A 227,148-nucleotide genomic window follows, 5' to 3' on the forward strand; every position below is an offset into this window, starting at 1 on the left:
CCGCTACGACATTCTGGCACAGGACGCGCTGCGTGGCGTGATCCGCAAGGTCTTGTCCGAAGTCGCAACGACGGGCCGCTTGCCCGGCGACCATCATTTCTTCATTACGTTTCTCACCGGTGCACCCGGCGTTCGCATCTCGCAGCATCTGAAATCCAAGTATCCGGAGCAGATGACCATCGTGATCCAGCACCAGTTCTGGGATCTGAAGATCACCGAATCGCTGTTCGAGATCGGCCTTTCCTTCTCCGACGTGCCCGAAAAGCTGGTCATCCCCTTCAATGCCATCCGTGGCTTCTATGACCCTTCGGTCAATTTCGAACTTGAATTCGACGTGCCGCTGGCAGACGGCGAGGAAGTTCCCGCGGCCGAAATCACCGCCTATCCGGTCGCACCCGAAAAAGGCGAGGAACCGCCCGCGGCAAAACCCGCAGAGGGTGACGAGAAGAAGCCGGGATCCGTCGTGTCGCTCGACGCCTTCCGCAAGAAGCAGTAAATATCGAGGGAAGCAGGCGCTTCCCTTTTTCATGTGCCCTTTTCCAGCCGGACGGAGGCAAGCCATGAGCGCGGAAATCGTTAATCTCCGCCAGTTCAAGAAGCAGCAGGCCCGTTCCGAAAAGGACAAACAGGCCGAGCAGAATCGTATCCGTTTCGGCCGCACCAAGACCGAGAAGCAGCTGACCAAAGCGCTGAACGAGAAGGCCGAAAAAGCACACCGACAGGGCCGGATCGAAAAGGACGAAGGCGGCGAATGACGGCGCAGACGGGCCGAAAACAATCCGCAGTCAGTTGCTTGGCGGTATTTCCTCCCTCAATCTGTCAACTCCGCGAAAAAGGCCTGCGGAAAGCCCGATGATCCGCAAGCATTCCGCCAGCCTGCATGGACACCGCACCAGCTTCTCGCTGGAAGACGAATTCTGGGCTGAGCTGAAAGCGATCGCCACAGCCCGCGCCATTCCGCTTGCGGCCCTCATATCCGAAATCGACGACCGGCGAGAGCCGGAAAGCAACCTCTCCTCCGCGCTGCGGATCCATGTCTTGACCTGGTTGAAAAACCGCAGCTAGAGAGAGCCTTTACTGCGGCAACGGCACGCCCGGCAAGGCATCGAAATTCAGCCGGTTGCCGGTTATCGGCGGCGGCTGGTTGAGCTGCTGCGCGCGGCGCGCCGCCTCCTCAGCAGCGGCGTTCGCCTCGGCCTGCGCCTTCGCCTTTGCTTCAGCCTCCGCTTTGGCCTTCGCCTCCGCGTCAGCCTTTTGCCGCGCAGCTTCCGCGGCAAGCGCGCGCAGGCGCTCCTCTTCGGCCTTGCGCTGCGCCTCGATCGCCGCGGCTCTTGCGCGTTCCGCATCGTTGAACTTGTAAAGCGCCACCTCGCGCCGCAACCGCTGCTTTTCCAGGACGTTCGACTGTAACCGCTCGACACGCCGGCGTTCGCGTTCGAATGCACGAAGCGACAGATATCCGGCGAGATCGGTTACATCCATCGTCCGGCCGGGCGATGCGAGCAATCCGGAATAGTTGAGCCGCAGCGCGGGCTCCGCGCCTGCAAGCGCTTCCTCGCCCGGATTGAGAGTGATGTTAAGCGATGCGTTGATGCGCTCCTGCGGCAGGCTGAGCTGCGCATTGCCGGTCACCTTGGCGAGTTCGTTGGCAACGGTTACGTTCTGCACGCGGAGCACGCCGTCGGTGATGTTGAACGGAATGCCCGTCGGCGGAAGTTTCGCCTCTCCATTGTTGAGCAGCGTTTCGACGATCGGATGTATCTTTCCGGCATTGAGCTGGTCCTGCATCGGATCCGTTGCAGCAAGTAGCGGCGGCAGAATCGCAAGGTTCAGCCCGCGCACGGTGGTCTCGCCAAGCCGCAGCTCGCCGGAGCCCGTGAGCGAACTCACCAGGTCCGTCATCGTTTTGCCGGAGGCTTCCATACCGAGAGAAAGCCCGAACTTGCCGTTCGCAACCGGCGCGCCGTCGCGCGGCCAGACGACGCCGGCGAGATCGGAATCGGAAAGCGAAAGCTTCGTTTGGAAGAAGCCGGTGCCCTCGGCATTGGTGAAAAGCAGGTTGCCGGAAAGCTGGCCACCGTCCCATCCGCCCTTCATGTCGTTGAGCTGCAGTTCGTCGCCCTTGTAGACAGCGTTGGTGGTGAAGCCGGTTACGGCTGCCGACCATCCCGGCCAGAACTCCTTGGCCGAGAACTTCAGGTTGACATCCATATCCTTGAACACCGGCTGCCCAAGTACTGCGGTCGAGAAGTTGCCCGTCGCAGCATCTGTCATCGGGCCGTAGACGGCCTCGCCCAGCCAGGTCGCATCGGCGCGGTCAAGCGCAAGTTCGCCACTCGCTGTCGTCGTGTCTGTCTTGCGATTGACCGTCAGTGCACCCGAAAACTGATTTTCCGCGGCATGACCCTTGAGGTCGGAGAAGGCGACCTTGTCGCCATCGATGGTTGCCGTTGTTTGCAGCCCGAAAGGCAGACCGGTTCCCATCTGCGGCAGCGCAATGCCGTTCATCACGAGATACGGATCGAGATCGGCGCTCTCGAGCGAGACGCCGATCTGGCCATTCATGAAATTCCCGGGACGGACATCGACCTTGCCATTCGCAGTAAAGGACGTCCGGTCTGTCGCGAAGGTCAGCGATGCATCGGCCGGATCGGTACCGCTTGCCTGGACTTTCAGGGCGAGGCGGCCGTTGCCATCAGCTTCGACCGGAAGCGGATCGAGGCCCGCCTGCCCGAACAGGATCGACGTCGTTCTGTTTTCAAGCGTCGCCTCCAGATTGGTCGTGCCCTTGCCCGTCAGCGCCAACAGATCCGACATGCGGTAGTCGAGGTTCACGCGGCTTCCGTTGGAAACGCCGGCAAGCGTCAGCGCAAGCCCGTCGCCCTCGTCGCCGCCAAGCGTCAGCGCGCCGCGAAGCGCCGTGTTGGTGTACCAGGCGGCATTGCGCACCAGCCGGTCCATCACCGGATGCTGCGGCAGATGCGCCTTCAGCATCGTGAAGAAAGGTCCCGGATCGGAGGACTTCAAGGTGATCTCCCCCGAGCCCTTGTAATCGAGCAAGGAGCCTTCGGCGCGGCCGGTGGCGGTGATTTCGGCGCCCGCCAGATTTTTGGCGACCAGCTTGTCGACGGCAAGCGCCCCGTCAGCGATCGTAAAGCTCGTCTCGACATTTTCTGCCTCGACGCCGAAGGCGCTGAATTTATCCGCCTTCAGCTGTGCCGCAATTTTGTGGTCGAGCACATTTTCGCCTGCGTCCTGCCCGGTGAACAGACCCGTCAGCGCCCTCAGCGCATCGAGGTCGATCGCATCGCCGGCAAGGTCGACGTTCAGGAGAGGCGGCTGGTTCTCCAGCGCCTGCCGTTCCAGCTTGCCCTTCAGCGTAGCGGCGCCGATGGCAATCTCCAGATTGTTGAAGCGCTGCTGCTGATGCGTCAGGCTGACATCGGCCGAAAAGCCCGCCTGCTTCAATTGACGGATCGCGGGGTCGACCGAACCCGCAAGCCAGGAGGCAAGCCCCGAGGGCTGATTGGAGGCAACGGTAATCTGCCCGTTGAAGGAAGGGTCGCCCCTTAGCGTCAGCTGGCCCTGGCCCTCCACCTGGGTGCGCCCGGGCAGCGTCCCGACGGCATTGTCGATCGTCCACCCGTTGCCGGCCGGCTGCAGATCGAGCTGCACGTCGCGGATGGTCGTATCCCCGGCAACGATCGCCGGCAGCTTGACGCTCGCCTTGCCCTGCACCTGCGGCACGGGAATCTGGGCGATGATGCTGATCAGTGAATTGAGCCGCTGCCGGGCGGACAGGCCGGGATCGCGCGCGGTCTTGCCGCCTGCGCCCTGATTGCCGATCCTGTTCACATCGATCTGCTGGCCGTCGGCGATCAGCAGGAACTCGGGCGCGTTGCCGGTATCGAGGGTCGCCTCGCCGGTGATCACATAGGGATCGTCCACTGAGCCGATTTCCATCCGGTACTCGGAAAGCCGGATGCGCTCGTTGGTCAGTTCGAAGCGGCCCTTGAGGCGCGGCGGCAGTGCGTTCTTGTCGTCGGATTTGGCCGCGCCGCGGTTCTCGAACGCAGCCGACATGAGGCCCTGATAATTCGGCTTTCTGTCGGCCAGCTTCAACTGACCGTCGAGATCGATTTTGACCGGACGCTGATCGGGTATCAGCTGCGTCCTGACCTGCAGCGCGCCGGTTTCGTCGGGCTGTCCGCTGGAAATCGAAAAGCTGCCATGCTCGCCGTCGAGCGCCGCATCGCCTTCGATCCGCCAGGGGCCTGCCAGCGACCGGGCGGACATTTCCGCGTTAAACCCCGTAATGCGGCGGGCGCGGCCCGACTGATCGTCGATGAATTGCACGTCGCCGCCTGTGACATGCACACTTTCCAGAACGACTGTCTTTGCAGGAATCTCCGGCCGGCTGCCGCGCATCCAATCGAGCGTGCCGTCCTTCAACAGGCGAAGACGCAGCTTCGGATTGACGACGCGCATATCGAAAATCAGCGCCTCGCCGGAAAGGAACGGCGCAAGTTCGGCATCCATGGCGAATTGCTCGATCTGCACGATCGGCTGGCCGTTGGATTCCTGCCCGACACGCACGTCATGCAGCGTTACCGACGGAAAAGGCAAAAGGCGCGCATCGACCGTGCCATGCACGGTCACCTTCTTGCCGATGATGCGGCTTGCCTGATCTTCGAAATTCCTGCGAAAGTCAGTCCAGTCGATGAAAAGCGGCGCGAGCAGTGCCACGAAGAGCACTACGACGATCACTCCCCCCAAAAAGACGAGGAACCGGCCCATCAAATCAAGCATTCTCCATTCGGGATTCCGTTGCCGACACTACCGTCATTCATGCCGGGAGCAAAGCCGAAGATCATGAGATTGTTCCGTTTTCAGACAAGGTGAAAAATCTTGCCCGGATTGAAGATGTTGTCAGGATCGAGCGCCTGCTTGACCTGACGCATAAGATCGACGGCACCGCCGAGTTCCTGCTCGAGAAATGCCATCTTTCCCTGTCCTATCCCATGCTCTCCGGTGCATGTTCCATCCATCGCGAGAGCCCGCTGGTTGAGCCGCACCACGAAATTCTCCGCAACCGCGACTCCTTGCGCCGTCTTGTCGTCGAACAGGAGAAGCACGTGAAAATTGCCATCTCCTGCATGGCCGACAATCGGCGCCAAAAGACCGTGTTCCTGGATGTCGGCCTGCGTCTCGGCAACGCAATCGGCAAGCCGTGATATCGGAACACAAACATCGGTCGAAAGTGCGGCAAGCCCGGGCGCCAGTGCGCGGCAGGCCCAATAAGCATCGTGCCGTGCCTTCCAGAGCTTGTTGCGCTCCTCGGCGTTTGCCGTCCAAAGGAATTCGCCGCCACCGCATTCGGCCGCGATCTCGGCAAACTGCGCCGATTGAAGCTCGACGGTCTCGTCGCTTCCGTGGAATTCTAGAAAGAGCGTCGGGCTCTCGGCGTAAATCAGACCCGAATAGGCGTTACATGCCCGCATCTGCACGTCATCGAGCAATTCGATGCGCGCGACCGGAATGCCCATCTGGATTGTCATGATGACCGCGTCGCAGGCGGCCTTGACTGTCGGGAAGGAGCAAGCCCCGCCTGCGATCTTCTGGGGAATTCCCTGCAGCCGCAGCGTCACCGAGGTCAAAATCCCGAGCGTGCCTTCGGCGCCGACGAAAAGGCGAGTCAGATCGTAACCCGCCGAGGATTTACGCGCCCGGCGCGCGGTGCGGATTTCGTTGCCATTGGCCGTCACGGCCGTAACCGAGAGCACATTGTCCTTCATCGTGCCATAGCGCACGGCGTTGGTTCCGGACGCCCGCGTCGAGGCCATGCCGCCGATCGAAGCATTTGCGCCCGGATCGATGGGAAAAAAGAGGCCGGTATCGCGGAGATAAACGTTCAGTTCCTCGCGCGTGATGCCCGGCTCGACGGTACAATCGAGGTCTTCGGCATTCACTTCGAGAACCCGGTTCATTCGGCTGAAATCGATCGAAACCCCGCCATTCGGGGCATTCACCTGCCCCTCCAGCGAAGAACCGGTGCCAAAGCCGATCACCGGCACCTTTTGTTCGGCACAGACCTTGACGGCGACCTTCACGTCATCGGCCGTCTCGGCAAACAGCACGCCGTCGGGCAACTGCGCCGGAATGTAGGTGGTCGTATGTGCATGCTGGGCGCGGAAGGATTCGCCGGTCTGGAAGCGCTCGCCGAAGCGCTGTTTCAAGATGCCGACGACCGCGAAAATGCCCTCCTCGTTGCGTTTTCCAGCCTTTGCATCGCTGAGCGCCATCCTGTTGATCTCCCATACTATCCGCCGTCACGGGCAGGTTGGTATGGGACAACGGATGGCGCCTGTCCAGTCAAGAGTCTCGTGAGATGGCTCAAACGAGCGGTGGATTGAGCCGCGCGAAGCCTTCCTGCCGCCTGTATGGGAAATACGGATAAGGCGCCGACACCGCGCTGACCTTTTCAAGCCTTTCGACCTGCTCCTTCGTCAGCGACCAGCCGACGGCACCGAGGTTCTGGCGCAGCTGCTCCTCGTTGCGCGCCCCGACGATGACACTGGATACGGTTGGCCGGGCGGTCAGCCAGTTGATGGCGATCTGCGGCACCGTCTTGCCCGTCTCCACGGCGATCTCATCGAGTATGTCGACAATGTTGAAGAGCATTTCGTCATCGACCGGCGGGCCATATTCGGCCGTCTGGTGCAGCCGGCTTCCTTCCGGTAGCGGCTGGCCGCGGCGGATCCGGCCGGTCAGCCTGCCCCAGGCAAGCGGGCTCCAGACAAGCGCGCCCACGCCTTGGTCGGCACCGAGCGGCATCAGCTCCCATTCGTAGTCCCGGCCCGCCAGCGAATAATAGACCTGATGTGCCACGTACCGCGCGTAGCCATGCCGCTCCGACACGGCGAGCGATTTCATCAGCTCCCAGCCGGCGAAATTCGACGCGCCGATATAGCGGAGCTTGCCGGCAGCAACGAGCCGATCGAGCGTCGAAAGCATCTCCTCGACCGGCGTCGAGGCATCAAAGGCATGCAGTTGCAGCAAATCGATATAGTCTGTGCCGAGGCGGCGAAGCGCGTCATCGACGGATTTGATAAGCCGCAAGCGCGAAGTTCCCCAATCTGCCGGCCCGTCGCCCATCGGCAAGGCCATCTTCGTCGAGATGAGCACGGCGTCGCGCTTGCCGCCGATCGCCTGCCCCAGAACCTCCTCCGACGCACCCGCCGAATAGACGTCGGCGGTATCGAAGAGATTGACGCCTGCCTCGATGCAGATATCAACCAGACGCCGCGCCTGCGCCGCGTCGGTATTGCCCCATGCGCCGAACAATGGGCCGCTGCCGCCGAAGGTGCCCGCGCCGAAACTCAAGACCGGCACCCTGAGGCCGGATGCACCGAGATTTCTGTATTCCATGGATCTGTCTCCTGTTGTCTTGAGGAGAGATAGACACTCACTAAGGCGCGATATAGATTGCCAGCGAGAAAGTCATTTGTGATTTGAATTCATCATGAGCCGTCAGGACATCAATCGCGCCGGCGAAATGGACGTCTTCGTGCGCGCCGTCGAGCTTGGCGGCTTTAGCGCCGCGGCAACCGCCTGCCGGATGACCCCGTCGGCCGTCAGCAAGCTCATCGCCCGCCTCGAAGCCCGGCTTGGCATACGTCTCATCAATCGCTCGACGCGGCGCCTGCAACTCACGCCGGAGGGTTGCGCATTCTACGAAAGGAGCGTCTCCATCCTTGCCGATATCGCCGAGGCCGAGCGATATGCCTCAGCAGGCGAACAGGCAGCCGGGCCGATCCGTATCAATACCAGCGCGTCCTTCGGCAATCATGTGCTCGCGCCCCTCCTATCATCCTTCATGGCGCTTCATCCGGCCGTGACGCTCGACATTTCCTACACCGACAAGGTCGTCGATCTCATGGAGGAGCGAGCCGACGTCGCAATCCGCGCCGGACCGCTGAAGAATTCCAGCCTGATCGCCCGCAAGCTCGGTGCAGCCCGCAAGTTCATCGTGGCCTCGCCGGACTACCTTCGCCGCCATGGCGAACCGAAGTCGATCGCCGATCTCCAACAGCACTGCCGCATCGGCTTTTCCTATTCCCGCGCCATCGGCGGGTGGCCGCTACTTGATCAAGACGACACGGTGCTTGTGCCGGTGACCCCGGGCATTCAGGTCGGCGACGGCGAAGGGATGCGCCACCTGGCACTTTCCGGCGCCGGCCTTGCGCGTCTTGCCGTCTTCACTGTCGGCGCCGATATCGCCGCAGGAAGACTGGTATCTGTCCTTGAAGACATGAACCCCGGCGACCTCGAGGAATTCTATGCCGTCTATATCGGTCAAGGCGGTCCTCTGCCCGCCCGCGTCCGCGCACTGCTCGATTTTCTCGCAGCCAACGTTCGTCTCTAGCCCCGGGGGCTTGCGCCTGTCGCAACGCTGCCATTGGGCTTGCGCGCGCCAGGCGGAATTTTAGCCAAGCTGGCCATATTTCGCAATTGCGGCCAGCTTAACCTGCCCATATACCGGCGATAGATTTCCGGCTGCTCCGGCCGGTCCATATGTTGCTACCGATGAATTTTCGTGCCGTTCACCGCGGCCCATCAGTCGGAAAAGACAGGCGTTCGATGCCGTTTAAAGCCGCAAGCCGAGCCATACGAGAAGCCAGCCTGCCGAGATGGGTTCTGCTGCTTAGCCTCTCCAGCTTTCTCGTTGTCGTTCTTGAACTTTTCGCCCTTCCGGCATCGCTGCTCGTTGGGCCGATGATCGCGGCGATCTTTCTCGCCCTGGTGATCGGCAAGGGCCAAGTTCGCGTCCCCTACTGGCCCTTGCAATTCGGACAGGCTCTGGTCGGCCTGATGATGGCGCGCGCCATAACGCCGGACATTCTCGCCACGATGGCCAAGGATGCGCCGCTCTTCATGCTGGTCATCGTATCGGTGATTGCCATCGCAGGCGTGCTCGGCTATCTCCTGACGCGGCTGCAGGTGCTGCCTGGCACTACGGCCGTCTGGGGCTCCTCCCCCGGCGGCGCCTCGGCCATGGTCATCATGTCGGAGGCCTATGGCGCCGATGCCCGCCTTGTCGCCTTCATGCAGTATCTGCGCGTCGTCTTCGTCTGCGTAGCCGCTTCCGGCGTCTCACGCCTCTGGGTCGCGGCCGACGGCGGGCTGCCACCGCTTATTCTCTTCCCGCCGATCGACTGGCCGGCATTTGCCGCGACTGTGCTGCTTGCCTGCTGTTGCGTCTATGCCGCCTTCCGTTTCCGCGTCCAGGGCGGCACCATCATCCTTCCGCTTCTGGCAGGCTCTCTGTTGCAGGGTTTCGACCTCCTGACGATCGAGCTGCCGATGTGGCTGCTCGCGATCAGCTATGCCCTGATCGGCTGGAGCATCGGACTGCGTTTCACCCGTTCGATCCTGAAGCATGCCGCCCGCGCTCTGCCACGCGTTTCCGCCTCGATCCTGCTTTTGATGTCGATCTGCGGGCTGATGGCCGTGGCCCTGCACATATTCGCGGGTATCGATCCGCTGACAGCCTATCTCGCGACCAGCCCTGGCGGTGCGGATTCGGTTGCTATCATCGCCGCCTCTAGCGATGTCGACTTGCCCTTCGTCATGGCGATGCAGGTGGGGAGGTTTGTGGTGATCCTGTTTACCGGGCCGATGCTCGCGCGCTTCATCGCGCGGAGGAGCGGCCTGGCAGAGAGCCCCGCCTGAGCGCGGCCCATTGGCCCGGCGTCATGCCGTAGGCTTTCTTGAAATGCCGGTTCAGGTGGCTCTGATCCGCAAAGCCGGTGGCAAAGGCGACGTCCGATAGCTCGCTGCCCTCGCCGATCATCGCCCGCGCCTGCTGCAACCGCCGCATCAGAAGGTAGCGATGCGGACTGGTCGCGAATGCAGCCCGGAAATGCCGCGACAACGCAAAGCGGTCGAGTCCTGTTACCGATTCAAGCTCGCCAGAACGCACCGTTCGCGTCGCATGTGCTTCAAGGTAGTCGCGGGCGCAACAGGCCTGGTTCCAGGCTATGCTGGCGGGCAGCCTGCGCAATGCCTTCGCGTGCCTTACAAGCCCGTCGGCTATGCCCATCACGAAATCGTCGACGAAGAGCTCGTCGAGCCCTCCATCGAGATCAGTCAGTGCGCCAAGCAGGACGCCGGCAAGAACCGGATCGCTGATGACAGGCTGGTCGACAAAAGGCAGCCCGAGTTTCTCGGCTTCCAGGCATTCGGCAAGCAGCGAGGGTTCCAGGTAGACAATACGGTATTGCAGCCCGTCGATGGTGCCTGCCCCGCCGTCATGCACCTCGTCTGGATGCAGCACGATCACCTGACCGGGCATGCTGAAGCGCCTTTCGCCGCGATACGAGAAGGTCTGCACACCCTTCAGCGTCACACCGAGCCCATAGGTGTCGTGCCGGTGCGGCTCGAAGGCATTTCCGCTGAATTTCGCCTCGATGCGCTCGATCCCGGGAAAGGCTGGCGCTGCCACAATGCCGTCGCCGCCCTGCGGCACGCACAAACGTTCAAGACCTTCGAAAACCTGCGGCGTTACATTCTGGCTCAACGCGACCTCGAAACCGCATGAAAGAGACTGGAATGTTTGATACCAAAATTGCGATCGTTCTGCGAAACAATCTTGCGTCATGGCAGAAGCTCAATGTAACCGCCTTTTTGATGAGCGGCATCGCCGGGCAAGATTCCGCGATCATCGGCGAGGCCTACAGGGACCGCGCCGGCAACACCTACAATGCCATGTCAGTCCAGCCGATCATCGTGCTATCGGCCGACGAGGCGACGATTTCAGCGATACATCGCCGCGTGCTGGAACGCGAGATTCCATCCTCGCTGTTCATCGAGGAGATGTTTGCAACCGGCCATGACGCCGCCAATCGCGCCGTATTTGCCGAATACGCGCCGGAAGACGCAAAGGTCGTGGGCGTCGCTCTGCGCGCCGGCAGGAAGATCGTCGACAAAATCACTAAGGGCGCGACGATGCATGCCTGAAACGAAAGACGGCCGGCGATGACCCGGCCGTTTTTGATAAATGTGGCGCAGCTCAGCTCTGGGTGATCGGCGCGATCTGAATCTCGACGCGGCGGTTCTGGGCGCGGCCAGCCTCCGTCGCGTTTGACGCGACCGGTTGCGACGGGCCAAAGCCGACGGCGGAGACGCGACGCTGGTCGATACCTTGTCCGCCGAGATAACCGGCAACCGAAAGGGCGCGGCGCTGCGACAGATCCTGGTTATGCTGGATGCTGCCGGTGGAATCGGTATGGCCGTTGACATCGATCAATGTGCGGTTGAACTTCCTGAGCACGACCGCTACCGAGTTCAGCGTCGGATAGAAGCCCGGCTTCACGGCGTCCTGGTCGATGTCGAAGGTGATGTTCGACGGCATGTTCAGGATGATGTTGTCGCCGTTACGCGTCACCGAAATGCCGGTACCCTGGAGCTGGGCGCGGAGTTCCGCTTCCTGCTGGTCCATGTAGTTGCCGATCGCGCCGCCTGCGAGCGCGCCGAGGCCCGCGCCGATCAGCGCCGCATTGCGCGCGCCGTGCCCGCGCCCGCCAAGGGCGGCACCCGCAAGCGCTCCGCCGACAGCTCCGAGCATTGCCCCGCCTGCGGTGTTCGACATTTTCTGCTCGCCCGTATAGGGGTCGGTCGTGGTGCAGGCGGTCAGGTAGCTGGCGGCCATCGCCAGAAGTACGAATTTCTTGATCATGGACAGAAAGCTCTCCGTTCGAAGCTGGCCCGAGCAAATATTATGGAATGCGGCAACAAGATGAACGCGTCCCCTCCGATAAAACAAAATCAGTCGAATGGACACGTCTCGCTTGCACAAATCCCGAAGATATCGCCAATTTGCCACAGCGGTCTCGACAGGCTCGATAATATCGAGACAGGCGGGACCGCATGCGTTTAGAAGGCCTGGAAGAGCTGTCTTACGGTGTCGTAGCTGGCATTGGCGATCGAGAGCGCCTGCAGGCCGAGCTGCCGCTGCGTCTGCAACGCCGTGAGCTTGCTCGACTCCTCTTCCATATCGGCATCGACCAGACGCCCGATGCCTGAGCTGTAGGCGTCGAAAAGCGTTTTCGCGAACTCGTCCTGCAGCTCGATGCGTTTTTCCAGGGCACCAAAAGCCGAGCCCACGGTGGTCGTCTGCCTGAGAATGGCGTCCACTACGCTGATCATCTCATTTACCTGATTTTTTGTCGTCGAGGATGAAAGCCCGATCTCCGCTTGTCCGGCGGTATTGCCGGCCTTGCTCAAAATCATGACGTAATTCTGCGAAGCGCCCATTTCCGTCGCGAAATAGGATGACGTCAGAGCGCCGTATTCGCCGCTCCCGCCCGAACGGTCGTCGACGAGGTAGCGGGCATCCTTCGATGTGGTGACGCCCGTCGACGGCAGGTCGATATGATAGGTCAGCGTGCCGACGGCGACCGTGCCGTCGGCATTGCGGATATAGGACGCCGGAATCTGCTTCGGCTCGGTGGGATTGTCCTCATCCGTCAGGACGACCCAGTTGTCGCTGTTGAAGGCCGCCGCTTCGGCGACGGAGCGCAACTGTCCCTTCAGCTGCGTCAGCTCCTCATTGATCTTTTCCTTGTCGACGCCCTGTTCGGTCGCAGCGACAAGTTTGGCCTTGATTTCGGAGACGACGTCAACGGCGCGGGCAACGCCCGTATAGGCCGTACCCATTGTGGCGGCCGCCATGCCGAGCGCATCCTGAATGGCAGCATGCGCTTTATTGTCGGAGCGGGCCGTCGTCGCCACCGACCAGTAGGCGGCGTTGTCGCGGGCCTGTTCGACCCGAAGGCCGGACGAGACGCGGTTCTGCGTCCGCGTCAGGCTGTGGTTGATATCACGAAGCGTATGCAGCGCCGCATCGACAGATGTGCGTTGAAAAATACTCACGGGAACAGAACTCCGAACACAACTACATGCTACTTACAAACAGCGAACCGTGTCCGCGAAACGTCATGTTCGGGCGCTGAAATCAGCGGGTGGGCAAGCCTCCGAAACGCTGAGGCATCGGATCGGTTACGGGTAGATCATTGCGTTTTACGCTTAAGAAACATCTAACGTTCAGAAGAAATTTATTCTGTTTTGCAACCTTCATTGACCACGAACACGCCGCCGCGATGGGAGGCGGCGACGTTTTAAGCAGACGCCGTGAAATCTACTCCGCGGCCTGCAGGTGCTTGGGATCGGGCACCGGTTTCGGCCGCGCCGCAATCGCCATCTCCTCGTGCAAACGGGCTTCCTCATGCGCATGCGGCTTGGCAAAGCGCGCCACCAGCAGATAGGCGACCGGCGTGATAAGGAGCGTGACCAGCGTTGCGAAACCCAGTCCGCCGACGATCACCCATCCGAGCGCGATACGCGCTTCCGCGCCTGCGCCATGCGCAAAGACCAGCGGAACGCCGCCGAGGATGGTGGCGATCATCGTCATCATCACCGGGCGCAGCCGCAATGCACAGGCGCGTTCGATCGCCTCGCGCACTTCTACCCCGCGGTCGCGGAGCTGGTTGGCGAACTCGACGATCAAGATTCCGTTCTTCGCCATGACGCCGACGAGCAGCACGAGGCCGATCTGGCTGTAGATGTTGAGGCTCGATCCCGTGATAATGAGCGCGAAGACGGCGCAAGCAAGCCCAAGCGGCACGGTCGACATGATGATCAGCGAGGACAGCACGCTTTCGAACTGCGCCGCCAGCACCAGGAAGATGATCACGATCGCAAAGCCGAAAGTGAGTGCCATGCCGGTGGAGTTCTCTTCGAGTGTTGCCGCTTCGGCAAGCGGAATAAGACGCGCCCCTGGCGGCAGGATCGGCTCGGCAAGTTCCGTCACCTGCTTGACGGCATCGCCGAGCGACATGCCCTCCTTGAGGCCTGCCGTGATCGCGACGGATGCGAGTTGCGATTCACGGTTCAGCTGCGGCGCAACCGCGCCTTCCTTCATCGAAGCGATGACCGACATCGGTACGATCTTGCCCTCGCCGGTCTTCAGGAAGACGTTTTCGAGATCCGTCGGATCATCGATCGGCCGCATGGTCGACGTGAGCAGAACCGGATAGGCATCGCCATTGACGAAGACGTCGACGACGGAGCGTCCCTCGAGCAGCGACTGCATCGCCGTCGAAAGCCCGGTGATATCGATGCCGAGATCGGAAGCCCGCTCGCGGTCGATCGTGACGGAGACCTGCGCCTGCGTCGGCTCGTTGGTCAGGCGCGGCGTATCATACCGCCCGGTCGCATTCAGCGCCTCTACCAGCTCGACGGCGGCAGTCGTCAGGCGGTCGTAGTCATTGCCGACGAGCGCCATCTGCAGGCCGCTGCCGGCGCCGCGAATGCGCAGGCTGTTCGAAGATATCGCATTGCCGCGAAGAGCGGGAACTCGCGATGCCGCCCGGTTGATGTCCTGGACGATCTCCGCCTGCGTGCGGTCGCGCTCGCCCCAGGGTGCCAGCGTCAGCACCATGAAGCCGCTATTGGCCGAGCCGCCCTGGCCGGAGATCGAAAAGACGTTCCTGATGTCGCTGCGGTCGACCAGCGGCTGCAGGTATTCTTCGACGAGCTGCAGCTTGTCGCGCGTATATTCGAGGCTCGATCCCTGCGGCGCGGTGAGCCGCATCATCACCATGGCGCGGTCCTCGTTCGGCGTAAGCTCGCTCTTGACGGTCGAGAAGGCGACAAGCGCCGCCCCGGCAAATAAAACCGACGCGACAATGACGACCAGGGGCGCGTTGAGGCAACGCTGCAGGCTCCATTGATAGACGCGCGCAAACGCCTCGCCGAAGTGGCCGAGCGCGCCATGATCCTCCAGCATCGGCTTCGTCAGCATGCGCGAGGCGAGCATCGGACAAAGCGTCAACGCGACGATCGACGACAGACCGACCGAGAAGGCCAGCACGAAGCCGAACTCCCGGAAGAGACCGCCCACCTGCCCCGGCAGGAATGACAGCGGAATGAAGACGGCGGCAAGAGTTGCCGTGGTCGCGATGACTGCGAAGAAGACCTCGCGCGTGCCGAGGACGGCGGCCGCCCGCGGCCCCATGCCTTCGGCGCGCCGGCGCACGATGTTCTCGAGCACCACGATCGCATCGTCGACGACCAGACCTGTCGCCAGGACGATGGCGAGCAGCGTCAGGATATTGATCGAAAAGCCCACGAGATAGATCGCAGTCAGCGTGCCGATCAAAGCCACCGGCATGCTGACTGCGGGGATCAAGGTTGCCCGCCAGTCTCGCAGGAAGAGGTAGATGACGCCGGTGACGATGACGCCGGCGAGGATCAGCGCCAGCACAACCTCGTGGATCGCTCCCTGGATGAACACGGCGTCGTCGCTGGTGATCGCGATCTTCGTGCCTTCCGGCAGCGTCTTCGAAAGCTGCTCGACCACCGTCTTGATGCCGCTCGAAATATTGAGCGTATTCGATTGCGCCTGGCGGATGACGCCGAGGCCGATGCCGCGCTTGCCATTGGATCGCAGCGCCGTATCGCCGTCGCGCGGCCCGAGCGTCACCGTCGCGACATCGCCGAGACGCACGCGGTCCTGCAGGATGACATTGGCGAAATCCTCCGGCTTCTGCAGGCTCGCCGTGGCGCGCACCACGATGTCCTGTGTCGTGCTCTTCAGCGATCCGGCAGGAACGTCGAGGGCGGAGTTGTCGAGCGCCTCCGTCAGATCGCCGACCGTCAGCCCGCGGCTTGCAAGAGCCCCCTGATCGACATCGACCCGAAAGATCTTTTCCTGGTCGCCATATTGCTCGACATCGGCAACGCCATCGACGGAGGCCAGCCGGTCGACGATCTCGTTTTCGACGAGGAGCGTCAGGTCATCCATGTTGAGCTTGGTCGAGGTGACCGCAAGACGCATGATCGGCTGTGAATCCGCATCCGCCTTGACGATCTGCGGGGCGTCGGCATCGTCCGGAAGCTGCTCCATGATGCGCCCGATCGCATCGCGCACGTCGTTTGCGGCGACGGCGAGATCGACGGTATCGGAAAACTCCAGCGTCACCCGGCTTTGGCCGAACTGCGATTGCGAGGAGATCGATTTCAGCCCGCTGACGCGCGCAACTGCGCCTTCGATGACCTTCGTCAGCTCTTGATCGATCGTCTGCGGTGCAGCGCCGTCGAACATGGTGCGCACGGTCACGACCGGGCGGTCGACATCCGGCAGTTCGCGCACTTCGACCCCGGCATAGGCAGCAAGACCCGCCACCACCATCAGCGTATTGAAAACCAGCGCCAGGATCGGGCGCCGCACGAAGAGTGCCGTAAAGGTCTGCTTGCCGGAGGCTCTCTCTGGAAGTTCGGTGACGGTCACGTTCATTGTGTCGCGACCCCGTCGTTCGATGCCAGTTCATTGCCGGTCCGCACCGGCCCGCCCTCGCGGACGCGCTGCAGACCCTGCGTCACGATGGCGTCCCCATCCTTGATGCCGGCTTTCACGAGCACGAAATCCGGATTGCGTTGCACGATGCTGACGCGCACCTTGTGCGACTTGGCCTCGACCACCTGCCAGACGAAAGAGCCGTGAGAATCCCACTGAACGGAAACCGGATCGACCGCAGGATATTTCTCGCCTGCGAACTTCATGCTGACATTGAAGGACATGCCGGCGCGAAGCTCGTCGGCGCGGTTGTCGATCTTGGCGCGGATGCGCAGCGTCCGGCTGGCCGCGTCGATGCGGTTGTCGACTGCCTGGACGACTCCGGTGAACACCTGCCCCGGCCGCGCGACCGACGTTACCTCGACCGGTTGGCCGACGGAAACCGTATTGGCGAAGCGCTCCGGCACCCAGTAGTCGACCAGGATTTCCGAGCGGTCGTCGAGCGTCACGATCGGCGTGCTGGTGGTCACGTTGTCGCCGATGTTGACTGGGACGATGCCGACGATGCCATCGATCGGCGCCACGATGTTGCGCCGGGTGAGATTGAGCTCGGCGGCCTGCAGCTGCAGCCGCGCGCCCTGCTCGGCAATCTCGGCATCGAATACGTCCATGCGCGCAACGCTGGATTTGATGTTGTGATAGAGATTGGATTTCTCGATCGCACTCTTCAGCGCCACTTCGGCCTGCCCCTTGGCGATCACCTGCTCCTCGCTGTCGAGCTTGGCAAGCACCTGACCCTGCTTGACCTTGTCCCCGGACTTGATGAGGATTTCACGGATCGTGCCCATTGCCTGGGGCGTCACCACCACCGAGCGGATCGCGTCGCCTGTGCCGATCGCGTTCAGCCGGTCGTTGACCACGCCCTGCACGACGGCCTGGGTCACGACTAGAACGGCACTGTTGCGCCCGCCGCCATTGCGTCCTCCGCCGCCCTGGGCGCCCTCGCCTTGCCCCGACCCACCGCCACCGGACTCCACGGCAGGAGCCACCTTGGCGACAATGTTTTCCGGGACGCCGGCATTTCTCAAAACATCAGCCGCACCCGGCACAAGAAAAATCCATCCGGCAAAGCCGGCCGCAATAACGATAAGAGAAAGAACAAACTGCTTCCAAAAAGCCATTCACGTCTCCGGAGGGACCAAGGGGTCAGACCTGGGACGATCGAAAAGAGCGCCTTTAGACATATTCCCCACCTGACTGCGGCAATATCGCCCCTTTACAAGCGGCCATCAAGCGCACGCGCCAGTCATTACAGAATTGTAATCTCCATCCTTGCGAAAACAGGTCACTTTTGCTTGAGCGGAGGCGTATTTCCGGCTCGAATTGCCAATTGCTACTTTGGGCATCTGCCGCCGCCCCAAATGCGCCGCGCCGGCAACGGTCGGATTCGTCCTGGAGGCGCTGGAATGAACCAAGAACATCTTTTCTGGCCTTTCCATCCCGAATCACTACATTACGCGCCATGAGCAATAGTTTCGACGATATCCCCTTCTTCGACGAAGAACCGGGCGAAGCGCCGCGCAAGCCGCAGGCGCCCGCCCCTGCAGCCGGAGGGATCGCCGCCCGCGCCATGGCTGCCCGCGACGGCGGCAAGCGGCCGGACTACCTCGCAGGCCTGAACCCCGAACAGACCGAAGCGGTCGAAACGCTGGAAGGCCCGGTGCTTGTGCTGGCGGGAGCCGGCACTGGCAAGACTCGCGTGCTGACGACCCGCATCGCGCATATCTTGAGCACCGGGCGCGCCTTTCCCTCGCAGATCCTCGCCGTCACCTTCACCAACAAGGCGGCGCGCGAAATGAAGGAACGCATCGCGCTACTCGTCGGCGGCGCCGTCGAAGGCATGCCCTGGCTCGGCACCTTTCACTCGATCGGCGTCAAGCTGCTTCGCCGCCACGCCGAGCTCGTCAGCCTGCGGTCCGATTTCACCATCCTCGATACCGACGACGTCGTGCGCCTCGTCAAGCAGCTGATCCAGGCCGAGGGCCTCGACGACAAGCGCTGGCCGGCCAAGCAATTCGCCGGCATGATCGATACGTGGAAGAACAAGGGCCTTAGCCCCGCCGACATTCCCGAAGGCGACGCCCGCGCTTTTGCCAACGGCAAGGGCCGGGAACTCTACTTCGCCTACCAGGCGCGATTGATGACCTTGAACGCCTGCGATTTTGGCGATCTGCTGATGCATCCCATTGCCATCTTCCGCAAAAACCCGGATTTGCTCAAGGAATACCACCAGCGCTTCCGCTATATCCTCGTCGACGAATACCAGGATACCAACACTGCGCAGTACATGTGGCTGCGGCTGTTGGCGCAGCGGCCGAGCCGCAAGTCGACCTCCCCCCTCGTGGGAGCAATGCCCGGCAGGGCAGAGGGCGATATCCCCTCCGACAGCGGCGCGAGTACACCCGCCTCTGTCGGCTCGCCCGATATCTTCCCCACAAGAGGGGAGATCAGAGACACCACGATCAACATCTGCTGCGTCGGCGACGACGACCAGTCGATCTATGGCTGGCGTGGCGCGGAAGTGGACAATATCCTGCGCTTCGAGAAAGATTTCCCGGGTGCCAAGGTCATCAAGCTGGAGCGCAACTACCGCTCGACCGAACACATCCTCGGCGCCGCCGCGCATCTAATCGCGCACAACGAGGGCCGGCTCGGCAAGACGCTGTTCACCGACCGCGTCGATCCGGAAGACGCCAAGGTGCAGGTGCATGCCTCCTGGGACAGCGAAGAGGAAGCCCGCGCCATCGGCGAGGAGATTGAGGTCCTGCAGCGCAAGCAACATAACCTCAACGACATGGCGATCCTGGTGCGCGCCTCCTTCCAGATGCGCGAATTCGAAGATCGCTTCGTGACGCTCGGCCTCAACTACCGCGTCATCGGCGGCCCGCGCTTTTACGAGCGCCTCGAAATCCGCGATGCCATGGCCTATTTCCGCCTCGTCGCCCAGCCCGCCGACGACCTGGCCTTCGAGCGCATCATCAACACCCCGAAGCGCGGCCTTGGCGACACGACCGTGCGCGCGCTGCACGACTACGCCCGTGCCCGCGACATTCCGATGCTCGCCGCAGCCGCCGACATCATTGAAACAGACGAGCTGAAACCGAAGGCGCGCAAGGCGCTCTTCGACGTGGTGCATAGCTTCAGGAACTGGCAGCAAAGGCTTGAAACGACTCCACATACCGAACTTGCCGAGCAAATCCTTGAAGAGTCCGGCTACACCGACATGTGGAAGGCCGACAAGACGGCGGAAGCGCCCGGCCGGCTGGAAAACCTCAAGGAACTCATCCGCTCGATGGAGAGCTTCGAGTCGTTGCGTGGCTTCCTGGAGCACGTCGCGCTGGTCATGGATGCCGAGCAGAACGAAGACCTCGACGCCGTCTCGATCATGACACTGCATTCGGCCAAGGGGTTGGAATTCGACACTGTCTTCCTGCCAGGCTGGGAAGAAGGCCTCTTCCCGCATCAGCGCTCGCTCGACGAAAGCGGCCGCGCCGGGCTTGAGGAGGAGCGCCGCCTCGCCTATGTCGGCATCACCCGGGCCAAGCGCCGCTGCCACATCTGGTTCGTCTCCAACCGCCGGATCCACGGCCTCTGGCAATCGACCATCCCCTCGCGGTTCCTCGACGAACTGCCGGAAACCCATGTCGAAGTCGCCGAAGTCGAGCAGAGCTACGGCGGTTACGGCCGCGGCGGCTACGGCCAGTCGCGCTTCGACAAGGCCGACCCCTTCGCCAATTCCTATTCCACCCCCGGCTGGAAACGCGCCCAAGCCAACAAGACCGACGCCACCCGCGACAATTGGGGCACCCGCTCGGGCCACGCGGTCGAACGTATCGGCTACGGCGAAAGCGGCCCCAAGGGCCGCACCATCGAAGGCGAACTCGTCGCCAAATCCACGTCCACCGAACCCTCCCGCTTCCAGATGGGCGACCGCGTCTTCCACCTGAAATTCGGCAATGGGAACATTACCGGGATCGAGGGCAACAAGCTGACGATCGATTTTGATCGGGCCGGGCAGAAGAGGGTGTTGGATGGGTTTGTCGAGCGGGTTTGACGAGCCGGCCTGCGCGGCGCGGCATCCTCGTCAGAAGTCTGACCCTGACATTCACGGCCGGCTTTTTTCGCGTTTATGCCGCCCCATTGCTTGAAGAAAAAGCCGTCTCGGATTCGTCACACGCAACTTTGATTTCACTCTATCCCTGCGACATCCATCGGTTGAATGTATCCGGCATTCGGCAATCGTTGCAGACGAGAGCTCGAAACGCTGTTCGAACGGGCTGGGGCCTCATTCCGACATCGGCGTCAAGCAGCTCACCCATTCGTGACTTCCCCCTCCGCCCTCCCTCCCCCATACTCCCTTCGGGCTGGTATAGGAGGATTGAGATGAAACGCTATTCACTATCGGTGATTGGTCTGTCTCTGGTGATTGCCGTTCTCAGCAATCCGGGCATTGCGCTGGCAGCTTGCAACAAGCTTGTTGGGACCTGACCTCTACAACCATCCATGCGGATGGCGACGCGACGGCGCTGCGCCCAAGCAAAACCTGACGGCCGGATAGAAGCCTGTGCCGAACGTCTTGTGGAGCGGGCATTCATGCCCGCTCACCCCAGCATCGGCATCTTGCCCATCCCCAGAATATCGTTGACGAGCGCGATCGCGATGCCGATGGCGACGATGCCCAATCCGATCAGGAAGAGCCGCCGCGCCCGGTCGTATTTGGCAGCAATCAGCGAATCCCGCGCCAAGAGATCGGCGAAGACCTTCACCTGCAGACCGATGCCGACGGTCAGGAGCAGCATCGGCAGGATGTCGATGCGGCTCCAGTCGTTCGGATTGGAGACCCAGCGGCTGATGAAGCTCAGCGAAAAGCCGAGAATGATGCCCGCAGCCGTCAGCGAGCCGTTGCGGAAGGTGGCGTCGATCTTCTCTTCTGGCCCTGGCTCGGTCATGGCTGGCTCCCGGCTGCTATTCGTGGCCAAGCAAGGCAGAAATAACCGGGATCGGCAAGAGAGCGCATCTGCCCTCTAGGCGCTGGCCTTCGCCCTGAGCTGCGCGCCACGCTCCGTAAGCAGCCCGCGCAGCAGGCTGCGGTGGCAGCGGCTTTCGTTTTCGCAGTAGCAGCCGACGGCGAAGTTGGCGGTGTGCGAGAGTGCGGCCAGCGTGTCGAGGACCCGACTGGTGTCGGGTGCGGCCATTTCCTTGAGATAGGCGCGGGAAAAGGCGTTCCACTCGGCTTCGGTCTGCGCTGCCTTGGCCTCGGCCACCAGCTCCTGGCTCGGCGACAGCATCGGCAGCCAGACGTCGTAATAGTCACGGCTCGCAAACTCCTCCTTCGGCACGCCGCGCGGCGGGCGGCGCACGGTGCCGATGCGCAAGCCCTCATCCTTGCTTCGTGGCGAGCCCAGTTGCACGATGCTGATTGCCATAGTGGTCTCCTCGCCTGGCCGGACGAGAAATCTAGCGCGACGGCCGTGTTTTCGCCAGCGGCCAAGACACGCCCCGTGGGCGCATAAGCCGATTGGCGTCCAATCCGCTCGCGGTCCGGGCGTACAGACAAGGATTGCAAAATCTCACGACCGACTTCGACTGGTATCTGCTTGTCGGCGACGAGACCGCCCTTCCCGCGATCGGCCGCCGCCTCGAGGAACTAACTACCGGCTTTCGCCCATGCGCTCGTGGTCGCCGAGGTTGCAGGCCCCGAAGAGGAGCAGGCGCTGGAAAGCAAGGCCAGGCTGACGACACTCTGGCTTCATCGCGGCGGGGCACCGGCCGGTACCACGGATCAGCTCGACCAGGCTTTGCGTGGCCTCACGCTCCCGCCGGCGACGGCTATGTCTGGATCGCTTGCGAAACACTCGCCGCCAAGCGCCCTGGGGCCATCATGGTCGATGAGCGCCAGCATCCGAAAGCTTGGATCAAAGCGGCGGGCTACCGGCAGCGCGGCCAGGCCGACTTCCACGAAACACATGGCCATTGCATCGCCGCCCGTGCCGCTGGGATAGGCTTGGGGCCTGCGTTACCCGATGAGGCGGCGCGCGGCAGGCCGCGTCGCGCCATCTCACTCGCGGCCGATCCGCGCTTCCTCCAAAAAAAGCTTGCGCTTGACCACCTGCAAATCCACTAGTTGATAGCGGCATATCCGCTTGGCATGCTGCACCGCAAACGTATGGAGTCGCCTGATGAAAGCGTTATTGCTGGTCGATATTCAGAATGGTTTTTGCCCGGGCGGCAATCTTCCGGTGCCGCACGGCGATCAGGTGGTGCCGGTCGCAAACAAGCTGATCGACAGCGGCAAATACGATCTGATCGTCGCCTCGCAGGACTGGCATCCACCCGGCCACGGAAGCTTTGCCTCCTCCCATCCGGGCAAGAAGCCTTTCGAAATGGGCGAGCTTTCCGGCAAGCCACAGATGATGTGGCCGGATCACTGCGTCAAGAACACCCTCGACGCGGAACTGCATCCGGCGTTGAAATCCGAAGAGATCGACCTCATCCAGCAAAAGGGCGAAAATCCGCTGGTGGACAGCTATTCCGCCTTCCGCGACAACGACCGGGATGCCTCGACCGGGCTTTCCGATTTCCTCGAAGACCAGGGCGTGACAGAGCTCGACGTCTGCGGCCTGGCGACAGACTATTGCGTCAAATTCTCGGCGCTCGATGCGCTGGAGATGATGCCCGGGATCAAGGTCCGGTTCATCGAAGATGCAAGCCGCGGCATCACGCCGGAAGGGGTGGCTGCCGCAATAGACGAGATGCACGCACGCGGCATCGAGATCATCGACAGCCAAAAGGCTCTCACCGGCTGAGGCTCAGTCCCGCGCCGCCTGCTCCAGCCCGTAAATATCGTCTGCAAGGTCGTCGGCACGCTTCAGAAACGCCGCATGTGCATCCTGTAGGCCCTGCTTGTAATAGGCGGCGCCGATCTCCTTGGCGAAGAAGTCGAGGACCAGTTCCGACTTGAGCAGGCCGACCGGCTGATCCAGTTCCTTGTCGAAGAAGTGCTGGACCCGCGCAATCAGCGCGGCCTTATCGTCCTTGGAAAAGTCTATCGGCTTCATCGTCTCGTCTCCTGCCATTGTCAGAGATTTCCACCGTTCAGCGAAATCGATCGGTCGATCAAGGAAATTCGATTGCGGCGGAGGCGCTGGGCACATAGAGCAGGTTCGTTTTTGAAGGAGGACAACTGCCGATGAGTCGCGCGGAATTCGTCGAGGGTCTGCGGGGCGGCTTCACAGTCGCCGTGGCGTCCGCGCCTTTCGCAGCACTATTCGGCGCGCTTGCCGTTGATAATGGCATGTCGCTCGGCGAGCTGACGCTGATGAGCGCCACGGTCTATGCGGGTGCCAGCCAGATGGTCGGCATCGAGCTTTTCGGAAACAACGTCCAGGCCTGGCTCATCGTCGCCTCTATTCTCGCCGTCAATTTCCGCCATGTTCTCTATTCGGCGGCGATCGCGCGCTACGTCCGCCATTTCACGCCGCTGCAGAAGTTCTTCACCTTCTTCCTGCTCGTCGACCCGCAATTTGCCGAGATGGTGAAGCGCGGCGAGGAGGGCAAGCCAGTCACCTTCATCTGGTATCTCGGCTTCGGCATCATCATCTACGTGCCCTGGGTGCTGGTCAGCCTTCTCGGCGGGCTGCTCGGCAGCTTCATCGGCGACCCGAAGGCGATCGGCCTTGATATCCTGCTGCCCGCCTATTTCCTTGGTATCGTGCTCGGCTTCCGCAACCGCGACAACTTCTTGCCGGTCGCCTTCGTCAGCGCCGTCGCCTCTGCGATCGCCTACCATTATGTCGGCTCACCCTGGCATGTCAGCCTGGGTGCTGCGGCCGGCATCACCTTGGCTGCATTGCTGCCATTGCCTGGCGCGCTTAAGCCCGAACCCGAAAACGAACCGCACGAGGTCTGACATGGAATTCGATCTCCAGATGGTCCTTGTGATCCTCGCATCGGCTGTTGCGACCTATGCAACGCGCATTGGCGGTTATGTGCTCATCACCACGATGAAACGCATCCCACCGCGCATGGAGGCAGCCCTCAACGCCGTCCCTGCCGCCGTGCTGACGACCATCGTCGCACCGGCCTTCTTCGATGGCGGCTGGGATTCCAAGCTGGCGCTTGTGGTCGCCCTCATCGTCGGTCTCAGGGTGTCGCACACCTGGATGCTCGTCGCAGCCTGGCTTGTCGTCATGGCCTGGCGCCGCACGATCGGGTTCTAGGGCCGCGTGGCGCCTTAAACCTCAATATTCCAGCGGCAGCGTCGCATTTTCCAGCCAGGCTTTGACGTCCGCGTCGTGGATCAGCGGCATCAGCGCTTCGCGGGTGCGGGCGTGATAATCGTTGAACCAGCGCAGCTCGTCATGCGTCAGCAGTTCGGGAATAACGATCGTGCGGTCGATCGGGCAGAAGGTCAGCGTCTCGAAGCCCAGCATCGGCATGTCGCCGCCATCGATGTCCTCCGCCTCGCGCACATAGATCAGGTTTTCGATGCGGATGCCGAAGCTGCCCGGCCGGTAATAACCCGGCTCGTTGGAAAGGATCATGCCGGGCAACAATTCCTGCGTCGAAAGCCTCGATATGCGCTGCGGCCCCTCGTGCACGGAAAGATACGAGCCGACGCCGTGGCCAGTTCCGTGCCCGAAATCCACGCCCGCCCGCCAGAGCGCGATGCGCGCCAGCGGGTCGAGATCGCAGCCCCGCGTGCCCTTCGGAAAGCGCGCCGTGCTGATCTGGATCATGCCCTTCAGCACCAGTGTGAATAAGCGCTTCTGCTCTTCCGAAACCGCGCCGATGCCGACGGTGCGGGTGATGTCCGTAGTGCCATTGATGTATTGCGCGCCGGAATCGATCAGGAAAAGCTCGCCAGCATTGATCGTCCGGTCGGTGTCGACCGTCACGCGGTAGTGCATGATCGCGGCATGCTCGCCGGCGCCGGAAATCGTGTCGAAGGAAACATCCTTGAGCGGGTTCTGCATGTTCTGGCCGACGCTTGCGCGCACGGCCTCCAGCTTCTCGGCCGCGGCAATCTCCGTCACCGTGCCCGGCTTTTCCTGCGACAGCCAGCAGAAGAACTCGACCATCGCCGCGCCGTCTTGCAGGTGGGCCGCCGCCGAGCCGTTGAGTTCGACGCGGTTCTTCACCGCCCGCGGCAGCTTGGCAGGATCGGCACCCTCCACCACTTCGCCGCCTGCCTTGCGGATGATGTCGGCAAGCGCATAGGATGCGACGTCCGGATCGATCATGACTCGGCGGCCATCCTTCGACACGGCCGCAAGCCGTTCGTCGAGCGAAGATGGCGGCAGTTGCACGCATATCTGCGCAAGATAGGCTTCCGGCTCGATGCTGGTCTTGCGCTTATCAAGGAACAGCTCGGCCTTGCCGCCTGCATGGATGATGGCACGGGCGAGCGGATGCGGCGTATGGGGAACGTCGGCACCGCGGATATTGAATATCCACGCAATCGAAGACGGATCGGCGATCAGCACGGCTGCCGCATTCTTCTTGGCGAGATCGGCGGCAATCATCGCGATCTTGTCCTTTGCCAGCGTGCCGGCCTGGGCGACATTCTGGATGACGACGGCCCCGAGCGGTTCGGCCGGCCGATCCGTCCATAGCCTGTCGAGCGGATTGTGTGGCAGGATCACCAACGTGCCGCCGATCTCGGCAAGCGCCTTTTCAAGACGCCGCACGTCGGCGCCGGAATGCAGCCACGGATCAATGCCGAGACGCATCCCCTGCTTGCCGTTCTTGGGAATCCAGACATGCGGCGGCTCGTTGACGAGGTCGCCGCCGGTAAAGACGGAACTGTCAACCTGCTCGGCAAGCTGCGTGACGTAGCGGCCGTCGACGAAAATGATCGCCTGGCTGTGGGTGATAAGCGCAATACCCGCAGACCCGGTGAAGCCAGTCAGCCACGCCAGGCGCTCCGCGCCCGCCGGCACATATTCGCCGTTGTATTCATCGGCACGCGGCACGAGAAAGGCGTCGATGCCAAGCGCCTCGAAACTCGCGCGCAGTTGCCCAACCCGATCGCGGCCGAATTGTGGCGTAGAGGTCACCTCAAAAGACTGGAACATCTGAAAACCCAATAGCTATATCCGAATCCGCCAAAAAGCGGGGCGGCCCATGTTATCGAAAAATCAGGGCAATGGGAGAAAAAGCAGCCACTTTCCCCCATATCAGGCCGCTCAATATTTTGGCAGAAATGTGGCAAGGAAAACGAAACTGGCACGCTTTATGCATTGAACGCATGGCTCCCATGAACGAAAGCCTCTGCCTCAGGATTTGGGAATAGCTATATACGGCGCATCAAACGGGTTCGGAAATCGAGCCCGCAACGAAAAGGATATGAAAATGACTGCCTCTCTGTCGCGCTTCGCTTACAGCAGCCCGGTGCAGGCTGGCGAACGCCAGACTGTGCATCACGTCATCGGTGCGCGCCGCCCGCTCAATGGGGATAGCCTCAAAATGCTCGGCACGGGCCACAAGGTCACGCACCACAAGGGTGTACCCAGCTACGCGTTCTGAGCTATTTGCCGCTTCGTTTCTCCTCCTCCCTCAGCGGACCGGCAATCAGAACTGTAGAGCCCGCTCGAGCGCTCCTCCTCCTTGAGCTCGCGGGCATGGCCGTTTAACGGTCGAAGGCGGTGCCAATGGCACCGCCTTCTTTTTTGCCTGTAGCTTACGGACGGTCGAGATGGATCGTCACCCAGCCGTTTCGCCAGATGGTGCGGACATGACGGAGCTTCGCGCCATTATAGGCCGAAAGAACCTTCCAGCGCTGTTCTGCGAGGATGCCGGACAGGATCACCGAACCGGAAGGCGCCAGGTGCTCTGCCAGCTTCGGCGCCATCTTGATCAGTGGCCGCGCCAGAATATTGGCGATGATGAGGTCGAACGGCCCGTGTTCCGCAAAGGCTGTCGAATGAAAGCCTGGCGCAGTCTTCGCAACGATCCCCGAAGCAATGCCGTTCCGCCGCACGTTGTCGGCCGCGACACGCGTGGCGATCGGGTCGATGTCGGTTGCGAGAACCGGGATATTCTTGAGCTTGCGCACCGCAATTGCCAGGACGCCGCTGCCCGTGCCGAGGTCCAGCGCATTGCCGACCGGCCGCGAACGCAACACGCTGTCGATCACCTCCAGGCAGCCGGCCGTCGTGCCGTGATGGCCGGTGCCGAAAGCCTGCCCCGCATCGATCTCGATACCAATATCGCCGGGGCGGACCCTGCTGCGGTCATGCGAGCCATGCACAAGGAAGCGCCCTGCCCGGACTGGCTTCAGGCCTTCAAGGGATTTCGCCACCCAATCGATATCGGGAATGATTTCGCGCTCGACCTTGAGGTCGGGGAACGGCGCCTTAAGCGCCTCCTCGACGCGAAGGCGAACCTCGTCCTCGTCCTCCTTCATCATATAGACGGAGGCTTCCCAGATATCCTTCTTCTCATCGATCTCGGTCGTCGCAATCGCGAAGTCCTCTTCACCGAAAACTTCGGTCAGCAGATCGAGAACCTGCCCGGCCTTCTTTTCGGCCGTCGTTACATACAGGCGAATTTCACTCACTCGAACTTTTCCTATTTCTATTGCGCGCCGTCGATCCAGACCGGCGGCGGCGTGTCATAACCGGCAACGCTGCGAAGAAACCGCCTGGCAAAGCCCGGAACGCGGATCAACAGTGGTGCGAAAAAATTGCGAAGGCCGGTCGCAACCGGATGATGCATGGTCACCAGCCTCGTTAGCCCATAGGTCTGCTTCAAGACAGTTTTGACCGCCGGCATTCGAAGGTCCGCATAGTCCTGTTCCCTGCCTTCCGATATCAGATAGGCGAGCCAGCAGGCATCCTCGATGCCGAGATTCATGCCCCGGGCGCCCGCCGGCGAATGGATATGCGCCGCATCACCAGCGAGGAAGACGTTACCTTTGGACATGCGCGCGACATGCCGGAAATGGATGCGGAAATTCGCGGCCCACACCAATTCGCCGCCAGGCACCGGATGGGCGATGCGGCTTTCGAAATCCGGAAGCGTCGAGAGGTAACGCACCGAATCGCCCGAAACGGGAATCCGGCCGACAATGCCGGGATTGAACAGGCTGATCTCGACGTAACGCGGATCGATCGGCTGCGGATAGCGGTAGTCCGCAAGATAGAAAGCCTCTTCGATCTCCTCGCCCGGGAAGCCGATGCCTGCAGCCTTGCGCACGATGGAATGTGCGCCATCGGCACCGATCAGGATATCGAGGTCGATTTCCTCCCGGGAGCCATCTGCGCGGCGCAGCGTCACATGCGGCCGGTCCATCGTGCCGGTGACGCTTTCAAGCACCGTCTGCCATTCAGGCTCGACTTCATAGTCCGAAAGCTTGCCGAGCAGCAGCCGTTCCGTACGGCCCTGCGCAAGCACCTGGATTGCCGGAAAGCGGCCGTCGATTTTGGAAGGATCGATCTCGAAAAGCACTTTCTTGCCCGCCCGTACCCGAAAGCGATCGATCCGATAGGCCTCCTGCTGGATTGCGTCAGCGGCCCGGGAAGGCGAAAGCAAAGTCAGCGTGCGCGCATTGATGCCGAGCGCCCGGCTTTCCGAAAGCGGCACCGGGCCTACATCGCTGTCGATGATGCGCGGGCGAAAGCCTCGCCGGGCAAGCTCGATTGCTGCCGCAAGACCCGTCGCGCCAGCACCGGCGATCAGGATGTTGCGATGCCCGGCCCCCATGGTTTCATCCCTTGCTGATCAAATTCTCCAGCTTCTTTACCGCCGTGTCCGGGTTTTCGCCATAGGCGATCGTGCCGGCGAAACGGCCCTCGGAATCAAGCAGGAAGACGGATGCCGTGTGATCCATCGTATATTCACCATTCGGATCCTTCTCATCCACGGGCACCTTCTTGGCGTAGACGCGGAAGCCCTTGATGACGTCGGCAACCTTCTCTGGCGGACCGGAGATGCCGGTGATGCGCTTCGAGACGTTCGAGACGTACTGGTTCATGATTTCCGGCGTATCGCGCTCCGGATCGACCGTGACGAAATAGGCCTGTATCTTGTCGCCCGCCGGATCGACTTTCTCCATCCAGCCATTGAGCTCGAAGAGCGTCGTCGGGCAAACCTCGGGGCAATGCGTGAAGCCGAAGAACACCGCGGTCGGCTTGCCGCGTAACGCCTGCTCGGTGATCGGCTCGCCGCTTTGGGAAACGAGCGTGAACGGAACGCCGAACGGCCCCTCGGCGAGCGGCATATCCCTCGTCTTCGTGATGTTCAGCGTCAGCCATCCGAGCATCGCTGCGACGATGATGATGGCCACCCAAACAGCAACCCGGAAATTCTTCATGTCTGCGACCCCTGAAAGCAAGCGGACGGCGCTGCCCGCGACTGCCCGCCTGATAGCTCTTCGGCGCCACGCACGCAATTCAACATCCCGTTTTCCTGCCCGTGATTAATTGTCTCACCGCCGCTTTGGGCAGATGTTTGCGCATTGGCGGTGCACGTTAAATCAATCGTAACCTCTGCGAGCGAAAAATCCATTGGACTGAACGACATCAACACTGCCACCAGCAACGGACGCCGAAATCCGATCCGCTGGGTAGGCATTTCAAGACCGGCGAGGGCATGAATGCCCGTCACGCGCCGCGAGAAGCAACCGCCGCCTCGCATCCGAAACCTTCTCCCGCACGGAGCCTGATTGGCAAAGTCGCGGGCGCATTCAGTGGCGGCGCCGCCGCCAAAGCCGTGGCCGCTCCGGCCGGAGACAACTGGGAAGAATTCTGATCATGACAAGCGCCATCATCTCACAGGCCGGTTCCCATCTCGAAATCGTTTCCTTTCATCTCGCCGAACAGGAGTTCTGCATCGACATCATGGCGATCCGCGAAATCCGCGGATGGGCGCCGGTGACGCCAATGCCGCATACGCCGCCCTACGTGCTCGGCCTCATCAACCTTCGCGGTGCAGTGATCCCGGTCATCGACATGGCCTGTCGTCTCGGCATGAAGATGACGGAGCCGTCGGAGCGCTCCGCCATCATCGTCACCGACATCGCCGGCAAGCTCGTCGGCCTCCTTGTCGAGCAGGTTTCCGACATGATGACCATCAAGAGCGAAGACCTGCAGCCGCCGCCGGAAATCATCCCGGAAGCCCAGCGCGCCTTCTGCCGCGGCATCGTGGCGCTGGAAAAGACCATGGTCTGCTTCCTGAACCTCGACACTGTCATCGCCGACGAACTGTCACAGGCTGCTTAAACAGCCTTCCGCTCAAAACCAGGGCCCCCGGCGAAAACCGGGCCTTTCATTATTGCGGCTTGCCATTCTTCCAGGTTACGTTCTGGCCATAGAGCGGGATCGTCGAGATCGACATCTTCGCCGAGCCATCTGTCAGCTCGCGCGAATGTGCGAGATAGATCAGAGTGTCGTTGGTCTTGTCGTAGATGCGGTTAACGACCAGCTTCTTCCAGATGAGCGACATGCCCGCCTTGAACACCTCGTCGCCATCTCTCGAGAGATTAATGTCACCGATTTCGATCGGTCCCGTCTGGCGGCAGGCGATCGAATTGTTCGAGGGATCCTCGAACCAGTTGCCGTTTTTCACCCGGTCGATCACGCTGCGGTCGAAATAGGTGACGTGGCAGGTCACGCCCTTCACCTCCGGATCGGCGATGGCATCGACGATGATATCGTTGCCGATCCAGTCGACGCCGACCTTGCCGACGACCTCGGCAGACGCGACACCTGCGCCAAGCGCGGCAACCGAAGCGGCAGAAAGAACAAGCTTGCGCAAAGTGGACATGGCGGCTCCGTGAATGATCCGCTTCACTAGATAAGTACGGCCACCGCCAAAACAAGCAAGCTGGCTATGCCTTGCGGCAGGTGCAGGGCTCGTAGCCGTTTGCGGTGAGCCTGCCGGGTGTCATGCCGATTGCAGCGGGAATGGCATGCACCGCAGCGGCCTTGACGGCCCTTGCCATCTCGATCGCCGCATGGGCGCAGACGGCAGCATCCTCCGCGGCATTGTGGTGGGAAAAGCGCAGACCTAGATGCTCGGCGATCACGTTCAATCTGTGCGAGAGGAACTGCGGCCAGATACGCTGCGCCATCTTGAGGCTGCAGAGATAACTGAGTTCCGGATAGGACTGGCGATAAAGGTCGAGCGAAGCGCGCCAGACACTGAAATCGAAGGCGGCATTGTGCGCGATCATCGTCGCGCCCCGGAAATCATCGTGGAACTCCTCCATGACTTCCGGAAATTCCGGCGCATTTTCCACATGCTCGGGCCGGATGCCGTGGATTGCGATATTCATCCCGGAAAAACGCATATCCTTCGGCCGGATCAGCCGTTCCTCGACACGAGTGACCCTGCCCTCATTGATCCAGGCAAGACCGACCGAACAGGCGCTGCCGCGCTGCTCATTGGCCGTTTCGAAATCGATGGCGATGGTCTTCAAGGCTGCTCCGCGATTCTGCCGTTAACGAAAGGATTATCGCGCGGCTTCAGCCAGGCAAATGCCGCAGGTTGACTTTCGCGAAAGGATCAACGACTTTTTGCTAATGATCAGATCGATCATCATTCCCACGGCCATCCATATGACCACGACCCATGCAGGGTGCGGGGCGGCATTGGCACGTTAGCCGTCCGATCAGTTCCGAAAGCCCTGCCGAGGTGAGCAGGGTTTTTGAAGTTCTGCTCTCCTCTTTCAAATTCAAGGAGAGCATTTTGAAAGCGTTAGAAAACAATCCAACCGCACGTCCGCCCACAATGGCAGGCTTGACGATTCGGGCGTTGCGCGCCTCCGATATCGAGGCAGTGACGGCGCTCATCAACCTGCCAGGCTTCCGCTTCGGCACCCTGCGCCTGCCCTATCAAACCGTCGACGAAACCCGCAAACGCTTCGAAAACGCCGGCCCTGGCCAGGTCAACCTCGTTGCGGAATTGGACGACCGGATCGTCGGTGACGCAGGCATGATGCGCTATCTGGGGCGGCGCAGCCATGCAGCCAGCATCGGCATGGGGGTCCACGACGATTTCACCGGCAAGGGCATCGGCAGCGCATTGCTCGCCGAACTCATCGACATGGCCGACAACTGGCTAAACATAAAACGACTGGAACTATCGGTCTACACCGACAACGGGGCCGCGATCGCCCTCTACAGAAGATTCGGCTTCGAAGAGGAAGGCCTGCTCAAAGCCTTTGCCTTCCGTGCCGGGGGGTATGTCGACGCTTATGCGATGGCGCGGGTGCGCCTCAAGCCGCTCTAAGCCACGGCCAGCTTGTAAGGCTTTCCGAGGCAACCGGCTGGAATGGCCCATGCCTCGTTGAGCTTAACGATCATTTCCACCGTAAGCGCGCGCATGCGGTGGAGAATCTCGAAGGCCCGGGCACGGGATCCAAGAACATCGCCGAGGTCAGCCTGCGTGCGGTCGGCATGTCCATGAAGGTATAAGGACAGTCGGCTTTCATAGGCTTCGATGAGATCGGAAAGCACATCGGCTCGATCCGCCTCCGCGCAGCCGGTTGCCTGAGGCGCACCGAAATACGGTGTGTTTTCGCCAATCGCCCAAGCGAGATCAGCATCATTTCCAATCGGCCCGATGGCCGTTACAAATCTGCGGATCGATCCTGTCACATTCAGCATGCGTCCCGACGATCACCCGGTATTTTGCCGCCGATGTCGAAGATCACCCTGTGATAGCCAACGAGATCGACGTTGATGCCGAATGTCTTTTTGATTTCTAACGGTCTCGTCCGGTTCGAGCTGCTGACGATTGAATACCGAACGCCTAAAGGCAACCTTCGCCTGAGAATGCCGTTCCTCAAGCGAGCTCATCCACGGATCAGCGCAAGCCACTCGTCCTCATCCATGGTCTGGACGCCCAGCTCGCGCGCCTTGTCGAGCTTCGAGCCCGCACCGGGTCCGGCAACGACGATATCGGTCTTCTTGGAGACCGATCCGGCGACCTTTGCGCCAAGGCTCTCGGCTTTGGCTTTGGCCTCGTCGCGGGTGAACTTCTCGAGCGAGCCGGTGAAGACCACCGTCTTGCCGGAAACCGGGCTGCCGGAGGTGACCGGCAGCTCCGCCTCCTGCGGCGTCACTTCTGAAAGCAGTGCCGAGATGACCTCGACATTGCGCGGCTCCTTGTAAAACTCCACGATCGCGCGGGCGACGATCTCACCGATGCCTTCGATGGCGTTCAGGTCGTTCCAGGCATCGCCGGAGAGTGGCGCGGCCTCCTTCATCGCCGCGGCAAAAGCCTCGTAGGTGCCATAGGAGCGCGCCAGCAGCTTCGCCGTCGTCTCGCCGACATGGCGAATGCCCAGCGCGTAGATGAAGCGGTGAAGTGCGATGCTGCGCCGTTCGTTGATCGCCGCATAAAGCTTGCCGACGCTGACCTTGCCGAAGCCTTCGATATTTTCGAGCTTCGTCAACGAATTCTGCTGGCGCCGCTCCAGCGTGAAGATATCCGGCGCCGTGCGGATCCTCAGTGCCTCCTCGTCGCTCTCGAAGAAGAAGTCGATCTGCTTCGATCCCAGGCCCTCGATATCGAAGGCATTGCGCGAGACAAAATGCTTGAGATGCTCGGTTGCCTGCGCCCGGCACACGAAGCCGCCGGTGCAGCGCGTGACCGAATCGAGCTTTCCGGTTTTCTCGTTTCTTTCGCGCACCGCATGCGAACCGCAGACCGGGCAGCGCTTCGGAAACTCGTAGGGTACCGCGTCCGCCGGCCGCTTTTCCATGACGACATCGAGCACTTGCGGGATGACGTCGCCAGCCCGCTGCACGATTACGGTATCACCGACCCGGATATCGTGCTCTTCGTCGCGAATGGGCTCACCGGAGTTTCCGAGACCCTTGATGTAATCCTCGTTGTGAAGCGTCGCGTTTGTCACTACCACACCGCCGACGGTGACGGGCGTAAGCCGCGCAACGGGCGTCAACGCACCGGTACGCCCCACCTGAATCTCGATTTTCTCAACGGTGGTGAAAGCCTGTTCCGCCGGGAATTTATGCGCCGTCGCCCAGCGCGGGCTGCGCGAGCGGAAGCCAAGGCGCTGCTGCAGTTCAAGGCTGTCGACCTTATAGACGACGCCGTCGATATCGTAGTCGAGGTCGGGGCGCTTCAGGCCGATCTCGTCGTAATGGGCGAGGATGTCGGCTACGGAATTCAGCCGCTTCATCAGCGGATTGACCGGAAAGCCCCAGTCCCTGAAGAGCTGTACCATGTCGAATTGCGCGTCGGCCGGCATGTCGGACATTTCGCCCCAGGCGTAGGCGAAAAATTTCAGCTTGCGGCTTGCCGTCACCTTCGCGTCGAGCTGGCGCAGCGATCCGGCTGCCGTGTTGCGCGGGTTGACGTAGGTCTGCTTTCCCTCGGCCTCCATCTGCTTGTTGAGCGCCATGAAGTCGCTCTTTGCCATGTAGACTTCACCGCGCACTTCCACGACGGCCGGCACCCCCTTCGGCAGTTCGTTCGGAATCTCCTTGATGGTGCGGATATTCGCCGTGACATTCTCGCCCGTCGTGCCGTCGCCGCGCGTTGCAGCCGTCACCAGCCTGCCGTTCTCGTAACGGATCGACATGGAGAGCCCATCGATCTTCGGTTCGGCGGTAAAGGCGATCGACTGGTTCGGCAGGCGCCCGAGGAAGCGATAGACGCCCGCCACAAAATCCTGCACGTCCTCTTGGGAAAACGTATTGTCGAGCGACAGCATCGGGCGCGCATGGACGACCGGCGCAAAGGTCACCGAAGGTGCAGCGCCGACGCGGCGCGACGGGCTGTCTTGGCGGATCAGCTCCGGAAACCGCGCCTCGATCGCATCGTTGCGCCGTTTCAGCGCATCGTAATCGGCGTCCGAAATCTCCGGCTGATCCTTGCCATGATAGAGCGCGTCGTGATGGGCGACCTCTTTTGCCAGCCGCGCGAGCTCGGTGGCGGCATCATCGATCGTCAGGTCTTCAACTGCAACGGACTCGGTCGGCATACGGGATCACTCCAGAGAATCTGGAATCGTTTTAGAGCAAAAATTATGGATTGAAAGAGAGGTGGATGAGGCGGCCCGTCTTCCGCCTATCGGCACCTTTTCCCCGTTCTGACGGGGAGAAGGTAAATGCCCGCGCCGTTTCAGCAGAACGTGCGCTTGAGTTTAGCACGTCCCTCTCCCGTCAAAACGGGGAGAGATTGGGTGAAGACGATCCCACGGCATGACCTAATGCCTAGCCATTTCCCGCCAACAGCCGAGCCGCAGCCGCCCTCGCCTCTTCGGTCACGGAGGCTCCAGCAAGCATGCGGGCGATTTCTTCCGTTCGGTCCTTGTGCACCATCGTTGCGACGCGCGTGGCAATCTTTTCAGAGCCGTCGGAAACCGGTCCCTTGGAGATAAGCAGGTGCGTCGCTGCACGCGCGGCGACCTGCGGGGCATGGGTGACCGAGAGAACCTGCACGCGGTCGGAGAGCCGCTTCAGTCGCTGGCCGATCGCATCGGCAACGGCACCACCGACACCGGTGTCGATTTCGTCAAAGACGAGCGTCGGCGTCGAACCGCGATCGGCAAGCGCCACTTTCAGCGCAAGCAGGAAGCGCGAAAGCTCGCCGCCCGATGCCACCTTCATGATCGAGCCCGGACGCGTCCCTGGGTTCGTCTGAACGTGAAACTCGACGACATCGATGCCCTCGGCCGTTGCGGCTGCCGCATCGGTCGTCACCTCGACCATGAAGCGCGCACGCTCCAGCTTGAGCGCCGGCAGTTCCGCCATGACGGCGGCGGCGAGCGCTTCGCCTGCGTGGTGACGCTTGTCCGAAAGCGAGCGGGCCGCGGCATCGCAATTCGCCTTGGCAATACCCACCTCGGCTTCGAGCTTCACCAGCTTCTCCTCGCCGGCATCGAGATCGGCAAGGTCGGCGATCATCCGCACGGCAAGCGCCGGAAGCTCGGTAACAGGCACGGAATACTTGCGGGACGCGGCGCGCAGGGCAAAGAGTCGCTCCTCGACACGCTCCAATTCCTTCGGATCGTATTCCGTCTTTCGGAGTGCTGCCTCCACTTCCATCTGCGCGTTGGAAAGCTGGTCCAGAGCCGCATCGAGCAGCGCCACCGTGTCTTCCAGCAGTCCAGGCGCCTCGTGGCTCTTGCGCTCCAGGCGGCGCACCAGCGAGGCGATATGCGGCACCGGAGAGGCATTGCCGTTCAAAAACTCGGAGGCCTCGGCGATGTCGCCTGCAATGCGTTGCGCTTTCATCATCTTCTGGCGGCGGTCGGCAAGCTCCTCCTCCTCGCCGTCCTGCGGCGAGAGCTTTTCCAACTCGTCGACGGAGGACCGGAGATAGTCGGCTTCGCGGGCCGCGTTCTCCACCTTCTCGCGATGCTTTTTCAGCGTTCGCTCCGCGTCGCGCCAGATGCGGTAAAGCTCGGAGACCGCCGCAGCATCCTCGTTGATGCCCGCGAACGCATCGAGCAGAAGCCGATGCGCATGCGTATCGACAAGCGCACGGTCATCGTGCTGGCCGTGGATTTCGACGAGCATCTGCCCGGCCTGGCGCATCAGCTGCACGCTGACCGGCTGATCGTTGACATAGGCCTTGGTCCGGCCATCGGCCGATTGCTGGCGCCGGAAGATGAGGTCGCCCTCGTCATCAATCCCGTTCTCGCGCAGAAGCTGGCGGACACCGTGATCCATCGGCACGTCGAAGACCGCCGTCACCTGCCCTTTGTCCTCGCCGTGTCGCACGAGGCCGCCGTCGCCACGCCCGCCAAGCGCCAGCGAAAGACTGTCGAGGAGAATGGATTTGCCGGCACCGGTTTCGCCGGTCAGAACAGAGAGCCCGGTTTCGAAGGCAAGATCCAGCCGCTCGATCAGAACGATATCGCGGATCGAAAGCTGGATCAGCATTGCGTGTCAGGCCTCACGAGCCGAGCAGCAGCTTCCTGCCGGCTGCGGAAATCCAGGAGCCTTTGTTCTCCCGGGGCTCCGCACCGCCCGACTGCAGCAGCTTGAAGGAATCGGCATACCACTGGCTATCCGGATAGTTGTGACCGAGAACGGCAGCTGCCGTCTGGGCTTCTTCGACGATTCCCATCGCGTAATAGGCCTCGACGAGACGCGCCAGCGCTTCCTCGATCTGATTCGTGTTCGGATACTTCTCAACCACGATACGGAAGCGGGAGACGGCTGCAAGATATTCCTTGCGCTCGAGATAATAACGGCCGACCTGCATTTCCTTGCCGGCGAGCTGGTCGCGAGCGTAGCGGATCTTGGCCTGCGCGTCGTCGACATATTCGGAGTCCGGATAGTTGTCGATGACGGCCTGCATGGCTTCGATGGTCTTGGAGGAAGCCCGCTGATCCTGCGTCACGTCGGAAATCTGCTTCGAATAGCTGAGGCCGATCAGATACTGAACATATGCCGCATCTTCAGACTTTGGATATTGCGCCATATAGCGGTTACCCGATGCGAGGGCGTCGTCGATCTTGCCTTGGCGGTACTTCACGAAGGTGCTCATCACGAGAGCCTTGCGCGCCCATTCGGAGAACGGGTTTTCGCGGTCGATCGCGTCGAACTTGCGCGCGGCTTCGGCCATGTTGCCGGCCTTCATGTTGGCAAGCGCCTGATTGTAGAGGACGTCCGGCGGATCGTTGTTAAGGCCGAGTTTCGTGATGTCGATATCAGGGTCCGACTGGCAACCGGAAATCAAGGCGCCTGCACTCAAAATCACGAGCGATGCGAGCAAAGCGCGCGCTGTCTTCATCATACTTTCAGACCTTGCATAATCCATAGAAGAATCCCAACTGCCGCTACCCCAGCCTGCGGCAGCCACACCTCGCCGGCGTTTCTAGCCACAAATGTGTGGCGAGAGCAACGCAATGATGAGCCATTAACGCATTTTTGTGGCAGCAAGCGCCAGAATATCCCTGTTTTTGACTTTAATCGGACCTGTTGCTCCTAAGCATATGCTGCAGAACGGTTATCGGCTTGCTGAAGTACATAAAAAAACCGCCTCCCGAAGGAGGCGGCCCTGGCCTGAAATTAGGTGTGGAGGTCATGCCGACCAGGGGGCGAATCCGGGAGCGTTAACGGCGACAAAGTCGCGAGGTGTAACGCGCGGGCGCGCAGCAGAAGTCTCGACAACTTCATAGGCAGTCGTGTCGCTGAGCAGCGCCTTCAAAGCATTGGCATTCATCTTGTGACCACCGCGATAGGAGCGGTAGCAGCCGATGAAGGGAGCGCCGGCAAGCGCCAGGTCGCCGACGGCATCGAGCGCCTTGTGACGCACGAACTCATCCTTTGCGTAGCGCAGGCCTTCGACGTTGATGACCGTATTGTCGTCGGAGATAACGACCGAATTCTCAAGCGACGAACCGAGCGCATGGCCGGAGGCCCAGAGACGCTCCACGTCACGCATGAAGCCGAAGGTGCGCGCGCGCGACAATTCGGACTTGAAGGTCGCTGACGTCAGATTTCCTTCCCATTTCTGATGACCGATCAGCGGGCATTCGAAATCGATCTCGACTTCGAAGCGCGTGCCGTCATACGGACGGAACTCGCTCCAGGAGCCGCCATGCTCGATGCGAACCGGTTTGGTGATGCGGATATAGCGGCGCTTCACGCCGAGCGAAACGAGACCAATCTGCTCGATCGCCTCGATAAAGGGTGCTGAACTGCCGTCCATGATCGGCATTTCGGCGCCATAAACCTCGATCACGACGTTATCGAGGCCGAGCGCGTAGAGCGCTGCCATGACATGTTCGATCGTCGCAACCGAATGCGCCGGGGAAAAGCCAAGGACGGTGCAGAGATCGGTGCTGCCGACCTGAGCGGAGACGGCACGCAGCTCGGTGACGCTGCCGTCGTCATGCATGCGATGGAAAACCACGCCGGTATCGACTTCAGCCGGATTGAAAGTAATGGTGACTTCCGCGCCAGAATGGACGCCGGTGCCCGAAAGCGTCACCGGGCGCGAAACCGTCGTCTGGAAGCCAAGCATGCCAATAACCATAAAATTCTGCCTTTATTGCATTTGCTGTCCGTAGCGCCAAAAAGCACCGAAAAACCAACCGCCAACCTGTTTTGCCCACCGCCGAATTGTCGCCATGAAGGCGGCAAGGCACGGTCTCATGACGTCATACATACGTGCGGCCGGGCTCCAATCCAAATCACTGTTCGTTTCGCTTTGTTACGAAACCATCCGCTTGAAATGATTTAGGAATCATCAACTTATATGACGCTTTGAAACAGCTGCGCCCGGAACCGTGATCCCGGGCGCATGCGTGGCGATTCTGTGTCCGCTCAGTTCGACTGGCGGCGCAAGAAGGCAGGAATTTCAAGCTGGTCGTCTTCCTGCATCATGCGGGCCTGCGGAACACTGCGGCCCTGGTCGTCGAGATTGCCGCGGCGTGGCGCATAAAGGCTCGCCTCGGGCGAAAGCGGGCGGCGCTGCTGCGAAGCGGCGGCAGGCGCTGCCGTCATCTCGGGAGCGACTTCCTCTTCGCGGCGGCCGAGCGAATTGGTGATTCGCTTCAGCAGGCCCATCGGGCCGCGCTCCTCATGCGCCTGTGCGGCAGCTGGCTGGGCGCGGTGATCGATCTCGGCCTGAACGACCGGCGGGAAGTCCTCGACCTTCGGCATGCGGACCGGCTGCTGCATGGCAGGTTCCTGGCGAACCGGCTGCTGCTGCATGACCGGCTGCTGCTGCATGACCGGCTGCGGCGCCGACTGGCTCATAACGGGTGCCGGGGCGGGCTGCACCGGAGCCGGACGAGCGGCCGGAGCTTCTTGAGCGGCTGCGAAGATGCGGCTCTGCGGACGGAACGCGTCCTGGGCAACAGGCTGCTGAACCGGAGCTGCAGGCCGCGGAGCCGGGATTTCGAGCTCGCGTTCCATCTCGGCTTCCGCCATGCGGATGGTGTGCGCGATCGGATCGGCCGGCTTCGGTGCCTGCATGACTGGCGCAGGCTGAACTGCGGCCGGTGCCGGAGCAACGGCCGCGGAAGGACGGATAGTCGGCTTGGCGGCAGGCTGGAAGTTCTTGGCAGCAGCTTCGTTCATCGCACGGTCGATACCGGTCGCAACGACAGAGACGCGGATGATGCCTTCGAGCGATTCGTCGAAGGTCGCGCCGAGGATGATGTTGGCATCCGGATCGACTTCTTCGCGAATGCGGGTGGCAGCCTCGTCGACTTCGAAGAGCGTCAGGTCGCGGCCGCCAGTGATGGAGATCAGGAGGCCCTGAGCACCCTTCATCGAGGTTTCATCGAGCAGCGGGTTGGCGATTGCAGCTTCGGCAGCCTGCATCGCGCGGCCCTGGCCGGATGCTTCGCCGGTGCCCATCATCGCGCGGCCCATTTCGCGCATGACCGAGCGGACGTCGGCGAAATCGAGGTTGATGAGCCCCTCCTTCACCATCAGATCGGTGATGCAGGCAACGCCCGAATAGAGAACCTGGTCGGCCATGGCGAAAGCATCGGCGAAGGTCGTCTTGTCGTTTGCGATACGGAAGAGGTTCTGGTTCGGAATGACGATCAGCGTATCGACCGACTTCTGCAGTTCCTCGATGCCGGATTCGGCAAGACGCATGCGGCGGCCGCCTTCGAAGTGGAACGGCTTGGTGACGACCCCGACGGTCAAGATGCCCTTGTTGCGGGCGGCCTGCGCGACGACCGGGGCAGCGCCCGTACCTGTGCCGCCGCCCATGCCGGCGGTGACGAAGCACATATGCGTGCCGTTGAGGTGATCGATGATCTCATCGATGCACTCTTCGGCGGCTGCGCGACCGACTTCCGGCTGCGAACCGGCACCGAGACCCTCGGTGACGTTGGCGCCGAGCTGGATGATGCGTTCGGCCTTCGTCATGGTCAGCGCCTGGGCATCCGTATTGGCAACGACGAAGTCGACGCCCTGGAGCCCGGCAGAAATCATGTTGTTGACAGCATTGCCGCCGCCGCCACCGACACCGAACACGGTGATACGCGGCTTCAGCTCAGTGATATCCGGCTTTTGCAGCTTGATAGTCATGGTACCTGTTCCTTCTCTTTATGGCCGCATCGCCACGCCGGCCAATTCACTTAATTTCAGAAGCTTTCCTTCAGCCACTGGCCCATCCGGGCGATGCGGCTGTTATTACCCCCAAGCGACATGAGCAGACCGCTCTGCGACGCATGTGTTTCCATGTCCGCGACCTGCGGATAGATCATCAGTCCGACTGCCGTCGAAAACGCCGGTCCCTTGGCTGCCGTCGGCAGACCCGAGACGCCCATCGGACGGCCGATGCGGACGTTGCGCGCCAGGATGCGCCGCGCCACTTCTGCAAGACCGGTCAACTGGCTTGCGCCGCCCGTCAGCACAACGCGCTTTCCCACGATCGGGCTGAAGCCCGAGCGCTGGATCCGGTCGCGGATCAATTCCATCGTTTCCTCGATGCGTGCACCGACGATTCGCGAAACGAGCGCGCGCGGCACCTGCGTCGGCTGATCGCGCTCGTCTTCCCCGATCGGCGGGATCGAGATGAGCTCGCGCTCGTCGGAGGAGTTCGAGAATGCCGAAGCGTGAACCACTTTCAGGCGCTCGGCGTCTTCGATGCGTGTCGAAAGGCCGCGCGCCAGATCGGTCGTGACGTGAAGGCCCCCAAGACCGACGGCATCCGTATGGACGAGCTTGCCTTCGGCAAAGACCGAAATCGTCGTCGCGCCGCCGCCCATATCGATCGCGCAGCAGCCGAGCTCGACCTCGTCGTCGACGAGAGCCGCCAGCCCGGAGGCGTAAGGTGTCGCAACGATGCCCTCGACGGAGAGATGCGCGCGATTGACGCTGAGCTCGAGGTTCTTCAATGCGGCACGTTCGGCGGTCACGACATGCATGTCGACGCCAAGCACATCACCATACATCGCCAGCGGGTCGCGGATACCGCGTTCGCCATCGAGCGAGAAGCCGGTCGCGAGAGAGTGCAGCACGGCGCGATCCTGGCGCAGCGACTGCTGGCAGGCAGCTGCAAGCACCTTCTTGAGATCGTTGAGTTCGACTTCCTGGCCGCCGAGATCAATCGTCGCCGTGTAGATGTCGCTGCCCAGACGGCCGGCCGTAAGATTGACAATCAGGCTCTCGACGGTAAGGCCCGCCATACGCTCGGCCGCATCGACGGCAAGTCGGATGACGCCTTCGAGCGCATCGAGATCGGCGATGACACCGGTCTTGATGCCGCGGGAGCGCTGGTGGCCGATGCCGATGATTTCGATGTCGTGCGTGCGGCCCGGAAGAATCTCGCTCTCTTCGCGGGGCGTCAGGCGGCCGATCATGCAAACGACCTTGGTCGATCCGATGTCGAGCACCGAAACGATATGCGACCGCTTCGACGACAGCGGCTTCAGGCGCGGCAATCCGAAATGGGACGAACCGAACAAGCTCATATATTCTGCCCCGCCTTTTTCAAATCCTTGGTCCGCTGATCGAGAACGACCTGCCGGCGCGCCATGGCCTCCGGGGTCAGTTGGATCGCGGTCCTGTCCACCAGTCTGAGATCGACTGCTGCGATGTCGCGCGCCAGAAGATCCTGTTCCTTGTTGAGTTTCGACAGCCTGGCGAGCGCCTGATCGACATCGTCGGACGGCAGCTTCACCACCACGCCGTTATCCATGTGCAGGTCCCAGCGGCGGCCGGAGACCCAGACATAAGCCTTCACACGCGACGTGATGTCCGGCCACTTCGAAAACTCGCCTTCGAGCGAAGCGGCAGCACTTTCTGCATCTCGGCCGACGACGAGCGGCAACGTCGAAAACTTGTTGTCGCGAAGCGACGCAATGACGCTGCCATTCCGTTCGATCAGCGAAAGCTCCTGCCCGTGCTGCCAGATCGCATAGGCCTGGCGCTCCTTGAGCTTGACCTCGATCGTCTTCGGATAAATCTTCCTGACCTCGACGCTCTCGACCCACGGAAGCTTGACGATCTTCCGGCGCGCAGCATCGACATCGAGCGCCACCAGCGACGTCGTTCCGTCGAGGCCGAGAAGTTCAAAGATTTCGATTTCGGAGGTTTCGGAATTGCCGGAAACCTTCACATCCTCGATGGCGAAACCGGCAGCCGTTGTCGCCGCCTGCGCGACTGTTTCCGTATGACCGCCGAGCGACATGCCGTAGAGACCGGTCGCCGCGAAGAATGCAAGGGCAGAAATCGTCCCGGTATGCGCAGGAATGTGGATACGGCCAGTTCCGAGACTGACGAGGAAGCGCACCGCACGGCGCAGCGGACGCGGGAGAACCATCCGCCCATCACCCTCAGCAAGAGCGATGCTCGGTTGACGGCTTGGGCGCCCTATCCTTTTGACCGTCAACGAGAACAAGAGGCGTCCTCCACCATCCAACGCAAGAATTCACCAAAGGAATAACCGGCATGACCGGCCATTTCGGGCACAAGGGAGGTTGGCGTCATGCCCGGCTGGGTGTTTACTTCCAGCCAGATAACTTCACCATCTTCGGAGAACCGGTCGTCGTAACGGAAGTCGGACCGACTGACCCCACGACAACCAATTGCTTGATGCGCCCTTAACGCCAATGTTTGTATTTTTTGGTAAATATTCGGTGAAATTTTCGCCGGGATGACGTGTTTTGAGCCGCCCGCAGCATACTTGGCATCATAGTCATAGAAGTTGTGACCCTGCGGCACCACTTCGGTCACACCGAGAGCCTTGTCGCCCATGACACCGCATGTCAGTTCGCGGCCATAGACATACCGCTCGACGATGACCTCCTCGCCATAGCGCCACTCCGGCGAACTGATGATCTGCGGCGGATGGGCCTGATCCTCCTGAACGATGACGACACCGAAGCTGGAGCCCTCCCGGACCGGCTTCACGACATAGGGCGGCTTCATTGGATGTTCGGCCGGAAAGGCGAAGCGATTGATGACTTCCGATTGCGCCACAGGGACGCCGGCCGCCGCTGCAACCCCCTTGGCCTTGCCCTTGTCCATCGCAAGGGCAGAGGCAAGAACGCCGGAATGCGTGTAGGGAATTTCGAGATATTCGAGGATGCCCTGGATGGTGCCATCCTCGCCGAAGGGGCCATGCAGCGCATTGAAGGCGACATCGGGACGAAGCGCCGCCAGTTTTGCGGAAATATCCCGATCGACATCGATCCGCGCAACCTGGAAGCCCTCGCCCTCGAGAGCATCCGCGCAAGCCGTTCCCGAAGACAGGCTCACCGGCCGCTCCGAGGAAAATCCGCCCATCAGGACAGCGACATGCTTGCGACTCATACGTACCCCCAAGATAAACCTCAGCCTGATTTTCGAGGCTTGCACCAAGCTTGCCCGCGAATCCGCTTCGCCTCAGACATGGAAGCGATATGACAACATTATGGTTAATGAAGTGTTTACTTTTATTAACCGGGTGCCTTCCCGAGAGGTTTCCACCCCTCAGAAATCCCACTCGGCCAGCATATTTCCGACTCGAAATCAGCGCGTTGCGGCGACATGCTGAAGTTCGCTCACAGCATGAAAAAACCCGCACAGATGATTCTATGCGGGTTCGCCCGGACAGGCAGCGAAGGCCGCCCTCAGTCGTCCTTGTCGAGCAGTTTCCAGACAACCCGCCAAGCGCACCGCCGGCGATCGGCGCCAGCCAGAAGAGCCAAAGCTGCTGCAGGGCCCAGCCGCCGACAAAGAGAGCCTGGCCTGTCCAGCGGGCGGGATTGACGGATGTGTTCGTCACCGGGATCGAGATCAGGTGGATCAGCGTCAGCGCCCGGCCGATCGCAAGCGGCGCAAAGCCAGCGGGTGCCCTGCCATGCGTGGAGCCCAAAATGACGATCAGGAAGACAAGCGTCAGAGCGACTTCGATGACCAATGCCGAAGTCAGCGAATAGCCGCCGGGAGAATGCTCTCCATAGCCGTTGGAGGCAAGCCTCCCAACTCAAAGCCGGCCTTGCCGCTCGCAACAAGACAGACGAGAGCGGCGGCCGCAATGGCACCGATCACCTGCCGCCCAAGCTCGCAGCCGTGGCGCTGGCCAACAAGATCGCCCGCATCGCCTGGAAGATGATGGTCACCGGCGAATTATCGAAAACCTGCTGTTCAGCCAGACCTGGCATGTGCAGCTTAAGTGATCAGTCGGTCACGGTGAGCGGAGAGACAAAGCTACCGTGCTGATCTGATGCGTGAACGTGCAAGAAACAGCAGATGGTATGATCGATCGATTCGGGACTCGTGACACTCCGCTTGGCGCAATGGTCGCTGTAGTCGCAATGGCAGCTGCAGATCGCAAAATTGTTTGGAACACGAGTCGCGAACTCCGTCTTGGCCAGCGTTCATTTGTGAGCGCCACAACAGGCCGAACATATGCACGCAAGCGATCCGATCAAATCACTGCCAAAAACCCTTGCAAGGAGGGGGTCGTCCACATATGCGTTACGAGCCCTTCGACCCTTTCCAGGGGCGCTCTTTATAACTCCCGAATGGAATAAAAATGTCTGACGCGATATCTCCCGTATCGCCGACCTCCGCTTCATCGAACAGTGCGCAAGTCAATTCGCCAGCGCGCGTTCTGATCGCGAGCCTTGTCGGCACCACGATCGAATTCTTTGATTTTTATGTCTATGCGACGGCAGCCGTCCTGGTCTTCCCGACGCTGTTCTTCCCGAACAACGATCCGACCACCGCCCTTCTCGCTTCCTTTGCCACCTTCTCGATCGCCTTCTTCGCCCGTCCACTCGGCGCCGTTGTCTTCGGTCATTTCGGCGACAGGATCGGTCGCAAGACGACGCTGGTCGCCGCCCTGCTGACCATGGGTATTTCTACGGTCATTATCGGCCTGCTGCCCTCCTACGGATCGATCGGCGTCGTGGCGCCGCTGCTGCTTGCATTGTGCCGGTTCGGCCAGGGCTTCGGCCTCGGCGGCGAATGGGGTGGCGCTGTGCTCCTCGCAACCGAGAATGCGCCGGAAGGCAAGCGCAGCTGGTACGGCATGTTCCCGCAGCTCGGCGCACCCGTCGGCCTTTTCCTCTCCTCCGGCGTCTTCTGGCTGCTGCTGCAGGTCATCTCGCAGGACGCGCTTTTGAGCTGGGGCTGGCGCGTTCCATTCATCGCCTCGATCGTCCTGATCGTCATCGGCCTGTGGGTTCGTCTTTCGATCACTGAAACACCGGCCTTCCAGAAGGCAATTGACAAGCATGAGCGTGTCGCCGTGCCGGTTGCGGAACTGTTCCGCAAGCACAAGCGCAGCTTGTTCCTCGGCACCTTCGTGGCGCTCGCGACCTTCGTGCTCTTCTACATCGGCTCGGCCTATCTGCTCTCCTACAACGTCAAGGTTCTGAAAATTCCCTTCCTGGACGCGCTGGAAATCCAGATTGTCGGCTCGGTCGCCTTCGGCATCTTCATCCCCGCCGCCGGCAGGCTCGCTGAAAGATTCGGACGGCGCGAAGTGCTGATCCTTACCACCGTCGTGATCGGCATCTTCTCGTTCTTCCTGCCCGGCCTGATGGCCGGCGGCGAAGGCGGCATCGTCGTCTTCGCGATTGTCGCCATGGCACTCATGGGCATGACATATGGCCTGATCGGTACGGCGCTGGCGGCCCCCTTCCCGACCGCAGTGCGCTACACCGGCTCGTCGATCACCTTCAATCTTGCCGGCATCTTCGGCGCCTCGCTGGCTCCCTATATCGCCACTTGGCTGCAGACGAACTACGGCATGCTTTATGTTGGCTACTATCTCGGCCTTGCTGCCGTGATCACGCTGATCTCAATCCTGGCATCCGGCCGCGACGAAGTCTGATCGAGACTGCCTCCAGGTCAATCAAAGGCCGCGGCGGTTTCCCGTCGCGGCCCTTTTCATTGCTGCCAATCAACTATCCGTTCTGGATAGATAAAAAACGGCTATTCGCTGGTCACACCCTGGAACGGGCGCACCTCGCGGCCCGGCATGAAGACGCCGAGACGCTTGATTTCCCATTCGAGCTTGACGCCGGAATTTTCGAAGACTTCACGGCGAACCTGCTCGCCGAGATATTCGAGATCGTAGCCCGTCGCCTGCCCCATATTGATCATGAAATTGCAATGAAGCGACGACATCTGCGCGCCGCCGATGACGAGACCCCGGCAGCCCGCTTCGTCGATCAGCTTCCAGGCCGAATGACCTTCGGGATTCTTGAAGGTCGAACCACCGGTCTTCTCGCGGATCGGCTGCACCGTCTCGCGGTGATTGCGTACCGCATCCATGTCGGCGCGGATCTTCGCCCGGTCCTCCGGATAGCCCTCGAAAAGCACGGAGGTGAAGATGAGATCAGGTGAGGCCGTGGAATGACGGTAGGAATATCCCATGTCTGCATTCGACAGGACGACCTTGTTGCCCTTGCGGTCGATGGCATTGACCTCGACCAAGCGATCGCGGGTTTCGCTGCCATTGGCGCCGGCGTTCATGCGCGCCGCGCCGCCAATGCTGCCCGGGATGCCATAGAAGAAATGGAGACCGCCGATGCCGTTGTCCATCGCCATTGCGGCCACATGCTTGTCTGGGCAGATTGCACCGGCGAGAATGCGGTTGTCACCTGCAAGCTCGACCGAACCGAAGCCCTTGGCAGAAAGCCGCAAGACGACGCCCGGAATGCCGCCATCGCGCACGAGAATGTTCGAACCGACGCCCACGACCGTCAGCGGCACCTCTTCCGGCAGGATTTTCAGGAATGCGATAAGGTCCGCCTCGTCGTGCGGCTGGAACATCAGCTCGGCAAGACCGCCAGCATGGAACCAGGTAACACGGTCCATGGGGGCATCCGGCGTGATACGGCCCCGGATATCCTTCACACCTTCTCCGAGAGACTCGAGAAGCTTTTCCCCATTCACCTGTTTCATGCAGACTTTCCCGAAAGACCTTCCAGTTGCTTGGGCAGCGCGACTGCCCAGTAAGTGATATTCCCAGCTCCTAAGAGAACCACAAAATCGCCGGGCTTTGCAATCTCCGCGACCATTTCAGGCAAAAGCTCCTGGTGAGGGAGGAAGCGCGCGTCGCGATGGCCACCCGCTTTGATGCGGGAAACGAGTGCCTCGGAATCCACGCCTTCGATCGGATCTTCGCCCGCGGCATAGACCGGAGCAAGGAAAATACTGTCGGCATCGTTGAAACAGGCGGCAAACTCTTCGAACAGGCTGGAAAGGCGCGTGTAGCGATGCGGCTGATGAACGGTGATGACGCGGCCCTTGCAGGCTTCGCGCGCGGCCTTCAGCACGGCCTTGATCTCGACCGGATGATGGCCGTAGTCATCAAAGATCTGCACGCCGTTCCATTCACCGGTCAACGTAAAGCGGCGCTTGACGCCGCCGAAGGAGGCGAGGCCCTTTGCGATGTCGGCGCTCGAAATGCCGAGGCGGTTGGCGACCGCAATTGCTGCCGTCGCATTCGAAATGTTATGTCGGCCGGGCATCGGCATCACGAGATTGTCGAGCCTGATGACCTGTCCCGTGCGGCGGCGGCGGATTTCGACGTCGAAGATCGACCGTGTCCCGTCGATGCGCACATTCATGAAGCGCACGTCGGCCTGCGGATTTTCACCATAGGTAATGACCTTACGGTCTTCGATGCGGCCGACGAGAGCTTGGACCTCCGGATGATCGAGGCACATGACGCCGAAGCCGTAGAAGGGCACGTTCTCGACAAACTGCCGGAAGGCGGCGCGCACGGCGTCGAAATTGCCGTAGTGGTCGAGATGTTCGGGATCGATGTTGGTCACCACCGCGACGTCAGCGGGCAGCTTCAGAAATGTGCCGTCCGACTCGTCGGCCTCGACCACCATCCACTCGCCCTCGCCCATGCGTGCATTCGTGCCGTAGGCATTGATGATGCCGCCGTTGATGACGGTCGGATCAAGCCCGCCTGCTTCGAGCAGCGTGGCGACCAGCGATGTCGTCGTCGTTTTTCCATGCGTGCCACCGATGGCGATTGCATTGCGGAAGCGCATCAATTCGGCGAGCATTTCGGCGCGGCGCACGACCGGCAGCAGCTTCTCGCGCGCGGCGGTAAGCTCCGGATTGTCCTTCTTGATGGCGGTCGAGACCACCACAACTTCAGCATCACCCAGGTTTTCCGCCTTGTGGCCGACGAAGACTTCGATGCCCTTGTCACGCAGGCGCTGCACGTTGGCGCTGTCGGCCTGGTCCGATCCCTGCACGCGGTGGCCGAGATTATGCAGCACCTCGGCGATACCGCTCATGCCGATCCCGCCGATGCCGATGAAATGGACGAGGCCGATCGCCTTCGGCATTTTCATGACTGTGTCCCCTTGAACTGTGCAATTGTACGTCCGGCGGCAATAGCCTCAACCATGCCGGCAAGCAAGTTCGCAGCGTCCGGTTTCCCGGCCTGCTTTGCGGCTGCCGCCATTCGGGCGAGCTTTTCCGGGTCGTTCATTACATGAGTAAGGATCGAAGCGATCTTCTCCGACGAGAGCTCCGATTGTGCGATGACCTTCGCGCCACCGGTCGCGGCAAGGGCTGCGGCGTTCGCCGCCTGATCGTGATCAAGTGCATGCGGATAAGGAACAAGCACGGCCGGACGGCCAATGACCGAAATTTCCGAAACCGTCGAGGCGCCCGAGCGGCAGATCACCAGATGCGCATTTGCAAGGCGCTGCGCCATATCGGTGAAGAACGGCGCGATATCCGCCCCCATCTCAAGCCTGGCCACACAGCCGCTCACCATTTCCATGTCTTCGGGGCGCACCTGCTGGGTGATGCGCAACCGCGCACGCAACTCATCGTCAAGCAGGCTGATCGCTGTCGGCATCGCCTTGGAGAAATATTGCGCCCCCTGGCTGCCGCCGAAGACAACGAGATTGAAGGGCTCTCCGGCATGGGAAGGCTTGTACGGCACCTTCGCCGCTTCGATGATTGCCGGACGCACCGGATTGCCGGTCGTCACGGTCTTCTCGGAATAAGCGCCGCCGTTCTCCGGCAGGAAACCGCCGGCGATCGCCTGCACGCGTTGGGCCAGCGCCTTGTTGGCGCGGCCCATCACGGCGTTCTGTTCGTGGATCATCGACGGCACGCCGAGGCGCGTGGCGGCAAGCAGCGGCGGCACGGTCGGATAGCCGCCGAAACCAACGACGACCGCAGGCTTCAGCCGCTGGATCAGTTTCTTGGCAGCACGCATTCCGGTCCACAGCGTCCACAGCGAACGCCCGACTGCGAACGGGTTCTTCGAGCCGATCGTCGCCGACGGCACGACATGGATTTCATCCGCGGGGAATTTGCCGGCAAAGCGCTCGGCACGGCTGTCCGTCACGAGGTGCACGGAATAACCGCGCGCCTTCAGCTCGTATGCCAAGGCCTCTGCTGGAAACACGTGGCCGCCGGTGCCCCCGGCGGCGAGCAGGATGATACCTTTGCTCATCGGTAGGTTCGCCTTTCAACCAGGGAGCTGCCCCTCATCCGCCTGGCGGCACCTTCTCCGCCTTTTGAAGGGGAGAAGAACGCATGCCGCAACTCCTTAGTACCCCTCACCGTCTCATGGGGCACGTCCCCTCTCCCGGCAAGCGGACGGTGGGCTGGGGTGGGGGGCAATTTAGACGGCATGGGCATATTTTACTCCGCCGGCATTCCGTGCGGCACGCGGAAGAGACTCCGCTCCTGTGCACGCTTTTCCGGGCGATGGCGCGTCAGCGCGAGAATAAAACCGGCGGTCACGCAGATCGCGACCATGGACGAGCCGCCGTAGGAAATAAGCGGCAGCGTCATGCCTTTTGCCGGAAGCAGCTCGAGATTGACGCCGATATTGATGATCGACTGGATGCCCATCTGGAGCACGAGCCCCGCGACGGCAAACCGGTTGAAGTCGTTCTTTTCTTTATATGCGTGCGATAGCCCCCTCAAAACAAGGACCGTGAAGAGCAGAACGAGCGCGATGCAGAAGATGATGCCGAATTCCTCGGCGGCGACCGAGAAGATGAAGTCGGTGTGCGCGTCGGGGATGATGCGCTTGACGATGCCTTCGCCCGGTCCTTTGCCAAACCAGTCGCCGCGGATGATGGCCTCGCGCGCAGTGTCGATCTGGAACGTGTCGCCCTCGCCGGTCATGAATTTGTCTATTCGCCCCGCCACGTGCGGGAAGACGTAGTAGGCGCTGAGCAGCCCGCCAGCACCGCCGGCGCCGAGCAGGATGATCCATATCCAGGGCATGCCCGCCATGAAGAACATGCCACCCCACACGGCCGTCGTCAGGATCGTCTGGCCAAGGTCAGGTTGGGCGACCAGCAGAGCCGCGACCATCCCGAAGAGGATGATCGCAAAGAGGTTGCCCGGGATTTCCGGCTGCCGTGCATGCTCTGCAAAAAGCCAAGCACAGACGACGACGAAGGCGGGCTTCATGAATTCCGACGGCTGGACCGAGATGCCGGCAAGCGTCACCCAGCGTCGGGAGCCTTTGACCTCGATGCCGAAGAAAAGTGCCAGGACCATCATGGCGAGCGAGATGACAAGCAGTAGGATGGCGGTCCGTCGCACCTGCCGCGGCGTCAGAAAGGAAAGCCCGATCATGACGGCGATCGAGGGGATCATGAAAGCCGCGTGGCGTTTCACAAAATGGAACGGCTCGAGCCCGATGCGCTCGGCAACCGCGGGCGAGGCCGCAAAGGAGAGCATGAAGCCGACGCCCATCAGGAAGATGAACATCGCCAGAAAAAAGCGGTCGATGGTCCAAAACCAATCGGCCAAAGGCCCACGTTCCGCACGGCTCACCATGTCATTTATCTCCTGTTGCCGAATCGACCAGCATGGTCACTCCGTCGAGCGCTGCCACATGGCTGACAAATGCATCGCCCCTGACTTCGAAGTTCTTGTACTGGTCGAAGCTTGCGCAAGCCGGGGATAACATCACCGCGGATGGACCAGTGTCATCTTTTTCCGCATCGGCTGCGGCATGGGCAACCGCGCGATCCAGCCTCCCCGAAATCTCGTAGGGCACCGCCTCGCCGAGCGTCGCGGCAAATTCTGCCGCCGCTTCGCCGATCAAATAGGCCTTGGCGATGCGCGGGAAGAACGGGGCAAGCGTCGTGATACCTCCCGCCTTCGGCAGACCACCGGCGATCCAGTAGATGCGATCGTAGCTGGAAAGCGCGGGCGCTGCGGCGTCTGCGTTAGTCGCTTTCGAATCGTTGACAAAGACGACTTTGCCGCGTGTCCCGATCGGCTGCATCCGATGTTTGAGGCCGGGGAAGGAGGCAAGCCCGGTGCGAATTTCTTCGGCCGAAACGCCGACGGCAAGGCAGGCGGCGACCGCTGCAGCGGCATTCTGAGCATTGTGGCCGCCGCGTAGCGTCTGGATGCCGTCGAGATCGGCAAGCGGCAGAGCCGCAGCCGAAGAAGCCTGCATGAGCTTCGTACCCTCGGCATAGATTCCATCGGCCAGCGGATGGCGGCGCGATATGCGGACCACCTTCGTTCCTGCCCGCTCGACGCGATCAGCGATCATTTCGCAATGACTGTCATCGACGCCAACGATAGCGGTGCCGCTGCCGGCAACCAAACGCTCCTTGATGCCGGCATAGTGCTGTATCGTGCCGTGACGATCGAGATGATCAGGCGTCAGGTTGAGCAGGATACCTGCCGAGGGATTGAGCGTCGGCGCCAGATCGATCTGGTAGGAGGAGCACTCGACGACATAGTAGCGTCCGGCCTTCGGCGGATCGAGCGTCAGCACGGCCGTTCCGATGTTGCCGCCAAGCTGCGTGTCGCGGCCGCTGGATTTCAGGATATGAGCAATCAGCGCGGTCGTCGTCGACTTGCCGTTCGTGCCTGTGATGGCGATGAACGGGCAATCGGGCGCATGCGCCCGGCGCTCGCGCACGAAGAGTTCGACATCGCCAACGATATCGACACCGGCGGCGCGGGCGAGATCGACAGTCCAATGCGGTTTCGGATGCGTGAGCGGCACACCCGGCGACAGAACGAAGAGCGACTGAACGCTCCAATCGATGATTCGCAGGTCCGCGGTATGGATACCCTCGGCGGCCGCCTTGATGACACTGTCCGGATTATCGTCCCAGGCCGTGACATGGGCGCCGCCCAGAATAAGCGCGCGGGCCGTTGCAAATCCGGACCCGCCAAGCCCGAATAGCGCGACCTTCTTTCCTGCAAACGTCGTGACAGGAATCATGTCCGCCTCACCGCAGCTTGAGGGTCGAAAGCCCAAGCATCGCAAGGCCGACGGCGATGATCCAGAAGCGGATCACCACTTGGCTTTCGGTCCAGCCCTTCTTCTCGAAATGGTGATGGATCGGCGCCATCAAGAAGACGCGGCGCCCGGTCATCTTGAAGAAGCCGACCTGGATGATGACCGAGAGCGTTTCTGCAACGAAGAGACCGCCGATGATTGCCATGACGATCTCGTGCTTGGTCGCGACCGCAACGGTGCCGATGGTGCCGCCGAGCGCCAACGAACCCGTATCGCCCATGAAGATTGCGGCGGGCGGCGCGTTGAACCAGAGGAAGCCGAGGCCTGCACCGATGACTGCGCCGAGCACCACGGCAAGTTCGCCCGTGCCGGGCACGAAGTTGATCTGCAGGTAGTTCGCAAAGACTGCGTTACCGGCAAGATAGGCAATGATACCGAAGGATGCGGCAGCGATCATCACCGGAACGATCGCCAGACCATCGAGACCGTCCGTCAGGTTGACGGCGTTGCCCGCCGAAACGATGACGAAGCCACCGAAGGCCACGAACACGATGCCGAGATTGATCAGGAAATCCTTGAAGAACGGGAATGCGACCGAGGAGCCGAAGGTCGAGCCTGCGGTACCGGAGGCAAGCGCGGTGCGCATCATGAAATAGACGGCGATGCCGGCAATCACAAACTCTATGCCGAGACGCGCCTTGCCCGAGAACCCCTTATCACTCTGCTTCGTGACCTTGAGATAGTCGTCGTAAAAGCCGATCGCGCCGAAGCCGAGGGTGACGAGCAGCGTCGCGACAACATAGACGTTGGAAAGGTCGGCCCACAGAAGCGAGGCGCCGACGATGCCCGCGAGGATCATCAGCCCGCCCATGGTCGGCGTGCCGGCCTTCTTGAAATGCGTCTGCGGCCCGTCGGCGCGGATCGGCTGGCCCTTTCCCTGGCGGATTCGGAGCGAGTTGATGATCATCGGCCCGAAGAGGAAGACGATCAGTGCGGACGTGAAGAGAGAGGCGCCTGTACGGAAGGTAATGTATCTGAACAAGTTCAGAAATTTCAGTTGGTCCGACAGTTCGACTAGCCAAATCAGCATTCGAGGCCCCTTGTTTACCCGGTCAAAGTTCGCGTTGCGTGTCTACAAATGGCGCAAACCTGTCAAGGATCGCAGCGACAATCTTGCCGAAGCCTATCCCCAAGGACGATTTCACCATCAACACGTCGCCGGGCGCGACCGAGTTCAATACATATTCCGTGAGTTCTTCCGTCTTCTCGCGGTATTCGACCTGCACGCTGTCGGGAAGCGATTCCTTCAGCGCCAGCATGTCCTTGCCCGCAAGCCAGACATGTTCGATGCCGGCCGCAAGCAGCGGGCCGGAAAGGTCGGAATGAACCTTTTGCGCGTATTCGCCCATTTCCAGCATGTCGCCGAGCACGGCGATGCGGCGCCCGCGGCCTGCCGGACCGGCTGTGGCAAGCAGCGCGATGGCCGCGCGCATCGAGGCGGGGTTGGCGTTGTAGCTTTCGTCGATCAGTGTGAAGCTACCGTTTCCGACCGACAACTTGTGGCGGCGGCCCCTGCCCTTTTCGGGCTGCAGGGAGGCCAGCGCTGCGATCGCCTTGTCGAGGTCCGCGTTGACGAGCGTGACGATGCCGAGAGCTGCCAGCGCATTTTCCGCAATGTGCCGTCCGGGCGCGCCGATCGCCACTTCGAACGTGTCGCCGTCGATCGTCAGCCAGAGCGCCGAGCTTTCATCCGAACCGTTGAATTCCGCAAGGCGGAACTCGGCCTTCGCGTGCTGGCCGAAGGAATGGATATTCTCGATGCCGAGCGACTGCGCCGTCCGTTCGAGGAAATTGTATTGGTCGCTGTCGCGGTTGAGCACGACATGCCCGCCGCGCACCAAGCCTTCGAAAACCTCCGCCTTCGCCGCGGCGATTTCCTTGATACTCTTGAAATTGCCGAGATGCGCGGGAGCGATCGTCGTGACGACGGCGACATGCGGCCGGATCATCTTCACAAGCGGCCGGATTTCGCCCGGGTGGTTCATGCCGACTTCAAAGACGCCGAAGTGCGTGTCGAGCGGCATGCGTGCCAGTGTCAGCGGCACGCCCCAATGGTTGTTGAAGGAGGCGACGGAGGCGTGCACCTTGCCGGACGGAGAAAGCACGTGGCGAAGCATCTCCTTGGTCGTCGTCTTGCCGACCGAGCCCGTCACCGCAATGATCTGAGCCCGAGAGCGCTGACGCGACGCGACGGCAAGCCGACCGAGGGCGGCGAGCACATCGTCGACGACGATCATCGGAACAGTCAATCTGCCGAGCCCCGGAAGGCGGGCTTCGCTGACGACAAGAAGTGCAGCACCGTTCGCCATCGCCATCGAGGCGAAGTCATGGCCGTCGACCCGGTCGCCCTTGATGGCGAAGAAGGCTTCGCCGGTACCGATCGAGCGGCTGTCGATGGAAATGCCGGTGATGCCTTCAGGAAGCGTGCCGAACGGGCGGCCCGCCATGGCGGCAATCATGTCATCGGTGGTCCAAAGCCAGTTCACGATTTCAGCTCCTCCAAAGCTTCGCGCACTTCGGCGTGGTCCGAGAATGGCAGCGTCACACTCCCGATGGTCTGCCCTTCTTCATGCCCCTTGCCTGCAACGATGAGTGTGTCGCCGGATTTCAGCATGCCGACGGCCTCGTAGATCGCCTCCGAACGGTCGCCGATCTCGGTAGCGCATGGCGCCGCAGCCATGATCTCGGCTCGGATCGAGGCCGGCTCCTCGGAACGCGGATTGTCGTCCGTGACGATTACCACATCGGCCAGGCGGCAGGCGATCTCGCCCATGATCGGACGCTTGCCCCGGTCGCGGTCGCCACCGCAGCCGAAGACAAGGATCACGCGCCCGGTCGTGAAGGGACGCACGGAATTCAGTACATTTTCAAGCGCATCTGGCTTGTGCGCGTAATCGACATAAGCAAGCGCGCCATCCCTCGTATGGCCAACGAGTTCGAGACGCCCCGAGGCGCCCTGCAGCTTTTCAAGCGCGGCCATCGCGATCTTGGCTGGAACGCCGGTGGACATGGCAAGCGCCGCGGCAACCAGCCCATTAGCGACCTGAAAATCGCCGGCGAGCGGAATATCGACCTCGAAAATCTCGTCACCGCAATGAACTTCGGCGATCTGCTTGTGACGGAAGTGCTCGACCCGCTTCAGCGCCAGGTAGTCCCCTTTGCGGCCGACGGTGCGGACATCGTGGCCCGCATCCTTCGCCGCCTTGATCGCCTGCTCGGACCAGGCATCGTCGGCGAAGATGATGGCAGGCGAACCCTTTGGCAGCAACGTATCGAAAAGCCGCATCTTGGCGGCCATGTAGCTTTCGACGGTCGGATGATAATCCATGTGATCGCGGCCGAGATTGGTGAAGGCGGCAGCCGAAAGCTTCACACCATCCAGACGGCACTGGTCGAGGCCGTGGCTCGATGCCTCCATCGAAGCGTGCGTGACGCCCTCGTCAGCGAGATCGGCCAGCAGCTTGTGCAGCGAAACCGGATCGGGGGTCGTCAGCGAGCCGTATTCGTTGCGCATCGGCGAAACGACGCCGGTCGTGCCGATCATGGCTGCCGGATGTCCGGCATAGGCCCAGATCTGGCGGGTGAAGGAAGCGACGGAGGTCTTGCCCGCCGTGCCGGTTACGGCAACCATCGTCTGAGGCTGCCTGCCATAGAAATGCGATGCGGCGACGGAGAGAAAACGGCGCGGTTCCTTGACCGCCAGGACAGGAATGGGAGCCTCGACGGCTTGAGTCGACACGGCAAGGGTCGCGCCATGTTTGGCGGCATCGGCGATATAGACCGCGCCGTCCGCCTTCGAGCCAGCCACCGCAATGAACGCCATTCCGGCTTCGATCTTGCGGCTATCGGCTGAAAGCCCGGAGATCTCCAGCCCGCCCACCGGCCCTTCGAGTTGCTCCTTGATTTCCGGAAACGCGCTTCCGGCTATGTCCCGCAGTTTCATCGAATGTCTTTTCTTTCTCACGCCGCCCACCCCACGCGAATCGGCGCTGGTATTCATTCACACTCAATAAGACACCAGCAAGGCCGATCCGTCTTGGCCAAACTGCGGTTCGATACCGAGGATGGGTGCGGCACGCCGGATGATGTTCTTGACCATCGGCGCAGCCGTGTAGGCAGCGATGTTCTGGCCCTTTTCGCCGTTATGTGGTTCGTCGCAGAAGGTCAGCACGACATATTGTGGATTATCGATCGGGAACGCCGCGATGAAAGCGTTGAAGTTCAAGTCATTCGCGTAGCGGCCGTTGACGACCTTGTCGGCCGTGCCCGTCTTGCCGCCAACGTTGAAGCCCGGCACGTCGGCGTTGCGTCCCGAACCTTTGAGGCCGTTCAGCTTGAACAGATAGCGGATTTCGTCGCTGGTGCTCTTCTTGACGACGACCTCGGCCGTCTCGTCTGCCTGGTCACGGGTACGCGGCAGGAAGGTCGGCTCGATGAGCTTGCCGCCGTTGACGAGGGCTGCGCCGGCAACGGCCGTCTGCAGCGGTGTCGTCGAGACGCCATGGCCGAAAGAGATCGTGATCGAGTTAATCTTCTTCCAGACCTTCGGCTGGCTCGGCATCTTCACTTCCGGTAGTTCCGTCCGCATCTTCGTCAGCAGCCCAAAGCGCGTCAGATAGTCCTTCTGCAGGTCCATGCCGACGATATCGATCATCTTCGCCGTTCCGATGTTCGACGAATATTCAAAGATTTCCGGCACGGTCAGCCAGCGGCGCTGACCGTGGAAATCGTTGATCGTAAAGCCGCCGATGCGGATCGGGCGGCTCGCATCGAAGCTGTCGTTAATGCTGACCTTGCCGCTGTCGAGCGCCATGGCCGTGCTGAAGGTCTTGAAGGTCGAGCCCATTTCGAACGTGCCGTTCGACATGCGGTTCAGCCAGCCTTCCTTGGCGCCCTCTTCCGGATTGTTCGGGTCGAAGTCCGGCGCTGAGGCCATGCCGAGCACTTCGCCGGTATGAATATTAAGGACGACCGCGCCCGCGCCCTTGGCTTCGTAGTTGGTGACCGCGTTTATCACGACGTCGCGCACGATGTTCTGGACGCGCAGGTCGATCGAGAGCTTGACCGGCTCGAGCGGTTGATCGCTGGTCATTCCCACCGATGCCAGGTCGGCAAGGCCCTGGTCGTCGATGTATTTTTCCATGCCCGCGACGCCGCGGTTGTCGATGTTGACGTAACCGAGAATATGCGAGGCCGTCGGACCACCCGGGTAGAAGCGACGCTTTTCCGGACGGAAACCGATACCGGGAATGCCGAGCGCCAGAATCTGGCTCTGCTGCTTCGGGGTCAACTGGCGGCGAAGCCACGCGAAATGCGAACTCTTGACCGAGAGCTTCTTGTAAGTGCCCCTCACGTCGAGATCGGGCAGGACCGTCGCAAGCTTCTCGATTGCCTCATCGGCATCGACGATCTTGTTGGGCTCGGCAAAAAGGGAAACCGTGCGGATGTCGGTCGCCAGCACTTCGCCGTTGCGATCGAGGATGTCGGGCCGCGACGCCATCAGGCGGTCCGGTGGCAGAATGCTGGAAACGACTTCCGGATCCTTCATCCCATATTCGACCAGGCGGCCGCCGATGACGCCGTAAAGCGCGGTGAACCCGAGGATCAGCAGGCCGACGCGGCTTTTGGCCTGACCGGACTTTTTCTTGCGCGAACCTTCAAGCGGCAAGCTGCCCGAGGGGCCACCAAAGCGGTTGTAGACACCGGAGGAGAAATGCGCCTGGCTTTTCAGGACCATGATGCGAGAGAGAAACGACATGGCTACTCCACAGATCCCGTTGACATCAGATCCTCTTCTTCCGCCCGCGGTGCCGGAGTGGGAACCGGCTGGGCCTTGGCAGCAACGGCCCTACCTGCGCTTGCACCAGGCTTCTGGCCGTTCTTCGCCTCGGTGATTTCCGGAACCGGGACCTGCGATTTCAACATCGGCAATTCGCGCATATGGACGAGCGCGGTGGAGTCCGTCGGCTGCAACTTCAGTTCGCCATTATAGGTATTCACCAGCCGCTCCAGCCGGTTCGGCTGCGATTGCAGCGCCCAATCGGCCTTGAGCAGATCGATCGTATCCTTTTCGAGCTTGATCTCGGCTTCGAGGCGATGAACCTCTTCGAGCTTCAATTCTGCGCGGTGCTTGATTGTATAGGTCACGGTGGCCGCTGCCGTCATGACACAGATGAGCACAAAGTCGAGCGTTCTCAGCATATCAACCCCCAAGCTTTTCGAGGCTGGCAAGACTGGGCAATCCGAAGATCGAGATATCCCCAGCTTCGGCCGGCGCATTGGTACGCGTGCCGGCCCGCAGCTTGGCCGAACGCGCCCGCGGATTGGCCTCAGCTTCAGCCTTGCCTGCAGCAATCATGGATTTACCGATTGGTTCGAAGGTCGCCGCACGCTCGTGGGCGATCGGCAGATGGCGCGAGCCTGAAGCTTTGCCCGCGCGGTCGGAGAAGAATTTCTTGACGATACGGTCTTCCAGCGAATGGAAGGTGACGACCACGAGACGGCCGCCGGGCTTCAAGACGCGCTCGGCGGCAAAGAGCGCCTGACCGAGCTCGCCAAGCTCGTCGTTGACGAAGATGCGAAGCGCCTGGAAAACGCGGGTCGCCGGATGAATCTTGTCCTTCATCTTGCGCGGCGTCACCACCTCGATGAGCCCGGCGAGATCGCGCGTCGTTTCGAACGGCTTTTCGGCCCGGCGCTTCTCGATGGCATGCGCGATACGCGGCGCCTGATCTTCTTCACCGAGGAAATGGAAGATGCGGATGAGTTCGGCGACCTTTGCGCGATTGACGACGTCGGCGGCAGAAACGCCGGAAGCAGACATGCGCATGTCGAGCGGACCGCTCTTCTGGAAGGAGAAACCGCGCGCAGCCTCATCGATCTGCATCGAGGAAACACCAATATCGAGCACGACGCCGTCGAGTCCACTCTCAGGCGCATGATCGGCCAGGCTGGAAAACTGCGAATGCGTGAGCTTCAGGCGGCCACCATAGGCTGCAACCATGTCCTGCCCGGCCGCAATTGCCGTCGGATCCCGATCCAGCGCGATCACATCGGCGCCGGCATCGAGGATGGCCGATGTGTAGCCACCGGCACCAAAGGTTCCATCGAGAATTATTTTGCCGGAAGCCGGCTGAAGTGCTGAAAGCACTTCGGCAAGAAGAACCGGAATGTGGCGAACCGGTCCGCCACCGGCATCAGTTGAACCTCCGCCAGGATTCGCCGCCATTCCGTACCCTCGTTCTATCCGGAGCGCCTGCCCGCCAGCCTGCGCTCCCCTCGTGCCTGTATCTGGGCCGCCTGGAATGCCTGCGGCTGCCAGATCTGAAAATGGTCCGCCCGACCGACGAAGGCCACCTCGTCCGAGATGCCGGTAAAGTCGCGGATGAAGTCCGTGACCATCAGCCGCCCCTCGGCGTCGAGCTTCATGAAGACCCCGCCCCCATGAATAAGAAGCGACATCTCGTTCGCATCCGGCGAAAACGGATCCTCCGCAGCTATCTGCCGCTCGAACCTTTCGAGAAGATCCGGGCCGCCGACGCTGATCGCCGGAAACACAAAGTCCTGAAAGCAATAGAGCTCCTGGACGTTGCGCTGCGCCAGAACGGAGCGAAAGGCCGCAGGCACGGAAACCCTGCCCTTGGAATCGATCCGGTTGGTCGCACTCGAAAGGAAGCGGCTCATGACACGAAACATCCGTTCCCGAAAGAGCCCGGGCAGAATACTGATGCCCAAAACCCTCAAATTCAGACACAGCTTCGCCAGCCGGATGAACGAAAATCCATCCGGCGCCTCCGGAAAGGAAGACGCCTTGGCTTTGCGATTGATGGGCGTTTGATTGCCCTCGTGCAGTGCATTTATGGGATAGCATGGGACCATATGGGCGTCAATGGGAAACGCCCGTCTCGCGATGAGCGCAGTATCGAAAATTTATAAGCTGTTAAGTTTAACAAAGGGTTAGGATCGACACTTCCGCTCGCCCCAGAAAGCATCGATGAGAAAAGGAAACCGCACGACTGCACATGCGCCGCATGCGCAAAAATCGCGAACAATCAGAGGATTACGGATCGGCGCCCCGAAATCCGACGCCACAGAAGGTAATCGCCAGTTGGCCTGTAAGCCGGGTTCTGTATGGCTCCGGCCGAAACCGGAACGTGGCAGCCATTCCTCTGGGACAGCGCTTGCACGCTGCCTCACGCAACCCACCCGGATGACTGACCCGGAAACCGGCCGACGGGCTTTCGCCCGCCACGTCATCCCTATTCGGTCTTGCTCCCGGTGGGGTTTACCGTGCCGTCGCCGTTGCCGGAGACGCGGTGGGCTCTTACCCCACCCTTTCACCCTTACCTGCGCAAGCGCAGGCGGTTTGCTTTCTGTGGCACTTTCCCTGAGGTCGCCCTCGCCGGACGTTATCCGGCACCGTATTTCCGTGGAGCCCGGACTTTCCTCACCTTACCGCCTTTCGACATTGGTAAAGCGCGGCTGCCCGGCCAACTGGCAGAGCTCAAATAGCCGAGAGTGCCGCCAATTGCCACTGGAAATATACGGATCACATTACCGGAAAGAAGGTTTGAAATCCGTAGCGTAGCCCTGATCCCCGATTTCACCCTTAAACAACACCTCAGCCCCAAGACGGCCGATCTCGTCGGAACTCTTCGCCGAAGTGCCGGCGCAGCCGGTCAGCACCGCAAACCGTGGAGACGAAGTATAGCCGATCATCGGATAACGGCTCTTCGTATGCGAGACGGCGCAGGCCGCCGTCGAAACGGAAAGCGGCCGCAGATCCGGAACAAGACGGCGGGCAATCGCCATGAGATGGTCGCGCACCGCCGGCCGGCCGTCGCTCCGGAACCAGGCACGCAAATCCTTCTCGGTCTTCAGTAGGTAGTCATTGGGGTCGCCGCCGATCTTGAGATAGAATTTCAAGTCAGGATAGCGGATCGGAGGCAGCAGATAGATGTCGGTTTCCGGCGCCTCGACGATCAAGGACGGCATGGCGGCAAACTGTGCGGCCTGCGCCTCGCTCACTTCGAACAGCGTGACCGTCCGCCCATGAACCGACATATCAACCGATTGAGGCAACAGATTCTCGCCAATGGAAAAACCGCCTGCCGCAAGCAGCACTTTTTCCGCCGAGTAGACCTTGCCGCGCGAGGTCTCGACAGCCGCAAGCCCGCCCGCCTCGCGGATCGCCGTCACAGAGTCGCGAACGACTGTTGCACCCGCCTTTTCCGCAATGATCGACTGCGCCTTCACCAGTTTGCGCGGACTGATATGGCCGGCACCCTTTACCTGGAATACGCCCTCGCAGCCGCCCGGTAGGGCAAAGAAAGGAAACGCTGCTCTGAGGCTCGCCTCGTCGAGCAGCTTCGTTTCGACACCAATCGATGCAGCGGCTTTGATCGTGCTGACGATATAATCGCTCTGCGCCGGCGCCACGAAGGCGCAACCCGCTTCGGTGTAGAACGTGATGCCGCTCTCTGCTTCGATCTCAGCATAGCGGGCGATGGAACGATTGGCGAGCAGCGCCCAATCGCGATCCGGATCGACGGTCCGGGTGATGCGGCCCTCATCGTAATGGCTGGCGAAAACACCCTGATGCGCCTTGCGATTTTCCGGTTCGTCCGGACCGATCACGGCAACGCCGTCCGTCTGTCTCGCCAGATGCTTCGCCGCCGCCGCACCCATCATGCCGCGGCCGACGACGATATATTTGAAATCAGCCGCCATACCTCACCTCGCTTCGAGGTCAAATAGCACGGCGGCCGACGCGATTCATATTCTTAAATCGAGGTTTGCGCCGCGCTTGACATAAGAGTGAGCACTTTGCCGCAATAGGCCTTTGAGATCGGGTTCATCTTCCGTGCGCCGTGGCCGGCATTGTATTTGAGGATGGTGTTGCAGGTCTGCCCGCCGCCGAGTTCGTGGGCAGCCGCGAGATATTTCATCCCATATTTGATGTTCGTTTCCGGATCAAAGAGCCCTTTCTTCGTTCCCGAATAACCCATCATGCGCGCCGTTGCCGGCTTTATCTGCATGAGGCCGATCTCGCCTGCGCTGCCGCGTGCCTTCGGGTTGAAATTGCTCTCGACCCGGACGACGGCGTGGGCAAGCTCGACAGGCACGTCATATTGCTCGGCGTATTTGGCAATTAGAACGGAATATTTATTCGCTGTGAAATCCGGCATTGCATAACCGCTTTGGCGGTCGACGGTCTTGAAAAGGACCGTCTGGGTTTTCTCGTTGCCGTCATTGTTTTTATTACCTGCATCGCCAGCAAACGCGCAGCCGTACCCTGCCAGCAGCAGGCTTGCGCATGCCGCTGCACCAATAATCAAATGTCTCATGTAGTCTAGTTACTCCGACCCAAAGAATTACCAGACTGCGCGCCTCGCCGTCTTCCGGTTCCACGTGCCAAGGACTGGCAACGTTCCGCAGCAATTCTTATCGTTTCATTTTGACTCCCGCAGCTACACACAAAAACAGCCGCGAGCGCCGTTCAGCGACCGGGGTTAGACCATCGCAATGAGGAGATAATAGGGAAATGATGTGGCAGTGCAGCATTCAAGGTCGTTTGCGCAAAAAACGTTGCTTGAGCGTCACACAGACGTCATGAATAACGCGGCAGCGCAGAGAGCAGCCGGTGTAGCGTGTCGATCGTCGAAAAGTCGGCAATGCCGTCGACGCGCTCCTGGCGGAAATGACGCTGGAAGGCCTCCACGTCGCCCGCCGTCTTTTCGGAGAATTCACCTGTGATTTCCGTGGCATAACCGTAAAGCGAGAGCATCGACTGCAAGGCTTCCACCGGTTGGCCGCAGTCACCCCGCTGGAAGAAGCGCCCGCCGGTGATCGGCGCCGGTTCGACCCAGTGTCCTACCCCTGCGTGATGCAATTTTGCCCACGGAAATTTCTCGCCCGGATCGACCTTGCGAATCGGTGCAACGTCCGAGTGCGCGAGCACCCTTTCCGGTGCGATCGACCAACGTTTGCCGCAATCACGACACAATTCGATCACCGCCGCAATCTGCTCTTCAGGGAAGTCCGGTAGGCCGCCCGGATGCCCGGCATTGACAATTTCGATGCCGATGGATCGGGAATTGATATCTCCCTCGCCATGCCAGCTGCCCTTGCCGGCATGCCACGCCCGACGCGCCTCCGCAACGAGCTGAACGACATCGCCGTTCTCGTGGACGAAATAGTGGCAGGAGACCTGGCTCTCCTCGCGACAGAGCCAATCGAGCGCCGAGCCCGGCGTCGGCATGCCCGTGTAATGAAGGATGATCATATCCGGTTTGCGCCCGTCCGCACGCTCGCCATGGTTCGGCGACGGCTGCACGCAGGCCTTGCGATAGTCGGCCTCGAACGAGGTCATGCGGCGCGGCGTTCCTTCTCGATCGTCGCATAGGCATCGTTGAGGGCAGCCATGCGCTCGTTGGCGATCGCGTGGAACTCCCTGGGCACGCCGCGCGAAATCAGCCGGTCGGGATGGTTCTCGCTGACAAGGCCGTGATAGCGGCGGCGGATCGTCGGGAAATCGTCGGAAGGCGAAACCCCGAGGACCTTGTAGGGGTCCCGGCCGATCGAAACATGGCGCGCCGCGATCTGCTCGAAACGTTCTTCGCTCATCTCGAAGATCTGGCCGATATGACGGAGAAAATTCATCTCCTTCTCATGGACCGCCCCGTCCGCCTTGGCGATGTGGAAGAGGCCGTCGAGCACGTCTTCCAAAACAGCGCAATTGGAGGCGCAGCTGACGCACAGTGAGGAAAGCTTCGCAGCATAGGCCTCGTAACCGGCCACATCCTGGCGCGCGAGATTGTAGAGGCGGGCAACGTTCTTCGCCTGGTCCTGTGGAAAGAAGAAAATGTCGCGGAAAGCCCGGACTTCCTTCTCGCTGACGATCCCGTCGGCCTTCGCCATCTTGGCGGAAAGTGCGATGATGGCAACGGAGAACGCGACCTTGCGACGGGTCTCGGGATCACCCTCGAAAACCGTGCGGATCGCCTCGACGATCGCCGAGAGCAGGTTACCCGCAGCGTTGCCAACAGCATTCAACAGTTTTTCCCAGAAGGACATCGAAGTTTCTCGCATCGCAATATGAAAATACCTTGATCAAATAATCATAGCCATTGCAAGGCGGCGATTGGTCGTAGGATTGAAAACACTTTTCACAATTCGGTAATTGTAGCGCCTCTTATCAGGCGAGAAACGGCATTCGCATGCGCGCCAATATATGCCTTTCGGACATGCTCGCTGCCTCCTCGGGATTTTCCACAGGGCGTCTCAGAAAGCAAATCGGGGCTTGAAACGATTAGATGCGTCCTTCTTGCCACCTTTCTTGCCTTGCCCGCCGAAGCCGCGCATTTTTCGTAAATTCTTTGCTTTACAGGCCTCTTTCCCTGCCGCATCCATGCGTTAGGTAAGCTGCATGCGACTACCCGCACGAAGCACTCAAGGAGGGAAAATGGCCAAACAGAAAGTAGCAATGCTGACCGCCGGAGGCCTGGCTCCCTGTCTTTCCTCAGCCGTTGGCGGCCTCATCGAGCGCTACAGCGACGTCGCGCCGGATGCCGAGCTCATTGCCTATAAATCCGGCTATCAGGGTGTGCTGCTTGGCGACAGCATCCAGATCAACAAGGAAATGCGCCAAAAGGCGCCGCTTCTCCACCGCTTCGGCGGCTCGCCGATCGGCAACAGCCGCGTCAAGCTCACCAATGCCGCCGATTGCGTCAAGCGCGGCCTAGTCAAGGAAGGCGAGAATCCGCTTCGCGTCGCAGCCGAACGCCTTGCCGATGACGGCGTCACCATCCTTCACACCATCGGCGGCGACGATACCAACACGACTGCTGCCGATCTCGCAGCCTATCTCGCTGCCAATAATTACGACCTTACCGTCGTCGGCCTGCCGAAGACGGTCGACAACGACGTCGTGCCGATCCGCCAGTCTCTGGGCGCCTGGACGGCGGCTGAAGTCGGTGCGCATTTCTTCGACAATGTGAGCAACGAGCAGAGTGCGGCGCCTCGCACGCTCGTCATCCACGAGGTCATGGGCCGCCACTGCGGCTGGCTGACGGCGGCGACCGCCCGGGCCTATCTCAGCCGTACGAAGAACTACGAATATGTCGACGGGATGATGATGAATGCGGGCCTGAAAGGCATCAATGCCGTCTATCTGCCCGAAATGGCTTTTGATCTGCAGGCCGAAGCCGAACGCCTCAAGGATATCATGGACAAGACCGGCCATGCGACCGTCTTCGTCTCTGAAGGAGCCTGCCTCGATGCCATCGTCGCGGACCGCGAAGCCGCCGGCGAGACCATCAAACGCGATGCCTTCGGCCATGTGAAGATCGACACGATCAATGTCGGCGGCTGGTTCCAGAAGCAGTTCGCCAACCTCGTCAATGCCGAGCGTTCGCTGGTTCAGAAATCCGGCTATTTCGCCCGCTCCGCGCCCGCCAATGCCGACGACCTCCGCCTCATCCACAGCATGGTGGACCTGGCTGTGGAAAGCGCCCTCAACAAGGTCTCCGGCGTCACCGGCCATGACGAAGGACAGGACGGCAAATTGCGTACCATCGAGTTCCCCCGCATCAAGGGCGGCAAGGCCTTCGATCTTTCGACCAGATGGTTCGCCGAAGTGATGGATACGATCGGACAAAAATACCAGGAAGCATGATTGACGCAGCGCTAATATGGTGTCTTTGCTTGTTTCCTAGGGATTAGGAGGAGATTCCATGTCGCTCGAAGCCTGGCTCGCTTTTGCCGCCGCATCCGCCATCATGCTTGCCATTCCGGGGCCGACCATCCTGCTCGTCGTGTCCTATGCGCTTGGCCATGGACGAAGGACGGCGCTGGCGACGGTAAGCGGCGTGGCGCTCGGCGATTTCACGGCGATGACGGCGTCCCTCTTCGGCCTCGGTGCGGTTCTGGCCGCATCGGCAATGCTCTTCACGGTGCTGAAGTGGATCGGCGGCGCCTACCTCATCTGGCTAGGCATCAAGCTTTGGCGCGCGCCGCTCATCACCGAACCGGTCGCCGACAACGACAACCTGCCGGAAGAGAAGTCGCTGAAGATCTTCCTGCACGCCTATATCGTGACGGCGCTCAATCCGAAGAGCATCGTCTTTTTCGTCGCCTTCGTTCCGCAATTCCTCAACCCCGCAAAGCCCTTCTTCGAACAGATGGTCATCATGGAGCTGACCTTCCTCGTTCTCGCAGCGATCAATGCTTCGACTTACGCACTTCTTGCGAATGCCGCACGCGGCCTCATCCGCAAGGCCAGCGTACAGCGCGCCGTCAATCGCACCGGCGGGACATTATTGATCGCTGCAGGCGCCGTGACGGCCGGTTATCGCCGTATCGCCGCCTGACGATTTTCGCCGGGTTGCGGCGCAACTGCGAATAGGTTAATGGCAAATCAGGGTTCAGGGTCTCGATAACTTTTAAATGCTGCCAGGGCGGCGCGATTCACGAAAGTGACAGAATGGTAGCGAACGGATTTTCCGGCTTGAAACGCGGCCTTGTCGTGACGACAATGCTCTGCGGTATAGCCGGATGCTCGACGGTCGAGTACACGTCCCAGGCGGAATTGACCGCTGTGCAGAGCGTCGTTCCAACCCCGAAGCCTGGCGAAGGTGCGATGATGATGGCCGCCGTACCGGCCGCCGACGGCGCCAGCCGTCCCGAAACCGCATTCGCAGCTTCCAATCCGCAGGCGACACCCGCTTTGACCGCCGCCGCAACGGCAGTGCCGGCGACGGCAACGTCCGCCGATCGTGCCATGCAGCAGGCGATGACCGCGAGTGGCACACAGATTCCGCTGACGCCGGAAATGACCGCGATCCAGTCGGTCGTGCCGACCCCGCGTCCAGGCACTCCGGCATCGCCATCGAACCAGCTTGCCTTTGCAGCGACAGCGCCGCAGAGCGGCGCCCTGGCTGCCATCGCCTCCGTCGGCGCCACGCGGCGTTCAATGTCGGATTTCACCTTCGACGAGTCCGGTCCGATGGACCCGCCGGCTGCGCCGCCGATGTTCAGCGACAGCGACATTGATACGGCGCCGACCGTGGAAAAGAGCTTTATCAGCAAGCTGATCAGCAAATATTCGAAACTTTACGAAGTCCCCGAAACATTGATCCACCGCGTCGTACACCGAGAAAGCCGTTATAATCCAAAGGCTTACAACAAGCGCGGTTATTTCGGCTTGATGCAGATCAAATACAATACGGCCAAATCGATGGGCTATGACGGCGCGCCCACCGGTCTTCTCGACGCCGAAACCAACATCAAGTATGCCGCGAAATATCTGCGCGGCGCATGGCTCGTTTCCAACAACAAGGAAGAAGATGCCGTGAGGCTTTATGCGCGAGGCTATTATTACGATGCCAAGCGCAAAGGCATGACGAATATTGCCCAGGGCGACTACTAAGCTTTCGCCTGCACATACGCTCAACTGGCAGGCAGCGCGCCCAGCAGCTCTTTCAGCATGAGCTGCGGCTTGTAGCCGAGGCGGCCTGGCGTCAAGCCCATACGGACGAAGACCAGATCGGCGGACGGCACGATCGCCATGCTTTGCCCATCATGTCCTTCCAGCCAGAAGGTATCTTCCGGCAGCCCCGCTTCGGCGCTCGTATCTCCGCCGGGTGCTGCGAGCCATGCCTGACCTTGCGTATATTTACCGCCCGACGATTGCGTCGGCGTTCGCATCGTTCGGGCAAACCCCTCCGGCAACAGCCGTTGACCGTTCCAGACGCCGTCCTGAAGCAGGAATTGCCCGAAACGCGCCCAATCGCGCGCCGTCGCGTAGAGATAGGAACTGCCTGCAAAGGTGCCACGGGCATCGACCTCCAGCACCGCGCTCGACATGCCGAGCGGCTTGAAAAGTGCCTGCCTCGGATAAGAGAAGGCCTCTTTCTGGTCGCCTACCCCATCCATCCAGATTCGCGACAACAGGACCGCCGTACCGCTCGAATAACGGAAGCGTTCGCCGGGCTTTGCTTCGAACGGCGCATTGGCGGGCAACGAAACCATATTGGGGTCGAGATAGAGCATGCGCGTCACATCCGTGACATCGCCGTACTCCTCGTTGAAAGCGAGGCCGCTTTCCATGCCCAGCAGATCCCGGAGCCTGATCTGCGACCGTTCGTCATTCTTCCACTGCGGCAAAAGGTTGGTCGCGTCGAAATCCAACTTTCCATCGAGCATGGCGCGCCCGACGAGCGCCGCATTGACTGTCTTGGTCATCGACCAGCCAAGCAGAGGCGTTTTCGCATTAAAGCCTTCGCCGTAGCGCTCCGCCACGATCCGGTCCTTGTGCACGACGACCATTGCCCGCATTTGCGGACCGGCCAGCACGTCGTTTGCCAGCAGCGACGCTATCTCTCCGTCGTTAGCTTCAGCAACGCTTTCGCCTTCCGGCCATAATGCCGCGTTCTCCGAAACCATCTGCGGCGACGTATCCGAAGGTACAGCTTCGGCAGCAGCCTTGAAATTGCCGTCAGGCACGCTCGTGCAGCCGAACGCCCCCCGATAGAGCGCATATCCGGGTGCGAAGAGCCCAAGAATGCGCGCCGTCACATGACCCTGATCCCGATCGACCGAAACTCTCACCAATCGCAGCAGCGGATTGCCCGGCGCCTGTACGTCGTCGTAGAGCACCGCTTGCGGGTCGCGTCCTGCCAAAAAGACATTCGAGCAGACGATCTTCGCCGCATATCCGTCACCCACGCGCAACAGCTCCGGCGGATTGACGCAAAGCCATGTCCCGCCTCCGATGACGATGACGACGGAAGCCGCGGCGAGTGCCTTCACGATACGAAGAACAGATCGCATGTCATTGCCTCCACGAACACAGAGAAGCAGGAAATCTCCTCACAAAAAAGAGCACAAGAACGCGAGTGCCGTTTCCTGTCAGGCAATTCCTGTGGAAAGCGATACCCACAGTCTGCGTCATCAAACTGTAGCAGGGACGCGCTACACGCCCTGAACGCAAAAAGGGTGACAGACTCATATGACGGAATTTGCACCGGATACCGGCTTCCGCAAGAACCGGAAACTCAAGGACGCTCTTCTCCGCCACAAGGCATTTTCCAAGGACGGCTTTTCGGAACGGCTTTTCGGCCTGCTCTTTTCCGGCCTCGTCTATCCGCAGATCTGGGAGGATCCGGATCTCGACATGCAGGCGATGGAACTGCAGCCGCATCACCGCATCGTCACGATCGGCTCGGGCGGCTGCAACATGCTCGCCTATCTCTCCAAGGCGCCGGCCTCCGTCGACGTGGTCGACCTCAACCCGCACCATATCGCGCTCAACCGCCTGAAGCTTGCTGCCTTCAAGCATCTTCCCGACCATATCGACCTCGTGCGCTTCCTCGCCATGCCCAATGAGCGCTCGAACAGCCAGGCCTTCGACCACTTCCTGTCGTCCAGGCTCGATGAGACGACACGCGCCTATTGGAACGGCCGCAAGTTCGGCCGCCGCCGCGTCACCGTCTTCAACCGCAATTTCTACGAGACCGGCCTGCTCGGCCGCTTCATCGGCGCGGCCCATCTGCTCGCCCGCCTGCACGGCGTCGATCTCAAAGAGATGACGAAGACCCGCTCCATCCGCGAACAGCGCCAGTTCTTCGACGAGCAGGTTGCGCCCCTCTTCGAAAAGCCGGTGGTACGCTGGATTACAGGGCGCAAGAGCTCGCTTTTCGGTCTCGGCATTCCGCCGCAGCAATATGACGAGCTTGCCAGCCTCGCCGCCGATCAGTCGATCGCACCGGTGCTGAAGCATCGCCTCGAAAAGCTCGCCTGCCATTTTCCGATGAGCGAGAACTATTTCGCCTGGCAGGCTTTTGGTCGCCGGTATGCCTCCGAGGACGAAGGCCCGCTGCCGACCTATCTGAAGCGGGAGCACTACGAGGTGATCCGCGAAAATGTCGATCGCGTCAACGTCCATCACGCAAGCTTCACCGAGCTTCTCGCCAAGGAACCTGCCGCCTCTCGCGACCGTTATATCCTGCTCGACGCGCAGGACTGGATGACGGACCAGCAGCTGAACGAGCTCTGGGCGGAGATTACCCGCACCGCCCGCACCGGCGCCCGCGTCATCTTCCGCACGGCGGCCGAAAAAAGCGTCATCGAGGGCCGTCTTTCCCCGGCGCTCCGCGAACAATGGGAGTATTTCGAGGAGAAGTCCCAAGATATGACCGCACTCGACCGTTCGGCCATCTACGGCGGCTTCCACATCTACGGAAAAAAGGCGTGACCGAAATCCGCACCATCGTGGACGAAAAAACTGAAACGCATGCCAACCTTATGGACGGCATGTATCGCTACCAGCGCCATATCTATGACCTGACGCGCAAATACTACCTGCTCGGCCGCGACCGTACGATCCGCAACCTGGAGGTCCCGGAGGGCGGCACGCTGCTCGAAGTCGGCTGCGGCACCGGCCGCAACCTGGTGCTCGCACACCGGCTGTTTTCCGGCGCGAGGCTCTATGGCCTAGACATTTCGCAGGAAATGCTGATTTCGGCGCGTAAAACATTCGCCACGAAGGCCGCGGTTGCCGATTTTCGCGTTGCCGACGCAACCGCTTTCACGCCAAGGGACTTCGGTGTCAGCGGCTTCGACCGGATCCTCATTTCCTATGCGCTCTCGATGATTCCCGATTGGGAACGCGCCGTCGATGCCGCCATCGCCGCATTGAACCCCGGCGGGCAGGTGCACATCGTCGATTTTGGCCAGCAGGAGGGCCTGCCGGCCTGGTTCAGGGCGGTGCTGAAGTCATGGCTTGCAAAATTTCACGTCACGCCTCGCGCCGATCTGCGCGAGGTGCTGGAAGCGCAAGCCCATGATAACAACGCGAGATTGTCGTTCGAGACGATCGGCGGCGGCTATGCCTGGCGGGCAGCAATCATCGCCCGGCCTTCACAATTCACTTGAAACTAACCGATTTTTTACGTTGATATGTTGAAAGAGGGGGATTCCTCTACTGAAACTCGTCTTTCGAAGGTCAAGCTGTGGGGCAAGTCGATCATTCGGTCCACGACGGGACATTTATGCGCCGGATTTTGTTCTGTGTATTGCCATTGGCTATCATGTTGGCCGGCTGTACTTCATCGGGATATGATTATCTTGAGACCGCATCCATAAAGCCGAAGACCCGCTTCAAGGATACCGACCCGCAGGATTTCGGGGCGAAGCATCCGCATCGGAACGAGGTTCACGGCATCGACATCTCCAAGTGGCAGGGCGACATCGATTGGCAGTCGGTGAAGACTTCGGGCGTCGCTTTTGCCTTCATCAAGGCGACCGAGGGCAAGGATAGGTTCGACCCGCGCTTCAATGAATACTGGCAGCGCGCCCGCGCCGTCAGCATCCCCCATGCGCCCTATCACTTCTATTATTTCTGCTCGTCGGCCGACGAGCAGGCCGACTGGTTTATCCAGAACGTCCCGCGCGAATCGATGCGCCTGCCCCCGGTCCTGGACGTCGAGTGGAACGGCGAATCGAAGACCTGCCGCTTCCGCCCGGACCCGGCGACCGTGCGCGCTCAGATGCAGCGCTTCATGGACCGCCTCGAAGCCTATTACGGCAAGCGGCCGATCATCTATACATCGGTCGATTTCCACCGCGACAATCTGCAGGGTTATTTCCAGGACTATCACTTCTGGGTCCGCTCGGTGGCCGCGCACCCGGAAGTTACCTATGCCGACCGCCGCTGGGCCTTCTGGCAGTACACGTCGACCGGCGTGATTCCCGGCATCAAGGGCCCCGCGGACATCAATGTGTTTGCGGGCTCGTCAAAGAACTGGGCCAACTGGGTGGCATCCGTTTCTAAGGACAGAAATTCTTAGTAACGTCCGCCGATCTTTCTTGCTTCCGTCACATTCATCTGTGAAAGCAACGGACATATTTCGGGTATAAGGACGATCTCATGCACCGCTCGCTCGCAAGCCGCTCTGCACTTGCTCTTTTGTTTGCAATCACCGCGGCAACCACGGCATTGGCTCAGCAGCAGGCAATGGCTCCGGCGGCCTCCCCTCCACCGGCCGCAACGCCTCAGGCTCCTCCCGTGGCTTGCGCCGGCGACCTTGCCGAATTTCTGGCTGGCGTGAAGGCCGATGCGATCGCCGCCGGCGCCTCCGCCGAAGCTGCCGACAAGGCGCTCGCCGGCGCGCAGATCGATCCCAAGGTTCTGAGCCGCGACCGCGCGCAAGGCGTCTTCAAGCAGACCTTCCTTGAGTTTTCGCAGCGCACCGTCAGCCAGGCCCGTCTCGATATTGGCCGCCAGAAGCTGAAACAGTTCGCAGACGTCTTCGCCAGAGCCGAGCAGGACTATGGCGTCGCCCCGGGCGTCATCACCGCCTTCTGGGCTATGGAAACGGACTTCGGCGCGGTTCAGGGCGATTTCAATACGCGCAACGCGCTCGTCACGCTGGCGCATGACTGCCGCCGTCCCGAACTCTTCCGCCCGCAATTGATCGCGCTCATCGAAATGGTTCAGCACGGCGACCTTGACCCGGCGACCAATACCGGCGCATGGGCGGGTGAGATCGGCCAGGTACAGATGCTTCCGCGCGACATCGTCGCCTACGGCATGGACGGCGACGGCGATGGCCATGTCAGGCTGAAGGAGAGCAGCCCGGACGCCATCCTGACGGCTGCGAAGTTCATCCAGCATCTCGGCTTTGAACGCGGCCAGCCCTGGCTGCAGGAAGTCACCCTGCCCGACAACCTTCCCTGGGAAAAATCGGGCCTCGGCGGCACCATGACGGCGGGCGAATGGTTTGCACTCGGTGTTCAACCGCGTGACGGCAACACCAGCTTCGGCAATCTGGAGGGTGACCTCGTTCTCCCGCAGGGCCGTCACGGACCGGCCTTCATCGCCTACCCGAACTTCAAGATCTATCTCGAGTGGAACAAGTCGTTCATCTACACGACCTCGGCCGCCTATTTCGCCACCCGCTTTGGCGGTGCGCAGCCCTATCTCAAGGGGACGCCGGAACAGGGCCTTGCGAATGACCAGATGAAGCAGTTGCAGACCAAACTGCAGTCGAAGGGCCACGATGTCGGTCAGATCGACGGCATTTTGGGTTCCGGCACCCGTGTCGCGATCCAGAAGGAGCAGCAGCGTCTCGGAATGCCCGCTGATGGCTGGGCCACGCCCGGCCTGCTGAGCGCGCTCTGATCAATCCATTTTCGTGAAGGCCGCCCCATTCGATCGCGTCCCGGAAAATGCCGGGGCGCGATTTCGATTTCCCGCATCATATCAGCATCTTCCGTTCATGCCTTTATGTAGCCATCGCCGTTAACGGTCCAATCGCCCAATTTAACGCGCAGTTAAAATGTGTGAATAAAATTCCATCGTGATTTGGCAATTAATTCCAATTGCTTAGCCGACCACAACGTGGCTCATCCGCAGTCCGCCGTTGCGCTGCAGCATAGAATCCGCTTTCCACGCGACACAATTCAGACATATTATATGCAGGTTAACGCGAGGAGGCAGACATGGGTATTACACGATCCTTGAATGTCCTGTTGGTCAGTGCAGCGTTCGCGTTCGTCTTGTCCATGCTCTTCATTTGAGCGGTCGGCGAACCCTATGACTGGAATACCTAGCTCCTGACAAGCTAACAGTTCAGCCAATTAAAAAGCGCATGTCACCGCCAGACATGCGCTTTTTTATTCGATGCCGACTACCGCCGCCCTCAGGCAGCGGCGCCCGCTGCCCTCTTTGCGCCCTCGCGCCTGAGGCCGAGATTGGTGAGCACGGCTGAAACCAACGGCGAGCGGTTCATCGTATAGAGATGAAACTCGTCCAGCCCGCGGCGGACGAGATCCTCGATCTGCTCGACGGCGACATCGACGGAAACCTTCGCCCGCTCCTCCACCTTGTCGTCGAGACCGGCAAAGCGCTCGTCGAGAAAGGCCGGTATCACTGTGCCGCATGCGCTGGCAAATCGCTTCAGCTGCGTCAGGTTCTGGATCGGCATGATGCCGGGAACGATCGGGATTTTGACGCCTGCGGCCCGCACCTTCTCCAGGTAGCGCTCGAAATTGTCGTTGTCGAAGAAGAATTGCGTCAACGCGCGGTCCGCGCCGCTGTCGGCCTTTCGCTTCAGCATGTCGATATCGGCCGCCACGTCCCGGCTCTCCGGATGTTTTTCCGGATAGGCGGACACCGAAATCTCGAAATCGCCGATCTCGCGAAGGCCGGCCACGAGTTCGGCCGCATTTGCGTAGCCGCCCGGATGAGGCTGGTAGGGCACCCCTGCCCCGCCCGGCGCATCGCCGCGCAACGCCACGAAGTGCTTCACGCCGGCCTTGCGGAAATGGTCGATCACCTGATGCGTTTCTTCCTTCGTGGCGCCCACGCAGGTGAGATGCGACGCCGTCGCAAGCGGCGTTTCGTTGAGGAACCGCGTCACGGCCGTCAGCGTCGGTGCCTTCGTGGTACCGCCAGCGCCATAGGTCACCGAGACGAAATCCGGATCCCAGTCCTGCAGCTCGGCAACGGTCTTCCAGAGCTGACCTTCCATCTCCTCCGACTTCGGCGGGAAAAATTCGAAGGAAATGCCGATATCGCGGCGGTCTCCGGTGTTCAATGCCATATCATACCTCCCCGGCCAATACTGTTTCGGCGCCTTCGGATGAAATGAGGCGCCTCGGATCGCGCGCAAGCCAGATCGTGACCGTAAGCCCCTTCTCGCCCGGCTGACCCGGATGAAGATCGACGGTCTGCTCCACATCGAGCCCCGCCTTGCGCAGCCAGTCGGTCATTGACTGATGCGAGAAACCAAGGCGGACATGCGCGTGCTCGTCGCGAAGATATTCGAGCCCATGCGGCGCAAGGTCGATGACCATGAGACGTCCACCGGGTGCCAGCATCCGCGCCGCCTCGGTGATCGCGATTTCGGGCTGATCGAAAAAGTGCAAAACCTGATGAATGGTGACGAGATCGAAGTCCTGTCCCTCGAACGGCAGGTTCAGGATGTCGGCATGCCGCACCGAAGCCTTGGTGATGCCCGCCCTGTCGAGATTGGCGCGGGCGACGCTCAGCATGTCACGGCTGGCATCGACGCCGATCGCCCTGCGATAGAGCCTGGAAAGCAGCTCCAGCATGCGGCCGGTCCCCGTGCCGAGATCGAGCAGCGAATTGACCGGCTGATTACCGAGCAGCTTGATGACCGCGGCATCCACCTCTTCGTCGGCGGCATGGAGGCGCCGAAGCTCGTCCCATTCGGCGGCGTTGCGGCTGAAATAGGCCTGCGCCCGCTCTGCCCGCTGACGCTTCACGGCTAAAAGCCGCTCGCCATCGCGCAGGATCACAGGGTCGTTCTGGGACGCGTGTGTTAGCAGCACGCGCACCAGCGCCGCCGCCTTGCCGTCCTGCCTCAGCCGGAAATAGGCCCAGGCACCCTCCTGATAACGATCGATGAGGTCGGCCTCACCGAGCAGCTTCAGATGCCGCGAAATGCGAGGCTGCGACTGTCCGAGAATTTCCGTAAGATCGGTCACCGTCAAATCGCCGGCGGCAAGGAGCGCGAGAAGCCGCAGGCGCGTCGGCTCACCGGCCGCCTTCAAGACGTCCACCAGCGCATCCAATCCAAGCCTAATAGCTTCAGCCATATCCCAACCCAATCAACATATAAAGATATCTTTATGTGAATTGAGAAGGCCTGGCAAGCAGGAATCCGCTCTGTTCACGAAATTCACTGCTCTGAAAGCGACCGGCAAGAATACAAAAACCCCGGCGCTTGCCGGGGCTTCTGATCCAAGAGACGGCTCTGGCTATCAGCGCGTCAGGCGCTTGTAGGTCACCCGCTTCGGATTGACCGAATCCACGCCGAGGCGGCGCATCTTGTCCTGCTCGTAATCTTCGAAGTTGCCTTCGAACCATTCGACATGGCTATCGCCTTCGAAGGCGAGGATATGCGTTGCAAGCCGATCGAGGAACATGCGGTCGTGGCTGATGATAACGGCGCAGCCAGCGAAGTTTTCGAGCGCGTCCTCGAGCGCGGCCAGCGTTTCCGTATCGAGATCGTTGGTCGGTTCGTCGAGGAGCATGACGTTGCCGCCGGCCTTCAGCATCTTGGCAAGATGGACGCGGTTGCGCTGGCCGCCGGAAAGCGTGCCGACCTTCTGCTGCTGGTCGCCGCCCTTGAAGTTGAAGGCGCCGCAATAGGCGCGCGAATTCACTTCGTGCTTGCCGAGCTTGATGATGTCGTTGCCGGCGGAGATCTCTTCCCAAACGGTCTTGTTGCCGTTGAGCGCATCACGACTCTGGTCGACATAGCCGAGATCGACGGTATCGCCAATGCGGATTTCGCCGCTGTCGGGCTTTTCCTGGCCGGTGATCATGCGAAAGAGCGTCGTCTTGCCGGCACCGTTCGGGCCGATGACGCCGACGATGCCGCCCGGCGGCAGCTTGAAGCTCAGGTTCTCGATCAGGACGGTATCGCCGTATCCCTTGGTGAGGTTCTCGGCCTCGATGACGACCTGGCCGAGACGCTCACCAACCGGGATGACGATCTGGGAGTCGCCGGGACGGCGGTCGGCGGCTGCCGCCACCAGTTCGTCATAAGCGCGGATACGCGCCTTCGACTTTGCCTGACGCGCTTTCGGGCTGGAGGCGATCCATTCCTGCTCACGAGACAGAGCCTTCTGGCGGGAGGCTTCTTCACGGCCCTCCTGCTGCATGCGCTTCGCTTTCGCTTGCAGATAAGCCGAATAATTGCCCTCATAGGGAATGCCGCGGCCGCGGTCGAGTTCGAGGATCCAGCCGGTGACATTGTCCAGGAAATAGCGGTCGTGGGTGATCATTAGCACGGAACCCGGATACTCGCGCAGGTGCTTTTCGAGCCAGGCGATCGTCTCGGCGTCGAGGTGGTTCGTCGGTTCATCGAGGAGCAGCAGATCCGGCTGGGCAAGCAGCAGGCGGCAGAGCGCCACGCGGCGCTTTTCGCCGCCCGAAAGATTGTCGACCGAAGCCTCGCCCGGCGGGCAGCGCAGCGCGTCCATTGCCATCTCGACCTGGTTTTCCAAGTCCCAGAGGTTCTGGCTGTCAATGATGTCCTGGAGCTTCGCACCCTCTTCCGCCGTCTCGTCGGAATAGTTCATCATCAGCTCGTTGTAGCGGTCGAGGATCGCCTTCTTGGAGGCCACACCTTCCATGACGTTTTCGAGCACCGTCTTGGACGCATCGAGCTGCGGCTCCTGCGCCAGGTAGCCGAGCGTTGCGCCCTCGGCGAGCCAGGCTTCGCCGGTATATTCCTTGTCGAGGCCAGCCATGATGCGCAGGACGGTGGACTTACCGGCGCCATTCGGGCCGAGGATACCGATCTTGGCATCCGGGTAGAAGGAGAGGTGGATGTTCTCCAGCACCTTCTTGTTGCCATAGGCCTTGTTGAGGCCGGCCATATGATAGATGAACTGACGTGCCATTATACGCTGCTCCGGGCGGAAACTTGAAAACCGTGGCCGCTATTTAGGCGAAAGCCGGCTTTCGGGCAACGCCGAAACCGGCTTTCTCTACGGCAATCGATTTGGTTGCCCGCGAAAAGCGGCGGAACGGAGGGATTTGCCCGATCTCGTCATGCTTTCCGCCCAGTTGCATGAAATAGTCGGGGGCCATCGCACGGTATGGGTCGAAACGAAGCAGCGCGCTCAAGCGCGATGAGCTCGGCTGCAAGCGCCGTCAAAGCTCTGCTCATCAAGATGACCGAAAAAATGCGCGGGACTCCTCGCCATTGGCAGTCGGCAAGGCCACAGGCCTCCATTTGCTGAACAACCGCCAAAGGATCGTCACCCAGCGTTCTGATTCAAGGTTGCCCATGCTGGCTGCCGCGCCGGTTTCGATCAGTTCCCTTGCTGTCGCGTAGTCTCCACGCAGCGCTTGCCGGAAACCGCCAGAAAGTGCGTTTTGTTCGTCAGGACGCTACGCAGCCCGCCGCTGGCTTCGGATAGACGCGCGAGTATCTCGCCATCGCCGCAGCCCACATCCAGAACCGTTCCGCCGGCAGACGTGGGGCCGGCCACGCCTGGAACACCAGCTCGTGACGTATTTTGCCGTGTATCCCATCCGAGTATCTCTGGTAGCGTCCCCACGCGTCCGTAGTCATCCAGCCGCATCGTTCTCCCACCCCGCTTCGAGCCGCGCTCCAGTTTCGAACCTTGCGATGAACTCTCAGAACCCCGCCGCGTCGACAACACCTTCGTCGCAGCCGAAGGAGGTGCGGCCGGCGTCTTGCATGAGTTTTGCAAGTCCCGCTCCGGCGCCGGCGGCCGAGCCCGCATCCTCCGACAGCCCGATCGTCAGCTCGCTGATCACGCGGACGCTGCCCGCGCGCCGGCAGCTCATCTTCACACGCTCGCCAGCGCCCGCCCCGAAGCTCTTGTCGAAAGCCGTCTTGACCTGATCCGCCTTGACGGTCCTGCCGACATTCGCGGCAAAGAGATCGCGCACCGCCGAGCCATTGAGGTCATCCATCAGGCGGATCGCCACGCCGAAATAATCATCCGCGCTCATCTTCGTGCAGGTGCCGTGCTTCGTCCATTCATGACGTTCGAGGCCCGATTGCGTTCCGGGCATGGCCTTTGCAAGGGCTGACGCATTCTCAGCCGTCAGCTTGACCTTGGGCAGCTTTTGCCAATCGCCGTCTTTGTCGACTGCCTGCAAGTCCTTCGATACGCCACAATAGTTCTGCCGCAGCGGCCACAGGCCGTGCAGCGAGAAATTCGTCGCGTCGAAGCGCTCCTTGGTCTGGCTGCTGCATTCCGGCTTCCTTTGGTTTGTCTGGCAGAATGCCGGCTGCCAACTTGCAGCAAGGATGAAGCGCGTTCCCCCTTCTCCTTCCTGGGCAACCGCAAAGCCGGCCAAAACCATTGAAAGAACAAACGTCCTCCAGCGCAGAAACGCCCTGCTCATCGCCACTCCCCGCAGACAGAACAATTACGGAACAAGTAAGCATGAGGCCCAAACCCCTGCAACCCTCACTCGCCCGAAATTCCACTGCAAACATGTGCCGGGATGTTGCATTTGGCCCGCGATCTGCTCTTTTTGCAGCGGGAGGATGGAAATGTTTTCGCAAACACAATGGCTTAAGACGCCAGAGGCGACGCTCGCCTTTCATCATGAGGCAGCCAGCGGCGGCCCGCGCGGCATCGTGCTGATCTCCCACGGACTTGCTGAACATTCGAAGCGCTACGCACGCTTCGCCAAGGCGATGGCCGGGCGCGGCTATCATGTCTATGCGCACGACCACCGGGGCCACGGCGAGACGGTGGCTGACGGCGCCCCGATCGGCCAGTTCGCCAGGCGCAACGGCGTGCAGCAGGTTCTTGCCGATATGGTGGCCATGCGGGACTATGCGGCAGGGTTCCATCCGAACCTTCCAGTGATCCTCTTCGGCCACTCCATGGGCGGGCTGATCGCGCTCAACGCTGCAGTAACCCTTCCGGAAAAATTCGATGCCGTCGCCGTATGGAATTCGAATTTCGCTGTCGGTCTGACAGGCCGGGCCGCGCAAGCCATCCTGCTTGCCGAGAAGGCCCTGAAAGGTTCCGACGTTCCGAGCGGCATGCTGCCGAAGCTTACCTTCGACACCTGGGGCAAATCCATCCCCGGCCACCGGACGGAATTTGACTGGCTCTCCCGCGATCCGGCCGAAGTCGACAAATATATCGCCGATCCGCTCTGCGGCTTCGATGCTTCCGTTTCGCTGTGGCTCGATATATTCGAACTCACCTTTCGCGCGCCGCAGAAGCGGCATCTCGACAGGCTGAAAAGGAACCTGCCAATCCACCTCGTCGGCGGCGGAAAAGATCCAGCGACCGATTTCGGAAAAGCGATGATATGGCTGTCAAACCATTTGAAACGGCATGGTTTCTCCCGTATCACGACCGAAATATATCAGGATAAACGGCACGAGACGCTGAACGAGATCGGAGCCGAAGCGGCGATTTCGGCCTTTGCCGATTGGTGCGATGAAGCAACCGCAAGACCCTGACGAGCGGACCGGAAATGAATAGCGCAATAACGAAGAATAGATCCTCCGAAATCAGCATGGGCCTGATGCTCATGTTTATTTCGGTGCTCGTATCGCCTCTGATCGATATCTTCTCCAAGCTTGCCATCACGACGGTTCCGTCTGCGGAGATTACCGCTGCACGCTTTGCCATACAGGCTCTCTGCATGCTTCCGATCGTTATCTGGCGCAAGAAACTGACAGATTCGTCATGGAGGCAGAGCCTCTTCCACGCGATCCGCGGTGCCATCATCACCATTTCGATGATCTCGTTCGTCAGCACGCTGAAATACATGGCGGTTGCAGATGCGATCGCGATCTTCTTCGTCGAACCCATCATCCTCACCATCCTGAGCAGCCTATTTCTCGGCGAAACGATCGGCTGGCGGCGCTACACAGCCTGCGGCGTCGGTTTCCTCGGCGCGATACTGGTCATTCAGCCGAGCTTCCAGGAAGTCGGCTACGTTGCGCTGCTGCCGGTCGTCAGCGCAGTCTGCATCGCCATCTCTGCAATGATGAACAGGGCCCTGGCGCAGCGCGAGGACCCGTGGGTGATGCAGTTTCACATGGGCTTGTGGGGTCTGCTCTTTTGCGGTGTCCTGCTTTTCTTCGCCCGTGGAAGCGGCTCGGATGTGTTCGAACCGGTAATGCCAACCATGATAGGTCTCGTCTGGCTCCTCGGCGTCGGCGTAACGGCCGCGATCGCCAGCATCCTCGGCGTCTATGCCTATCGCTCCGCACCCGCCTCCACCTTGGCGCCGCTGCAATATTTCGAGATCGTCTCAGCCACGATCTTTGCATGGCTGGTCTTTGGTGATTTTCCCGACGCCATCAAATGGCTGGGCATTCTCATCATCATCGCATCCGGACTTTACATCATCTGGCGCGAGCGCCGCTTTGCATCCAAACCCGTATCCGATACATCTGAGGCAACGCGGGCACCATGATCCGTTCTCGGGAGGAACATGACGGACAGTCGTAAGAAACCGCCGCTAGCCGGCATCAGGGTGATCGAGCTCGCCCGCGTCCTGGCGGGCCCCTGGGCCGGGCAGATGTTGGCCGATCTCGGCGCAGACGTCATCAAGGTCGAAAATCCGGACGGCGGCGACGATACGCGCCAATGGGGGCCCCCTTTCGTCGAGGGCGGCGACGGCGAAAACCTTTCTGCTGCCTATTATCACTGCGCCAATCGCAACAAGCGCTCTGTCACGGCCGATTTGAAGACCGAGGAAGGCCAGTCGCTGGTGCGACGGCTCGCGGCAACGGCCGATGTCCTGATCGAGAATTTCAAGCTCGGCGGCCTCGTCAAGTACGGCCTCGACTACGAGAGCTTGCGCAAGGTCAATCCGAAGCTCGTCTACTGCTCCATCACCGGCTTCGGCCAGTCTGGCCCCTATGCCAGCCTGGCGGGCTATGACTATATCGTCCAGGGCATGTCCGGCTTCATGTCGATCACCGGCGAGCCGGATCGCCAGCCGATGAAAGCAGGTGTCGCCATCGCCGATATCTTCACCGGCATCTATGCCGTGGCGGCGATCGAGGCAGCTCTCATCCATGCGCTGAAAACCGGTGAAGGACAGCTTGTCGATATGGCGCTGCTCGACGTGCAATCCGCCGTGCTCGCCAATCAAAACATGAACTACCTGGTCTCCGGCCGTGCGCCGGCGCGGCTTGGTAATGCCCATCCGAATATCTCTCCTTATGAGGTCGTGCCGAGCGCGGACGGTTACCTGATCCTTGCCGTCGGCAATGACAACCAGTTCCGGCGTCTCTGCACGATCCTCGGCCTCGATGGCATCGCCGGCGACGAGCGTTTTTCGACCAACAAGGCCCGCGTCGCCAACCGCGACGAGGTGCGCCGAATGATCTCGACCGAAACATTGAAATGGCAGAAAGCCGACTTGCTGAAAGCCTGCGAAGAAAATGCCGTGCCAGCCGGCGCGATCAACACGATCGAGGAGATGTTCGCCGATCCGCAGATAAAGGCGCGCGGACTGCGCATCGATCTGCCGGATGGGGCAGGAAACGTGATCCCCGGCGTGAGGACGCCGGTCGTGCTCTCTAAAACGCCCCTGCGCTACGAGAGGCCAGGCCCTCGGCTGGGCGAGCATCAGGAAGAGGTCCTGGCTGAGCTCGAGGCATTGGAGCGCGCCGAACGGGAGGGGAAATCCGCACTATGAAGAAGACCGGCGGCGAGCTGATAGTCGAAGCGCTGAAGGCAAACGGGGTCAAGCGACTTTCCTGCGTGCCCGGGGAAAGCTTCCTCGCCGTGCTGGACGCGCTTTATGACACCGATATCGAAGTGATCGTCTGCCGGCAGGAAGGCGGTGCCGCGATGATGGCCGATTGCTGGGGCCGGCTCACCGGCGAACCTGGCATCTGCATGGTTACCCGCGGGCCTGGCGCCACCAACGCCACGGCGGGCCTGCATATCGCCAGGCAGGATTCGATCCCGATGATCCTCTTCATCGGTCAGGTCCAGCGCGATGCCCGCGAGCGCGAGGCCTTCCAGGAGGTCGAGTTCCGCCGCGCGCTGACCGAATATGCAAAATGGGTCGGCGAAATCGACGATGCGACGCGCATTCCCGAATTCGTGACCCGCGCCTTTGCCATTGCCACCTCCGGCAGACCCGGGCCTGTCGTGCTGTCACTGCCCGAGGACATGTTGCGCGACGAAGTGGACGCGCCACGCGCGATGCCTTATGCCCGCGTTTCCGCTCATCCCGGGCGCCGTCAGGTCGACGATTTCTACATGCGGCTGCTGAAGGCCGAACGGCCGATGGTCATACTCGGCGGCACACGCTGGGATGCAGATGCGGTTGCCGATTTCCGCGTCTTTGCCGAACGCTTCAGGCTGCCGGTCGGCTGTTCCTTCCGCCGCCAAATGCTCTTCGATCACCTTAGCCCGGGCTATGCCGGTGATGTCGGCATCGGCATCAATCCGGTGCTGGCCAAGGAGATCAAGGAGAGCGATTTGCTCATCCTGCTCGGCGCCCGGATGTCGGAAATGCCGTCGTCAGGCTATACGCTGGTCGACGTCCCCTACCCGGCGCAATCGCTCGTCCACATCTATCCCGACCCGTCCGAACTTGGCCGCATCTACCGTCCGGACCTTGCGATCTGCGCATCGCCGCAGGATTTCGTCGCCGCCCTTTGCGATCTCCAAGCGCCTGCCGAACCGCGCTGGGCGGAACGGACGCAGCATATGCACCAAGCCTATCTTGCCTGGTCGAAGCCGCCGCAAACAGGCCCCGGCGCCGTTCACATGGGACCGATCATGGAATGGATCGAGCACAACACGAAGGCCGACACGATCTTCACCAATGGTGCCGGCAACTATGCCACCTGGCTGCACCGCTTCCATCGCTTCCGGCAGTTCAATACACAAGCGGCCCCCACATCCGGCTCGATGGGTTACGGCCTGCCGGCTGCCGTGGCCGCCAAGCGGCTTTTTCCGGAGCGCGAAGTCATTTGCTTTGCCGGCGACGGCTGCTTCCTGATGCACGGGCAGGAATTCGCCACCGCCGTCCGCTACGACCTTTCAATTATTTCCCTCGTCATCAACAACGGCATCTACGGCACGATCCGCATGCATCAGGAACGTGACTATCCCGGCCGTGTCAGCGGTACGGATCTCACCAATCCAGATTTCGCAGCCCTTGCCCGCGCCTATGGCGGCCATGGTGAAACAGTGGAGAAAACCGAAGACTTCGCGCCTGCTTTTGAGCGGGCCCGCGCCAGCGGCAAGCCTTCGATCATCGAGGTGAAGCTCGATCCCGAGGCGATCACGCCGACACGCACGCTTACCGAAATCGCGCAAACAAAAAGCCGGTGAGCGAACCCACCGGCTTTGAAACTGGCAAATGGCGCCGATCTTAGTCGACTGCGGCGATGACGATGAACTCGACCTTGTACTTCGGTGCGGCGAGCTTGGCCTCGCTGGTGGCGCGTGCCGGCGTGTTCTTCGGGTCGACCCAGGCTTCCCAGGCAGCATTCATTTCCGCAAAGTAGGAAATGTCGGAGAGATAGATCAGAGTCTGCAGAATCTTCGACTTGCTGGAACCTGCAGCGGCAAGCAGGCGATCGACTTCGGCAAGCGCCGAATTGCACTGATCGGTCACACTCTCGCCTTCGCCGACCTGGCCGGCGAGATAGACGGTGTTGCCGTGGATGACCGCGCCGCTCATGCGGGCGCCGACGTCGATACGCTTGATGCTCATGATGTTCTCCTGAGTTTTATGAAATAAAGGGCACGGCCGAAAGCCGCGCCAAAAGATCAGCCGCGAATATGATGGGTCTTCTGATAGATCGCGGTAGAGCGTGCGCCGGAACGGCAATAGCCGAGCATCGGGCGCGGAAATTCGTCGAGTGCGTCGACCATGCCTTGCACGGCTTCTTCCGTCACGCCCATCGAGCCGACGGGCACATGCGCGATGTCGAGGCCGAGTTCCTTGGCGCGGACTTCGATCACCGAAAACGGCGTCTGGTCCGGGCTTTCCTGGTCCGGACGATGGCAGACGATCGACTTGAAGCCCATCGCCTTGATCTGATCGAGATCTTCCAGCGTGATCTGGCCGGATACCGAATATTCGTCGTCGATCTGGCGGATGTCCATCGCGCGTTCCTCCTGATAATCAATGGCAGAAGCTCTACGATGCGGGACCGGAAGCGTCAACAACAGTTCGCTCAGAGGAAGGCGAAGCGAAGCGCATAGCTGCGGCTCTCGCCCGGCTGCAGCATGTTGAACTCGCCTGCTTGAAGCTCGCGACGCGAGACCCAGCGATGCGAAACCGGTTCGATGCCAAAAACGTCCGCCGGCGTCTTCTGGTTCCGCCAGACCTGCAGGTGCGGCAGCGTATCCGCGCGGAAACGCACGCAAAGCGTCTTTTCGCCCGCGGCTTTCATCGGACCGAGCCGGACTTCGGCAAAGCCATCCGTCACGGCCGGGGCCCCGACGCAAAAGAGGCCGCCAAGCTCTTCGCCGAAGGTCCATGGAAAACCACCGCCTTCGAGCATCTTCCCTTCCAGCCGCGTGCCCGCATCGAGCCATTTTCCGCCGATATTCATGTGGTACATCAAGAAGGTAGGCACCACCTGATCGCTGGTGTTGACGACCCTGTCGTCAAGCGAGACCTCCCCCGTCGCGCCGTCGATGCGCCAAAGCCGTTCGATCCGCTGCGGCAATCCTTCGACGGTAACGATATCGATGTGGGCGCAGCACTCGGCATTGCCGTTTTCGAATTTGGTCCAGACAACCTTGGCCGGATGACCGCAGGCCGAACCGTGCAGCGGGTAGACCTTGCCATCCGTCCGCCCCGGGATCGGCTCGCGATGGCGGATATGATCGGGACCGCAGGTGAAGAGAAAGCCTTCGAGCGAGTGGTCGATACGCGGATCGCCGTCGTCAGGGATGGCGCGCTTCGGCGCGATATCGACGCCGTCGACGATGCATCCGCCGATATCCATCACCGACGTTTCGTCCAGCATCAGGCGCGGCCCCTTGGCGGCGGCAAATTCGATCATTGCAATTCCTCCCGATCTTAAAGCTGCCGTAGGGTTAGGATCCGTCCGCGCATTCGTCAATCGCGGCAAACCTGTTGCGCACAACCGGCGATGCGCCATGGAACCCGCTTGCCAAACCAAACGTTTTGCCTCAGGCAGAAAGCACGATAATTTTCATCTTTTGTTTAGTACGAATTCATAAATTCCACACTAGCGTCAAAATTCGCAGGTGTGTGTCGGCCAAATCACTGTTCGAGGTGTAAGACGTGAATCGCTTTTTGAAATCGGGGATGTCCCTCGCCGCTGTCGTGCTGGCCCTTGCCGCTGCCGCACCGGTTGCCGACGCGCAGCAGTACGGCCGCCGCCAGCGCGATGTCGTGATGGTGACGCCTGACGGGGCGATCATCGATTACATTCCGCCGGGCGCCGACGTCTATTATTCGCGGGATCGCAACGGCAACCGGGTCCTGCTCGATGGTTACGGCAACGTCGTCGCGACGGAAATGCGCAGCAGCGGCTATTATCCGCGCCCGCCTGCCCGCGAAGCCCATAACAATGACCCCTACTACCCGGACAACAGCTACGGCAGCACGCGTTATGTGGAGCGCGGCGCCGTGACCGGCTCGATCCCGCGCGATGCGGAAATCCAGCGCGATCCACTTTACGATCAGCCCTATCCGGATGCCAACGGAGAAAGCTACCCGCAGAACGAGGACTATGCGTCGATCGAACCGGACCAGCCGTTCCCCGGCGACATGCAACCGGGGCCGCCCTCAGAACCGGTCATCACGCTCAAGGGAAAATCGAAGCCTGAGATCGTCGCCATCCAGGTCTTCCTCGACCGCGCGGGCGTTTCTCCGGGCGTCATCGATGGCCACATGGGGTCCAACGTCACCAAGGCGATCTATGCCTATGAGCAGATGACCGGCGAAAAGCTCGACCCCAACAATACCGAAGCGATCCTCGAGCAGTTGCGCCTGTCGGGCGGCTTACCCGTCACCAGCTACACAATCACGCCGGCAGATGCCGCCGGGCCTTATGTGGCCGCGATTCCGGAAGACTATTCGCAAAAGGCGCTTCTGCCTTCGATGGCCTACACCTCGACGACCGAAATGCTTGCAGAGCGCTTCCACATGGACGAAGCCTTCCTCAGGGAGATGAATCCGGGCGCGGACTTCACTGTGCCCGGCACGATCATCAAGGTCGTCAATGCCGGCCAAGCCAAGACCGGCACCGTCGCGAAGATTCTCGCGGACAAGGCCAAGAAGCAGGTCTTCGCCTATGACGCTGCTGGCAATCTCGTCGCCGCCTATCCCGCCTCGATCGGCTCCAGCGATACCCCTTCGCCCTCCGGCCTCGTCAACGTGGAACGCGTCGCTCTGAACCCCGGCTATACCTACAACCCGAAGATCAACTTCCAGCAGGGCGCAAACGATCGCATCCTGAATATCCCGCCCGGCCCGAACGGTCCCGTCGGCACGGTCTGGATCGCCCTTTCGAGGCCGACCTACGGCATTCACGGCACGCCGGAACCATCCAAGATCGGCCGCACCCAGAGCCACGGATGCATCCGTCTGACGAACTGGGATGCCACGGAGCTCGCCAAGATGGTGAAGCCTGGCGTGACGGTCGAGTTCGTCGATTGAGCGCTCTGCCCTCATCGGCCTGCCGGCACCTTTTCCATTTTGATGGGGAGAAGGCAGATGCCGCGTCTTTTCCGTTTCTCTTGGCCATTTCGCAAGCAGTCCCTCGCCCCGTTCACCCGGGGAGATAGGGTGAGCGCGTCCGCCAGGACACAATTTGAGCCGAGCCAAAATAAAAAGACCGCCGGATCGCTCCGGCGGTTGGTTCAAATGATCCAAAAATTCAAGCCGCCGAGCGGATCAGCGGTCCGGTTGCCCGGGCGCAAGCAGGAAGCTTGACCGGCACCTTGCGAATGATTTCCTCGGCAAAACAGAGCGCATTCTCGCAGGCCTTCTCCAGATTGGAAACCCGCATCGGGTCCATATCGTGCAGCGTGCCGCCGCAATCGAAGATGTCGCGGAATGCCGCACGCTCGATGATCGCCGTATCGAGGACCGGAACGTTCCGCTCGTTGAGCAGCGCCTTGACGAGTTGCAGTGCACGGGTGGTCACCATTGAATTGACACGGGTAAGCACCACCGAATGGCCAATGTTGATGCCCGCCTTCTCATCCAGATACTGCAGCAATTCCAGCACCTGCGCCCCGCCGCGCGCATCCATGGCACAGCCCTGGATCGGGATCAGCACATGGTCGGAGAGGCCGATTGCGGTGGCCAGCAGCGGATTGCGGGCGCCCGGCAGATCGATGATAAAGTAGTCCGTGGAATGCTTGTTCTCGCTGATGTGCTGCGGAAGCGAGGCGGACGTCACGAAGTCGATGACCTGAATATTCGCCACATGGCCGGAAATCTCGTGCCAGCGGGAAATCCAGTGCTGAGGGTCGGCATCGAGAATGGTGATGCGGTAACCTTTGCGGGCAAGTTCCGTCGCGAGCAGAAGGACGGCCGTGGTCTTGCCTGCCCCGCCCTTGGTGTTTGCAAATGTGATGACTGGCATGTTCGATCCTCGAAGGGAAATATCGCGAGCCGGATATCGCTCTCTAGCGCACTTTCGGGTTCATCGTGCGGTTAACGTATCCTTTCTGATGATGGTTAACAAAATCCAAACAAACGCGCCGAAATTGCAGCCCGCATTTTTCACATCCCTAAAAGTTGGGATGCCGGAAAACGAAAAAGCCCGGAAAGCTTGGGCTTTCCGGGCAAGTTTTGACGGTCCGCCTTATGTGATCAGAAGCAGTCTTTGAAAAGCGTCTTGGTATTTTCGAGCGTCATCGGGACGGGATTGCCGCCCGCGCTCGGGTCTTCGATTGCCATCGCCGAGAGCGCGTCGATCCGGTCCGGTGCGATTCCCATGGCCGAAAGGCTTTCCGGAACCCCGAGTTCAAAGCGAAGCTTCAGCACGTAATCATAGAAACCGTCGAAGCCGCCGGAGATGCCGAGATAGGCCGCAGCGCGTGCGATCTTCTCTTCGATCGCTGCGCGGTTGAACCGCAGCACCGCCGGCATCACGACGGCATTGGTCATGCCGTGATGCGTGTTGTAGACGGCGCCGATCGGATGCGACAGCGCATGGATGGCGCCGAGGCCTTTCTGGAAGGCGACAGCGCCCATGGCGGCAGCCGCCATCATGTTGGCGCGGGCTTCGAGGTCGGTCCCTTCCTTGTAGGCACGTGGCAGGAATTCCTTGACGAGGCGCATGCCTTCCAGCGCGATACCGGCAGACATCGGATGATAGAAGGGTGAGGAATAGGCTTCCAGGCAATGCGCAAAAGCATCCATGCCGGTCCCGGCGGTGATGATCTTCGGCATGCCGACGGTCAGCTCCGGATCGGCGATGACGACGCCCGGCAGGAACTTTGGATGGAAGATGATCTTCTTCACATGCGTTGTGGAATTGGTGATGACGCTGGCGCGGCCGACTTCCGAGCCAGTGCCGGCCGTTGTTGGCACTGCAACGATCGGCGCAATGCCCTCGACGCTCGCACGCGTCCACCAGTCTCCAATATCCTCGAAATCCCAGACCGGACGCGTCTGGCCGGCCATGAAGGCGACGCACTTGCCGAGATCGAGGCCCGAACCGCCACCGAAGGCGACGACGCCGTCATGGCCGCCGTCCTTGAAAGCCTTCACGCCGGCATCGAGGTTCTTCTCGTTCGGATTCGGATCGACGTCTGCAAAGATCGCGCGGCCGAGGCCTGCATCTTCCAGGATGTCGAGCGCATTCTTGGTAATCGCCATAGAGGCCAGGCCGCGATCGGTAACCAGCAGCGGCTTCTTCATGCCAAGGCTCTTGCAGGCGTCCGCCAGCTCCTTGATGCGGCCGCGGCCGAGCTTGACGGCAGTCGGATAGCTCCAGTTGGCTGTTATATTGCTGCTGCTCATGCTGTGACTTTCTTGAGGTGATAAGATTTTGGGCGCGTCAGATTGTGGAAGCCGATGATCGACAGCGAGCCGCCGCGGCCGGTTTCCTTGACGCCGGTCCAGCAAAGCGCCGGATCGAGGTAATCGGCACGGTTCATGAAGACTGTGCCGGTTTCGATTTCGCGGCCGATCCGTCCTGCCCTGTCCGGGTCCTTCGTCCAGAGCGAAGCCGTCAGCCCGTACTGGCTGTCGTTCATCAGCGCGATCGCTTCGGCATCGTTCTTGACCTTCATGATGCCGACGGCCGGGCCGAAGGTTTCTTCGCGCATGAAGGCCATCGAGTGATCGACATCGACCAGAATCTGCGGCGCGAGATAGGCTCCGCCGTCATCTTGCGGGAAGAGCTTCGGATCGATTAGCGTCCTCGCACCCTTCGAGACGGCATCGGAGATCTGCTCGCGCACGACCTTGGCGAAACGCTTGTTGGCCATCGGACCGAGCGAGGTTTCCGGATCAAGCGGATTTCCGAGTTTGTAATTGGAAACCCAGGCGACCGACTTCTCGACGAAGCTGTCATAGAGCGTTTCGTGCACATAGATGCGCTCGATGCCGCAGCAGCATTGGCCGGAATTGTAGGTCGCGCCATCCATCAACGTATCGACGGCCGCGTCGAGATCGGCGTCTTCCATGACGTAGCCCGGATCCTTGCCGCCGAGCTCGAGGCCGAGGCCCGTAAAGGTGCCGGCTGCAGCCCGCTCCATAACACGCCCGCCTTCGACCGAACCCGTGAAGTTGATGAAATTGAAGCTTCCTGCCGCAATCAGCGCCGAGGTCGTTTCGTGATCGAGGAACACGTTCTGGAAGACATCCTCCGGAACGCCTGCCTCGACAAAAGCCTGAACCAGCCGCTCGCCCACCAGCAGCGTCTGCGACGCATGTTTCAGGATAACGGTATTGCCTGCCATCAGCGCCGGAGCGATGGTGTTGATCGCCGTCATATAAGGGTAGTTCCACGGGGCGATCACGAACACGACGCCATGCGCTTCACGCTCGATACGGCGCTCGAACTTGTCGCTCTCTTCGACAACAAGGGGCGCCAGCGCGTCGGCAGCGATCGACGCGACATAGTTGGAACGCTCGTTGAAGCCCCGATATTCGCCGCCATACTTGACCGGCCGACCCATCTGCCAGGCGAGCTCCGGCACGACGAGATCGGACATCTCGTTGAGCCGCGTAACGCCTTTGAGCACAAGCTGCACGCGCTCCTCCAGCGGCCGCTTCGCCCAGGCCGTCTGCGCCTTGCGGGCACGGGCGACAACGTCCTTGGCCGCCTCTAGCGAGAGCGCTGAGCGCTCTGCGTAAACCGATCCGTCGACCGGCGAAATGCATTGGATCATAGTCATGATCGAATCCTGCCTTTTTATTCCACAAATCTCTTCGGGCACCAGCCCCTCATCCGCCGGCCGACACCTCTCCCCGCAAGCGGGCGAAGGAAGTATGCCGCACCGGTCTCGCCAATCGCAACGCCCCTTAGGGCAAGTCCCCTCGCCCCTCAAAGCGGGTCAGGGTGAGGGCAAGCAACGACCGGCCGCAAAATGCCTTACGCCCTTTCAAAGCCTCTCGCCACTTCCCAATCCGTCACGCGGCGGTCGTATTCCTCCTGCTCCCATTCGGCAGCGCGGGTGTAGTGGTCGATGACGTCGTTGCCGAAAGCCTTCCGCAGCATTTTCGATTCCGTCATTGCGACCGTCGCGGCGCGAAGCGTGTGCGGAATCTCGCGGATATCGCGCGCACCATAGGCGTCGCCGACGAATGGCGATTCGAGTTCGAGCCTGTCCTCGATCCCCTCGATGCCAGCCGCCAGCAGTGCTGCAAAGGCGAGATAGGGATTGAGGTCCGAACCGCCGACGCGGCATTCGATCCGGATCGCCTTAGTGTCGTCGCCGCACAGGCGGTAGCCGGCGGTGCGGTTGTCCTTGCTCCAGATCGCCTTCGTCGGCGCGAAGGTGCCGGCCATGAAGCGCTTGTAGGAATTGATATAGGGCGCCAGGAAATAGGTGATCTCGCTGGCGTGGGCGAGAAGGCCGGCCACGTAGTTCCGCATCAACGGCGACATGCCGTATGTACCCTTTTCATCGAAGAACAGCGGCGTCTTGCCGTCGGCGCTCCAGAGCGACTGATGGATATGAGAGGAGCTGCCGGCCGAGGTGTAGTTCCATTTGGCGAGGAAGGTGATCGCCTTGCCCTTCGACCAGGCGATTTCCTTGCAGCCGTTCTTGATGATGGCGTGCCGGTCAGCCATCGTCAGCGCGTCGGCGTAGCGCACATTGATTTCCTCCTGCCCCGCCGAAGCCTCACCCTTGGAATTCTCGACCGGAATGCCCGCACCCTGCAAACCGGTACGGATCGCCCGCATCACCTCCTCTTCCTTGGTCGTCTGGAAGATGTGGTAGTCCTCGTTGTAGGCGCTGGCGAGCTTGAGATTGCGGTAGCCGGCGGCATGGGCAGCCTCATAGGTCTGGTCGAAGAGGAAGAATTCGAGCTCGGATGCCATGAAGGCCTTCATGCCCATGTCTTCGAGACGCTTGACCTGCCTCTTCAGGATGGCGCGCGGCGAATGCGGCACCTCTTCGTGCGTGTGATGGTCAAGCAGATCGCAAAGGACCAGTGCCGTTCCTTCGAGCCAGGGAATGCGGCGCAGCGTCGAAAGGTCCGGTTTCATCGTGTAGTCCCCGTAACCCTTCTCCCAGCTCGTCGCCTTGTAGCCGGAGACGGTTTCCATCTCCATGTCGGTCGCGACCAGATAGTTGCAGCTATGCGTTTCCTTCCAGGCGCTTTCGAGGAAATATTCCGCCTGGAAGCGCTTGCCCATCAAGCGACCCTGCATGTCCACCTGGCATGCGAGAACGGTATCGATGCGCCCTTCGGCCACGTCCTTCTTGAGATCATCGAAAGTATAGCTGTTGCTCATCATTTATCCGCCTGAAATCTGGGTTGTAACTCGGGGCAATGAAACGGCATGCAGCGGCCGCCATGACCGACCAGATGCCTTTTCGTTGAACCGGTGATGGGGCCGCGCGAACGGCGGCCCCGCCATTTGAGGGAAGCTCGGTTTTCTTACGCTTCGCCAACGGCCCTTTCGGCGGCCGCGATTTCAGCCTGGCGCTTGGCGACTTCTTCGCCGATCGGCGGGCCCTTGAAGCGGCGCTTTTCGAAGCCGTACCAGACGACGCCAGTCACAACAAGGAAGCCGACGGTGATGTAGAGCGCCCAGTCATTCGGCGGCTGGATGCCGAGAATGAAAATAAGCACCATTGCAATGATCGAGAGCACGGCAAAGAGCTTGAACATCCCCTCGCCGAGGTTCCACGGCCCCATCTTGTCCCACTTCGACGTACCCCAGGCCAAGAGGCCGAGCGTGATCGGGATCGCGAAGGAGAAGAAGAGGAAGATGACGGTGCACGAAACGACGATGGTATAGACCGGCGTTTCGCCGATCGAAACCAGCGACGAACCCCACACGAAGAGGACGGCGAGGATAGAACCCGTCCAGATCGCGGCAACCGGCGTGCGGTGCTTCGGGCTGACCTTCGACAGTGCCTTGGATGCAGGCAGACCGCCGTCACGCGAGAAGGCGAAGATCATGCGGGAAACCGAGGTGACGGTTGCGAGGCCGCACAGCCATTGGCTGACCAGAATGGCAAGATACAGGATGTCCTTGACGATCAGGTTCACCTGGCTGTCCATCGCCCAGAAGAACACGTTCCAGCCCTGCTTGGCAGCTTCGTCCATGCTGGGCAGCATCAGCACGAATGCGCAAAGCATGATGTAGCCGAAGAGCGCCGACCAGAGCACGGAGGAGATCATGCCGCGCGGCACGGAGCTAGCCGCTTTTACGGTCTCTTCCGACGTATGCGCCGACGCGTCATAGCCGGTGATCGTGTAGATCGGCAGCAGGAGGCCGAGCAGGAACGCCCAGGTACCGGACGTGGCAGGCCAGACATTGCCTCCAGTTTCGCCCGAATAGTTGGCGAAGGTGAAGAGGCGGCCGAACTCGTAGGACGGAGCAGCGATCAGGCAAACCGCGGCAAGCGCGATCGCCGTCGCGAAAATCAGGTAGCCAGAGAAGTCCGTGAGCTTGGCGGTCAGGCCGATGCCCATATGGTTCACGAGCGCCTGCGCACCGGTGATGATGATCAGGAAGACGATGCGAACGAATGTCGTGTCCGTCAGCCCGAGATAGCTCGTGCCGAAGGAGCCCATGAAGAAGTAGTAGGTACCGACGTTGATGGCACCGAGCACCGTCACGAGGCCGAGCAGGTTGAACCATGCGGTCAGCCAGCCGGTGAAGCGGTTGCCGAGGATGGAACCCCAGTGGTAGAGGCCGCCCGCGGTCGGATAGGCGGAGCTGATCTGCGCCATCGCAACGGCGAAGACGAGCGAAATGAAGCAGCCGAGTGGCCAGCCGATGCCGATCGCAGCACCACCCGCGCCGGCAGTCGCCTGCGCCAGCGAGTTGATGCCGCCGGAAAGGATGCAGATGATCGAGAAGGAGACGGCAAAGTTCGAGAACGAGCTCATCCGCCTTTCCAGTTCCTGGGCATAGCCCATCGAATGCAGGATGCTCATATCCTGCTTCTTATCAAGTTCGGTATAGTCCGACATGACTTCCCCCTGTTTGACGATCGGCAGCGGAATTGCCGCAGATCCAGTGCCAAAGCTGCCCGCGGCTTTCGCCATACGGACAGATCGCAGTTAGACTGCTCCCTGGGGTCTTTTCTTTTATGGTCAGGCTTCCAGGCCTTGCTGGAGGAGCCCTGTCAGATAGTCGGCCATGACCCCTTGGCCGGCATCGTCGCTGATGAGGTCGTTGCGGATCTCGATCATTACATTGCGGAGCCCGTTCGACAGCCCGTGCAGGATCAGCGTGTGCGTCACGCCGTCCTCAGGGCCATAGGGCTCGTTGCGTTCGGTTTTGTAGAGCGGCGCGTCAGCCGCCCCTGCCAACATGCTGTCTGCCAGGCGGCTGTCGGCATCGTGCAGGATGCCGAGCTCGACGTCACGCGCCTTGCCATTATAGACCGGCGTGAAACTGTGAACAGTGACGATGACCGTCTCCTGCCCCTGCCCCTGACGGTTCTTGATGAGACGGCTTACTGCATCGTGGAAAGGAAGATACAGCGCTTCGGTACGGGCCTGCCGCTCCTTTGCGCTTAGATTCTGATTGCCGGGGATGGCATAGATTTCGCTCTTTTCGGGCATTGCGCCAGGCGAGTGCGGCGGGCGGTTGCAGTCGTAGATCAGGCGAGAGAAGCGCTGAAAGACGAGTGTTGCGTCAAGCGTCGTCGAGATGCCGCGTGCAACGGCCAAAGCGCCTGGATCCCAGGCGATGTGGCTATTCAACGCTTTCTCGGAAAGGCCGAGATTACCGAACTGCTCGGGTAACGCTCGCGAGGCGTGTTCGCAAATGACGAGCACCGCGCTCTTGCCGTGCGGCCGCTCTATGCCGACGCAGTCCCCATCCGCTTCGCTGAGAATCTTGAGCTGAGTGAGCACCTGGCCGCGCTGCCCTTCCCTTAATAAAATCTTTACAAGAAAAGAATTCTTCAGTCTTCGGGCGGTGTCAAGCGCGCTCTGAAAATTTCTTTTCATGACAGTGGTTGACATGGATTGTGACAGCGTTGTTAACTTTGAGTGGGAAAGTGGCACAAGACCAATCCCGGGGAGCAAGATCGCGTGAGCGCTGCGTCGAAGACGGTTTCGGACGTCATCCATTCGCATTTCGAAGCGCTGACGCGCGCCGAGAAGCAATTGGCAGAGAGTCTGCTGGACAACTATCCCGTTTCAGGGCTGGGCAGCATCACCACGATTGCCGAAAACGCCGGTGTCTCGACGCCCACCGTCGTCCGCATGGTCCAGAAACTCGGCTTCAAGGGTTACCCGGATTTCCAGGCGCATCTGCATCAGGAGGTCGAAGCGACGATCTCCAATCCGATCGCCAAGCATGACCGGTGGGCTTCCAATGCTCCGGGCACCCACATCCTCAATCGTTTTGCCGATGCCATCATCGGCAATCTGCGCCAAACGCTGAGCGATCTCGACACCGCGACCTTCAACAGCGCCGCTGCCCTGCTTTCGGATCGCAAGCGCGGCCTTTATTTCGTCGGCGGTCGCATCACGGGCGCGCTTGCCGAATACTTCTTCACCCACATGCAGGTCATCCGGCCGAATACTGCCCTCTTGTCGTCCAACTCGTCGAGCTGGCCGCAGTATGTTCTCAACATGAACGCCGGCGATCTGCTGATCATCTTCGACATCCGCCGCTATGAGCAGGAGATGGTAAGCCTTGCCCAGGCGGCCCGCATGCGCGGCGCCGAAATCATCGTCTTCACGGACCAATGGGGATCGCCGGCGGCAAAGCTTGCGAGACACGCCTTCCGCGTCCAGATCGAGGCACCGTCGGCTTGGGATTCTTCGGTGGTCACGCTCTTTATCGTCGAAGCGCTCATCGAAGCGGTCCAGAATACCACCTGGGACGAGACGAAAGAGCGCATGAAAACACTGGAGGGCCTGTTCGAACAGACCAAGCTCTTCCGAAAACCCGGCTAGGAGGAGAGGCAGGAACGAACAAAAACAATGAGGCTGCGTGAAGGAAATAGAACTGCCCGTCGCAGACGAAACAGAGTTCGAAAAATACTGGAAATCATAAGAAAAACGAACGTCACGCGACCGTCATACAAGATTCATGCAACGCCAGTAACAGCATCGCCAGACCACTGAAAACCGAAGGAGAACAACAGTGATCTCTAACATTTCTCGACTGCTCTCGCTTTCTACTGCGATCGTCGTAGCTTCGACTGCGATTGCCGCAGCAGAACCGAGCGCCGAACTCATCGCTGCCGCCAAGAAGGAAGGTACGCTGACGACCATCGCTCTCCCGCACAACTGGTGCGGCTACGGCGACGTCATTGCCGGCTTCAAGGCCAAGTATGGCATCGAAGTCAACGAACTGAACCCGGACGCAGGTTCGGGCGACGAAATCGAAGCAATCAAGGCCAACAAGGGCAACACCGGTCCGCAGGCTCCGGACGTCATCGACGTCGGTCTCTCCTTCGGCCCCTCGGCCAAGGCTGAAGGCCTCATCCAGCCCTACAAGGTCTCCACCTGGGATTCCATTCCTGACTCTGCCAAGGACGCCGACGGCTTCTGGTACGGCGATTACTACGGCGTTCTTTCGTTCGTCGTAAACACCGACATCGTCAAGAACGTCCCGAAGGATTGGGCCGACCTGAAGAAGTCCGAGTATGCCAACGCCGTTTCGCTCGCTGGCGATCCGCGCGCTTCCAACCAGGCTGTTCAAGCCGTCTACGCCGCTGGTCTTGCAGCGGGCGAAAAGGATGCCACGAAGGCTGGCGAAGCAGGTCTTGCTTACTTCGCAGAGCTCAACAAGGCCGGCAACCTCGTTCCGGTCATCGGCAAGTCCGCGTCGCTTGCTCAGGGTTCCACCCCGATCGTCGTCGCCTGGGACTATAACGGCCTCTCCTGGCGCGACAGCCTCAACGGCAACCCGCCGGTTGAAGTCGTCGTTCCGGCATCAGGCGTCGTTGCCGGTGTCTACGTTCAGGCGATCTCCGCCTTTGCTCCGCACCCGAATGCTGCCAAGCTCTGGATGGAATACCTCTATTCCGACGAAGGTCAGCTCGGCTGGCTGAAGGGCTACTGCCACCCGATCCGCTTCAACGACCTTGCCCAGAAGGGCCTGATTCCGAAGGAACTGCTCGACAAGCTGCCGCCGCCTGAAGGCTATGCCAAGGCTATCTTCCCGACGCTCGACGAGCAGGCCGCAGGCAAGACCGCCATCACCACCAAGTGGGACAGCGTTGTCGGCGCCAACGTTCAGTAAGCCCTGACATCCGGCCTCCCCGCCCTTAGCGGGGAGGCATTTTCTTTCACTCCGACGCCCCCGGATGAGCTTCGCATGAGCACCGTTTCAACGCCTATGGCGAGCACTGCCCCCCTGATCAATAAGGATCGCGTGATCGACTGGCTGGGTATCGCGCCCTTCGTCATCTTCGCCTTGCTGTTTCTGATCATCCCCACGCTTTATCTCGTCGTCGGCGCCTTCCTCACGCCGGAAGGCAAATTCACGTTCAAGAACATCGGCGATCTCTTCACGCCGTCGATCATCAGCGCCTATTGGATCAGCATCCGCGTATCGGTGGCTTCCGCCCTCGGCGGTGCGCTGATCGGCTTCTTTCTCGCCTGGGCAGTCGTCCTCGGCGGCCTGCCCTCCTCTGTCCGCTCGACGCTTTTGACCTTCTCCGGCGTCGCATCGAACTTCGCCGGCGTGCCGCTTGCCTTCTCGTTCCTGGCAACGCTCGGCCGCACCGGCCTCGTCACCATCTTCCTGCGCGACTGGTTCGGCTTCAATCTCTACGGCACCGGATTCAACCTTTTATCCTTCTTCGGCCTCACCATCACCTACATGTACTTCCAGATCCCTCTGATGGTGCTGATCCTGACGCCGGCGCTCGACGGCATGAAGAAGGAATGGCGCGAGGCCGCTGAAATCCTCGGCGCCACGAACCGCCAGTACTGGATGATGGTCGCGCTGCCGATCCTCTGGCCGAGCCTGCTCGGCACGACGCTGCTGCTGTTTGCAAACGCCTTCGGCGCCATCGCCACAGCCTATGCGCTGACTGGAAGCTCCCTGAACATCGTTCCGATCCTGCTTTACGCGCAGATCCGCGGCGATGTTCTTCACAACCCGAACCTCGGCTACGCGATCGCGCTCGGCATGATCGTCATTACCGGCGTCTCCAACGTCCTTTACCTGATGCTGCGCATGCGCGCCGAACGGTGGCAGAAATGAAAGCTCAACGTCTTGGCGCCTGGATCGCCATCTTTCTGGGTGCGTCCTATTTCATCATTCCGCTGATCGGCACCATCGAGTTTTCGCTGCGCATGCGCCGCGGCGTATACAGCTTCGATGCCTATCAGTCGGTCTTTTCGGACATCCAGTTCCGCGAGACCTTCGGCTATTCCATGCTGATGGCCCTTTTGACAATCGTCTTCGGCATGCTGCTCGTCGTGCCGACGGCCTATTGGGTTCGCCTGCGCCTGCCACAGATGCGCCCGATCGTGGAATTCGTGACGCTGCTCCCGCTCGTTATCCCGGCGATCGTCATCGTCTTCGGCTATTTGCGCATGTACAATTCATCGTCGGTCCTGCCATTGACGGGTTCTACGACCGGTACGAACATCCTGCTCGTCTGCTCCTACATCACGCTGTCGCTGCCCTACATGTATCGCGCGGTCGATACCGCCATGCGCGCCATCGACGTCCGCACACTGACAGAGGCGGCCGAAAGCCTCGGTGCCAGCTGGCCGACCATCATGTTCCGCTGCATCTTCCCGAACGTCATGAGCGGCGTGTTGTCCGGCGCCTTCATCACGCTGGCGATCGTCATGGGCGAATTCACGATGGCTGCCCTCCTCAACCGGCCGGCCTTCGGGCCTTATCTGCAGCTCGTCGGCGCCAACAAGGCGTACGAGCCGTCGGCGCTCGCCGTCATTGCCTTCTCGATCACATGGCTCTGCATGGGTCTGCTCAATCTCATCTCCCGCTTTCAAAAATCCGCCCCCGCAAGGTAACTGGCCATGTCATTCCTCACGCTGACCAATCTTCAGAAGTCCTTCGGCCAGGTTCAGGTCGTCCATAATTTCAACATGAGCATCGAGAAGGGAGAATTCGTCTCCTTCCTGGGGCCGTCTGGCTGCGGCAAGACTACGGTGCTGCGCATGATCGCCGGCTTCGAAACGCCGACCGGCGGCAGCCTCTTCATCAACGGCAAGGATCAGCGCCCGCTGAAGCCGAACCAGCGCAACATCGGCATGGTTTTCCAGGCTTACGCGCTGTTCCCGAACATGAACGTGCACGACAACGTCGCCTTCGGTCTCAAGGTTGCAGGCATGCCGAAGGCCGACATCGATGCGCGCGTGAAGGAAATGTTGGGCCTCATCCGCCTCGACCATCTCGCTGATCGCTTCCCCTACCAGATGTCCGGCGGCCAGCAGCAGCGCGTGGCGCTTGCCCGCGCGCTTGCCGTCAAGCCGCAGGTTCTGCTGCTCGACGAACCGCTCTCCGCGCTCGATGCGAAGATCCGCGTGTCGCTGCGCGAAGAGATCCGCCTCATCCAGCAGAAGCTCGGCATCACCACCATCTTTGTGACGCACGACCAGGAAGAGGCGCTCTCGATCTCCGACCGCATCGTCGTCATGAACGGCGGCAAGGCGGATCAGATCGGCACGCCCTTCGAGGTCTACAACACGCCCGCAACCCGTTTCGTCGCTTCTTTCGTCGGCACGCTGAACATGATCGAGGCAAAGGTCGTCGATCCGGCGGCAAACCGCATCCAGATCGGGGACCAGGGCGTGACGCTCAAGCAGTCGCTCGCAGCCTACAAGGCGGGCGATACCGTCTCGCTGGCGCTCCGTCCGGAAGCGGGCTCGCTTTCCGACAGCGTCAAGAGCGATACGGCGCTGACCGGTCAGGTCACCTCCGCCCACTTCCTTGGCTCCGTCATCCGCACCCGCATGAATGTCGGCGGCAACGTCATTTCCTTCGACATGTTCAACAGCCCGGGCGTCACCCCGCCGCAGGCAGGCGAAACCGTCACGCTCCGCTTCATGGCCGCCGACCTGCTCGTCGTCCGCGATTGATTTGCGCGGGCCGAAGGTCGCTCGGCGAAGGCTCGACTGGCTGTTTCGGTGTATTCCGCGTGATGCTATGTTGGCGACATGACCCGCGACGCTGCCATAGCCAAAGCAGAGGCTTACTTCGATTCCGGCGCCTTTCGGGAGGATTTGGCACGTCGAGTGGGGATGCCGACCGAGAGTCAGAATCCCGACCGTGCGCCGGTGCTCAGAGAATATCTAGAGGCGGAGATAAAGCCGTCTTTTGAGGCCCTTGGTTTTGTCTGCCACACACTATCCGCGCGCAACTGGCCATTTCTTTTTGCAGAGCGCATCGAAGATCCAACGCGACCGACGGTGCTTGGCTACGGCCACGGTGACGTGATACGCGGGCTTGATGATGCGTGGGACGATGGCCTCTCGCCTTGGAAGATGACCGAACGCGTCGGCAGGTGGTACGGACGCGGCGTCGCTGATAACAAGGGGCAGCATTCGATCAACATCGGTGCTCTCCGGGCCGTGTTGGAGACGCGTGGCAAGCTCGGCTTCAATGCCAAGTATCTGATTGAGATGGGCGAGGAGAGAATATCGCCTGGCCTGCGCGAACTCGCCTCCATCCACAAGGATTTGTTTCGTTCCGACGTTTTGCTTGCCTCGGATGGGCCTCGGCTGTCGGCTGGAAGGCCGACGGTTTTCCTCGGGTCTCGGGGGGCTATCAGCTTTGACGTCTGGATCGACGCGCGCAAGGGCGGCCATCATTCGGGGAATTGGGGAGGCCTTCTTTCCGACCCGGCAATCCAACTCGCCCATGCGCTTGCAAGTATATCCGGACCAATGGGGCAAATTCGCATTCCGGAATGGCTTCCACAGGGGGTTCCCGACAACGTGCGGCGCGTTCTTTCAGATTGCGAGATCGAGAATAATGCGGAAGGCCCGAAGATTGATCCGGACTGGGGCGTGCCCGGCTTAACGCCTGCAGAAAAGGTATTCGGGTGGTGCTCTTTCGCGGTCTTGGCCTTCGAGGCAGGAAACCCGAAGACACCCGTTAGCGCTATTCCGCCACGCGCCTAGGCGCGCTGTCAGCTGCGGTTCGTCGTCGGTGTTGACATACAGGATGTCCTTCCCGCCCTGCGGCACCTCGATCGGCACGCCTTTTCCTACGTGCAGATCGCTCAGTCGAGCGACGAGGTCTTTCATGCGACACGCCTAGATCCCGAGCATCCTTGGGTTCGTTGGGCGGTGGACTCGATTGTTCGCACGACCGGGAAGAAGCCGGCCGTCCTGCCAAACCTTGGTGGATCACTGCCAAACGACGTCTTCTCCGATATTCTGGAACTTCCGACGGTATGGGTGCCGCACTCCTATCCGGCCTGCTCTCAGCATGCGCCGAACGAACATCTTCCCTTTGCCATCGTCCGCGAAGGTCTTGCGCTGATGGCGGGGCTTTACTGGGACTTGGGCGAGCCCGGCGTCTTCGGGGAGATTAGAGATGGCTTAGACCACTGATTGAGCGCTAACCGATGTTCGCTTCTCCTGCGTTGCGCCTCCTTCATGTCCAAACGCGTTCAACTATCGTGATGCCGCCATCAAGAAAAAGCGCTTGAACTGACGGGCGCCATGACGCATGCACCGGATATCCCGGTTTATAAAGAAGCGCAGCCTCATGTCTCCCACCACGCCGCCCGCCGCGGCCCCTCGCCGTCTCACCTCCCAGGATTTCCGCACGCTCGGCCTTTCGGCTCTCGGCGGCGCGCTGGAATTTTACGACTTCATCATCTTCGTGTTCTTCGCGACTGTCATCGGCCATCTGTTCTTCCCGCCGGATATGCCCGACTGGCTGGTGACGATCCAGACCTTCGGCATCTTTGCCGCCGGCTATCTCGTCCGCCCGCTTGGCGGCATTATCCTCGCCCATTTCGGCGACCGCTTCGGCCGCAAGCGCGTCTTCGCCTTTTCGATCCTGCTGATGGCGCTTTCGACCCTCGGCATGGCGGCCATGCCGACCTATGCTTCCATTGGGGTCGGCGCTCCCATCTTGCTGATCCTGATGCGCATGCTGCAGGGTGCGGCGATCGGCGGTGAAGTGCCGGGCGCCTGGACCTTCGTTGCAGAACACGTCCCATTCCGCCGTGTCGGTTTTGCCTGCGGCTTCCTCTGCTCGGGCCTGACGCTCGGCATCCTGCTCGGTTCCTTCATCGCGACGATCATCAACTCGATCTACACGCCGGAGGATGTCGCTGCCTATGCCTGGCGCATCCCCTTCTTCATCGGCGGCATTTTCGGTCTCGTCGCCGTCTATCTCCGCCGCTGGCTGCAGGAAACGCCGATCTTCGCCGAAATGAAGCGGAGCCGTTCGCTGGTGACGGAACTGCCGCTGAAGGCGGTTCTCCGCGATCATCCGCGCGGCGTGGTCATCTCGATGCTGCTGACCTGGATCCTGTCGGCAGGCATCGTCATCACGACCCTGATGACCGCTACCTTCCTGCAGAAGCTTTACGGCTATACCGCCCAGCAATCGCTTGCCGCGACAAGCTTCGGCACGCTGTTTTTGATCTTCGGTACGGCAGCCGCTGGCGCGATCATCGACCGTATCGGCTCGGGCAGGTTCTTCACCGCCGCCAGCATATTCTTCGGCGCGGCGACCTTCGCGTTCTACACCTATGCCGCCGTCTCGCTGACCATGCTATTCGTGCTTTATGCCGTCATGGGCTTGGCCGTCGGCATGGTCGGCGCCGTGCCTTACGTGATGGTTCGGGCCTTTCCGGCACGTGTGCGCTTTACGGGCCTCTCCTTCTCGTACAACGTCTCCTACGCGATTTTCGGCGGCCTCACGCCGCTCGCCGTCGCATCACTGCTGCCGATCAACCCGATGGCGCATGCCTATTACCTGCTTTTGATCGCCGCGCTCGCCTTTATCCTCGGACTTTACCTGATGGCCAAGGGCGACAGCGTCGAATCCGAAGTCGGCATCGAGGAATTCACCGAGCGGCTTGCGACAAGCTCGTAAGCGACATCCCCAGCGGCCGCGGCAGTTTGCCCGGCAATCATCATTCGAGAGTATTTCAATGATTACCTGCCATTTGCGCTACGTCCTCGACCCTTACAAGATCGCGGAATTCGAGGAATATGCTCGGCTCTGGATTCCGATCGTCAATCGGATGGGCGGCACCCATCACGGCTACTTCCTGCCGTCGGAAGGCGCCAACAACATTGCCGTTGCCCTCTTTTCGTTCCCGAGCCTTGGCGCATACGAGGATTATCGCACGCGCATGGCGACGGACCCCGAATGCCAGGCAGCCTTCGAGCTCGACCGCCGCAACCGCAGTATCATCAGCTACGAACGAAGCTTCATGCGGCCCTTACTCGGATAAGCTGAAGATAGCGGTAGGAAAAAGCCCGATCGAAAACCGTTGCTTTTATTCTGCGGCTAACGAATCGCTTGGTCCTTGGCATCGAAGCGATGCATGTGCGCCTTGTCCGGCGTCGCATAGACGATCTCGTCCGGCTCGTATTTGTGTTCGCCAAAGAGACGCGCCGTCAGCAGGCCGCACTGGTCGGACTCAAGATAGACGATCGTGTCGGCACCGAGATGCTCGACATGCACGATTTTCGCTTTCCAGGTCCCCTGCTCGCGTGAAAGCGTCAGATGCTCGGGACGAACCCCGATCGTCCTCGCCTGCTTGTCGCTGAGCTTTTCTGCCGGGATCAAGTTCATCATCGGCGAGCCGATGAAGCCAGCGACGAAGACGTTGGCCGGACGATTGTAGAGTTCCATCGGCGAGCCGACCTGCTCGATCGCGCCAGCGTTCAGCACGACGATCTTGTCGGCCAGCGTCATGGCTTCGACCTGGTCGTGGGTCACGTAGATCATCGTCGCCTTCAGGCTGCGGTGCAGGCGGGCGATCTCCAGGCGCGTCTGGACGCGCAGCGCCGCATCGAGATTGGAAAGCGGCTCGTCGAAGAGGAAAAGTTCGGGTTCGCGCACGATGGCGCGGCCGATCGCGACACGCTGGCGCTGGCCGCCGGAGAGCTCGGCCGGCCGGCGCGCGAGATAGGGCCCCAGCGACAGCATCGACGAGGCCTTGCTAACGCGCGTCTCGATCTCGTCCCTCGGCGTTCCGGCCTGCTTCAGGCCAAGCCCCATGTTGTCCTTCACGGTCAGGTGGGGATAGAGCGCGTAGGATTGGAAGACCATGGCGATGCCACGCTTGGCGGGCGGCGTCAGCGTCTCGTCCTTGCCGTTGATGAGGACGGTTCCGGACGTCACGTCTTCGAGGCCGGCGATGCTGCGCAGCAGGGTCGATTTTCCGCAGCCGGACGGTCCGACGAAGATGACGAATTCGCCGTCCCTGACCTCAAGGTCGATGCCCTTCAGCACCTCATGCGTGCCATAGGTCTTGCGTATGGATTTGAGTTGAAGCGATCCCACTAGTCGTTCCCTTACAGTTTGACCGGTTTGCCGGTGCGCACGCTCTCGTCGGCGGCGAGGCATATACGCAGCGACGCGACGGCATCTGCCATGTGGCGGTTGAGGTCGAGGTCCTCGCGAATGGCCTTGAGCATGAAGGACTGCTCCAGGTCGCAGAGCTCCTGATGGCCGGGTTCGCCCGCCATCGTCATGTCCTGATCCGGATTGATGAACCTGCCGTCCGGCCCGGTATCGGCATTATGCAGCCGGATGACGGAGGTCTTGGTGTGCGTGTCGATGTCGTCCGATTTCGCGTTGGGGTCCATGACGATCGAGACCGCCCCCTTCGGCGACATGACATCTTTCACGAAGAAGGCCGTCTCCGAGATCATCGGGCCCCAGCCGGCCTCGTACCAGCCGACGGAACCATCCTCGAAGATCACCTGCAGGTGGCCGTAATTGTACATGTCCGGCGCGACCTCGCCGGAAAGCCGCAGCCCCATGCCGCGCACCTCGACGGGCTTGGCATCGGTGATCTGGCACATGACGTCGACATAATGCACGCCGCAATCCACGATCGGCGATGTCGTCTGCATCAGCGATTTGTGCGTCTCCCAGGTCGGACCGCTGGATTGCTGATTGAGGTTCATGCGGAACACATAGGGCGGCCCAAGTTTTCGAGCTTCCTCGATCAGCTTTATCCAGGATGGATGATGGCGAAGGATGTAGCCGATCACCAGCTTCCGCCCGGCCTTCTTCCCAGCCGCCACGACGCGCTCGGCGTCGCCGACGGTTGTTGCAAGCGGCTTTTCCACGAAGACATCGCAACCGGCCTCGAACGCGGCGACCGCGTAATCGGCATGGCTGTCGGAATAGGTGCAGATGGCGCAGAGATCCGGCTTTAATTCGGCAAGTGCCGTCTTGAAGTCCGGATAGATCCCGTAGCCCTGCAGCTCCGGCGCAAGCTCCGGCTTCGAGCGGTTGACGAGACCAACGATCTCGAAGCCCGGATTGTTGTGATAGGCGAGCGCATGGCTGCGGCCCATATTGCCGAGCCCCGCGACGAGAACACGGACCGGCTTCTGCAAAACGGTCATTTCACTGCTCCGGAGGTGATGCCGCGGATCAGCTGCCGCGAGAAGATGACGTAGAGCACGAGGATCGGCAGGATCGCCAGCGACAGCGCAGCCAGGACCGCGTTCCAGTTGGTGACGAATTGTCCGATGAATATTTGCGAGCCGAGCGTTACGGTCTTGGTGGATTCGGCCGGCGCCAGGATCAGCGGGAACCAGAGATCGTTCCAGATCGGGATCATCGTAAAGACCGCAACCGTCGCCATCGCCGGGCGCACGAGCGGCAGCACCAGCCGGAAGAAGATTGCGTATTCGGAAAGCCCGTCAATGCGGCCGGCATTCTTCAGGTCATCGGAGACCGTGCGCATGAATTCCGACAGGATGAAGATTGCAAGCGGAATGCCCTGCGCCGTATAGACGAGGATGAGCGCCGTCAATGTATTGACGAGACCTGCCGCCACCATGCCTTGCAGGATCGCGACCGTGCCAAGACGGATCGGGATCATGATGCCGATCGCCATGTAGAGGCCCACCAGCGTGTTGCCGCGGAAGCGGTATTCGGAAAGCGCGAACGCCGCCATCGCGCCGAACAGCAGCACAAAGAAGATCGAGACGACCGTCACGATGAAGCTATTCTGGAAATAAGTCGCGAAGTCGCCCTGCCCCAGCACCGTCTGATAGCCGACCAGGCTGAAGGTCGAGGGCGTCGGAACCTGCAGCGGCGAACGGAAGATCGCGTTGCGGTCCTTGAACGAGTTGATGATCGTGAGAAACACCGGAAAGACGGCGACGAGCGTGTAACCGATCAAAGCCAGGTGAACGAGCCCGGTGCGGATCGGCGATGTGCGTGCTCTATTGGACATGGACCACGCTCCTCAGAACTGGTACCGGCGCATGCGCCGCTGGATGGCAAAAAGATAGAAAGAGACGCCAGCGAGAATGATTAGGAACATCGTCGTCGCGATCGTCGCTCCCATGGAGCGGTCGCCGAGCTGCAGCTGGAAGCCGAAGAAGGTGCGATAAAGCAATGTTCCCAGAATGTCGGTCGACATATTCGGGCCGGCAAGCGCGCCCTGCACCGTGTAGATCAAGTCGAAGGCGTTGAAATTGCCGACGAAGGTCAGGATCGAGATGATGCCGATCGCCGGCAGGATGAGCGGCAGCTTGATCTTCCAGAACTGTGCCCAGCCGGTGATGCCGTCGCATTCCGCCGCCTCGATCACCTCTTCGGGAATGCTGAGCAGCGCCGCGTATATCAGCATCATCGGGATGCCGATATATTGCCAGTTGGAAATCAGCGAGACGGCGACCAGCGCCGGGCCGGACTGGCCGAGCCAGGGCGCGAAGAAGGATTTCATGCCAACAAGGCTCATCAGCCAGGGTGCAACGCCCCAGATCGGCGAGAGGATCAGCTTCCAGATGAAGCCGACGATCACGAAGGAAAGCAGCGTCGGCAGGAACATCGCCGTGCGGTAGAAGGCGACGAAACGCAGCCGCGGCGTGGACAGAAGCGCTGCAAGTGCAACGCCGATCGGGTTCTGCACGCACATATGAATGGCGAAAAAGATCAGGTTGTTGACGAGCGCATTCCAGAAATCATGCGCCCAGCGCGGATCGCCGAACAGCACCTTGTAGTTCGCAAGGCCAACGAAGGCGGGCACGCCGTCAACCACATTGTAGAACGAAAGCCGGAGCGTTTCGATCAACGGCAGGATCATGATCGCCGAGTAGACGACGATCGCCGGGAGAAGAAAGACGCCGATATGCCAGCGCACCGGGCGCTTGAGCGGAACCACGTCGACAGCGTTTTCAGCTTGGCTCATGGCTTTGTGCCTATTGTTATTGGCTGAGCCGACGGCGCAGCACAGGTGAAAATAGGCTGCCCCTCACCCTAACTCTCTCCCCCTGCAGGGGAGAGAACGTGCCCTACGCATAAGCTGCGCTGGCGCGAGAGGTCGCCGCGAGTCTCCTTCTCCCCGCCAGCGGGGAGAAGGTGGCCGGCAGGCCGGATGAGGGGAAGATGCCCTCGCTTCCGCTTACTTGGCCGGCTTGTACCAGCCGTCGAGACCCTTCTGAAGCTTTTCAGCAGCCACTTCCGGCGTATCGGTGCCATTGATGACGTTGGCCGATTCGACCCAGGTTTCGTTTTCCAGGTTCGGCGTGCCGCGCGACAGGATTTGATAGGTCGAGCGGACGGTCGACTTGTACGGGCCGCGCCAGGAAACGAATTCCTGAGCCAGCGGATCACTCATCTTCACCGGGTTTGAGTTCAGGCTGAAGAAGCCCGGCAGCGAGTTCGCGTAGATGTCTGCGAATTCGGAGGAAGCGACCCAGCTCAGGAATTTCTTGGCTTCCTCGGCATGTGCACTCTTCGCATTCAGGCCGACACCGATGTCCGGATGGTCAGAGATGTAGCCTGTGTCGCCAGCCTTCGGAACCGGCGGCGGGAATGCGCCCATCTTGAACTGCGCCTGGCTATTGAACAGCGAAATTTCCCACGAGCCAGCCGGGTAGATCGCCGCACGGCCGAGCGTGAAGAGGTTCTGGCTGTCGGAATAGGTCTGCGCTTCGAAGCCGTCGCCGAGATAGGGCTTCCACTTGGCGAGTTCCTTGTAGGGCTCGACCCATTCGGCATCCGTCAGCTTCTTCTTGCCTTCGATCAGGGCCATGCGGCCCTCTTCGCCCTTCCAATAGTTCGGGCCGATGTTCTGGTAGCCCATGGTTGCGGCTTCCCAAAGGTCCTTCGTGCCCATCGCCATGGGAATGTAAGTGCCGTCCGCCTTGATCTTTTCGAGAGCTGCGTAGAACTCGTCCTGCGTCTTCGGAACGGCGATGCCGAGCTTGTCGAATGCATCCTTGTTGTAGATGAAGCCGTGAATGACCGACGCCATCGGAACGCAGAAGGTCGACTTGCCGTCGTCGGTCGACCAGGCAGCCTTCGCAACCGGCGTGAAGTTTTCCATGCCCGGCAGGCTTGTTAGGTCTGCAAGCTGCTTCTTGTTAAAAAGTTCGAGCGAGGCGTCGAACGGCCGGCAGGTGATGATGTCGCCTGCGGAGCCGGCGTCGAGCTTGGCGTTCAGCGAGGCGTTGTATTCCGTCGGCGCGGTCGGCGAGAATACGAGCTTGATGCCCGGGTTCTTGGCTTCGAAGGCCGGGATGATCTTTTCCTGCCAGATCTGCAGGTCGTCGTTGCGCCAGCTTTCGATCGTCAGCGTGACATCTGCACCGTAGGCAAAGCCGGCAGACGTGAGCAGACTGGAGGCAAGCAGCAGGCTTTTCAGAGCAGTGTTTTTCATTTCCCTCTCCTGTTTTAAGCGCCGCAAGACGCTATCTTGGTTCTGAAACAAGCAGTTGGCGTGCCTGAGGATTACACCCAACGCCCCTTGGAGGGGCCGCCAACAATTGCCGGCCCCGAAAGCTCGACGGACGCTGAAGGCGAAGAGGCCCCGGCCCGTATGCGCCCTCCCGATACGCTGAACCGGGCGCGATATTCTCCTAAGGAAAAAGCTGCAGGCGGTCGGTCTCCATGGCGTTTGCACCGAAGCGGCAATCGTAACGCGACCTTCATGCTCCGATGCCGGATTCCATTTGCCTCTACACTGTTCCCTTTTTCGGAATTAAGGCCAAAAAAATACCAATTGTCCAGCCGAATTTTAACTTTTGATGTTCGCAAAATTCATTTAAAAATTTTACCAATTAAAATCAACGCCTTACAAATGCAAAATTTTCGAACCAATTCCGCTTGGTAAATGGTATTTTTTTGGTATTGTAGTAAAAACCAAAAGGATGCGGCATTCGGAGGTTCGATGAGGGAACTGGCAATCGGCATAGACGGAGGCGGATCGAGCTGCCGTGCTGCAGTTGCAGATAGAAGGGGCAACGTTCTAGGGCGCGGCAAGGCGGGCCCTGCCAACATCCTTTCCGATCTTGACGGCTCTCTCCGCAATATCGTGGAGTCAGCGCGGGAGGCTCTGCGGGATGCCGGCCTGCCTGCAGAAACCATTTCCAAAGTCTCCGCAGTTGTCGGGGTCGCGGGCGCCAATGTCGGCGACTACGCAGCCCGCATCGGACGCGCCCTGCCCTTCGCAGACAGCCATGTCGTCACTGATGCTCTGATCGCACTTCAGGGCGCCCTCGGCGATTCGGACGGCGTCATCGGCGCCTTCGGCACCGGCTCGGTCTACAAGGCACGGCGAGACGGTAAATTGCGAGGCATCGGCGGCTGGGGCTTCATTGTCGGCGATCAGGCAAGTGGCGCGCGCCTCGGCCGAGACCTATTGGAAAAGTCCCTGCTCGCCTACGACAAGGTGCGCCCGTCTTCGCCGCTGACGGCAAAGCTCATGGCTGAATATGGCGGCGATCCCGAACGCGTCGTCGAATTCGCCCATGCCTCGAAACCCAAGGATTTTGCAGGCTACGCGCCGCTTGTCTTCGACTATGCCGCACAAGGCGACGAGATCGCAGTGGGCATCATCAAGAACGCCGCTTTGGCGATCGGCGAAAACCTGGACGCCCTCCTCTGGCCAAAATGCCCGGCGATCTGCCTGCTCGGTGGCCTCGCAAGGCCCTATGAACCTTGGCTTGCCGGGCGGCACAAAGCACTACTCACAGAGCCAAAAGGCGACGTCCTCCAGGGTGCGATCGATCTCGCAGTAAAATTTCTTCAGGGCGACAGAAGGGTGCGGCATGACGGATGATTTCGCCAGCATCCTTTCCCCCGAGCGCCTTCAAGCCGGCGGCAGCGGCCCGCTCTATGTCAAGCTGCGCCGCACCCTTGAAGAGGCCATCCGCGCCGGTACGCTCGGCCACGGCGACGCCTTGCCGCCGGAGCGCGACATCGCGGAATTCGCGACCGTCAGCAGGGTCACTGTTCGCAAGGCGATAGACGAACTCGTCGCGGACGGCCTGCTCGTACGTCGCCACGGCTCCGGCACGTTTGTGGCCAAGCCGGTCTCGAAGGTCGAACAGCGTCTGTCCCAGCTCACGTCCTTCACCGAGGATATGGCACGCCGCGGTATGACCTCTCGCTCCGAGTGGCTGCACAAGGGTATCCACACCCCTTCGCCCGACGAGATGATGAACCTCGGCCTGGCTGCCGACGTCAAAGTCTCGCGGCTAAGCCGCCTGCGCATCGCCGACGACCAGCCTCTGGCAATCGAGAATGCCAGTGTCTCCGGCGAATTCCTGCCAGACCCCTTCGTGGTGACGACATCTCTTTATGCCGAACTCGAGCGGCGCCAGGTTCGACCGGTCCGCGCGGTGCAGCGCATCTCAGCCACGAATATGAAGGAAGCCGACGCCCATCTCCTTGGTGTTCCTGTTGGCGCCGCCGGACTATCGATCGAGCGTATCTCCTATCTCGGCTCGGGGCGCGCGGTCGAATTCACCCGCTCGCTTTATCGTGGGGACGCTTATGATTTCGTGGCGGAACTGACGATCGGGTAAGCTGAGCTCAGGTCTAAACGCCTTCGCAGATTATACGTATAATTCGGATTTAGAACCTATCGGAAAGACCATGGCCCAAACCACCGCATTGGAATTTCAGCGCACATTCGGCGAATTCCAGAATCAGGAGTAGCGAGGCTCGTCGAGTTCACCCGGCACGGACGCCGCGAATTTCTTTGATGTCAGCTGAACATTATGATTGGTTAAACGCTGCCGCGTCCACGCGCACACGGCACCGCCGACGCTTTTTCTATTGTCAATGTCGACGAATGGCCGACCCTCAAGAGTGCCCGGCAGCGAGGGAACATTCGCTTACAGTTTCATCCGCCGGGCCCCTTAGGCTCGTTCAAAGCCAAATCCTCGAAATTGCACCGGTAACGAGACAGCCTCGGCGTGTCGGTGACCGAGACTTTTATCTTCTGATTCAAATAGATAAATCCGGAAAGTGAATCACTTTCCCGCATTTTTGTGTCAATCTCTGAACATCGCGCCAAGCATTGCCTACGCCGCGTCGTCGATCTCCTCGGCAGCCTTGCGGGGCACGTAGTTGAGCACCGGCCCGAGCCAGCGTTCCACTTCGGAAATCTCCATGCCCTTTCGAGCCGCATAGTCCTCGACCTGATCGCGCTCCACCTTGGCGACGCCAAAATAGTAGCTGTCGGGGTGGCCGATATAAAGGCCGGAGACCGAAGAGCCGGGCCACATTGCGTAGCTTTCCGTGAGCTTCACGCCTGTTGCCTTTTCGGCGTCAAGCAGGCGGAAGAGCGTCGCCTTTTCCGTGTGGTCGGGCTGCGCCGGATAGCCCGGCGCGGGGCGGATGCCGGCATATTCCTCGGTGATGAGTTGCTCGTTGGTCAGCGTCTCGTCCTTGGCATAGCCCCAATATTCTCGCCGGACCCGTTCGTGCATGCGCTCGGCGAAGGCCTCGGCGAAGCGGTCGGCGATCGCCTTGACGAGGATCGAGGAGTAGTCGTCGTTGGCGCGCTCGAACCGCTCCGCGATCGCAATTTCCTCGATGCCCGCGGTCACCACGAAGCCGCCGACATAGTCCCCGACGCCGCTCGAAACCGGCGCGACGAAATCCGACAGCGCGATGTTCGGGCGGCCATCGCGCTTGGAAAGCTGCTGGCGGAGCGTATAGAAGGTCGCAAGCTCTCCGGCGCGCGCCTCATCCGTAAAGAGACGGATATCATCGCCGGTGCTGTTCGCCGGCCAGAAGCCGATGACGGCGCGCGGCCGGAACCACCTCTCGTCGATCACCTTCTTTAGCATCGCCTGCGCATCGGCCCAGAGGGCACGCGCCGCCTCGCCCTGCTTCTCATCTTCGAGGATTGCTGGGAAGCGTCCGCGCATTTCCCAAGTCTGGAAGAACGGCGTCCAGTCGATATACTTGGCGATCTCCGCCAGATCATAGTCCTCGAACACCTTGGTGCCGATGAACTGTGGCCTGGTCGGTTTGTAGGCAGCCCAATCCACCTGCTGCGCATTCTCGCGGGCGCGGGAAAGCGGCAGACGAACCTTCTCGGCCTCGCTGCGCGCATGAGCAGCGGCAACCTTGGCATATTCGCCGCGGATATCGTCGATATAGCCTTGGCGCGTATCCGGAGACAGCAGGGACGAGACGACGCCGACGGCGCGGCTTGCATCCGTCACATAGACCGTCTGGCCCTTCGCATAGCCGGGATGGATCTTCACCGCGGTATGAACGCGGCTCGTTGTCGCGCCGCCGATCAGGAGCGGGATATCGAAGCCCTCGCGTTCCATCTCGGCTGCCACATGCACCATCTCGTCGAGCGACGGCGTGATGAGGCCCGAAAGGCCGATGACATCGACTTTTTCGGCCACCGCCGTCTCCAGAATCTTTGTCGCCGGCACCATCACGCCAAGGTCGATGATCTCGTAATTATTGCAGGCAAGCACGACGCCGACGATGTTTTTGCCGATATCATGCACGTCGCCCTTGACCGTCGCCATCAGGATCTTGCCGGCAGTCTTCCTGTCGTCGCCGCCATTGAGGCGCTTTTCCTCTTCCATGTAGGGCAGCAGCACGGCGACTGCCTGCTTCATCACCCGCGCCGACTTGACGACCTGCGGCAGGAACATCTTGCCGGAACCGAACAGATCGCCGACGACGTTCATGCCGGCCATCAGCGGGCCTTCGATGACATGCAGCGGACGTGCCGCCTTCTGGCGTGCCTCTTCGGTATCGGCCTCGATATATTCTGTGATGCCGTTGACCAGAGCGTGTTCAAGACGCTTCTCGACCGTCCACTCGCGCCAGGAAAGATCCTGAACTCGGGCTTCCTTCGTCCCCGCGCCACGGAAACGCTCGGCGACTTCGATTAGGCGCTCGGTACCATCCGGGCGCCGGTTAAGCACGACGTCTTCGCAGGCTTCGCGCAGCTGCGGATCGATCTGGTCGTAAAGCGCAAGCTGACCGGCATTGACGATGCCCATGTCCATACCCGCCTGGATGGCGTGGTAGAGGAACACGGCATGCATTGCCTCGCGCACCGGCTCGTTGCCGCGGAACGAGAAAGACAGGTTGGAAACACCGCCGGAAATATGCACCAGCGGCATGCGCTGGCGGATCGTGCGCGTCGCCTCGATGAAATCGACGCCGTAATTGTTGTGTTCCTCGATGCCGGTGGCGACGGCAAAGATGTTCGGATCGAAGATGATGTCCTCTGGCGGAAAACCCGCCTTCTCGGTCAGGAGCTTATAGGCGCGCGTGCAGATATTCACCTTGCGCTCGTAAGAATCCGCCTGTCCCACCTCATCGAAAGCCATGACGACGACGGCCGCACCGTAGCGGTGCAGCAGCTTCGCCTGGGCGAGGAAATTCTCCTCGCCTTCCTTCAACGAGATCGAATTGACGATTGCCTTGCCCTGAACGCACTTAAGGCCCGACTCGATGATCGAAAACTTCGACGAGTCGATCATCACCGGCACCCGGGCAATATCCGGTTCGGCAGCGATCAGGTGCAGGAACTCGACCATCGCCTTTTCGGAGTCGATCAGGCCCTCGTCCATGTTGACGTCGATCACCTGCGCGCCGTTTTCCACCTGATCGCGGGCGACGTCCAAGGCTGCATTGTAGTCGGCGTTGGTGATCAGCTTGCGAAAGCGGGCCGAGCCGGTAACGTTGGTGCGCTCGCCGACGTTGACGAAAGGAATTTCCTTGGTCAGTTCGAAAGGCTCGAGGCCCGACAAAGACATAAAAGGCCGGTGTTCGGGGATCGGCCGCGGCTTGTACTTTGCAACCGTCTCGGCAATCGCGCGGATATGTTCCGGCGTCGAGCCGCAGCAGCCGCCGACGATATTGACGAGGCCCTCACGGGCGAAGCTGTCGATCTGCGCCGCCATCAGCTCCGGCGTCTCGTCGTACTGGCCGAATTCGTTCGGCAACCCAGCATTCGGATAGGCGCAGACGAAGGTGTCGGCAACACCCGCGAGCTCCTGCAGATGCGGACGCATCGCATTGGCGCCGAGCGCGCAGTTGAGGCCGATTGTGAACGGTTTGGCGTGGCGCACCGAGTTCCAGAAGGCCGAAGGCGTCTGTCCGGACAGCGTGCGGCCGGAAAGATCGGTAATCGTGCCCGAGATCATCACCGGCAGGCTGATACCCTTCGCTTCAAACCGCTCCTCACAGGCAAATATTGCTGCCTTGGCATTCAGCGTATCAAAAATGGTCTCGATGAGGATAATGTCCGCGCCACCGTCTATGAGGCCATCGATCTGCTCGCCATAGGCAATGCGAAGCTCGTCGAAGCTGATCGCACGGAAACCCGGATTGTTCACATCCGGCGAAATCGAGGCAGTTCGGTTTGTCGGGCCGATGGCGCCCGCCACGAAACGGCGGCGGCCATCCTCGCGCTCGGCGCGGATCGCCGCGCGGCGCACGATCTCGGCTCCTTCTTTATTAAGCGCGTAGACCTCGCCTTCCATCTGATAATCGGCCTGCGCGATGCGCGTCGAGGAGAAGGTATTGGTTTCGAGAATATCCGCGCCAGCCTTGGCGTATTTATAGTGGATTTCCTCGATCGCATCTGGCTGCGTCAAGATCAGTAGATCGTTATTGCCCTTCTGGTGACAGGCGCAACCGATGAAGCGATCGCCTCGGAACTGGTCCTCATCGTAGGCGAGCCCCTGGATCTGCGTGCCCATGGCGCCGTCAAGAACGAGGATTCGCTCGCTCGCGGCTTTCCGCAAAGCTGCAAAGACTTCGCTGCCGTCGCGTTTTGCCCCTTTGGGGCCGAAAAGATTGTCGAACACGGGCGGACTCCTTGACGTCGTTTAAAGACCAAAGTGACCAAATCACATAAAGATATCTTTATGTCAATATATGCCTGACGTTTCCGGTTTTGCAAGGCTTGGCGGGTGACAGACGAGAACGTGCTCTATATAGGCCTTTCGCAAGGCGTGTGCATGAAATCGGAGGAGTAAAATGGCACCTGCAATCGGCGGCACCGGGCTCGGAAACTGGAGCGCCCGCGCCTATCACCGCAACTGGCTTCTGACCCAGGCAAGCGGCCTTTTCGATTTCTTCCAGCACAATTCTGTCAATCCCAAGGGCGGTTTTTACGATCTTGACGATCATGGCAGGCCGCTTGATGCCGAGGGACAGGTTCGCAGCATTCATATTGCGTCGCGCGCAGTCCACTGCTTCTCGATCGGCGTCCTTCTCGGCCGTCCGGGTGCCGCCAGCGTCGTCGATCATGGCATGGACTACCTCTGGAACCGCCATCGCGACAAGAAGAATGGCGGATATTTCTGGTCGCTGAACAACAATGGCCCCGTTGATTCCAACAAGCAGGGCTACGGCCACGCCTTCGTGCTGCTGGCTGCGTCCTCAGCGAAAACCATCGGCCATCCGCTGGCCGACGGAATGTTGGCCGACATCACGGAAATCCTGAACACCAAGTTCTGGGAGCCGCAGCATGGCGCCATCTCCGAAGAGTTCACCGCCGACTGGCAGCCGCTCGACGGCGGCGCCTATCGCGGCCAGAACTCCAACATGCACCTGACCGAGGCGCTGATGGCCGCCTTTGAGGCCACCGGCGACAAGGAGTATCTCGCCAAGGCCGAAAGCATCGCCAATCTTGTCATCCTCCACGCGGCCGGTTCCGTCGACTGGCGCGTCGCCGAGCATTTCAGCGCCGATTGGGCTCTCGACAAGAACTACTATCATCCGAACGAAATGTTCCGTCCCGCAGGCACCACTCCCGGCCACTGGCTGGAATGGGCCCGGCTCATCCTGCAGCTGTGGTCACTCGGCGGCAAGCGCCACGCCTGGATGCCGGACGCAGCGAAGGCCCTCTTCGCACAATCCATGGCCCTCGGCTGGGACGACGACAAGGGCGGATTCTTCTACACACTCGATTGGGACGACAAGCCCGCCAAGCGCAACAAGCTCTGGTGGCCCGCCTGCGAGGGCGCCGGCGCCGCCCACTTCCTCAACGAACACCTGCCGAGCGACTTCCACGAGCAAAGCTACCGCAAGATCTGGAATGTCATCGAACGCGCCTTTATCGACCATGAGAACGGCGGCTGGCACGAAGAACTGACGGAAGACCTCGTTCCGTCCCACAGCCTCTTCCCCGGCAAGGGCGATATCTACCACGCGCTACAGGCCTGCCTCATCCCGCTCTTCCCGGCGACCGGCAGCCTGACCAAGGGCATCATCGAGGCTGGCGGGAGGATTTGAGGCAATGGCCGGAGTGGGCTCAGACGCCCACTTCCTGTGCGTGTGGCAGAGATCCAGCAGCGCCATGTCCCATGGCGCGAGAGGCCCATCGAGGCTAGCTGGAAAGAGCGCCGTTCACGGTGCAGACGCGCCGTCGCCAGCACAGGTAAGGTCGCATAAAGTGGCGCTCCGCGGTTAAATTCCTCATCTCAGGCGCAACGTATCCAAATCCTTCGCCAGCATCAGTGACAGCGCCTCCACGACGAGATTGTGGTCGTCGCGCTGCGGCAGGCCTGAAACCGTAACGGCGCCGATGCAGCCGGTTCCCTTGACGTTGATCGGGAAACTGCCGCCATGCGGCGCGTAGTCGGCGCCGGAAAGCCCGTTGTCTTCGACCGTCTTGCCGTCCTTCTGCAGCTTCAGGCCACAGGCATAGCTGCTCTTTAAATAGCGGAATACCATGTTGCGCTTGCGGCGAATCCACTGGACGTTGTCGGGGGTTGCGCCCGGCAGCGCCGCGTAGAAGACCGGCATGGAATGCAGCGTGACGTCGATTGCCACGCCAAGGGCGCGTTCGGTCGCGAGTTCCTGCAAGAGCTTGCCGAGTTGCCAGGCGGTGGTTAGATCGAAGGCGTCGAAGCTCAGCACTTTTTCCTGCTCAGCAATCCGGCCGACATCCTCTTCGATGGTCATAAAGCTCGCTCCTCTTGCGTCGTCGAACGGGCGGAGAACATCCGCATCCGGCGGCAAAAGTAAAGCAGAATCGTGACGATGCCGAAGCTCAGTGCGGCATCGACGACAGCGCGCCTATGATTTCTTCGGGCCGCACGGGCTCGCTGGAGCGCAGCTTCACCGTGCCGTCGCGGTCGAGCAGGACAAGGCCGAATTCACCGGGCTGCGGTCCTTCGAGGTCATCGCGGATTTCATCGGCGTCGAGGTCGTAGGAGCCTTCGAAAAGCGGAAACACCCCGCCACCGGCGATACTGAACACCTCAATATCATCCTCGATGAAACGCAGATGCGAGGTGCGTAGCAACTCGTCCTGAACGGCCGCACGATCATCATCCGCATCCGCAAATATGATGAGCACGCGCTTGGAGCCAATGAATGGTTTGAGACAGTCCGGCGAAACGGGCGCACGCGGCGCCGGACCCATGATTTCGCGTATGATTGATTTTAGCATGGTGCTCACATCCTTCGTGTCTGTCTTCAACGATTGGAAGTGAGACCGGTTCCCTACGAGCGTGACGGGACCGCGCCCTGGCGCGATCCCTCAAAGGCTCATTCGGGCGGCTTGCGCTCTGCAGTGCGGCTGGAGACGGCCATTATATCGGCGCCGCCGTTGGCAAGAAGGCGTTTGCGCACCAGCACGCGCATGACGCGGGCGGCCGTCGAGAAGCTCATCTGATCGAGCGGCCCTTCGCCTTCCCAGGGTTTGGTCAGTCTTTCGGTGACGGCGCCGACAATGTTCATCGGCACGATGTCGTCGCATTCGCGCATCGCTTCGAAGACAAGGCTGATCGGAATGACCCGTCCTTCGAACGTGACAATCGGTTCGGTAAGTTCCGTATCCCATTCCTCGAAGGCATAGAGCGCTTCGCGGAACAATTCCTGAAGGGTGATCGGGGCGTGTCCGTTGTGAAGTGGCGGCAAGGCATTCGTCATGTCTGTCTCCTCTTGTGGATTAAGCCAGTTCCTCCTCATCGGCCGGGATCGAAGCAGGACACACAGAACTCCAGGGTTCCCTCCGGACCGAATAACACGATCGATTTTATAGTGTAACACTCGCGTGATAAAGCGATTTATGCCCACCGGGCTGCCGACACGCCTGCGGAAAGGGATAAGCCGCTGATATCGCTCAAGAACATCAACGGCTTTTTTTCACTTTGAAGTGGAGAATTGAGGCTACTGCTCGAGTGCGAAGGTGACGTTGACGGTAACATTATAGGCGTTTTCGCCGCCCTGAACCGGCACAGCAGCGTCACTTGCCTCCTTCATCATCGCCGCGCGGTAGACCGGCTGCGGCAGCGGCCGAACGCTGTTTTCGCTGATTTCGATGATGCGGCCGAGCTTCACACCGGCAGCCTCCGTCAGCGTCTTCGCCTTCTTGATCGCTGCCGCGACGGCATCCTTGCGGGCCGCCTCGATTGCCGCGTTCGGCTTGTCGTTGGTGAACTGGATGTCGCCGCCCTGGTTGACGCCGAGCGTCACGGCCTGGTCGATGATGCCACCCAGTTCGCCAAGATCGCGCACGCGCACCGTCAGCCCGTTGGAAACCTGATAGCTGATCAGTTCCGGCGGCTTCGGCTGGCCGTCGTTGTTCTGCGGATAGTTATACTGCGGCTGCACAGAAAAGCCCGAGGTCTGCAGGTCCTTGTCGGCAATCCCGCCCTTCTTCAGCGCTGCCAGCACCCCAGCCATCGCCTTGTTGTTCTCGTCGAGCGCCTCGCGCGCCGTCTTCGCCTGCTTGACGACGGCAAGGTTGAGCACCGCCATGTCCGGGGCCAGCGCCGATTCCCCCTCGCCCGAGACCATGATCACCGCCTCGCGCGGCTTCGTTTCGTCGGCAGCCGAAGCCGAAGCCCCGGCAAGCGCGGCAGGCATGCCGATCAGCATGCCGAAAGCCACGTTTCTGATAGTCCGTAGCGCCATTTTTTCACTCCTTGGTTGTCGCCATCCCGCCTCACTCTTTGACGATTGATTGTGAAGCTATTGCGGCAGCGTCTTGTCGCTGCATCCGAATTGCGTTAGAGCGAAATCGCACCGGGGAGCCATTGCCCCGCTGCCCGCGCGGCAAAGCCGCGTGAGGGCCTGTAGCTCAATGGTTAGAGCCGGCGGCTCATAACCGCTTGGTTGGGGGTTCGAGTCCCTCCGGGCCCACCATAATTTTCAACAAGCCGTTGATTTTACTTCTCATTTTCCTTTTTTCTGTCCCACTTTTCAAAGTTGGCCTCCGAAAGTGGGACATTTTTGTTCTCGTTTTGGTCGGGCATCAAGAGCTTTTCGGCGTAGCCTGAGAGCTTCTTGCGGCGAGCCGCACGAGTAAAAAGATCAGCCTGCTGACTCGTCGTCCAACCGAAGATCGCTTTGAGCTGGTCGATGGTCGCTCCGTTTTCGGCGGCGATTGAAGCCCCCGCTTCTCGCAAGCCATGCGCCGAGCAATGGAAAAGGCCAGCCTCGTCGCACCATTTGGCGCATCTTATTTCCCAATCCTTTGTCGGAGAACGGCTTGCTGTATTCAGTGACTAAGAACGTGTGTCGACTAGTCGGCACATGTGCGAGTTCGCCCGACAGATTAGGCAGTACCGGAATATTGACATCCACGCGGCTTGCCAGGCGTAGTCCCCGGCTGGTGACAAGCCTCGTATTGCTCTGTCTCCTCAAGCGTCCATGTGTGAAACCCGTCGCCGGACTTAAGCCGCTTGATGCCGTTACAGGGATGCGTCTTTGCCTCGCCAACCTCAATTGCCCCAGCGAAAAGAGCGCTGATTGCCTTCACTATTTTGTTGGCCGCGCCGGGAGCATCTATGCGGGTGTCTCGGATCGCAGCCACCTGCTTGCGCTCAAGATGCTCAAAGGGCTTGTCGCCGTGCTTGATGCAGATTGCAGCTGGCACTGGATGCATAGCGGGGAGGTCATTGCCCGTACTCTGACCGACCAAGACACAGGCGATGCTTTTCAGGTGGACCCACTGCTCGGCCAGATCGGCGGTCCGACCGGACAGTTCACTGCCGACGACGCCTATGGCGGAAAGCCAACCTACGATGCCGTCATCAACCACAGCGCTGCTGCCCATCCGACGAGGCCCCCCACCTGTGGGACACGGACCGCCGCGAACGTCGTCGGATTGGAGATGAAGAAGGTGCTTCAGAAATTGAACCGCACGCCGACGACATTTGCACTGGAGCCGCCGTGCATGTCGCCGAGCGTCCCCCAGGCTCCGGACCGGTGATGTATCCGCCAGAAGAAATCGACGTCGGGCATGGCGTTGAAGGAAAGGTTCAACTCGGGGCCGAGATAGAACAGCGTTCTGGCGTCCCCGTTACCCTCCAGCTCGTTCTTGCGCTCCCGTCCCTCCTGGGTATGCGTGACATGGCTGATGCCAAACGTAAAGGCTGGTGAGATACGGACGGTATCACCAATCTCGAAACCGTCATAGCGACCGACGACGCCGCCCCAGAATTCCGCATTCGGATGCCCGCCGTATCTCCCGGCGAGCCCCGCTTCCAGTCCGAACCTAAAGGAGCCCATCCTAGCCGGGAAGTACTGGTAGCCGAGGCCGAAGATCGGGAGGTCTTCGTATGTGACGCCGAAAGGATTGGATGCCTGGAGGATGTCGGCGTCGACCATCGTGCCACCGAAGGCGAATACCGACTGATTGATGTCGCGGTTCTGCGCCTGCGCGTCGGTTGTTCCCAAGAACGGCATAGTGGCAGCGCCGAGCAGCAGAGCAAGCGGGATGGCGTTTGAAGGCTTCATATCGGATCTTTTCCTGGACTTCATGTTTTCTCTAGGGCGCGCATCCACCGAGAGCTCTGGAACGGCTCCTGACTGGGCGGAAGACACCTTCCGCTAGCCCGTGCATGCGGCCCCGCAGTATCGTCAACGGGGTCCTTCGGGGGATCTCGGAATTTTACCATCGACGTGCTCACGCCATTTTGCCATTCCCAGTCTAGAAAATGTTCCATTTTGCAACGCGTTGCAAATCCCGTTTGAATGGCTGGAAGAACGACGTTTCAGAACTGCTTCTCATCGGGCCCCGTTGGCCAGGCAACGGAGGATGAAAGCCCGGCCACGAAAGTCGATTGACTGCCGGTGCGGCATGCTCTGCCGCCTGGCTTCAGCAGACATGCCAGCGATCGTCGGCGGAGAGGCCCGGTCGCTTTTGCCGCCCTTGAAGTACGTCATCGCCGGCGACCGCGCACATGCACACCGACAAGGCAATGGCCTTCATTCAGGCCATACCAGGCCGTGCCGGCTACGTGAATGACTCCATCAGCGTCCTGACTGGCGAGTTCCGGTGGCTTGATGCCAAGGAGGTGACGCTTGTCCTTTCGAAGCCCGAAGCCGGCATTGAGCCGTTCACCGTCCGCCCGATGATGGCAATCGAACCGGGCGACAACGACAAGCTCAAGGAGCTTGAAGGCCTGCTCACTCTGGACGGCACCAAATTCCAGTATTTCACCGACGTCTCGCGCCCGGATTTGGTGTGCCCCCGATAGCTACGTTCTGGACCAGTATTATCTCAATCTGCCAGGCAGAAAGGCCGCTCAGGTAGCCCTCCTTCTCGACTACAGAACCAATCCGCCGCAGTACCCTGTTGGCAAGCCTGGATGAGGGCGAATACGCCCCGGCTCTGATCGCGTGGGGCCGTAACGACCGCTTGTCACTGCACCCGGGCGAGGCCTACCTGGCCGACCTGCCGGACGCCAAGCTTCATTTCTCTGAAACCGGCCATTTCGCGCTCAAGGAAAACCTGAACGAAATCGCCGCTTTGACACTATCCGTCGGTATAGGCCCGCGATATCCAAGATCAATATTCGGGACGTGGGTGGCTTTGCTAAAGTTTCTGATCGGAAACCACCTCGGACATCACGGCAATGCGACACGTCCCCACCCACGACAACTCTCGCGGACACGCGTTACCCGTTGCGTTTGCCGGAATAGTACTGATCGGCGCGTATGCCGTCGGCCTCACCCTCATGTCGACAACGCCCGCCGAGACGCGTGTCTACGTCCCCATCCTTGCCGAATGCGCCATTCCCGAGTGCGGGGCATCGCCGGGGGCGACCTGCTCCGTCAACGGCGAGGTTGTCCGTATGAAGGTCGGACCGACCGTGCGATGTTCATAAAAACTCCACGCCTTCCCAACGCACGTACCGGCGAAAGCAACGTCGCAAGCAACTGAGTTCGCCTGCTTCCCTCACACCGGAGCGATAACATGGATGTGACCACGAACCTTGACAGGATGACGCCAGGCGAGAAGTACCGCGTTATCCGTCTCCTAAGCCGCAGGCTGCACTTCTCCGCCATTCTGGCGAAGCAACGCGGCGACGATTTCTGGGACAGGCTGGAGCACCTGGCCGATCGGCTGCTCCGCGAGAGCGATGCGATTGTCACGGGGGGACCGTGCATCTCCGATCCCATCCTGGTCGAGGCAGCGGACCTGCTCGCTCGGTTCGACAACGCGGCCACATCGGGACGGCAGCTTCGCTTAAATGAGTAGACCCGTTTCGAATATGTGCGTGGGGGCGCGATTGGCAATTGTTCTCCCACAGACCGATCATCGCCCTTTACAAACTAATAGGGCTTCCCTCCGGGCCTACCATTTCTTTCATTGGACGTTGTTTTTCCATCATTTTTTCCTCGATTTGCCTCACCGGAATTCCCAGTTTATGAATGTGGGACATTTTTGCGGGCCACATAGCCTTTGCGGCGCTCGAAAGATCTCGATGGTAGCTCACGTGCTGATATGTGCGGTCGTCACAGGAATTGGCGGCGAGTCGCGCGAGCAGGAAACGGCCGGCGCTCCAACTCCGCATCTGGGTGAGGCCTGCGGAAAAGGGTTGGAGGACCCGTTGAGCTAGATCGAGAGAGAAACGAGTTTAGCGCGGTCTGCGATCAAGGCCGCCACGTGATTTGTCGTCTCGGGATCGATGGCAAGTGGAGATACCGTTTCTGACACTTGGGCTATCGCTTCACCTGTGGCATCAGCTAGCTCCTTAACTCGGCGGCGTACCAAGAGTAAGCCAATCCCGGTCTCCTTCGCAAAAGCCTTCCAACCGTCGGCGTCCATTTCGGCAAGCGTTGCGCGGTTTCCGATCCGCATAGCCATTTTCGGCGAAAGGTCTGGATAGGCCACGGTGGAAAGCAGGTCGTAAAACGGAGCCATTCTCGGTCCCAGATCGTCATAAAGGATCGAGAAATTCTTGCCGTGGGCGTCCGCATTTCCGACAATGAGATTGAAAATAGCAGCGTCCATTAGTTTAGCGAGGTCCGTAGCCGGCCGTTCAGACACCCGCCGCAACAACTCGAAACAATCCTTGAAGGTCGGCCCGCCCTCGCTCGCATACTTCGTTTCAGGCGGCACACCAAGTGCTTGGCAAAAGTCTTCTTGGTGGATGCGGCGAACAACATCATTGGCGTCGCGATAGCGATCGTATCGCTCGACCAGGAGAAAGGGGCGCCCATTCGCTGACCTCGGTTCGACCGGTGCGACCTCGAGGCCGATCGCTGCAGCGAGTTTCATCACGAAAGCTTCGGTATCGGTCGTCCCTGGGAAGCGCGCGATTGGCGGTTTCAGAATATGCGTTGTTGCCTGGCCGGGAACTGGAAGCGCGAGCTGGCCGTCGATTAAAACAAGCGGCACCTTAGATTGCGCGCCGGCCAGCGATAGCCTCAAGCCTTCTTGGCCGGCCAATAGCGGCCGTGTCGGAAGTGCGTCGAGTATCCGAACGATTCCGGCCTCATCGAGGGGTGTAATCTGCTGGTCTGCGAGCGGCTCTGTCCTAACGGGTTCCTGGTCTTCCGGCAAAAGCTGGAGGGCGCCGGCGACGTCGCCCCCTAAGCGATCGAGAAGCGCAAAGTCGTTCGCAGGTGAAACGCCTAATGCCTGCGCGGCAACCAGGCGTTGGCTTTCCTCGGGCAGCAGGCCACCGAAAAACGGCCTACATTCTCGACGGGAGAAGCGCTCCAGTCGCTTCGGAAGAGAAGCCGAAAGCGGAAGAGCGGTTTCGTCGTCAAGCCAAGCCTGAGCATAGGCGAACCCTATGTCGCCGTGCCTGTCCTGCGTGAACTGTCCGACAATGCTACCGTCCCACCAGACGTTAAGAACCTTCGTCATCATCGCCTACCCTCGCCAGGGGCTAAAATAACAACAGAGCAACCGAGCGTTTGGAGAACCTGGAGCACTTTTCCAATCTGAGCCGTGGGCTTACCTGCTTCGAGATCGACAATGAACCGCAGGCCAACGCCAGCAACGCCGGCAAGCTCATCCTGCCGCAAGTTTTGCTCCTTGCGTGCACTCCGGACCAGGGCGCCGATGTCGGCTGGACTTCTGACTTGTTTTGCCATCTTCATATTCCCGCTCGGGAAAATAACAGCATATCGGCCGCGTTGTCGAGAAAAATTTCCCGATCGGGAAAATAGACAGCGCTAGATGATCCTTATTCAGAAAAATTTCCTGATCGGGAAATTCAGAGCTACCGGATAATCAGGCAGCTTGCCATTCCGCCCCTCCAGCCGATCAGCTACCCAAACCTTGATCAGCGCCTAACGCGTGATCCCAAGCGCTGCGCCTCGCGGTCCAGCTTTTCGACCACCCACGAGGGAAATCGACATTGACGCGATGGGGCGCCAGATTTGGGCGCTGCGCCTTCTCCCAATCCACCGCCTCGGCGAGGTCCTCGCCGGCATCAAAGCGCGGGTCAAATTCATGTGAAGCGAGCACGGAAACGAGCGACAGTATCCGTCGGTATAGGCCCGCAATATCCAAGATCAATATTCGGGACTTGGGTGGCTTGCTAAAGTTTCTGAACAGAAACCAACTCGAACATCACGACAATGCGACACGCCCCACCCACAAACACATCGGGACGGCAGCTTCGCTTAAATGAGTAGACCGCGGTTTCCAATACCCGTCGATGTCGAAACAATGACATCACACTCTGTTAGCGCTGAGCGGGGTAGTCTCTAGTCGGTGAGATGCTGAAGTCATTGGTGCGCAAAATCGCTTCGATCGTCGCCGATCTGGCTGGTACAGTTGCCGTCGTTATGGCAAAGTTCACGCTCCAGCCGATCATCATCGACCCCGTGTTTAGCGCGCAATCGCTTTCGGGACCGCTACAAGTCGGCGGCCCTCACTCCGCCAACGGCGGCGCAGCACTCGCCGATCCGATCTGCAAAAGCGGCACCCTTGGTGCAAGGTCACGCGGCCTCTGCCACCGTCGCGGCGCCTGAAGTGTTCTGACGGTGACGGCGTGCGTTTCAACACCGCCCGCGAGCTTTGAGGGGTGATCGAACGTGCGGCGCCAGAGGCCGCGGATGGCGGCGAGCGGATGGGCGCGGGCGGGCATCGCCTGCGGCATCTCGCTGAACAGGCGCTGGATCATCTTCCGGCGGATGTCTTCGGCTGTCTGCCGGATTTCCCAGTCGTAGCGGCGGTCCCGGACGGCGACGATGGACACCGATAGGCCGAGGCGCGCTCTGTCCGTGCCAGTCACCCTGCCCGCAACGTCGAAGTCCGCAAAAGGAGAAAAGATCAGCATGTCGCCCGGGCGAACCTGCCCTGCCGCTCGGCCGTCATGCAGCGTGATCTCCGCCTTGCTGATTGAAATGGTGTCGACAGTGCAAGGAGTGAAATTGCCGTCGCGTGCAAGATTTGCCTGCCGTGCGAGCGGAAACTGGATCCTGTCCAGCGGCTCGCGCGGAAGTTCGATGCAGACGAGCAGGGAAACGAAGGCATAGACCATAACGACCATGCCCCAGGCGACGCTGAAGCCGTCGAGGTCGTTATAGGTGCCCATCAGCGGCCCGTTCAGCATGCCTATGAACGTCAGGATGATGACAAGGAGGAACGTGCCGGTGATGGGGTAAAGGATAGAGACACGCGCCCGGTCCTCGCCCTTAGCCGTAACCTTGAACGGCCGCCCGAACGGATGGATGAGGGCGTGAATCAGCGCGATGGTGATGGGGATCGCCGACACCATTTGCGACACTTCCGTAAAGAGCGGCATGCTGCGCCGGTCGGAGACCCAGGAATGAAATGCCCACATGCCTGCGACCATCGGAAGCGCGTAAAGAAAGAAGGCTTCCGGTTCCATCTGGATCGCCGGCAGGCCGAGGAAATAATAGAGGATTGGCGCCGCCATCAAGAGCAGGATGAACGGGCGGCAGAACCAGAACAGCAGCCCGTGGAAATAATGCAGCCGTTGCAGGAAGGTGTATCCGCGGCCGAAGAACGGGCCATCCCGTAGCAGCGCGACCTGAATGGTTCCGAGGCACCAGCGGCAGCGCTGGGTAATATAGCCTGAGAGGCTCTCGGCCGAGAGCCCGACGCTCAGGCGCTCGTTCAGCCAGCGGGTCTTCAAGCCCTTCTGCAGCAGCCGGTAGGTCAGGTGAATATCTTCCGTGACCGTTTCCTGCGGCATGCCGCCGATCATGCCGAGCGCATCGCGCCGGACTATGCAGGACGTGCCGACGCAGAAGGCAGCTCCCCATCCGTCCTTCGAGGGCTGCATGACGTCGAAGAAGATGCGCTGATCATCGACCCACGCCTTCGACGCCAGAAGGTTATGCTGAACGGGATCGGCGTTGTAGTAGAACTGCGGCGTCTGGATAAGCCCGATCTCCGGATCGGCGAACTGGCCGACGGTTCGCTTCAGGATCGCGCGCTGCGGCGCAAAATCGGCGTCGAGAATGAGGATGAAGGGCGCGTTGGTCTCCTTCGCCGACTGCCGGATGGCATTGTTGAGATTGCCGCCCTTGGCGCCAACATTGTCGCCGCGCCGCAGATATCGCACGCTAACCTCGGCGCAATAGTCCTCCAGCCAGTCGCGGCGTCCGTCATCGAGCACCCAGACAGTGAAATTCTGATAGTCGATCGCCTTCGCGGCAAGGATCGTGCGCTCCAGAATGGACAGCTCTTCATTATAGGTACAGATGAAGACATCGACGGCCGGCGGCGATGCCGCGCCGGCGATGGTGAGTTCGCTCGCATCCGCAGCCGCACTGTGGTCCGTCCGCCGGAAGAAAAAGACGATCGAAAGCACGGTATAGAAGATGACGACGATTTCGAAAGAGAGATAGGCGCGCGGCCACAGCGCATAGGCGCTCCATTCGAAGTCCGGCAGCGTCTTGGTGATGCGGAAATAGAGATAATTCAATAACATGACGATGAGGATCATGCCGAACATGACGCGATCCTTGCCCCGGCGGCTGTCGAGCAGCAAGGCGCAGCCCATGATGAGCGCAAGCGAAAGCAGCGAGAAGAGAATGGCGTCCGAGAGAGTGACTACTTCGGGGGACATGGGCTATCCTTGCTGATCAGCGCCTGGCCCGCGCGGCCGAGGAAAGGGTTGAGGTCAAGCGCGGCAAGCACGGCCCAGCCGGTCGCCCCGATATGCGGAAGACGGTAATACTTGAAATCGCCGGGCGAGGAGTTGGGACCGACCTGAAGGCCTGTCGAAAGCTGCTCGTTGACCGTCGCATAGATGAGCCCGCCGGGCGTGACCTGGGCAGCGATGGTCTTGAACAAGGGTTCGGCCTTTTCGGACCGTCCGGCAAGCCGCAGGACGAGTGCTGCCTGCGCCGTGCCCTCGAGCCAGATGCCGTCCCGGTCGCTGTTGAAGTCGAAGCCGCCGTCGACGCCATGGTTAAGCTCGGTCCATTCCATGACCCGCTCGACCTTGCTCTTGAAGTCCGGCACGGCGATCAACGGCCACAATTCAGCGTCGAGTCCCGACATCGCGATATTCGGAGCGTTGCTGTCGGGGACGCTGCCGATGTAGAAGCGCTCCTCGCCGTCGTCCCACATGGCGCGAAGGAACTTCAGCGCGCTGTCGCCGCGGTAGGTCCAGTCGCCGCCGGCGTCCAGGCGCGCAAGCCAGCTATCCGCGGCGTAGATATCCAGATTGTGTTCCGTCGATTTCCAGGTCATGCGCTCAGGCGCCGGCTCATGGCCGAAAAAGCCGCCGAAATAGCCCGGGTTTTGCGGATCTGCCGTGCTGCGGTGGATCCAGTCCATGATCTTGCGTGCGGTGTCGAGATAGGCCGGCTGTTCCGTCTCCTCGTAGGCCATGAGCAGCGCCAGCGCGCCCCATGCGGTGCTGCCCGTCGCACTGCCGACTTGGTAACCGTCCTCGATCCAGGAATTGCTGGCCGCACTCCAGTAACCGGGCAACAGCATTCCCTCTTTGCCCGGAACGACCGGGCCGGACCGGTAGGCATTCCTCAACCGTCCGTCATGATAGTGACGGTCCGTCTCCACGGCGCGCACGAGAGCATCGGCGATGCGGCGCGCTTCGGCCTTACGCTTGCAACCGTAAAACGCCATTAGGGCAAGCGCATTGTCATAGGTAAAGCCGGTGTTTTCCAGAGCCGGATGGAGCGCCGACCCGCCGTTTGGCGGTTCGAAACTGCGCAGGACGAAGGGCTGCGCCGGATCGCCGCCCATCTGGGCAGCCAGCCCGTCGCAAAGCGTGCAGGCAAGCTTCTTATGTTCGCTACCGGCGAGCGCCGGGAATGTCTGCAGGACAGTCACCGCCGCGGCGAGCAGCAGCAAGCGTCCTATCTCGATCGTCGATCTCAGATGCTTCATTGTTGAGCCTCATCAATGCAGCGGCGCCGGCGTTACGGATTGGCGGGTTCGGCAGCGGCGGAGCGCGGCGCCGTCGCCTTGTCAAAAAGCGCGGACGCCGAATCCATCGTCCCGGGCGACGCCAGCCTGTCCATCGCCAGCTTCGAATAGCGGGCGATCCGGGAGACGACCGTCTCGCCCAATGAGACGATCACATCCTCGCCGACATGACATCCAAAGAATTTGTCGTTGTTCTGATGCGCCGGAGCGCCGCCCTCGCCGGCCGGCTCGTCCATCCTGACGAGCACATAGACCTCGTGGCCTTCGGCTTCCGGAAACTTCGCGTAATAGCGATTTTCCGGGCCGGAGTTGAAGTAGCGCACGATCTTGTAGATCTGGGCGTCGCGCTTGACGCCGAGGCTGCGGAAATTGACTATCGCCGGCATGCCGATCTCCAGCGACGTCACATCGCGGCTCCGATAGACGGCGGCAGCAAAGGCCTCGTTGCAGTCCAGCGATTTTGCCACCGGCTGGCCCTGCATCACGAAGTCGCCGAAGGATGCGTCGACACTGACGATCTGGCCATGGCGCTCGGCGACGACCTCGGCGGCCCCGGCCTTGCCAAGCCGCCCCTCCTCCCGCGCAATCAGGTTTTCGACCTGCTGCTTGCGCTCCGTCATCTGATTGATCTCAATGTTGTCTTCGGCGATCTCGCCGGCAAGCTTGGTGCGCTGCATTTCAAGCGTCAGCAGATTGGCGGCGACGGTACCGCCGGTGTAGATGTCGCGTTCGACGAGCGACAGGACAATCTCGTTGCGGCGCAGTTCGCCGCGCGCAGAGTCGAGTTCGTACTGCGCGGCGTTACGCTTCTGGCGCTGCGGTTCGATGCTGGCCTCGGAGATCAGCTTCTTCTTCAGAAGCACGAGCTGCCTCTGCAGCAGGGCGTTTTGTTCATTGAGCCGCGCCTCGTAGGTCTGCACGTTGTAACGGGCATTCTCGATGACCGCCGAAAGCTCGCTGATCGCGCCGTCCTTGACGTCCGCGATCTGGCTGTTGACCTTCTGGAGCTGGTCGGTGCGTTCCTGAACGACGCTTCTCGTATTGTTCAGCTTTTCGGTGAGATCGAGCTTCTCGAGCCGCAAGCCGGTCAGCGACGTCTGGTCCTGGTTGGGATTGGAGACCGTCGCCATGACATCGCCGAGCTTGACCACCTGTCCGACCTGCAGCGAAATCCTATCCACTCTGCCGTAAATCGGCGAGGCGATCATTTGGACCGGCGCATTGATGACTGCGCGCGTGGAGACAATGAAAAACTGATTGGGGATCATCGCCATGGCGATCGTGAAAATCAGCATAAAGGCGAACACGTAACCAAACGCCCTTGATACTGAAAGTATCTTATGATCACGCGGATCAAGTAATAGAGTTTCGTCCTTCATTTTCGCCAATCCTGACTCTTTACACTGCAGGCCGAATAGAAGGGCGTTTCCATGTATATTTTTTGTTATTTATATTTTATATCGATGAAATTTCAGTATGCAAACGAAATTTTTCTATGGTCTCTATGTTTAGATTCGATATCGGCTTCGAGAAGCATCACCGTTAATGCAATCAAACCATTTTGTTTAAGTAATTCAGGCAATTAATACGCGCAGAACTGGATGCAAATCGAGTTTCATCCATCCAGAAGCTACTTCAAGAGCTTATCTTTGATTTTGCGGTGATTTTTGTGACGCCCTCAGAGGGACGAACCAGATACGGCGTCCATCCTCCCTTTGCGGAGCGGGCTGCTCACAAAGCCTTGGCGCGAGCTCCCGAACAGACGGCTCTCGAGATGGTGACGCTCGATAACCTAGTGCCGAAGGACCATTTGCTTCGCAAGATCGACGCGGTGATCAGAAGCTTAACAGCCAGGCTGTGTTTGGACATGCAAAACCCCCGAAAGTTAATGTCCAACTTTCGGGGGTCATGGTTGGCGGGCTTTTTACCTTACTGCTGCGCCGGAGGCGTTGCAGGCGGCGTTGCCGGCGGTGTTGCTGGTGCCGGTTCCGCAGCCGGCGGCGTTGCGGGTGCCGGAGTTGCCGGGGCCGGCTCGGTTGCCGGTGGCGTTGCCGGTGCGGTCGACGTTGCCGGTGGCGTTGTAGCTGGCGGCTGGGTCGTTGTTGTCTCGCCGGCGGGCGGTGTGGCTGGCGGTGCACTCGTGCGCGGCCAGTAAATCGCTGCAAGGGCTATGATTACAACAACAGCCGCGATACCGATCCACATGGCCCATGGTGACCGGCGGTCGCTTCCCGGTGTCGTACGAACATCCGGTCCAGGTCTATTAAAATCATTGGTCATAGTAGTCCTCCTGTACACTCTAAAACTACTAAGTGCATAAAAGGTTCCATGCTGAGTTATGATGCGATGTTCGAATATTGCTAAACCGCCAAAGTTTCGAATGCTATTCCTCTTCAGGCATTCGCAAAGCGGTGTCTGCCGCACATCGCATCGAAAGCGATTATACCATCTTTTGCTCTTCCCATCGCAAAAAAGAGGAATTCGATATTCGAAAGGTGATTTGCGCTCGTCATGATGCCGTGGCAGCATTCGCCTCCAGCATTACGGCTTTGGCCGGCAGCATGACTGTCACCGAACAAGCATGAAAAGCGTGCCCATGGGAGGGAAACATGTCCGATCAACTGCCGATGTTCATCCTGCAATCGATCGTTATCTTCGGCCTCGTCGGCGCGCTCTTCATTCGCGCCTGATCTGCCTAGCGAACGTCTGACCTTGCTCTCGGCCGCATGTCGTTGCGTTCCCACGAGAAGATGGCGCGTTGCAAGGGTTCGCGCCCGCGGATGATGTCGGCTCCCTTCTCGCCGACCATGATCGTCGGAGCGTTGGTATTGCACGAGGGGACACGCGGCATGACTGAGCTGTCGCACACGCGCAGTCCCTCCAGCCCCCTCACCTTCAGATCGAGACCCACAACGGCCATGGCATCCGCGCCCATCTTGCAGGTGCCGACGGGATGGTGATCCGTCTTGGCATTGGCGCAGCCGTAGTCGAAAAGCTGCTCGTCGGTGACGACGCTGCTTCCCGGCAGCTTCTCCTCCAGCACAAAAGGCTTCAACGCCGCCTGCTGCATGATCTCGCGGGCGATCTTCAAGCCCTCGATCGACATCTTCCGGTCATGCGGATGGCTCCAGTAATTCGGGTCGATCAGCGGCGCGTCCGCCGGATCGGCAGATGCGAGACGCACGGTACCGCGCGAGCGCGGATGCAGATAGGCGGAATTCAACGTCACCCCGGCGTTCTTCAGCCGGGCGACGCCCGCCTCGATACCGGAGCCGAGGCCGAGATGGAACTGGATATCGGGGGAGCGCGCGTTTGGATCCGCATACCAAAAGCCGCCGGTCTCGAAGAGCGAGGAGGCAACGGGGCCTGAGCGGAAGAGCACGTATTGCAAGCCCGCCCAAAGCGTGCGGTGCAGCTTGGCGACGCCGTCATAAGTGTGGTCGCCGGTGCATTCGGAAATGACGAAGAGGTCGAGATGATCCTGCAGATTGCCGCCGACGCCGGGTAGATCATGCTTCACATCCACGCCAACAGCTTTCAAATGGTCCGCAGGCCCGATTCCGGATTGCAGCAGCAGTTTCGGCGACCCGATAGCACCGGAAGAAACGACGACCTCCCGCTCGGCGCGGATGAGCTCGACGCCGTTGCGTCCGCCAACCTCGACGCCGATCGCTTTTCTACCCTCAATCACGATCCTCACAACGCGGGCATTCATCCGGATGGTCAGGTTGTCCCTGTCTCCGATCGGCGACAAATAGCCGAGCGAGGCCGAGGAGCGCCGACGATTACGCTGCGTGAGCTGATAGAAGCCGACGCCCGCCTGCTGCCGGCCGTTGAAATCGTGGTTATAGGGAATGCCGAGCTCTTGCCCCGCCCGGATATAGGCGTCGCAAATCGGCAACGCGGAAACCGGCATCGAAACGCCGAGCGGTCCGCCATAGGAATGGTAGTCGTCGGCAAAGCGCTGGTTGTCTTCGGCGCGTTTGAAGTAGGGCAGAACGGAGCGATAATCCCAGCCATCGCAGCCCTCCTCGCTGGCCCAGAGATCGTAGTCGGCGGCATTGCCCCGCGTATAGAGCTGCGCATTGATCGACGAGCCGCCGCCGATGACCTTGGCCTGCGTATAGCGCAGCACCCTGCCCTTCATGTGCCTCTGCGGCACCGTCTCCCAGCCCCAGCTCGCGACGCCCTTCGTCATCTTGGCAAAGCCTGCCGGCATGTGGAACAGCGGGCTCCAGTCGCTGCCGCCTGCTTCCAAAAGCAGCACTTGGACGTTTGGATCCTCGCTCAGCCGGTTGGCGAGAACGCAGCCCGCGGGGCCACCGCCGGTGATGATGTAGTCGTATGCCATCCCAAATCCCCCGCTCAAAGGCGGCCGATCGAAAGCCCGCCACCAGCATCGATCACCGAGCCCGTGGCAAAGCCGAAGCTCCCCGACGCAAGCGCTGCGACGATCGCGCCGATGTCCTCAGCCTCCCCCCAGCGTTTCATCGGCACGAGCCCGCCTGAAATCAACGCATCATATTTTTCGGATACCGTCGCCGTCATCGCCGTGCGGATGATGCCTGGCCGCAGTTCGAAGACGCCAATGCCGCTCTCGGCAAGCCGCACCGCCAGTCCCTTGGTGAAGGCTGAAAGGCCGGCTTTGCTGATGCAGTAGTCGAGCCGCTCCGGCGACGTCAGCTCAGAGGAAACCGAGGTGATGTTGACGATCGAACGAGTTGCCTGCCCGGCGCCGCTTGCCAGCATCGCCTTGACGACCGCCTGCGTGAAGAACACCGTTCCCCGCAGATTGGTATCGAGCACCGCGTCGAAATTCTCCGGCTTCAGCTCGATGAAGTCGCCGCGGACAATCGAACCGATGCCGGCATTGTTCACCAGGCAGTCGATTGCCCCGAATGTCTGCAGGACGTCCTCGATGGTTGCGGAATGCCCGTCAACGTCCGCAAGGTCAGCCTTCAGGTAAAAGGCGTCGACCCCGAGCAAACGCAGTGTCTCGACCACCGGATCCTTCGGCCCGACATCCTCTATTCCGGTGATCGCGACGTCATGCCCCGCCCTCGCCAGCGCCTCGGCAATAGCCAGTCCGATACCTTGTCTTCCTCCGGTGACAAGCGCGACCGGCCGCCTTCCCTGTGCCATCATGCGAGTTCCTTCTGCAGGATATGATCCCCCACGCGCAGCGCCTGCGCTGCCACCGTCAGCGCCGGATTGACCGCGGCGGACGTCGGTAGATAGCTCGCATCGACGACGAAGAGGTTCGTATGGTCGTAGGCGCGGCACCAGATGTCGAGCGGCGCCTGCGCCGGATCGTTGCCGATTCTGACCGTGCCGCACTGATGCGACGGCGTGCGCTTGTCGAATGGCCGCGAGAGCACCAGAGGAAAGCCTGCCGCCCTCAGCGCCTGCTTCAGCTTCTTCACCAGCATCAGATGCGCCGGCCAGTTCGTCCGCACCCACTGCAACAGGATACGCTCGCCATCGACCATGATGCGGCTTTCGGGATGCGGAATGTCCTCGCTCATCGCATAGAAATCGATCGCATGCGCCGAGAGTTTGTTCAGCATCCATTCCGGCACCGACGGCATATTGGCCTTGAGGATGGCGCCGGAAACGCGGCCGAGCAGCTGGACATTGCCGAGCGGCGGCCCGCTCTCGCCGTCCGTAAGGTAATAGTCGTTGAAACCGAAGGTCTTCTGATAGATCGCGTCGTTTCGATAGGTCGGCGAGACCGCGATCACGGCGCTCGAATTGTGGTTCATGAAATTGCGGCCGACCTGGTCCGAGCTGTTGGCGAGCCCTTTTGGATTCTTCTCGTTCGCCGAACGCAGCAGCAAGACGGCAGATTGCACCGCGCCTGCCGCAAGGATCACGAGCTTCGCAGAGACCGCCTCGTCGGCGCCATCTTTCCGGTAGTGAACCGTCTCGATGCGCTTGCCGTCAGCCGCCGTTTGAAGCCGTGTCACCCGCGATCCGGTCTGCAGCCGGACGTTCGGATGCTGCAGTGCCAGCGCAAGGCCGATCGTCTCGGCATCCATCTTGCCGTCGAAACTGTTCGGATGCGCGTCCCAGGGCGTCTTCGCCCTGGCAAGCCAGCGCTCGATATCGATGCCGAGCGGCAGCGAATACGGATGCAGGCCGTTTCGCTTCATCCGCTCGCGCACAAGCGCGATCGACGGCTCGTCGGGCACTGGCGGAAAGGCGTAATTGTGCGAATGCACAGGCTCGGTGGGGTCTTCGCCGATCTGCCCGCGCACCTGATAAAGCTGCTCCGCCCGGCTATACCATGGCTCCAGTTCTTCGTAGGCAAACGGCCATGCGGGCGAGATGCCTTCCAGATGCTGCATCTCATGAAAATCCTCCCGCCGGTAGCGCACCATGACCGCTCCGAAGAACTTCGAATTGCCGCCGACATTGTAGTAGTTGCCGGGATTGAACGGCTTGCCGTCGCTCTCGTACCAGAATTCCTTTGGCCGGAAGTGGCCGCGCTGGAAGATCGCGCGCTGGTCGCGGTTTTCCGGCCGGTCCTCGATATGCCCGCCCGCCTCAAGGACGAGGATATCGGCGCCAGAAGGAGCAAGCGCGGCAGCGATGGTCGCCCCGCCGATCCCCGAGCCGATGATGACGATGTCCTGCTGCTTCACCAAGCGATCGATCCTCCCAGAACACAAGCCCTTGGCTCAGCGCGGCATCCACCAGCCCGTGCGGGCGCCGATATGCATGTTGAGCGTCTTGGTCTCGGTATAGTCCTCCACCGCATGCCGCCCGAGTTCGCGACCGAGGCCCGATTGGCGATAGCCGCCGAAGGGCAGTTCCGCCGCACCATCCATGAAGGTGTTCATCCAGATCGTACCGGCCCTTACCTTTCGTCCGATCGTCAGGCAGGTGTCGAAGTCACGGCTCCAGACGCTGGCCGAAAGGCCGTAATCGACGGAGTTCGCGATGCGGACGGCATCCTCCGCAGTCTCGAAGGTCAGCACCGAAAGCACCGGTCCGAACACCTCCTCGCGCGCCACCGCCATCTCCGGCTTGACGCCGGAAAGGATCGTCGGTGCCATGTATTGGCCAAAACCGAAGTCGATATGGCTGCCGCCAAGCGCGACATTCGCACCGCTGCCCGCGGCGGCGGAAACATAGCCCTGAACCTTCTCCAGATGCTGCGGCGTGATGATCGCACCCACCTGCGTCGATGGATCCAGTGGATCGCCGACCTTCACCTTTTGCGACAGCGCCGCCACCCGCGTCGTCACGTCGTCGGCGATGTCGCGATGCAGGATCAGTCGCGATCCGGCATTGCAGCATTCGCCTGCATTGAAATAGGCGCCGAAGACGGCTGCATCGACGAAGGCGTCGAGATCGGCGTCAGGAAACACGATCTGTGGATTCTTGCCGCCAAGCTCCAGCGACACTTTTTTGAGCGTCTTCGAGGCGTTTTCCATCGTCAGCCGGCCGATGCCGGTCGAGCCGGTGAAGGAGACCATGTCGACATCCGGATGCCCGGTCATCGTCGCGCCGACGGCTGCACCCGTGCCGGCGAGGATGTTGACGACGCCCGCCGGAACGCCGGCCTCCATCAGGATTTCGCCGAGCACGAGGGTCGAGCCGGAGGTGAGTTCAGATGGCTTGACGACCGCCGTGCAGCCCGCTGCAAGCGCGAAAGGCAGCTTCTGGCTGACGATCAGGAACGGGAAATTCCAAGGCGTGATGATCGAGACGACGCCGACGGCCTCCCGCAGCACGACGCCGAGCGTTCCTTCGCTCAGTGTATTGTAGCTTTCGCCATGCAGATCGCGGGCAAGCGCTGCCGCATAACGCCAGATGTCGGCAGCACCGGCGATCTCGCCCTGGACCTGCGTGATCGGCTTGCCGGCCTCGATCGCATCGAGATAGGCAAGTTCATCGGCACGCGCGGCGATCATGTCCGCGGCCTTAAGCAGAATGTTGGAGCGCTCGGAGGCTGTCATGCGCGGCCACAGACCATGGTCGAATGCCTTGCGGGCCGCAGCAATCGCCTTGACAGCATCATCCTTCGTCGCTGCCTTGTAGCGGCTGACGGTAACGCCATGACCCGGGGCCACGCGCTCTATCGTGCCTGCCTCGATGCCCTCCACCCATTTGCCGTCGATCAGCATGCTGAACTCGCGCACCTTCGCATCCACGAGCTTTTGCGGCTTCAGCAGCACCGTCATCACCATTCTCCCTTGAATTGAGCCGGACGCTTTTCGGCAAATGCCGAAACGCCCTCTTTGAGGTCGCCGGTCTTGGCGGCCAGGATGGATCCCAGCGCCTCGACCGCCGCGCCATTGTCCTCGCCATTGGCCGATGCGATCAGAAGCTTCGAAATCTCCAGCGCCGCCGGGCCGCGAAGTGCAATGCGCGAGGCATAGTCCCTGGCCGCGGCAAGCGATGTGCCGGTACCGACGACGGCGTCGACGATACCGTTCGCCTTTGCCTCGTCGGCCGAAAACATCTCGCCGCCGAGCACCATCCGCCGGACGATCTGCGCGCCGAAGCGCTTGACCAGCCGCTGCGTGCCCGACCACCCCGGGATCATACCGAGGCCTGTCTCAGGTAGGCCAATCTTGATCTGGCGCTCGGCAATGCGGATATCGGCAGCGCCCGCCAGCTCCAGACCGCCGCCGAGCGCATGGCCGTTCAGCGCTGCGATCAGCGGCATGCGCAGCGTCGCAAGTCGCTCGAAAATGCGGTGGCCGAAGCGCACCCAGGCATGGCCGAACTCATTAGCCTGCATGTCGCCCCAGGCCTTGATGTCACCGCCCGCAGAAAAGGCCTTGCCCTCGCCTGTCAGAATGGCGACGCGGACAGAGGCATTCGCCTCCACCTCGTCGCAGGCCGCGGCCAGCGCCTTCAGCATGTCGATATCGAAGGCATTGAGCTTTTCCGGGCGCGAGACGGTCATGACCGCGATGTGACCTTCAATTGAGACTTTCACCTCACCCATGGGATGCTCCTTCCAGAACCCGCTTTGGCTTTTCTGGCAGCTGGAGGCCGATCGGCGCTTCGCCGAAGAGAGCGTTGTCCATGACCTTCAAATTGTCCGAAACGATCAATGGAAATTCCGATTGGTCGAGAATATGGACCCGCAGATCGGCGCCCGGTGCGATCTCGGTCAGTACGATGCCGTCCGGGGTCAGTTTCATCACGCACCGCTCGGTGACATAGGTGACATCCTGCCCCTGGGCCACGCCGCGCGGACCCGAGAAGGTCACATGCTCGACGGCGTTGACCAGTTTCTTGAGTTTGCCTTCCTTCTCGATCACCAGCCTGCCGTGCTCGACGCTGAGCTTTGCGCCGGCATTGAACATGCCGGAGAAGACGATTTTCTTCGCCCGCGCCGTGATATCGACGAAGCCGCCGGCGCCTGCCGTTACGTGTGGCCGGATGGAGAGCTTCGAGACGTTGACCGAGCCGTCGCGGCCGATCTCCAGGAACGAGAGCAGCGAGGCATCGAAGCCCCCACCCTGGAAATAGGTGAATTGATAGGGCGACGGCATGAAGGCATCGGCATTCGCGGCACAGCCGAACGCGAAGTCGAGAAGCGGAACGCCGCCGACGGCACCCTGCTCGATCACCCATGTCACCGCCCCGTGAAGTCCCTCTTCCAGCAGGATGCGCGGCACATTGGCCGAAATCCCGAAACCGAGATTGACGGCGCTCCCACCCTGCAGTTCCTGCGCCACCCGGCGCGCAATCGCCTTCTGGATATTGAATTCCGATAGGCGGAATGTGTCGAGCGGCCGGAAGATTTCGCCGGAGATTGCCGGATCGTAGAGCGTTTGCGTCGTCTGCTTCTGGTCGGGATCGACCACGACATAGTCGACGAGCACGCCCGGAACGCGGACGTCGTGGGGCTTCAATGAGCCTTCCTTGGTGATGCGCTTCACCTGCGCAATGACGATGCCGCCATTGTTGCTGGCGGCGAGCGCCTGGTCGAGGCCGCCGAGATAGGCGCCTTCATGTTCATATGTCAGGTTGCCGCGCTCGTCCGCCGTCGTCGCCCGGATGATCGCCACCTGCGGTGCGATTGCCTTGAAGAACAGCCAGTCCTCGCCTTCGAAGCTGATTTTCTTGACGACCGGTTCGGCAGCCGCCTTGGCATTCATGGCGCAGCCTTCGCGCGCCGGATCGACGAAGGTTTCGAGCCCCACCTTGGTCATCACCCCCGGCCGCTTGGCGGCCGCCTCACGGTGCATGTCGAAGAGGATGCCCGACGGTACGTTATAGGCGGCGATCTCGTCGTTGCCGATCATCTGCCAGATCAATGGCGGCTCGGCGCCCGACGGGCCTGAGGGATAGGAGCCGCCGATGATCTTCTTCAGCAGGCCTTTCCTCGCGATGTAGTCCACGCCTTTGATACCGCTCATGTCGCCCGCCGCAATCGGGTGCAGCGTCGTCAGGTCGCGTGGATGGCCGGTCGCTTCGAAACGCTCGCCGATCGCCTTCAGCATCAAATCGGGGCAGCCGAGGCCGCTGGACGACGAGACCGAGACGATCGCACCGTCGGGGATCAGGGCTGCAGCATCGGCGGGTGTGACGTGCTTGTCCATGTCAGAGCCCCGGCTCGATCTTGACCACCTTGCCGGTCCTTGCGGATTCGACGACGGCAAGGCCGGTCGCAAGTGACCAGACGCCGTCTTCGCCCGTTGCCGACGGCCTGCCCTTCCCAGCAACAGCGTCGTGGAAGGCCCTGAGCGTAACCTCGTAGAGATTGGTGTTTTTGCATTCGAGTTCTGTCTCGCCCTCTGCATTCCGTAGGGTTACGCGGCCGACTGGACGCTGAGTCATGACGTTACTGGCAACGAGCGATCCATCGCTGCCATGCACCTCGAAGCCGGTCTTTGCATATTTCGTGGTAAAACCGTCATGGAACTGCGCGATGACGCCGGACTTGAAGCGCAGTACGCCCATCACGGCATCCTCCAGCCCCGACTTGCCCATGCCGCCGCTCTGGCCGAAGGCGATCGCCTCGACCGGATCGTCGCCGAGCACGAAGCGCAGTGTATCGGCATCGTGCACGGTGATATCAAGGATGACGCCGCCGCCCGCCTCTGGCCGGTCGAGCCGCCAGCCCTGCAGATGCGGCGGCAGATAGACGGCGTGAAAGACACGGGCAGCGAGCGGCTTGCCGATCTTGCCCGCTGCAATTGCATCGCGCATGGCGCGGTGGGTGGCGGCATTGCGCAGGTGGTGGTTCGTCGCCATCACCACACCCGCCTGCCTGGCAGCCTTTACCATCGCATTCGCATCGGCCTGGCTCATTGCCAGCGGCTTCTCGCACAGCACATGCTTGCCCGCCTGGATCGCCGCCAGCGCCTGGTCGCGGTGAAGTTCGTTGGTGGTCGAGATGTAGACAGCCTCGACATCCGGATCATTGACGAGGTCGGCAACGCTGGTCACCGACTTCGCAATGCCGTTCTCGGCCGCGTAAGTCTTGCCGCGCGCCGCGTCCGTGCTCATCACCGAGGCGGCCTCGCCGCCCGCTGCGCGGATCGCACCGATCACCCATTCCCTGGCGATCGTGCTGGCACCGATCAAACCCCAATTCGTCATCGCACTCCTCCTTGAATGCCTGTGCCGCAGCTTTGACGCACGACGAGGCGCACGCTTTTGACGAGCGCTTCGGGCTCAGCCGCCCCCGAATTGATCTGCTTTAGAAGCAGCTGCGCTGTCCGGCGCCCCATGCCTTGCGGATCGACGGAAACGGTCGTCAGCGCCGGCACCGCCGTCTTTGCCTCGATCACATCGTCGAAACCGACCACCGCGAACTCGGCGCCAGGCTCTATTTTGCGGCTTCGAAGCCCGTCACAGACGCCGAAGGCAACCGCGTCGTTGAAGCAGACCGCAGCCGTCGGAGGGACAGCAAGCCGCATCGCCCGCTCGATCGCCTCGACGCCGCCCGCTCGCGAGGGTGCCGCTCCGATGGCCAGATCCGCGTCGAAATCCAGCCCCGCGTCGATCAGCGCGTCTCGATATCCCATAAAGCGCTCGGTAAAGACGGCGGTATCCGGAAAGCCGCCGAGAAAGGCGATGCGGCGATGGCCGAGCTTGGCAAGATGCGCGACGGAGGCGGCCGCTCCCGCGTGATTATCCGACGTCAGCGATGACACCCGCGCACCTGGCACATTGCGGACGGCCATCACGACAGGGATTCCGGCATTGGCGAGCGCCGCGAAATCTGCAGCCTCCGTGCCGCGGGCCGGCGAGATGATGAGCCCGGAAATCCCGTGTTCGCGCATCGATGCAATGACTTCGCGCTGCCGGTCGATATTCTCGCCGGTGTTGGCTAGAAACTGCACGTAACCCGCCGACTGCATGACGCTGTCGATGCCGACGGCGAGCTCGGCGAAGAAGCTGTTCGTCAGATCGTTGACGACCATGCCGACGATTTTTGACTTGGCGTTCGCCTGCCTCAGATTAGCAGCGCCCCGATTATAGACATAACCAAGCTCGCGCATTGCGGCATTCACCTTGGCGCGCGTCGTTTTGTTAACGAGCGAGCTTCCCTGCAGCACGAGCGACACGGTCGACTTTGAAACGCCGGCGGCGTTCGCAATGTCGATAACGGTCACGCGCTCCCTGCTCATGATTGTCCCCCGATCATCGACTGCATCTCCAGTGATCCGTTCTCTCAGCGGGCGCGGACTCTTTCATGCCACCTCCTCCAAGAATACTTGGAGTAAATTGGAACGTTCCAAATTTGTCAAGAAATGAATTGAAGCGCTGTCACTCCGTTGTCGGATGGGTTTGGAACGTTCTAATTCAAGCCGATAAAGCCCGGTAAAAAATATATCCCCGAACACAAAAGCGTACCGGAATTGACAAAAGTGCACTTTGCAGCCGTACTCGACGGTACTAATGAAATGAGCGTCGCTTCTTCTTTTCCCCGAAGCGGCCTAGAACTCAGCCTCGCCCGTCGCGAGGCTTTTTTCATTTTTGCGGCCGCACTTTTGGTAATAGAAAACCGCCCTTGCCGTGATCCGAGAAGAATTGGCAAAGGCGGTTCTTGTGCCGCCGCGTCTGAAAGGCCGGCGGCTGCTACTGTTTAACGGCGAATCAGAGGGCAGCCGCGGACATTCGCAAATGCCATGCGGTCCCAGCCGCGGCGGTCGCGGCCGGCAACGACGACACGGCGCGGTGTGACATTGACGACGCGCACGTCGCGCAGACCGGTCCAGCGAGCCTTGCGAACAGCCGCGACCGGCGAGCAACCGCGGTAGACCGGTGGCGGGCGATGATACTGGACGTCAATGACCACCGCGCGCTCCGGGCCTGCTGCGGCAGCAGTCGAGACGGTGGCGGGGATCGAAGTAACGGCAAGCAAAGCGGCAAACGATGCCTTTGCAATGAAATTGGTCATTGGGGACTTCCCTCGTTCAATGGACGCTCGAACCCTTTCGGGGATGATTCGACAATAGAGGGCTAAAGCTGAACGATGTTCGAATTGCGCATTCACGTTCGGTTCAGGCGCTGAGATGCAGCACGATTTCGCGACGATGAGGACGGTCGCGATGCTCGAAGAGATAGAGCCCCTGCCAGGTGCCGAGCCCCAGTCTGCCGCTGGTAACGGGAATGCCGATCGAAACCTGCGTCAACGCCGATTTTATATGAGCGGGCATGTCGTCCGGGCCTTCGGTCGTATGGACGATCCAGCGCATCGATGGGTCCGATGACGGCGGCACGAGCCGGCGGAAGAAGGCATTAAGGTCCGTCTGCACATCCGGGTCGGCGTTTTCCTGAATCAAGAGCGAACAGGAAGTGTGGCGCACGAAGACGGTGAGCAAACCTTCGTCCACGCCGCTTGCGCGGACGAAGGCAGTCGTCTGGTCCGTAAATTCGTAGAGGCCCTGCCCCCGGGTTGAAACGGAGATGATCGTTTGGGGCATGAAACTCCTTTTTCACAGCTCGATGACGGTTTCGAAGCCGCCATAGATCATTCGCTTGCCATCAAAGACCGTTTTCCATTCATCGCCCTGCAGGCGTGGATCGGACATGACCTTGGCCACAATATCGTCGCGCTCCTTCCTCGATCCATAGACGATCCAGGAAAACCCTACCACTTCGTCCTCCTTCGCCATCACCGCACGCGGAAACGAGGTGAGTTCGCCATAGGGCACGTCGTCGGCAAGGCACTCGACATATTGGAGCGCACCGTGCTCCTTCCAGATCGAGCCGGCGAGATTCGCCAACTTCTTGTAAGCCTCGATATTGGCTTTCGGAACAGCCACGACGAATCCGTCGATGTAAGGCATTGTCGTTCTCCCATATTCTGTTGACGATCATAGGACGGATGGCGAGCGCAAGGCCCGACAGTATAGGTGAGAAATATGCGTGATCCGCCGATTTCCAGCCCCGCGGCGTCCCGGCCTTTGCAAGATCAGGCACAAGAGGCGTCGTTTCTGAATGATCCGCCCGAATGATCCACTTGTCACGCGCAGCAAGTTCGCAGGCACAATTTGCGCCCATTGGAACAATTGTTCCGATCGCGACAAAGCACTTGATCAGCCATTGAAAGAAAGCGTCAATGCGCCATTTTTTGACGCAAGCGGAATGGCGCGTGGCGCATGAAAGCATGCTCAATAGGCTTGCTGGCGGACGCGGTGCCGCAGGCGCCGGGTTCACGTCACACCGCGACCAGAGGGAACAAGAAAATGAAAGCACTTTTGGCTTCAACCGTCCTTGCAGCCGGCCTGATCGGCCTTTCGAGCGCGGCATCGGCTGCGGAGTGTGGCAACGTCACCATCGCCAGCATGAACTGGCAATCGGCCGAAGTTGCCGCAAACCTCGACAAGATCATCCTCGAGGAAGGCTATGGATGCACCGCCGAGATCGTCAGCGGCGACACGGTTCCGACGCTCACATCAATGGCTGAAAAGGGTGAGCCGGATGTCGCGCCGGAAGCCTGGGTCAGCCTCCAGCCGGAAATCGTGAAGCGCGGCCTGGAAGGCGGCAAGGTGGTCGCTGCCTCGAAAATCCTTTCAGACGGCGCGATCCAGGGCTGGTGGATCCCCAAATACATCGCCGAAGCCCATCCAGACATCAAGACGATCCCCGATCTCTTCAAGCATCCCGAACTCTTCCCTGCTCCCGAAGACAAGAGCAAGGGCGCCGTCTTCAATGGCCCTCAGGGCTGGGGCGGAACGGTCGTGACCTCGCAGCTCTTCAAGGCCTATGGCGGCGACAAGGCCGGCTTCACGCTGGTTGATACCGGCTCGGCAGCCGGCCTCGACGGTTCCATCGCCAAGGCCTACGAAGGCAAACAGCCCTGGGTCGGCTACTACTGGGCCCCGACCTCGCTCCTCGGCAAATATGAGATGGTGAAACTCGGCTACGGCTCCGAATACGATGCGGCGGAATGGAAGCGCTGTACCTCGGTTGCCGATTGCCCCGATCCCAAGCCGAACGCCTGGCCGGCCGACGACGTTCAGACGCTCGTGAGCAAAACCTTTGCCGATCGCGCCGGCCCGGCCATGGATTATCTCAACAAGCGCGCCTGGACGAACGACACCGTTAACAAGCTGATCGCCTGGATGACCGACAACCAGGCTACCGGCGAAGACGGCGCCAAGCACTTCCTCAAGGAAAACGAAGCCCTGTGGAAGGAATGGGTCTCTCCGGAAGTCGCCGAGAAGATCAAGGCTTCCCTCTGATCCCTCATGATCCGCAAAGCAGGCGGTGCTTGACATCCAGGCACCGCCGGCCCGATCCTTTTGCGCGACGGCCATAAGAAGAACAGGGCCGCCGCCGCTTTAGCCATGGGGAACTGACATGGATTGGCTCTGGAAATTTCCGACAATGGATGCCGACACGCTGCGCGTTCTGAAGAAGAACGTGGACGAAGGCTTTCGCACTTTTACCCGCGCCTACGGCGACAGCATCGAAGGGCTGTTCAGCCCGCTGCAAAGCTTTCTGATCTGGGCTGAAAGGCTGCTCACCGGCACGCCCTGGCCGCTGGTGATCCTGGTCGTCGCCGGCATTGCCTGGCTTGGGAGCCGCAATTGGAAGATTGTCATCGGCTGCGCCGCGACACTTTTCCTGATCGGCTGGTTCGACATGTGGGAAGACACGATGAAGACTGTTTCGATGATCTTCGTCTGCACGGTGCTTTCGGTTGCGATCGGCATTCCGATCGGCATCGGCATGTCGCGTTCCAACCGGCTCCAGAATGCCGTCAATCCGGTACTCGACGTCATGCAGACCATGCCGAGCTTCGTCTATCTGATCCCGGTCGTCATGCTGCTCGGCATCGGCCGCGTGCCTGGCGTGATCGCCGTCGTCATCTATGCCTTGCCGCCGATGATACGCCTCACCAATCTCGGCATCCGCATGGTCGACAAGGACGTGCTCGAAGCGGCCGACGCCTTCGGTTCATCGAGCTGGCAGAAGCTGCGCAACGTCCAGCTTCCCTTGGCGTTGCCGACCATCATGGCCGGCATCAACCAGACGATCATGATGGCACTCGCCATGGTCGTCATCGCCTCGATGATTGGCGTACAAGGTCTCGGCCAACCGGTCCTCAAGGCCATCGCCAACCAGTACTTTACCCTCGGCGTCTTCAACGGTCTCGCCATCGTCGGCATCGCCATCATCTTTGACCGCATCAGCCAGGCCTATGGTCTCAGGCTGCAGAAGCACCGGGAAATCGTGCATGGCTAGTCAGTCGATTGAAATACGCAATCTCTACAAGATTTTCGGTCCGCGTGGCGGCGATTTCATCGAAGCCGTCACCAAGGGCATATCGAAAACCGAGCTCAACAAGGAGCACGGCCATGTCCTCGGACTGAAAGATATCAACATCTCGATTCCAGGCGGCAGCATCACCGTTATTATGGGGCTTTCCGGTTCCGGCAAGTCGACGCTGATCCGCCACATCAACCGTCTGATCGACCCGACAGCGGGCGAAGTGCTCTATGGCGATATCGACATCTGCAAGATGAGCGAAGAGGAACTCCGCGAGTTCCGCCGCCGCAGGACGGCGATGGTGTTCCAGAAGTTCGGCCTGCTGCCGCATCGCAACGTGCTGCAGAACACCGTCTACGGACTGGAAATACAAGGCGTGCCGAAGGGCGAGCGCGAAGAGCGTGCGAATATCTGGATCAAGCGCGTCGGCCTCGACGGCTTTGCCGGACATTATCCGAACCAGCTTTCGGGCGGCATGCAGCAGCGTGTCGGTCTTGCCCGTGCACTCACCAACGATGCCGAGATACTCCTGATGGACGAGGCCTTTTCCGCCCTCGACCCGCTGATACGCGTCGACATGCAGAGCGTGCTGCTCGACCTGCAGAAAGAACTGAAGAAGACCGTCGTCTTCATCACCCACGATCTCGACGAGGCATTGCGGCTTGGCGACAAGGTCGCCATTCTGCGCGATGGCGAGGTCATCCAGCAGGGCTCGGCCGCCGATATCGTGCTCAATCCCGCAACCGACTACATCGAGGCCTTCGTCAAGGAAGTAAACCGCAGCCGCGTCATCCCGATCGAAGCGCTGATGGAGCCGCTCAGCAATCCCGCAAGCGACACCGTGATCCGCATCCCCGGCAAATCGACCGTGGAGGAAGGTATGCGGATGATGACCGAAAGCAACGTCACGCACGCGACCGTCACCGGCGCCGATGGCCTGCCCGCAGGCCGCGTGTCGCTGGAAGGTCTCGTGCGCTGTCTTGTCGGGACGGGACACTAAAACTCGCCGGCCTCAGGTGCCTGCAGTTCTTCGATCGAATCCACACGATCCGGATAGAACGCCATACGGTCCTTGATTTCGCGCATCGCGGCATGCGGGTTTTCATACGTCCAGATGGCGTTCTTCGCGCGCTCGCCGCCAGGCGTGATGCTGTAATAGGAAGCCTCGCCCTTGTAGGGGCAATAAGTAGAGTGGTCGGTGCGTTGAAGCACCGACATGTCGACATCCTTGCGCGGAATATACTGCACTGGCGGATAGGAAGCCTCGCGCAATGTCAACGCATCGCGCGTGTCAGCGACGACCTTGCCGTCGAGCTTGACGACGACGCGCGCTGGATTGTGGTCTACGGTGATCGGATGATCAGGCCCGGGAATCTTGATCGGCTTGTCTGACATGAGCGTTCGCCTTCGAAAGATTGCACCGTCCCTAGATAGGGTCGAACCCGGCGCTTCCCAAGGGGTCACCGTCACGCGCGCCGCACCCGGGCAAGTGCAGACAAGCCGAGCCCCAGAACGGCGGCGAGCACACAGGCGACGCCGAAAATCTGATGGAAGCCGACCGGCTCGCCGAGCAGCACGAAGGCAAAAATGACGGCGGAGACCGGAGCGATTGCCGTAAACAGCGAAGCCTCGCTGCCGCTGACGCGCTCTAAGCCCGCGTACCACAAGATGAAGCCGCCGACGGTGGGCACCAGCGCATAATAGACGACGGCTAAGAGCGCCGCTGCGGAAAAACCGCTTGCGGCATGGCTTTCGAAGAGAGCCGGAATGCCGGCAACGAAGAAACCGATGCCGGTCATCAGCGCCGACTGCGTGAGCGGCAGGATCTCGCTCTGCATGCGCTTGTTGAGAAGAATGAATAGCCCCTCGCAGATGACGGCGCCGAGGATCAGCACATTCCCGGTCAGTGAGCCGCCTGCGGATGCGCCCGGCGTCAACGCGACCCAGAATACGCCGAAAGCAGCAAGCGCGATGGCAAGCAGCAGGAAGCGGTGCGGCCTCTCGCCGAGAACGAGGATCGAGATCACCGCCGAGACGACCGGGAGCGTGCCGATGATGACGCCGGCATTCGTCGCCGACGTCAGCTGCAGGCCGGAGATCAACAACGTCGTATAGCCGACGCTGCCCGCTCCTGCCTGCGTCACGAGGATGAGCCAATCGTGGCGCGACAGTTTCGGCAGCCGCAATCTGGTGATTTGCATCAAAAGCAGGAAGAAGGGGAAGGCCGCGGCGAAACGCAGCGCCGTTGCCGTAAACGGCGGAAGGCTTGATGCGATGATCTTGCTGGCGATTACCGTGCTGCCGACCGTGATCATCGCCAGTGTCAGATAGATGTAGCCCTGAAATGCCTTTGTCATGGGATTCTCCGTTTCGATGGACGAAGAAAACCGCAAAGACGAATTAGCTTCTTGAACGAAATTGCGGGCCGTCAGGCAAGTGCCGTGGCATAGACACGCGGCGTGAGGCCGTATTTGGCCGTGAAGACGCGTGTCATGTGGCTCTGATCGGCAAAGCCGCTGGCGAGGGCCGCCTCGGCAAGCGACGTGCCGGAAGCGATCAGGCGGCGGGCCATGTGAATGCGCGCCTGGATCAGATAGGCATGCGGCGTCATGCCGGTTGCTTTCGCAAAACCGCGCAGCAGCTGAAACCGGCTAAGGCCGCTTTCGCGCGCAAGATCGGCAAGCGAGACATTGGCGAGAGGATCGCCGTCAATCAGGCTCTTCGCCTTGCCGATCGTGCCCGGCGCCATACGCGCTACTTCCGGCATCGGCTGTTCGCGCATCACAGCTGCAACAACGCCGAGGAGCAGTTCTTCGCGTGCAAGGTCATCTTTCGTGGAGCGGCTGGTGATTGCGGCAAAGAGGCTTGCGAAGCGTGCTGCAAGGACGCTGTTTTGAATAACGGGGCGCGGAATTTCCGAGCGCATCATTCCGCTTTCGCCGACATCCTGCGCGAGATCGCCGATGATCGCCGGATCGAAATAGAGGATGCGCCACGACCGCCCCTCGCCGATCGGTGCGCCGTCATGGACCTCGTTCGGATTGACGGTGATGAGATCGCCGGCTTCCGCTTCGACCATGCCGCGCCCGCTCAGCGACTTCTGCGCACCGGAGACAATCAGGCCGATGCCGAATTGTTCATGCGTATGCCGTGCGAAACTGCGGCGGGTTTCCGCTTCCACGGCCTCCACCCCGGCCACCGCCGAACGGTGCATTGTGAACTGACGTTTGGCCACGCAGCGTCTCCTTCCGGCCGGACTCTGCCAGCGGCAGGCGAAGCACGCAACGTCTTTGCCGAGATCAGTGAAGTGTTTCAGGCCGGATTTCGTCGGAGAGAATTTTCAGGGCGTCTTCGAGCGCTGCGACCAGAATATCGGTCAGCTCATCACCCTTGTGTTCGAGAAACGCCAGGCTTGCGGCCTCGTCCTGCATTTCAAAGAAGTGCTCGATCTCGTTCGACATCATCGTCCTTTCATTCACCGGAACATTCAGCGATGAAAGCAGACTAGGAGAGCTCACTTGCGCAGGGCTGGTGCGAGCGGGCGAGCCCGTGTCAGAACTCCGGAAGATTACGGCTCCGCCACAGGCTGGGCGGGATCGGATCGCCGACATCGACGGCAAACGAGACGACCTTGGTTACGCCCTCGTCCACCTCGCAGCGGAATTGAACGTCGTACCAGCCCTCGCGCGTGCGGAAGGCACCGCGCCGGACATCGAGCACCGTACCGCGCGGCAGCGCGTAAGTGGGGACCATCACCGGATTGTAAGCGGGCGATCCGTGAACCAGTTGCTCGCGAAGCTCGGTGCTGCAAAGCTGCGCGGCCCGCCTCCCGCGCGGCATGTTGCCCATGGCGGTCCGGGCGATCGGATCATCCGTTTCGTTCTGCGAGAACAGCGTCTTTGCTTCCTTCAGCTCGGCAGGCTTTTCGGCCTTCGTCGTTTCCGTCTGGTCGATCTTGGGCTGGTCCGCAGGCTTTGCCTGTTCGAAACCGATTTTCGCCTGGTCTTCTGCGCCAGCCGCAGGTCCGTTCTTCTGCGGATCGATATTGGCCACATCAACCTGCGGCAGATTGACATCGTCCGGCACCGGGTTTGCCGGCGGCTGGTCCGTGGCGGGAGGCTTTGCCGCGGCCGTTTCGGCAGGTTTGGGCTCATCCGGTTTCGGCTCGTCGGGCGGCGTCGGCGGCTTGCCAGCCCCCGCCGAAGCATTGCCCGTTTCGGATTTGCGCGGGCCACTATCCTTGTCGCCAAATTCGAAGACGGGCCTCAGGACGGGCATTCCCTGTCCCTTCCCCTCCTTGTCGGAGGGATTGTTCCTGGCTTCGGATTTCGGCGGTTCGGACGGCTTCTCTTCCGGCTTGGCTTCCGGCGCCGGAGGAGGTGGTGGCGGCGGAGGTGGCGGGGGTGCTGGCGGTTTCTGCTCAGCCTTCTCCTCGATCTTCGGCAGTTCGGGAGGTCTCTCGGGCGGCTTTTGCTCTTCCGCCTTTTTTTCCTCGGCCTTCTTCTCCTCCGGCTTCTTTTCCTCTTCCGGCGGAGGCACGAGATCGACGTTCACCGTCTCCTCTTCCGGCGGCTGCGGCGTCTTTTCAGGCAGCTTCACCAGGAAAAACGCAACGACGGCAATATGCAGCGCGATCGAGGCTGTGACACCCCAACTGATCTCTCCCCAGCGCTTTGCGACGAACTTCTGCATGCCCGCGAATTATGCTCTCCGACAAGGTACGGATGTGGCCTTTTAAGAAGGCAGCATCAAGCCGCAAAACAAAAAAGTGCTTTGCCGCGCGACCGAGCTAAGGTCGCGCGGCGGATCGTCCACATCTTTTACCTTCACGAGGCTGCGATCCGCAGGCCGATCGCCGCTAGCCGAGCGAGCCTATGATTTCGCGATAGGCAGCCTCCGGGAACGCCTTCAGCGTTTTGGTGCGAACGTTGCCGGCCGTCGCAAGCTGCAGCGTGAACCGCGCCATCACCGCGTCGTCCGGCGCCTCGCATATCGAGACCATGTCGTATTCACCCATCGTCAGAAAGAAATCCTTGAAGGAGCCGCCCATCTCGCCGAGCGCCTTCTTTGCCGCGTCCAGCCTTTTTGCCGAGTCGCGTGCACTGCGAACGCCTTGATCCGTCCAGCTGATAAGCATGACGTATGTGGTCATTGCACACCTCCCTACGGAGGGTTTTGGTCCACGCAGGCATGTGGCGACCTTCGCTCACGCGCTGCGGCCGGTCCCGTCCCCCGTATCGTCCGGACTATACCATTGAGCCGCGCGGAAAGCGACGGAATGTCTGGGAACCCCAAAAGAAAGAGCCGGGACGGACCCGGCTCTTCGATCATCAATCAGTCAACCGCAAGGCTGTCATCGCAGCCACGGCCCTTAGCTGTCCAGGAAGCTGCGAAGCTTTCTGGAGCGGCTCGGATGCTTTAGCTTTCGCAGCGCCTTCGCCTCGATCTGACGGATACGTTCGCGGGTAACCGAGAACTGCTGGCCGACTTCCTCGAGCGTATGGTCCGTGTTCATGCCGATGCCAAAGCGCATGCGCAGCACGCGTTCCTCGCGCGGCGTGAGCGAGGCGAGAACACGCGTCGTCGTCTCGCGCAGGTTCGCCTGGATGGCGGCGTCGATCGGCAGCAGCGCGTTCTTGTCTTCGATGAAATCGCCGAGGTGCGAATCTTCCTCGTCGCCCACGGGGGTTTCGAGCGAGATCGGCTCCTTGGCGATCTTCAGGACCTTGCGAACCTTTTCGAGCGGCATGGCGAGCTTTTCGGCCAGTTCCTCCGGCGTCGGCTCGCGGCCGATTTCGTGGAGCATCTGGCGGGACGTGCGGACGATCTTGTTGATCGTCTCGATCATGTGCACCGGAATGCGGATCGTGCGCGCCTGGTCGGCGATCGAGCGGGTGATCGCCTGGCGGATCCACCATGTCGCATAGGTGGAGAACTTATAGCCGCGGCGGTATTCGAACTTGTCGACCGCCTTCATCAGGCCGATATTGCCTTCCTGAATGAGGTCGAGGAACTGCAGGCCGCGGTTGGTGTACTTCTTGGCGATGGAGATGACGAGGCGAAGATTCGCTTCGACCATTTCCTTCTTGGCGATGCGCGCTTCGCGTTCGCCCTTCTGCACCATGTGCACGATGCGGCGGAATTCCGAAATCGAGATGCCGGTTTCCGTGGCGAGGTTCTGGATCTCCTGGCGGATGTCACGGATCGTCGTGTTCTCGCCCTTGGCGAATTCCTTCCAGCCGCGCGCAGCCAGATTGCCGATCGACTTCATCCAGTTCGGATCGAGCTCGGCACCCTGATACTGCTCCAGGAACGAGTCGCGCTTGACGCCATAAGATTCAGCCAGACGCAGCAGGCGGCCCTCGTTTTGAACGAGGCGCTTGTTGATGTCGTAAAGCTGCTCGACGAGAGCCTCGATGCGGTTCTGGTTGAGCGACAGCGACTTGACGGCCTTGATCAGCTCGTCCTTGAGTTCCTTGTAGCGGCGCTCTTGAGCGGAAGACAGCGTGCCGGTCGCGGCAAGGCGCTGCTCGACCTGCTGGTCCTGCAGCTTGCGCAGCTTCTTGTAGGTCTCGGCGATGAGGTCGAGCGTCTCCATGACCTGCGGCCGCAGCTCCGCTTCCATGGCTGCGAGCGAGAGGTTGGATTCGTCTTCGTCCTCTTCCTCTTCCTCAACGGGCATGCCTTCGCCGCCGACATCGGTGATGTCGTCGTCGCCGGAACGCATGCGGCGGGTCTTTTCCTTCTCTTCGGCGGCCTTGCGGTCAGCCTCGATTTTTTCAGGGCTCTGGAACTGCGGGGCGGCCTTGGCTTCCGGACCGGAATAGGTCGTTTCGAGATCGATGATCTCGCGTAGCAGGGTCGTGCCCTCGTTCAGTTCGTCGCGCCAGATGATGAGCGCCTGGAAGGTGAGCGGGCTTTCGCAGAGCCCGGCGATCATGGTTTCGCGGCCGGCCTCGATGCGCTTGGCGATGGCAATTTCGCCTTCGCGCGACAAGAGCTCGACGGAACCCATCTCGCGCAGATACATGCGCACGGGATCGTCGGTGCGATCGGTCGGCTCCTTCTTCTTTGCCGTTGCGAGCGCGGTGCCGCCCGAAGGCGCGAGTTCGCCGCCTTCGCTCTCGTCATCGCCGCCCGCATCGTCGTCGTCACCGCCGCTCTGGCCCGCCTCTTCGGCTTCTTCGTCTTCGATGACATTGATGCCCATATCGGACAACATCGCCATCGTGTCTTCGATCTGCTCGGACGTCACTTCCTCTGACGGAAGAACGGCATTCAGCTCGTCCATCGTCACGTAGCCGCGCTTCTTCGCGGCCTTGATCATTTTCTTGACCGCGTCATCGGAAAGATCGAGAAGAGGGCCGTCGGATGCGCCGTCGCGTTCGACTTCCGCTTCTTCGTTCTCTTTGACCTTGGTTACCATTTATATCGTCGCCTTCCTGACGCTATTCAAACTCGCTCGATGAACGGCCCTCGAAGCCTGAGTGCGCAAACCCAAGCCTCGAATCACCTTACCCACCTAACGGGATGACCTTTAAAGCCCAATTAACCACGATCGCTGATGCCGGACGACAGAGCTTTAGTGCTTCGAAACTTCCGGCCATGGTTATGTGCGATCCGCCTCGACCAACTTCACCGCTTTTCAAGTCGAACGGTGATTCCCACAATTTTTGTTCCCGTCAAGCTTTTCCACCAAAAAAGCCGTCGAAAACACGGAAAAAGCCTTATCCACAGGCTGGAAACCGCTCAAGCGATTGCTTCGCTTAGATAGGATGTCACCGCAAGAAGACAAGGGGAGCAAGAATTCTCGCCACGGCAACGAGAGATCTTACTGGTTTTTAGCTGCCACTGCAGGATATCCGCCGCCCATCGCTATCGGGACGCACCATCGTAAGGCATGATTTCCAGAGAACCGAGATCGATCACGGGAATACAGCGTAGGTTGACCGATGCCATGGGATCGCCGTTCGGAAGAACGCCTTCGCCGTAGGGTGCAATACCGCAGTTGCTGCAAAAGTGATGTTTGATGACATGGTTGTTGAAAGTATAGGTCGACTTGTTTTCTTCCGGCGTCTGCAGCTTTAGCTTGTCGCGCGATACGAAAGCAAGCAGGCCGCCCCGCCGGCGGCAGAGCGAGCAATCGCAATCGATAGCCGTCTTGAAGTCTCCGTCCACCTCGAATGCGACCTTGCCGCAGTGGCAGCTTCCTTGGTAGATCATCGTTGTTCCCTTAGTTCCAATCCATCACGACCTTGCCGGAATTGCCTGAGCGCATCGCCTCGAAGCCGTCCCGGAATTCATCGATCTTGATACGGTGCGTGATGACCGGCGACAGATCGAGCCCGCCCTGCACGAAGGCGATCATCTTGTACCAGGTCTCGAACATCTCGCGACCGTAGATGCCCTTGAGGTTCAGCATCTTGAAGATGACCTTGTTCCAGTCGATCTCGAAACCAGCCGGCGCGATGCCAAGGATTGCGATCTTGCCGCCATTGTTCATCTTGTCGATCATGTCGCGGAAGGCGGGTGCTGCACCCGACATTTCCAGGCCGACGTCAAAACCCTCCGTCATGCCGATCGCCTTCATGACATCGGCAAGGTTCTCCTTCGACGCATCGACGACGTGGTCGATGCCGAGTCTGCGCGCCAAATCCAGCCGGTGCGGGTTGATGTCTGTGATGACGACTTTGCGGGCGCCGGAACGTTTGGCGACGAGCGCGCCCATGATGCCGATCGGGCCTGCACCGGTAACGAGCACGTCCTCGCCGACGAGATCGAAAGAAAGTGCTGTATGAACCGCATTGCCGAATGGATCGAAGATCGCGGCGATCTCGTCCGGGATGTCGTCCGGGATCGGCACAACATTGGCTTCCGGAATGCAGACGAACTCGCCGAAGGAGCCGGGACGGTTGACGCCGACGCCAAGCGTGTTGCGGCACAAGTGCCCCCTGCCGGCGCGGCAGTTGCGGCACTTGCCGCAGACAATATGGCCCTCGCCGGAGACCCGTTCGCCGACATGGTATCTGGTGACGGCGGAACCGACCTCGGCGATCTCGCCGCAGAACTCATGACCGACGACCATCGGCACCGGAATGGTCTTCTGCGCCCACTGGTCCCAGTTCCAGATATGGACATCCGTACCGCAGATCGCCGACTTCCTGACGCGGATCAGAACGTCGTTCGGCCCGACCTCAGGAACCGGGACGTTTTCCATCCAGAGCCCGACTTCCGGTTTCGACTTGACCAGCGCCTTCATCATATTCGACATTCGAGGTTTCCCGTCTTGTATAGTGCCCAGCTTCGCTGTTTCCTTTCTCCCCTCGGGGAGCACGGCACATCGTTATTTGCTCTTCATCCCTTCTCCCGCCGGGCTGAAGATGGAGCAAGCGGCGTCAAATGACGCCTAGTTCCCTGCCCGCTTCCGCGAAGGCCGCAACCACGCGCTCGACATCTGCGCTGGAATGCGCCGCCGACATCTGCGTGCGGATGCGCGCCTGGCCCTTGGGCACGACCGGGAACGAAAAGCCGATCACGTAAATACCCTTCTTCAGCATCAGCGCCGCCATGTCCTGTGCGAGCTTGGCATCGCCGAGCATCACGGGAATGATCGGATGCCCCTCGCCCGCCAGCGTGAAGCCGAGCTTGGTCATCTCCGTGCGGAAGAGCGCAGCATTCGCTGAAAGTTTTTCGCGCAACGCGTTGCCGTTCTCGATCAGATCAAAGACCTTGAGCGAGGCGGCGGCAATGACCGGCGCAAGCGTATTGGAAAAGAGATAGGGCCGCGAGCGCTGCCGCAGCCAGTCGACGATCTCGGCCTTTGCCGAAGTATAACCTCCCGAAGCACCGCCGAGTGCCTTTCCGAGCGTTCCGGTGGTGATATCGACACGGCCTTCGACGCCGCAATATTCCGGCGAACCACGGCCATGCCTGCCGACGAAGCCGACGGCATGGCTATCGTCCACCATGACCATGGCGCCGTATTTCTCCGCGAGATCGCAGACACCTTGCAGGTTGGCGATGATCCCGTCCATCGAGAACACACCATCGGTCGCGATCATCTTGAAGCGGCTGCCTTCGGCCTTCTTCAACTCTTCTTCCAGCGCCGTCATGTCGTTGTTGGCATAGCGGAAACGCTTGGCTTTGGAGAGCCGCACGCCGTCGATGATCGAGGCATGGTTCAGCGCATCGGAGATGATCGCATCCTCCTCGCCAAGCAGCGTCTCGAACAAACCGCCATTGGCATCGAAACAGGAGGAATAAAGGAGCGTGTCCTCCATGCCGAGGAACGACGAAATGCGGGATTCGAGTTGCTTGTGCTCCTCTTGCGTGCCGCAGATGAAGCGGACGGAGGCCATGCCGTATCCATAACGGTCGAGTGCCTTTTTGCCCGCCTCGGCCAGCTCGTCGTTATCCGCAAGGCCAAGATAGTTGTTGGCGCAGAAGTTCAGCACGCGCTCGCCGGAGGCTATGGCGATTTCGCCGGCTTGCTTCGAGGTAATGACGCGCTCGGACTTGTAAAGGCCGGCATCCTTGAGCGCGGAGAGTTCGCCGCGCAGATGGGAGATGAATTGCGAGGTCATTGACGGTCTTTCTTCCGATGCTTCCGACTGTCGCCGAGTTAGCATATTGCGGTCGGCTTGTCTTGTTCAGCGCTGAACCGAAACCAGCAGGAAGCAGTCTTCCGCAGCACGATGGAGCTGGCCGCACAACACCGCCCTTGATTTCGCCGATTGCGACCTCGCTCGGAATTGCCTCCTTCATCAACGGCCATGTCCTGCCCGTCGACTGCGGCATGACCGTCAGGATCCCTTGCGGCTAGCTTCACCGGTGGATGAACTGCAAGATGCCGATCTTGATCCCAGAGCTCGGCTTCCATTTCGACGTCAAAAAGTCCGAAACGCTTCTGAATGGGAGGGATGGCCTCCTGCGTGTTGGCGCGTTCAAATTCCATTAAGAAATATTCGACAGGCTCCGGCAATCACGCGGAAAACCTCGGTCTCCCGCCTATGCATGTGCGGCCCCGGTCCTGTTCCGGGCGCCCGAAAATGTCTCCCACATGCCGAGCACGCCACCGGTCTTCTGCCGTCGCATGAATAAAAACCTGCCCGTCATGCAGATGTCCAGCAATACGCTCACACCCGGCAACGAAACCACCGCTCTGTTGAAAATTGTCATTGAAGCTCCCCTCGGACGTTAGGGGAAACAAGAGGTCCGACACGCAGAACATCACTCGATTGCATTAGACAGCCCTCTGCAACCGCCTCTTTCCGGTCTAGTCGTCGTTTGCCAGAATGACGTCCAGAAACGCATCGCCATAGTGTTCAAGCTTCGATTGCCCTACGCCGGAGATGTTTAAGAGCTCCTTCAGGCTCCTTGGCCGCTCGGTGGCGAAGGCGATCAGCGTCGTGTCGGGAAAGACGACATAGGGCGGCACGCCGAGGGATTTCGCGATCGAGGTGCGTTCGGCCCGAAGCGCTTCGAAGAGAATGCCGTCGGCGCCGGAAAGGCCGGAGCGGCGCTCGCTACGTTCGGCTTTCTTGGTGCGGCGTTCCGAGGCCGGGCGATCCTTGCGGAAGAAGACCTGGCGTTCATGCTTGAAGACGGCACGGGCATCCGGCTCCAGCTTCATCGCGCCATAGGCCTCATGATCGATACGGATCAGACCCATGGCAAGAAGTTGGCGGAAGACGGATTGCCAGATGCGGGCCGGGATATCCTTGCCGGCGCCGAAGACCGGCATGTCCACATGGCCGAAGCGCTCGGTCTTTTCGTTGGTATTGCCGAGGAGCACATCGATCACATGGCCGGTGCCAAAGCGCTCGCCGGTGCGATAGACGGCGGCAAGCGCCTTGATCGCCGCTTCCGTCCCATCCCAGGTTTCGACAGGCTTCAGGCAGGTATCGCAGTTGCCGCACTTGCCGGCATGCGCTTCGCCGAAATGCCCAAGGATCGCCTGGCGGCGGCAGGAAGCGGTTTCGCAGATGGCGAGCAGCGCGTTGAGCTTGCCGCGTTCGATGCGTTTGATCTCGTCGGCCGCATTGCCCTCGTCGATCATGCGGCGGCGCTGGATGGCGTCGGACATGCCATAGGCCATCCAGACCTCCGACGGCAGGCCGTCGCGCCCAGCGCGGCCGGTTTCCTGGTAATAGGCCTCGATGGAGCCCGGTAGGTCGAGATGGGCGACATAACGCACATTCGGCTTGTCGATGCCCATGCCGAAGGCGACTGTGGCGACGAGGCAAAGTTCTTCCTCCTTCAGGAACGCATCCTGATTGGCATCGCGCAGCGACCGGTCCATGCCGGCATGATAGGGAAGCGCGCGGATGCCCTGCGTGTTCAGCCAATCTGCTGTGTCTTCGACCTTGGCGCGCGACAGGCAGTAGATGATGCCGCTATTGCCCTTGTGCCTCGAGAGGAACCGCAGGAGCTGCTGTCGCGGCTGATTGCGCTCGACGATTTCGTAGGAAATGTTCGGCCGGTCGAAGCTGGTGGTGAAAACCTTGGCGTTGTTCAGCGCCAGCCGTTCGATGATGTCGTCGCGGGTGTGTGGATCGGCAGTCGCGGTCAATGCAATGCGCGGCACGCCCGGATAGTGTTCCGCAAGCCTACCGAGTTCGCGATATTCCGGGCGGAAGTCATGCCCCCATTGCGAGACGCAGTGCGCTTCGTCGATCGCAAAGAGCGCGATCTTCGCACTGCCGATCGTCTCTCTGAAGCCGTCCATGAGGATCCGCTCCGGCGTGACATAAAGAAGATCGAGCTGACCCGCCGACAGTGCCCGGCGGACATCGACGAATTCCTCGCGGGTGAGCGACGAGTTGATCGCTGCAGCGCGGATGCCGAGCTGCTTCATCGCCTCCACCTGATCGCGCATCAGGGCAATCAGCGGCGAAACGACGATGCCGACGCCGTCGCGGCAGAGCGCCGGGATCTGGAAGCAGAGCGATTTGCCTGCGCCCGTCGGAAAGAGCACCACTGCATCGCCGCCTGCCACGAGCTGATCGATCACTTGCTGTTGCTTGCCGCGAAACGCGGGATAGCCGTAGACCCGCTTCAGGATAACGAGCGGGTCCTGGCGGTTGCCGAAGAGCGCACCTGCGGCCGAAAACGCCATGTCGCCGCCGTCCATCTCCATCAATGGCTTGCCGCGCCCTTCACACGGCCGGAAAGCACGCCGAAACCATCGATGATGGCTTCCTGGTTTTCCAGCCGGAGGCCCTCGAAATGAACTTCCTGCAGGGCGCGCATCAACTGGTCGATGACATCGCCGTCTCCGGCCTCTGTTGCCTCTGCGATCTCGCGTTCGAGCTCGATCTTCTGCCAGCGCAGCGCCTTTGCGCGCTGGTGGAAGGCAAGCGCCTGGCGGTAGCCCTCGCGGGCATCCTCCATGGCCGCCTCCTCCGTCGCGATCCAGAGGCGCGCGTTGCGGATCTGCTGCTCCAACCCCTTGAGGAGCGCGCCGAAACCCTGCTCCTCCAGCCGCTCGATCAGGTATTCGCGCGTCAGATGCGGCCCGGCGACGGCCGCCGCAGCACCGAGCACACCTGACCATAGCCGCTGAAGCTCGCGGTTGTCGTAATCGATCGAGGCTATTTCGTCATACTCGTCCTGCATCAGGGCGGGATGATTGACGATGGTGAGCGCCAGCACGCTTTCGCGCAACGCCGGAATTTCCTGATGCCCGCGCACGAGACCCGAACGCGCAAGGCGCTCGGAAACGCCGCCGCCGGAGATGCGCGCGCCGCGCGCCTCCTGCCCGCCGCGCCCGCCGGGCCGGCCGCCGCGATCGAAGCTACGGCGTTCGCCACGGTTTTGGAATTGCGGCTGAAAGAATGCGTTGAGCCGATCCCTGATGTCCTGCTGATAGTGGCGGCGGACATTTTCGTCGACGATGACGGCGACCATCTGCTTCAACCGAGCTTCGAGTTCGGCGCGCGCCTCCGGTGTATCGAAATTGCCCGCGTTGATCTCGCGGCTCCAGAGCATCTCGGCGAGTGGCTTTGCCTGGCTCATCACCTTGTCGAAAGGCGCACGGCCATCATGGCGCACGAGGTCGTCTGGGTCCTTGCCATCTGGCAGCAGCGCAAAACGCACGGTTCGGCCGGGCTTCAGATGCGGCAGCGCCAAATCTGCCGCACGGTTTGCGGCGCGGATACCGGCGCCATCGCCATCGAAGCAGAGCACCGGCTGCGGTGTCATTTTCCAAAGCAGTTCAAGCTGGTTCTCGGTAAGCGCCGTACCGAGCGGCGCAACTGCATTCTCGACGCCGGCCTGATGCAACGCGATGACGTCCATATAACCTTCGACGGCGATGATCGTGCCGGCGCCGTCTGCGCCTTGGATCGCTCGCCGGGCGCGCGCGAAATTGTAGAGCACATTGCCTTTGTGGAAGAGTTCGGTCTCGTTGGAATTGAGATATTTTGCTGGCGCATCCGGCGACATGGCGCGGCCGCCGAAAGCGATCACCTTCTCCCGCGACGAGAGGATGGGAAACATGATGCGGTCGCGGAAGCGATCGTAGCTGACGGGCACGTCGGGACCATGGACCACAAGACCACAGGCTTCGATCTGCTCCTTTGCAACGCCCTTGCCCGCCAGAAACTCCTTGAGCGCATTGCGGCTGTCCGGCGCAAAACCGAGGCGGAAGGTGTCGATTGTCCGGCCCGTCAGTCCGCGGTCGCGCAGGTATGCCCGCCCCCGCGCGCCGTTCGCCGTTTGCAGTTGGTCTTGGAAGAACTGCGTCGCCAGTTCCATGACGTCCTGAAGCGAGCCACGCTCCTTCTCGCGCTTTTCCATGACAGGATCGGCGATCGGCATGGCGACACCCGCCATATCGGCGATCTGTTGAACGGCTTCGGGGAAGCTCATGCCCTCAAGCTCGGTCAGGAAGCGGAAATGGTCGCCGGTGACGCCGCAGCCGAAGCAGTGATAGCGGCCCTTGCGGTCCTCGCAGTGAAAGCTCGGCGACTTCTCGCCGTGGAACGGGCAGCAGGCCCAGTAATCGCCGCGCGAAACATTGGTCTTGCGCTTGTCCCAGCTCACGCGACGGCCGACCACATCCGAAATCTGGACGCGGTCGCGTATCTCATCGAGAAAGGAATTGGAAAAGCGCATATGAACCTCTTGGCGAACCATCATATACGCAGGTTTGGCGGAACCTGCCATGAACTTCGGCGGAAAGACGCGCTATTCACAGGCTTGGCGCCCTTAAGTTTGTATTGACCACGACGCATGCGTGCCCAGAAGCAATTGAAATTCTAGGTGCCACATTGAGCTTGTTCACAAGCAGTTCCCGTCCTTCGAATGGGACGAAAACAAGCAGCAAGCAGATATCCCTGAAACCTCGAATCGACTTTCCAAAAGCAGCGGCCGCATAGAACGAACCGCATCTGAAATTCCGATCGACATGGAGGAGTTCGCACATGGGCAATCTCTCTGGTTCGCTCATGGTAATCGCGATCGTCGATACGCTGCGCGCTCAATCCTGCCGGATTGTCTCGTGCGGCACGCCAGCACGAGCAAAGAGCGTATCGTCAGATGTTCGGCTGAAGAGATCAAAAAATATCGCGCGCGGCGAAGACCGGACCGACCACACCCGTGTCGCCGCCCTCCTGCCACTACGTCCAACAGCAGAAGGCTTTGAAAGATCGACTCCGAAAAATAACAAAAAGACAATCAAAAAAGCGTGACAGTTTGCAGCCGAGGGGTGCGACAACTGCGCACGCCGACCGCCGGTCCGCAATCCGAACAGACCAAACAGGCTCGCGGCAAGACACGCCGCCCGACGAATCAAATCATTGATTATCAATCGATTAGCGCGCGTGGAAGAAAGTGGTGGGATAAGCTCGGCGTTGACCGTGCGCACCGTTCATTTGCATTTAACAAGCTCACGATCGAATTATTATATTTTTGTAATTTGAATCCTCTGCTGCATCGCAATACGCTCCTTCCCAACAAAGCGATCCCCGAGCGAGGCTCCATCCCTACCCCCGGCGCCGCCTCGCAAGGGTGCCTTTGCAAATACGCCGCTGGTTTGGGTTTCGGCCTGCGTCGCCAGCGACAAGCAAAGAGCAAGAAGGCAGGAGCGCCCCCAGCTCCTGCCTTCTTTACTTTTGCGCTTTAACCTTGTCGGTTAACTGACCCTCGGAATTTCGCAGCATCCTTGTGCAAAGTAACATTGACAGGCGCGTCCTTCGTAACAGATGGAATACGTGTGCCCGCCTGGAATGTTCGATGTCTATTACCGCAGAAAAACTTGCAGCCGATGATCGTTTTTTTGAAGCGGTATTACTCTGCGCCAATGAGATGCTTGCGATCTATCGCGAAAGCCCGCGCATTGCCTCGATCTTTGCCGCACAGCAGCGCTGGCTGATGGCGCATGCCGGATTTGCGCTGCACTACGGCTATCCTGACGGCATAAACCAAGGGCTTTACTCCGGCCGCTTTGTCGAATTCGTCGTCGCCAACAAGATCGCCAGCCGCAATACCGCTGCCGCTTTCATGCAGGAAATGCTTGCCTATCGCTTCCTGAGACCGGCAAGCGGCCAGAGCGATCGCCGCACGCGGCTGCTTGAGCCGACAGAAACGGCCGAACAGCATTTCCTGAAGTGGCTGCTCGCCCATCTGTTCATCCTCGACGGACTCGATGGTGGGAAACGCTTCGAGCGCGCAAGCGCGGATCTTTCAACCATCGGCAAAATTCAACCACTGATCGCCAGGGCAATCATCGAAACCGATGCCGTGCGCGACCCCGGCAAGACCTTCAATCTCTTCAACTGGGCAAATTCGGGCGGGCTGGTCATGGATTATCTGATGTCGCGCCTGCCGGGCTTCGACCGGTCGAAGGAGCGCATCGCTCTTGGTCCCGTATCGCTCGGCGAAATCCGTGCGCAATTCATGATTTCGAATACGCACCTGAAGCGCCTGCTTTCACAGGCCGCCGAAATGGGAAGCATCGGCTGGGAGGAGCCACCGCGCAAGGGCGATCTCTGGCTCTCGCGCGGCTTCATTCTCGAATACTGGAATTATCAGGCCGCGAAATTCGCGGTCGTCGATGCTGCCGCCGAGAAAGTGCTCGGCCCGGCTGATAGGCCTATTTAAGCAGTTCCTTGACCGTGCCGGACGCCTTGGCGAAGTCCATTTGGCCGGCATAGTGTTCCTTGAGCGCCGCCATGACCTTCCCCATGTCCTTCGGCCCCTCGGCGCCGGTCTCCTTGATGATGGCTGCGATATTCGCCCGCACTTCGGAGTCCGAAAGTTGCTTCGGCAGGAAGTCCTGGATCACAGTGATCTCGGCACGCTCTTTGGCAGCGAGTTCCGGACGGGCGTTTTCTTCGTAGATCTTAGCCGATTCGTCGCGTTGCTTCACCATCTTGGCGAGGATCTGCAGAATCTCGTCATCCGGAGCCTCGCCTTTGCCTGTGCCGCGATTGGCGATATCGCGGTCCTTGATCGCCGCCTGGATCAGGCGGACGGTCGAGAGCCGTTCGGCATTCTTGGATTTCATCGCGTCCTTGAGCGCGGTGGCGACCTGATCGCGCAGCATTATCTTCACTCCTGTTGAATGCGCTTCATAAACCAGCCCGATGGCAGGGATCAAATAAATTGCGAGATTTGCGCGAGAAAGCGAAGGAAAAGGCGGCCGATCCACGCTAGAAAGATTGACGCCGGGGCACAGCGCGGCTATCTACCGCCACCTGCACCAAAATTCGTGATCAGGCCTGAGATGCGCTGCGACAAGCTGCGCCCATACCCTTGCGAACACAAATGGCAGTCTGACGGCCCCAAGACGTCAGGACCTGCCGGAAACGGGATGAAGATGACCGCGACAGCACCCTGGACAACCGAAAAGCCGACCGCCCTGCTCGTTCTTGCAGATGGAACCGTGATCGAAGGCAAGGGGATCGGCGCTACCGGCAAGGTCCAGGCCGAAGTGGTCTTCAACACGGCGCTGACCGGCTACGAGGAAATTCTGACAGACCCCTCCTATCTCGGCCAGATCGTCACCTTCACCTTCCCGCATATCGGCAATATCGGCACAAATGACGAAGATATCGAAGACCTGACGCCGGCAGCGCGTCACGGCGCGGTCGGCGTCATCTTCAAGGCCGACATCACCGAGCCCTCCAACTACCGAGCCGCAAAGCATCTCGATGCCTGGCTGAAGTCCCGCGGCGTCATCGGCCTCTGCGGCATCGACACCCGCGCGCTCACCGCCTGGATCCGCGAGAACGGCGCACCGAATGCGGTGATTGCTCATGACCCGAACGGCGTCTTCGACCTTGAAACCTTAAAGGCGGAAGCCAAGGCCTGGAGCGGCCTCGAGGGCCTCGATCTCGCCAAGATCGCCTCCTCCGGCCAGTCGTCGCAATGGGCGCAGACGCCTTGGATCTGGAACGAAGGCTACGCGGAACTCGGCGCCGACAAGGCGAAATACCATGTCGTCTGCCTCGATTACGGCGTGAAGCGCAACATCCTGCGCCTCTTTGCAGGCCTCGATTGCAAGGTCACGGTCGTTCCGGCAACGACGAGCGCCGAGGACGTGCTTGCCATGCAGCCGGACGGTATCTTCCTGTCGAACGGCCCGGGCGATCCGGCGGCAACCGGCGAATATGCCGTGCCGGTGATCCGGAAGCTGATCAAGACGGACATCCCGGTCTTCGGCATCTGCCTTGGCCACCAGATGCTAGGCCTTGCGCTCGGCGCAAAGACCGAAAAGATGCATCAGGGCCATCATGGGGCCAACCATCCAGTGAAAGACCATACGACCGGCAAGGTCGAGATCGTATCGATGAACCACGGCTTTGCGGTCGACACGAATTCACTACCGGAAGGCGTTGAGGAGACTCACGTTTCGCTCTTCGACGGCACCAATTGCGGCCTGCGCGTCGCCGGCAAGCAGATCTTCTCCGTCCAGCACCATCCGGAAGCCTCTCCCGGCCCGCAGGACAGCCATTACCTCTTCCGCCGCTTCATCAACATGGTGCGCGGGAAGAAAGGCGAAGCAGCGCTCGCCGAGCGTTAAGACGCAGTGGCCAGCCGAACGAAAGCCCGCCTGCCGCGGGCTTTTTCTTTTACCTGGCGCTTGACCTCAACTTAACTTGAGGAATTAGACCGGTTGCCGTGACATCGACAACCAAGGAGATACTGATGAACGGCGCCTTTTATCGCGTGGACAAGTTTGCCGTGCCGGAGGAGGCACGCGAGGAGTTTCTGATCAATGTGTTGAAGACGCACGAGGTGCTGCAGGCCCAGGAAGGCTTCATCCGGCACACGGTACTCGAGCAGGTTTCGGGGCCGGGCGAATTCAATTTCGTGACGATTGCCGAATGGGAAAACGCCGAGACCGTCGAACGGGTAAAGGCCGCCGTCCAGGCGGCGCACCGCGCGCGAAACTTCGATCCGCAGGCGCTTTTCACGCGGCTCGGCATCCGCGCCGACATCGCCAATTACAAGCCGGTTGCAGCTTGACGATTAAATGGCCGGTTCAGGCGCCGGCCATTTTGCCCTCGTGACGCACGAGAATGTAGAATCGTGCGCAGAGCATGACCGCGGCAGCCGCAAGGCCGACGAGAAAACCGAACCAGATGCCGACGCCGCCGAAGCCCATGGGGAAAGCGAAGAACCAGGCGAGGAAGAATCCGATCGGCCAGTAGGCAATCAGCGCCATGATCATCGGCACACGCGCATCCTTGAGGCCACGCAGCAAACCATTGGCAACCGCCTGCATGCCGTCGACGAGCTGGAAGAGACCGGCAACGACGATGAGCGGACCGGCGTAAGCCAGCACCTGCGGCGCTTCCGGCGAAGTGACGTCCAGGAACCAGCTGCCGAGGAATTCGGGCATGATGGCAAAAAGCACGCCACCGATACCCGAGATCGCCGCCGCGATGATCATTACCGCGATGGAGGCGCGAACCAGAGCGGAATGGTCCCCCTGCCCGTGCGCAATGCCGACGCGGACAGTTGCGGCCTGCGAGAGACCGAGTGGGATCATGAAGGCAATCGATGCCCATTGGAGCGCAATGCCATGGGCCGCAAGCTCAATCGTGCCGATGTAACCCATCAGCAGCGAGGCAACTGTAAAGAGGCTGACTTCCGCAAGAATAGTCACGCTGATCGGCAGACCGAGACGAACGACGTCCCAAAGCGCGTGCCAATCCGGCCGCCAGAAACGCACCAGGATCTCGTAACGCCGCGTCTCCTCCCTCATCTGCACATAGGCGAGGATGAAGAAGAACCCCGCAGTCTGCACTGCGACCGAGACGATCGCAGCGCCCTCAAGGCCCATTGCCGGAAAGCCGAAATGACCGAGGACGAGGGCGTAGGCGAAGATCGCGTTCATCACCAGCATGGCAATGGTCACATTGAGGACGACGGCAGCCTTGCCGATCGCGCTGACGAGCGCGCGCACAACATTGTAAAGCAGCCCCGGCAGCACGCCGAAATGGCCGATCAGGATATAGCCGTGCGCAAGCTTTGCCACTTCGGGCTTCTGGCCGGCGGCGAGCAATATCTCCTCGGCATAGAAGAAGGCCGGCTGCATGACGAGCCAATAGACTGTGACCATCCAAAGGCCCATGCGCATCGAGCGACGAACAGTGACGACATCGCCCCGGCCGTAAGCCTGCGCGACCATCGGGATAACCGCGATGGCAAAGCCCGAACCGAAAATCAGGATCGTGAACAGAAACTGCGCCGACAGCACCATTGCAGCCAGGTTCTCGGCGCCGAGGCGGCCGACGATCATCACGTCCGTCGTGTTGATGCCAAGCTGGGCAAGCTGCGCGCCGATGAACGGAATGCCGAGCGCTAGCGTAGCGCGAAAATGCGCACCCCAGTGATTGTCGGTTTGCGGCGCAATCCTGTGCACGTCGATCGGCGCGTCCATCAGAGCCATTCCTGTTTGGTTGAATCACTTCAGGCCGCATTCGCGGCAAAGTAATACCGGGCCTTAGATCAAAGGCCCGCAAAGAGCCACCCTAAAAGGGGCAGATGATGAAAAATTCATCACATCATCACGAATTCTGATAGCTCATTGCGCCGGCGCCTCCAAGGCTTCCGAAGGTTTGGGTGTCCGGACCTTCGCGAGGAACACCAGGGCCGCCGACAGAATAAAGAAGGCGGCGAGCAGGTAGGGAGCACCGGCAAAGGTCACAGGAGCATGCGGCCCGGTGAAATAGCCGAACATCTGGGTGAAGATCAGCGGGCCGGCGATCGTCGTAATGCTGCTGAGGCTGGTCAGCGCTCCCTGCAATTCGCCCTGCGCGGATGGCGGCACCTTGCCGGCGGCGATGCTGCGAAGCGGCGGATCGGCGACATTTTCCATCACCGTCAGAATAATGACCGTGTAGACGACCCAGCCCTCCCAGGCGAAAGCATAACCCGTCAGACCGACGGCAGAGAAACAAAGGCCGACGATGGCGGTCTTCCACTCACCGAGCACCGGCACGATCTTTGGCAGCACAAGCCCCATGACGATCGCAGCGCCGATGCCGTAGATCCCGAGCGAAAGGCCGATCTGGCCTTCGCTCCAGCCGTAGCGATAGGTCGAAACGAAGGACCAGACGGACGGATATACGGCGTGTGCCAGCCAGAAGAGGAACATGACGGCGCCGACCCAGCCAATGCCGGGATAATTGCGCATCTGCTTCAACGCGCCCAGCGGATTGGCCCGCTTCCATTCGAACGTGCGCCGATGCTTGGCGTCCAGCGTTTCCGGCAACAGGAAATAGGCCGCAGCGAAATTGAGGAAGGAAAGCGCTGCTGCGCCGAAGAATGGAACACGCGGGCCGAATTCGCCGAGCAAACCGCCAATGACCGGACCGATGGTGAAGCCGACGCCGAAGGCGATGCCAATCAGGCCGAAATTCTTTGCGCGGTTCCCGTCATTGCTGATGTCGGCGATATAGGCAGAACACGTCGCGTAGCTGCCGCCGCTGAAGCCTGCGAGCGCCCGGCCGATAAAAAGCATCCAGAAGCTGGTGGCGACCGCGCAGATCAGATTGTCGATCGCGAAGGTCAACACGGAGAGAAGCAAGATCGGACGGCGGCCGAAACGGTCGCTGAGATTGCCAAGCAGTGGCGAGAACAAAAACAGCATGCCGGCATAGACGACCAGTAGCCAGCCGCCGTCGAGTGCGGCATCGCTAATGGTTCCGCCGGTCAGTTCCTCAAGATAGGCGGGCAGGACCGGCATGATGATCGCAATGCCGATCACGTCCAAAAACAGGATCAGGAAAACGAGGAAGAGGCCGCGGCGAACGAATTTGGGATCAAGCATGGAACATCTCTCAACAGCGGATTGCTTTCTGGAAAGACGATCTCGTCGCCGGGGTTTGTTACATAGCTTAACGAGAAAAATGAAACAATACGTGAACATTTCAAAGTTTTTGATCAAGCCGCCAGTGAAATTGATCGGCGGCGGGAACAAACGGGGACTCTAAGCGGGCCGCCGCTACTCCTTCACGAAATCGACGAAGGCGCGCAGTGCAGCCGCCATGGGCCTGTGGCTGGCATACTTAAGCATGGTTCGGAGAATTCGGAGACTCCTGAAGGATCGGCAGATCGGCGCGAGTTCGCCCCGTGCAATGGTTGGAGTGAGCCCTTCCTCGAAGAGCCGATGAGCCCGGCGAACACAGAACCACCTCCATCTCGATGACGTTGGCCACCAGCGGCCCGGACGGCGAGATCACCAGCGTTTCGCCGTCGCTCTCGAACTCCCAGTCGAGACGTGCACCGCTTGACCGAGTGCCGAAACAATCGCCAAGCGCCGACACGAGGCGCTTCCAACAGCTTTTCGCCGGCTTGGGTCGGCGTCATGCCGCGGGTCGTGGCGGTTGAGGAAACGCACGCCGAGCCGCTGTTCGAGGCTACGGAGAGATGTGCTAAGCGAAGATGGCGACACGCCGTGTTTGCCGGCTGCAGTGCGAAAGTTCCGTTCCCTTGCAATGGCGGCGAAGGCAGCCAGATCACTGAAAGGCGAAGTCATCCATTGTGCGTAATTCCGTACGGGCCGTTCAATACTGTACGGGTTATCGCACAAGGTCTAGCCGGATAAATCACGTCTGAGAATGCCGCTGGTATCGAAAAAAGGGAAAAGAGATGCACACCTATCGTTTGGCAAAGACCGGGCCCGAAGTTTCTGCCATCGGCCTCGGTTGCATGGGTATGTCGGGCATGTATGGCCCTTCGGATCGCGAAGAGGGCATCGCCACCATCCATGCCGCGCTTGATGCCGGCGTCAACCTGCTGGATACGGGAGATTTCTACGGCATGGGCCATAACGAGATGCTGATCGGCGAAGCGCTGAAGGGCCGCAAACGCGAGAATGTCGTCATCAGCGTCAAGACCGGAGCGCTCCGCGATCCGCAGGGCACGTGGCTCGGCTATGATTGCCGGCCGGCGGCGCTCAAGAACTTCGTCGCCTACTCGCTGCAGCGTCTCGGTGTCGACTACATCGACATCTACCGCCCTGCCCGCCTCGACCCGAACGTGCCTATCGAAGAGACCGTCGGCGCGATCGCCGACATGATCAAGGCCGGTTATGTCCGGCACGTTGGCCTTTCCGAAGTCGGCGCCGACACGATCCGCAGGGCGGCGGCCGTTCATCCGATCGTCGATGTTCAGATCGAATATTCACTGATTTCCCGCGGCATCGAAGATGCAATTCTGCCCACCTGCCGCGAACTCGGCATCTCGATCACCGCTTACGGTGTCCTCTCGCGCGGCTTGATCAGCGGCCACTGGCAGAAGGGCCAGGAATCGGGCAAAGGCGATTTTCGCGGCTACAGCCCCCGTTTCCAGGAAGGCAATATCGACCAGAACCTGGCGCTCGTCGAAGAACTCCGCAAGATCGCCGAGGCAAAGCGCGTTTCGGTCGCTCAGATCGCAATCGCCTGGGTTGCCGCACAGGGCAAGGACATTATCCCGCTCGTCGGCGCCCGCCGCCGCGACCGGCTGACGGAAGCGCTCGGCTCAAGAGCTGTCGAGCTTTCTGCAGATGATATGGGCACCATCGAACGCGCCATTCCGAAGGATGCGGCGGCAGGTGCGCGCTACTCGGATACGCAATTGCAGCATATGGACAGCGAAAAATAGGACCATAAGCTCTTGCTGGCAGCCCTCCCCAGCCTTCTCCCTGACAAAATGAGGAGAGAGTGGACAAAAGTTGGACGCTCAAACCGGCCCGGAGAACGTATCGCAGGCGGCGAGCTGGCCACTGTCGAAGCCTCGCTTGAACCAGCGCATGCGCTGGTCCGACGTGCCGTGATTGAAGCTTTCCGGCACGACATAGCCCTGGCTGCGCTTCTGCAGCGTGTCGTCGCCGATCTGCTGAGCGGCGTTCAGCGCCTCTTCAAGGTCTCCGGCATCAAGCATGCCTTTCTGCTCGGTATATTTCCCCCAGATGCCCGCAAAGCAATCGGCCTGCAACTCGACGCGCACCGACATCTTGTTGGCCTCCGCTTCGCTCATGCGCTGGCGCGCCTCGTTGAACTTCGGCAGGATGCCGAGCAGGTTCTGGACGTGGTGGCCGACTTCATGGGCGACGACGTAGGCTTCGGCGAAGTCGCCGGAGGCGCCAAATTTTCTTTCGAGCTCCTGGAAGAACGTGGTGTCGAGATAGACCTTGTGATCGCCAGGGCAATAGAACGGTCCGCTGGCGGCGGATGCGAAACCGCAGGCCGATCGCGTAGCCTCCGCAAACAGCACCAGTGTTGGCTCCTCATAATCCCTGCCCTGAGCCTGGAAGATGCCCTGCCAGGTGTCCTCGGTCTCGGCCAGCACGGTACGCATGAATGCAGTCATCTCGTCATCGGCGGGCGGGCTAGTGCCTTCCGATTGGCTCTGCTCGTAGCCGGAGCCGCCCGTCATGCCGCCATCCAACACCTGCATCAGGTCGATGCCCATCGCCTTGAAGATCAGATAGATGACAACGAGGAAGATGATCGTGCCGATCGAAAGCCCGCCGCCCCTGCGTCCCACACCGCCGCCGGTTGGAAAGCTGAAGCCGCCGCTGCGGCCGAACGGATTACGGCCGAACCCGCCACCTGTCGCGTCACCGCGGCGATCCTCGACATTGTCCGACTGGCGGCGCCCCTTCCATTCCATCTGAACTCTCCCCTGGCGATGCGCAGGCAATGCGCTCTAAGGCAATTATATATCCGGCGAGGGCGTGAAGGCCAGCAGGTTTCAGGCAAAGGGCTTTAGACGCAGACAAAGCGCAAGAATGGCACCGATCGTCGCGAGCACAATGCCCACCATGGCGGAAGCCGTATCGTTCCCGCTGAAGATCATTTCATTCATGAACCGCCCCGGAACCAGAGTGAACAGACCGGTGCAAGATACTACACCGCAGTCGTAACGCCTCGGCCGCGAACTCGTGTTCCTTGCGTTTTACCGATGCGCTGAAGGAGACGGGCGCCACAGCCGGGCTGCAGGTTCATCGCTCGCACGGGACCGCCGATGCCTATGTCGAGCGCTTGAAGCGGGACAACGGAAAGCTCCTTATCCTGACGCGCGAGGCCTTCGAAATTCCGGCCAGCCGTGGCTATGCGGCTGAGGTGCGACGTCGCGTCGGTTGAAGAAAATGCATCAAATGCTTGACGTGACTCCCGCTTTTGCCCTCACTGAAGGAGAGGATGCGGGAGGACATGATGAAAGCTGTACGCCTGGAAGCGAGGGGGCGGCTTGCCGTGAGCCGAATGGAAAAGCCGGTGCCAGGCCATGGCGAAATGCTGGTGAAGGTCGAAGCCTGCGGCATCTGCGGCACCGACCGCCATCTCTTCCTGGGCGAATTTCCGTCGAAGACGCCGGTGACACTCGGGCACGAGTTCGTCGGCATCATCGAAGCCGTTGGGCAAGGCGTGACCGCCTTTCGCCCCGGCATGCGGGTGACCGGCGACCCGAACATCGCCTGCGGGCGCTGCCCGGAGTGCCAGCGCGGACGTGTCAATCTCTGCCGGAACCTGCAGGCGATCGGCATTCATCGGGATGGCGGTTTTGCCGAATATGTCTGCATGCCGGAGCAACAGGCGTTCGAACTGCCTCAGTCGCTGGCACCGCTGCATGGCGCCTTTTGTGAACCCCTTGCCTGCTGTCTGCACGGCGTCGATCTGGCAAAGATCAGGGCCGGCGCATCCGTGGCCGTGCTTGGCGGTGGCGTGATCGGACTGCTGGTCGTGCAGCTTGTGCGGCTCGCCGGCGCAACACGCGTCGTGCTGGTGACGCGCAACGCCGATAAACGGCGGCTTGCCGAAGACCTTGGCGCGACGGCTACGTCCGACCCCTCAGCAGGCGACGTCGCCGATCTGGTGACGGCTGACCAGGGCCTTCTGCCGGGCGGTGCCGATGTGGTGATCGAATGCGCCGGCGTTGCGGAGACCATGGAACAGGCTCCTCTCCTCGCCCGCCGCGGCGGCACCGTCGTGATCCTCGGTGTCATGCCGCAAGGCGCCAGGATTTCCATGCAGCCCTTCGATCTGCTGTTTCGCGAGATCAAGCTGGTGAACTCGTTTTTGAACCCCTTCACTCACGGCCGGGCTGCGGACTTGATCGCCTCGGGCGTCATCAAGGTCGAGCCTCTCATCTCCCGCCGGATCGGGCTTGATGACGCGCCGGAAGCGATCGCCAATCCGGCACGCAACGGCGAGATACGCGTCATTGTAGTACCCGGCCCGTGAACGGCATTTCAGGAGTTTTCGGATTCCTGTCGATTCCGCGATTTATGGGGTTCCGTTTGCAAATACATTTGCCTATAAGCCGCTTCTAGCCTGAAAAGACCCCTCGTGCGCGACCGACCCGGTGCCTCCCACCCTGGCCGGCTTTTTGCGCAGCTAGAAACGGATATCGTCAATGCCGAAGCGCCAAGACATCAAATCGATCCTCATCATCGGCGCGGGACCGATCGTCATTGGCCAGGCTTGCGAATTCGACTATTCCGGCACCCAGGCCTGCAAGGCGCTGAAGGAGGAAGGCTACAGGGTCATCCTTGTCAACTCCAACCCGGCGACAATCATGACCGACCCGGGTCTTGCGGACGCGACCTATGTCGAGCCGATCACCCCGGAAGTCGTCGCCAAGATCATCGCCAAGGAGCGGCCGGATGCGTTGCTGCCGACCATGGGCGGCCAGACGGCGCTGAACACGGCTCTTTCGCTAAAGCGCATGGGTGTGCTCGACCGATACAATGTCGAGATGATCGGCGCCAAGCCGGCCGCGATCGACATGGCGGAAGACCGCGCCCTCTTCCGTGAAGCCATGGCCCGCATCGGGCTGGAAACGCCGCGCTCGATGCTGGCGAACGCCACAGACATCAAGGACGCCGACCGCAAGATGCACGAGGCGGAGCGCACAAAGCTGCGCGAAAGCCTCTCGGGCGCCGCGCTCGACACTGCGCTGGACGATCTGGAAAACCAGTGGAACCTGGGCGAGAGCGACCGCAAGCAGCGCTATTTGAACCACGCAATGGCGATCGCCGCTCAGGCGCTCGATGACGTCGGCCTGCCGGCCATCATCCGCCCGTCCTTCACTCTCGGCGGCACCGGCGGCGGCATTGCCTACAACCGTTCGGAATTCTTCGACATCGTCGGCGGCGGCCTCGATGCTTCGCCCACGACCGAAGTTCTGATCGAGGAGTCGGTCCTCGGCTGGAAGGAATATGAAATGGAAGTCGTCCGCGACAAGGCGGACAATTGCATCATCATCTGCTCGATCGAAAACATTGATCCGATGGGTGTCCACACCGGCGACTCGATCACCGTCGCTCCAGCGCTGACGCTGACTGACAAGGAATATCAGATCATGCGCAACGCCTCAATTGCGGTGCTGCGCGAGATCGGCGTCGAGACTGGCGGTTCAAACGTCCAGTTCGCCGTCAATCCGAAGGACGGCCGCCTCGTGGTCATCGAGATGAACCCGCGCGTTTCACGCTCTTCGGCGCTCGCTTCCAAGGCAACCGGGTTCCCGATCGCCAAGGTCGCGGCGAAACTCGCGATCGGCTACACGCTGGACGAACTGGAAAACGACATCACCGGTGGCGCCACACCCGCCTCCTTCGAACCGTCGATCGACTATGTCGTCACCAAGATCCCGCGCTTTGCCTTCGAGAAGTTCCCGGGCGCCTCGCCGATCTTGACGACGGCGATGAAGTCCGTCGGCGAAGTCATGGCGATCGGCCGCACCTTCGCCGAATCACTGCAGAAGGCGCTCCGCGGCCTCGAAACGGGGCTGACTGGCCTTGATGAAATCGAAATTCCAGACGTCGAGGAAGGCGAGTCCAGCCAAAACGCCATCCGTGCCGCGATCGGCACGCCGACGCCCGATCGCCTGCGTATGGTTGCCCAGGCGTTGCGCCAGGGCATGAGCGAGGCCGAGGTTCACGAGGGCTCCAAGATCGACCCGTGGTTCATCGCCCAGTTCAAGGCGATCGTCGACATGGAGGCCCGTATCCGCGAGCATGGCCTACCGAGCGACGCCGCAAACCTGCGTATGCTCAAGGCCATGGGCTTTTCGGACGCGCGCCTCGCGACGCTGACGAACAAGCGTCCGAAAGAAGTGGCGGAACTTCGCAACAGCCTGAATGTCCGCCCGGTTTTCAAGCGCATCGACACCTGCGCGGCCGAATTCGCCTCGCCGACTGCCTATATGTATTCCACTTACGAAACGCCCTTCGTCGGCGCCGCCCGCTCCGAGGCGCAGGTCTCCGACCGCAAGAAGGTCGTCATCCTCGGCGGCGGTCCGAACCGTATCGGCCAGGGTATCGAGTTCGATTACTGTTGCTGCCACGCCGCCTTCGCACTGAAGGATGCCGGCTACGAAGCGATCATGATCAACTGCAACCCGGAGACCGTCTCGACCGACTACGACACCTCCGACCGCCTCTATTTCGAGCCGCTAACGGCCGAAGACGTGATCGAGATCCTGCGCGCCGAGCAGGAGAAGGGTGAGGTCGTCGGCGTCATCGTCCAGTTCGGCGGTCAGACGCCGCTGAAGCTTGCCGAAGCGCTGGAAAAGAACGGCATCCCGATTCTCGGCACCGCGCCGGATGCGATCGACCTTGCCGAGGACCGCGACCGCTTCCAGAAGCTCCTGATGAAGCTCGACCTCAACCAGCCGAACAACGGAATTGCCTATTCCGTCGAGCAGGCCCGCCTCGTCGCCGCCGAAATCGGCTTCCCGCTGGTTGTACGCCCCTCCTACGTTCTCGGCGGCCGCGCCATGCAGATCATCCACTCGGAATCGATGCTGCAGACCTATCTGCTCGACACCGTTCCGGAACTGGTACCGGAAGACATCAAGCAGCGCTATCCGAACGACAAGACCGGCCAGATCAACACGCTGCTCGGCAAGAACCCGCTGCTCTTCGACAGCTACCTGGCGAACGCTATCGAGGTCGACGTCGACTGCCTCTCCGACGGCGATGACGTCTACGTCGCCGGCATCATGGAGCACATCGAAGAAGCCGGCATCCATTCCGGCGACTCGGCCTGCTCGCTGCCGCCGCGCTCGCTGTCGGGGGACTTGCTCGACGAGCTCGAGCGCCAGGCAAAGGCCATGGCCAAGGCTCTGAATGTCGGCGGTCTGATGAACGTGCAGTTCGCTATCAAGGACAGCACCGTCTACGTGCTCGAAGTCAACCCGCGTGCCTCGCGCACCGTGCCATTCGTGGCAAAGACCATCGGCGCGCCGATTGCCAAGATCGCCGCCCGCGTCATGGCCGGCGAAAAGCTGGATGCGGCCTTCGCCGCCTACGGCCAAAAGCCCGACCCGCGCGCCCTGAAGCACATTGCCGTCAAGGAGGCCGTCTTCCCCTTCGCCCGCTTCCCGGGCGTCGATACGCTGCTTGGGCCTGAAATGCGCTCGACCGGGGAGGTCATCGGCCTCGACACCGATTTCGCCCTTGCCTTCGCCAAGTCGCAGCTCGGCGCCGGCGTTGAACTGCCGCGTGACGGGACGGTCTTCGTCTCCGTTCGCGACCACGACAAGCCGCGCGTGCTGCCTGCGATCCGTGTTCTTGTAGGCGAAGGTTTCAAGGTACTCGCCACCGGCGGCACGCAACGTTTCTTGGCTGAAAATGGCATCGAAGCGACGAAGATCAACAAGGTGCTCGAGGGCCGGCCGCACATCGAGGATGCGATCCGCAACCGCCAGGTCCAACTTGTCATCAACACGACGGACGGCAACAAGGCGATCTCCGATTCGAAGTCGCTCCGCCGCGCGACCCTGATGCAGAAGGTGCCGTATTACACGACCATGGCCGGTGCCGAAGCAGCCGCCCAGGCGATCAAGGCGCTGAAGGCCGGCAACCTCGAGGTTCGCCCGCTGCAGAGCTATTTCCAAGCGTTAGACGACCGGAAGTTGCCGTAAAACCTCCCGGATGTTAGCGTTGCGGCGGTACATCCGGAGCGGTTGATGGCAAAGAACATCGTCATTCTGTTCGATGGCACATCGAACGAGATTTCGGCCGACCGGACCAATATTGTCAGACTATTCGGCACCTTGAAACGCTCGGATGAGCAGATCGTCTACTACGATCCAGGCGTCGGCACGTTCGGCGCGGCCAATGCCTGGTCGAGACTGCTTCGCAAATCCTATGAGGTTTTCGGGCTCGCGACGGGCTGGGGCCTCGACCAGAACGTCAAGGAAGCCTACCGCTTCCTGGTCGAAAACTACGATCGCGGCCCGCCCGACACCGCTCGGCGGCATTCCGACCGCGACCGCATCTACATCTTCGGCTTCAGCCGTGGCGCCTATTCGGCGCGGGTGCTAGCGGGTTTCATCCATGCCTTCGGCCTTACAAGCCGGCATCATCTCAACCTGCTCGATTATGCCTACAGGACCTACAAGGGAATTTCCGCGCACGAAGAGAAAGCCGGCGGCGCTGCGCAGAATGGTGGCGAGGATCCGTCCTCTGCTTTCGCCGCCATGCGTCTCTACGAACGCATGCTCAGAAACGACCGCCCGCCGATAAAGCTGCTTGGTCTTTTCGATACGGTGACCTCAGTGATCGAAACGGGGAAATGGTTTCCGCAGTTCAAGACCCATCCGTTCACCCGTAAGAACCCGAGCGTCGAATGGGTGCGGCACGCAGTCGCCATAGATGAACGGCGGACCATGATCCAGCCAGAGCTCTGGGAGCAGGACCAGGAATATTGGGGTCGCCCGTTCCGGCCGAAGGCACCGGTGGCGAAGCAGAATTTCCGGGAAGTATGGTTCGCCGGCGTCCACGGCGATATCGGCGGCGGCTATCCGGAAGCGCAAAGCGGGGCAGTCAAGATCCCCCTAGCCTGGATGATCCAGGAAACGCAACCGGCCGGGCTCCTCTACCGCACCCGCATCGTTAACGACATCGTGCTCGGAAAAGGCGGGAAGAAGTATGTGCCGCTGAACGCCACTGCTCCCTTCCATGATTCCATGACCGCCGGGTGGAAAATCCTTGAATACATTCCGCGGCGGGTGCCGGAAAATTCCTGGCGCCGGCAGGGCAACCGCAATGCGATCTATTTTCCGTTGAGCGACCGGCGCTTCATTCGGGACGATGCGCTGATCCATATCTCGGTCAAGGAACGGATGAATTCCAGCTCCTACAATCCGCCGAATCTGCCTGCGGATCCTGACTTCGTTTCTTAACGGCTTGAATCACTCTCTGCGATTACTTGTCCAAGCGCTTGATCCGACTCACATCTTCACCAACGCGATCGGCGTGCTGCGAGGAGACAGTCGGCCGGGCGCGCCACATTACGAATTTTATGGAAATCGGCGGCAACGATCTGCTATAAGCGGGCGATTAGGATTATTGCACGGTTCCGAAGTCCCCTTCGGGACCTGTTTTCTTTTGTGTCGCTGCCTGACTATAGGACACGAAGATCAAAGGACAGGAAAATGGTTGATAAGGTTCCGATGACACAGGGTGGTTTCGTCAAGCTGCAGGAAGAGCTGCGCTGGCGTCAGCAGGAGGAGCGCCCGCGCATCATCGAAGCGATCGCCGAAGCCCGTGCCCATGGCGATCTTTCCGAAAACGCCGAATATCACGCAGCCAAGGAAGCGCAGAGCCACAACGAGGGCCGCATCAGCGAGCTCGAAGACCTGACGGCGCGCGCCGAAGTGATCGACCTTGCAAAGATGTCCGGCGACAAGATCAAGTTCGGCGCCAAGGTCAAACTCGTCGACGAGGACACCGAGGAAGAAAAGACCTACCAGATTGTCGGCGATCAGGAAGCCGACGTGAAAGCCGGCCGCATTTCCATCTCCTCCCCGATCGCCCGCGCGCTGATCGGCAAGGTAGTCGGCGATTCCATCGAGGTCATCGCACCGGGCGGCTCGAAAGCCTACGAAGTCCTGTCGATCTCCTGGGGTTGATTGCCTGTGGCGGAGACGGTCAAGGCGGCCGCAATCGATATTGCTGACGTCGAAATCATCGCACCGAACTTCAAGCAGCGACTGTCCGGCGTCACGTCGACGATCGTTCAGCTGATTCCCCTCCAGGTCAGACTCGGCATCAAGATTGCGACGCTCGGCCCCGGCTTACCGAAAGACCTACCGAAGCTGACGTGGAGACAGCTTCTTGGCGCATGGCGTCCGTCAGCCGGACGCCGGCAGCGCGTATGGCACGCACGACGCAACAACGAGATGGCCGCTGGTATCGTGCTGCGGCACGTGTTGCGCATGCCGCTGAAGCTGCTTTTTACGTCGGCCGCCCAGCGCCGCCATACCGCCTACACCCGCTGGCTTATCCGCCGGATGGACGCAGTCGTCGCGACCAATGCCCGGTCCGGTTCTTTCCTCCAGGTGCCGCATATTGTCATCCGCCACGGCGTCGATCTGGAACTCTTCCATCCACCCCAGACTGCCGAGGACACCATAGAGGCCACCGACCTGCCCGGGAGGTATCTCGTCGGCTGCTTCGGCCGCCTCCGGCATCAGAAAGGCACCGACCTTTTCGTTCGGTCAATGATCGATCTGCTGCCGCAACATCCAGATTGGACGGCGGTGATCTCCGGTCGGGTAACGGCAGAGCATAAAGCTTTTGCCGACAAGCTGCAGGCCGATGTCGCCGCCGCCGGCCTTGCTGATCGGATCGTCTTTCTGGGCGAAGTGCCAGACATCAAGGTCTGGTATCGCCGCCTAACCCTATATGTTGCCCCTTCCCGAAATGAAGGTTTCGGGCTGACGCCTCTCGAAGCTATGGCCTCGAAGACTACGGTTGTGGCATCGGACGCCGGAGCCTATGCCGAAATGATCGAGGACGGGACGAACGGAAGCGTCGTCCCGGCCGGCGATGGCGAAGCTCTCACGAAGGCAATCGCCCCCTATCTCGCCGATCCACAATGGACGCTCGCCCGTGGCGAGGTTGCGCTCGCGCATGTGCGGGCGAATTTTGCGCTGGAAGGCGAAGCGACGGCTCTGAAGGCCGTCTATGAGGATCTTCTGCGGCGGTAGAGGTCAATTCCATCGGCTTCGGCTTGCGCTTGAAACGTTCGAGACAGGTTCTGGCGACCGCGTCTTGCGAGAACCCGGCTTATCATCGTCTCGTTGCCGCCAGCTTGGAGGCTAGAACAGGATCATTGATCAGCCGCTGATCGCCTTCGCGAAACTATCGACATCGCCGGCGTCGCCAATGAGACCGTTCGCCCAGCTCGGCCCCTCCGACCGGCTCGAGACCACCGGCTTGTGCGGCGCGCAGGCTTCGAGGATAGCCTTGCCGAGCAGCTCATGGTTCGACAGGCAGCGCGGAACAAAGCGTCCAATGGACGTAACGACAGGTGCATCTTCCGGTGTCTTCAGCGCGGCCCGATCGACCGGCGCGAAACGCTCCCGCATTCGGGAAATGGGAGATGACCTCGACGCCGAGCGTCCAGCACCAGTTCCTTTTCGACAATCGGAGATACCGCGCGCCATTATGTCTAAATATCTACGAGAGAGACATCCTTTACCTGTCGGATGGTCAACATCGTCCGCACGGTATCCACATTCTCCGTGGCCGTGAGCTCTTCGATCACAAAATCCTGAAAGCCCGCAAGGTTCTCAGCGACGCACTGCAAAAGGAAATCGGATTCGCCCGACACCATCCAGGCCTCTCGCACGAGCGGCCAATTGGCTGTCTGCTTGGCAAATGCCTTCAGATTGGCATCCGACTGATGTTTCAGACCGACCATGCAGAAGGCCACCAGATCATAACCGAGCGCCGGCGCATTCAAGAGCGCCCGATAGCCACGGATGAAGCCGGTTTCTTCCAGCTTACGCACCCGCCTCAGACACGGCGGCGCTGATATACCGACCCGCTCGGCAAGTTCGACATTCGTCATACGGCCATCATTCTGAAGCTCGCGCAGAATCTTCATATCTATTGCATCAAGTTCGACGCGCATCACCATGGTAGAGCTTCCTGTTTCTTTTGATCGGCCGTTGGCGGGCCGCTTCCTATTATTGCCCGCGACAAATTCAAACGCCGCGCTTCGCTGCCAAAGTATATTCAGTTGAGGTTCGAACTTGCCCTTGACACCCGCGCCAATCCATACATCGTCCTCGTTAAGCGTCGACCGAACCGCCTTGCTTTAATCGTGTTGCTGCCGAGATGCAGTGACCTCGGCAACACCAAGCCTCTAGCGAGGCAGAAATAGCGCGAAACCGGCCCCATATGCATCTTGATCCTTAAGGCTTTTTCATCTGATCTGATGCCCAAATGCGGGATGTTGAGCCGCGCTTGACTGATTGGCCGGGAGAAGAATAGGTCAAAGATCCATCATAGACAAAATCGATACCCCTTTCGTCAGACACTGTTTTCAATATCCCTGGTACTCGCTCGCGGATGCTTCAACGGAAATGATGATCGGCGCTTGCCCATTGCTGGCTCTCTGTTGTAGCGGTGTGGATGAAATGGTCGATAACAGCATCAGCCAGCGAAAACGAGGGCGTCGGGGTCAAACCAACAAAAACATCTGCGGATAGCCCATGATAATTACGCAAGCACTTGTGCGTATTCCATGCTGTCCCCTTGAAAGGTAGCTTGGTTCATCCCTAGACTATACAAAAGCGTTTATTACGATATCTCGCACGGCTTCGACAGGATGCCTGCCACCAAAGGATCCGGACCATGACTGCCCGACACACTAAAGTTCTCATCATCGGCTCCGGTCCCGCGGGCTATACGGCCGCAGTCTATGCGGCACGCGCAATGCTGAAGCCGGTGCTGATCGCCGGGATGGAGCAAGGCGGGCAGTTGATGATCACGACGGATGTCGAGAACTATCCGGGCTTTGCCGATCCGATCCAGGGCCCGTGGCTGATGGACCAGATGCTGCAGCAGGCCAAGCATGTCGGCGCAGAGATCGTCAGCGACATCGTCACCGAGGTCGAGACGAACCAGCGGCCCTTCGTGGCGCGCACCGACAGCGGCCAGGTCTGGACCGCCGATACACTGATCATTGCGACCGGCGCCAAGGCAAAATGGCTCGGCATCGAAAGCGAACAGCATTTCCAGGGCTTTGGCGTTTCAGCCTGCGCCACATGCGATGGCTTCTTCTATCGCAACAAGGACGTCATCGTCGTTGGCGGCGGCAACAGCGCCGTCGAGGAAGCCCTTTATCTTTCCAACATCGCGAAGTCGGTGACGGTGGTGCATCGCCGTGATGCGTTCCGCGCCGAAAAGATCCTGCAGGAGCGCATCTTCTCGAAGGAGAATGTGACGGTTCTTTGGAACACCGAAGTCGCCGAAATCACCGGCATGCCGGCGAAACCGCCGATGCCGCCCTCCGTTGCCGGCGCGCGCTTGCGCGATACCCGCACCGGCGCCATCAGCGACGTTTCGGTCGATGGCGTCTTCGTGGCGATCGGCCATGCACCGGCAACCGAACTTTTCAAGGGCAAGCTCAAGCTCAAGGACAACGGCTATCTCTGGACCGCTCCGGATTCGACCGCAACCAGCATAGAGGGGATCTATGCTGCGGGTGACGTGACGGACGATACCTTCCGGCAGGCGGTTACCGCCGCCGGCATGGGATGCATGGCCGCCCTCGAAGCCGAGCGTTATCTCACGGGCCACATGCCCGTCGCCGTGGCCGCGGAGTAAAATCGGCTATGAGGGGTGGGGGGATGCCATTGGATTGGGACAAGCTGCGTATTTTTCACGCGGCTGCCGAGGCCGGTTCGTTTACGCATGCGGCCGACAAACTGCATCTCTCCCAATCCGCGATCAGCCGTCAGGTGAGCGCGCTGGAGCAGGACGTCGGCACCAAACTCTTCCACCGCCATGCCCGCGGCCTGATCCTGACGGAACAGGGCGAACTGCTCTATCGCACCGCCCATGATGTGCTGCTGAAGCTCGAAACGGTGAAGATGCAGCTGACGGAAACGACCGAAACGCCCAGCGGCAAGTTGCGGGTGACCACCACCGTCGGCCTCGGCCAGGGCTGGCTGACGGACAAGATCCAGGAGTTCATGCAGCTCTATCCGGACGTTCAGATCCAGCTCATTCTCGACAACGAGGAACTGGACGTGAACATGCGTCACGCAGATTGCGCCATCCGCCTGCGCCAACCGCAGCAGTCGGATCTCATTCAGCGCAAGCTCTTCACCGTGCATATGCACGTCTATGCCGCCCCCTCCTATATTAACCGCTATGGCGAGCCTCAGTCGGTCGAGGATCTGGACAATCACCGCATCATCACCTTCGGTGAGCCCGCCCCCAGCTATCTGCTGGACGTAAACTGGCTGGAGATCGCCGGCCGCTCTTCGGACAACAAGCGGATTCCGCATCTGCAGATCAACAGCCAGACCTCGATCAAGCGCGCCTGCCTGCTTGGCATCGGCGTCGCCTGCATGCCGGATTACATCGTCGGACGCGATCCGGGTCTCATCCAGTTAGCGATCAACGCCGACGTGCCCTCGTTCGACACCTATTTCTGCTATCCGGACGAAATCAAGAATGCCGCAAAGCTGAAGGCATTCCGCGATTTTATCGTCAGCAAGGCGAGAAACTGGAACTTCTGATTCCCGTTTTTGTTCACTCAAACGCAGACCATGCAACCAACGCATGACTGGCATGCACAAAAGAGGGTTGCCGTTTGCTCAATTAAACACCATATCGCACTCAGCTGATGCACATGGTGGCTTTTCCTCCCAGTTCCACCGCATTAGCTGTTCCCCTCTGGAGGTTTTTGACCTTCACACCTTAAAGGGCCCCGAACTTTCGGCGGCCCTCTTTTTTTGCCCAGAATCGCTGCATTGCAACATAATTTGTGCAGCGCATGGCAGGCATGCATAATAATGCATTGAAAGCTGCCCAAGAAAGCACCATATCGCACCTAGCTGATGCACTTCGGTGGCTTCTCTCCCAGTGCCACCGCATTAGCTGTTCCCCTCTGGAGGTTTTTTGACCTTCACACCTTAAGGGCCCCGAGCTTTCGGCGGCCCTTTTTTTTGCTTAAAATTTAGGCGCCCTTCAAAGCCGAACAGCTCACGCCCTCGTGATTTGCATATCGAAAAGCGACGATCCATATATCGAAAGAATTCGATTTATAGTTCGGCACAAGACGATGGATAGAGATGAAATCCTGAAAGCGCTTTCCCATCCGATGCGGGTGGAAATCCTCAATTGGCTGAAAGATCCGAAGGAGCACTTCTCCTCCCAGGAGCACCCGTTGGAAATGGGTGTCTGTGCCAGCCAGTTCGAGCGCTGCGGCCTTTCACAATCGACCGTATCCGCTCATCTAGCAACATTGAGCCGCGCCGGCCTCGTCACGACCAGGCGCGTTGGCCAATGGATTTTCTACAAGCGCAACGAAGAAACGATCGCTGCCTTCCTCAAGCAACTCAGCCAGGATCTGTGACAGCCGGATCGACCTCGTCGCCACCGCACTTGCCTATCTCTCCGCCGGGTCGAGTTTGCCCACAGTGGCGGAGTGATCCTCCCGCCCCGCCAGAACAGGAAAGGACTTCCATGAACAAGCTTCTCGAGCCCGCGCAGATTGGCGACATTGCCGTCAGGAACCGCATCGTCATGGCACCGCTGACCCGCAACCGCTCGCCCGGTGCGATCCCGAACGATTTGAACGTCGAATATTATCGCCAGCGCGCCACAGCCGGCCTCATCATCACCGAGGCAACGGCCATCACACACCAGGGCCAAGGTTACGCCGACGTTCCCGGCCTCTACAAGAAGGAAGCCCTCGATGGCTGGAAGCGCGTGACGGATGCCGTGCATGCAGGCGGTGGCAAGATCGTCGTGCAGATGTGGCATGTCGGTCGCATCTCGCACACCACGCTGCAGCCGAACGGCGGCAAACCTGTCTCCTCAACCAATAAAGTCGCGACGGCGAAGACCTATCTGGTCAACGCCGATGGCACCGGCAGCTTCGCGGAAACCTCCGAGCCGCGTGCGCTCGAGACATCTGAAATTCCCGGCATCATCGAGGATTATCGCAAGGCAGCGCGCGCTGCGATCGACGCAGGCTTCGATGGCGTCGAAATCCACGGCGCAAACGGCTACCTGCTCGACCAATTCCTGCGCGATGGTATCAACGACCGTACCGACCAGTATGGCGGTTCGATCGAACATCGCGCTCGCTTCACCTTCGAGGTGGCAGATGCCGTGACACGCGAAATCGGTGCCGGCCGCACGGCGATCCGTATTTCGCCGGTCACACCCTCGGGCGAAAGCTATGATTCGAATCCGCAGGCGCTTTTCACCTACGTCGTCGAAGGCCTCGCCAGATATGAGCTCGCCTATGTCCACGTTATCGAGGGCCAGACGGGCGGCGAGCGCGACTATACGCAGGGGACAAATCCGCCCTTCGACTACAAGAACCTGCGCCAGACTTATGAAAAGGCGGGCGGCCATGCAAACTGGATGGTCAACAACGGTTACGACCGTCAGATGGCAATCGATGCCGTCGAAAGCGGCCGCGCCGATCTGGTCGCCTTCGGCAAGCCCTTCATCGCCAATCCGGACCTGGTCGAACGCCTGCAGAAGAACCTGCCGCTGAACACGCCGGACCAGGCCACCTTCTATGGCGGCGGGGCAAGGGGTTATATCGACTATCCACTGCTCGAAAAGGTCGCCTGACCTTCAGACGTACCGGACGAGATCCCGCCTTGCGCGGGATTTCTTTTTCAACTCCCGCCGTTAGAATGCGGCCATGTTCGAATCCCATCTCGACCGCTGGTCGCTTGCGCCGGACGGTGAACCGATCATCACCCATTCCAGTCACCTCCTGCCCGTCCTTTGGAACGGCAAACCGGCAATGCTCAAGAAGTCTCGTGACGAGGCCGAAAGGGCCGGCGGTGCGTTGATGCACTGGTGGGACGGCGGCGGTGCCGCCCAGGTTTATGCTCATGACGACGAAGCTGTTCTGCTCGAACGGGCGACGGGCGGCCGCTCACTGCTGAAGATGGCGATGCATGGCGAAGACGATGAGGCAAGCCGGATCATCTGCCGCACCGTCGAAAGACTTCACGCACCGCGGCAAAAGCCCCCGCCCAGCCTCATTCCGCTGCGCTGCTGGTTCCGGGAACTGGCGCCTGCAGCGAGAGCCTATGGCGGCATCCTTCCCGAATGCAGTGCTATCGCCGAGACGCTGCTTTGCGACCCGCGCGATCCGGTCGTGTTGCACGGCGACATTCACCACAGCAATATTCTTGATTTCGAAGAAGACGGGTGGCTAGCGATCGACCCGAAAGGCCTGATCGGCGAACGCGGCTTCGACTATGCCAACACTTTCGCCAATGAAGACCTTCCGGCCATCAGCGTGCCGGGGCGCCTCCAGCGCCAGCTCCGGATCGTTTGTGCCGAAACCGGCATGGAGTCCAAACGCCTACTGCAATGGATTGCCGCCTATTCCGGCCTGTCAGCGGCTTGGTTCCTCGGCGATAATATGAATACGTCGGCAGAGAGCCCGCTTGCCGTCGCGCGCATCGCTCTGGCGGAGTTGCGGCAAGCCTAGCGGCCTCCTTCAATAAAGGTCAGGGGATGTTTTCTTCATGCGGCAGATCGTGCCACGCGCAAGAGCCTGCGCTTGAGCGCCGCGGAAAAGCGGCTTCATCAACATGGTCGTCGAACGAGCGCTCGGCTCAGGCACGCGGAGAGACATCGGCGGAACCGCCACCCTTCCATTTGGTGTCGACGACTTCCGTCTCCGGCCGGTCGCCGCCTTCGGCATATTCCTCATGCCATTTGCCTTTCTCATCCTGCCAGCTGATCTCGGCGGAATCGCCGCCGACCTGCTGTTCGGCCGCGACGATGCGGGCTGCCTCCAGCGCTTCGGCATGCGACGGGAATGCTTCGGAATAGACTTCTCCCAGCCGGTAGGCCCAGCCGCCGTCATGGGGAACGACCTCGTAAACCACCTTGATCATGCACCTCTCCTCTTTTCTCGTTACCCGATCTGTCGACAATCAGCCGAAGGTCGCCGGACTGCATCCGGTACCATCGCGCGCGGCAAGGCGAGAATTACGAGGCACGCCGCGATTGCTTCCGGCTGACCAATATCGGCAGTATTCCATTAAATGCACAAGACTGCAAATTCGCCCCGCAGTCGCGCTGCCTGATGGGAAAGATCATCGGCTGTCGAAGAACGGAATCAGAATTTCAGGCCCGGCGGATAACCTGCCAGAGCCTGGTCGAGCGTCACAAGCTGCAGTGGCGAGCGAAAGGCGGCCGAAGGACCGCCTCTGGCAGGGGATCATCGAAGTCGTCGGATGAACATCTCCCCTCGTCATGCCCCTTATAGCTTCGGCCGGATCAAGGCTCACCCCCGCGCCGCTTATGCGCAATAACATCGAAGACCGGACGGTTTCGCGTTACGACAATCGTGTTCCCTTCCTCGACCTCACGGGCAAGCTCAGTCTGGCCGTCTCGCGAGCGGATCGAGGTTTTCATACATCAAATGCACGCGCAGCCACACCGTCAACGATCGAATGAAAAGGGAAAAGCCCGCCATCGCTGACGGGCCTTTCTTCAATTCTGCCAACTGCTTACTTGCAGGCGGCGCAGAAGCGCTGGATGCGCTTGCAGGCTTCCTCGAGCAGAGCTTCCGAGGTCGCATAGGAAATGCGGAAGTTCGGGCCGAGGCCGAAGGCCGAGCCGTGCACGACGGCGACGCCTTCACTTTCAAGCAGTTCAGAAACGAAATCTTCGTCGGTCTCGATTGCCTTGCCCGAAGGCGCGGTTTTGCCGATCAGGCCGGCGCAGGACGGGTAGACGTAGAAGGCGCCCTCCGGCGACGGGCAGGTGATGCCTTTGGCCTGGTTCAGCATAGAAACCACCAGATCGCGGCGGCCTTCGAAGATCTTCTTGTTCGCCGGGATGAAATCCTGCGTCCCGTTCAGCGCCTCGACGGCGGCCCACTGGGCAATCGACGTCGCACCCGAGGTCTGCTGGCCCTGGACCATGTCCATCGCCTTGATGAGTTCAAGCGGTCCGGCCGCATAGCCGATACGCCAGCCGGTCATCGCATAGGCCTTGGAGACGCCGTTCATCGTCAGCGTGCGGTCGTAGAGCTTCGGCTCGACTTCGACCGGCGTGACGAACTTGAAGTCGCCATAGGTCAGGTGCTCGTACATGTCGTCGGTCAGCACCCAGACATGCGGATGCTTGAGCAGCACGTCGGTCAGAGCCTTGAGTTCGGCATGCGTATAGGCGGCACCTGACGGGTTCGACGGCGAATTGAAGACGAACCACTTGGTCTTCGGCGTGATCGCCTTGTCGAGATCCGCTGCCTGGAGCTTGAAGTTGTTTTCCTGCGTGGTCGAGACGATTGCAGGTGTGCCGCCGCAAAGCGCCACCATCTCCGGGTAGGACACCCAGTAGGGAGCCGGAATGACGACTTCATCGCCCGGATTCAGCGTCGCCATGAAGGCGTTGAACAGGATCTGCTTGCCGCCGGTGCCGACGATCGTCTGCTCCCAGGAATATTCCAGGCCGTTCTCGCGCTTGAACTTTGCGGCGATCGCCTTGCGCAGTTCGGGGATGCCGGAAACCGGCGTGTACTTCGTCTCGCCGCGATTGATCGCGTCGATGGCGGCTCTCTTGATATTGTCCGGCGTATCGAAGTCCGGCTCGCCGGCGCCGAGGCCGATCACATCGCGCCCCTTTGCTTTCAGCTCACGCGCTTTCTGGGAGACGGCGATGGTGGCTGAAGGCTTCACACGGGAAAGAGCATCGGCAAGAAAGGCCATGATATCGGTCCTATACGGTTGAAACGGGCAGAAGGCCGGGACCGGAGTTCTGCGGTTAGCTCTATGTCCAATGTGCGGCGGCATTTCAAGCGCAAAGGCGTGATGGTGCCAATGATTCTTATTGATCAATTACCGGGCGCGGCGGCCGAACTATGAATCACTTTGCGAAGAACGTGAATCATTCTCTGAACGAGATGCGGATTTCATCCCTGGAATCAAAAACTTCGCCGGATTCGGACTTTGCCATGATTATGCCGCAACAAATGACACGGCATGCCGCAATTCGGTCGCGAGCCTGCCGGGATCTATGCCTCATCTATAGCGCTCCGCAATTGGTTGTTGAGGTATGCCAATGTTTCTGGAGGACGAGCGAGCAGCAGCGCGGCTTCGCGCCCGCCGGGTTTCGCTTTCTTTTCTAATTGCAGCAGGCGTTGTCGCCGCTTCGACGATGACGGCATTCGGGGTCATTTCGACAGCTCGGGCCGAAGGGATGCCGCAGTTGCAGAAGATCGAGCAAACAACCGGCTCCGTTGCCGCGCCCGTGCCGGCAGCAACTGAAGCGGCCGCTCGGCCTTCGGCTTCGGCGAAGCCGCCGCGGATAACGACACGCGCCGAGGGGCAGATCAGGCGCGGGCTGACCATGCTGCTTTTCGCCTTGACCGCTGCGGGCGCACTTGCAGTATGGCGCCGCCGTATCAAGCACCTAATGACCACGAGGACCCGGTAATGATGTCAAGTCCCCGCGACGGAAACCGGCATCAGGATGCGTACGGGTTCGAACCGCTTCCCTCCTACCTCGAACTGGCCATGGCGACCGCGGCGGCCACAGCCCATGACGGGCCGAAGCAGCGTGAGAAAGGCCTGCTTTTCTCGCGCTTGTCTGCGGTCGAGCGGATGATTGCGCTCGGCATCGCCGGGCTTGCGCTTTATGGCGTCGCGCTGATGAGCGACGGCTTCTACATCAAGGGTAAGGCTGCCGTCGCGCAGATCCTGCTGCAGCGCGCCTTCGCGGGACCCGAGCTGGTGGACACGACGCCGACCGCCTCCATTCAACCTCAAAACACAAAGCCGTTATCCGCGCCGCAATAAGGTTGAAGCGCCCTGCCCTCCGCTCCACGTTGCAAGCGGATGAAAGCGACTGGAAACGCCACATGACTATCCCCAAAACATTCGCCGCTTCGCTGCTTTTCGGCGCGTCGGTCCTCGCACCCGGGTTTGCCGCGGCGGCAGACAGGGTCGAGACCGAAAAAGTCGCGGTCAGCGTCGAAACCCTGGCGGAAGGGCTGGAGCATCCCTGGGCTGTGGAAGTGCTGCCTGACGGCGGCTATCTGGTGACCGAACGGCCTGGGCGGATGCGGATCGTCAGGGACGGCACGCTTTCAGATCCGATCGGAGGCGTGCCGGACGTTCGCGCCCGTGGCCAGGGCGGCTTGATGGACGTGGCACTTGCGCCGGATTTTGCGACGAGCCGTACGATCTATTTCACGGCATCGACCGCCAATCGAAGAGGCTCGGGAACTGAAGCCTTCAGCGCCACGCTTGCCACCGACGGCAGCAAACTCGAGAACGTGAAGACGATCTTCACGATGAAGCAGTTCACCGGCGGCAGTATCCAATACGGATCGCGCATTGCCATCGCGGGCGACGGTAGTCTCTTTATCAGCATTGGCGACCGCGGCGACAGAATTCGCTCGCAGGACTGGAAGGATGATGCAGGCTCGATCGTGCATATTAATGCCGATGGCAGCATCCCTGCGGACAACCCGTTCAAGGACAGCGGAAAGGCGCTTCCGGAAATTTGGTCGAAAGGCCATCGCAACCCGCAGGGCATCACCTTCGACCTTGCCGACGGCAAACTCTACACCGTCGAGCACGGCGCGCGCGGCGGCGACGAAATCAATGTCATTGAACCCGGCAAGAACTACGGCTGGCCGATCATCAGCTATGGACGCAATTACTCCGGCTCAAAGATCGGTGAAGGCACGGCCAAGAAAGGACTGGAACAGCCGCTGCATTATTGGGATCCGTCGATCGCGCCGGGCGCGCTCGCGATCTATCGCGGCAGAATGTTTCCAGAGTGGGACGGCGACTTCCTTGTCGCAGCACTCAAATTTCAACTGCTCTCCCGCATGCAACGCGATAAAAACGGTACCTTCGTTGCAGGGGAGCAGATTTTCGAGGGTGATTACGGCCGCCTGCGGGATGTTGTCGTCGCACCGGACGGTGCGCTCTTGATAGTCACGGATGAGGCCGATGGCGCACTGCTGCGTGTCTCGCGCTCCGACCGCCAAAACGGTTAGACACTGCGCAGTTCATTGCCGATCACGAATTTCAGGCCGGACCAGACGGCATCGACCGAACAGAACCCGACGTCCACGAGACCGCGCGGAAACAGGATTTCCGCAGCAAATCCTCATATCGTCGGCAGGCGCGCTGCCTTCTTCGGGCAGGATATCCAGAGTATGCCGTCAGGCTTCAAGGCCTTCAAACGGTGACCCGCCATGCCTTCCAGGGCAACTCGCTTGGCTTCGAAGACATGTATGTAGTCAAAACATGTGCCGTCTACGGGCAGCGCATCATCAACGCGCGAGAAGCCGGCAAAGCCGCGGATCTCGCCGATGGCGTCGGGCACGGCGATCAGCAAGGCCGCCTGCCCGTCCGTCAGGTCGAGCTTTTTGGCAAGCGAAATTCCGGAGTAACCGGGCGGTCATTCTTCCGGCCATGCACGCAATCTCGGCACTCGTAAGGAGCCTTCTTCGCCCTTGCCCAAACGAAATGCAACTGGTAACCGTCCGCGATACAGCCTGCCCCACATCGAGGACTGATATGACGCGCCTCCAGGCGAACCTGCTTCTATTGCTGGCTGCCGCCATCTGGGGCGGCGGCTTCGTCGCGCAGTCGACGGCCATGAAGGCAATCGGTCCGTTCTGGTTCATAGGATTGCGTTTTGCAGTCGCGACCGTCGCCGTCCTGCCTTTCCTGTTCCTTGAAGTGCGCAAGGCAAGTGTCCAGACGACGCGCCGCCATCTGGGGCGTTATATCTTGATCGGCCTTGCCCTTTTCGGCGGCGCTTCGACGCAACAGATCGGGCTTCAGACGACGACCGTGACGAACTCCAGCTTCATCACCGGGCTCTATGTTGTCTTCGTGCCGCTGATCGCAGTCGCCTTCCTGCGCCGACCGCCGCACTGGATCATATGGCCGGCTGCCATCATGGCCGTCTCCGGTATCTACATGCTGTCCGGCGGGCATCTTTCCGCGTTGACCACGGGCGACGGCCTGACAGTCGTCTGTGCCGCATTCTGGGCGATCCAGATCACGCTCGCCGGCACGACGGTCTCCGAGACGGGAAGGCCGCTTACGCTGTCGGCATCCCAATTCGCCGTGACGGCGGTCGCCGCGCTCTTCGTGGCCGCAATTGTCGAGCCTATCAGCATGGAAGCGATCTTGGGCGCGGCACCGGAGATCCTCTATGTCGGCGTCTTCTCTTCGGGCGTCGCTTTCGTGCTGCAGGTGATCGGCCAGCGCTATACCACGCCGTCGCAAGCCGCCATCTTCCTCTCCTCCGAAGCGCTGTTCGGCTCGGCACTCGGCGCACTGCTGCTTGGAGAGACGATGCCGCCGCTCGGCTATGCGGGCTGTGCGCTGATGTTTATCGCTATGCTTGTGGTCGAATTGGTACCGGAAGTCGGAAAAAGACGCGCCCAGCCCGCTTGAGGTATGGCTTTTTCCGGGTTGGACGGCAATTCTGGAAAAAATTTAGCGCGCCGTCCAAGACGCGCTATCATTGCATTTTTGGGAAAAACTGCGCTCAACTTATATTGCAAGCAATACAAAACCTTAATCATACGTGGACTGCGAGCGAAATTTTGCGTTTTGACGCCAATAGGGATCGCCGACCTGAATGTGCTTTCGATAACACGTTAAAAAACTTTTGCTTGCCAATTCCCCTTAATCGCAGCAATCTCACGGCGTTCGGGCATTTTGCGAGCATGGGAAGTCCTTAAGTATGTGCGCGCCGGAAACGCTAATATTCCGGTCAGCCGGTCTCGCCAAGATGGGGAATAATCCCGTCATGAGACAGGCCGAGGTAGAGGGGACCTTTTTCTCGAATTTCAAGAATTGCCTGCCAACGCCCCGCAAGGGACATAGTTGATGCTGCCCGTGTGGATGGCGGGCAGAGAGAAAGGGACCTGACGCATGGCCGAGACTGGCACTGTAAAATTCTTCAATACCGACAAAGGCTTTGGATTCATCAAGCCGGACAAGGGTGGCGCCGACATCTTTGTTCACATTTCCGCCGTTCAGGCTTCCGGCCTTGCCGGGCTGACGGAAAATCAAAAGGTCAGCTTCGACACGGAGCCGGATCGTCGCGGCAAGGGCCCCAAGGCCGTCAATCTGCAGATTGCGGGCTGAGTCCTCTCCAAGGCCGTCGAATTCGAGTTGAGGCCCGGCAGCGATGCCGGGTTTTGTCATTCAGCGTCCGTTCAGATAGCCGCCACTATGTTGTCATCATCACGGTGCAGGAACCGCTCACGGGGTTCCAAGAACAGGATATAATCATGAACAGGCTCGCCAAGACATTTCTTCTGACCGCTACTGCCGCAGCCCTCACCCTTTCTGTAATTGGCGAAGCATCCGCCCGTGACCGCTGGCATCGCCATCACAATGGCGACGCAGCGCTTGTCGGCGGCGCCGTCGGTCTTGCAACCGGCCTGATCGTCGGCTCGGCCATCGCCAATCAGCCACGCTATTATGAAGAGCCGCGCTATATCGATCCGCCCTATGAGCCGGAATATGAAGCCGTGCCGGTTTACCGCGCACCGCCGCGTTACTACGCCCCTGTCCGGGCTGATATCGAGCCCTGGACGCCGCAGTGGGAGCGCTACTGCTCCTACCGCTACCGCAGCTTCGATCCGAGAAGCGGCACCTTCGTCGGCAACGACGGCCGCGAGCACTTTTGCACCGCAGGCTGATCCGCGGACCAATTTTAAACGCAAAGCGCCGCTTAACGGGCGGCGCTTTTGTTTTGATCGTCTGTCGAGATCAGATACCCCTGAGGAACGGGTTGCCGCGTCGCTCGTCGCCGATGCGGCTCCCAGGGCCATGGCCGCAGATGAAGCCGACTTCATCTCCGAGAGGCAGGACCTTGTCGCGGATCGAACCCAGCAGCTGCTGGTGATTGCCACCCGGCAGATCGGTTCGGCCGATCGAGCCGTTGAAGAGCACGTCGCCGAGATGGGCGAAGTTCTGGGCGCGATTGAAATAGATGACATGGCCGGGCGCGTGGCCGGGTGTGTGATAGACTTCAAACTCGTGGCTACCGAAGGAAATCCTGTCGCCATCCTTCAGCCAGCGGTCCGGCACGACGTTTTGAAGACCGGGAATGCCGTATTGCTGCGCCTGCATCTCGATCCGTTCCAGCAATGGCCGATCGTCCTCGTGCGGACCGACGATTTCAACGCCGAGCGCTTCCTTCAGTTCTTTCGCGCCACCCGCGTGGTCGAGATGCCCGTGCGTCAGCCAGATCTCTTTGATGGTCAGACTGTTCTCTTTAAGCGCTTTCAGTATGACCGGCACATCGCCGCCCGGATCGACGACCACGCCCTCCTTCGTGTCCGGATCGAAGAGAACCGTGCAGTTCTGCTGGAAGGGTGTCACTGGAATGATGCCGGCCTGGAGCATGCCCATGATATGCCTCGCTTGTCTCTGCCTGCTTCCGATATAGCCGGAAAGGTCATCAAAGCCAGCCGCTTTTTGGTGGGCATCGCCCTTGCCTCACGCCTTCAAGACGCATCGTAACAACAGTTCATCGCTTCTGAAATGTCCAGGCCCTGTCGAGCTTTATCATTAGATTTCAATTCGTTGCGATTTTCCGATGAATCCAGATTTCAGCCCGCGCGGCCAAGCGGCGGAACTAGACGGTGAACGAAGCGTTTCATTCCAGCTAAAGCAAGGAGAAAAAGAATGACCTTCACGAGAAATCTTTTCCTGGCAGGTGCCGTGCTCGCCGCGAGCGCTGGCTTTGCCAATGCGGAAATGAGCGCGACGGCCATCAACGACCTCAACGTGCGTTCCGGGCCTGGCCCGCAATATCCCTCGGTCGGCGTCGCAACGCGCGGCTCTGCGGCCATCTTGGATGGCTGCATCCAGGGCAGCCGCTGGTGCCGCGTCGATGTTAACGGCATGCGCGGCTGGGTCTATGCTGAATACCTGCAGGTCGAGCACCAAGGCAACGCGATGATCGTGGAAGAGAACGAGGCCGTTCTTGGCGTCCCGTCTGTGACTTATGAGTCGACCGCAACCGTCGTGCCCGCCGATCCGCAGCCCGCGCCCGGCGATGAACTGCTTGGCCCCGTCGGCTCCGTGGAAGCGATAACGCCACCGGAGACGGTCCGCACCTATATCGAAACCACGCCGACGCAGACGGTTCAGCTGGGCGGCGATGTCGTCGTGGGTGCCGAGGTTCCGGATACCGTGACCTTCCAGGAGATTCCCGACTACCAGTACCGCTATGTGCGTATCAATGACCGGCCCGTGCTCGTCGATCCCGGCACCCGCCGCATCGTCTATGTCTATCAATAGGGGTGCAGTGTGAGGCGGTCGTTGGACCGCCTCATCCGTTAGAGTTTCCAGCAGCTTTCTCCCGCACCGAACCTCGCGGGTCGCTTTTGGCGCTCCTTTTCCTTCTTCGACATGATAAAATCGCACACGTCGCAGGAGCGGCGTGGGGCGGCGATCCGCATTGATCGCCCCGGGAGGAAACCACCGAAGAGCGCTTCCGTTCATCACGCAACTGATTGACGGTACATCGGCGGGCGCATCCTCGACCGTTGTCGGAATGATGAATGGTGCGGGCGCGGTGAACCAAAGTACGGTGCGCGGAAGGCTCGACTTGCACGATGGAGACGTTACTCGGCCGCGATAGACGCCCCCGGATAAACTTCCTTCATGTAGTCGTTCATCAGCGTCTCGGAGATCGTCGCCGGCGTGAATTTATAAGGTCCGATCTCGGAGACCGGCGTCACTTCCGCAGCAGAGCCCGTCAAGAAGCATTCGCTGAAGCCCGAAAGCTCTTCTGGCTGGATTGCCCGCTCGACGACCGGATAGCCGCGGCGCTTGGCGAGTTCGATCACCGTCTGGCGCGTAATGCCGTTAAGGAAGCAGTCGGGAAGCGGCGTATGGATGACGTCATCCTTGACGAAGAAGATGTTGGCGCCCGTCGCTTCGGCGACCTGGCCGCGGTAATCGAGCATCATCGCATCCGCATAGCCCTTGGCCTCCGCTGCATGCTTGGAGATGGTGCAGATCATGTAGAGGCCGGCGGCCTTCGACGAAGACGGTGCCGTCTTCGGATCGGGGCGGCGATATTCGGCGATATCGAGGCGGATGCCCTTGAGCTTTTCGGCGGGATTGAAGTAGCTGCCCCACTGCCAGATGGCGATCGCGACATTGATGCGGTTCGACTGCGCCGAAATCCCCATCATTTCGCTACCGCGCCAGGCGATCGGGCGCACATAGGCCTCGGAAAAACCTTGGCGCTTCAGCAGTTCGATAGTTGCCCTATCGAGTTCCTCGACCGAGTAAGGCACCTTGAATCCAAGGATTTCAGCGGAGTTGTGAAGACGCTGGTTATGCTCCGTCAGCTTGAAAACGCGGCCGCCATAGGCGCGCTCGCCTTCGAAGACTGCGCTGGCATAATGCAGACCATGCGTCAGCACGTGAACCTTCGCGTCCTTCCACGGCACGAATTCGCCGTTGAACCAGATTTCGCCATCCAGCTGGTCGAAGGGAACTGAAGCCATTCTCTTATCCTCCGGCGCCCGCACGCCATGCCTGTTGATTGTTGCCCATATTACGTTTTATCCACTACGCAGTGGGGAAAATATGCGTTGTATGGGGAGGAAAGACGGGCCGGTTTCGAACGAGCGTCCCGCCTCCGCAAAGTCTGGGGAAGCTAACAGCGGCGTAAAATTGTGTCAACAAAGCTGACATATCTTTGCTAAAGTTTCCCGGGGCCTGCAGAATGAGAAAGGAAATGACGTGGCGGCACGACAGACCAGCTCGAAAGTAGCCAAAGCCGAACCATTGGCCGCACCGATGGAAAACACCGGCACCATCGATTTCGAGATCATCGAGCTCTTCTTTTTCGCCTATCGCGATTTCGTCTCTGATCCGGATGCGATCCTCGAAAAGAGCGGGTTCGGCCGGGCCCATCATCGGGTAGTGCATTTCGTTAACCGTGAACCGGGCATGACCGTTGCCGATCTTTTGGATACATTGAAAATTACCAAACAGAGCCTCGCTCGAGTGCTCAAACAACTGATCGATTCGGGGTATATTCGTCAGGTTGCTGGGCCTGAAGATCGGCGCCAGCGTAAGCTTTATCCGACCAAGACCGGGCGCGAACTCGCGCTCGCTCTGGCGGAGCCGCAATCGCGCCGCATTGAGAGAGCATTCGACGGTGCCGCTCCGGACGTGCGCGAAAGCGTGAAGGCATTTCTGAGGGGTATGAGGGACAGGCAAACAACGAAAGCGGATTGAATGGCGGGGAAAACAATCATTTCTGATGACGCGGCGCATCTTCTGGTGGTCGATGACGACACCCGAATCCGCGCTCTTTTGAACCGTTACCTGACGGAGAACGGCTTCCGGGTGACCGTGGCTGCCGATGGTGCCGAGGCGCAACGCAAGCTCGCCGGGCTCGACTTCGATCTCATCATCATGGATGTGATGATGCCGGGCGAATCCGGCATCGACGTGACGCGCGGCCTGCGCGCCATTAAGAACGTGCCGATCATCATGCTCACAGCGCTTGCGGAATCCGACAATCGCATTGCGGGCCTTGAAGCCGGCGCCGACGATTATCTCTCGAAGCCTTTCGATCCGCGCGAACTGGTGCTGCGCGTCAATAATATCCTGCGCCGCAACGCCTCGGACGCGCCGAAGATCGAGCAGATCATGTTCGGCCCATACACTTTCTCGCTCACCCGAAAGGAATTGAAGAAGGCGACGGAAGTGATCCGCCTCACAGACCGCGAGCAGGAAATCATGCTGCTTTTTGCCAAGCGCGCCGGCGACACTATTCCGCGGCACGAGCTCATCGGCAACGACGTCGACGTCGGGGAGCGCACGATCGACGTGCAGATCAATCGCCTCCGTCGCAAGATAGAGGACGACCCTGCAAATCCTGTCTGGCTCCAGACGGTTCGTGGTATAGGATACAGGCTGAGCATCGATTGATGGCCTCAACGTCAGGATCGCGACAGTGATGGTAACTTTCGACTCCCTGCGCCGCGAAGAACGATCGCCAGCCTCCGGATGGAAAGGATTCGGCCGTTGGCTGCGCCGCCACCTGCCGACCGGCCTCTACGTCCGTTCGCTGCTGATCATCATCATTCCCATGGTGCTGCTGCAGTCCGTCGTCGCCGCGGTCTTCATGGAGCGTCATTGGCAGATGGTGACGCAACGCCTGTCGATGGCCGTCACCCGCGATATTGCGGCAATCATCCAAATCATCGAAACCTATCCGCAGGATACGGACTATAGGGAGGCCACGCGCATCGCCCGCGAGCAGTTGAACCTGCAGATTTCGATCGAGCCTGACGGAGATCTGCCGCCGCCGCGCGAAAAGCCGTTCTTCTCCATCCTCGACGGCATTTTGAGCGATGAGATCAGCGACCAGATCAAACGACCCTTCTGGATCGACACGGTGGGAGACTCGAGCCTCGTCGAAATCCGTATAAAGCTCGACGACAAGATTCTGCGCGTTTTGACCAAGCGCAACCAGACCTATGCGTCGAACACGCACATTTTCATCGTCTGGATGGTCGGCGCTTCTCTCGTGCTCATCGGCGTGTCGATCCTCTTTCTGCGCGGTCAGATTCGGCCGATCCTGACGCTCGCGCAAGCCGCCGAAAGCTTCGGAAAGGGACACAAACACGATGACTTCTATCCGCGCGGCGCCGACGAGGTCAGGCGCGCGGGTCTTGCCTTTATCCTGATGCGCGAACGCATCGAACGGCAGATCGAACAGCGAACCGCAATGCTGACCGGCGTCAGTCACGACCTACGCACGGTGCTCACGCGCTTCAAGCTGCAGCTTGCCCTCGCCGGCAATAGCCCGGAACTGCAAGGACTGAATGAGGACGTCAACGACATGCAGTCGATGCTCGAAGCCTACATGGCCTTTGCGCGCAGCGAGATCGAGGAAGATGTCGGAGAACTAAAGCTTACCGAACTGCTCGGAAAGATCGCAACGGATTTCGCTCTGCACGAAAAGCAACTCACCTATTCGATCGAAGGCGAAGACAAGATCTCAGTCCGGCCGAACGCATTTACGCGCCTGGTGACCAACCTCGCATCCAACGCCCGCCGCTATGCGAATACGCTGAACATCGAAGCGAAGCACGGCGCAAAATGGCTGACGCTGAATTTCGACGACGATGGCCCCGGCATTCCCGAAAAGAACCGCGAGGATGTCTTCAAGCCCTTCTTCCGTCTGGACGAAGCACGCAATTTGGACGATTCCGGCACCGGGCTCGGCCTTGCGATCGCGCGCGATATCGCCCGCAGCCATGGCGGCAATGTCACGCTCGGCGACAGCCCGCTCGGCGGTCTCCGCGCCACCATCCGCATCCCCGCGTGAGTTCCAGATGGCAATCGACCGGAAAGAAATGACCTGGCTCAATCCTCCGCCCTTGGCGGAGCTTCACGAGGGTGCATTGCATGTCCGATCGGGCGACAAGACGGACTTCTGGCAAGGTACCTATTACGGGTTCCACCGTGATGACGGCCATTTTCTCTATCAACGGCGCAAGGGCGACTTCACGGCGGAAGTGACATTTTCCGGACGCTATCAAGAGCTGTACGACCAGGCCGGCCTGATGGTCCGAGCAGGTTCAGCGTACTGGATGAAATGCGGAATCGAATATACCGACGGCGCAAAGCACTTCAGCACCGTCGTGACCAATGGCAATTCCGACTGGTCAGCCTTTCGCATCGAGCACGAATTCGCGCTGCTCTCCCTTCGCGTGACCCGCAACAAGGACGCAATTTTCATTCAGTACCGGACCGACCGGATCAGCGAATGGCGCATGGCGCGCCTCGCCTGGTTCGATCCGTCGATTGAGGAGGTTATGGTCGGCCCGGCATTCTGCTCGCCGCAGCGCTCTGGCTTCGAAGCCATCTTTCATGAGTTCACGCTGACTGATCCGGTCTCGCGCGACATTCACTGATCACAAAAGCTCGATACTTTTTAACATTCTAGAGAACTGGGATTTTCAGGGGCGACTGAGATCGCCCTTTCGGGTTCTCGGGAGACGGATTTAACTGCCTTCGATGGCCGTGTTCCGGCGCTAGATTGCATAGATAACATCTGGCACGCCAAATGAACCGAAGCTCGGATTACATCAGCTTCCTGCCGTTCGGCACCGGCTTGTCGGTTGCAGCAAGAACGATCGCACCCGCTTCGTCTTCGAAGCCGAGCGTCAGCACTTCCGACCGGAACGGTCCGATCTGGCGCGGCGGGAAGTTCACCACCCCGAGAACCTGGCGGCCGACGAGGTTTTCCAGCGTGTAGTGAATAGTGATCTGCGCCGAGGATTTCTTGACGCCGATTTCCGGGCCGAAATCGATCAGCAGCTTGACGGCCGGCTTGCGGGCTTCCGGAAAGGGCTGCGCCTCAATGATCGTGCCAGCACGAATGTCCACACGCTCGAAATCGGCGTAGGTGATGTCTTCAGCCATCGCGCATCCTCAACCGGCAAGCTCTTCGGCACGCGCGCGCGCAGCCGCAAGAGCCTCGTCAAACAGCGGCTGCATGCCCTCTTCTGCCATAAGCACTGAAAGGGCCGCGGCCGTCGTGCCGCCCGGCGACGTTACGTTCTGGCGAAGCTTCGAGGCGTCGTCGGGGGACTGGTGTAGGAGTTCACCAGCCCCCGCGACAGTTTCCCGTGCAAGGCGCATGGCAAGGTCCGCCGGCAGGCCAAGTTTACGGCCTGCTTCTGCCATACACTCGACGAGATAGAACACATAGGCCGGGCCGCTGCCTGACAATGCCGTCACGGCATCGATATCCGATTCGGCCGAAACCCACTCGACAGGACCCGAAACGCGAAGAAGCGAATGAACGCGATCGCGCTGCCCGGCGCTCACGCGCGGATTGGCGAAGGCGCCGGTGACACCGCGGCCGATCATGGCGGGTGTATTTGGCATGGCGCGGACCATGGCGGCTTTGCCGAGATGCTTTTCGAGGAAAGCCAGCGTCTTGCCGGCAGCCACCGAAACGACCACCGTCTTGGATCCGACGGCGCTTTTCATTGGTGGCAGGACTGTTTCCATGACCTGCGGCTTCACTGCGAGGAAGATGACATCCGCTTTCAGGCCGGCGGGAACGGTTGGGGCATGCGTCGCGCCCGCATCGCCGATCACCTTCATCATCGCGGGCGACGGACCCGGATCGACCACGACAACGGAGGATCCCGGAACTCCGCTCTTCAGCCAGCCGGAAAGCATCGCACCACCCATATTGCCGGCGCCGACGAGAACGACTGTATCGGAAGACGATGGTGACATTTTACGCTTCGCCGACCGTTTCGAAAAGGACTGCTTCCATGGCCTTGGCAGCATCCAGGCCGGACCAGATGACGAACTGGAACGCCTGATAATAAGCTTCGCAGGTATCGAGCGCGCTGGAAAGCAAAACTTCCACCTGACGATTCGTTGGCTCAGCACCGCCCGCCAGAAGCAGCGACTGCCGGAAGATGATCACGTCTTCCTGCCGCCACAGATCGAAATGACCCATCAGAACCTGCCCGTTGATCGCCGCCAAAAGCTTGGTGACCTCGTTGACGCGAGCTTCTGGAACCTTGATGTCGAACGCGCAGCCGAGATGCAGCGCCTCGAATTCCTCCATCCAGGAGAAGGAAACGTGGTAATCGGCCCACTTCCCCTCGACCGTCATTGCGATCTCGTCCTCGCCCGACCGCTCAAACGACCAGTCGTTATTGGCGGCGACGTACTCGATCATATCGACCGGGTTCGACTGACGCTCGAATTCCAATTCCATAAGGCTCATGCAGCACCTTCTTGACCGGAATGAATGCGACTGAACTTGGGTTTACGAACACAAGAAAAGACACACGCAAATACCGGAACCACCACTTGGATGTTCGTTGAACCGCTGCCAGACCTAACGCAGTGAACCTGCCCGGAGCTTACCAATGTCCGCTTCGAATCATCATTTAAAATCAGTGTATAACGCCCCCGGTGACAAGCCAGCCCCTCTCCGGTCATTTCCGGAAAGGCAACTGTGGACAGCCGTTCGGAATTTGATTTCAGAAGGAGGTTGTAAACGACTCTGCGTATTGGCTTTTTTGGCAGTGTCCACAGGTGGAAAACGACACCTGATTTTTTTGTCGATGAGGCGGCGTGCCGCTTAAGCGCCACACCGTGCCCTGTGCTTGAATGGGACTTACTTCGTTTTTGCAGCTAGCTTTGCTTCGAGCGCGGCGACTCGGGCAAGCAGCGCTTCGTTCTCGTCGCGCGCCTTGATCGCCATTTCGCGGACGGCCTCGAATTCCTCGCGCTTGACCACATCCATGGTGTTCAGCCAGCGTTCGGCTTGAGCGTTGAAGGCAGTCTCGATTTCCTTGCGCACACCCTGGGCAGCGCCCGCAGCATCCGTCATCAGCTTGGCGAATTCGTCCATGATGCGGTTTGTTCCACTGGTCATGGCGGTTTTTCTCCTTCCCACCACATGATTTTGATGGGCCTGAGCCCTAAGGAATGAGGTAGGGCTTTGCTGTTGAGGATGCAAGCGCTTTGCTCTGGATAAGCCGCTTCGGGCATTGCTCTGCCTCACAATCGACTTGACCGCTTCGTATCGCAACGCCATGTTCCGCGCACATCAACGGGTGGAAAAATCTTGCCGACTGCAGCCAATCTTCTTTCGATCATGCCCTTTCCGGATATCGATCCGATCGCCTTTGCGATCGGCCCTCTGGCTGTTCACTGGTACGGTCTCGCCTATGTCGCAGGCATCATGCTCGGATGGCTCTATGCCCGGCGGATCGCCGGCAATGATGCGCTTTGGCCGGGCAACGCCTCGCCGATCACCAAGGCGCAGATCGACGACTTCATCGTCTGGGCAGCCCTCGGCATCGTTCTCGGCGGTCGCATCGGCTACATCTTTTTCTACGATCTGCCGGCCGTGATCGAAACCCCGCTCCGTGCCATCGAGATCTGGAATGGCGGCATGTCCTTCCACGGCGGAACCATCGGCACGACGATCGCCATGATCCTTTTTGCGCGCAAGAACGGCATTCCGGTCTGGAGCCTTTTCGACATCGTCGCTACCGTGGTGCCGATCGGCCTATTCTTCGGTCGCATGGCAAACTTCGTCAACGGCGAGCTTTGGGGGAGGCTTACGGATGTACCCTGGGCAGTCGTTTTCCCGACCGGCGGGCCTTTTGCGCGGCATCCGAGCCAGCTCTATGAAGCGGGCCTCGAAGGCATCGTGCTGCTGCTTTCGCTTGCTCTTGTCGTCTACGGTTTCCGGGCGCTGAAATCACCGGGGCTCGTTACCGGTCTCTTCGTCTGCGGCTACGCGCTGTCACGCATATTCGTCGAGTTGTTCCGCGAGCCGGATGCGCAGCTTGGCTACCTGCTCGGCACGAACTGGCTGACCATGGGCATGGTCCTTTCCTTCCCGATGGTCCTGCTCGGCATCTGGGCGATGGCACGTGCCCGCCGCCAGGCCGCTTTGCAGCATTGAGCCTGTCAGGACCGTACGATCATGACGACCGCACTCGGTGAAAAGATAAAGTCGATCATTCAGGCGAACGGGCCGATCAGTGTCACGGACTATTTTTCGCTCTGCCTCGCTGATCCGGAATACGGCTACTATCGCACCCGCGAGCCCTTCGGCCGATCCGGCGATTTTGTCACTGCGCCCGAGGTCAGCCAGCTCTTCGGCGAAATGATCGGGGTCTTCGTCGTGCATGCCTGGCAGCGCCATGGCGCGCCGGCAGGCGTGCGCCTCGTTGAAATCGGCCCCGGTCGCGGGACGATGATGGCCGACATGCTGCGCGTCATCGAGCGTCTCGCCGCGCCGCTTTTCGAGAATATGACGGTTCATCTCGTCGAAACGAGCGAGCGTTTGCGCGGTATCCAGCAGCAGACGCTTGACGCACATGAGGGCAAAATCAGCTGGCATGCCGATTTCGAGGAAGTTCCGCCGGGCTTCACGCTGATTGCGGCAAACGAGCTATTCGACGCCATTCCAATCCGCCAATTCATCAAGACGCCGACCGGCTTTCGTGAGCGCATGGTTGGCCTCGATATCGATGGCGAGCTGACATTCGCCGCCGGGATCGCCGGCATCGATCCGGCACTGCTGCCTGAAAACCCGCAGGCCGCGCCGGCCGGCACGCTCTTCGAGATTTCGCCGGCCCGGCAGGCTGTGATGATGACGATCTGCGATCGCCTGAAGGCCTTCGGCGGCACGGCGCTGGCGATCGATTACGGCCATCTCGTCACCGGCTTCGGCGATACGCTACAGGCCGTGCGCATGCACGAGTTCGATCCGCCGCTTGCCCATCCCGGCGAAGCGGACCTGACGAGCCATGTGGATTTCGAAGACCTCGCGAAGACCGCTGTCGGCGCCGGGCTGCATCTCAACGGCGCGTTGCACCAGGGGGATTTCCTGATCGGCCTCGGCATTCTCGAGCGCGCCGCCGCTCTCGGCCGCGATCGTGAACCGCGCACCCAGCAGATTATCCAGAGCGCGGTGGACCGGCTGGCCGGCTCCGGCGAGGGCCGGATGGGCGAGCTTTTCAAGGCGATGGCCGTCTCCCATCCGGCCGTCGATCTCATGCCGTTCCGCCCGGTGGATTGACAGGACGCGCGGCCCTGGGCCAACATCCGGCGCAATCAAGAATGCTTCGCCGGGCGGGCCGGCGGACAATGGCGCCGTTCAAACACCCCGGAATCACTGATGCAAGACGCGGCCTCTCCCGCACCGATCGAAAGCGCGCTGTTGAACGAAGCGGCCGGCGAAGCGATCCGCCACGGCTATTTCACACGGGCGGGCGGCGTTTCGGAAGGGCTCTATCGCGGCCTGAATGTCGGGCTTGGCTCGAACGACGACCGCGCAAAGGTGATGGAGAACCGCCGTCGCGTTGCCGCCTGGTTCAGCCAGCCCTTGGAAAGGCTCGCGACAGTCCACCAGGTTCATTCGCCAGACGCGGTCACCGTCGACAGCAGCTATGACGGCACGCGCCCCGAAGCCGATGCGCTGGTCACGGCAACGCCTGGCATCGTCCTCGGCGTTCTTGCTGCCGACTGCGGCCCGATCCTGTTCGCCGACCCGGAATACCGGGTGATCGGGGCCGCACATGCCGGATGGAAAGGCGCACTGACCGGCGTCCTGGAAAACACCGTTGCAGCGATGGAAAGACTTGGAGCGAAGCGCCGGACCATCATCGCCTGCCTCGGCCCCTCGATCAGCCAGACAAGCTATGAGGTCGGCCCGGAATTCGTCGAGCGCTTCGTCACACAGGATTCGTCTTACGAGCGCTATTTCATTCCTTCGAAGACGTCGGGCCATGCGATGTTCGACCTTCCGGCGCTGACCATCGACCGTCTGTTGAAGGCGGGTGTGCTTGCCGAAAGCCTTGGCATTTGCACCTATCCGGACAGCGAGCGCTTTTTCTCGTACCGGCGCACTACACATAATAAGGAGCCGGACTACGGCCGCCAGATTTCAGCGATCAGCATCAGGGAGATTTGACCGAATGGCACTGCATTTCGAAAAAGCCGAATTCGCAAGCCGCCTCACGCGCCTTACCGACCAGATGCGCGCGGAAAAGCTCGATGCCGTCCTGCTCTTCGCGCAGGAAAGCATGTACTGGCTGACGGGCTACGACACCTTCGGCTACTGCTTCTTCCAGACGCTGGTGGTCAAGGCCGATGGCACGATGTCGCTGATTACCCGCTCTGCGGACCTTCGTCAGGCCAAGCACACGTCGATCCTCGAAGACATCCACATCTGGGTCGACCGCGTCAATGCCGACCCGACGCTCGACCTCAGGAACCTGCTGGTCGATATGGACCTGCTGGGCGCGCGGATCGGCGTCGAATATGACACCCACGGCATGACCGGGCGAATTGCCCGCCTGCTTGACGCCCAGCTTTCCACCTTCGGCCAGATCGTCGATGCCTCCTATCTCGTCAGCCGCTTGCGCCTCGTGAAAAGCCCAGCGGAGGTGGTCTATGTCGAGCGTGCCGCAGCCCTTGCAGACGATGCTCTGGATGCCGCAATCAGGCTGACCAAGTCCGGTGCCGACGAGGCGGACATCCTCGCCGCCATGCAGGGTGCGGTCTTTTCCGGTGGCGGAGACTACCCCGCCAACGAATACATCATCGGTTCCGGCACGGACGCCCTGCTCTGCCGCTACAAGGCCGGCCGCCGCAAGCTCGATGCAAACGACCAGCTTACGCTCGAATGGGCGGGCACCTATGCCCACTATCACGCCGCCATGATGCGCACGATCGTCGTCGGCGAGCCGACGCACCGCCACCGCGAACTCTATAACGCCTGCCTGGAAAACCTGCAGGCGATCGAAACCGTGCTGAAACCGGGGCACACCTTCGGCGACGTCTTCGACATGCATGCGAAGATCATGGACGAGCGCGGGCTTGCCCGGCATCGGCTGAACGCCTGCGGCTATTCCCTCGGCGCCCGCTTCTCGCCGTCCTGGATGGAACATCAGATGTTCCATGTCGGGAATCCGCAGCCGATCGAGCCGAACATGTCGCTCTTCGTGCACATGATCATCGCCGATTCCGACACCGGAACGGCCATGACGCTTGGCCAAACCTACCTGACGACGACGGATGCGCCGCGGACGCTTTCCCGCCACTCGCTCGATTTCATCGGCGCATGACGGGCAATCACCGGCAAGAATCCGGAATTGACAGCGGGCAGCCCCCGCCCCCATAAATCAGGCGGGCTGATGCGAATGAGGGAAGGACGACGACAGCGATGACGCGAGCTCAGACTGCGCCGATGCTCCTTGCCTGCCTGGCCGCGCTTTCCGCTTGCAACACCACCGATGCACTGACACCGCAAGTCGATATTGGCGACTCATCGTTTGGCCGCTCCTCACCGGTGACCCAGCGCGAAGTCGAGCGCATGGCAGGCTCAGAGCCTCCGCGGGCCTTTGCTGGCGAATCCAGGCAGGCCGGCTATCAACCGGCATACAACAATCAGAGTTACAGATCCGGCCCTGGCGCGCCGCCGACGACAATGCAGGAGCAGGCCGACGCGCTTGCCCGGCGCGGACCCTCGCCCGCAGCTTCGCAGCCTGTCGAAGGCCGGACGCTTGCCGAACCGGTTTCCAATGCGCAGGCGGAAGAAGAAGACATGGGCAATCTGGCCCCTGCCCGCCAGCAAAAACGGGTCGCAGCCATCGATCCTGCCGCCTCGTCCGCAATCGGCGGCAACACCGTTCGCTTCCTGCCGATTATCGGTGCTCCCGTCCAAGCGGTGACGCCGCTTTCCCGCCAGCTTGGAGCCGAGGCGCGCTCGTACGGTCTCTCGATCAAGAGTTCGAACGACACCAGCAGCGACTATATCCTGAAGGGTTACCTCTCGGCCTTTACCGACGAAGGCAACGTGACAGTCGTTTACGTCTGGGATATCCTCGACGGCAGCGGGGCCCGCCTGCACCGCATCCAGGGACAGGAAAAGGTGCCCTCCGCGGCACAGGATCCCTGGGTCGGGGTTCCTGCCTCCGTCATGCAGCAGATCGGCACGAAAACGATCACCGAGTTCAATTCCTGGCGGCAGACGCGCGACGGTTAGCAACAGGCTTTTTACAAATATCAAAGCCTGTGGCGCCTTTGCGCTTGCATTCGGAAGCAAGCTGGCTAAAAAGCGCGGCTATCGGCAGACAACAGGCGGGCCAAAATGAAGGTTTTCGCAGGCAATTCGAACCGGCATCTTGCCGAAGCGATCTGCACCTATCTCAATGTGCCCCTCGGCAAGGCCAGCGTCAGAAGATTTGCCGATCAGGAAATCTTCGTCGAAATCCAGGAAAACGTCCGCGGCGAAGACGTCTTTGTCGTCCAGTCGACCTCCTTTCCGACGAACGATCATCTGATGGAACTGCTGATCATGATCGATGCGATGCGCCGTTCGTCCGCGCGCCGCATCACGGCTGTTCTTCCCTATTTCGGCTATGCCCGCCAGGATCGCCGCGCCTCAGGTCGCACGCCGATCTCCGCGAAACTGGTCGCCAACCTAATCACCGAGGCCGGTGCCGACCGCGTTCTGACGCTCGACCTCCATGCCGGCCAGATTCAGGGATTCTTCGACATCCCGACGGACAACCTCTACGCCGTCCCGGTTCTGACGCGCGATATCAAGGCCAATTACGACATCAGCAACGTCATGGTCGTTTCACCGGACGTCGGCGGCGTCGTCCGCGCCCGTTCGCTTGCCAAACGCCTCGACTGTCTTCTGGCGATCGTGGACAAGCGTCGCGACCGCCCAGGTGAATCCGAAGTCATGAACATCATCGGCGACGTCGAAGGCAAGGATTGCCTGCTGATTGACGACATCGTCGATTCCGGGGGCACGCTTTGCAACGCCGCCGATGCGTTGCTGGCCCAAGGTGCGGCTAGCGTCACCGCCTACATCACGCACGGCGTTCTTTCCGGGGGCGCGGTCACCCGCATCACCTCGTCGAAGCTGCGCGAACTGGTGATCACCGACTCGATCCAGCCGACCACGGCCGTCCAGTCCGCCCACAATATCCGCGTCATCACGACCGCAACCCTTATCGGCGAAGCGATCAACCGCACCAGCCAGGAAGAATCTGTTTCCAGTCTCTTCGACTGAGAGTTTTCTTCGTCGGCAAAAGATAGGCAAGGTTGTATTTTCGTCTTCTTCGGCGGCCCGCTTTCGGCTAGTCTCACGCAAAGTGATTTGCATGGGAAGCCATATGACGGCAATCAATATGAAAAGTTCAGTAGGCTCGAAGCGCTTTGCGATTCTCGCGCTTATTCCCCTGCTTTCCGCCTGCACGGTAGAGGTCGATCCCGGTCCATCGCGCCCGCCGCCCCGCCCGTGGCCGCCGCAGCAGCAAATGTGCACCATGGAATATGCGCCGGTCTGCGGCGAACGCGGCGGCCGGCTTCAAACCTTCGGAAATGCCTGCCAGGCCCGCACCAGCGGCTTCATGATCGTCGGCCGCGGCGAATGCCGCCGCGCCCCGCCGCCCTTTGCGCGCCCCGAGCCGGATCGTCCCGGGCGCCCCGACTGGCCTGATCGCCCGGACAGACCTGCCCGTCCGGAACGTCCGGGCGGCATCTGCACACGCGAATATGCGCCGGTCTGCGGGCAGCGCGGCCGTCAGACACAGACCTTCCCGAACCGCTGCGAGGCAGGCAATGCAGGCTTCCGGATCATCAGCGGCGGCGAGTGCCGTTTCTGATCATCGGCGCCGATGCCCGGCGATGATTTTTGGCCCAAAGGACTGGCCGCCTAACCCGGCCGTGCCAAAACGGTTTGGAAAGGCGGGGCACCGTGTCAACTTGACTTCACCCAAGACCTCGATTGGCGCAAACCGCACAATATCCAACGCATCGAATGTAACGGAGAATTGTGCCTCTATTTCGGATGCCCACTTGATGGCGGGCTCGAACATGGACCCTGGGATCTTCATTGCGATCGTGCAATGAGGCACCCAGCGATCGGGGCGATAGTGCTCAAGACAGAGCGCTGGGTCTATTTCACGATGGACGGCCGCGTGAAGTTGCAGCAGCCGGTCATTCGATAAAGGACGCGCCCACAATACTAAGAATTCGTTTTGAAAATAGCCAATACCCGAAAAAGTCACGGCTATTGCCGATTGCGCGCCTAAAATTCTCGACAGCACATCGGTGGGCGCAAAATCCTCATACACCGCTAAGGTCACATGCGGAGGATAGTCTAGGGCCTTCATCGAAGGAGCAGGTTCGAACGCGGCCGCTTCCTGCCAAAGCTCGACTATCGGCAATGCGGTCTCGTTTAAGCATTTCAGACTTATCGCATGAGGCATGCGCGAAACGCCTCCAACGCCATTGTCGGTTTTAGGCGTCCAGGGCGGCCGTGACAATCATTGTCGCCTGATGCTCAGCAAAATCACTCCTGCTTATCCGGCCCCTTGAGCTGCTGGCCATTGACGGTCACCGTGCCATCGGGGATGACCGTCACGTCCCAGCGCTGCCGGCCGTCCGGATCTGTCTTGGCAAAACCCTTGACCATCAGCATTCCGAAGGACGCCTGATTGAGCTCGGGATTGGTCTTGGCAAGCTCCTGAACCGCCGCGATGGTCTTGTCGTAGTCGCGCGCCAGAATGGAGGCCTGCAGCGCATAGTCGTCCTTGCCCGCATCGATGCGGCTCTCGACCTTTGCGGATATGTCGATGTCGTAGACGCCGGACTTGGCGCTGACCTTCGAAAAGTCGATCACGAACCTGCCATCGCGGAAAAGCCGCTCCACGGCCCTTTTGCCCGCGTCCTCCCCGCCCTGCGGCGGTTTGGTGAGATCAAGTTTCATGAATTCATCACCGAACGCCGCAAAATCCATATCCGGGATGGCGAACTGCACAACGACTGCCTGGGGCAGAAAGGCGGAATAGGCGGCCGGAATCATCGGGCTGTCAAATGTGACGTCGGCAGCATTCAATGCAACGCCAAGCTGCGTTGCATTGCTCGGCCCATTTACAGCCAGGCGGTAGCCGAAGCTCTTGGCGCCGCCTCCACCCGCAGCACTCGTCACTGCAAGATTGTTGAGGGTGATGGTTTCCTCAAGCGAAGAGATCAGCGGAAAAGCATCGCGCAGCATGCCCTTCAGCTTTTCCTCGCTCTCCTTGCTCATCTGCTTTTCCTCGGCATGGTCGACTGCGAAGACGACAATGTCCCTCAATTGCTTTGCCGGCAGGCTGTTGACCTTGGCGTCGAAATCGATGGTATCGGCAGTGATCTGGAGCGGCGGCATTTCCTTCCCGCTCACCTGCTCGGCAAACGCTGTCAAAGTGCCGTTCGCTGCAAAGTCCGTCCTGTCGGCGGAAGCGCCATCAGCGGAGGTGAGCTTGTATTTCACGTCGCCGAAGCTGGCATTGACCTGTTCGGTATCGGTCGCGGTCGTGACTTTGATATCCTTGGCGCTGAAATCGCCGGAGCGGAAATAGCTGATCGCCGGATCGAAGACCGAAGTATAAACCATTGAGGCGATGGAATAGGTGAAATCGGTGCGCTTCTGGTCCGGTCCCTTGAAATGTCCGGAAACGTTCAGGCTGTTGTCGCCTTCGACATTCCAGAGCCCGTTGTCCTGCGGCGTGGCGAACATCGAAATCGGTTTCAGGCCGTTGATCGCAAAATCCGCCGGGTTGACCTTGGAAAGCAGCTTGGCCAGGTCATAGATGATCTCGTAGCGCGAACCGGCCGGATTGACGGCGACGACGCCGCTCTTGGCAATGTCTTCGGGCAGCAGGCTGTTGAGATTGTCGCGAATGGCGTTTGCTCCATCCCGGTCGATCTCGGCCGCATGGGCCGCCGTCATCAATCCGAGAACAACCGCGCTCGTCGCCGTCATCAGCCTGTACCGCATGAAAGTGCTCCTCCGCCTCGTCGATCGGCGGTCATGTGAAATGTGCGCGGTCGGATGTCAACTCAGGCTTGCCGAAAAGGCAAGCCCTGTAGCAGCTGAATCGCAGTATTTAAAAACCGAATTTGATGCCGGTCCCGTCTCTATTGTATTACGGCGTAGGATTACTCTGTTTGGCAGTATCCTGGCACTGACCGGCAACCCGAGAGATAGGGCCCGCGTCGCCTTGCGTTTCCGCTTCACTTATACTATAGCGCACGCGTCCGCGCAGACACCCTTGGAGGCAACGCGGATGAGGAAGGCCCAAACGCCCCTCCAGTCACCGGAAGGATGATTCCGCACGGAGACTCTCCAAATAACCTCGAAAGGAATAGCCATGAGCCAGGAAACTTACGAGCTCAAGGCCGAGGCGCGCGAACGGGTTGGTAAGGGGTCCGCCCGTGAACTTCGCCGCAACGGTTTGATTCCCGCTGTCATCTATGGTGACAAGCAGGCCCCCATTTCTATCGCTCTCAGCACCAATGAGGTGACGAAGCGCATTCATGCCGGTAGTTTCATGACCACTGTTGCGACAATCGACGTCGGCGGCGAGAAGTACAAGGTTCTGCCGAAGGACTATCAGCTCGATCCGGTTCGCGACTTCACGATGCACGTGGATTTCCTCCGCGTCTCCGGCAACACGCAGGTCACCGTCGAAATCCCGGTTCACTTCATCAACGAAGAGAAGTCGCAGGTGAAGATCGGCGGCGTTTTGAACATCGTTCGCCACACAATCGAAGTTCATTGCCCGGCCGATGCGATCCCGGAATTCTTCGATATCGACCTCTCCGGCAAGAAGATCGGCGACAGCATCCATATCTCCGAAGTCGTACTGCCGAAGGGCGTGACAACGGTCATCGACCGCGACTTCACGATCGCAACGATCGTTGCTCCGGCCGCTGGCGTTGAAGAAGAAGCTCCGGCTGAAGGCGAAGGCGAAGCGGAAGCATAATCCGCATACACCAATTCGTAATTATAGGGCCCGCTTTCCCCTGGAAGGCGGGCCTTATCAATTTTAACGCGAGCCACTTCAGCAACATTTAACACATTCGTGAAAGCATTCCCCAAGCATTTCTACACTTGCCGCTCTTTGCCGTCATGGCCGCGAAGCGAGAGCCCGGGGAGAAAACGGAACCATGAACAATTCCGTTGAGAACAGATTTTTTGCGATTGTTTGCGGGGCGCTTCTCATATTTGTCGCTCCGCTTTTTGTATTGTTTCTCTTCCTTTCCTCCGAGCGCGCCGACAAGGAAATACGCGACCACATCTCCGTTCTTCTGGTTGCCAATTCCCAGGCGCTCGCAAAGCCGCTCTGGGATCTGGACGAAGACAGCGTAACGCAGATCAGCGCCACGATGGTTTCGCAGGGCGCGATCGTGAAGGTCGAGGTTCGCGATCAATCCAGTCAGCTCAACGTGACGCAATCGACCATCCCGAAATCCTTCGATGGCGAGCTCGTTCAGGTTTCCCGCGCAATCATCTACAACACGGTCGACGGTCCGAAGAACCTTGGCAGCATCGCGGTCTATTATCCGAAGCTTGGCCTCTTCTCCGGCCTGAAGCATGAAGAAGTCGTCTTCATATCGATCTTCATCTTCGCCGTGCTCACCGTCTTCGGCACCGCACTGATCGGCAACCGCCTCTTCGTCATCCAGCCACTCATGCAGCTTATCGCTGCCATAGAGGCCACCCGTCAGCTTGGATCGCGCCATCACGTCGATTGGCAGTCAAGCGATGAGATCGGCCGCCTTGCCCGCAGCTTCAACGAGATGCAGACGAAGCTGGAGAGCGAGGAGAAGGAACTGAAGCTCGCCCACCGCCTCGCAACCGATATCTATAACCTCACGCCCGCCATGCTCTTCTCGCTGGACAACGAAGATCGCATCATAGCGGTCAGCGACTATTGGCTGGTCGCAACGGGCTACGGCAGGGCTGAGGTGATCGGACGCAGATTTTCCGAACTCGTGACGCCCGATACCCGCGACGCGTTCCAAAACCGCAAGGAAGGATTCGAGAACGGCGCGGCACTGGACGTGACCGTTAAGTTCCTCTGCGCAGGCGGCCGCATCATGGACGTGCTGATCCTGGAATCCAAGAAAGCCACCGGACCAAACCAGCTCTCGCTGTCGGTCATGACCGACGTGACCGCACTGAAGGCCTCGGAAGACCGCAACCACCGCCAGGCGATCACCGACCATCTCACCGGCCTGTTGAACCGCCAAGGCTTCGAGACCGCCCTCGACGGCAAGATCGCCGAAGCCGACGCCGCTGGCCAGGAGCTTGCCTGCCTCTTCATCGATCTCGACCGCTTCAAGTGGATCAACGACAATATGGGCCATGCGGAAGGCGATCGCGCCCTGCGCGAGCTCGTCGAGCGGCTCAACAAGCAGCTCGCGCCCTCCGATCAGGCAGCGCGCCTTGGCGGTGACGAATTCGCCATCCTGCTTCCGGCCAAGGACGGCGAGAAGCGCGCCAGGGCGATGTGCGAGCAGATTGCCACCGTCTTCGAGGTGCCTTTCGGCCCCGATCTGCATCTGAGCGCCAGCATCGGCATCGCCATCTATCCGCGCCATGCGTCGAATGCAGCCGAACTGCTGCAGAAATCGGATATGGCGATGTATGCGAAGAAGCGCGACGGCAAGAATGGCGCGCAGATTTTCGACAACAGTATGCTGGACAGCGCAAAGGCGCGCGCCGAGATCGAAAGCCACATCGAAACCGGTCTCGCCGAGGATTGGTTCGACGCCTTTCTGCAGCCGATCGTTGGCCTTGACGATCACCGCATCGCCGGCTTCGAAGCGCTCCTGCGCCTAAATCACCCCCAGAAGGGCCTGATGCCGCCGGCTGGCATCATCCACGTCGCCGAGGAGACCGCCAAGATCGTCCGCGTCGGCAACGTCATCATGGAAAAGGCGATCGGGCATCTGGCGAATATCTCCCGGATCCCGGGCATGCAGGATACCTATCTCGCGATCAATTTCTCGCCGCTGCAGTTCGAAGTTGCCCTCACCTCCCGCCTCGCCGGGCTCGTCGGGCGGCACGGCATCCGTCCGGATCGAATTGTCGTCGAAATCACCGAAGCCGTTCTGATGCACGACAATCCGCAAATACGCATGGTGCTCGCCGAACTGCGCCGTTTCGGCTGCCGCATCGCCCTTGACGATTTCGGCACCGGCTACTCGTCGCTGAGCTATCTCAACCGCTTCCCGGTCGACATCATCAAGGTCGACCAATCCTTCACGCGGTCGATCAACGACACGAATGATGACGTCCGCCACAAGAGCCGGATGCTCATCGAAGGCATCACCACGCTCTCGCACAAGATGGACTGCACCGTCATCGCGGAAGGCATCGAAACCGAAGAAGAATGCCGCACCCTACACCAGATGGGGCTCGACTACGGTCAGGGCTACCTCTTCCATCGTCCGCAGAATGCCTCGAAATTGATCGAGGAGCTCACAGCCGTGGTAAACGAGGTCGCCCAAGCCTCGTGATCTCGCATTGAAGGTGGAAAGATGAAAAAGCTCCTGCTTCTTGCTTTTCTGACGCTTCCTTGTGCAGCGCCGGCACAATCGCAGACGGTCAATTTCACGACTGAAGAATACGCGCCTTTCAATTATCGCGACGGGAAGGTGATCAAGGGCGCGACCGTCGAACAAGTCGAAAAGGTCATGGCCGATATCGGCGTCGACTATACCATGGAGATGCTGCCCTGGGCGCGAGCCTACAGCCTCGCGCAATCACAGCCCATGACCTGCGTTTTTGCCACGGCACACAATGCCCTGCGCGATCCCCTCTTCAAATGGATCGAGCCGCTGCTCGTCGATCGCAATATCTTGATCACACGGAAGGGATCGGGCGTCGTTGCGAATGACCTCGAGGCGTCCAAGAAATATACGGTCGGCACACAGCGCGAAGACTATACCGAGATGGTGTTGAGGCAAAAGGGCTTTACCAAGCTCGATATCGCCACCGACTTCAATGCCACGCTTCGCAAGCTTCTCGGCGGCCGTATCGACATGATGCCCATTTCAGAGCTTTACTTCGAAAAGCTGAAGGTGGATCAGCCGGTGGAGGTGGTCACCATGCTCTCCTCGCAGCCAATGGGTATCGCCTGTCACAAGGATTTTCCATCCGATCTTCAGGTGCGGATGCAGACCGCCCTCGACAAGCTGATCGCCGACGGCACCCAGAAAGAGATTTTCCTGAAGTATGGGCTGCATCTCGGCAATTAGCGCCGCGCCGTGCCTTTGGGCTTGACTTCCTGCCCGTTTCGCGGTGGTGAAGCGCGCAGCAGGCATTCAAGAAACGGACTGGCCAATGCTCATCATCGCGGGTCTCGGCAATCCCGGAAGCAAATATGCCGGAAACCGACACAATATTGGCTTCATGGCAGCCGACGCCATCCACCGGCGCCACGGTTTTTCCCCCTGGTCAAAGAAGTTCAAGGCGGAAATTTCGGAAGGCGAGCTTGGTGGCGAAAAGGTGCTGCTGATCAAGCCGCAAACCTACATGAACCTCTCCGGCGAAGCCGTGGGCGAAGCCATGCGCTTCTACAAGCTGCAGCCTTCCGATCTCGTCGCCATCTATGACGAACTCGACCTGCCGCCCGGCAAGGCCCGGCTGAAGATCGGCGGCGGAAATGGCGGCCATAACGGCATTAGGTCGCTCGACGCCCATTGCGGCAAGGATTACCGGCGCCTGCGCCTCGGCATCGGTCACCCTGGCGTCAAGGAACTTGTGCAGCACCACGTCCTCGGTGATTTCGCCAAGGCCGACCAGGTCTGGCTGCAGCCGCTCCTGGAAACGCTTGCCGACAATGCCAACATGCTCGTGCGCAAGGAGGATTCGCAGCTGATGAACAAGCTGGCCCTCGCCGTCGGCGGCAAGGCGGAGGAGGACAAGCCGAAGCCCGAAAAGAAGCCGGCAGCGCAATCCCACATCCATCAGGCGCGAAATCACGCGCAGCCTAAGCTGCCTGCGACCGGCCCTATGGCCGAAATGCTGAAGAAGATATTCGGCAACAAGAGCGAGTAAGCAAGATGCCGGAGCGAGATATCATGATCAAGCCCGCCGGGCCCGGCGACTTACAGGCGCTTCTTGACCTCTAGCGCGACCTCAATCCCGATGATCCGGCGATCGATCCCGCCTGGGCAAGCGACCGCTTCTCAACCATCCTTGCCCAACCGGGCATGACCATATCTGTCGCGCTGGCCGCCGATATGCCTGTTGCATCCGCTACGCTGATCATCACACCCAATCTCACGCGAAACGGTGCTTCATACGCTCTGGTCGAGAATGTCGTCACGCACGCCGATCATCGCAGGAAAGGTTATGCCGGCGCGTTGATCCGTCATGCCTGCGCAACGGCCTGGGCGAAGAATTGCTATAAAGTGATGCTCCTTGCCGGTTCAAAGAACCCCGCAACGCTGCGTTTCTAGGAAAACTGCGGTTTCATGCAGGATAAGACCGGCTATCAGATCAGGCGCGCCGGCTGATCAAAGCAATTGCAGCTCTTGAAGGCGGTAGAGGAGCAGTTCCCAAAGTGCCTTGGCTCCGTCGTCGATCGCCGTTGCCATCAGGATCGAGGCATCCTCTACGAACAGCATCGTGCCAATGCCGGCAACGACGGAAATAGAGCAGGCAATGCGCAGGTTCTTGAGGCTGTCGGGCCGATAGTAGCCGGCATCGTCATATTCCGTTCCGAAGAGCATGTCGGAAAGATCATAACCGTCCGAAATGGTCAGATCGATGATCGGTTTGTCCGAAAGCCGGTCCGGATAGACGTTGAACAGCGCACGGACGACATGGCCTATCGCACCGAAGATCGCAAAGAGCGCCGCGGCGACGAAATAATGCCAAGTAGCGGCCTCAGCATGCATGCGCGCCTCCGTCGTGGGCGCAACCTAGCGGCAATTGACTAATGGCGGCTAAAGTAGATTGGTTAAAAAGCGCCTATTCTTCGGGTTCCGCCGTAAACATCAGCGGGAAGCCTGCCTCCTTGGCATAGTCCATCGCCTCCTTGACCTTGGTCTCGGCAATGTCCTTGGCGCAGACGACGACCACGCTGGAGCCCATTTTATGCGCCGTCATCATCACCCGGTATCCCGTCTCCCCGCTCATACGGAAAACGGCTTTGAGGATCATGACGACGAACTCGCGTGGCGTATAGTCGTCGTTGAAAAGAAGAACCTTGTAGAGCTTGGGCTTATCCAGCTTCAGCTTGACCTTCGTTTTCGGCTTTATGGCAACGTCGTTGTCACTCATCGGAAAATCCACCCGTTGATGACATGAGAGGTAGTTTCTAAACAACACAAGCATCGTCGGTTAGGGAATTTCGACACTCAGCTGTCGATTGCGAGCCCGGACTACAGCTTGCGATCAGGTAGAGCTCAGGTTCAAGCTCGTCACCGGGTGTTTGACACCAAGATGGTCTAGGTCTCCTTGGGTGAAGGTCACCTGCCCTTTCGGTGAAATCCGCAATATCACGTCTCGAAATCTCCGCGTCCAGAAAATAGGCCAGCGTCGCCCGATCGGCAAGTGAGCAGCGGTAAAAGCGGCGGAAGACTTGACCGCATGGCTCCTTTATCCCATAGGCAAGGCAACGATTTCAGCGAATACGGACATCCAGTCATGGGCTTCAAATGCGGTATCGTCGGTCTGCCGAATGTCGGCAAGTCGACACTCTTCAACGCGCTCACCAAGACGGCAGCGGCGCAGGCGGCGAACTATCCCTTCTGTACCATCGAGCCGAACACCGGCGAAGTCGCCGTTCCAGATCCACGGATGCAGAAACTCGCCTCGATCGCCGGCTCGAAGGAAATCATCCCGACCCGCATTTCCTTCGTCGATATCGCCGGTCTTGTACGCGGCGCGTCCAAGGGCGAAGGCCTCGGCAACAAGTTCCTCGCCAACATCCGCGAAGTCGATGCCGTCGTGCATGTCCTGCGCTGCTTCGAGGATGACGACATCACCCATGTCGAAGGCCGCATCAATCCGGTCAGCGACGCCGAAACCATCGAAACCGAGCTGATGCTTGCCGACCTTGAAAGTCTCGAGCGCCGTGTCGAGCAAACCCGCAAACGCGCTGCCTCCAAGGACAAGGATTCGCTGACCCAGCTTCCCGTCATGGAAGCGGTGATCAAGCTCCTCGACGAAGGCAAGCCGGCTCGTCTATTGCTGAAGTCGCTCGGCGCCGACGAAATCGAAGTCCTGAAGGGCTTGAACCTTCTGACTTCCCATCCGGTACTCTACGTCTGCAACGTCGCGGAAGCCGAGGCAGCGACAGGCAACGAACATACCGAGGCTGTTGCCGAGATGGCGAAGGCCCAAGGCGCCGAATGCGTGATCATCTCCGCCGCGATCGAGTCCGAAGTGGCTCAACTGCCGGAAGAAGAGAGCAAGGAATTCCTCTCCGCACTTGGTCTCGAAGAGGCCGGCCTCGACCGCCTAATCCGTGCAGGCTATCACCTACTCGACTTGATCACCTATTTCACCGTCGGCCCCAAAGAGACCCGCGCTTGGACGATCGTGCGCGGCACCAAGGCACCGGCGGCTGCCGGCGTCATCCACACGGATTTCGAACGCGGCTTCATCCGTGCCTTCACTATCGGCTATAACGACTACGTCGCGCTGGGCGGCGAAACCGGCGCCAAGGACGCGGGCAAAGCCCGGGACGAAGGCAAGGAATACGTGGTTCAGGACGGCGACGTGATCCACTTCCGCTTCAATACCTGATCGGCCGCACGGCCGAGGGAGGACGAGGCCAGATGAAGCTAGTTTTTGAAGACTTCGAGCCGGGCCGCAGCTTTGCGCTAGGCCCGGTCGCCGTGACGGCGCAGGAAATCATCGAGTTCGCAACCGAATTCGACCCGCAGCCGATGCATATGGACGAGATGGCCGGACGCGCCAGCATCCTTGGCGGGCTCGCGGCTTCCGGCTGGCATACGTCCGCGCTCTTCATGCGCATGATGGCCTATGGTTTTCTGCTGAATTCACATTCCCAGGGCGCACCCGGCATCGACGTAATGGAATGGAGGAAGCCCGTGCTTGCCGGCGACACGCTGTCGGGGCGTTCGACGGTGCTGGAGTCGCGCGCCATGCGCTCGCGGCCCGGGATCGGCATCGCCCGCTTCAAGCATGAGGTCCAAAATCAGCACGGCGATCTGGTCTGCTATTGCGAAAACTGGATCATGTTCAGCATGCGTGACACAGCGGAGACAAATCCATGAGGATGGCTGAGCTTTATACGATCGGCGAAAAGGCCGCGATCGGCGGCTACACCTTTACCGAGGAGCGGATCATCCATTTCGCCACGCGGTTCGATCCGCAGCGCTTCCATGTTGACAAGGAAGCCGCCAGGAAGACGCTCTTCGGCAATCTCTGCGCCTCTGGCTGGCATACATGCGCCGCCTGGATGCGAACTTTCCTGGATTATTGGGAAAAGGAAACCGCACGACTTGCCCGGGAGGGCGTCGCACCGCCGAAGCTCGGCCCTTCGCCCGGCTTCCAGAAGTTGCAATGGCTGCGTCCGGTCTTCGTCGACGAGACTGTCAGCTATTCGGTGACCTTGCTTGCCAGCCGGCCTCTCACATCGCGGCCGGGCTGGTTCCTCAATTCGATCCTCAACGAAGGCGTCAACCAGGATGGCACGCCTGTCATCCGCTTCGAGGGCAGCGTACTCGAATTCGAGTAAGGCCGGGCTTCAGTGCCCGGCGAATTCGACCAGCGTGTGGACCTTCACCCCGAGCTCATCGAGCTTCTTGCGGCCGCCGAGATCCGGCAGATCGATGACGAAGCACGCACCGACGACTTCCGCACCCATCTGGCGAAGTAGCTTCGTCGCGCCGACGGCCGTCCCTCCGGTCGCAATCAGATCGTCCACGAGAATGACCTTCTCGCCCGGCTGAACCGCATCCCGGTGCATCTCCATCTCATCGACGCCATATTCAAGGCTGTAGGCGATCCGCACGGTATCATGCGGCAGCTTGCCCTTCTTGCGGATTGGCACGAAGCCGGCCGACAGCTGATGCGCCACGGCGCCGCCGAGAATGAAGCCGCGCGCTTCCATGCCGGCGATCTTGTCGATCTTCAGGCCCGCATAAGGCTGCACCAGCTCATCCACAGCGCGGCGAAACGCCCGCGGATTGCCAAGCAGCGTCGTGATGTCGCGAAAGATAATGCCGGGCTTTGGATAGTCCGGGATGGAGCGGATGCTAACCGCAAGCTCCGAGGCAATATTATTCATGGAAAATCCGTCTGTCTGCGAGGGCATTTCGTCGGTTGCACCCTATCAACTGACTGACATGGAACCAACAAAAAAGGCGGCCCGAAAGCCGCCTTTTGCTTGTTGGGCTAGAACCGCTCAGTGCTCTTTGTTGGCATAGACCGAGCGCTTCGTCAGGAAGATGAGACCCGAGAAGATCAGCAGGAACACGATGACCATGAAGCCGGTGCTCTTACGCTCTTCGAGGTGCGGCTCTGCGGCCCACATCAGGAAGGCCGAGACATCCTTGGAGTATTGATCGACGGTCTGCGGCGTGCCGTCGTCATAGGTCACCTGATCGTCGGCGAGTGGCTTCGGCATCGCGAAGGCCGCGGCAGCGTTGAAGTAAGGGTTGTAATGCGCGCCTTCGGGAACCTGGAAACCCGCCGGCGGCTCTTCATAGCCGGTCAGCAGCGAGTAGATATAGTCCGGCCCGCCTTCCTGATATTGCGTGAAGATATCGAAGACGAACTGCGGGAAGCCGCGGGTTATCCCGCGGGCCTTCGCGATCAGCGAAAAGTCCGGCGGGGCCGCGCCATTGTTCGCGGCGGCAGCGGCCTGGTCGTTGGCGTATGGCGACGGGAAATAATCCGAAGGGATAGCCTTGCGTGTGAACATCTCACCCGCAGAATCCGGGCCATCTTGAACGTCGTAGTTCGCGGCAAAAGCCTTGACCTGCGCCTCGGAGTAGCCGAGTTCGCCGAGCATGCGGAAGGGAACGAGGCTCATCGAATGGCAGGCGGAACAGACTTCCGTATAGACCTTCAGGCCGCGCTGCAGCTGGCCCTTGTCATAATGACCGAACGGGCCGGCGAAGCTCCAGTCCTGCTCCCGCGGGTGCTTCAGCGGATAGTGCGGCGTGGCGCCTTCCTCGTGCTCCGCAGGAGCAGCGCCCTCGCCGTGCGTCGCTTCCTGTGCGAATGCAGCAGTTCCGAGGATAGCTGCGACTGCGAGCGGCAGAATGCTTGCAACAAGCTTTTTCATCGTTCTATTCCTTCCGCTCGCTTATGCCTTGACCGTAGCTGTTTGTTGATTACGCTTTTCCAGTACAGCTTCGGTGATCGAGTTTGGAATGCGGCGCGGCGTCTCGACGAGACCAAGCACTGGCATGGCGACCAGGAAGAAAGCAAAGTAAAGCAGCGTGCAGATCTGAGAGATCAGGACGAAGGCACCTTCCGCCGGTTGGGAACCGAGCCAGCCGAGGATGACCGCATCGATCACGAACAGCCAGTAGAACATCTTGTACCAGGGGCGGTAGACCGCAGAGCGGACCTTCGACGTGTCGAGCCATGGCAGGAAGAACAGCACGATGATCGCGCCGAACATCACAAGGACGCCGCCGAGCTTGGAATCGATCGGACCGATGTTGAAGGTGATCGAGCGCAGCATCGCGTAGAATGGCAGGAAGTACCATTCCGGAACGATGTGCGCCGGCGTCTTCAGCGGGTCAGCCGGGATATAGTTGTCCGGATGGCCGAGGAAATTCGGCATGTAGAAGACGAAGTAGGCGTAGACCAGCAGGAAGATCGAAACGCCGAGTGCGTCCTTGAGAGTTGCATAGGGCGTGAAGTGGACGGTGTCCGTCTTGGTCTTGACCTCGACGCCGGTCGGGTTCGTCTGGCCGGTCACATGCAGCGCCCAGATATGCAAGACGACAACGCCTGCGATGATGAAGGGCAGCAGGTAGTGCAGAGAGAAAAAGCGGTTGAGCGTCGGGTTTTCAACGGCAAATCCGCCGAGCAGAAACTGCTGCACCCATTCGCCGACCAGCGGGAAGGCCGAGAAGAAGCCGGTGATGACGGTCGCGCCCCAGAAGGACATCTGGCCCCAGGGCAGAACGTAGCCCATGAAGCCGGTCGCCATCATCAGCAGATAGATGAGAACGCCGAGGATCCAGAGGATTTCGCGCGGCGCCTTGTAGGAGCCGTAGTAAAGGCCGCGGGCAATGTGCAGATAGACCGCGACGAAGAAGAAGGAGGCGCCGTTGGCATGCATATAGCGCAGCAGCCAGCCGTGGTTGACGTCGCGCATGATCTTTTCGACGGCATTGAAGGCGACCGAGGTTTCGGCAGCATAATGCATGGCGAGCACAATGCCGGTCAGGATCTGTACGACCAGCATGACCGACAGCATGGCGCCGAAAGTATAGGCATAGTTCAGGTTACGCGGAACCGGATATGCAACGAAGCTGTCGTAGACCATGCGCGGCAGCGGCAGGCGCGCATCGATCCACTTCTCGAGGCCGGTTGATGGCTCGTAGCTGGAATGGCCACTCATAAATCAGTCTCCCCTCAACCGATCTTGATCACTGTATCGGAAACGAACGAATAGGTCGGAATCGGCAGGTTCGTCGGCGCCGGACCTTTACGGATGCGGCCGGCCGTGTCGTAGACCGAGCCATGGCAGGGACAGAACCAACCGTTGTATTCGCCGGCCTGTCCGAGCGGCACGCAACCGAGATGGGTGCACGAACCGATCATGACGATCCAGTTTTGCTTGTCCTTGCCGGCAGAGCGGTCGACACCGGTTGCCTGCGCTTCGGCCGGAAGGTTCTCGTTGCGTGCGATCGGATCCTTGAGATCGGAAAGCGGAACCTCGTCGGCGGCCTTCACTTCCTCGGGCGTACGGTTGCGGATGAAGACCGGCTTGCCGCGCCACTTGGCGGTCAGCGACATGCCCGGCCCGAGGCTCGATACGTCGACTTCGATGGAAGCAAGAGCGAGCGTGGACGCATCCGGACGCATCTGATCGATGAACGGCCAAGCGAACGCCGCAGCGCCGACGGCGCCTGCCATACCAGTGGTGAGATAAAGGAAATCACGGCGCGTGGGCTCCCCTGAAGCCTCGCTTGTCGTTTCGTGTTCGCTCACGGCTAAACCATCCTCTGCGCAATTTTCGCGGAATTCCGCCCTGCCCATCTAAGCGGCGAATCTACACAGACACAATTCGGCCTTAGATTCCCCGCCAATCCGGCGCGTTCTATGCTTGATCGCAAATTATGTCCAGCCTTGACAATAGTATGAGGCCACAATGTCGCGGGTATTTTCAGATGAATTTTCTACCGCAATCCCTTGGATTCAGCGGATCGGAGCCTTACTGGAAGACGCTTGCCTAAACAGCCCTCGCCTCACGCCCGGGCATATCTTCGCCTGCACCGAGGAAGCCGCCGGACTGGCGCGCCCATAGCTCGGCATAAAGCCCGCCTCTTTCGACCAGGGATTTATGCGTGCCTTCTTCGATGATTCGGCCGCGATCGACAACAATCAGCCTATCGAGCGCGGCAATCGTCGAAAGGCGGTGAGCGATGGCCAGCACAGTCTTCCCCTCCATGATCCGGCTCAGATTGGACTGGATCACCTCTTCCACCTCGGAATCGAGCGCTGAGGTCGCCTCGTCGAGCACCAGGATCGGTGCGTCCTTCAGCATGAGGCGCGCGATTGCGATACGTTGCCGCTGCCCGCCGGAAAGCTTCACGCCGCGCTCGCCGACATGCGCGTCGAAACCTTTGCGCCCCTGCTGATCGTGCAAGCGCTCGATGAAGCCGAGCGCCTCTGCCCGCCGTGCGGCATCGAGCAGCCGTTCCTCGTCCGCATCGGGCCGGCCGAAGAGGATGTTGTCCCGGACCGAACGGTGCAGCAGCGACGTATCCTGGCTGACGACGCCGATCTGCATGCGCAGCGACTCCTGGCTGACCGCAGCAATATCCTGGCCATCGACAAGGATGTGCCCGCCTTCAAGGTCGTAGAGGCGCAGCAACAGATTGACCAGCGTCGACTTGCCGGCGCCGGAGCGCCCGACGATTCCGACCTTCTCGCCGGGTGCGACGGTCAGCGAGAAATTCTCGATGACACCCTTGCCCCGGCCGTAATGGAAGGACACGTTTTCGAAGCGGATGCTAGGCTCGCGGACGACGAGATCGGGAGCATTGGGCCGATCGACGAGACCGAGCGGCTGCGAGATTAATTCGGCAGCATTCTGGATCGTGCCCAGATTGCGCATGATGCCGTTGAACTGCGTCATCAGGCGGCCAAGAAGGAAGTTGAGGCGCAGGACGAGGGCCAGCGAAAAAGCCACGGAACCGGAACTCACCAACCCGCGCAGCCACAGATCGACGCTTAACCCGCCCATCGTCACGATCATCAGGCCGGAAAGCAGCGCCATGGAGGCACGTACACCGGTAATGAACCGGGTAAAGCGCAGCACGGTATCCTGATAGATATCGAAACCCTGGCGCATGTAGCGGTCGCTTTCCTCGTGACGAGCGAAAAGCTTCAGCGTCTGGATGTTGCTGTATGAATCGACCATGCGGCCGTTGAGCATCGAGGCGGCTTCCGCAGTCTCGCGCGAGTGATAGCGGATGCGAGGCACGAAATAGCGGGCGAGCACGCCGAAGGCAGCGAGCCAGAACAGCACGACGGCCGCAAGCGAAAAATCGAGCTGAGCCACCAGCACCAGCGTCGTCGCCGCGTAGATTCCAACGAACCAGACGCTCTCCATGAGCGAGGTCACGAGATCGCCCACCGCCTGGCCGGCCGACCAGACCTTCGTCACAATCCGCCCGGAAAAATCGCTCTGGAAAAAATGCAGCGATTGGCGCGAGACGTGGAGATAGGATTGCCAGCGCGCGAGATTGTAAAAACCCGGCGTGATGACCTGCTGATCGACCAGTGCGATGAGGAAGACCACAACGAAACGGACAAAGCCGATCAAAGCCAGCATTCCGAAGAGCTCGCTGCCGTGTGCGGCAAGCATCTCGCTCCAGCCAACGCCCGGCCTGACGGTGCTCAATATATCGACCAGCCGTCCGACAAACCAGAAAAGCGAAGCCTCGATCGCCGCCGACATGCCGCCGAGGACGAGCATCGCGACGAAGGGCCATTTCGCCTGGCCAATGTAGAACCAGATGAAGCCGGCCGTCGAACGCGGCGGCTGTATATTGCCGCGCCGGCGGAACGGATCGATCCAGTTTTCAAACAGATTGAGTATCGGGCGCAGGAGCATCATTGCGTTATAGTCCGAGACAACCCTGCGGCAAAGGTAACGGAGGGCGGACACAACCTTATATTTCGGTAATTTTCGGTAACATCGGCGGCATCCATGTTGAATGTCGCTGACCTCGTCACGATCTCGGAGTACAATAGCCGCTTATCGGAGAAATACCGTCATGGAAACGAGGGTGCTCGCGTCGCATATTCCGCTCCCGCTTGCGGACAGACTCGATGAAACCGCAGCCCAACTCGGCATATCGCGCGACACGATCGTCAGCGAGGCGGTTGCCGCATGGCTGGACAACGAGGAAGAGCGCCGCCTGACGGCATTCCGCACGATGACAGGCGCCATCGTCGTGGTCGAGCGTCACAGGGTAAGAGACTGGGCAGACAGCCTGTAAATCAGCGCCTGCGGCAGCTCGCGCCGACCGTGCTGAACGCGAGGAATGCCGCCATTTGTCCTGATCAGGATAACAGGGCTTCTTAACTGGCCTCAAACGATTAAGAAGCCCTCCCGGCTTTCGCCGGGAGGGCCTTTCGCTTTACTCCGCCGCTTCCTCCGCTTCTTGGGAATGATCGGCAAGGAAGCCGCCGGACTGGCGGGTCCAAAGAT

The 227,148-nt window shown here is 60.4% G+C and carries 211 protein-coding genes, 1 tRNA gene, 1 other RNA gene and 10 pseudogenes (2 of these 223 cut by a window edge); 96 read left to right on the forward strand and 127 right to left on the reverse strand.

Going from position 1 to position 227,148, the window contains the following annotated elements; translation table 11 throughout:
* The 3 genes from RGR602_RS12110 to RGR602_RS12120 form a co-directional block, all read left to right on the forward strand.
* Positions 1–496, forward strand: partial view of an SspB family protein gene (locus RGR602_RS12110; RefSeq protein WP_039845311.1) — the 3' portion only. The gene continues 17 nt to the left of window position 1, outside the view; only the last 496 of its 513 coding nucleotides appear in the window; the start codon falls outside the window, past its left edge; its stop codon occupies positions 494–496.
* 64 nt (positions 497–560) lie between these two features.
* Positions 561–755 carry a DUF4169 family protein gene (locus RGR602_RS12115; protein WP_039845312.1) on the forward strand — a complete coding sequence of 65 codons (195 nt, stop codon included), beginning with the start codon at positions 561–563 and terminating at the stop codon, positions 753–755.
* A 97-nt stretch (positions 756–852) separates the two neighbouring features.
* Entirely contained in the window at positions 853–1,065 is a 213-nt protein-coding gene (locus RGR602_RS12120) for a ribbon-helix-helix domain-containing protein (RefSeq protein ID WP_039845313.1), read from the forward strand.
* A gap of 9 nt (positions 1,066–1,074) precedes the next feature.
* On the opposite strand, the gene RGR602_RS12125 is transcribed toward RGR602_RS12120, so the two are convergent.
* The 3 genes from RGR602_RS12125 to RGR602_RS12135 all read right to left on the reverse strand — a co-directional run bounded on the left by RGR602_RS12125 (position 1,075) and on the right by RGR602_RS12135 (position 7,428).
* On the reverse strand, positions 1,075–4,800 hold the full coding sequence (locus tag RGR602_RS12125; protein WP_039846829.1) for an AsmA family protein: 3,726 nt from the start codon (positions 4,798–4,800) through the stop codon (positions 1,075–1,077).
* 89 nt (positions 4,801–4,889) lie between these two features.
* Positions 4,890–6,302, reverse strand: coding sequence for an FAD-binding oxidoreductase (locus tag RGR602_RS12130; RefSeq protein WP_039845314.1), 1,413 nt, complete (start codon positions 6,300–6,302; stop codon positions 4,890–4,892).
* 91 nt (positions 6,303–6,393) lie between these two features.
* Positions 6,394–7,428 (reverse strand): aldo/keto reductase, encoded by a 1,035-nt coding sequence (locus RGR602_RS12135; RefSeq protein WP_039845315.1) that lies wholly within the window; start codon positions 7,426–7,428, stop codon positions 6,394–6,396.
* 94 nt (positions 7,429–7,522) lie between these two features.
* Between RGR602_RS12135 and RGR602_RS12140 the strand changes: the two genes are divergently transcribed.
* Both RGR602_RS12140 and RGR602_RS12145 read left to right on the forward strand, forming a co-directional pair.
* The gene (locus RGR602_RS12140) at positions 7,523–8,425 is read left to right on the forward strand and encodes a LysR family transcriptional regulator (RefSeq protein WP_039845316.1); all 903 of its coding nucleotides are present in this window, start codon (positions 7,523–7,525) and stop codon (positions 8,423–8,425) included.
* 215 nt (positions 8,426–8,640) lie between these two features.
* On the forward strand, positions 8,641–9,732 hold the full coding sequence (locus RGR602_RS12145) for an AbrB family transcriptional regulator (protein WP_039845317.1): 1,092 nt from the start codon (positions 8,641–8,643) through the stop codon (positions 9,730–9,732).
* Here RGR602_RS12145 and RGR602_RS12150 read toward each other — a convergent pair.
* The gene (locus tag RGR602_RS12150; RefSeq protein ID WP_039845318.1) at positions 9,692–10,579 is read right to left on the reverse strand and encodes an AraC family transcriptional regulator; all 888 of its coding nucleotides are present in this window, start codon (positions 10,577–10,579) and stop codon (positions 9,692–9,694) included. The two genes, RGR602_RS12145 and RGR602_RS12150, sit on opposite strands and share 41 nt — an antisense overlap.
* Positions 10,580–10,611: 32 nt before the next feature.
* On the opposite strand from RGR602_RS12150, the gene RGR602_RS12155 reads away from it, so the two are divergent.
* Entirely contained in the window at positions 10,612–11,019 is a 408-nt protein-coding gene (locus tag RGR602_RS12155) for a DUF2000 family protein (RefSeq protein WP_039845319.1), read from the forward strand.
* Positions 11,020–11,071: 52 nt separating this feature from the next.
* Here RGR602_RS12155 and RGR602_RS12160 read toward each other — a convergent pair whose 3' ends face one another.
* From RGR602_RS12160 to RGR602_RS12175, 4 genes are all read right to left on the reverse strand, one after another.
* A complete protein-coding gene (locus RGR602_RS12160; protein WP_039845320.1) occupies positions 11,072–11,737 on the reverse strand; it encodes an OmpA family protein in 666 nt (221 codons plus the stop codon).
* A 197-nt stretch (positions 11,738–11,934) separates the two neighbouring features.
* A complete protein-coding gene (locus RGR602_RS12165) occupies positions 11,935–12,933 on the reverse strand; it encodes a flagellin N-terminal helical domain-containing protein (RefSeq protein WP_039845321.1) in 999 nt (332 codons plus the stop codon).
* Positions 12,934–13,198: 265 nt separating this feature from the next.
* Positions 13,199–16,351, reverse strand: a complete 3,153-nt coding sequence (locus RGR602_RS12170; RefSeq protein WP_039846830.1) for an efflux RND transporter permease subunit — start codon at positions 16,349–16,351, stop codon at positions 13,199–13,201.
* A 2-nt stretch (positions 16,352–16,353) separates the two neighbouring features.
* Complete coding sequence (locus RGR602_RS12175; protein ID WP_039845322.1) at positions 16,354–17,538, reverse strand: efflux RND transporter periplasmic adaptor subunit; 1,185 nt, start codon at positions 17,536–17,538, stop codon at positions 16,354–16,356.
* A 341-nt stretch (positions 17,539–17,879) separates the two neighbouring features.
* On the opposite strand from RGR602_RS12175, the gene RGR602_RS39685 reads away from it, so the two are divergent.
* Positions 17,880–20,471, forward strand: coding sequence for an ATP-dependent helicase (locus RGR602_RS39685; protein WP_039845323.1), 2,592 nt, complete (start codon positions 17,880–17,882; stop codon positions 20,469–20,471).
* 547 nt (positions 20,472–21,018) lie between these two features.
* Here the strand turns inward: RGR602_RS39685 and RGR602_RS12185 are convergent.
* Together RGR602_RS12185 and RGR602_RS12190 are read right to left on the reverse strand one after the other, a co-directional pair.
* Positions 21,019–21,366, reverse strand: coding sequence for a hypothetical protein (locus RGR602_RS12185; protein ID WP_039845324.1), 348 nt, complete (start codon positions 21,364–21,366; stop codon positions 21,019–21,021).
* Positions 21,367–21,441: 75 nt separating this feature from the next.
* On the reverse strand, positions 21,442–21,843 hold the full coding sequence (locus RGR602_RS12190) for a DUF488 domain-containing protein (RefSeq protein WP_039845325.1): 402 nt from the start codon (positions 21,841–21,843) through the stop codon (positions 21,442–21,444).
* Between the two features lie 134 nt (positions 21,844–21,977).
* On the opposite strand from RGR602_RS12190, the pseudogene RGR602_RS39690 reads away from it, so the two are divergent.
* From RGR602_RS39690 to pncA, 4 genes and pseudogenes are all read left to right on the forward strand, one after another.
* A pseudogene (locus RGR602_RS39690) lies at positions 21,978–22,034 on the forward strand (hypothetical protein); the annotation flags it as partial.
* A gap of 58 nt (positions 22,035–22,092) precedes the next feature.
* Positions 22,093–22,185: pseudogene (locus RGR602_RS39695) on the forward strand (siderophore-interacting protein); the annotation flags it as partial.
* Positions 22,186–22,298: 113 nt separating this feature from the next.
* Entirely contained in the window at positions 22,299–22,541 is a 243-nt protein-coding gene (locus tag RGR602_RS38285; RefSeq protein ID WP_039845326.1) for a hypothetical protein, read from the forward strand.
* A gap of 55 nt (positions 22,542–22,596) precedes the next feature.
* Complete coding sequence (gene pncA, locus RGR602_RS12200; protein ID WP_039845327.1) at positions 22,597–23,223, forward strand: bifunctional nicotinamidase/pyrazinamidase; 627 nt, start codon at positions 22,597–22,599, stop codon at positions 23,221–23,223.
* A gap of 3 nt (positions 23,224–23,226) precedes the next feature.
* On the opposite strand, the gene RGR602_RS12205 is transcribed toward pncA, so the two are convergent.
* Entirely contained in the window at positions 23,227–23,475 is a 249-nt protein-coding gene (locus RGR602_RS12205; RefSeq protein WP_039846831.1) for a DUF2164 domain-containing protein, read from the reverse strand.
* A 131-nt stretch (positions 23,476–23,606) separates the two neighbouring features.
* Here RGR602_RS12205 and RGR602_RS12210 point away from each other — a divergent pair, with 131 nt between their 5' ends.
* A complete protein-coding gene (locus tag RGR602_RS12210) occupies positions 23,607–24,326 on the forward strand; it encodes an AzlC family ABC transporter permease (protein WP_039845328.1) in 720 nt (239 codons plus the stop codon).
* 1 nt (position 24,327) lies between these two features.
* Positions 24,328–24,636 carry an AzlD family protein gene (locus RGR602_RS12215; RefSeq protein ID WP_039845329.1) on the forward strand — a complete coding sequence of 103 codons (309 nt, stop codon included), beginning with the start codon at positions 24,328–24,330 and terminating at the stop codon, positions 24,634–24,636.
* A 21-nt stretch (positions 24,637–24,657) separates the two neighbouring features.
* On the opposite strand, the gene RGR602_RS12220 is transcribed toward RGR602_RS12215, so the two are convergent.
* Positions 24,658–26,493 (reverse strand): aminopeptidase P family protein, encoded by a 1,836-nt coding sequence (locus tag RGR602_RS12220; RefSeq protein WP_039845330.1) that lies wholly within the window; start codon positions 26,491–26,493, stop codon positions 24,658–24,660.
* Between the two features lie 277 nt (positions 26,494–26,770).
* Here RGR602_RS12220 and RGR602_RS12225 point away from each other — a divergent pair, with 277 nt between their 5' ends.
* The gene (locus tag RGR602_RS12225) at positions 26,771–26,944 is read left to right on the forward strand and encodes a hypothetical protein (RefSeq protein ID WP_165918524.1); all 174 of its coding nucleotides are present in this window, start codon (positions 26,771–26,773) and stop codon (positions 26,942–26,944) included.
* Positions 26,945–27,098: 154 nt separating this feature from the next.
* Here RGR602_RS12225 and RGR602_RS12230 read toward each other — a convergent pair whose 3' ends face one another.
* The 3 genes from RGR602_RS12230 to RGR602_RS12240 are packed head-to-tail and all read right to left on the reverse strand — an operon-like array spanning position 27,099 to position 29,732.
* On the reverse strand, positions 27,099–27,977 hold the full coding sequence (locus RGR602_RS12230) for a 50S ribosomal protein L11 methyltransferase (RefSeq protein WP_039845331.1): 879 nt from the start codon (positions 27,975–27,977) through the stop codon (positions 27,099–27,101).
* Between the two features lie 17 nt (positions 27,978–27,994).
* On the reverse strand, positions 27,995–29,122 hold the full coding sequence (locus RGR602_RS12235) for an FAD-dependent oxidoreductase (RefSeq protein ID WP_039845332.1): 1,128 nt from the start codon (positions 29,120–29,122) through the stop codon (positions 27,995–27,997).
* A gap of 4 nt (positions 29,123–29,126) precedes the next feature.
* Positions 29,127–29,732: an SCO family protein gene (locus RGR602_RS12240; protein WP_039845333.1), complete on the reverse strand. Its 606-nt coding sequence runs from the start codon at positions 29,730–29,732 to the stop codon at positions 29,127–29,129.
* A gap of 132 nt (positions 29,733–29,864) precedes the next feature.
* Between RGR602_RS12240 and RGR602_RS38290 the strand changes: the two are divergent.
* Both RGR602_RS38290 and RGR602_RS12250 read left to right on the forward strand, forming a co-directional pair.
* Positions 29,865–30,169 (forward strand): annotated as a pseudogene (locus RGR602_RS38290) (methyl-accepting chemotaxis protein); the annotation flags it as partial.
* A gap of 2 nt (positions 30,170–30,171) precedes the next feature.
* Positions 30,172–30,639 (forward strand): chemotaxis protein CheW, encoded by a 468-nt coding sequence (locus tag RGR602_RS12250; protein ID WP_039845334.1) that lies wholly within the window; start codon positions 30,172–30,174, stop codon positions 30,637–30,639.
* Positions 30,640–30,688: 49 nt separating this feature from the next.
* Here the strand turns inward: RGR602_RS12250 and RGR602_RS12255 are convergent, their stop codons facing one another.
* Together RGR602_RS12255 and RGR602_RS12260 are read right to left on the reverse strand one after the other, a co-directional pair.
* Positions 30,689–31,183, reverse strand: a complete 495-nt coding sequence (locus RGR602_RS12255) for a CreA family protein (RefSeq protein WP_039845335.1) — start codon at positions 31,181–31,183, stop codon at positions 30,689–30,691.
* Between the two features lie 64 nt (positions 31,184–31,247).
* Entirely contained in the window at positions 31,248–31,838 is a 591-nt protein-coding gene (locus tag RGR602_RS12260) for a 3'-5' exonuclease (RefSeq protein ID WP_039845336.1), read from the reverse strand.
* A 311-nt stretch (positions 31,839–32,149) separates the two neighbouring features.
* Here RGR602_RS12260 and RGR602_RS12265 point away from each other — a divergent pair, with 311 nt between their 5' ends.
* Positions 32,150–32,650, forward strand: coding sequence for a GNAT family N-acetyltransferase (locus RGR602_RS12265; RefSeq protein WP_039846832.1), 501 nt, complete (start codon positions 32,150–32,152; stop codon positions 32,648–32,650).
* Here the strand turns inward: RGR602_RS12265 and RGR602_RS12270 are convergent.
* The 10 genes and pseudogenes from RGR602_RS12270 to RGR602_RS35565 all read right to left on the reverse strand — a co-directional run.
* Positions 32,647–33,027, reverse strand: a complete 381-nt coding sequence (locus RGR602_RS12270; RefSeq protein WP_052451549.1) for a helix-turn-helix domain-containing protein — start codon at positions 33,025–33,027, stop codon at positions 32,647–32,649. The two genes, RGR602_RS12265 and RGR602_RS12270, sit on opposite strands and share 4 nt — an antisense overlap.
* A 188-nt stretch (positions 33,028–33,215) precedes the next feature.
* Complete coding sequence (gene ligA / locus RGR602_RS12275) at positions 33,216–35,372, reverse strand: NAD-dependent DNA ligase LigA (protein ID WP_039845337.1); 2,157 nt, start codon at positions 35,370–35,372, stop codon at positions 33,216–33,218.
* A gap of 232 nt (positions 35,373–35,604) precedes the next feature.
* Complete coding sequence (gene recN / locus RGR602_RS12280) at positions 35,605–37,278, reverse strand: DNA repair protein RecN (RefSeq protein ID WP_039845338.1); 1,674 nt, start codon at positions 37,276–37,278, stop codon at positions 35,605–35,607.
* A gap of 13 nt (positions 37,279–37,291) precedes the next feature.
* Positions 37,292–38,161: an outer membrane protein assembly factor BamD gene (locus tag RGR602_RS12285; RefSeq protein WP_203226162.1), complete on the reverse strand. Its 870-nt coding sequence runs from the start codon at positions 38,159–38,161 to the stop codon at positions 37,292–37,294.
* Positions 38,162–38,425: 264 nt separating this feature from the next.
* Positions 38,426–39,382: a UDP-3-O-acyl-N-acetylglucosamine deacetylase gene (lpxC, locus tag RGR602_RS12290; protein WP_039845340.1), complete on the reverse strand. Its 957-nt coding sequence runs from the start codon at positions 39,380–39,382 to the stop codon at positions 38,426–38,428.
* Between the two features lie 290 nt (positions 39,383–39,672).
* Complete coding sequence (ftsZ, locus tag RGR602_RS12295) at positions 39,673–41,397, reverse strand: cell division protein FtsZ (RefSeq protein WP_039845341.1); 1,725 nt, start codon at positions 41,395–41,397, stop codon at positions 39,673–39,675.
* Positions 41,398–41,453: 56 nt separating this feature from the next.
* Positions 41,454–42,785: a cell division protein FtsA gene (gene ftsA / locus RGR602_RS12300; protein WP_022714376.1), complete on the reverse strand. Its 1,332-nt coding sequence runs from the start codon at positions 42,783–42,785 to the stop codon at positions 41,454–41,456.
* Entirely contained in the window at positions 42,782–43,714 is a 933-nt protein-coding gene (locus RGR602_RS12305; RefSeq protein ID WP_039845342.1) for a cell division protein FtsQ/DivIB, read from the reverse strand. The genes ftsA and RGR602_RS12305 overlap by 4 nt, the downstream gene beginning before the upstream one ends.
* Positions 43,702–44,628, reverse strand: a complete 927-nt coding sequence (locus RGR602_RS12310) for a D-alanine--D-alanine ligase (RefSeq protein ID WP_039845343.1) — start codon at positions 44,626–44,628, stop codon at positions 43,702–43,704. Before RGR602_RS12310 ends, RGR602_RS12305 begins: the two co-directional genes overlap by 13 nt.
* Before the next feature lie 299 nt (positions 44,629–44,927).
* A pseudogene (locus tag RGR602_RS35565) lies at positions 44,928–45,351 on the reverse strand (aquaporin); the annotation flags it as partial.
* Between the two features lie 484 nt (positions 45,352–45,835).
* On the opposite strand from RGR602_RS35565, the gene RGR602_RS12325 reads away from it, so the two are divergent.
* Complete coding sequence (locus RGR602_RS12325) at positions 45,836–47,140, forward strand: MFS transporter (RefSeq protein ID WP_039845346.1); 1,305 nt, start codon at positions 45,836–45,838, stop codon at positions 47,138–47,140.
* 101 nt (positions 47,141–47,241) lie between these two features.
* Here the strand turns inward: RGR602_RS12325 and murB are convergent, their stop codons facing one another.
* From murB to RGR602_RS12405, 17 genes are all read right to left on the reverse strand, one after another.
* Positions 47,242–48,216, reverse strand: coding sequence for a UDP-N-acetylmuramate dehydrogenase (gene murB, locus RGR602_RS12330; RefSeq protein ID WP_039845347.1), 975 nt, complete (start codon positions 48,214–48,216; stop codon positions 47,242–47,244).
* Complete coding sequence (murC, locus tag RGR602_RS12335; RefSeq protein ID WP_039845348.1) at positions 48,213–49,628, reverse strand: UDP-N-acetylmuramate--L-alanine ligase; 1,416 nt, start codon at positions 49,626–49,628, stop codon at positions 48,213–48,215. Before murC ends, murB begins: the two co-directional genes overlap by 4 nt.
* On the reverse strand, positions 49,625–50,749 hold the full coding sequence (gene murG / locus RGR602_RS12340; RefSeq protein WP_039845349.1) for an undecaprenyldiphospho-muramoylpentapeptide beta-N-acetylglucosaminyltransferase: 1,125 nt from the start codon (positions 50,747–50,749) through the stop codon (positions 49,625–49,627). The genes murC and murG overlap by 4 nt, the downstream gene beginning before the upstream one ends.
* A 191-nt stretch (positions 50,750–50,940) precedes the next feature.
* Positions 50,941–52,095 carry a putative lipid II flippase FtsW gene (ftsW, locus tag RGR602_RS12345; RefSeq protein ID WP_039845350.1) on the reverse strand — a complete coding sequence of 385 codons (1,155 nt, stop codon included), beginning with the start codon at positions 52,093–52,095 and terminating at the stop codon, positions 50,941–50,943.
* Position 52,096: 1 nt separating this feature from the next.
* Entirely contained in the window at positions 52,097–53,509 is a 1,413-nt protein-coding gene (gene murD, locus RGR602_RS12350) for a UDP-N-acetylmuramoyl-L-alanine--D-glutamate ligase (protein WP_039845351.1), read from the reverse strand.
* A 7-nt stretch (positions 53,510–53,516) separates the two neighbouring features.
* On the reverse strand, positions 53,517–54,617 hold the full coding sequence (gene mraY, locus RGR602_RS12355) for a phospho-N-acetylmuramoyl-pentapeptide-transferase (protein WP_022714365.1): 1,101 nt from the start codon (positions 54,615–54,617) through the stop codon (positions 53,517–53,519).
* A 22-nt stretch (positions 54,618–54,639) separates the two neighbouring features.
* Positions 54,640–56,073 (reverse strand): UDP-N-acetylmuramoylalanyl-D-glutamyl-2,6-diaminopimelate--D-alanyl-D-alanine ligase, encoded by a 1,434-nt coding sequence (locus RGR602_RS12360; protein WP_039845352.1) that lies wholly within the window; start codon positions 56,071–56,073, stop codon positions 54,640–54,642.
* A complete protein-coding gene (locus tag RGR602_RS12365) occupies positions 56,070–57,587 on the reverse strand; it encodes a UDP-N-acetylmuramoyl-L-alanyl-D-glutamate--2,6-diaminopimelate ligase (RefSeq protein WP_203226163.1) in 1,518 nt (505 codons plus the stop codon). The genes RGR602_RS12360 and RGR602_RS12365 overlap by 4 nt, the downstream gene beginning before the upstream one ends.
* 6 nt (positions 57,588–57,593) lie before the next feature.
* Positions 57,594–59,345 (reverse strand): peptidoglycan D,D-transpeptidase FtsI family protein, encoded by a 1,752-nt coding sequence (locus RGR602_RS12370; RefSeq protein ID WP_039845354.1) that lies wholly within the window; start codon positions 59,343–59,345, stop codon positions 57,594–57,596.
* A gap of 2 nt (positions 59,346–59,347) precedes the next feature.
* Entirely contained in the window at positions 59,348–59,788 is a 441-nt protein-coding gene (gene ftsL, locus RGR602_RS12375; RefSeq protein WP_039845355.1) for a cell division protein FtsL, read from the reverse strand.
* A 1-nt stretch (position 59,789) separates the two neighbouring features.
* Positions 59,790–60,815 carry a 16S rRNA (cytosine(1402)-N(4))-methyltransferase RsmH gene (gene rsmH, locus RGR602_RS12380; protein WP_039845356.1) on the reverse strand — a complete coding sequence of 342 codons (1,026 nt, stop codon included), beginning with the start codon at positions 60,813–60,815 and terminating at the stop codon, positions 59,790–59,792.
* Positions 60,816–60,829: 14 nt separating this feature from the next.
* Positions 60,830–61,270 (reverse strand): division/cell wall cluster transcriptional repressor MraZ, encoded by a 441-nt coding sequence (gene mraZ, locus RGR602_RS12385; protein ID WP_039846834.1) that lies wholly within the window; start codon positions 61,268–61,270, stop codon positions 60,830–60,832.
* Between the two features lie 416 nt (positions 61,271–61,686).
* Positions 61,687–62,084: RNase P RNA component class A (gene rnpB, locus RGR602_RS34945), an RNA gene on the reverse strand.
* Positions 62,085–62,140: 56 nt separating this feature from the next.
* Positions 62,141–63,316, reverse strand: coding sequence for an NAD(P)/FAD-dependent oxidoreductase (locus RGR602_RS12390; RefSeq protein ID WP_039845357.1), 1,176 nt, complete (start codon positions 63,314–63,316; stop codon positions 62,141–62,143).
* 53 nt (positions 63,317–63,369) lie between these two features.
* Positions 63,370–63,933: a lytic transglycosylase domain-containing protein gene (locus tag RGR602_RS12395; protein ID WP_039845358.1), complete on the reverse strand. Its 564-nt coding sequence runs from the start codon at positions 63,931–63,933 to the stop codon at positions 63,370–63,372.
* A 263-nt stretch (positions 63,934–64,196) separates the two neighbouring features.
* A complete protein-coding gene (locus RGR602_RS12400; RefSeq protein WP_039845359.1) occupies positions 64,197–64,958 on the reverse strand; it encodes an N-acetylmuramoyl-L-alanine amidase in 762 nt (253 codons plus the stop codon).
* Positions 64,955–65,662, reverse strand: coding sequence for a J domain-containing protein (locus RGR602_RS12405; RefSeq protein WP_039845360.1), 708 nt, complete (start codon positions 65,660–65,662; stop codon positions 64,955–64,957). The genes RGR602_RS12400 and RGR602_RS12405 overlap by 4 nt, the downstream gene beginning before the upstream one ends.
* Before the next feature lie 388 nt (positions 65,663–66,050).
* Between RGR602_RS12405 and RGR602_RS12410 the strand changes: the two genes are divergently transcribed.
* From RGR602_RS12410 to RGR602_RS12420, 3 genes are all read left to right on the forward strand, one after another.
* Positions 66,051–67,262 carry a pyrophosphate--fructose-6-phosphate 1-phosphotransferase gene (locus tag RGR602_RS12410; RefSeq protein ID WP_039845361.1) on the forward strand — a complete coding sequence of 404 codons (1,212 nt, stop codon included), beginning with the start codon at positions 66,051–66,053 and terminating at the stop codon, positions 67,260–67,262.
* A 58-nt stretch (positions 67,263–67,320) separates the two neighbouring features.
* Positions 67,321–67,956, forward strand: coding sequence for a LysE family translocator (locus tag RGR602_RS12415; protein WP_039845362.1), 636 nt, complete (start codon positions 67,321–67,323; stop codon positions 67,954–67,956).
* A gap of 113 nt (positions 67,957–68,069) precedes the next feature.
* The gene (locus tag RGR602_RS12420) at positions 68,070–69,014 is read left to right on the forward strand and encodes a lytic transglycosylase domain-containing protein (RefSeq protein WP_039845363.1); all 945 of its coding nucleotides are present in this window, start codon (positions 68,070–68,072) and stop codon (positions 69,012–69,014) included.
* Between the two features lie 20 nt (positions 69,015–69,034).
* On the opposite strand, the gene RGR602_RS12425 is transcribed toward RGR602_RS12420, so the two are convergent.
* Positions 69,035–70,417 (reverse strand): serine hydrolase domain-containing protein, encoded by a 1,383-nt coding sequence (locus RGR602_RS12425; protein WP_039845364.1) that lies wholly within the window; start codon positions 70,415–70,417, stop codon positions 69,035–69,037.
* 178 nt (positions 70,418–70,595) lie between these two features.
* On the opposite strand from RGR602_RS12425, the gene RGR602_RS12430 reads away from it, so the two are divergent.
* The 4 genes from RGR602_RS12430 to RGR602_RS12445 all read left to right on the forward strand — a co-directional run bounded on the left by RGR602_RS12430 (position 70,596) and on the right by RGR602_RS12445 (position 74,768).
* Positions 70,596–71,840 (forward strand): DUF3419 family protein, encoded by a 1,245-nt coding sequence (locus RGR602_RS12430; protein ID WP_039845365.1) that lies wholly within the window; start codon positions 70,596–70,598, stop codon positions 71,838–71,840.
* A 50-nt stretch (positions 71,841–71,890) separates the two neighbouring features.
* Positions 71,891–72,520, forward strand: a complete 630-nt coding sequence (locus RGR602_RS12435) for a class I SAM-dependent methyltransferase (protein ID WP_170250334.1) — start codon at positions 71,891–71,893, stop codon at positions 72,518–72,520.
* A 116-nt stretch (positions 72,521–72,636) separates the two neighbouring features.
* Positions 72,637–73,434, forward strand: coding sequence for a glycoside hydrolase family 25 protein (locus RGR602_RS12440; protein ID WP_039845367.1), 798 nt, complete (start codon positions 72,637–72,639; stop codon positions 73,432–73,434).
* 80 nt (positions 73,435–73,514) lie between these two features.
* Positions 73,515–74,768, forward strand: coding sequence for a lytic murein transglycosylase (locus tag RGR602_RS12445; RefSeq protein WP_039845368.1), 1,254 nt, complete (start codon positions 73,515–73,517; stop codon positions 74,766–74,768).
* 520 nt (positions 74,769–75,288) lie between these two features.
* Here RGR602_RS12445 and metF read toward each other — a convergent pair.
* From metF to RGR602_RS12475, 5 genes are all read right to left on the reverse strand, one after another.
* Entirely contained in the window at positions 75,289–76,191 is a 903-nt protein-coding gene (gene metF, locus RGR602_RS12450; protein WP_039845369.1) for a methylenetetrahydrofolate reductase [NAD(P)H], read from the reverse strand.
* A 1-nt stretch (position 76,192) separates the two neighbouring features.
* A complete protein-coding gene (locus RGR602_RS12455) occupies positions 76,193–77,209 on the reverse strand; it encodes an ArsR/SmtB family transcription factor (protein ID WP_039845370.1) in 1,017 nt (338 codons plus the stop codon).
* A 165-nt stretch (positions 77,210–77,374) separates the two neighbouring features.
* Complete coding sequence (ettA, locus tag RGR602_RS12460; RefSeq protein ID WP_039845371.1) at positions 77,375–79,024, reverse strand: energy-dependent translational throttle protein EttA; 1,650 nt, start codon at positions 79,022–79,024, stop codon at positions 77,375–77,377.
* Between the two features lie 43 nt (positions 79,025–79,067).
* A complete protein-coding gene (locus RGR602_RS12465; protein ID WP_039845372.1) occupies positions 79,068–79,250 on the reverse strand; it encodes a hypothetical protein in 183 nt (60 codons plus the stop codon).
* Positions 79,251–79,766: 516 nt separating this feature from the next.
* A complete protein-coding gene (locus tag RGR602_RS12475) occupies positions 79,767–80,507 on the reverse strand; it encodes a ribonuclease T2 family protein (protein ID WP_039845374.1) in 741 nt (246 codons plus the stop codon).
* Between the two features lie 151 nt (positions 80,508–80,658).
* Here RGR602_RS12475 and RGR602_RS12480 point away from each other — a divergent pair, with 151 nt between their 5' ends.
* From RGR602_RS12480 to RGR602_RS12495, 4 genes are read left to right on the forward strand one after another with little or no spacing between them, the layout of a single operon-like run.
* Complete coding sequence (locus tag RGR602_RS12480; RefSeq protein ID WP_039845375.1) at positions 80,659–81,588, forward strand: alpha/beta fold hydrolase; 930 nt, start codon at positions 80,659–80,661, stop codon at positions 81,586–81,588.
* 14 nt (positions 81,589–81,602) lie between these two features.
* The gene (locus RGR602_RS12485) at positions 81,603–82,553 is read left to right on the forward strand and encodes a DMT family transporter (RefSeq protein ID WP_039845376.1); all 951 of its coding nucleotides are present in this window, start codon (positions 81,603–81,605) and stop codon (positions 82,551–82,553) included.
* Between the two features lie 18 nt (positions 82,554–82,571).
* A complete protein-coding gene (locus RGR602_RS12490; RefSeq protein ID WP_039845377.1) occupies positions 82,572–83,786 on the forward strand; it encodes a CaiB/BaiF CoA transferase family protein in 1,215 nt (404 codons plus the stop codon).
* The gene (locus RGR602_RS12495) at positions 83,783–85,441 is read left to right on the forward strand and encodes a thiamine pyrophosphate-binding protein (RefSeq protein WP_039845378.1); all 1,659 of its coding nucleotides are present in this window, start codon (positions 83,783–83,785) and stop codon (positions 85,439–85,441) included. The genes RGR602_RS12490 and RGR602_RS12495 overlap by 4 nt, the downstream gene beginning before the upstream one ends.
* Positions 85,442–85,481: 40 nt before the next feature.
* Here RGR602_RS12495 and RGR602_RS12500 read toward each other — a convergent pair whose 3' ends face one another.
* The 3 genes from RGR602_RS12500 to RGR602_RS12510 all read right to left on the reverse strand — a co-directional run bounded on the left by RGR602_RS12500 (position 85,482) and on the right by RGR602_RS12510 (position 87,129).
* The gene (locus tag RGR602_RS12500) at positions 85,482–85,826 is read right to left on the reverse strand and encodes a RidA family protein (protein WP_039845379.1); all 345 of its coding nucleotides are present in this window, start codon (positions 85,824–85,826) and stop codon (positions 85,482–85,484) included.
* A 56-nt stretch (positions 85,827–85,882) separates the two neighbouring features.
* On the reverse strand, positions 85,883–86,221 hold the full coding sequence (locus RGR602_RS12505; protein WP_039845380.1) for a TIGR01244 family sulfur transferase: 339 nt from the start codon (positions 86,219–86,221) through the stop codon (positions 85,883–85,885).
* A 71-nt stretch (positions 86,222–86,292) separates the two neighbouring features.
* A complete protein-coding gene (locus tag RGR602_RS12510; protein ID WP_039845381.1) occupies positions 86,293–87,129 on the reverse strand; it encodes a DUF4432 family protein in 837 nt (278 codons plus the stop codon).
* A 245-nt stretch (positions 87,130–87,374) separates the two neighbouring features.
* Between RGR602_RS12510 and RGR602_RS12515 the strand changes: the two genes are divergently transcribed.
* Positions 87,375–88,754 carry a L,D-transpeptidase gene (locus tag RGR602_RS12515; protein WP_039845382.1) on the forward strand — a complete coding sequence of 460 codons (1,380 nt, stop codon included), beginning with the start codon at positions 87,375–87,377 and terminating at the stop codon, positions 88,752–88,754.
* Between the two features lie 220 nt (positions 88,755–88,974).
* Here the strand turns inward: RGR602_RS12515 and RGR602_RS12520 are convergent, their stop codons facing one another.
* From RGR602_RS12520 to RGR602_RS12545, 6 genes are all read right to left on the reverse strand, one after another.
* Positions 88,975–89,688, reverse strand: coding sequence for a ParA family protein (locus RGR602_RS12520; RefSeq protein WP_039845383.1), 714 nt, complete (start codon positions 89,686–89,688; stop codon positions 88,975–88,977).
* A 230-nt stretch (positions 89,689–89,918) separates the two neighbouring features.
* Positions 89,919–91,073, reverse strand: a complete 1,155-nt coding sequence (locus RGR602_RS12525) for an iron-containing alcohol dehydrogenase (protein ID WP_039845384.1) — start codon at positions 91,071–91,073, stop codon at positions 89,919–89,921.
* Positions 91,070–92,455, reverse strand: a complete 1,386-nt coding sequence (locus RGR602_RS12530) for an aldehyde dehydrogenase family protein (RefSeq protein ID WP_039845385.1) — start codon at positions 92,453–92,455, stop codon at positions 91,070–91,072. The genes RGR602_RS12525 and RGR602_RS12530 overlap by 4 nt, the downstream gene beginning before the upstream one ends.
* A 197-nt stretch (positions 92,456–92,652) precedes the next feature.
* Positions 92,653–94,023: a glutamine synthetase family protein gene (locus tag RGR602_RS12535; protein WP_039846835.1), complete on the reverse strand. Its 1,371-nt coding sequence runs from the start codon at positions 94,021–94,023 to the stop codon at positions 92,653–92,655.
* 146 nt (positions 94,024–94,169) lie between these two features.
* Positions 94,170–95,717, reverse strand: coding sequence for an amino acid permease (locus RGR602_RS12540; RefSeq protein ID WP_039846836.1), 1,548 nt, complete (start codon positions 95,715–95,717; stop codon positions 94,170–94,172).
* Positions 95,718–95,840: 123 nt separating this feature from the next.
* Positions 95,841–96,608, reverse strand: a complete 768-nt coding sequence (locus tag RGR602_RS12545; RefSeq protein WP_039846837.1) for an N-formylglutamate amidohydrolase — start codon at positions 96,606–96,608, stop codon at positions 95,841–95,843.
* A 180-nt stretch (positions 96,609–96,788) separates the two neighbouring features.
* Here RGR602_RS12545 and RGR602_RS12550 point away from each other — a divergent pair, with 180 nt between their 5' ends.
* The 8 genes and pseudogenes from RGR602_RS12550 to RGR602_RS12585 all read left to right on the forward strand — a co-directional run bounded on the left by RGR602_RS12550 (position 96,789) and on the right by RGR602_RS12585 (position 105,118).
* Positions 96,789–97,661 carry a MurR/RpiR family transcriptional regulator gene (locus RGR602_RS12550; RefSeq protein WP_039845386.1) on the forward strand — a complete coding sequence of 291 codons (873 nt, stop codon included), beginning with the start codon at positions 96,789–96,791 and terminating at the stop codon, positions 97,659–97,661.
* Between the two features lie 190 nt (positions 97,662–97,851).
* Positions 97,852–98,955 carry an ABC transporter substrate-binding protein gene (locus RGR602_RS12555; protein ID WP_039845387.1) on the forward strand — a complete coding sequence of 368 codons (1,104 nt, stop codon included), beginning with the start codon at positions 97,852–97,854 and terminating at the stop codon, positions 98,953–98,955.
* A 75-nt stretch (positions 98,956–99,030) separates the two neighbouring features.
* Positions 99,031–99,924: an ABC transporter permease gene (locus RGR602_RS12560; protein ID WP_039845388.1), complete on the forward strand. Its 894-nt coding sequence runs from the start codon at positions 99,031–99,033 to the stop codon at positions 99,922–99,924.
* Complete coding sequence (locus RGR602_RS12565) at positions 99,921–100,706, forward strand: ABC transporter permease (protein ID WP_039845389.1); 786 nt, start codon at positions 99,921–99,923, stop codon at positions 100,704–100,706. The genes RGR602_RS12560 and RGR602_RS12565 overlap by 4 nt, the downstream gene beginning before the upstream one ends.
* A 6-nt stretch (positions 100,707–100,712) precedes the next feature.
* Positions 100,713–101,774: an ABC transporter ATP-binding protein gene (locus tag RGR602_RS12570; RefSeq protein WP_039845390.1), complete on the forward strand. Its 1,062-nt coding sequence runs from the start codon at positions 100,713–100,715 to the stop codon at positions 101,772–101,774.
* 78 nt (positions 101,775–101,852) lie between these two features.
* A pseudogene (locus RGR602_RS12575) lies at positions 101,853–103,253 on the forward strand (M20 family metallopeptidase).
* Positions 103,254–103,410: 157 nt separating this feature from the next.
* Positions 103,411–104,754 carry an MFS transporter gene (locus RGR602_RS12580; protein ID WP_039845391.1) on the forward strand — a complete coding sequence of 448 codons (1,344 nt, stop codon included), beginning with the start codon at positions 103,411–103,413 and terminating at the stop codon, positions 104,752–104,754.
* 58 nt (positions 104,755–104,812) lie between these two features.
* Positions 104,813–105,118 carry an NIPSNAP family protein gene (locus RGR602_RS12585; RefSeq protein WP_039845392.1) on the forward strand — a complete coding sequence of 102 codons (306 nt, stop codon included), beginning with the start codon at positions 104,813–104,815 and terminating at the stop codon, positions 105,116–105,118.
* A 56-nt stretch (positions 105,119–105,174) separates the two neighbouring features.
* Here RGR602_RS12585 and RGR602_RS12590 read toward each other — a convergent pair whose 3' ends face one another.
* From RGR602_RS12590 to RGR602_RS12610, 5 genes are all read right to left on the reverse strand, one after another.
* A complete protein-coding gene (locus RGR602_RS12590) occupies positions 105,175–106,176 on the reverse strand; it encodes an ABC transporter ATP-binding protein (protein WP_039845393.1) in 1,002 nt (333 codons plus the stop codon).
* A gap of 11 nt (positions 106,177–106,187) precedes the next feature.
* Positions 106,188–107,252 (reverse strand): Gfo/Idh/MocA family protein, encoded by a 1,065-nt coding sequence (locus RGR602_RS12595; protein WP_039845394.1) that lies wholly within the window; start codon positions 107,250–107,252, stop codon positions 106,188–106,190.
* A complete protein-coding gene (locus RGR602_RS12600; RefSeq protein WP_039845395.1) occupies positions 107,249–108,091 on the reverse strand; it encodes a carbohydrate ABC transporter permease in 843 nt (280 codons plus the stop codon). The genes RGR602_RS12595 and RGR602_RS12600 overlap by 4 nt, the downstream gene beginning before the upstream one ends.
* Positions 108,092–108,103: 12 nt before the next feature.
* Positions 108,104–109,051, reverse strand: coding sequence for a carbohydrate ABC transporter permease (locus RGR602_RS12605; RefSeq protein ID WP_039845396.1), 948 nt, complete (start codon positions 109,049–109,051; stop codon positions 108,104–108,106).
* 213 nt (positions 109,052–109,264) lie between these two features.
* Positions 109,265–110,524: an ABC transporter substrate-binding protein gene (locus RGR602_RS12610; protein ID WP_039845397.1), complete on the reverse strand. Its 1,260-nt coding sequence runs from the start codon at positions 110,522–110,524 to the stop codon at positions 109,265–109,267.
* Positions 110,525–110,560: 36 nt separating this feature from the next.
* Between RGR602_RS12610 and RGR602_RS37125 the strand changes: the two genes are divergently transcribed.
* From RGR602_RS37125 to RGR602_RS12620, 3 genes and pseudogenes are all read left to right on the forward strand, one after another.
* Positions 110,561–110,977: a hypothetical protein gene (locus tag RGR602_RS37125; RefSeq protein ID WP_133938976.1), complete on the forward strand. Its 417-nt coding sequence runs from the start codon at positions 110,561–110,563 to the stop codon at positions 110,975–110,977.
* Between the two features lie 57 nt (positions 110,978–111,034).
* Positions 111,035–111,918: pseudogene (locus RGR602_RS12615) on the forward strand (BadF/BadG/BcrA/BcrD ATPase family protein).
* Positions 111,915–112,673 (forward strand): GntR family transcriptional regulator, encoded by a 759-nt coding sequence (locus RGR602_RS12620; RefSeq protein ID WP_039845399.1) that lies wholly within the window; start codon positions 111,915–111,917, stop codon positions 112,671–112,673. The pseudogene RGR602_RS12615 and the gene RGR602_RS12620 overlap by 4 nt, the downstream one beginning before the upstream one ends.
* Positions 112,674–113,174: 501 nt before the next feature.
* On the opposite strand, the gene metH is transcribed toward RGR602_RS12620, so the two are convergent.
* Positions 113,175–116,948: a methionine synthase gene (metH, locus tag RGR602_RS12625; RefSeq protein ID WP_039845400.1), complete on the reverse strand. Its 3,774-nt coding sequence runs from the start codon at positions 116,946–116,948 to the stop codon at positions 113,175–113,177.
* Between the two features lie 172 nt (positions 116,949–117,120).
* On the opposite strand from metH, the gene RGR602_RS12630 reads away from it, so the two are divergent.
* On the forward strand, positions 117,121–118,380 hold the full coding sequence (locus RGR602_RS12630; RefSeq protein ID WP_039845401.1) for an AGE family epimerase/isomerase: 1,260 nt from the start codon (positions 117,121–117,123) through the stop codon (positions 118,378–118,380).
* Between the two features lie 183 nt (positions 118,381–118,563).
* Here the strand turns inward: RGR602_RS12630 and RGR602_RS12635 are convergent, their stop codons facing one another.
* The 4 genes from RGR602_RS12635 to RGR602_RS12650 all read right to left on the reverse strand — a co-directional run bounded on the left by RGR602_RS12635 (position 118,564) and on the right by RGR602_RS12650 (position 120,975).
* Positions 118,564–119,052, reverse strand: coding sequence for a heme-degrading domain-containing protein (locus RGR602_RS12635; protein ID WP_039845402.1), 489 nt, complete (start codon positions 119,050–119,052; stop codon positions 118,564–118,566).
* A gap of 88 nt (positions 119,053–119,140) precedes the next feature.
* Complete coding sequence (locus RGR602_RS12640; RefSeq protein ID WP_039845403.1) at positions 119,141–119,542, reverse strand: DUF4174 domain-containing protein; 402 nt, start codon at positions 119,540–119,542, stop codon at positions 119,141–119,143.
* A 98-nt stretch (positions 119,543–119,640) separates the two neighbouring features.
* The gene (locus tag RGR602_RS12645; RefSeq protein ID WP_039845404.1) at positions 119,641–120,024 is read right to left on the reverse strand and encodes a BRA0787 family protein; all 384 of its coding nucleotides are present in this window, start codon (positions 120,022–120,024) and stop codon (positions 119,641–119,643) included.
* Positions 120,025–120,264: 240 nt separating this feature from the next.
* On the reverse strand, positions 120,265–120,975 hold the full coding sequence (locus RGR602_RS12650) for an SIMPL domain-containing protein (RefSeq protein WP_223844015.1): 711 nt from the start codon (positions 120,973–120,975) through the stop codon (positions 120,265–120,267).
* 191 nt (positions 120,976–121,166) lie between these two features.
* Between RGR602_RS12650 and RGR602_RS12655 the strand changes: the two genes are divergently transcribed.
* Positions 121,167–121,242 (forward strand) — tRNA-Ile (locus RGR602_RS12655).
* A gap of 23 nt (positions 121,243–121,265) precedes the next feature.
* On the opposite strand, the gene RGR602_RS37130 is transcribed toward RGR602_RS12655, so the two are convergent.
* On the reverse strand, positions 121,266–121,505 hold the full coding sequence (locus tag RGR602_RS37130; protein ID WP_052451550.1) for a hypothetical protein: 240 nt from the start codon (positions 121,503–121,505) through the stop codon (positions 121,266–121,268).
* Between the two features lie 440 nt (positions 121,506–121,945).
* On the opposite strand from RGR602_RS37130, the pseudogene RGR602_RS37135 reads away from it, so the two are divergent.
* Positions 121,946–122,170: pseudogene (locus RGR602_RS37135) on the forward strand (IS5/IS1182 family transposase); the annotation flags it as partial.
* A 56-nt stretch (positions 122,171–122,226) separates the two neighbouring features.
* On the opposite strand, the gene RGR602_RS12670 reads toward RGR602_RS37135, so the two are convergent.
* The gene (locus RGR602_RS12670) at positions 122,227–122,838 is read right to left on the reverse strand and encodes a hypothetical protein (protein ID WP_039845407.1); all 612 of its coding nucleotides are present in this window, start codon (positions 122,836–122,838) and stop codon (positions 122,227–122,229) included.
* 446 nt (positions 122,839–123,284) lie between these two features.
* Between RGR602_RS12670 and RGR602_RS12675 the strand changes: the two genes are divergently transcribed.
* The 3 genes from RGR602_RS12675 to RGR602_RS12680 all read left to right on the forward strand — a co-directional run bounded on the left by RGR602_RS12675 (position 123,285) and on the right by RGR602_RS12680 (position 124,585).
* Positions 123,285–123,581 carry a hypothetical protein gene (locus RGR602_RS12675; protein ID WP_039845408.1) on the forward strand — a complete coding sequence of 99 codons (297 nt, stop codon included), beginning with the start codon at positions 123,285–123,287 and terminating at the stop codon, positions 123,579–123,581.
* A gap of 378 nt (positions 123,582–123,959) precedes the next feature.
* Positions 123,960–124,211, forward strand: coding sequence for a hypothetical protein (locus RGR602_RS37140; protein WP_170251342.1), 252 nt, complete (start codon positions 123,960–123,962; stop codon positions 124,209–124,211).
* Positions 124,212–124,300: 89 nt separating this feature from the next.
* Positions 124,301–124,585, forward strand: coding sequence for a hypothetical protein (locus tag RGR602_RS12680; RefSeq protein ID WP_039845409.1), 285 nt, complete (start codon positions 124,301–124,303; stop codon positions 124,583–124,585).
* Positions 124,586–124,942: 357 nt separating this feature from the next.
* Here RGR602_RS12680 and RGR602_RS12690 read toward each other — a convergent pair whose 3' ends face one another.
* The 5 genes from RGR602_RS12690 to RGR602_RS12710 all read right to left on the reverse strand — a co-directional run bounded on the left by RGR602_RS12690 (position 124,943) and on the right by RGR602_RS12710 (position 132,093).
* Positions 124,943–126,205, reverse strand: coding sequence for a type II toxin-antitoxin system HipA family toxin (locus RGR602_RS12690; protein WP_039845411.1), 1,263 nt, complete (start codon positions 126,203–126,205; stop codon positions 124,943–124,945).
* Positions 126,202–126,432 (reverse strand): helix-turn-helix transcriptional regulator, encoded by a 231-nt coding sequence (locus RGR602_RS12695; RefSeq protein WP_039845412.1) that lies wholly within the window; start codon positions 126,430–126,432, stop codon positions 126,202–126,204. Before RGR602_RS12695 ends, RGR602_RS12690 begins: the two co-directional genes overlap by 4 nt.
* Before the next feature lie 785 nt (positions 126,433–127,217).
* Positions 127,218–129,386 (reverse strand): glycosyltransferase family 2 protein, encoded by a 2,169-nt coding sequence (locus RGR602_RS12700; protein ID WP_039845413.1) that lies wholly within the window; start codon positions 129,384–129,386, stop codon positions 127,218–127,220.
* Positions 129,371–130,675, reverse strand: a complete 1,305-nt coding sequence (locus RGR602_RS12705; protein WP_052451551.1) for a hypothetical protein — start codon at positions 130,673–130,675, stop codon at positions 129,371–129,373. The genes RGR602_RS12700 and RGR602_RS12705 overlap by 16 nt, the downstream gene beginning before the upstream one ends.
* Before the next feature lie 32 nt (positions 130,676–130,707).
* Positions 130,708–132,093: an HlyD family secretion protein gene (locus RGR602_RS12710; protein ID WP_039845414.1), complete on the reverse strand. Its 1,386-nt coding sequence runs from the start codon at positions 132,091–132,093 to the stop codon at positions 130,708–130,710.
* Positions 132,094–132,626: 533 nt separating this feature from the next.
* On the opposite strand from RGR602_RS12710, the gene RGR602_RS37145 reads away from it, so the two are divergent.
* On the forward strand, positions 132,627–132,869 hold the full coding sequence (locus RGR602_RS37145) for a hypothetical protein (protein WP_039845415.1): 243 nt from the start codon (positions 132,627–132,629) through the stop codon (positions 132,867–132,869).
* 540 nt (positions 132,870–133,409) lie between these two features.
* Here RGR602_RS37145 and RGR602_RS12725 read toward each other — a convergent pair.
* The 11 genes from RGR602_RS12725 to RGR602_RS12775 all read right to left on the reverse strand — a co-directional run bounded on the left by RGR602_RS12725 (position 133,410) and on the right by RGR602_RS12775 (position 144,984).
* Positions 133,410–135,065 carry a GMC family oxidoreductase gene (locus RGR602_RS12725; RefSeq protein WP_039845417.1) on the reverse strand — a complete coding sequence of 552 codons (1,656 nt, stop codon included), beginning with the start codon at positions 135,063–135,065 and terminating at the stop codon, positions 133,410–133,412.
* 14 nt (positions 135,066–135,079) lie between these two features.
* On the reverse strand, positions 135,080–135,856 hold the full coding sequence (locus RGR602_RS12730; protein ID WP_039846839.1) for a 3-ketoacyl-ACP reductase: 777 nt from the start codon (positions 135,854–135,856) through the stop codon (positions 135,080–135,082).
* Complete coding sequence (locus RGR602_RS12735) at positions 135,856–137,361, reverse strand: FAD-dependent oxidoreductase (protein WP_039845418.1); 1,506 nt, start codon at positions 137,359–137,361, stop codon at positions 135,856–135,858. The genes RGR602_RS12730 and RGR602_RS12735 overlap by 1 nt, the downstream gene beginning before the upstream one ends.
* A gap of 33 nt (positions 137,362–137,394) precedes the next feature.
* Positions 137,395–138,903, reverse strand: a complete 1,509-nt coding sequence (locus tag RGR602_RS12740) for an aldehyde dehydrogenase family protein (RefSeq protein ID WP_039845419.1) — start codon at positions 138,901–138,903, stop codon at positions 137,395–137,397.
* Positions 138,903–139,676, reverse strand: a complete 774-nt coding sequence (locus tag RGR602_RS12745; protein WP_039845420.1) for an enoyl-CoA hydratase/isomerase family protein — start codon at positions 139,674–139,676, stop codon at positions 138,903–138,905. Before RGR602_RS12745 ends, RGR602_RS12740 begins: the two co-directional genes overlap by 1 nt.
* On the reverse strand, positions 139,669–141,282 hold the full coding sequence (locus RGR602_RS12750) for an acyl CoA:acetate/3-ketoacid CoA transferase (RefSeq protein WP_039845421.1): 1,614 nt from the start codon (positions 141,280–141,282) through the stop codon (positions 139,669–139,671). The genes RGR602_RS12745 and RGR602_RS12750 overlap by 8 nt, the downstream gene beginning before the upstream one ends.
* Before the next feature lies 1 nt (position 141,283).
* Entirely contained in the window at positions 141,284–142,285 is a 1,002-nt protein-coding gene (locus RGR602_RS12755; protein ID WP_039845422.1) for a Gfo/Idh/MocA family protein, read from the reverse strand.
* Entirely contained in the window at positions 142,282–143,319 is a 1,038-nt protein-coding gene (locus RGR602_RS12760) for a LacI family DNA-binding transcriptional regulator (protein ID WP_039845423.1), read from the reverse strand. Before RGR602_RS12760 ends, RGR602_RS12755 begins: the two co-directional genes overlap by 4 nt.
* Before the next feature lie 458 nt (positions 143,320–143,777).
* Complete coding sequence (locus RGR602_RS12765; protein WP_039845424.1) at positions 143,778–144,092, reverse strand: hypothetical protein; 315 nt, start codon at positions 144,090–144,092, stop codon at positions 143,778–143,780.
* A 103-nt stretch (positions 144,093–144,195) separates the two neighbouring features.
* Positions 144,196–144,618 (reverse strand): secondary thiamine-phosphate synthase enzyme YjbQ, encoded by a 423-nt coding sequence (locus tag RGR602_RS12770; RefSeq protein ID WP_039845425.1) that lies wholly within the window; start codon positions 144,616–144,618, stop codon positions 144,196–144,198.
* Between the two features lie 12 nt (positions 144,619–144,630).
* On the reverse strand, positions 144,631–144,984 hold the full coding sequence (locus RGR602_RS12775; RefSeq protein WP_039845426.1) for a DUF1428 domain-containing protein: 354 nt from the start codon (positions 144,982–144,984) through the stop codon (positions 144,631–144,633).
* 151 nt (positions 144,985–145,135) lie between these two features.
* On the opposite strand from RGR602_RS12775, the gene RGR602_RS37150 reads away from it, so the two are divergent.
* The 4 genes from RGR602_RS37150 to RGR602_RS12790 all read left to right on the forward strand — a co-directional run bounded on the left by RGR602_RS37150 (position 145,136) and on the right by RGR602_RS12790 (position 148,412).
* Positions 145,136–145,300 (forward strand): hypothetical protein, encoded by a 165-nt coding sequence (locus RGR602_RS37150; RefSeq protein ID WP_170250458.1) that lies wholly within the window; start codon positions 145,136–145,138, stop codon positions 145,298–145,300.
* An 83-nt stretch (positions 145,301–145,383) separates the two neighbouring features.
* Positions 145,384–146,382 carry an ABC transporter substrate-binding protein gene (locus RGR602_RS12780; protein ID WP_039845427.1) on the forward strand — a complete coding sequence of 333 codons (999 nt, stop codon included), beginning with the start codon at positions 145,384–145,386 and terminating at the stop codon, positions 146,380–146,382.
* A gap of 118 nt (positions 146,383–146,500) precedes the next feature.
* Positions 146,501–147,388, forward strand: a complete 888-nt coding sequence (locus tag RGR602_RS12785; protein ID WP_039845428.1) for an ABC transporter permease — start codon at positions 146,501–146,503, stop codon at positions 147,386–147,388.
* Positions 147,381–148,412 (forward strand): quaternary amine ABC transporter ATP-binding protein, encoded by a 1,032-nt coding sequence (locus RGR602_RS12790; RefSeq protein WP_039845429.1) that lies wholly within the window; start codon positions 147,381–147,383, stop codon positions 148,410–148,412. Before RGR602_RS12785 ends, RGR602_RS12790 begins: the two co-directional genes overlap by 8 nt.
* On the opposite strand, the gene RGR602_RS12795 is transcribed toward RGR602_RS12790, so the two are convergent.
* From RGR602_RS12795 to dnaG, 13 genes are all read right to left on the reverse strand, one after another.
* Positions 148,409–148,807 (reverse strand): DUF427 domain-containing protein, encoded by a 399-nt coding sequence (locus RGR602_RS12795; protein WP_039845430.1) that lies wholly within the window; start codon positions 148,805–148,807, stop codon positions 148,409–148,411. The genes RGR602_RS12790 and RGR602_RS12795 overlap by 4 nt on opposite strands.
* Positions 148,808–148,878: 71 nt before the next feature.
* Positions 148,879–149,769 carry a DMT family transporter gene (locus RGR602_RS12800; RefSeq protein WP_039845431.1) on the reverse strand — a complete coding sequence of 297 codons (891 nt, stop codon included), beginning with the start codon at positions 149,767–149,769 and terminating at the stop codon, positions 148,879–148,881.
* Between the two features lie 71 nt (positions 149,770–149,840).
* The gene (locus tag RGR602_RS12805) at positions 149,841–150,647 is read right to left on the reverse strand and encodes an AraC family transcriptional regulator (protein WP_039845432.1); all 807 of its coding nucleotides are present in this window, start codon (positions 150,645–150,647) and stop codon (positions 149,841–149,843) included.
* A 64-nt stretch (positions 150,648–150,711) separates the two neighbouring features.
* A complete protein-coding gene (locus RGR602_RS37155; RefSeq protein WP_170250456.1) occupies positions 150,712–150,891 on the reverse strand; it encodes a hypothetical protein in 180 nt (59 codons plus the stop codon).
* A gap of 73 nt (positions 150,892–150,964) precedes the next feature.
* On the reverse strand, positions 150,965–152,104 hold the full coding sequence (locus RGR602_RS12810; RefSeq protein ID WP_039845433.1) for a DUF930 domain-containing protein: 1,140 nt from the start codon (positions 152,102–152,104) through the stop codon (positions 150,965–150,967).
* A gap of 166 nt (positions 152,105–152,270) precedes the next feature.
* Positions 152,271–152,564 (reverse strand): GYD domain-containing protein, encoded by a 294-nt coding sequence (locus RGR602_RS12815; RefSeq protein WP_039845434.1) that lies wholly within the window; start codon positions 152,562–152,564, stop codon positions 152,271–152,273.
* A gap of 219 nt (positions 152,565–152,783) precedes the next feature.
* Positions 152,784–154,838, reverse strand: coding sequence for an RNA polymerase sigma factor RpoD (gene rpoD, locus RGR602_RS12820; RefSeq protein ID WP_022714276.1), 2,055 nt, complete (start codon positions 154,836–154,838; stop codon positions 152,784–152,786).
* Between the two features lie 449 nt (positions 154,839–155,287).
* Complete coding sequence (locus RGR602_RS12825; RefSeq protein WP_039845435.1) at positions 155,288–155,635, reverse strand: GFA family protein; 348 nt, start codon at positions 155,633–155,635, stop codon at positions 155,288–155,290.
* 10 nt (positions 155,636–155,645) lie between these two features.
* The gene (tdh, locus tag RGR602_RS12830; RefSeq protein WP_039845436.1) at positions 155,646–156,683 is read right to left on the reverse strand and encodes an L-threonine 3-dehydrogenase; all 1,038 of its coding nucleotides are present in this window, start codon (positions 156,681–156,683) and stop codon (positions 155,646–155,648) included.
* Positions 156,684–156,807: 124 nt separating this feature from the next.
* Entirely contained in the window at positions 156,808–157,995 is a 1,188-nt protein-coding gene (locus RGR602_RS12835) for a glycine C-acetyltransferase (RefSeq protein WP_039845437.1), read from the reverse strand.
* 38 nt (positions 157,996–158,033) lie between these two features.
* A complete protein-coding gene (locus tag RGR602_RS37160) occupies positions 158,034–158,366 on the reverse strand; it encodes a hypothetical protein (protein ID WP_203226164.1) in 333 nt (110 codons plus the stop codon).
* A 321-nt stretch (positions 158,367–158,687) separates the two neighbouring features.
* Positions 158,688–160,550 (reverse strand): DNA helicase RecQ, encoded by a 1,863-nt coding sequence (gene recQ / locus RGR602_RS12850; RefSeq protein ID WP_039845439.1) that lies wholly within the window; start codon positions 160,548–160,550, stop codon positions 158,688–158,690.
* A complete protein-coding gene (dnaG, locus tag RGR602_RS12855) occupies positions 160,550–162,529 on the reverse strand; it encodes a DNA primase (protein WP_039846840.1) in 1,980 nt (659 codons plus the stop codon). The genes recQ and dnaG overlap by 1 nt, the downstream gene beginning before the upstream one ends.
* 308 nt (positions 162,530–162,837) lie before the next feature.
* On the opposite strand from dnaG, the gene RGR602_RS12860 reads away from it, so the two are divergent.
* From RGR602_RS12860 to RGR602_RS12865, 3 genes are all read left to right on the forward strand, one after another.
* Positions 162,838–163,104: a hypothetical protein gene (locus RGR602_RS12860; protein ID WP_039845440.1), complete on the forward strand. Its 267-nt coding sequence runs from the start codon at positions 162,838–162,840 to the stop codon at positions 163,102–163,104.
* Positions 163,105–163,121: 17 nt separating this feature from the next.
* The gene (locus RGR602_RS37165; protein WP_166677388.1) at positions 163,122–163,538 is read left to right on the forward strand and encodes a hypothetical protein; all 417 of its coding nucleotides are present in this window, start codon (positions 163,122–163,124) and stop codon (positions 163,536–163,538) included.
* A 110-nt stretch (positions 163,539–163,648) separates the two neighbouring features.
* The gene (locus RGR602_RS12865) at positions 163,649–164,515 is read left to right on the forward strand and encodes a hypothetical protein (protein ID WP_039845441.1); all 867 of its coding nucleotides are present in this window, start codon (positions 163,649–163,651) and stop codon (positions 164,513–164,515) included.
* Here RGR602_RS12865 and RGR602_RS12870 read toward each other — a convergent pair.
* Positions 164,508–164,960 (reverse strand): GatB/YqeY domain-containing protein, encoded by a 453-nt coding sequence (locus tag RGR602_RS12870; protein ID WP_039845442.1) that lies wholly within the window; start codon positions 164,958–164,960, stop codon positions 164,508–164,510. The two genes, RGR602_RS12865 and RGR602_RS12870, sit on opposite strands and share 8 nt — an antisense overlap.
* 273 nt (positions 164,961–165,233) lie before the next feature.
* Here RGR602_RS12870 and carA point away from each other — a divergent pair, with 273 nt between their 5' ends.
* Together carA and RGR602_RS12880 are read left to right on the forward strand one after the other, a co-directional pair.
* Positions 165,234–166,439, forward strand: coding sequence for a glutamine-hydrolyzing carbamoyl-phosphate synthase small subunit (carA, locus tag RGR602_RS12875; RefSeq protein ID WP_039846841.1), 1,206 nt, complete (start codon positions 165,234–165,236; stop codon positions 166,437–166,439).
* A 125-nt stretch (positions 166,440–166,564) separates the two neighbouring features.
* Positions 166,565–166,885: an antibiotic biosynthesis monooxygenase family protein gene (locus RGR602_RS12880; protein ID WP_039845443.1), complete on the forward strand. Its 321-nt coding sequence runs from the start codon at positions 166,565–166,567 to the stop codon at positions 166,883–166,885.
* A 16-nt stretch (positions 166,886–166,901) separates the two neighbouring features.
* Here RGR602_RS12880 and RGR602_RS12885 read toward each other — a convergent pair whose 3' ends face one another.
* The 4 genes from RGR602_RS12885 to RGR602_RS38315 all read right to left on the reverse strand — a co-directional run bounded on the left by RGR602_RS12885 (position 166,902) and on the right by RGR602_RS38315 (position 170,405).
* Complete coding sequence (locus RGR602_RS12885) at positions 166,902–168,305, reverse strand: MATE family efflux transporter (RefSeq protein WP_039846842.1); 1,404 nt, start codon at positions 168,303–168,305, stop codon at positions 166,902–166,904.
* A gap of 144 nt (positions 168,306–168,449) precedes the next feature.
* On the reverse strand, positions 168,450–169,697 hold the full coding sequence (locus RGR602_RS12890; protein WP_039845444.1) for a TCR/Tet family MFS transporter: 1,248 nt from the start codon (positions 169,695–169,697) through the stop codon (positions 168,450–168,452).
* A gap of 238 nt (positions 169,698–169,935) precedes the next feature.
* Positions 169,936–170,193 carry a hypothetical protein gene (locus tag RGR602_RS38310; RefSeq protein WP_223844032.1) on the reverse strand — a complete coding sequence of 86 codons (258 nt, stop codon included), beginning with the start codon at positions 170,191–170,193 and terminating at the stop codon, positions 169,936–169,938.
* Positions 170,106–170,405, reverse strand: a complete 300-nt coding sequence (locus RGR602_RS38315; RefSeq protein WP_223843939.1) for a LysR family transcriptional regulator — start codon at positions 170,403–170,405, stop codon at positions 170,106–170,108. Before RGR602_RS38315 ends, RGR602_RS38310 begins: the two co-directional genes overlap by 88 nt.
* A gap of 113 nt (positions 170,406–170,518) precedes the next feature.
* On the opposite strand from RGR602_RS38315, the gene RGR602_RS12895 reads away from it, so the two are divergent.
* Positions 170,519–171,514, forward strand: coding sequence for an aldo/keto reductase (locus RGR602_RS12895; protein ID WP_039845445.1), 996 nt, complete (start codon positions 170,519–170,521; stop codon positions 171,512–171,514).
* A gap of 78 nt (positions 171,515–171,592) precedes the next feature.
* Here RGR602_RS12895 and ypfJ read toward each other — a convergent pair whose 3' ends face one another.
* On the reverse strand, positions 171,593–172,525 hold the full coding sequence (gene ypfJ / locus RGR602_RS12900; RefSeq protein WP_039845446.1) for a KPN_02809 family neutral zinc metallopeptidase: 933 nt from the start codon (positions 172,523–172,525) through the stop codon (positions 171,593–171,595).
* Between the two features lie 234 nt (positions 172,526–172,759).
* On the opposite strand from ypfJ, the pseudogene RGR602_RS38320 reads away from it, so the two are divergent.
* From RGR602_RS38320 to RGR602_RS12930, 6 genes and pseudogenes are all read left to right on the forward strand, one after another.
* Positions 172,760–172,998 (forward strand): annotated as a pseudogene (locus RGR602_RS38320) (LytTR family DNA-binding domain-containing protein); the annotation flags it as partial.
* A 72-nt stretch (positions 172,999–173,070) separates the two neighbouring features.
* Positions 173,071–174,096 (forward strand): zinc-dependent alcohol dehydrogenase family protein, encoded by a 1,026-nt coding sequence (locus RGR602_RS12910; protein WP_039846843.1) that lies wholly within the window; start codon positions 173,071–173,073, stop codon positions 174,094–174,096.
* Between the two features lie 172 nt (positions 174,097–174,268).
* The gene (gene carB, locus RGR602_RS12915; RefSeq protein WP_039845448.1) at positions 174,269–177,781 is read left to right on the forward strand and encodes a carbamoyl-phosphate synthase large subunit; all 3,513 of its coding nucleotides are present in this window, start codon (positions 174,269–174,271) and stop codon (positions 177,779–177,781) included.
* Between the two features lie 45 nt (positions 177,782–177,826).
* Positions 177,827–179,044, forward strand: a complete 1,218-nt coding sequence (locus tag RGR602_RS12920) for a T6SS phospholipase effector Tle1-like catalytic domain-containing protein (RefSeq protein WP_039845449.1) — start codon at positions 177,827–177,829, stop codon at positions 179,042–179,044.
* 252 nt (positions 179,045–179,296) lie between these two features.
* On the forward strand, positions 179,297–179,773 hold the full coding sequence (gene greA / locus RGR602_RS12925; RefSeq protein WP_022714254.1) for a transcription elongation factor GreA: 477 nt from the start codon (positions 179,297–179,299) through the stop codon (positions 179,771–179,773).
* A 39-nt stretch (positions 179,774–179,812) separates the two neighbouring features.
* Entirely contained in the window at positions 179,813–180,853 is a 1,041-nt protein-coding gene (locus RGR602_RS12930; protein WP_039846844.1) for a glycosyltransferase family 4 protein, read from the forward strand.
* Positions 180,854–180,982: 129 nt separating this feature from the next.
* On the opposite strand, the gene RGR602_RS12935 is transcribed toward RGR602_RS12930, so the two are convergent.
* Together RGR602_RS12935 and RGR602_RS12940 are read right to left on the reverse strand one after the other, a co-directional pair.
* Complete coding sequence (locus tag RGR602_RS12935) at positions 180,983–181,234, reverse strand: glycosyltransferase family protein (protein WP_039845450.1); 252 nt, start codon at positions 181,232–181,234, stop codon at positions 180,983–180,985.
* Between the two features lie 83 nt (positions 181,235–181,317).
* Complete coding sequence (locus tag RGR602_RS12940; protein ID WP_082046539.1) at positions 181,318–181,788, reverse strand: Lrp/AsnC family transcriptional regulator; 471 nt, start codon at positions 181,786–181,788, stop codon at positions 181,318–181,320.
* Between the two features lie 719 nt (positions 181,789–182,507).
* Here RGR602_RS12940 and trxB point away from each other — a divergent pair.
* The 5 genes from trxB (at position 182,508) to RGR602_RS12965 (ending at position 187,353) form a co-directional block, all read left to right on the forward strand.
* Complete coding sequence (gene trxB, locus RGR602_RS12945; RefSeq protein WP_039845451.1) at positions 182,508–183,482, forward strand: thioredoxin-disulfide reductase; 975 nt, start codon at positions 182,508–182,510, stop codon at positions 183,480–183,482.
* 23 nt (positions 183,483–183,505) lie between these two features.
* Positions 183,506–184,402, forward strand: coding sequence for a LysR family transcriptional regulator VtlR (locus RGR602_RS12950; RefSeq protein ID WP_039845452.1), 897 nt, complete (start codon positions 183,506–183,508; stop codon positions 184,400–184,402).
* 545 nt (positions 184,403–184,947) lie between these two features.
* Positions 184,948–185,241: an ArsR/SmtB family transcription factor gene (locus RGR602_RS12955; protein ID WP_039845453.1), complete on the forward strand. Its 294-nt coding sequence runs from the start codon at positions 184,948–184,950 to the stop codon at positions 185,239–185,241.
* 110 nt (positions 185,242–185,351) lie between these two features.
* Positions 185,352–186,476 carry an alkene reductase gene (locus RGR602_RS12960; protein ID WP_039845454.1) on the forward strand — a complete coding sequence of 375 codons (1,125 nt, stop codon included), beginning with the start codon at positions 185,352–185,354 and terminating at the stop codon, positions 186,474–186,476.
* Positions 186,477–186,549: 73 nt separating this feature from the next.
* Entirely contained in the window at positions 186,550–187,353 is an 804-nt protein-coding gene (locus RGR602_RS12965) for an aminoglycoside phosphotransferase family protein (RefSeq protein ID WP_039845455.1), read from the forward strand.
* A gap of 127 nt (positions 187,354–187,480) precedes the next feature.
* Here RGR602_RS12965 and RGR602_RS12970 read toward each other — a convergent pair whose 3' ends face one another.
* Both RGR602_RS12970 and RGR602_RS12975 read right to left on the reverse strand, forming a co-directional pair.
* A complete protein-coding gene (locus RGR602_RS12970; RefSeq protein WP_022714246.1) occupies positions 187,481–187,765 on the reverse strand; it encodes a DUF2188 domain-containing protein in 285 nt (94 codons plus the stop codon).
* A gap of 618 nt (positions 187,766–188,383) precedes the next feature.
* Entirely contained in the window at positions 188,384–189,586 is a 1,203-nt protein-coding gene (locus RGR602_RS12975) for a pyridoxal phosphate-dependent aminotransferase (RefSeq protein WP_039845456.1), read from the reverse strand.
* A 352-nt stretch (positions 189,587–189,938) separates the two neighbouring features.
* Between RGR602_RS12975 and RGR602_RS12980 the strand changes: the two genes are divergently transcribed.
* From RGR602_RS12980 to RGR602_RS12990, 3 genes are all read left to right on the forward strand, one after another.
* Complete coding sequence (locus RGR602_RS12980) at positions 189,939–190,313, forward strand: hypothetical protein (protein WP_039845457.1); 375 nt, start codon at positions 189,939–189,941, stop codon at positions 190,311–190,313.
* Positions 190,313–190,675 (forward strand): hypothetical protein, encoded by a 363-nt coding sequence (locus RGR602_RS12985; RefSeq protein WP_052451552.1) that lies wholly within the window; start codon positions 190,313–190,315, stop codon positions 190,673–190,675. Before RGR602_RS12980 ends, RGR602_RS12985 begins: the two co-directional genes overlap by 1 nt.
* A gap of 62 nt (positions 190,676–190,737) precedes the next feature.
* Positions 190,738–191,886, forward strand: a complete 1,149-nt coding sequence (locus RGR602_RS12990; protein ID WP_039845458.1) for a PQQ-dependent sugar dehydrogenase — start codon at positions 190,738–190,740, stop codon at positions 191,884–191,886.
* Here RGR602_RS12990 and RGR602_RS12995 read toward each other — a convergent pair.
* A pseudogene (locus RGR602_RS12995) lies at positions 191,883–192,287 on the reverse strand (DUF3052 domain-containing protein); the annotation flags it as partial. The gene RGR602_RS12990 and the pseudogene RGR602_RS12995 overlap by 4 nt on opposite strands.
* Positions 192,288–192,412: 125 nt before the next feature.
* On the opposite strand from RGR602_RS12995, the gene RGR602_RS13000 reads away from it, so the two are divergent.
* The 3 genes from RGR602_RS13000 to RGR602_RS13010 all read left to right on the forward strand — a co-directional run bounded on the left by RGR602_RS13000 (position 192,413) and on the right by RGR602_RS13010 (position 194,562).
* Positions 192,413–193,303, forward strand: coding sequence for a DMT family transporter (locus tag RGR602_RS13000; RefSeq protein ID WP_039845459.1), 891 nt, complete (start codon positions 192,413–192,415; stop codon positions 193,301–193,303).
* A gap of 483 nt (positions 193,304–193,786) precedes the next feature.
* Positions 193,787–194,002, forward strand: a complete 216-nt coding sequence (locus tag RGR602_RS13005; RefSeq protein ID WP_007534130.1) for a cold-shock protein — start codon at positions 193,787–193,789, stop codon at positions 194,000–194,002.
* A 146-nt stretch (positions 194,003–194,148) separates the two neighbouring features.
* Entirely contained in the window at positions 194,149–194,562 is a 414-nt protein-coding gene (locus tag RGR602_RS13010) for a BA14K family protein (RefSeq protein ID WP_039846847.1), read from the forward strand.
* A gap of 70 nt (positions 194,563–194,632) precedes the next feature.
* On the opposite strand, the gene RGR602_RS13015 is transcribed toward RGR602_RS13010, so the two are convergent.
* Positions 194,633–195,277 carry an MBL fold metallo-hydrolase gene (locus tag RGR602_RS13015; protein WP_039845460.1) on the reverse strand — a complete coding sequence of 215 codons (645 nt, stop codon included), beginning with the start codon at positions 195,275–195,277 and terminating at the stop codon, positions 194,633–194,635.
* A 276-nt stretch (positions 195,278–195,553) separates the two neighbouring features.
* Between RGR602_RS13015 and RGR602_RS13020 the strand changes: the two genes are divergently transcribed.
* Positions 195,554–196,171, forward strand: coding sequence for a DUF1236 domain-containing protein (locus tag RGR602_RS13020; protein ID WP_039845461.1), 618 nt, complete (start codon positions 195,554–195,556; stop codon positions 196,169–196,171).
* Positions 196,172–196,497: 326 nt separating this feature from the next.
* Here RGR602_RS13020 and RGR602_RS13025 read toward each other — a convergent pair whose 3' ends face one another.
* Positions 196,498–197,391, reverse strand: coding sequence for a branched-chain amino acid aminotransferase (locus tag RGR602_RS13025; protein WP_039845462.1), 894 nt, complete (start codon positions 197,389–197,391; stop codon positions 196,498–196,500).
* A gap of 295 nt (positions 197,392–197,686) precedes the next feature.
* On the opposite strand from RGR602_RS13025, the gene RGR602_RS13030 reads away from it, so the two are divergent.
* The 4 genes from RGR602_RS13030 to RGR602_RS13045 are packed head-to-tail and all read left to right on the forward strand — an operon-like array spanning position 197,687 to position 200,823.
* A complete protein-coding gene (locus RGR602_RS13030; RefSeq protein ID WP_052451553.1) occupies positions 197,687–198,130 on the forward strand; it encodes a MarR family winged helix-turn-helix transcriptional regulator in 444 nt (147 codons plus the stop codon).
* Positions 198,131–198,829 (forward strand): response regulator, encoded by a 699-nt coding sequence (locus RGR602_RS13035; protein WP_022714235.1) that lies wholly within the window; start codon positions 198,131–198,133, stop codon positions 198,827–198,829.
* A gap of 28 nt (positions 198,830–198,857) precedes the next feature.
* Positions 198,858–200,234 (forward strand): ATP-binding protein, encoded by a 1,377-nt coding sequence (locus tag RGR602_RS13040; protein WP_039845464.1) that lies wholly within the window; start codon positions 198,858–198,860, stop codon positions 200,232–200,234.
* 7 nt (positions 200,235–200,241) lie between these two features.
* Positions 200,242–200,823 (forward strand): DUF1349 domain-containing protein, encoded by a 582-nt coding sequence (locus tag RGR602_RS13045; RefSeq protein WP_039845465.1) that lies wholly within the window; start codon positions 200,242–200,244, stop codon positions 200,821–200,823.
* A 169-nt stretch (positions 200,824–200,992) separates the two neighbouring features.
* On the opposite strand, the gene RGR602_RS13050 is transcribed toward RGR602_RS13045, so the two are convergent.
* The 4 genes from RGR602_RS13050 to RGR602_RS13065 all read right to left on the reverse strand — a co-directional run bounded on the left by RGR602_RS13050 (position 200,993) and on the right by RGR602_RS13065 (position 203,321).
* Positions 200,993–201,334: a tRNA-binding protein gene (locus RGR602_RS13050; protein ID WP_039845466.1), complete on the reverse strand. Its 342-nt coding sequence runs from the start codon at positions 201,332–201,334 to the stop codon at positions 200,993–200,995.
* Between the two features lie 9 nt (positions 201,335–201,343).
* A complete protein-coding gene (gene proC / locus RGR602_RS13055) occupies positions 201,344–202,162 on the reverse strand; it encodes a pyrroline-5-carboxylate reductase (protein ID WP_039845467.1) in 819 nt (272 codons plus the stop codon).
* Position 202,163: 1 nt separating this feature from the next.
* Entirely contained in the window at positions 202,164–202,664 is a 501-nt protein-coding gene (locus tag RGR602_RS13060) for a type III secretion system chaperone family protein (protein WP_022714229.1), read from the reverse strand.
* A 396-nt stretch (positions 202,665–203,060) separates the two neighbouring features.
* Entirely contained in the window at positions 203,061–203,321 is a 261-nt protein-coding gene (locus RGR602_RS13065) for an accessory factor UbiK family protein (RefSeq protein WP_022714228.1), read from the reverse strand.
* Positions 203,322–203,513: 192 nt separating this feature from the next.
* Between RGR602_RS13065 and lgt the strand changes: the two genes are divergently transcribed.
* From lgt to RGR602_RS13100, 7 genes are all read left to right on the forward strand, one after another.
* On the forward strand, positions 203,514–204,362 hold the full coding sequence (lgt, locus tag RGR602_RS13070; protein ID WP_039845468.1) for a prolipoprotein diacylglyceryl transferase: 849 nt from the start codon (positions 203,514–203,516) through the stop codon (positions 204,360–204,362).
* Between the two features lie 21 nt (positions 204,363–204,383).
* A complete protein-coding gene (locus RGR602_RS13075) occupies positions 204,384–205,484 on the forward strand; it encodes a class I SAM-dependent methyltransferase (RefSeq protein ID WP_039845469.1) in 1,101 nt (366 codons plus the stop codon).
* Positions 205,485–205,583: 99 nt separating this feature from the next.
* Positions 205,584–206,378 (forward strand): peptidoglycan editing factor PgeF, encoded by a 795-nt coding sequence (pgeF, locus tag RGR602_RS13080; protein WP_039845470.1) that lies wholly within the window; start codon positions 205,584–205,586, stop codon positions 206,376–206,378.
* A gap of 4 nt (positions 206,379–206,382) precedes the next feature.
* Entirely contained in the window at positions 206,383–207,534 is a 1,152-nt protein-coding gene (locus RGR602_RS13085; RefSeq protein WP_039845471.1) for a M24 family metallopeptidase, read from the forward strand.
* A gap of 98 nt (positions 207,535–207,632) precedes the next feature.
* On the forward strand, positions 207,633–208,454 hold the full coding sequence (locus RGR602_RS13090; RefSeq protein WP_039845472.1) for a hypothetical protein: 822 nt from the start codon (positions 207,633–207,635) through the stop codon (positions 208,452–208,454).
* A gap of 105 nt (positions 208,455–208,559) precedes the next feature.
* The gene (locus RGR602_RS13095; RefSeq protein WP_022714222.1) at positions 208,560–209,492 is read left to right on the forward strand and encodes a ribose-phosphate pyrophosphokinase; all 933 of its coding nucleotides are present in this window, start codon (positions 208,560–208,562) and stop codon (positions 209,490–209,492) included.
* Positions 209,493–209,610: 118 nt separating this feature from the next.
* Positions 209,611–210,087, forward strand: coding sequence for a Kazal-type serine protease inhibitor family protein (locus RGR602_RS13100; RefSeq protein WP_039846848.1), 477 nt, complete (start codon positions 209,611–209,613; stop codon positions 210,085–210,087).
* Here RGR602_RS13100 and RGR602_RS13105 read toward each other — a convergent pair whose 3' ends face one another.
* A complete protein-coding gene (locus RGR602_RS13105; protein WP_063855989.1) occupies positions 210,088–210,693 on the reverse strand; it encodes a 2'-5' RNA ligase family protein in 606 nt (201 codons plus the stop codon).
* Positions 210,694–210,776: 83 nt separating this feature from the next.
* A complete protein-coding gene (locus RGR602_RS13110; protein WP_039845473.1) occupies positions 210,777–212,246 on the reverse strand; it encodes a hypothetical protein in 1,470 nt (489 codons plus the stop codon).
* A 373-nt stretch (positions 212,247–212,619) separates the two neighbouring features.
* Between RGR602_RS13110 and RGR602_RS13115 the strand changes: the two genes are divergently transcribed.
* The 5 genes and pseudogenes from RGR602_RS13115 (at position 212,620) to RGR602_RS13135 (ending at position 217,723) form a co-directional block, all read left to right on the forward strand.
* Positions 212,620–213,234, forward strand: coding sequence for a 50S ribosomal protein L25/general stress protein Ctc (locus RGR602_RS13115; RefSeq protein ID WP_039845474.1), 615 nt, complete (start codon positions 212,620–212,622; stop codon positions 213,232–213,234).
* Between the two features lie 184 nt (positions 213,235–213,418).
* Positions 213,419–215,776, forward strand: coding sequence for an EAL domain-containing protein (locus RGR602_RS13120; protein WP_039845475.1), 2,358 nt, complete (start codon positions 213,419–213,421; stop codon positions 215,774–215,776).
* A 21-nt stretch (positions 215,777–215,797) separates the two neighbouring features.
* Positions 215,798–216,517, forward strand: a complete 720-nt coding sequence (locus tag RGR602_RS13125; protein WP_039845476.1) for a substrate-binding periplasmic protein — start codon at positions 215,798–215,800, stop codon at positions 216,515–216,517.
* 85 nt (positions 216,518–216,602) lie between these two features.
* Positions 216,603–217,319, forward strand: coding sequence for an aminoacyl-tRNA hydrolase (gene pth, locus RGR602_RS13130; RefSeq protein WP_039845477.1), 717 nt, complete (start codon positions 216,603–216,605; stop codon positions 217,317–217,319).
* A 5-nt stretch (positions 217,320–217,324) separates the two neighbouring features.
* A pseudogene (locus RGR602_RS13135) lies at positions 217,325–217,723 on the forward strand (N-acetyltransferase family protein).
* 57 nt (positions 217,724–217,780) lie between these two features.
* On the opposite strand, the gene RGR602_RS13140 reads toward RGR602_RS13135, so the two are convergent.
* Together RGR602_RS13140 and clpS are read right to left on the reverse strand one after the other, a co-directional pair.
* Positions 217,781–218,164 (reverse strand): hypothetical protein, encoded by a 384-nt coding sequence (locus RGR602_RS13140; protein ID WP_039845478.1) that lies wholly within the window; start codon positions 218,162–218,164, stop codon positions 217,781–217,783.
* A 73-nt stretch (positions 218,165–218,237) separates the two neighbouring features.
* On the reverse strand, positions 218,238–218,549 hold the full coding sequence (gene clpS / locus RGR602_RS13145; RefSeq protein ID WP_039845479.1) for an ATP-dependent Clp protease adapter ClpS: 312 nt from the start codon (positions 218,547–218,549) through the stop codon (positions 218,238–218,240).
* Positions 218,550–218,915: 366 nt separating this feature from the next.
* Between clpS and ychF the strand changes: the two genes are divergently transcribed.
* Genes ychF through RGR602_RS13160 form a run of 3 tightly spaced genes read left to right on the forward strand, consistent with a single transcriptional unit; the run spans position 218,916 to position 220,977 of the window.
* Positions 218,916–220,019, forward strand: a complete 1,104-nt coding sequence (ychF, locus tag RGR602_RS13150; protein WP_039845480.1) for a redox-regulated ATPase YchF — start codon at positions 218,916–218,918, stop codon at positions 220,017–220,019.
* Positions 220,020–220,051: 32 nt separating this feature from the next.
* Entirely contained in the window at positions 220,052–220,513 is a 462-nt protein-coding gene (locus RGR602_RS13155) for a MaoC family dehydratase (protein ID WP_039845481.1), read from the forward strand.
* Positions 220,510–220,977 (forward strand): MaoC family dehydratase, encoded by a 468-nt coding sequence (locus tag RGR602_RS13160; RefSeq protein WP_039845482.1) that lies wholly within the window; start codon positions 220,510–220,512, stop codon positions 220,975–220,977. Before RGR602_RS13155 ends, RGR602_RS13160 begins: the two co-directional genes overlap by 4 nt.
* A 9-nt stretch (positions 220,978–220,986) precedes the next feature.
* Here the strand turns inward: RGR602_RS13160 and RGR602_RS13165 are convergent, their stop codons facing one another.
* From RGR602_RS13165 to RGR602_RS13185, 5 genes are all read right to left on the reverse strand, one after another.
* Positions 220,987–221,529 carry an adenine phosphoribosyltransferase gene (locus RGR602_RS13165; protein WP_039846850.1) on the reverse strand — a complete coding sequence of 181 codons (543 nt, stop codon included), beginning with the start codon at positions 221,527–221,529 and terminating at the stop codon, positions 220,987–220,989.
* A gap of 117 nt (positions 221,530–221,646) precedes the next feature.
* Entirely contained in the window at positions 221,647–222,531 is an 885-nt protein-coding gene (locus tag RGR602_RS13170; RefSeq protein WP_039845483.1) for a cytochrome c1, read from the reverse strand.
* 21 nt (positions 222,532–222,552) lie between these two features.
* On the reverse strand, positions 222,553–223,824 hold the full coding sequence (locus RGR602_RS13175; RefSeq protein WP_039845484.1) for a cytochrome b: 1,272 nt from the start codon (positions 223,822–223,824) through the stop codon (positions 222,553–222,555).
* A 14-nt stretch (positions 223,825–223,838) separates the two neighbouring features.
* Positions 223,839–224,417 (reverse strand): ubiquinol-cytochrome c reductase iron-sulfur subunit, encoded by a 579-nt coding sequence (petA, locus tag RGR602_RS13180; protein ID WP_039846851.1) that lies wholly within the window; start codon positions 224,415–224,417, stop codon positions 223,839–223,841.
* Between the two features lie 241 nt (positions 224,418–224,658).
* Positions 224,659–226,548 carry an ABC transporter ATP-binding protein gene (locus RGR602_RS13185; protein ID WP_039846852.1) on the reverse strand — a complete coding sequence of 630 codons (1,890 nt, stop codon included), beginning with the start codon at positions 226,546–226,548 and terminating at the stop codon, positions 224,659–224,661.
* Between the two features lie 163 nt (positions 226,549–226,711).
* On the opposite strand from RGR602_RS13185, the gene RGR602_RS13190 reads away from it, so the two are divergent.
* Positions 226,712–226,936, forward strand: a complete 225-nt coding sequence (locus RGR602_RS13190) for a ribbon-helix-helix domain-containing protein (protein WP_039845485.1) — start codon at positions 226,712–226,714, stop codon at positions 226,934–226,936.
* Between the two features lie 141 nt (positions 226,937–227,077).
* On the opposite strand, the gene RGR602_RS13195 is transcribed toward RGR602_RS13190, so the two are convergent.
* Positions 227,078–227,148, reverse strand: partial view of an ABC transporter ATP-binding protein gene (locus tag RGR602_RS13195; protein ID WP_039845486.1) — the 3' end only. 1,786 nt of this gene lie beyond the right edge of the window; the window shows 71 of its 1,857 coding nt (coding positions 1,787–1,857); its start codon lies beyond the right edge, outside the window; the stop codon is at positions 227,078–227,080.

It is taken from the genome of Rhizobium gallicum bv. gallicum R602sp, from assembly GCF_000816845.1.
Lineage (GTDB): Bacteria > Pseudomonadota > Alphaproteobacteria > Rhizobiales > Rhizobiaceae > Rhizobium > Rhizobium gallicum.

Excerpts from the sequence above, each read along its gene's own strand:
- RGR602_RS12490 (WP_039845377.1), top strand. The coding sequence starts at position 82,572 with ATGACGGACAGTCGTAAGAAACCGCCGCTAGCCGGCATCAGGGTGATC.
- RGR602_RS12975 (WP_039845456.1), bottom strand. The coding sequence starts at position 189,586 with ATGGCCTTTCTTGCCGATGCTCTTTCCCGTGTGAAGCCTTCAGCCACC.
- RGR602_RS12680 (WP_039845409.1), top strand. The coding sequence starts at position 124,301 with ATGGATGTGACCACGAACCTTGACAGGATGACGCCAGGCGAGAAGTAC.
- RGR602_RS13030 (WP_052451553.1), top strand. The coding sequence starts at position 197,687 with ATGGAAAACACCGGCACCATCGATTTCGAGATCATCGAGCTCTTCTTT.
- RGR602_RS12955 (WP_039845453.1), top strand. The coding sequence starts at position 184,948 with ATGGATAGAGATGAAATCCTGAAAGCGCTTTCCCATCCGATGCGGGTG.
- RGR602_RS12205 (WP_039846831.1), bottom strand. The coding sequence starts at position 23,475 with ATGAAGCCGATAGACTTTTCCAAGGACGATAAGGCCGCGCTGATTGCG.
- RGR602_RS12400 (WP_039845359.1), bottom strand. The coding sequence starts at position 64,958 with ATGACCTCGTTCGAGGCCGACTATCGCAAGGCCTGCGTGCAGCCGTCG.
- RGR602_RS13035 (WP_022714235.1), top strand. The coding sequence starts at position 198,131 with ATGGCGGGGAAAACAATCATTTCTGATGACGCGGCGCATCTTCTGGTG.
- RGR602_RS12600 (WP_039845395.1), bottom strand. The coding sequence starts at position 108,091 with ATGTCCAATAGAGCACGCACATCGCCGATCCGCACCGGGCTCGTTCAC.
- RGR602_RS12650 (WP_223844015.1), bottom strand. The coding sequence starts at position 120,975 with ATGCTGATCGGCATGCCTGCCGCGCTTGCCGGGGCTTCGGCTTCGGCT.
- RGR602_RS12505 (WP_039845380.1), bottom strand. The coding sequence starts at position 86,221 with ATGGACATCCGCCAGATCGACGACGAATATTCGGTATCCGGCCAGATC.
- RGR602_RS12705 (WP_052451551.1), bottom strand. The coding sequence starts at position 130,675 with ATGAAGCATCTGAGATCGACGATCGAGATAGGACGCTTGCTGCTGCTC.
- carA (WP_039846841.1), top strand. The coding sequence starts at position 165,234 with ATGACCGCGACAGCACCCTGGACAACCGAAAAGCCGACCGCCCTGCTC.
- RGR602_RS12870 (WP_039845442.1), bottom strand. The coding sequence starts at position 164,960 with ATGCTGCGCGATCAGGTCGCCACCGCGCTCAAGGACGCGATGAAATCC.
- RGR602_RS12140 (WP_039845316.1), top strand. The coding sequence starts at position 7,523 with ATGAGCCGTCAGGACATCAATCGCGCCGGCGAAATGGACGTCTTCGTG.
- RGR602_RS12455 (WP_039845370.1), bottom strand. The coding sequence starts at position 77,209 with ATGGCTGAAGCTATTAGGCTTGGATTGGATGCGCTGGTGGACGTCTTG.
- RGR602_RS12415 (WP_039845362.1), top strand. The coding sequence starts at position 67,321 with ATGTCGCTCGAAGCCTGGCTCGCTTTTGCCGCCGCATCCGCCATCATG.
- RGR602_RS12325 (WP_039845346.1), top strand. The coding sequence starts at position 45,836 with ATGTCTGACGCGATATCTCCCGTATCGCCGACCTCCGCTTCATCGAAC.
- RGR602_RS13050 (WP_039845466.1), bottom strand. The coding sequence starts at position 201,334 with ATGGCTGAAGACATCACCTACGCCGATTTCGAGCGTGTGGACATTCGT.
- RGR602_RS12940 (WP_082046539.1), bottom strand. The coding sequence starts at position 181,788 with ATGGTGATGCGCGTCGAACTTGATGCAATAGATATGAAGATTCTGCGC.
- RGR602_RS12365 (WP_203226163.1), bottom strand. The coding sequence starts at position 57,587 with ATGAATACCAGCGCCGATTCGCGTGGGGTGGGCGGCGTGAGAAAGAAA.
- RGR602_RS12270 (WP_052451549.1), bottom strand. The coding sequence starts at position 33,027 with ATGCTGAATGTGACAGGATCGATCCGCAGATTTGTAACGGCCATCGGG.
- carB (WP_039845448.1), top strand. The coding sequence starts at position 174,269 with ATGCCGAAGCGCCAAGACATCAAATCGATCCTCATCATCGGCGCGGGA.
- ychF (WP_039845480.1), top strand. The coding sequence starts at position 218,916 with ATGGGCTTCAAATGCGGTATCGTCGGTCTGCCGAATGTCGGCAAGTCG.
- trxB (WP_039845451.1), top strand. The coding sequence starts at position 182,508 with ATGACTGCCCGACACACTAAAGTTCTCATCATCGGCTCCGGTCCCGCG.
- mraY (WP_022714365.1), bottom strand. The coding sequence starts at position 54,617 with ATGCTGATTTGGCTAGTCGAACTGTCGGACCAACTGAAATTTCTGAAC.
- ligA (WP_039845337.1), bottom strand. The coding sequence starts at position 35,372 with ATGCCGACCGAGTCCGTTGCAGTTGAAGACCTGACGATCGATGATGCC.
- clpS (WP_039845479.1), bottom strand. The coding sequence starts at position 218,549 with ATGAGTGACAACGACGTTGCCATAAAGCCGAAAACGAAGGTCAAGCTG.
- RGR602_RS12920 (WP_039845449.1), top strand. The coding sequence starts at position 177,827 with ATGGCAAAGAACATCGTCATTCTGTTCGATGGCACATCGAACGAGATT.
- RGR602_RS12980 (WP_039845457.1), top strand. The coding sequence starts at position 189,939 with ATGTTTCTGGAGGACGAGCGAGCAGCAGCGCGGCTTCGCGCCCGCCGG.
- RGR602_RS12635 (WP_039845402.1), bottom strand. The coding sequence starts at position 119,052 with ATGACCATCGAAGAGGATGTCGGCCGGATTGCTGAGCAGGAAAAAGTG.
- RGR602_RS12760 (WP_039845423.1), bottom strand. The coding sequence starts at position 143,319 with ATGAGCAGGGAGCGCGTGACCGTTATCGACATTGCGAACGCCGCCGGC.
- dnaG (WP_039846840.1), bottom strand. The coding sequence starts at position 162,529 with ATGCGCTTTTCCAATTCCTTTCTCGATGAGATACGCGACCGCGTCCAG.
- RGR602_RS12790 (WP_039845429.1), top strand. The coding sequence starts at position 147,381 with ATGGCTAGTCAGTCGATTGAAATACGCAATCTCTACAAGATTTTCGGT.
- RGR602_RS12445 (WP_039845368.1), top strand. The coding sequence starts at position 73,515 with ATGCACCGCTCGCTCGCAAGCCGCTCTGCACTTGCTCTTTTGTTTGCA.
- rsmH (WP_039845356.1), bottom strand. The coding sequence starts at position 60,815 with ATGGCGGCGAATCCTGGCGGAGGTTCAACTGATGCCGGTGGCGGACCG.
- RGR602_RS12240 (WP_039845333.1), bottom strand. The coding sequence starts at position 29,732 with ATGAAGAATTTCCGGGTTGCTGTTTGGGTGGCCATCATCATCGTCGCA.
- ftsA (WP_022714376.1), bottom strand. The coding sequence starts at position 42,785 with ATGAGCTTGTTCGGTTCGTCCCATTTCGGATTGCCGCGCCTGAAGCCG.
- RGR602_RS12670 (WP_039845407.1), bottom strand. The coding sequence starts at position 122,838 with ATGAAGCCTTCAAACGCCATCCCGCTTGCTCTGCTGCTCGGCGCTGCC.
- mraZ (WP_039846834.1), bottom strand. The coding sequence starts at position 61,270 with ATGAGCCGCTTCCTTTCGAGTGCGACCAACCGGATCGATTCCAAGGGC.
- RGR602_RS12770 (WP_039845425.1), bottom strand. The coding sequence starts at position 144,618 with ATGCCCCAAACGATCATCTCCGTTTCAACCCGGGGGCAGGGCCTCTAC.
- RGR602_RS12510 (WP_039845381.1), bottom strand. The coding sequence starts at position 87,129 with ATGATCGAATTTGCCGCCGCCAAGGGGCCGCGCCTGATGCTGGACGAA.
- RGR602_RS13020 (WP_039845461.1), top strand. The coding sequence starts at position 195,554 with ATGACCTTCACGAGAAATCTTTTCCTGGCAGGTGCCGTGCTCGCCGCG.
- RGR602_RS12860 (WP_039845440.1), top strand. The coding sequence starts at position 162,838 with ATGGGCAATCTCTCTGGTTCGCTCATGGTAATCGCGATCGTCGATACG.
- RGR602_RS37150 (WP_170250458.1), top strand. The coding sequence starts at position 145,136 with ATGATCCGCCCGAATGATCCACTTGTCACGCGCAGCAAGTTCGCAGGC.
- RGR602_RS12675 (WP_039845408.1), top strand. The coding sequence starts at position 123,285 with ATGCACACCGACAAGGCAATGGCCTTCATTCAGGCCATACCAGGCCGT.
- RGR602_RS13140 (WP_039845478.1), bottom strand. The coding sequence starts at position 218,164 with ATGCATGCTGAGGCCGCTACTTGGCATTATTTCGTCGCCGCGGCGCTC.
- RGR602_RS12430 (WP_039845365.1), top strand. The coding sequence starts at position 70,596 with ATGACGGAATTTGCACCGGATACCGGCTTCCGCAAGAACCGGAAACTC.
- RGR602_RS12235 (WP_039845332.1), bottom strand. The coding sequence starts at position 29,122 with ATGGGGGCCGGGCATCGCAACATCCTGATCGCCGGTGCTGGCGCGACG.
- RGR602_RS12425 (WP_039845364.1), bottom strand. The coding sequence starts at position 70,417 with ATGCGATCTGTTCTTCGTATCGTGAAGGCACTCGCCGCGGCTTCCGTC.
- RGR602_RS12645 (WP_039845404.1), bottom strand. The coding sequence starts at position 120,024 with ATGACGAATGCCTTGCCGCCACTTCACAACGGACACGCCCCGATCACC.
- RGR602_RS12810 (WP_039845433.1), bottom strand. The coding sequence starts at position 152,104 with ATGCAGAAGTTCGTCGCAAAGCGCTGGGGAGAGATCAGTTGGGGTGTC.
- greA (WP_022714254.1), top strand. The coding sequence starts at position 179,297 with ATGGTTGATAAGGTTCCGATGACACAGGGTGGTTTCGTCAAGCTGCAG.
- RGR602_RS13170 (WP_039845483.1), bottom strand. The coding sequence starts at position 222,531 with ATGAAAAAGCTTGTTGCAAGCATTCTGCCGCTCGCAGTCGCAGCTATC.
- RGR602_RS12395 (WP_039845358.1), bottom strand. The coding sequence starts at position 63,933 with ATGAGACATTTGATTATTGGTGCAGCGGCATGCGCAAGCCTGCTGCTG.
- RGR602_RS12710 (WP_039845414.1), bottom strand. The coding sequence starts at position 132,093 with ATGAAGGACGAAACTCTATTACTTGATCCGCGTGATCATAAGATACTT.
- RGR602_RS12120 (WP_039845313.1), top strand. The coding sequence starts at position 853 with ATGATCCGCAAGCATTCCGCCAGCCTGCATGGACACCGCACCAGCTTC.
- ypfJ (WP_039845446.1), bottom strand. The coding sequence starts at position 172,525 with ATGGAATGGAAGGGGCGCCGCCAGTCGGACAATGTCGAGGATCGCCGC.
- RGR602_RS13000 (WP_039845459.1), top strand. The coding sequence starts at position 192,413 with ATGACGCGCCTCCAGGCGAACCTGCTTCTATTGCTGGCTGCCGCCATC.
- RGR602_RS12690 (WP_039845411.1), bottom strand. The coding sequence starts at position 126,205 with ATGATGACGAAGGTTCTTAACGTCTGGTGGGACGGTAGCATTGTCGGA.
- RGR602_RS12835 (WP_039845437.1), bottom strand. The coding sequence starts at position 157,995 with ATGACCTCGCAATTCATCTCCCATCTGCGCGGCGAACTCTCCGCGCTC.
- pth (WP_039845477.1), top strand. The coding sequence starts at position 216,603 with ATGCTCATCATCGCGGGTCTCGGCAATCCCGGAAGCAAATATGCCGGA.
- RGR602_RS13155 (WP_039845481.1), top strand. The coding sequence starts at position 220,052 with ATGAAGCTAGTTTTTGAAGACTTCGAGCCGGGCCGCAGCTTTGCGCTA.
- RGR602_RS13125 (WP_039845476.1), top strand. The coding sequence starts at position 215,798 with ATGAAAAAGCTCCTGCTTCTTGCTTTTCTGACGCTTCCTTGTGCAGCG.
- RGR602_RS12775 (WP_039845426.1), bottom strand. The coding sequence starts at position 144,984 with ATGCCTTACATCGACGGATTCGTCGTGGCTGTTCCGAAAGCCAATATC.
- RGR602_RS12255 (WP_039845335.1), bottom strand. The coding sequence starts at position 31,183 with ATGTCCACTTTGCGCAAGCTTGTTCTTTCTGCCGCTTCGGTTGCCGCG.
- RGR602_RS12765 (WP_039845424.1), bottom strand. The coding sequence starts at position 144,092 with ATGACCAATTTCATTGCAAAGGCATCGTTTGCCGCTTTGCTTGCCGTT.
- RGR602_RS12950 (WP_039845452.1), top strand. The coding sequence starts at position 183,506 with ATGCCATTGGATTGGGACAAGCTGCGTATTTTTCACGCGGCTGCCGAG.
- RGR602_RS12885 (WP_039846842.1), bottom strand. The coding sequence starts at position 168,305 with ATGGACGCGCCGATCGACGTGCACAGGATTGCGCCGCAAACCGACAAT.
- ftsL (WP_039845355.1), bottom strand. The coding sequence starts at position 59,788 with ATGCTGAGAACGCTCGACTTTGTGCTCATCTGTGTCATGACGGCAGCG.
- RGR602_RS12500 (WP_039845379.1), bottom strand. The coding sequence starts at position 85,826 with ATGAGCATCAAGCGTATCGACGTCGGCGCCCGCATGAGCGGCGCGGTC.
- pgeF (WP_039845470.1), top strand. The coding sequence starts at position 205,584 with ATGCAAGACGCGGCCTCTCCCGCACCGATCGAAAGCGCGCTGTTGAAC.
- RGR602_RS12965 (WP_039845455.1), top strand. The coding sequence starts at position 186,550 with ATGTTCGAATCCCATCTCGACCGCTGGTCGCTTGCGCCGGACGGTGAA.
- RGR602_RS12890 (WP_039845444.1), bottom strand. The coding sequence starts at position 169,697 with ATGCTTGATCCCAAATTCGTTCGCCGCGGCCTCTTCCTCGTTTTCCTG.
- RGR602_RS13105 (WP_063855989.1), bottom strand. The coding sequence starts at position 210,693 with ATGCCTCATGCGATAAGTCTGAAATGCTTAAACGAGACCGCATTGCCG.
- RGR602_RS12130 (WP_039845314.1), bottom strand. The coding sequence starts at position 6,302 with ATGGCGCTCAGCGATGCAAAGGCTGGAAAACGCAACGAGGAGGGCATT.
- recN (WP_039845338.1), bottom strand. The coding sequence starts at position 37,278 with ATGCTGATCCAGCTTTCGATCCGCGATATCGTTCTGATCGAGCGGCTG.
- rpoD (WP_022714276.1), bottom strand. The coding sequence starts at position 154,838 with ATGGTAACCAAGGTCAAAGAGAACGAAGAAGCGGAAGTCGAACGCGAC.
- RGR602_RS12970 (WP_022714246.1), bottom strand. The coding sequence starts at position 187,765 with ATGATCAAGGTGGTTTACGAGGTCGTTCCCCATGACGGCGGCTGGGCC.
- RGR602_RS12630 (WP_039845401.1), top strand. The coding sequence starts at position 117,121 with ATGGCACCTGCAATCGGCGGCACCGGGCTCGGAAACTGGAGCGCCCGC.
- RGR602_RS12570 (WP_039845390.1), top strand. The coding sequence starts at position 100,713 with ATGTCATTCCTCACGCTGACCAATCTTCAGAAGTCCTTCGGCCAGGTT.
- RGR602_RS12220 (WP_039845330.1), bottom strand. The coding sequence starts at position 26,493 with ATGTTCCAGTCTTTTGAGGTGACCTCTACGCCACAATTCGGCCGCGAT.
- RGR602_RS12565 (WP_039845389.1), top strand. The coding sequence starts at position 99,921 with ATGAAAGCTCAACGTCTTGGCGCCTGGATCGCCATCTTTCTGGGTGCG.
- RGR602_RS12725 (WP_039845417.1), bottom strand. The coding sequence starts at position 135,065 with ATGGCATACGACTACATCATCACCGGCGGTGGCCCCGCGGGCTGCGTT.
- RGR602_RS12390 (WP_039845357.1), bottom strand. The coding sequence starts at position 63,316 with ATGGCGGCTGATTTCAAATATATCGTCGTCGGCCGCGGCATGATGGGT.
- RGR602_RS12895 (WP_039845445.1), top strand. The coding sequence starts at position 170,519 with ATGCACACCTATCGTTTGGCAAAGACCGGGCCCGAAGTTTCTGCCATC.
- RGR602_RS12250 (WP_039845334.1), top strand. The coding sequence starts at position 30,172 with ATGACAAGCGCCATCATCTCACAGGCCGGTTCCCATCTCGAAATCGTT.
- RGR602_RS12530 (WP_039845385.1), bottom strand. The coding sequence starts at position 92,455 with ATGACTATGATCCAATGCATTTCGCCGGTCGACGGATCGGTTTACGCA.
- murC (WP_039845348.1), bottom strand. The coding sequence starts at position 49,628 with ATGAAAATGCCGAAGGCGATCGGCCTCGTCCATTTCATCGGCATCGGC.
- tdh (WP_039845436.1), bottom strand. The coding sequence starts at position 156,683 with ATGTCGAATATGATGAAGGCGCTGGTCAAGTCGAAACCGGAAGTCGGG.
- RGR602_RS12640 (WP_039845403.1), bottom strand. The coding sequence starts at position 119,542 with ATGCTAAAATCAATCATACGCGAAATCATGGGTCCGGCGCCGCGTGCG.
- RGR602_RS12520 (WP_039845383.1), bottom strand. The coding sequence starts at position 89,688 with ATGCCAGTCATCACATTTGCAAACACCAAGGGCGGGGCAGGCAAGACC.
- RGR602_RS12185 (WP_039845324.1), bottom strand. The coding sequence starts at position 21,366 with ATGACCGAGCCAGGGCCAGAAGAGAAGATCGACGCCACCTTCCGCAAC.
- RGR602_RS12585 (WP_039845392.1), top strand. The coding sequence starts at position 104,813 with ATGATTACCTGCCATTTGCGCTACGTCCTCGACCCTTACAAGATCGCG.
- RGR602_RS37160 (WP_203226164.1), bottom strand. The coding sequence starts at position 158,366 with ATGGAATTTGAACGCGCCAACACGCAGGAGGCCATCCCTCCCATTCAG.
- RGR602_RS13175 (WP_039845484.1), bottom strand. The coding sequence starts at position 223,824 with ATGAGTGGCCATTCCAGCTACGAGCCATCAACCGGCCTCGAGAAGTGG.
- RGR602_RS12865 (WP_039845441.1), top strand. The coding sequence starts at position 163,649 with ATGTCTATTACCGCAGAAAAACTTGCAGCCGATGATCGTTTTTTTGAA.
- RGR602_RS12825 (WP_039845435.1), bottom strand. The coding sequence starts at position 155,635 with ATGATCTACCAAGGAAGCTGCCACTGCGGCAAGGTCGCATTCGAGGTG.
- RGR602_RS12695 (WP_039845412.1), bottom strand. The coding sequence starts at position 126,432 with ATGGCAAAACAAGTCAGAAGTCCAGCCGACATCGGCGCCCTGGTCCGG.
- RGR602_RS12785 (WP_039845428.1), top strand. The coding sequence starts at position 146,501 with ATGGATTGGCTCTGGAAATTTCCGACAATGGATGCCGACACGCTGCGC.
- lpxC (WP_039845340.1), bottom strand. The coding sequence starts at position 39,382 with ATGGTTATTGGCATGCTTGGCTTCCAGACGACGGTTTCGCGCCCGGTG.
- proC (WP_039845467.1), bottom strand. The coding sequence starts at position 202,162 with ATGTCACCATCGTCTTCCGATACAGTCGTTCTCGTCGGCGCCGGCAAT.
- ftsW (WP_039845350.1), bottom strand. The coding sequence starts at position 52,095 with ATGGTGAGCCGTGCGGAACGTGGGCCTTTGGCCGATTGGTTTTGGACC.
- RGR602_RS13010 (WP_039846847.1), top strand. The coding sequence starts at position 194,149 with ATGAACAGGCTCGCCAAGACATTTCTTCTGACCGCTACTGCCGCAGCC.
- pncA (WP_039845327.1), top strand. The coding sequence starts at position 22,597 with ATGAAAGCGTTATTGCTGGTCGATATTCAGAATGGTTTTTGCCCGGGC.
- RGR602_RS12700 (WP_039845413.1), bottom strand. The coding sequence starts at position 129,386 with ATGTCCCCCGAAGTAGTCACTCTCTCGGACGCCATTCTCTTCTCGCTG.
- RGR602_RS12160 (WP_039845320.1), bottom strand. The coding sequence starts at position 11,737 with ATGATCAAGAAATTCGTACTTCTGGCGATGGCCGCCAGCTACCTGACC.
- RGR602_RS12985 (WP_052451552.1), top strand. The coding sequence starts at position 190,313 with ATGATGTCAAGTCCCCGCGACGGAAACCGGCATCAGGATGCGTACGGG.
- RGR602_RS12755 (WP_039845422.1), bottom strand. The coding sequence starts at position 142,285 with ATGACGAATTGGGGTTTGATCGGTGCCAGCACGATCGCCAGGGAATGG.
- RGR602_RS13120 (WP_039845475.1), top strand. The coding sequence starts at position 213,419 with ATGAACAATTCCGTTGAGAACAGATTTTTTGCGATTGTTTGCGGGGCG.
- RGR602_RS12800 (WP_039845431.1), bottom strand. The coding sequence starts at position 149,769 with ATGACAAAGGCATTTCAGGGCTACATCTATCTGACACTGGCGATGATC.
- RGR602_RS12935 (WP_039845450.1), bottom strand. The coding sequence starts at position 181,234 with ATGCGGGAGCGTTTCGCGCCGGTCGATCGGGCCGCGCTGAAGACACCG.
- RGR602_RS12495 (WP_039845378.1), top strand. The coding sequence starts at position 83,783 with ATGAAGAAGACCGGCGGCGAGCTGATAGTCGAAGCGCTGAAGGCAAAC.
- RGR602_RS13040 (WP_039845464.1), top strand. The coding sequence starts at position 198,858 with ATGGTAACTTTCGACTCCCTGCGCCGCGAAGAACGATCGCCAGCCTCC.
- RGR602_RS12155 (WP_039845319.1), top strand. The coding sequence starts at position 10,612 with ATGTTTGATACCAAAATTGCGATCGTTCTGCGAAACAATCTTGCGTCA.
- RGR602_RS12750 (WP_039845421.1), bottom strand. The coding sequence starts at position 141,282 with ATGGACAAGCACGTCACACCCGCCGATGCTGCAGCCCTGATCCCCGAC.
- RGR602_RS12815 (WP_039845434.1), bottom strand. The coding sequence starts at position 152,564 with ATGACCACATACGTCATGCTTATCAGCTGGACGGATCAAGGCGTTCGC.
- ftsZ (WP_039845341.1), bottom strand. The coding sequence starts at position 41,397 with ATGACTATCAAGCTGCAAAAGCCGGATATCACTGAGCTGAAGCCGCGT.
- RGR602_RS13090 (WP_039845472.1), top strand. The coding sequence starts at position 207,633 with ATGACGCGAGCTCAGACTGCGCCGATGCTCCTTGCCTGCCTGGCCGCG.
- RGR602_RS12215 (WP_039845329.1), top strand. The coding sequence starts at position 24,328 with ATGGAATTCGATCTCCAGATGGTCCTTGTGATCCTCGCATCGGCTGTT.
- RGR602_RS12115 (WP_039845312.1), top strand. The coding sequence starts at position 561 with ATGAGCGCGGAAATCGTTAATCTCCGCCAGTTCAAGAAGCAGCAGGCC.
- RGR602_RS13075 (WP_039845469.1), top strand. The coding sequence starts at position 204,384 with ATGACGACCGCACTCGGTGAAAAGATAAAGTCGATCATTCAGGCGAAC.
- RGR602_RS12780 (WP_039845427.1), top strand. The coding sequence starts at position 145,384 with ATGAAAGCACTTTTGGCTTCAACCGTCCTTGCAGCCGGCCTGATCGGC.
- RGR602_RS12595 (WP_039845394.1), bottom strand. The coding sequence starts at position 107,252 with ATGACCGTTTTGCAGAAGCCGGTCCGTGTTCTCGTCGCGGGGCTCGGC.
- RGR602_RS38285 (WP_039845326.1), top strand. The coding sequence starts at position 22,299 with ATGGTCGATGAGCGCCAGCATCCGAAAGCTTGGATCAAAGCGGCGGGC.
- RGR602_RS12440 (WP_039845367.1), top strand. The coding sequence starts at position 72,637 with ATGCGCCGGATTTTGTTCTGTGTATTGCCATTGGCTATCATGTTGGCC.
- RGR602_RS12910 (WP_039846843.1), top strand. The coding sequence starts at position 173,071 with ATGAAAGCTGTACGCCTGGAAGCGAGGGGGCGGCTTGCCGTGAGCCGA.
- RGR602_RS13015 (WP_039845460.1), bottom strand. The coding sequence starts at position 195,277 with ATGGGCATGCTCCAGGCCGGCATCATTCCAGTGACACCCTTCCAGCAG.
- RGR602_RS13065 (WP_022714228.1), bottom strand. The coding sequence starts at position 203,321 with ATGACCAGTGGAACAAACCGCATCATGGACGAATTCGCCAAGCTGATG.
- RGR602_RS12480 (WP_039845375.1), top strand. The coding sequence starts at position 80,659 with ATGTTTTCGCAAACACAATGGCTTAAGACGCCAGAGGCGACGCTCGCC.
- RGR602_RS13095 (WP_022714222.1), top strand. The coding sequence starts at position 208,560 with ATGAAGGTTTTCGCAGGCAATTCGAACCGGCATCTTGCCGAAGCGATC.
- RGR602_RS13060 (WP_022714229.1), bottom strand. The coding sequence starts at position 202,664 with ATGAGCCTTATGGAATTGGAATTCGAGCGTCAGTCGAACCCGGTCGAT.
- RGR602_RS12540 (WP_039846836.1), bottom strand. The coding sequence starts at position 95,717 with ATGTCGGACTATACCGAACTTGATAAGAAGCAGGATATGAGCATCCTG.
- RGR602_RS12535 (WP_039846835.1), bottom strand. The coding sequence starts at position 94,023 with ATGAGCAACAGCTATACTTTCGATGATCTCAAGAAGGACGTGGCCGAA.
- RGR602_RS12740 (WP_039845419.1), bottom strand. The coding sequence starts at position 138,903 with ATGACGGTGCTGCTGAAGCCGCAAAAGCTCGTGGATGCGAAGGTGCGC.
- RGR602_RS12605 (WP_039845396.1), bottom strand. The coding sequence starts at position 109,051 with ATGAGCCAAGCTGAAAACGCTGTCGACGTGGTTCCGCTCAAGCGCCCG.
- RGR602_RS12960 (WP_039845454.1), top strand. The coding sequence starts at position 185,352 with ATGAACAAGCTTCTCGAGCCCGCGCAGATTGGCGACATTGCCGTCAGG.
- RGR602_RS38315 (WP_223843939.1), bottom strand. The coding sequence starts at position 170,405 with ATGACTTCGCCTTTCAGTGATCTGGCTGCCTTCGCCGCCATTGCAAGG.
- recQ (WP_039845439.1), bottom strand. The coding sequence starts at position 160,550 with ATGGAGATGGACGGCGGCGACATGGCGTTTTCGGCCGCAGGTGCGCTC.
- RGR602_RS12420 (WP_039845363.1), top strand. The coding sequence starts at position 68,070 with ATGGTAGCGAACGGATTTTCCGGCTTGAAACGCGGCCTTGTCGTGACG.
- RGR602_RS13005 (WP_007534130.1), top strand. The coding sequence starts at position 193,787 with ATGGCCGAGACTGGCACTGTAAAATTCTTCAATACCGACAAAGGCTTT.
- RGR602_RS12730 (WP_039846839.1), bottom strand. The coding sequence starts at position 135,856 with ATGGCACAGGGAAGGCGGCCGGTCGCGCTTGTCACCGGAGGAAGACAA.
- RGR602_RS12525 (WP_039845384.1), bottom strand. The coding sequence starts at position 91,073 with ATGAGCAGCAGCAATATAACAGCCAACTGGAGCTATCCGACTGCCGTC.
- RGR602_RS12410 (WP_039845361.1), top strand. The coding sequence starts at position 66,051 with ATGGCCAAACAGAAAGTAGCAATGCTGACCGCCGGAGGCCTGGCTCCC.
- RGR602_RS12580 (WP_039845391.1), top strand. The coding sequence starts at position 103,411 with ATGTCTCCCACCACGCCGCCCGCCGCGGCCCCTCGCCGTCTCACCTCC.
- RGR602_RS12485 (WP_039845376.1), top strand. The coding sequence starts at position 81,603 with ATGAATAGCGCAATAACGAAGAATAGATCCTCCGAAATCAGCATGGGC.
- RGR602_RS12175 (WP_039845322.1), bottom strand. The coding sequence starts at position 17,538 with ATGGCTTTTTGGAAGCAGTTTGTTCTTTCTCTTATCGTTATTGCGGCC.
- RGR602_RS12745 (WP_039845420.1), bottom strand. The coding sequence starts at position 139,676 with ATGGGTGAGGTGAAAGTCTCAATTGAAGGTCACATCGCGGTCATGACC.
- RGR602_RS13085 (WP_039845471.1), top strand. The coding sequence starts at position 206,383 with ATGGCACTGCATTTCGAAAAAGCCGAATTCGCAAGCCGCCTCACGCGC.
- RGR602_RS12990 (WP_039845458.1), top strand. The coding sequence starts at position 190,738 with ATGACTATCCCCAAAACATTCGCCGCTTCGCTGCTTTTCGGCGCGTCG.
- RGR602_RS13025 (WP_039845462.1), bottom strand. The coding sequence starts at position 197,391 with ATGGCTTCAGTTCCCTTCGACCAGCTGGATGGCGAAATCTGGTTCAAC.
- RGR602_RS12610 (WP_039845397.1), bottom strand. The coding sequence starts at position 110,524 with ATGAAAAACACTGCTCTGAAAAGCCTGCTGCTTGCCTCCAGTCTGCTC.
- RGR602_RS13165 (WP_039846850.1), bottom strand. The coding sequence starts at position 221,529 with ATGAATAATATTGCCTCGGAGCTTGCGGTTAGCATCCGCTCCATCCCG.
- RGR602_RS12225 (WP_165918524.1), top strand. The coding sequence starts at position 26,771 with ATGACTGCCTCTCTGTCGCGCTTCGCTTACAGCAGCCCGGTGCAGGCT.
- RGR602_RS12435 (WP_170250334.1), top strand. The coding sequence starts at position 71,891 with ATGGACGGCATGTATCGCTACCAGCGCCATATCTATGACCTGACGCGC.
- RGR602_RS12620 (WP_039845399.1), top strand. The coding sequence starts at position 111,915 with ATGACGGATGATTTCGCCAGCATCCTTTCCCCCGAGCGCCTTCAAGCC.
- RGR602_RS12370 (WP_039845354.1), bottom strand. The coding sequence starts at position 59,345 with ATGTCGTTTCTCTCTCGCATCATGGTCCTGAAAAGCCAGGCGCATTTC.
- murG (WP_039845349.1), bottom strand. The coding sequence starts at position 50,749 with ATGAGCAAAGGTATCATCCTGCTCGCCGCCGGGGGCACCGGCGGCCAC.
- RGR602_RS13110 (WP_039845473.1), bottom strand. The coding sequence starts at position 212,246 with ATGCGGTACAGGCTGATGACGGCGACGAGCGCGGTTGTTCTCGGATTG.
- RGR602_RS12475 (WP_039845374.1), bottom strand. The coding sequence starts at position 80,507 with ATGAGCAGGGCGTTTCTGCGCTGGAGGACGTTTGTTCTTTCAATGGTT.
- RGR602_RS12405 (WP_039845360.1), bottom strand. The coding sequence starts at position 65,662 with ATGTCCTTCTGGGAAAAACTGTTGAATGCTGTTGGCAACGCTGCGGGT.
- RGR602_RS13100 (WP_039846848.1), top strand. The coding sequence starts at position 209,611 with ATGAAAAGTTCAGTAGGCTCGAAGCGCTTTGCGATTCTCGCGCTTATT.
- RGR602_RS37140 (WP_170251342.1), top strand. The coding sequence starts at position 123,960 with ATGCGACACGTCCCCACCCACGACAACTCTCGCGGACACGCGTTACCC.
- RGR602_RS12145 (WP_039845317.1), top strand. The coding sequence starts at position 8,641 with ATGCCGTTTAAAGCCGCAAGCCGAGCCATACGAGAAGCCAGCCTGCCG.
- RGR602_RS12880 (WP_039845443.1), top strand. The coding sequence starts at position 166,565 with ATGAACGGCGCCTTTTATCGCGTGGACAAGTTTGCCGTGCCGGAGGAG.
- RGR602_RS12135 (WP_039845315.1), bottom strand. The coding sequence starts at position 7,428 with ATGGAATACAGAAATCTCGGTGCATCCGGCCTCAGGGTGCCGGTCTTG.
- RGR602_RS13115 (WP_039845474.1), top strand. The coding sequence starts at position 212,620 with ATGAGCCAGGAAACTTACGAGCTCAAGGCCGAGGCGCGCGAACGGGTT.
- RGR602_RS12310 (WP_039845343.1), bottom strand. The coding sequence starts at position 44,628 with ATGAGTCGCAAGCATGTCGCTGTCCTGATGGGCGGATTTTCCTCGGAG.
- metF (WP_039845369.1), bottom strand. The coding sequence starts at position 76,191 with ATGGCATTGAACACCGGAGACCGCCGCGATATCGGCATTTCCTTCGAA.
- RGR602_RS12190 (WP_039845325.1), bottom strand. The coding sequence starts at position 21,843 with ATGGCAATCAGCATCGTGCAACTGGGCTCGCCACGAAGCAAGGATGAG.
- murB (WP_039845347.1), bottom strand. The coding sequence starts at position 48,216 with ATGAAACAGGTGAATGGGGAAAAGCTTCTCGAGTCTCTCGGAGAAGGT.
- RGR602_RS12285 (WP_203226162.1), bottom strand. The coding sequence starts at position 38,161 with ATGGATTATGCAAGGTCTGAAAGTATGATGAAGACAGCGCGCGCTTTG.
- RGR602_RS12795 (WP_039845430.1), bottom strand. The coding sequence starts at position 148,807 with ATGTCAGACAAGCCGATCAAGATTCCCGGGCCTGATCATCCGATCACC.
- ettA (WP_039845371.1), bottom strand. The coding sequence starts at position 79,024 with ATGGCACGTCAGTTCATCTATCATATGGCCGGCCTCAACAAGGCCTAT.
- RGR602_RS12265 (WP_039846832.1), top strand. The coding sequence starts at position 32,150 with ATGGCAGGCTTGACGATTCGGGCGTTGCGCGCCTCCGATATCGAGGCA.
- RGR602_RS12560 (WP_039845388.1), top strand. The coding sequence starts at position 99,031 with ATGAGCACCGTTTCAACGCCTATGGCGAGCACTGCCCCCCTGATCAAT.
- murD (WP_039845351.1), bottom strand. The coding sequence starts at position 53,509 with ATGATTCCTGTCACGACGTTTGCAGGAAAGAAGGTCGCGCTATTCGGG.
- RGR602_RS39685 (WP_039845323.1), top strand. The coding sequence starts at position 17,880 with ATGAGCAATAGTTTCGACGATATCCCCTTCTTCGACGAAGAACCGGGC.
- RGR602_RS12210 (WP_039845328.1), top strand. The coding sequence starts at position 23,607 with ATGAGTCGCGCGGAATTCGTCGAGGGTCTGCGGGGCGGCTTCACAGTC.
- RGR602_RS13160 (WP_039845482.1), top strand. The coding sequence starts at position 220,510 with ATGAGGATGGCTGAGCTTTATACGATCGGCGAAAAGGCCGCGATCGGC.
- RGR602_RS13190 (WP_039845485.1), top strand. The coding sequence starts at position 226,712 with ATGGAAACGAGGGTGCTCGCGTCGCATATTCCGCTCCCGCTTGCGGAC.
- RGR602_RS13045 (WP_039845465.1), top strand. The coding sequence starts at position 200,242 with ATGGCAATCGACCGGAAAGAAATGACCTGGCTCAATCCTCCGCCCTTG.
- RGR602_RS13185 (WP_039846852.1), bottom strand. The coding sequence starts at position 226,548 with ATGCTCCTGCGCCCGATACTCAATCTGTTTGAAAACTGGATCGATCCG.